The organism is Thalassobaculum salexigens DSM 19539, from assembly GCF_000423805.1.
Lineage (GTDB): Bacteria > Pseudomonadota > Alphaproteobacteria > Thalassobaculales > Thalassobaculaceae > Thalassobaculum > Thalassobaculum litoreum.
In genome coordinates, this window is the sequence record NZ_KE384095.1 from 368,772 (window position 1) to 592,158 (window position 223,387).

221 protein-coding genes and 2 tRNA genes (2 of these 223 only partly in view) are annotated in these 223,387 nt (G+C 68.5%); 121 read left to right on the forward strand and 102 right to left on the reverse strand.

Annotated elements, in window-relative coordinates; all coding sequences use genetic code 11:
- The 4 genes from G578_RS0122095 to G578_RS0122110 all read right to left on the reverse strand — a co-directional run.
- Positions 1-414 carry the start of a site-specific DNA-methyltransferase gene (locus G578_RS0122095; protein ID WP_051245237.1) on the reverse strand. Its footprint begins 633 nt before the window's first position, so only the first 414 of its 1,047 coding nucleotides appear in the window; its start codon is at positions 412-414; the stop codon falls past the left edge of the window.
- A 311-nt stretch (positions 415-725) separates the two neighbouring features.
- Positions 726-1,430 carry a ribonuclease HII gene (locus G578_RS0122100; RefSeq protein WP_425425919.1) on the reverse strand — a complete coding sequence of 235 codons (705 nt, stop codon included), beginning with the start codon at positions 1,428-1,430 and terminating at the stop codon, positions 726-728.
- 136 nt (positions 1,431-1,566) lie between these two features.
- Positions 1,567-2,814 carry a PA0069 family radical SAM protein gene (locus G578_RS0122105; RefSeq protein WP_028796082.1) on the reverse strand — a complete coding sequence of 416 codons (1,248 nt, stop codon included), beginning with the start codon at positions 2,812-2,814 and terminating at the stop codon, positions 1,567-1,569.
- A 70-nt stretch (positions 2,815-2,884) separates the two neighbouring features.
- Positions 2,885-3,376: a MarR family winged helix-turn-helix transcriptional regulator gene (locus G578_RS0122110; RefSeq protein ID WP_028796083.1), complete on the reverse strand. Its 492-nt coding sequence runs from the start codon at positions 3,374-3,376 to the stop codon at positions 2,885-2,887.
- Positions 3,377-3,541: 165 nt separating this feature from the next.
- Here G578_RS0122110 and G578_RS0122115 point away from each other — a divergent pair, with 165 nt between their 5' ends.
- Positions 3,542-3,964: an organic hydroperoxide resistance protein gene (locus tag G578_RS0122115; protein ID WP_028796084.1), complete on the forward strand. Its 423-nt coding sequence runs from the start codon at positions 3,542-3,544 to the stop codon at positions 3,962-3,964.
- A gap of 52 nt (positions 3,965-4,016) precedes the next feature.
- On the opposite strand, the gene G578_RS0122120 is transcribed toward G578_RS0122115, so the two are convergent.
- Together G578_RS0122120 and G578_RS27695 are read right to left on the reverse strand one after the other, a co-directional pair.
- A complete protein-coding gene (locus tag G578_RS0122120; protein WP_028796085.1) occupies positions 4,017-4,220 on the reverse strand; it encodes a DUF4169 family protein in 204 nt (67 codons plus the stop codon).
- A complete protein-coding gene (locus G578_RS27695; protein ID WP_051245158.1) occupies positions 4,217-5,248 on the reverse strand; it encodes an aminoglycoside phosphotransferase family protein in 1,032 nt (343 codons plus the stop codon). The genes G578_RS0122120 and G578_RS27695 overlap by 4 nt, the downstream gene beginning before the upstream one ends.
- Before the next feature lie 27 nt (positions 5,249-5,275).
- Between G578_RS27695 and G578_RS0122130 the strand changes: the two genes are divergently transcribed.
- Positions 5,276-6,013 (forward strand): glycosyltransferase family protein, encoded by a 738-nt coding sequence (locus tag G578_RS0122130; protein WP_156907433.1) that lies wholly within the window; start codon positions 5,276-5,278, stop codon positions 6,011-6,013.
- A 7-nt stretch (positions 6,014-6,020) separates the two neighbouring features.
- Here G578_RS0122130 and moaB read toward each other — a convergent pair whose 3' ends face one another.
- From moaB to G578_RS0122145, 3 genes are all read right to left on the reverse strand, one after another.
- Complete coding sequence (gene moaB / locus G578_RS0122135) at positions 6,021-6,632, reverse strand: molybdenum cofactor biosynthesis protein B (protein WP_051245159.1); 612 nt, start codon at positions 6,630-6,632, stop codon at positions 6,021-6,023.
- A complete protein-coding gene (locus tag G578_RS27700) occupies positions 6,610-8,490 on the reverse strand; it encodes a lytic transglycosylase domain-containing protein (protein WP_093152124.1) in 1,881 nt (626 codons plus the stop codon). The genes moaB and G578_RS27700 overlap by 23 nt, the downstream gene beginning before the upstream one ends.
- A 179-nt stretch (positions 8,491-8,669) precedes the next feature.
- A complete protein-coding gene (locus G578_RS0122145) occupies positions 8,670-9,548 on the reverse strand; it encodes a uracil-DNA glycosylase (RefSeq protein WP_051245161.1) in 879 nt (292 codons plus the stop codon).
- A 139-nt stretch (positions 9,549-9,687) separates the two neighbouring features.
- On the opposite strand from G578_RS0122145, the gene G578_RS0122150 reads away from it, so the two are divergent.
- The 3 genes from G578_RS0122150 (at position 9,688) to G578_RS0122160 (ending at position 14,057) form a co-directional block, all read left to right on the forward strand.
- The gene (locus G578_RS0122150) at positions 9,688-11,328 is read left to right on the forward strand and encodes an electron transfer flavoprotein-ubiquinone oxidoreductase (RefSeq protein ID WP_028796089.1); all 1,641 of its coding nucleotides are present in this window, start codon (positions 9,688-9,690) and stop codon (positions 11,326-11,328) included.
- Between the two features lie 64 nt (positions 11,329-11,392).
- Entirely contained in the window at positions 11,393-13,141 is a 1,749-nt protein-coding gene (locus tag G578_RS27705; protein ID WP_084619117.1) for a tetratricopeptide repeat protein, read from the forward strand.
- On the forward strand, positions 13,128-14,057 hold the full coding sequence (locus G578_RS0122160; protein WP_051245163.1) for a 4-(cytidine 5'-diphospho)-2-C-methyl-D-erythritol kinase: 930 nt from the start codon (positions 13,128-13,130) through the stop codon (positions 14,055-14,057). The genes G578_RS27705 and G578_RS0122160 overlap by 14 nt, the downstream gene beginning before the upstream one ends.
- A gap of 29 nt (positions 14,058-14,086) precedes the next feature.
- Here the strand turns inward: G578_RS0122160 and G578_RS28785 are convergent, their stop codons facing one another.
- The 3 genes from G578_RS28785 to G578_RS0122175 all read right to left on the reverse strand — a co-directional run bounded on the left by G578_RS28785 (position 14,087) and on the right by G578_RS0122175 (position 17,823).
- Positions 14,087-16,441 (reverse strand): SEL1-like repeat protein, encoded by a 2,355-nt coding sequence (locus G578_RS28785; RefSeq protein ID WP_156907434.1) that lies wholly within the window; start codon positions 16,439-16,441, stop codon positions 14,087-14,089.
- A 79-nt stretch (positions 16,442-16,520) separates the two neighbouring features.
- Positions 16,521-17,276, reverse strand: coding sequence for a hypothetical protein (locus G578_RS0122170; protein ID WP_028796092.1), 756 nt, complete (start codon positions 17,274-17,276; stop codon positions 16,521-16,523).
- Positions 17,277-17,418: 142 nt separating this feature from the next.
- Entirely contained in the window at positions 17,419-17,823 is a 405-nt protein-coding gene (locus G578_RS0122175; RefSeq protein WP_028796093.1) for a hypothetical protein, read from the reverse strand.
- Positions 17,824-17,917: 94 nt separating this feature from the next.
- Between G578_RS0122175 and G578_RS0122180 the strand changes: the two genes are divergently transcribed.
- Positions 17,918-17,992: transfer RNA gene (locus G578_RS0122180), tRNA-Gln, on the forward strand.
- 4 nt (positions 17,993-17,996) lie between these two features.
- On the opposite strand, the gene G578_RS0122185 is transcribed toward G578_RS0122180, so the two are convergent.
- Both G578_RS0122185 and G578_RS0122190 read right to left on the reverse strand, forming a co-directional pair.
- Positions 17,997-18,833: a class I SAM-dependent methyltransferase gene (locus tag G578_RS0122185; protein ID WP_051245164.1), complete on the reverse strand. Its 837-nt coding sequence runs from the start codon at positions 18,831-18,833 to the stop codon at positions 17,997-17,999.
- A gap of 54 nt (positions 18,834-18,887) precedes the next feature.
- On the reverse strand, positions 18,888-19,718 hold the full coding sequence (locus G578_RS0122190; RefSeq protein WP_028796095.1) for an MBL fold metallo-hydrolase: 831 nt from the start codon (positions 19,716-19,718) through the stop codon (positions 18,888-18,890).
- Positions 19,719-19,974: 256 nt separating this feature from the next.
- On the opposite strand from G578_RS0122190, the gene G578_RS0122195 reads away from it, so the two are divergent.
- On the forward strand, positions 19,975-21,192 hold the full coding sequence (locus tag G578_RS0122195) for an MFS transporter (RefSeq protein WP_169400900.1): 1,218 nt from the start codon (positions 19,975-19,977) through the stop codon (positions 21,190-21,192).
- A gap of 76 nt (positions 21,193-21,268) precedes the next feature.
- Here G578_RS0122195 and G578_RS0122200 read toward each other — a convergent pair whose 3' ends face one another.
- The 3 genes from G578_RS0122200 to G578_RS0122210 form a co-directional block, all read right to left on the reverse strand.
- Complete coding sequence (locus G578_RS0122200; protein ID WP_028796097.1) at positions 21,269-21,958, reverse strand: response regulator transcription factor; 690 nt, start codon at positions 21,956-21,958, stop codon at positions 21,269-21,271.
- Positions 21,959-22,080: 122 nt separating this feature from the next.
- Entirely contained in the window at positions 22,081-22,386 is a 306-nt protein-coding gene (locus tag G578_RS0122205; RefSeq protein WP_028796098.1) for a DUF427 domain-containing protein, read from the reverse strand.
- 20 nt (positions 22,387-22,406) lie between these two features.
- Positions 22,407-23,273, reverse strand: coding sequence for an alpha/beta hydrolase (locus tag G578_RS0122210; protein ID WP_028796099.1), 867 nt, complete (start codon positions 23,271-23,273; stop codon positions 22,407-22,409).
- A gap of 113 nt (positions 23,274-23,386) precedes the next feature.
- Here G578_RS0122210 and ribA point away from each other — a divergent pair, with 113 nt between their 5' ends.
- Complete coding sequence (gene ribA, locus G578_RS0122215) at positions 23,387-24,583, forward strand: GTP cyclohydrolase II (protein ID WP_028796100.1); 1,197 nt, start codon at positions 23,387-23,389, stop codon at positions 24,581-24,583.
- A gap of 214 nt (positions 24,584-24,797) precedes the next feature.
- Positions 24,798-25,712, forward strand: a complete 915-nt coding sequence (locus G578_RS28790; protein ID WP_051245165.1) for a hypothetical protein — start codon at positions 24,798-24,800, stop codon at positions 25,710-25,712.
- Positions 25,713-25,825: 113 nt separating this feature from the next.
- On the opposite strand, the gene G578_RS0122225 is transcribed toward G578_RS28790, so the two are convergent.
- The 5 genes from G578_RS0122225 to G578_RS0122245 form a co-directional block, all read right to left on the reverse strand.
- A complete protein-coding gene (locus tag G578_RS0122225; protein WP_051245166.1) occupies positions 25,826-26,527 on the reverse strand; it encodes a YggS family pyridoxal phosphate-dependent enzyme in 702 nt (233 codons plus the stop codon).
- The gene (locus G578_RS28795; protein WP_051245167.1) at positions 26,524-28,434 is read right to left on the reverse strand and encodes a tetratricopeptide repeat-containing sulfotransferase family protein; all 1,911 of its coding nucleotides are present in this window, start codon (positions 28,432-28,434) and stop codon (positions 26,524-26,526) included. The genes G578_RS0122225 and G578_RS28795 overlap by 4 nt, the downstream gene beginning before the upstream one ends.
- A 4-nt stretch (positions 28,435-28,438) precedes the next feature.
- On the reverse strand, positions 28,439-29,287 hold the full coding sequence (locus G578_RS0122235) for a sulfotransferase domain-containing protein (protein ID WP_028796102.1): 849 nt from the start codon (positions 29,285-29,287) through the stop codon (positions 28,439-28,441).
- Between the two features lie 3 nt (positions 29,288-29,290).
- A complete protein-coding gene (locus G578_RS28800) occupies positions 29,291-30,487 on the reverse strand; it encodes a JmjC domain-containing protein (RefSeq protein WP_028796103.1) in 1,197 nt (398 codons plus the stop codon).
- Positions 30,488-30,602: 115 nt separating this feature from the next.
- Positions 30,603-31,670, reverse strand: a complete 1,068-nt coding sequence (locus tag G578_RS0122245; protein WP_028796104.1) for a porin — start codon at positions 31,668-31,670, stop codon at positions 30,603-30,605.
- Between the two features lie 423 nt (positions 31,671-32,093).
- Here G578_RS0122245 and G578_RS27735 point away from each other — a divergent pair, with 423 nt between their 5' ends.
- The 4 genes from G578_RS27735 to holA all read left to right on the forward strand — a co-directional run bounded on the left by G578_RS27735 (position 32,094) and on the right by holA (position 36,780).
- Positions 32,094-32,558, forward strand: a complete 465-nt coding sequence (locus G578_RS27735) for a DUF3576 domain-containing protein (protein WP_342664905.1) — start codon at positions 32,094-32,096, stop codon at positions 32,556-32,558.
- A 63-nt stretch (positions 32,559-32,621) separates the two neighbouring features.
- Positions 32,622-35,186, forward strand: coding sequence for a leucine--tRNA ligase (gene leuS, locus G578_RS0122255; protein ID WP_028796105.1), 2,565 nt, complete (start codon positions 32,622-32,624; stop codon positions 35,184-35,186).
- Positions 35,187-35,201: 15 nt separating this feature from the next.
- Positions 35,202-35,723: an LPS assembly lipoprotein LptE gene (lptE, locus tag G578_RS28805; protein WP_051245169.1), complete on the forward strand. Its 522-nt coding sequence runs from the start codon at positions 35,202-35,204 to the stop codon at positions 35,721-35,723.
- A gap of 7 nt (positions 35,724-35,730) precedes the next feature.
- Positions 35,731-36,780, forward strand: coding sequence for a DNA polymerase III subunit delta (gene holA / locus G578_RS0122265; protein ID WP_028796106.1), 1,050 nt, complete (start codon positions 35,731-35,733; stop codon positions 36,778-36,780).
- 109 nt (positions 36,781-36,889) lie between these two features.
- Here the strand turns inward: holA and G578_RS0122270 are convergent, their stop codons facing one another.
- The 6 genes from G578_RS0122270 to mnmE form a co-directional block, all read right to left on the reverse strand.
- Positions 36,890-38,068: a serine hydrolase domain-containing protein gene (locus tag G578_RS0122270; RefSeq protein WP_028796107.1), complete on the reverse strand. Its 1,179-nt coding sequence runs from the start codon at positions 38,066-38,068 to the stop codon at positions 36,890-36,892.
- Positions 38,069-38,170: 102 nt separating this feature from the next.
- On the reverse strand, positions 38,171-39,346 hold the full coding sequence (locus G578_RS0122275) for a ParB/RepB/Spo0J family partition protein (RefSeq protein WP_028796108.1): 1,176 nt from the start codon (positions 39,344-39,346) through the stop codon (positions 38,171-38,173).
- A 58-nt stretch (positions 39,347-39,404) separates the two neighbouring features.
- Positions 39,405-40,232, reverse strand: a complete 828-nt coding sequence (locus G578_RS0122280; RefSeq protein WP_281169195.1) for a ParA family protein — start codon at positions 40,230-40,232, stop codon at positions 39,405-39,407.
- Positions 40,225-40,830, reverse strand: coding sequence for a 16S rRNA (guanine(527)-N(7))-methyltransferase RsmG (gene rsmG, locus G578_RS0122285; protein ID WP_051245170.1), 606 nt, complete (start codon positions 40,828-40,830; stop codon positions 40,225-40,227). The genes G578_RS0122280 and rsmG overlap by 8 nt, the downstream gene beginning before the upstream one ends.
- On the reverse strand, positions 40,827-42,695 hold the full coding sequence (mnmG, locus tag G578_RS0122290) for a tRNA uridine-5-carboxymethylaminomethyl(34) synthesis enzyme MnmG (RefSeq protein ID WP_028796111.1): 1,869 nt from the start codon (positions 42,693-42,695) through the stop codon (positions 40,827-40,829). Before mnmG ends, rsmG begins: the two co-directional genes overlap by 4 nt.
- 97 nt (positions 42,696-42,792) lie before the next feature.
- Entirely contained in the window at positions 42,793-44,124 is a 1,332-nt protein-coding gene (gene mnmE, locus G578_RS0122295; protein WP_028796112.1) for a tRNA uridine-5-carboxymethylaminomethyl(34) synthesis GTPase MnmE, read from the reverse strand.
- Between the two features lie 74 nt (positions 44,125-44,198).
- Here mnmE and G578_RS0122300 point away from each other — a divergent pair, with 74 nt between their 5' ends.
- From G578_RS0122300 to G578_RS0122315, 4 genes are all read left to right on the forward strand, one after another.
- Complete coding sequence (locus G578_RS0122300; protein WP_028796113.1) at positions 44,199-44,690, forward strand: methylated-DNA--[protein]-cysteine S-methyltransferase; 492 nt, start codon at positions 44,199-44,201, stop codon at positions 44,688-44,690.
- A gap of 133 nt (positions 44,691-44,823) precedes the next feature.
- On the forward strand, positions 44,824-45,519 hold the full coding sequence (locus G578_RS0122305) for a dienelactone hydrolase family protein (RefSeq protein WP_028796114.1): 696 nt from the start codon (positions 44,824-44,826) through the stop codon (positions 45,517-45,519).
- Positions 45,520-45,643: 124 nt separating this feature from the next.
- The gene (locus G578_RS0122310; RefSeq protein ID WP_028796115.1) at positions 45,644-46,618 is read left to right on the forward strand and encodes a quinone oxidoreductase family protein; all 975 of its coding nucleotides are present in this window, start codon (positions 45,644-45,646) and stop codon (positions 46,616-46,618) included.
- 185 nt (positions 46,619-46,803) lie between these two features.
- On the forward strand, positions 46,804-47,181 hold the full coding sequence (locus G578_RS0122315; protein WP_028796116.1) for an MmcQ/YjbR family DNA-binding protein: 378 nt from the start codon (positions 46,804-46,806) through the stop codon (positions 47,179-47,181).
- 3 nt (positions 47,182-47,184) lie between these two features.
- On the opposite strand, the gene mltA is transcribed toward G578_RS0122315, so the two are convergent.
- Both mltA and G578_RS0122325 read right to left on the reverse strand, forming a co-directional pair.
- Entirely contained in the window at positions 47,185-48,405 is a 1,221-nt protein-coding gene (gene mltA, locus G578_RS0122320) for a murein transglycosylase A (protein WP_028796117.1), read from the reverse strand.
- Positions 48,389-49,066: a Tim44/TimA family putative adaptor protein gene (locus G578_RS0122325; protein WP_028796118.1), complete on the reverse strand. Its 678-nt coding sequence runs from the start codon at positions 49,064-49,066 to the stop codon at positions 48,389-48,391. Before G578_RS0122325 ends, mltA begins: the two co-directional genes overlap by 17 nt.
- A gap of 187 nt (positions 49,067-49,253) precedes the next feature.
- Between G578_RS0122325 and G578_RS30075 the strand changes: the two genes are divergently transcribed.
- The 3 genes from G578_RS30075 to secB are packed head-to-tail and all read left to right on the forward strand — an operon-like array spanning position 49,254 to position 50,975.
- Positions 49,254-49,865: an FxsA family protein gene (locus G578_RS30075; protein WP_051245172.1), complete on the forward strand. Its 612-nt coding sequence runs from the start codon at positions 49,254-49,256 to the stop codon at positions 49,863-49,865.
- 6 nt (positions 49,866-49,871) lie between these two features.
- Complete coding sequence (locus G578_RS0122335) at positions 49,872-50,429, forward strand: histidine phosphatase family protein (protein ID WP_028796119.1); 558 nt, start codon at positions 49,872-49,874, stop codon at positions 50,427-50,429.
- Between the two features lie 51 nt (positions 50,430-50,480).
- A complete protein-coding gene (gene secB, locus G578_RS0122340) occupies positions 50,481-50,975 on the forward strand; it encodes a protein-export chaperone SecB (RefSeq protein ID WP_028796120.1) in 495 nt (164 codons plus the stop codon).
- A 23-nt stretch (positions 50,976-50,998) separates the two neighbouring features.
- On the opposite strand, the gene dnaQ is transcribed toward secB, so the two are convergent.
- The 4 genes from dnaQ to G578_RS0122360 are packed head-to-tail and all read right to left on the reverse strand — an operon-like array spanning position 50,999 to position 53,778.
- A complete protein-coding gene (dnaQ, locus tag G578_RS0122345) occupies positions 50,999-51,709 on the reverse strand; it encodes a DNA polymerase III subunit epsilon (RefSeq protein WP_028796121.1) in 711 nt (236 codons plus the stop codon).
- Positions 51,643-52,320: a dephospho-CoA kinase gene (gene coaE, locus G578_RS27750; protein ID WP_038015699.1), complete on the reverse strand. Its 678-nt coding sequence runs from the start codon at positions 52,318-52,320 to the stop codon at positions 51,643-51,645. The genes dnaQ and coaE overlap by 67 nt, the downstream gene beginning before the upstream one ends.
- Positions 52,317-52,958 (reverse strand): Maf family protein, encoded by a 642-nt coding sequence (locus G578_RS0122355; protein WP_051245173.1) that lies wholly within the window; start codon positions 52,956-52,958, stop codon positions 52,317-52,319. Before G578_RS0122355 ends, coaE begins: the two co-directional genes overlap by 4 nt.
- On the reverse strand, positions 52,951-53,778 hold the full coding sequence (locus G578_RS0122360) for a pyruvate, water dikinase regulatory protein (RefSeq protein WP_028796123.1): 828 nt from the start codon (positions 53,776-53,778) through the stop codon (positions 52,951-52,953). Before G578_RS0122360 ends, G578_RS0122355 begins: the two co-directional genes overlap by 8 nt.
- A gap of 411 nt (positions 53,779-54,189) precedes the next feature.
- Here G578_RS0122360 and hemE point away from each other — a divergent pair, with 411 nt between their 5' ends.
- From hemE to rho, 3 genes are all read left to right on the forward strand, one after another.
- The gene (gene hemE / locus G578_RS0122365; RefSeq protein ID WP_028796124.1) at positions 54,190-55,212 is read left to right on the forward strand and encodes a uroporphyrinogen decarboxylase; all 1,023 of its coding nucleotides are present in this window, start codon (positions 54,190-54,192) and stop codon (positions 55,210-55,212) included.
- Positions 55,213-55,218: 6 nt separating this feature from the next.
- Positions 55,219-55,650 carry a protoporphyrinogen oxidase HemJ gene (gene hemJ / locus G578_RS0122370; protein WP_028796125.1) on the forward strand — a complete coding sequence of 144 codons (432 nt, stop codon included), beginning with the start codon at positions 55,219-55,221 and terminating at the stop codon, positions 55,648-55,650.
- Positions 55,651-55,849: 199 nt separating this feature from the next.
- Complete coding sequence (rho, locus tag G578_RS0122375; RefSeq protein WP_028796126.1) at positions 55,850-57,109, forward strand: transcription termination factor Rho; 1,260 nt, start codon at positions 55,850-55,852, stop codon at positions 57,107-57,109.
- A 331-nt stretch (positions 57,110-57,440) separates the two neighbouring features.
- Here rho and G578_RS0122380 read toward each other — a convergent pair whose 3' ends face one another.
- Positions 57,441-58,658, reverse strand: coding sequence for a pentapeptide repeat-containing protein (locus tag G578_RS0122380; RefSeq protein WP_028796127.1), 1,218 nt, complete (start codon positions 58,656-58,658; stop codon positions 57,441-57,443).
- A 296-nt stretch (positions 58,659-58,954) separates the two neighbouring features.
- On the opposite strand from G578_RS0122380, the gene G578_RS27755 reads away from it, so the two are divergent.
- From G578_RS27755 to G578_RS0122405, 5 genes are read left to right on the forward strand one after another with little or no spacing between them, the layout of a single operon-like run.
- Positions 58,955-59,797 carry a (Fe-S)-binding protein gene (locus tag G578_RS27755; protein ID WP_084619120.1) on the forward strand — a complete coding sequence of 281 codons (843 nt, stop codon included), beginning with the start codon at positions 58,955-58,957 and terminating at the stop codon, positions 59,795-59,797.
- 3 nt (positions 59,798-59,800) lie between these two features.
- On the forward strand, positions 59,801-61,249 hold the full coding sequence (locus tag G578_RS0122390) for a LutB/LldF family L-lactate oxidation iron-sulfur protein (protein ID WP_028796128.1): 1,449 nt from the start codon (positions 59,801-59,803) through the stop codon (positions 61,247-61,249).
- Positions 61,246-61,935, forward strand: coding sequence for a LutC/YkgG family protein (locus G578_RS0122395; protein ID WP_028796129.1), 690 nt, complete (start codon positions 61,246-61,248; stop codon positions 61,933-61,935). The genes G578_RS0122390 and G578_RS0122395 overlap by 4 nt, the downstream gene beginning before the upstream one ends.
- Positions 61,936-61,951: 16 nt before the next feature.
- Entirely contained in the window at positions 61,952-62,593 is a 642-nt protein-coding gene (locus G578_RS0122400) for a Smr/MutS family protein (RefSeq protein WP_028796130.1), read from the forward strand.
- Positions 62,590-62,943 (forward strand): helix-turn-helix domain-containing protein, encoded by a 354-nt coding sequence (locus G578_RS0122405; RefSeq protein ID WP_028796131.1) that lies wholly within the window; start codon positions 62,590-62,592, stop codon positions 62,941-62,943. Before G578_RS0122400 ends, G578_RS0122405 begins: the two co-directional genes overlap by 4 nt.
- A gap of 44 nt (positions 62,944-62,987) precedes the next feature.
- Here G578_RS0122405 and hslU read toward each other — a convergent pair whose 3' ends face one another.
- Both hslU and hslV read right to left on the reverse strand, forming a co-directional pair.
- Entirely contained in the window at positions 62,988-64,301 is a 1,314-nt protein-coding gene (gene hslU / locus G578_RS0122410) for an ATP-dependent protease ATPase subunit HslU (RefSeq protein ID WP_028796132.1), read from the reverse strand.
- A complete protein-coding gene (gene hslV, locus G578_RS0122415) occupies positions 64,298-64,843 on the reverse strand; it encodes an ATP-dependent protease subunit HslV (RefSeq protein ID WP_028796133.1) in 546 nt (181 codons plus the stop codon). The genes hslU and hslV overlap by 4 nt, the downstream gene beginning before the upstream one ends.
- A 175-nt stretch (positions 64,844-65,018) precedes the next feature.
- Between hslV and hisB the strand changes: the two genes are divergently transcribed.
- From hisB to G578_RS27765, 13 genes are all read left to right on the forward strand, one after another.
- Positions 65,019-65,618 carry an imidazoleglycerol-phosphate dehydratase HisB gene (gene hisB, locus G578_RS0122420; RefSeq protein WP_028796134.1) on the forward strand — a complete coding sequence of 200 codons (600 nt, stop codon included), beginning with the start codon at positions 65,019-65,021 and terminating at the stop codon, positions 65,616-65,618.
- Positions 65,619-65,625: 7 nt separating this feature from the next.
- Positions 65,626-66,285, forward strand: coding sequence for an imidazole glycerol phosphate synthase subunit HisH (gene hisH / locus G578_RS0122425; protein WP_028796135.1), 660 nt, complete (start codon positions 65,626-65,628; stop codon positions 66,283-66,285).
- The gene (locus G578_RS27760; protein ID WP_051245174.1) at positions 66,282-66,869 is read left to right on the forward strand and encodes a GNAT family N-acetyltransferase; all 588 of its coding nucleotides are present in this window, start codon (positions 66,282-66,284) and stop codon (positions 66,867-66,869) included. The genes hisH and G578_RS27760 overlap by 4 nt, the downstream gene beginning before the upstream one ends.
- Entirely contained in the window at positions 66,866-67,600 is a 735-nt protein-coding gene (gene hisA / locus G578_RS0122435; RefSeq protein WP_028796136.1) for a 1-(5-phosphoribosyl)-5-[(5-phosphoribosylamino)methylideneamino]imidazole-4-carboxamide isomerase, read from the forward strand. Before G578_RS27760 ends, hisA begins: the two co-directional genes overlap by 4 nt.
- Positions 67,600-68,364 carry an imidazole glycerol phosphate synthase subunit HisF gene (gene hisF, locus G578_RS0122440; protein ID WP_028796137.1) on the forward strand — a complete coding sequence of 255 codons (765 nt, stop codon included), beginning with the start codon at positions 67,600-67,602 and terminating at the stop codon, positions 68,362-68,364. Before hisA ends, hisF begins: the two co-directional genes overlap by 1 nt.
- Positions 68,365-68,371: 7 nt before the next feature.
- On the forward strand, positions 68,372-68,710 hold the full coding sequence (locus G578_RS0122445; RefSeq protein WP_028796138.1) for a phosphoribosyl-ATP diphosphatase: 339 nt from the start codon (positions 68,372-68,374) through the stop codon (positions 68,708-68,710).
- A complete protein-coding gene (locus G578_RS0122450; RefSeq protein ID WP_028796139.1) occupies positions 68,707-69,069 on the forward strand; it encodes a histidine triad nucleotide-binding protein in 363 nt (120 codons plus the stop codon). The genes G578_RS0122445 and G578_RS0122450 overlap by 4 nt, the downstream gene beginning before the upstream one ends.
- A gap of 283 nt (positions 69,070-69,352) precedes the next feature.
- Complete coding sequence (locus G578_RS0122455) at positions 69,353-70,618, forward strand: pentapeptide repeat-containing protein (RefSeq protein ID WP_028796140.1); 1,266 nt, start codon at positions 69,353-69,355, stop codon at positions 70,616-70,618.
- A 118-nt stretch (positions 70,619-70,736) separates the two neighbouring features.
- Positions 70,737-72,257 carry a YifB family Mg chelatase-like AAA ATPase gene (locus G578_RS0122460; protein ID WP_028796141.1) on the forward strand — a complete coding sequence of 507 codons (1,521 nt, stop codon included), beginning with the start codon at positions 70,737-70,739 and terminating at the stop codon, positions 72,255-72,257.
- A 114-nt stretch (positions 72,258-72,371) separates the two neighbouring features.
- On the forward strand, positions 72,372-72,920 hold the full coding sequence (locus G578_RS0122465) for a sigma-70 family RNA polymerase sigma factor (protein ID WP_028796142.1): 549 nt from the start codon (positions 72,372-72,374) through the stop codon (positions 72,918-72,920).
- Positions 72,917-73,666 carry an anti-sigma factor gene (locus tag G578_RS0122470; RefSeq protein ID WP_028796143.1) on the forward strand — a complete coding sequence of 250 codons (750 nt, stop codon included), beginning with the start codon at positions 72,917-72,919 and terminating at the stop codon, positions 73,664-73,666. The genes G578_RS0122465 and G578_RS0122470 overlap by 4 nt, the downstream gene beginning before the upstream one ends.
- Before the next feature lie 128 nt (positions 73,667-73,794).
- Entirely contained in the window at positions 73,795-74,220 is a 426-nt protein-coding gene (locus G578_RS0122475) for a DUF7282 domain-containing protein (RefSeq protein ID WP_038015705.1), read from the forward strand.
- Between the two features lie 95 nt (positions 74,221-74,315).
- A complete protein-coding gene (locus G578_RS27765) occupies positions 74,316-75,083 on the forward strand; it encodes a DNA/RNA non-specific endonuclease (protein ID WP_051245175.1) in 768 nt (255 codons plus the stop codon).
- A 14-nt stretch (positions 75,084-75,097) separates the two neighbouring features.
- Here G578_RS27765 and gshB read toward each other — a convergent pair whose 3' ends face one another.
- From gshB to G578_RS0122500, 4 genes are all read right to left on the reverse strand, one after another.
- On the reverse strand, positions 75,098-76,036 hold the full coding sequence (gshB, locus tag G578_RS0122485) for a glutathione synthase (protein ID WP_028796145.1): 939 nt from the start codon (positions 76,034-76,036) through the stop codon (positions 75,098-75,100).
- Between the two features lie 87 nt (positions 76,037-76,123).
- Positions 76,124-76,972: a transglutaminase family protein gene (locus G578_RS0122490; protein WP_051245176.1), complete on the reverse strand. Its 849-nt coding sequence runs from the start codon at positions 76,970-76,972 to the stop codon at positions 76,124-76,126.
- Entirely contained in the window at positions 76,969-77,616 is a 648-nt protein-coding gene (locus G578_RS0122495) for a BON domain-containing protein (protein WP_169400901.1), read from the reverse strand. Before G578_RS0122495 ends, G578_RS0122490 begins: the two co-directional genes overlap by 4 nt.
- A 54-nt stretch (positions 77,617-77,670) precedes the next feature.
- Positions 77,671-78,165: a YraN family protein gene (locus G578_RS0122500; RefSeq protein WP_425425920.1), complete on the reverse strand. Its 495-nt coding sequence runs from the start codon at positions 78,163-78,165 to the stop codon at positions 77,671-77,673.
- A gap of 110 nt (positions 78,166-78,275) precedes the next feature.
- Between G578_RS0122500 and G578_RS0122505 the strand changes: the two genes are divergently transcribed.
- Positions 78,276-79,478, forward strand: a complete 1,203-nt coding sequence (locus G578_RS0122505; protein ID WP_169400902.1) for a penicillin-binding protein activator — start codon at positions 78,276-78,278, stop codon at positions 79,476-79,478.
- A gap of 6 nt (positions 79,479-79,484) precedes the next feature.
- On the opposite strand, the gene hemW is transcribed toward G578_RS0122505, so the two are convergent.
- From hemW to rph, 3 genes are read right to left on the reverse strand one after another with little or no spacing between them, the layout of a single operon-like run.
- A complete protein-coding gene (hemW, locus tag G578_RS0122510) occupies positions 79,485-80,729 on the reverse strand; it encodes a radical SAM family heme chaperone HemW (protein ID WP_038015708.1) in 1,245 nt (414 codons plus the stop codon).
- The gene (gene rdgB / locus G578_RS0122515) at positions 80,707-81,330 is read right to left on the reverse strand and encodes an RdgB/HAM1 family non-canonical purine NTP pyrophosphatase (RefSeq protein ID WP_028796151.1); all 624 of its coding nucleotides are present in this window, start codon (positions 81,328-81,330) and stop codon (positions 80,707-80,709) included. The genes hemW and rdgB overlap by 23 nt, the downstream gene beginning before the upstream one ends.
- A gap of 13 nt (positions 81,331-81,343) precedes the next feature.
- A complete protein-coding gene (gene rph, locus G578_RS0122520) occupies positions 81,344-82,108 on the reverse strand; it encodes a ribonuclease PH (RefSeq protein ID WP_051245178.1) in 765 nt (254 codons plus the stop codon).
- 171 nt (positions 82,109-82,279) lie between these two features.
- Between rph and hrcA the strand changes: the two genes are divergently transcribed.
- Positions 82,280-83,359, forward strand: a complete 1,080-nt coding sequence (gene hrcA / locus G578_RS0122525; RefSeq protein ID WP_245565676.1) for a heat-inducible transcriptional repressor HrcA — start codon at positions 82,280-82,282, stop codon at positions 83,357-83,359.
- A gap of 310 nt (positions 83,360-83,669) precedes the next feature.
- The gene (gene grpE / locus G578_RS0122530) at positions 83,670-84,341 is read left to right on the forward strand and encodes a nucleotide exchange factor GrpE (protein WP_028796154.1); all 672 of its coding nucleotides are present in this window, start codon (positions 83,670-83,672) and stop codon (positions 84,339-84,341) included.
- Positions 84,342-84,526: 185 nt separating this feature from the next.
- Here grpE and G578_RS0122535 read toward each other — a convergent pair whose 3' ends face one another.
- The gene (locus G578_RS0122535) at positions 84,527-85,423 is read right to left on the reverse strand and encodes a DUF1848 domain-containing protein (RefSeq protein ID WP_028796155.1); all 897 of its coding nucleotides are present in this window, start codon (positions 85,421-85,423) and stop codon (positions 84,527-84,529) included.
- 154 nt (positions 85,424-85,577) lie between these two features.
- Between G578_RS0122535 and dnaK the strand changes: the two genes are divergently transcribed.
- Both dnaK and dnaJ read left to right on the forward strand, forming a co-directional pair.
- Positions 85,578-87,515 (forward strand): molecular chaperone DnaK, encoded by a 1,938-nt coding sequence (gene dnaK / locus G578_RS0122540; RefSeq protein WP_028796156.1) that lies wholly within the window; start codon positions 85,578-85,580, stop codon positions 87,513-87,515.
- Positions 87,516-87,654: 139 nt separating this feature from the next.
- Positions 87,655-88,797, forward strand: coding sequence for a molecular chaperone DnaJ (gene dnaJ, locus G578_RS0122545; RefSeq protein WP_028796157.1), 1,143 nt, complete (start codon positions 87,655-87,657; stop codon positions 88,795-88,797).
- Between the two features lie 209 nt (positions 88,798-89,006).
- Here the strand turns inward: dnaJ and G578_RS28815 are convergent, their stop codons facing one another.
- Positions 89,007-89,540 carry a PadR family transcriptional regulator gene (locus G578_RS28815; protein WP_051245179.1) on the reverse strand — a complete coding sequence of 178 codons (534 nt, stop codon included), beginning with the start codon at positions 89,538-89,540 and terminating at the stop codon, positions 89,007-89,009.
- Between the two features lie 156 nt (positions 89,541-89,696).
- Between G578_RS28815 and dapB the strand changes: the two genes are divergently transcribed.
- Entirely contained in the window at positions 89,697-90,494 is a 798-nt protein-coding gene (dapB, locus tag G578_RS0122555) for a 4-hydroxy-tetrahydrodipicolinate reductase (protein ID WP_028796158.1), read from the forward strand.
- Between the two features lie 5 nt (positions 90,495-90,499).
- Here dapB and G578_RS27775 read toward each other — a convergent pair whose 3' ends face one another.
- The gene (locus tag G578_RS27775) at positions 90,500-91,027 is read right to left on the reverse strand and encodes a DUF2244 domain-containing protein (protein WP_051245180.1); all 528 of its coding nucleotides are present in this window, start codon (positions 91,025-91,027) and stop codon (positions 90,500-90,502) included.
- A 105-nt stretch (positions 91,028-91,132) separates the two neighbouring features.
- On the opposite strand from G578_RS27775, the gene nth reads away from it, so the two are divergent.
- The gene (gene nth / locus G578_RS0122565; protein ID WP_028796159.1) at positions 91,133-91,771 is read left to right on the forward strand and encodes an endonuclease III; all 639 of its coding nucleotides are present in this window, start codon (positions 91,133-91,135) and stop codon (positions 91,769-91,771) included.
- A 32-nt stretch (positions 91,772-91,803) separates the two neighbouring features.
- On the opposite strand, the gene G578_RS0122570 is transcribed toward nth, so the two are convergent.
- The 3 genes from G578_RS0122570 to G578_RS0122580 all read right to left on the reverse strand — a co-directional run bounded on the left by G578_RS0122570 (position 91,804) and on the right by G578_RS0122580 (position 93,687).
- The gene (locus tag G578_RS0122570) at positions 91,804-92,133 is read right to left on the reverse strand and encodes a hypothetical protein (RefSeq protein ID WP_156907435.1); all 330 of its coding nucleotides are present in this window, start codon (positions 92,131-92,133) and stop codon (positions 91,804-91,806) included.
- Positions 92,134-92,275: 142 nt separating this feature from the next.
- Positions 92,276-92,722, reverse strand: coding sequence for a bactofilin family protein (locus tag G578_RS28820; protein ID WP_169400903.1), 447 nt, complete (start codon positions 92,720-92,722; stop codon positions 92,276-92,278).
- 290 nt (positions 92,723-93,012) lie between these two features.
- Entirely contained in the window at positions 93,013-93,687 is a 675-nt protein-coding gene (locus G578_RS0122580; RefSeq protein WP_028796161.1) for an EI24 domain-containing protein, read from the reverse strand.
- A 203-nt stretch (positions 93,688-93,890) separates the two neighbouring features.
- Between G578_RS0122580 and G578_RS0122585 the strand changes: the two genes are divergently transcribed.
- Positions 93,891-94,880, forward strand: a complete 990-nt coding sequence (locus G578_RS0122585; RefSeq protein ID WP_028796162.1) for an adenosine kinase — start codon at positions 93,891-93,893, stop codon at positions 94,878-94,880.
- A gap of 4 nt (positions 94,881-94,884) precedes the next feature.
- Here G578_RS0122585 and G578_RS0122590 read toward each other — a convergent pair whose 3' ends face one another.
- From G578_RS0122590 to G578_RS0122630, 9 genes are all read right to left on the reverse strand, one after another.
- Positions 94,885-96,222, reverse strand: a complete 1,338-nt coding sequence (locus tag G578_RS0122590) for an AmpG family muropeptide MFS transporter (protein WP_038016003.1) — start codon at positions 96,220-96,222, stop codon at positions 94,885-94,887.
- A gap of 79 nt (positions 96,223-96,301) precedes the next feature.
- Positions 96,302-96,994 (reverse strand): phosphate regulon transcriptional regulator PhoB, encoded by a 693-nt coding sequence (gene phoB, locus G578_RS0122595; RefSeq protein WP_038015711.1) that lies wholly within the window; start codon positions 96,992-96,994, stop codon positions 96,302-96,304.
- 112 nt (positions 96,995-97,106) lie between these two features.
- A complete protein-coding gene (phoU, locus tag G578_RS0122600; protein WP_028796165.1) occupies positions 97,107-97,838 on the reverse strand; it encodes a phosphate signaling complex protein PhoU in 732 nt (243 codons plus the stop codon).
- A gap of 67 nt (positions 97,839-97,905) precedes the next feature.
- On the reverse strand, positions 97,906-98,736 hold the full coding sequence (gene pstB, locus G578_RS0122605; protein ID WP_028796166.1) for a phosphate ABC transporter ATP-binding protein PstB: 831 nt from the start codon (positions 98,734-98,736) through the stop codon (positions 97,906-97,908).
- 12 nt (positions 98,737-98,748) lie between these two features.
- Positions 98,749-100,089, reverse strand: a complete 1,341-nt coding sequence (gene pstA, locus G578_RS0122610; RefSeq protein ID WP_028796167.1) for a phosphate ABC transporter permease PstA — start codon at positions 100,087-100,089, stop codon at positions 98,749-98,751.
- Positions 100,082-101,467 (reverse strand): phosphate ABC transporter permease subunit PstC, encoded by a 1,386-nt coding sequence (gene pstC / locus G578_RS0122615; RefSeq protein WP_028796168.1) that lies wholly within the window; start codon positions 101,465-101,467, stop codon positions 100,082-100,084. The genes pstA and pstC overlap by 8 nt, the downstream gene beginning before the upstream one ends.
- A gap of 192 nt (positions 101,468-101,659) precedes the next feature.
- On the reverse strand, positions 101,660-102,697 hold the full coding sequence (locus G578_RS0122620) for a PstS family phosphate ABC transporter substrate-binding protein (protein WP_028796169.1): 1,038 nt from the start codon (positions 102,695-102,697) through the stop codon (positions 101,660-101,662).
- 194 nt (positions 102,698-102,891) lie between these two features.
- Positions 102,892-104,418 (reverse strand): ATP-binding protein, encoded by a 1,527-nt coding sequence (locus tag G578_RS27785; protein WP_084619125.1) that lies wholly within the window; start codon positions 104,416-104,418, stop codon positions 102,892-102,894.
- Between the two features lie 62 nt (positions 104,419-104,480).
- Positions 104,481-106,748: an NADP-dependent malic enzyme gene (locus G578_RS0122630; protein WP_038015714.1), complete on the reverse strand. Its 2,268-nt coding sequence runs from the start codon at positions 106,746-106,748 to the stop codon at positions 104,481-104,483.
- A 269-nt stretch (positions 106,749-107,017) separates the two neighbouring features.
- Here G578_RS0122630 and mutS point away from each other — a divergent pair, with 269 nt between their 5' ends.
- Positions 107,018-109,699 (forward strand): DNA mismatch repair protein MutS, encoded by a 2,682-nt coding sequence (gene mutS / locus G578_RS0122635; protein WP_051245182.1) that lies wholly within the window; start codon positions 107,018-107,020, stop codon positions 109,697-109,699.
- Here mutS and G578_RS0122640 read toward each other — a convergent pair.
- Positions 109,680-110,273 carry a TetR/AcrR family transcriptional regulator gene (locus tag G578_RS0122640; protein WP_028796172.1) on the reverse strand — a complete coding sequence of 198 codons (594 nt, stop codon included), beginning with the start codon at positions 110,271-110,273 and terminating at the stop codon, positions 109,680-109,682. The two genes, mutS and G578_RS0122640, sit on opposite strands and share 20 nt — an antisense overlap.
- 71 nt (positions 110,274-110,344) lie before the next feature.
- On the opposite strand from G578_RS0122640, the gene G578_RS0122645 reads away from it, so the two are divergent.
- On the forward strand, positions 110,345-110,770 hold the full coding sequence (locus G578_RS0122645; protein ID WP_028796173.1) for a VOC family protein: 426 nt from the start codon (positions 110,345-110,347) through the stop codon (positions 110,768-110,770).
- A gap of 59 nt (positions 110,771-110,829) precedes the next feature.
- Entirely contained in the window at positions 110,830-111,036 is a 207-nt protein-coding gene (locus G578_RS0122650) for a hypothetical protein (RefSeq protein ID WP_028796174.1), read from the forward strand.
- Positions 111,037-111,045: 9 nt separating this feature from the next.
- Here G578_RS0122650 and G578_RS0122655 read toward each other — a convergent pair whose 3' ends face one another.
- The 3 genes from G578_RS0122655 to G578_RS0122665 all read right to left on the reverse strand — a co-directional run bounded on the left by G578_RS0122655 (position 111,046) and on the right by G578_RS0122665 (position 113,228).
- A complete protein-coding gene (locus tag G578_RS0122655; protein WP_028796175.1) occupies positions 111,046-112,005 on the reverse strand; it encodes a dihydrodipicolinate synthase family protein in 960 nt (319 codons plus the stop codon).
- A gap of 90 nt (positions 112,006-112,095) precedes the next feature.
- Entirely contained in the window at positions 112,096-112,458 is a 363-nt protein-coding gene (locus G578_RS0122660; protein WP_028796176.1) for a DUF1428 domain-containing protein, read from the reverse strand.
- A 32-nt stretch (positions 112,459-112,490) separates the two neighbouring features.
- Positions 112,491-113,228: a DUF899 domain-containing protein gene (locus G578_RS0122665; RefSeq protein ID WP_028796177.1), complete on the reverse strand. Its 738-nt coding sequence runs from the start codon at positions 113,226-113,228 to the stop codon at positions 112,491-112,493.
- A gap of 71 nt (positions 113,229-113,299) precedes the next feature.
- Here G578_RS0122665 and G578_RS0122670 point away from each other — a divergent pair, with 71 nt between their 5' ends.
- The gene (locus G578_RS0122670; protein ID WP_028796178.1) at positions 113,300-113,746 is read left to right on the forward strand and encodes a MarR family winged helix-turn-helix transcriptional regulator; all 447 of its coding nucleotides are present in this window, start codon (positions 113,300-113,302) and stop codon (positions 113,744-113,746) included.
- Between the two features lie 24 nt (positions 113,747-113,770).
- Positions 113,771-114,187 (forward strand): VOC family protein, encoded by a 417-nt coding sequence (locus G578_RS0122675; RefSeq protein WP_211228994.1) that lies wholly within the window; start codon positions 113,771-113,773, stop codon positions 114,185-114,187.
- 11 nt (positions 114,188-114,198) lie between these two features.
- Here the strand turns inward: G578_RS0122675 and G578_RS0122680 are convergent, their stop codons facing one another.
- Positions 114,199-115,395 carry an NAD(P)/FAD-dependent oxidoreductase gene (locus G578_RS0122680; protein WP_028796180.1) on the reverse strand — a complete coding sequence of 399 codons (1,197 nt, stop codon included), beginning with the start codon at positions 115,393-115,395 and terminating at the stop codon, positions 114,199-114,201.
- 98 nt (positions 115,396-115,493) lie between these two features.
- Between G578_RS0122680 and G578_RS27790 the strand changes: the two genes are divergently transcribed.
- Positions 115,494-118,325: a [protein-PII] uridylyltransferase gene (locus G578_RS27790; protein ID WP_084619126.1), complete on the forward strand. Its 2,832-nt coding sequence runs from the start codon at positions 115,494-115,496 to the stop codon at positions 118,323-118,325.
- Between the two features lie 120 nt (positions 118,326-118,445).
- On the forward strand, positions 118,446-119,990 hold the full coding sequence (gene murJ, locus G578_RS0122690) for a murein biosynthesis integral membrane protein MurJ (protein ID WP_028796181.1): 1,545 nt from the start codon (positions 118,446-118,448) through the stop codon (positions 119,988-119,990).
- A 3-nt stretch (positions 119,991-119,993) separates the two neighbouring features.
- On the opposite strand, the gene G578_RS0122695 is transcribed toward murJ (G578_RS0122690), so the two are convergent.
- A complete protein-coding gene (locus G578_RS0122695) occupies positions 119,994-120,821 on the reverse strand; it encodes a PP2C family serine/threonine-protein phosphatase (RefSeq protein ID WP_028796182.1) in 828 nt (275 codons plus the stop codon).
- Positions 120,822-121,000: 179 nt separating this feature from the next.
- Between G578_RS0122695 and trpS the strand changes: the two genes are divergently transcribed.
- A complete protein-coding gene (trpS, locus tag G578_RS0122700) occupies positions 121,001-122,005 on the forward strand; it encodes a tryptophan--tRNA ligase (RefSeq protein WP_028796183.1) in 1,005 nt (334 codons plus the stop codon).
- Here the strand turns inward: trpS and murJ (G578_RS0122705) are convergent.
- Both murJ (G578_RS0122705) and G578_RS0122710 read right to left on the reverse strand, forming a co-directional pair.
- Positions 121,975-123,321, reverse strand: coding sequence for a murein biosynthesis integral membrane protein MurJ (gene murJ, locus G578_RS0122705; protein ID WP_028796184.1), 1,347 nt, complete (start codon positions 123,319-123,321; stop codon positions 121,975-121,977). The two genes, trpS and murJ (G578_RS0122705), sit on opposite strands and share 31 nt — an antisense overlap.
- A 24-nt stretch (positions 123,322-123,345) precedes the next feature.
- Positions 123,346-124,710, reverse strand: coding sequence for an adenylate/guanylate cyclase domain-containing protein (locus G578_RS0122710; RefSeq protein ID WP_051245183.1), 1,365 nt, complete (start codon positions 124,708-124,710; stop codon positions 123,346-123,348).
- 90 nt (positions 124,711-124,800) lie between these two features.
- Here G578_RS0122710 and G578_RS0122715 point away from each other — a divergent pair, with 90 nt between their 5' ends.
- Entirely contained in the window at positions 124,801-125,379 is a 579-nt protein-coding gene (locus G578_RS0122715; protein ID WP_028796186.1) for a NifU family protein, read from the forward strand.
- 63 nt (positions 125,380-125,442) lie between these two features.
- The gene (locus tag G578_RS27795; protein WP_084619127.1) at positions 125,443-126,471 is read left to right on the forward strand and encodes a glucosaminidase domain-containing protein; all 1,029 of its coding nucleotides are present in this window, start codon (positions 125,443-125,445) and stop codon (positions 126,469-126,471) included.
- Between the two features lie 56 nt (positions 126,472-126,527).
- On the opposite strand, the gene G578_RS0122725 is transcribed toward G578_RS27795, so the two are convergent.
- Positions 126,528-127,577: a polysaccharide deacetylase family protein gene (locus G578_RS0122725; RefSeq protein WP_084619128.1), complete on the reverse strand. Its 1,050-nt coding sequence runs from the start codon at positions 127,575-127,577 to the stop codon at positions 126,528-126,530.
- 83 nt (positions 127,578-127,660) lie between these two features.
- Between G578_RS0122725 and tsaB the strand changes: the two genes are divergently transcribed.
- The 12 genes from tsaB to trmB all read left to right on the forward strand — a co-directional run bounded on the left by tsaB (position 127,661) and on the right by trmB (position 139,112).
- Positions 127,661-128,323, forward strand: coding sequence for a tRNA (adenosine(37)-N6)-threonylcarbamoyltransferase complex dimerization subunit type 1 TsaB (gene tsaB, locus G578_RS0122730; RefSeq protein ID WP_038016016.1), 663 nt, complete (start codon positions 127,661-127,663; stop codon positions 128,321-128,323).
- A complete protein-coding gene (locus G578_RS0122735) occupies positions 128,320-128,808 on the forward strand; it encodes a GNAT family N-acetyltransferase (protein ID WP_051245185.1) in 489 nt (162 codons plus the stop codon). The genes tsaB and G578_RS0122735 overlap by 4 nt, the downstream gene beginning before the upstream one ends.
- A gap of 161 nt (positions 128,809-128,969) precedes the next feature.
- Positions 128,970-129,806 (forward strand): GNAT family N-acetyltransferase, encoded by an 837-nt coding sequence (locus tag G578_RS0122740; protein ID WP_084619129.1) that lies wholly within the window; start codon positions 128,970-128,972, stop codon positions 129,804-129,806.
- 2 nt (positions 129,807-129,808) lie between these two features.
- Entirely contained in the window at positions 129,809-130,687 is an 879-nt protein-coding gene (locus tag G578_RS0122745) for a lysophospholipid acyltransferase family protein (RefSeq protein ID WP_342664906.1), read from the forward strand.
- 263 nt (positions 130,688-130,950) lie between these two features.
- Positions 130,951-132,360, forward strand: coding sequence for a tRNA (N6-isopentenyl adenosine(37)-C2)-methylthiotransferase MiaB (gene miaB / locus G578_RS27800; protein WP_038015720.1), 1,410 nt, complete (start codon positions 130,951-130,953; stop codon positions 132,358-132,360).
- On the forward strand, positions 132,357-133,376 hold the full coding sequence (locus G578_RS27805) for a PhoH family protein (protein ID WP_038015723.1): 1,020 nt from the start codon (positions 132,357-132,359) through the stop codon (positions 133,374-133,376). Before miaB ends, G578_RS27805 begins: the two co-directional genes overlap by 4 nt.
- Positions 133,373-133,951, forward strand: coding sequence for an rRNA maturation RNase YbeY (ybeY, locus tag G578_RS0122760; protein ID WP_084619130.1), 579 nt, complete (start codon positions 133,373-133,375; stop codon positions 133,949-133,951). Before G578_RS27805 ends, ybeY begins: the two co-directional genes overlap by 4 nt.
- Positions 133,948-134,868, forward strand: a complete 921-nt coding sequence (locus tag G578_RS0122765) for a hemolysin family protein (RefSeq protein WP_028796193.1) — start codon at positions 133,948-133,950, stop codon at positions 134,866-134,868. Before ybeY ends, G578_RS0122765 begins: the two co-directional genes overlap by 4 nt.
- Positions 134,855-136,453, forward strand: coding sequence for an apolipoprotein N-acyltransferase (lnt, locus tag G578_RS27810; RefSeq protein ID WP_051245186.1), 1,599 nt, complete (start codon positions 134,855-134,857; stop codon positions 136,451-136,453). The genes G578_RS0122765 and lnt overlap by 14 nt, the downstream gene beginning before the upstream one ends.
- Positions 136,454-136,554: 101 nt before the next feature.
- Positions 136,555-137,007 (forward strand): helix-turn-helix domain-containing protein, encoded by a 453-nt coding sequence (locus tag G578_RS0122775; protein ID WP_028796194.1) that lies wholly within the window; start codon positions 136,555-136,557, stop codon positions 137,005-137,007.
- A 172-nt stretch (positions 137,008-137,179) separates the two neighbouring features.
- A complete protein-coding gene (metK, locus tag G578_RS0122780; RefSeq protein WP_028796195.1) occupies positions 137,180-138,346 on the forward strand; it encodes a methionine adenosyltransferase in 1,167 nt (388 codons plus the stop codon).
- A gap of 67 nt (positions 138,347-138,413) precedes the next feature.
- On the forward strand, positions 138,414-139,112 hold the full coding sequence (gene trmB / locus G578_RS0122785; RefSeq protein ID WP_028796196.1) for a tRNA (guanine(46)-N(7))-methyltransferase TrmB: 699 nt from the start codon (positions 138,414-138,416) through the stop codon (positions 139,110-139,112).
- Between the two features lie 18 nt (positions 139,113-139,130).
- On the opposite strand, the gene G578_RS29790 is transcribed toward trmB, so the two are convergent.
- Positions 139,131-139,868 carry a hypothetical protein gene (locus tag G578_RS29790; RefSeq protein ID WP_156907436.1) on the reverse strand — a complete coding sequence of 246 codons (738 nt, stop codon included), beginning with the start codon at positions 139,866-139,868 and terminating at the stop codon, positions 139,131-139,133.
- A gap of 311 nt (positions 139,869-140,179) precedes the next feature.
- On the opposite strand from G578_RS29790, the gene rimP reads away from it, so the two are divergent.
- The 9 genes from rimP to G578_RS0122840 all read left to right on the forward strand — a co-directional run bounded on the left by rimP (position 140,180) and on the right by G578_RS0122840 (position 150,741).
- Positions 140,180-140,626 (forward strand): ribosome maturation factor RimP, encoded by a 447-nt coding sequence (gene rimP / locus G578_RS0122800; RefSeq protein WP_051245242.1) that lies wholly within the window; start codon positions 140,180-140,182, stop codon positions 140,624-140,626.
- Between the two features lie 79 nt (positions 140,627-140,705).
- On the forward strand, positions 140,706-142,277 hold the full coding sequence (nusA, locus tag G578_RS27815) for a transcription termination factor NusA (protein ID WP_051245187.1): 1,572 nt from the start codon (positions 140,706-140,708) through the stop codon (positions 142,275-142,277).
- On the forward strand, positions 142,225-142,938 hold the full coding sequence (locus G578_RS27820; RefSeq protein WP_084619132.1) for an RNA-binding protein: 714 nt from the start codon (positions 142,225-142,227) through the stop codon (positions 142,936-142,938). Before nusA ends, G578_RS27820 begins: the two co-directional genes overlap by 53 nt.
- 42 nt (positions 142,939-142,980) lie before the next feature.
- Positions 142,981-145,611 (forward strand): translation initiation factor IF-2, encoded by a 2,631-nt coding sequence (infB, locus tag G578_RS0122815; RefSeq protein ID WP_028796200.1) that lies wholly within the window; start codon positions 142,981-142,983, stop codon positions 145,609-145,611.
- 33 nt (positions 145,612-145,644) lie between these two features.
- A complete protein-coding gene (rbfA, locus tag G578_RS0122820) occupies positions 145,645-146,085 on the forward strand; it encodes a 30S ribosome-binding factor RbfA (protein WP_028796201.1) in 441 nt (146 codons plus the stop codon).
- The gene (gene truB / locus G578_RS0122825; RefSeq protein ID WP_028796202.1) at positions 146,075-147,001 is read left to right on the forward strand and encodes a tRNA pseudouridine(55) synthase TruB; all 927 of its coding nucleotides are present in this window, start codon (positions 146,075-146,077) and stop codon (positions 146,999-147,001) included. Before rbfA ends, truB begins: the two co-directional genes overlap by 11 nt.
- Positions 147,002-147,015: 14 nt before the next feature.
- On the forward strand, positions 147,016-147,285 hold the full coding sequence (gene rpsO, locus G578_RS0122830) for a 30S ribosomal protein S15 (protein WP_028796203.1): 270 nt from the start codon (positions 147,016-147,018) through the stop codon (positions 147,283-147,285).
- Between the two features lie 390 nt (positions 147,286-147,675).
- Positions 147,676-149,793 carry a polyribonucleotide nucleotidyltransferase gene (gene pnp / locus G578_RS0122835; protein ID WP_028796204.1) on the forward strand — a complete coding sequence of 706 codons (2,118 nt, stop codon included), beginning with the start codon at positions 147,676-147,678 and terminating at the stop codon, positions 149,791-149,793.
- Positions 149,794-150,018: 225 nt separating this feature from the next.
- Entirely contained in the window at positions 150,019-150,741 is a 723-nt protein-coding gene (locus G578_RS0122840; protein WP_028796205.1) for a glycerophosphodiester phosphodiesterase family protein, read from the forward strand.
- A 68-nt stretch (positions 150,742-150,809) separates the two neighbouring features.
- Here the strand turns inward: G578_RS0122840 and pdxY are convergent, their stop codons facing one another.
- Positions 150,810-151,643 (reverse strand): pyridoxal kinase, encoded by an 834-nt coding sequence (pdxY, locus tag G578_RS0122845; protein WP_028796206.1) that lies wholly within the window; start codon positions 151,641-151,643, stop codon positions 150,810-150,812.
- 125 nt (positions 151,644-151,768) lie between these two features.
- Between pdxY and G578_RS0122850 the strand changes: the two genes are divergently transcribed.
- Positions 151,769-152,653, forward strand: coding sequence for an HpcH/HpaI aldolase/citrate lyase family protein (locus G578_RS0122850; RefSeq protein ID WP_028796207.1), 885 nt, complete (start codon positions 151,769-151,771; stop codon positions 152,651-152,653).
- Positions 152,654-152,723: 70 nt separating this feature from the next.
- Here G578_RS0122850 and G578_RS0122855 read toward each other — a convergent pair whose 3' ends face one another.
- Both G578_RS0122855 and tsaD read right to left on the reverse strand, forming a co-directional pair.
- Positions 152,724-153,143, reverse strand: a complete 420-nt coding sequence (locus G578_RS0122855) for an EVE domain-containing protein (RefSeq protein ID WP_028796208.1) — start codon at positions 153,141-153,143, stop codon at positions 152,724-152,726.
- 191 nt (positions 153,144-153,334) lie between these two features.
- Positions 153,335-154,387, reverse strand: coding sequence for a tRNA (adenosine(37)-N6)-threonylcarbamoyltransferase complex transferase subunit TsaD (gene tsaD / locus G578_RS0122860; protein ID WP_028796209.1), 1,053 nt, complete (start codon positions 154,385-154,387; stop codon positions 153,335-153,337).
- 108 nt (positions 154,388-154,495) lie between these two features.
- Here tsaD and hemC point away from each other — a divergent pair, with 108 nt between their 5' ends.
- From hemC to G578_RS0122895, 7 genes are all read left to right on the forward strand, one after another.
- Positions 154,496-155,434: a hydroxymethylbilane synthase gene (gene hemC, locus G578_RS0122865; protein ID WP_028796210.1), complete on the forward strand. Its 939-nt coding sequence runs from the start codon at positions 154,496-154,498 to the stop codon at positions 155,432-155,434.
- Between the two features lie 6 nt (positions 155,435-155,440).
- Positions 155,441-156,184 carry a uroporphyrinogen-III synthase gene (locus tag G578_RS0122870; RefSeq protein ID WP_028796211.1) on the forward strand — a complete coding sequence of 248 codons (744 nt, stop codon included), beginning with the start codon at positions 155,441-155,443 and terminating at the stop codon, positions 156,182-156,184.
- Positions 156,185-156,187: 3 nt separating this feature from the next.
- On the forward strand, positions 156,188-157,918 hold the full coding sequence (locus G578_RS30340; protein ID WP_028796212.1) for a COG4223 family protein: 1,731 nt from the start codon (positions 156,188-156,190) through the stop codon (positions 157,916-157,918).
- 3 nt (positions 157,919-157,921) lie between these two features.
- The gene (locus G578_RS27825; RefSeq protein WP_051245188.1) at positions 157,922-159,325 is read left to right on the forward strand and encodes a heme biosynthesis protein HemY; all 1,404 of its coding nucleotides are present in this window, start codon (positions 157,922-157,924) and stop codon (positions 159,323-159,325) included.
- A gap of 357 nt (positions 159,326-159,682) precedes the next feature.
- Positions 159,683-160,480, forward strand: coding sequence for a hypothetical protein (locus G578_RS0122885; protein WP_028796213.1), 798 nt, complete (start codon positions 159,683-159,685; stop codon positions 160,478-160,480).
- A gap of 103 nt (positions 160,481-160,583) precedes the next feature.
- A tRNA-Thr gene (locus G578_RS0122890) sits at positions 160,584-160,659 on the forward strand.
- A 159-nt stretch (positions 160,660-160,818) separates the two neighbouring features.
- On the forward strand, positions 160,819-161,976 hold the full coding sequence (locus G578_RS0122895; protein WP_028796214.1) for a hypothetical protein: 1,158 nt from the start codon (positions 160,819-160,821) through the stop codon (positions 161,974-161,976).
- Between the two features lie 17 nt (positions 161,977-161,993).
- Here G578_RS0122895 and G578_RS0122900 read toward each other — a convergent pair whose 3' ends face one another.
- Both G578_RS0122900 and G578_RS0122905 read right to left on the reverse strand, forming a co-directional pair.
- Positions 161,994-162,737, reverse strand: a complete 744-nt coding sequence (locus tag G578_RS0122900) for a hypothetical protein (protein WP_028796215.1) — start codon at positions 162,735-162,737, stop codon at positions 161,994-161,996.
- Positions 162,738-162,827: 90 nt separating this feature from the next.
- A complete protein-coding gene (locus tag G578_RS0122905) occupies positions 162,828-163,613 on the reverse strand; it encodes an HpcH/HpaI aldolase family protein (protein ID WP_028796216.1) in 786 nt (261 codons plus the stop codon).
- Between the two features lie 148 nt (positions 163,614-163,761).
- Here G578_RS0122905 and G578_RS0122910 point away from each other — a divergent pair, with 148 nt between their 5' ends.
- On the forward strand, positions 163,762-164,487 hold the full coding sequence (locus G578_RS0122910) for an endonuclease/exonuclease/phosphatase family protein (protein ID WP_028796217.1): 726 nt from the start codon (positions 163,762-163,764) through the stop codon (positions 164,485-164,487).
- Positions 164,488-164,572: 85 nt separating this feature from the next.
- On the forward strand, positions 164,573-165,988 hold the full coding sequence (locus G578_RS27830; protein WP_051245189.1) for an MATE family efflux transporter: 1,416 nt from the start codon (positions 164,573-164,575) through the stop codon (positions 165,986-165,988).
- Here G578_RS27830 and G578_RS0122920 read toward each other — a convergent pair.
- On the reverse strand, positions 165,978-166,352 hold the full coding sequence (locus tag G578_RS0122920; protein ID WP_028796218.1) for a DUF4170 domain-containing protein: 375 nt from the start codon (positions 166,350-166,352) through the stop codon (positions 165,978-165,980). The genes G578_RS27830 and G578_RS0122920 overlap by 11 nt on opposite strands.
- Before the next feature lie 171 nt (positions 166,353-166,523).
- Here G578_RS0122920 and G578_RS27835 point away from each other — a divergent pair, with 171 nt between their 5' ends.
- Entirely contained in the window at positions 166,524-168,092 is a 1,569-nt protein-coding gene (locus tag G578_RS27835) for an MFS transporter (RefSeq protein WP_084619135.1), read from the forward strand.
- 79 nt (positions 168,093-168,171) lie between these two features.
- Here the strand turns inward: G578_RS27835 and G578_RS0122930 are convergent, their stop codons facing one another.
- On the reverse strand, positions 168,172-169,383 hold the full coding sequence (locus G578_RS0122930) for an aminopeptidase P family protein (protein WP_093150272.1): 1,212 nt from the start codon (positions 169,381-169,383) through the stop codon (positions 168,172-168,174).
- A 99-nt stretch (positions 169,384-169,482) separates the two neighbouring features.
- Between G578_RS0122930 and G578_RS0122935 the strand changes: the two genes are divergently transcribed.
- Positions 169,483-170,826, forward strand: coding sequence for a TldD/PmbA family protein (locus tag G578_RS0122935; protein ID WP_028796220.1), 1,344 nt, complete (start codon positions 169,483-169,485; stop codon positions 170,824-170,826).
- Positions 170,827-170,962: 136 nt separating this feature from the next.
- On the forward strand, positions 170,963-171,481 hold the full coding sequence (locus G578_RS27840; protein ID WP_051245190.1) for a YHS domain-containing (seleno)protein: 519 nt from the start codon (positions 170,963-170,965) through the stop codon (positions 171,479-171,481).
- 13 nt (positions 171,482-171,494) lie between these two features.
- On the opposite strand, the gene G578_RS27845 is transcribed toward G578_RS27840, so the two are convergent.
- Positions 171,495-172,481, reverse strand: a complete 987-nt coding sequence (locus G578_RS27845) for a diacylglycerol/lipid kinase family protein (protein ID WP_051245191.1) — start codon at positions 172,479-172,481, stop codon at positions 171,495-171,497.
- A 225-nt stretch (positions 172,482-172,706) separates the two neighbouring features.
- Here G578_RS27845 and G578_RS0122950 point away from each other — a divergent pair, with 225 nt between their 5' ends.
- Together G578_RS0122950 and G578_RS0122955 are read left to right on the forward strand one after the other, a co-directional pair.
- Positions 172,707-173,480 carry a UDP-2,3-diacylglucosamine diphosphatase gene (locus G578_RS0122950; protein WP_028796221.1) on the forward strand — a complete coding sequence of 258 codons (774 nt, stop codon included), beginning with the start codon at positions 172,707-172,709 and terminating at the stop codon, positions 173,478-173,480.
- Positions 173,481-173,613: 133 nt separating this feature from the next.
- Complete coding sequence (locus tag G578_RS0122955) at positions 173,614-174,636, forward strand: glycosyltransferase family 4 protein (RefSeq protein ID WP_028796222.1); 1,023 nt, start codon at positions 173,614-173,616, stop codon at positions 174,634-174,636.
- Positions 174,637-174,650: 14 nt separating this feature from the next.
- On the opposite strand, the gene G578_RS0122960 is transcribed toward G578_RS0122955, so the two are convergent.
- From G578_RS0122960 to G578_RS27855, 4 genes are all read right to left on the reverse strand, one after another.
- Positions 174,651-175,382: an SIMPL domain-containing protein gene (locus G578_RS0122960; protein ID WP_051245192.1), complete on the reverse strand. Its 732-nt coding sequence runs from the start codon at positions 175,380-175,382 to the stop codon at positions 174,651-174,653.
- Between the two features lie 221 nt (positions 175,383-175,603).
- Complete coding sequence (locus G578_RS0122965; RefSeq protein ID WP_038015732.1) at positions 175,604-175,915, reverse strand: DUF1244 domain-containing protein; 312 nt, start codon at positions 175,913-175,915, stop codon at positions 175,604-175,606.
- Between the two features lie 65 nt (positions 175,916-175,980).
- Positions 175,981-176,757: an N-formylglutamate amidohydrolase gene (locus G578_RS27850; RefSeq protein WP_211228996.1), complete on the reverse strand. Its 777-nt coding sequence runs from the start codon at positions 176,755-176,757 to the stop codon at positions 175,981-175,983.
- Positions 176,758-176,789: 32 nt separating this feature from the next.
- A complete protein-coding gene (locus G578_RS27855; protein WP_051245193.1) occupies positions 176,790-177,491 on the reverse strand; it encodes a DUF1028 domain-containing protein in 702 nt (233 codons plus the stop codon).
- Positions 177,492-177,597: 106 nt separating this feature from the next.
- Here G578_RS27855 and G578_RS0122980 point away from each other — a divergent pair, with 106 nt between their 5' ends.
- Positions 177,598-178,815: a glycosyltransferase gene (locus G578_RS0122980; protein WP_028796225.1), complete on the forward strand. Its 1,218-nt coding sequence runs from the start codon at positions 177,598-177,600 to the stop codon at positions 178,813-178,815.
- An 11-nt stretch (positions 178,816-178,826) separates the two neighbouring features.
- Here G578_RS0122980 and G578_RS0122985 read toward each other — a convergent pair whose 3' ends face one another.
- The 4 genes from G578_RS0122985 to G578_RS0123000 form a co-directional block, all read right to left on the reverse strand.
- Entirely contained in the window at positions 178,827-179,600 is a 774-nt protein-coding gene (locus G578_RS0122985; protein ID WP_051245194.1) for an SDR family NAD(P)-dependent oxidoreductase, read from the reverse strand.
- A 38-nt stretch (positions 179,601-179,638) separates the two neighbouring features.
- Positions 179,639-180,538, reverse strand: a complete 900-nt coding sequence (locus tag G578_RS0122990) for a DMT family transporter (RefSeq protein WP_211228997.1) — start codon at positions 180,536-180,538, stop codon at positions 179,639-179,641.
- A gap of 29 nt (positions 180,539-180,567) precedes the next feature.
- Complete coding sequence (locus tag G578_RS27860) at positions 180,568-181,341, reverse strand: gamma-glutamylcyclotransferase (protein ID WP_051245195.1); 774 nt, start codon at positions 181,339-181,341, stop codon at positions 180,568-180,570.
- A gap of 104 nt (positions 181,342-181,445) precedes the next feature.
- Positions 181,446-182,312: a DUF1194 domain-containing protein gene (locus tag G578_RS0123000; RefSeq protein WP_028796228.1), complete on the reverse strand. Its 867-nt coding sequence runs from the start codon at positions 182,310-182,312 to the stop codon at positions 181,446-181,448.
- A 295-nt stretch (positions 182,313-182,607) separates the two neighbouring features.
- On the opposite strand from G578_RS0123000, the gene G578_RS0123005 reads away from it, so the two are divergent.
- On the forward strand, positions 182,608-183,540 hold the full coding sequence (locus G578_RS0123005) for a DMT family transporter (RefSeq protein WP_051245196.1): 933 nt from the start codon (positions 182,608-182,610) through the stop codon (positions 183,538-183,540).
- A gap of 92 nt (positions 183,541-183,632) precedes the next feature.
- A complete protein-coding gene (locus G578_RS29280; RefSeq protein WP_084619137.1) occupies positions 183,633-184,721 on the forward strand; it encodes a cytochrome b/b6 domain-containing protein in 1,089 nt (362 codons plus the stop codon).
- Positions 184,722-184,723: 2 nt separating this feature from the next.
- On the opposite strand, the gene G578_RS0123015 is transcribed toward G578_RS29280, so the two are convergent.
- Entirely contained in the window at positions 184,724-185,605 is an 882-nt protein-coding gene (locus G578_RS0123015) for an amidohydrolase family protein (RefSeq protein ID WP_038015737.1), read from the reverse strand.
- Between the two features lie 148 nt (positions 185,606-185,753).
- Here G578_RS0123015 and G578_RS0123020 point away from each other — a divergent pair, with 148 nt between their 5' ends.
- From G578_RS0123020 to G578_RS0123035, 4 genes are all read left to right on the forward strand, one after another.
- On the forward strand, positions 185,754-186,245 hold the full coding sequence (locus tag G578_RS0123020; protein WP_028796231.1) for a response regulator: 492 nt from the start codon (positions 185,754-185,756) through the stop codon (positions 186,243-186,245).
- Positions 186,245-186,739 (forward strand): hypothetical protein, encoded by a 495-nt coding sequence (locus G578_RS0123025; RefSeq protein ID WP_028796232.1) that lies wholly within the window; start codon positions 186,245-186,247, stop codon positions 186,737-186,739. Before G578_RS0123020 ends, G578_RS0123025 begins: the two co-directional genes overlap by 1 nt.
- A 91-nt stretch (positions 186,740-186,830) precedes the next feature.
- On the forward strand, positions 186,831-187,199 hold the full coding sequence (locus tag G578_RS0123030) for a hypothetical protein (protein ID WP_028796233.1): 369 nt from the start codon (positions 186,831-186,833) through the stop codon (positions 187,197-187,199).
- A gap of 307 nt (positions 187,200-187,506) precedes the next feature.
- Positions 187,507-188,148: a hypothetical protein gene (locus G578_RS0123035; RefSeq protein ID WP_028796234.1), complete on the forward strand. Its 642-nt coding sequence runs from the start codon at positions 187,507-187,509 to the stop codon at positions 188,146-188,148.
- A gap of 100 nt (positions 188,149-188,248) precedes the next feature.
- On the opposite strand, the gene G578_RS0123040 is transcribed toward G578_RS0123035, so the two are convergent.
- On the reverse strand, positions 188,249-188,662 hold the full coding sequence (locus G578_RS0123040) for a hypothetical protein (protein WP_028796235.1): 414 nt from the start codon (positions 188,660-188,662) through the stop codon (positions 188,249-188,251).
- 147 nt (positions 188,663-188,809) lie between these two features.
- Between G578_RS0123040 and G578_RS0123045 the strand changes: the two genes are divergently transcribed.
- On the forward strand, positions 188,810-189,766 hold the full coding sequence (locus tag G578_RS0123045; RefSeq protein ID WP_028796236.1) for a S1C family serine protease: 957 nt from the start codon (positions 188,810-188,812) through the stop codon (positions 189,764-189,766).
- A 132-nt stretch (positions 189,767-189,898) separates the two neighbouring features.
- Here G578_RS0123045 and G578_RS0123055 read toward each other — a convergent pair whose 3' ends face one another.
- Complete coding sequence (locus tag G578_RS0123055) at positions 189,899-190,732, reverse strand: mechanosensitive ion channel family protein (protein ID WP_028796237.1); 834 nt, start codon at positions 190,730-190,732, stop codon at positions 189,899-189,901.
- A gap of 62 nt (positions 190,733-190,794) precedes the next feature.
- On the reverse strand, positions 190,795-191,811 hold the full coding sequence (locus tag G578_RS0123060; RefSeq protein ID WP_156907439.1) for an Ldh family oxidoreductase: 1,017 nt from the start codon (positions 191,809-191,811) through the stop codon (positions 190,795-190,797).
- A 305-nt stretch (positions 191,812-192,116) separates the two neighbouring features.
- Between G578_RS0123060 and G578_RS0123065 the strand changes: the two genes are divergently transcribed.
- Complete coding sequence (locus tag G578_RS0123065; protein ID WP_028796239.1) at positions 192,117-192,776, forward strand: peroxiredoxin; 660 nt, start codon at positions 192,117-192,119, stop codon at positions 192,774-192,776.
- 315 nt (positions 192,777-193,091) lie between these two features.
- Here the strand turns inward: G578_RS0123065 and G578_RS0123070 are convergent, their stop codons facing one another.
- Complete coding sequence (locus tag G578_RS0123070) at positions 193,092-193,976, reverse strand: dihydrodipicolinate synthase family protein (protein ID WP_028796240.1); 885 nt, start codon at positions 193,974-193,976, stop codon at positions 193,092-193,094.
- Positions 193,977-194,137: 161 nt separating this feature from the next.
- Here G578_RS0123070 and G578_RS0123075 point away from each other — a divergent pair, with 161 nt between their 5' ends.
- From G578_RS0123075 to G578_RS0123090, 4 genes are all read left to right on the forward strand, one after another.
- The gene (locus G578_RS0123075) at positions 194,138-194,887 is read left to right on the forward strand and encodes an IclR family transcriptional regulator (protein WP_038015742.1); all 750 of its coding nucleotides are present in this window, start codon (positions 194,138-194,140) and stop codon (positions 194,885-194,887) included.
- A 69-nt stretch (positions 194,888-194,956) separates the two neighbouring features.
- Positions 194,957-195,541 (forward strand): cysteine hydrolase family protein, encoded by a 585-nt coding sequence (locus G578_RS0123080; RefSeq protein ID WP_028796242.1) that lies wholly within the window; start codon positions 194,957-194,959, stop codon positions 195,539-195,541.
- A gap of 38 nt (positions 195,542-195,579) precedes the next feature.
- Positions 195,580-196,773 carry a 4-hydroxybenzoate 3-monooxygenase gene (gene pobA / locus G578_RS0123085; protein WP_028796243.1) on the forward strand — a complete coding sequence of 398 codons (1,194 nt, stop codon included), beginning with the start codon at positions 195,580-195,582 and terminating at the stop codon, positions 196,771-196,773.
- Positions 196,774-196,842: 69 nt separating this feature from the next.
- A complete protein-coding gene (locus G578_RS0123090; protein WP_028796244.1) occupies positions 196,843-198,252 on the forward strand; it encodes an amidase in 1,410 nt (469 codons plus the stop codon).
- Between the two features lie 231 nt (positions 198,253-198,483).
- Here the strand turns inward: G578_RS0123090 and G578_RS0123095 are convergent, their stop codons facing one another.
- Complete coding sequence (locus G578_RS0123095) at positions 198,484-199,284, reverse strand: 2-keto-4-pentenoate hydratase (protein WP_028796245.1); 801 nt, start codon at positions 199,282-199,284, stop codon at positions 198,484-198,486.
- A gap of 65 nt (positions 199,285-199,349) precedes the next feature.
- On the reverse strand, positions 199,350-200,108 hold the full coding sequence (locus G578_RS0123100; RefSeq protein WP_028796246.1) for a biotin--[acetyl-CoA-carboxylase] ligase: 759 nt from the start codon (positions 200,106-200,108) through the stop codon (positions 199,350-199,352).
- Between the two features lie 139 nt (positions 200,109-200,247).
- Here G578_RS0123100 and G578_RS0123105 point away from each other — a divergent pair, with 139 nt between their 5' ends.
- The 9 genes from G578_RS0123105 to mutL all read left to right on the forward strand — a co-directional run bounded on the left by G578_RS0123105 (position 200,248) and on the right by mutL (position 211,891).
- Positions 200,248-200,721, forward strand: a complete 474-nt coding sequence (locus tag G578_RS0123105; protein WP_038015746.1) for a MaoC family dehydratase — start codon at positions 200,248-200,250, stop codon at positions 200,719-200,721.
- A gap of 19 nt (positions 200,722-200,740) precedes the next feature.
- Positions 200,741-201,682, forward strand: coding sequence for a bifunctional riboflavin kinase/FAD synthetase (locus G578_RS0123110; protein WP_051245197.1), 942 nt, complete (start codon positions 200,741-200,743; stop codon positions 201,680-201,682).
- A 43-nt stretch (positions 201,683-201,725) separates the two neighbouring features.
- A complete protein-coding gene (ileS, locus tag G578_RS0123115) occupies positions 201,726-204,548 on the forward strand; it encodes an isoleucine--tRNA ligase (protein ID WP_028796249.1) in 2,823 nt (940 codons plus the stop codon).
- A 10-nt stretch (positions 204,549-204,558) separates the two neighbouring features.
- Positions 204,559-205,065 (forward strand): signal peptidase II, encoded by a 507-nt coding sequence (gene lspA, locus G578_RS27870; RefSeq protein WP_038015749.1) that lies wholly within the window; start codon positions 204,559-204,561, stop codon positions 205,063-205,065.
- Entirely contained in the window at positions 205,058-205,681 is a 624-nt protein-coding gene (locus tag G578_RS0123125; protein WP_051245198.1) for a DUF3035 domain-containing protein, read from the forward strand. The genes lspA and G578_RS0123125 overlap by 8 nt, the downstream gene beginning before the upstream one ends.
- Positions 205,682-205,892: 211 nt before the next feature.
- Positions 205,893-207,245 carry a M16 family metallopeptidase gene (locus G578_RS0123130; RefSeq protein ID WP_028796251.1) on the forward strand — a complete coding sequence of 451 codons (1,353 nt, stop codon included), beginning with the start codon at positions 205,893-205,895 and terminating at the stop codon, positions 207,243-207,245.
- A 5-nt stretch (positions 207,246-207,250) separates the two neighbouring features.
- A complete protein-coding gene (locus tag G578_RS0123135) occupies positions 207,251-208,591 on the forward strand; it encodes a M16 family metallopeptidase (protein WP_038015752.1) in 1,341 nt (446 codons plus the stop codon).
- A gap of 64 nt (positions 208,592-208,655) precedes the next feature.
- A complete protein-coding gene (locus G578_RS0123140) occupies positions 208,656-209,963 on the forward strand; it encodes a glucose-6-phosphate isomerase (RefSeq protein ID WP_028796253.1) in 1,308 nt (435 codons plus the stop codon).
- Positions 209,964-210,010: 47 nt separating this feature from the next.
- Positions 210,011-211,891: a DNA mismatch repair endonuclease MutL gene (mutL, locus tag G578_RS0123145; protein WP_028796254.1), complete on the forward strand. Its 1,881-nt coding sequence runs from the start codon at positions 210,011-210,013 to the stop codon at positions 211,889-211,891.
- Between the two features lie 70 nt (positions 211,892-211,961).
- Here mutL and G578_RS0123150 read toward each other — a convergent pair whose 3' ends face one another.
- Positions 211,962-212,384 carry a rubrerythrin family protein gene (locus G578_RS0123150; RefSeq protein WP_028796255.1) on the reverse strand — a complete coding sequence of 141 codons (423 nt, stop codon included), beginning with the start codon at positions 212,382-212,384 and terminating at the stop codon, positions 211,962-211,964.
- Positions 212,385-212,420: 36 nt separating this feature from the next.
- Positions 212,421-212,849, reverse strand: a complete 429-nt coding sequence (gene irrA / locus G578_RS0123155) for an iron response transcriptional regulator IrrA (RefSeq protein WP_028796256.1) — start codon at positions 212,847-212,849, stop codon at positions 212,421-212,423.
- A gap of 228 nt (positions 212,850-213,077) precedes the next feature.
- Between irrA and fabA the strand changes: the two genes are divergently transcribed.
- The 3 genes from fabA (at position 213,078) to G578_RS27875 (ending at position 215,755) form a co-directional block, all read left to right on the forward strand.
- The gene (gene fabA / locus G578_RS0123160; protein ID WP_028796257.1) at positions 213,078-213,605 is read left to right on the forward strand and encodes a bifunctional 3-hydroxydecanoyl-ACP dehydratase/trans-2-decenoyl-ACP isomerase; all 528 of its coding nucleotides are present in this window, start codon (positions 213,078-213,080) and stop codon (positions 213,603-213,605) included.
- An 11-nt stretch (positions 213,606-213,616) separates the two neighbouring features.
- Positions 213,617-214,840 (forward strand): beta-ketoacyl-ACP synthase I, encoded by a 1,224-nt coding sequence (fabB, locus tag G578_RS0123165; RefSeq protein ID WP_028796258.1) that lies wholly within the window; start codon positions 213,617-213,619, stop codon positions 214,838-214,840.
- Between the two features lie 87 nt (positions 214,841-214,927).
- Positions 214,928-215,755 (forward strand): enoyl-ACP reductase FabI, encoded by an 828-nt coding sequence (locus G578_RS27875; RefSeq protein WP_245565678.1) that lies wholly within the window; start codon positions 214,928-214,930, stop codon positions 215,753-215,755.
- 285 nt (positions 215,756-216,040) lie between these two features.
- On the opposite strand, the gene G578_RS27880 is transcribed toward G578_RS27875, so the two are convergent.
- The 3 genes from G578_RS27880 to G578_RS0123185 are packed head-to-tail and all read right to left on the reverse strand — an operon-like array spanning position 216,041 to position 218,309.
- Positions 216,041-216,700, reverse strand: a complete 660-nt coding sequence (locus G578_RS27880; protein WP_051245199.1) for a c-type cytochrome — start codon at positions 216,698-216,700, stop codon at positions 216,041-216,043.
- A gap of 33 nt (positions 216,701-216,733) precedes the next feature.
- Positions 216,734-217,423 carry an RraA family protein gene (locus G578_RS0123180; RefSeq protein WP_028796259.1) on the reverse strand — a complete coding sequence of 230 codons (690 nt, stop codon included), beginning with the start codon at positions 217,421-217,423 and terminating at the stop codon, positions 216,734-216,736.
- Positions 217,424-217,427: 4 nt separating this feature from the next.
- Positions 217,428-218,309, reverse strand: coding sequence for an alpha/beta fold hydrolase (locus tag G578_RS0123185; RefSeq protein ID WP_028796260.1), 882 nt, complete (start codon positions 218,307-218,309; stop codon positions 217,428-217,430).
- An 87-nt stretch (positions 218,310-218,396) separates the two neighbouring features.
- Between G578_RS0123185 and G578_RS28825 the strand changes: the two genes are divergently transcribed.
- Positions 218,397-219,131: a hypothetical protein gene (locus tag G578_RS28825; protein ID WP_051245200.1), complete on the forward strand. Its 735-nt coding sequence runs from the start codon at positions 218,397-218,399 to the stop codon at positions 219,129-219,131.
- Here the strand turns inward: G578_RS28825 and G578_RS27890 are convergent.
- The 5 genes from G578_RS27890 to G578_RS27895 all read right to left on the reverse strand — a co-directional run.
- A complete protein-coding gene (locus G578_RS27890; protein ID WP_051245201.1) occupies positions 219,124-219,573 on the reverse strand; it encodes a cyclic nucleotide-binding domain-containing protein in 450 nt (149 codons plus the stop codon). The two genes, G578_RS28825 and G578_RS27890, sit on opposite strands and share 8 nt — an antisense overlap.
- A 126-nt stretch (positions 219,574-219,699) precedes the next feature.
- Complete coding sequence (locus G578_RS0123200; RefSeq protein WP_028796261.1) at positions 219,700-220,374, reverse strand: class I SAM-dependent methyltransferase; 675 nt, start codon at positions 220,372-220,374, stop codon at positions 219,700-219,702.
- Between the two features lie 5 nt (positions 220,375-220,379).
- Positions 220,380-221,330, reverse strand: a complete 951-nt coding sequence (gene ubiA, locus G578_RS0123205; protein ID WP_051245202.1) for a 4-hydroxybenzoate octaprenyltransferase — start codon at positions 221,328-221,330, stop codon at positions 220,380-220,382.
- A gap of 301 nt (positions 221,331-221,631) precedes the next feature.
- On the reverse strand, positions 221,632-222,657 hold the full coding sequence (nudC, locus tag G578_RS0123210) for an NAD(+) diphosphatase (protein ID WP_051245245.1): 1,026 nt from the start codon (positions 222,655-222,657) through the stop codon (positions 221,632-221,634).
- Between the two features lie 98 nt (positions 222,658-222,755).
- A protein-coding gene (locus G578_RS27895) for a methyl-accepting chemotaxis protein (protein WP_051245203.1) crosses the window boundary here: on the reverse strand, positions 222,756-223,387 show its end. Its footprint extends 826 nt past the window's final position; 632 of the gene's 1,458 nt are visible here — the last part of the coding sequence; its start codon lies beyond the right edge, outside the window; its stop codon occupies positions 222,756-222,758.

The window sequence follows — 223,387 nt, forward strand, 5'->3', positions numbered from 1 at the left end:
GTAGTTGAACGTGTATTTCCGCGCGTTCTCGCTGCGCGCCGCCCAGATCATGGTCTCATGGGCATTGGTGAAGCGCTTGCCGCGGAAATTCGGCATCGGGTTGGCCTTGCGCCAGACCACGTCGTTCAGGATCCAGTAGCCCAGATCCTGGAGTGTGGCGCCGACCCGGAAGATGTTGTGATAGCTGCCGATGACCCAGAGCGTCCCGGTATCCTTCAGCACCCGCTGGCATTCCGCCAGCCAGTCACGGGTGAAGGCGTCGTAGGCCTCGAAGCCGACGAACCGGTCCCAGTCGTCATCGACCCCTGCGACCCGCGTGTTGTTGGGGCGGTAGAGCTCTCCGCCGAGCTGCAGGTTATAGGGTGGATCGGCGAAGACCAGGTCGACGCTTGCATCCGGTAGTGTGCGCAGCATGTCCACGCAGTCGCCGGTGAGGATTCGCCCCACCGGCAGCTTGGTCTCTCCCACGTTCTCGCCCCCGTCCGTGCCAAGAAGGAGGGTCGGAGAATCTCACGTGCCGGGACTCCCGTCAACGCTCATGGGCGAATCACTAAATAGACTCAATGAGTTATGAGTCATACCCAAGATATAGTGCTAACTGTGGGCTCTAGACGCTTGGGATGGGGCGGTAGCGGGATGGGGTTCGGTTCTCCGATCCCCTCTTCCCCATCTTCACTCCCCGGAACAAGTCCGGGGAGTGTAAGAGGGTGGCGGGTTGGGGAGGCTTACCCCAGCCCCCGCGCCTCCAGCACGGCGCGGACCGGCGCGAAGCTGCGGCGGTGGTGCGGGGTGGCGCCGAGCGCCGCCAGCCCCGCCCGGTGCTCCGCCGTGCCGTAGCCGGCATTGCGCTCCCAGCCGTAGCCCGGATGGTGCCGTGCCAGGGCGGCCATCTCGGCGTCGCGGGCCTGTTTGGCGGCGATGGCGGCAAGGGCGATGGACAGGGAGAGGCAGTCGCCCTTGACCACCGCCTGGGCCGGCCAGGGCCAGACAGGCAGCCGGTTGCCGTCGACCAGCACATGATCCGGCCGCCGTCCGAGGGTGGCAACCAGGGCGTCCACCGCCCGGGCCATGGCGGTGAGGGCGGCGGCAAGGATGTTGGTGGTGTCGATCTCCGCCACCTCGGCCCGGCCGAGCGCGATCACCGCATAAGGCCGCGCCGCTTCCAGGGCCGCGGCGCGGCGCTCCGCCGTCAGGGCCTTGCTGTCGGCGATCAGACAAGCCACGGAGTCCGGCATCCGGTCCACATCGATCCAGGCGGCTCCGGTGACCACCGGCCCGGCGAGCGGACCGCGCCCGACCTCGTCGACCCCGAACACCGTCGCCGCCCGGCCGAGACCCATCCCGGCCGCCGCCGCCCGTTCCAGCTCGGCCGTCGGGCCGGGGAGTGACGGTCTCAAGCCCGGTGCACCAGATTTCGGGGCTTTGGCCATTTCAATCGGTCCAGCATATCAAGATCTTGCGGCGACAACTTACATGTCGGTTTCACGGTGCGCTACAGGGCGCTACCGGATTTTATACATGAATCCAAAGATTTAACCCAGAGGCAACGGTCGCCCGAAACCCCGCTCAGCCCTCGAACAGCGACATCTGCCGGCTGACCGCGGCCGGAACTGTGAAGCGCGAGGTGTCCAGCCCGCCCATCCGCCGTCCCAGACCCAGCTTCTGGCAGGTGCGGCGGAACCGCTGGGAGATCATATGGGCATACGGCCCTTCGCCGGACATGCGCTTACCCCATTCCGCCTTGTACAATGCGCCGCCGCGGCTCTGGCGCACCAGGGACAGCACCCGCTCCGCCCGGTCGGGGAAGTGGGTGTGCAGCCATTCCTCCACCAGGTCCTTGATTTCCAACGGTAGTCTCAGCAGCACCCAGGCCGCGTGCCGCGCGCCCTCGCCATGGGCGCGTTCCAGGATCGCCTCGATCTCGCTGTCGTTCACGGCGGGGATGATCGGCGCTACCAGCACGCCGCTCGGCACCCCGGCAGCGGCGCAGGCGCGGATCGCCGCCAGCCGCTTCTCCGGCGTCGACGCCCGCGGCTCCATCAGCCGGGCCAGGTCGCGGTCCAGGGTGGTCACCGACATCGACAGCGACGCCAGGCCCTTGGCGGCCATCGGCCCGAGGATGTCCAGGTCCCGCACGATCAGGTCCGACTTGGTGACGATGGTCACCGGATGCTCGTGCTCGGCCAGCACTTCCAGGATGCCCCGGGTGATCTTCCGCTCGCGTTCCACCGGCTGGTAGGGATCGGTATTGGTGCCCAGCGCGATCGGCTGGCAGGTGTAGCCCTTGGCCGCCAGTTCCTTGCGCAGCAACGCCGGCGCGTCCTGCTTGGCGAACAGCCGACTTTCGAAATCCAGCCCCGGGGACAGGCCGAGATAGGCATGGGTCGGCCGGGCGAAGCAGTAGACGCAGCCATGCTCGCATCCGCGGTACGGATTGATGGAGCGGTCGAACGGCACGTCGGGCGACTGGTTGCGGGCGATCACCGTGCGGCTGGCGTCGATGGCGACGGTGGTCCGCAGCCGCGGTTCCTCGTCCTCGGCCCGCTGCCAGCCGTCATCGACCCGCTCCTGGGCGAAGCGCTCGTAGCGCCCGGCCACGTTGGTGACGGCACCCCGACCCTTGCGCGGCGCCGGCGGCACCACATCGCTCGGCGCCTCGTAGCTCGGCGCTACCGCCTCGATAAGCTTGACCGGCTCCTCCGCTTCGTCCGCCTGGCCGAAATCGTCGACGAACGGGTCGCGGGCGACGTCCTGGGCGAACTCGTCAGCAAAGACCTCGAGCGGATCGACCGCAATGGAACGGCGACGGGACATGCCGTCAAAATAGGACGACCGAGAGAACAAAGCAAGAACTTCAATACCCGGGACGGGCGGCCGCCTCGGCTCACTCCCGGTCCAGAAAAGCCTCCAGCCGGTCGCGCAGGGCCACCAGCCGGTCCCGCTCCGCGCGGGCGTCCTCGCGGTTCATCCCGGCCGCCTGGCCGATCGCCAGCGGGATGTCCGATGCCCGCGCGCCGAGGGACCGCCCGGCTTCGGTCAGCACCACCCGGACTCGCCGCTCGTCCTCCGGGTCCCGGCGGCGCTGCAGCAGGCCGCGGGCCTCCAGACGCTTCAGCAGGGGCGTCAGCGTCCCGGAATCCAGACGCAGCTGCGCGCCGAGGGCATTCACCGGGATGTCGTCGCGCTCCCACAGGGCCATCATTGCCAGGTATTGCGGGTAGGTGAGGTCCAGCGCCTCCAGGATCGGACGGTAGACCTTGGTCAGCGCCAGCCCGGCCGAATACAGGGCGAAGCAGAGCTGGTCGTCGAGCTTCGGCGGCGCGGAAGGGGTCGCCGGCGGGGCGTCGGTGGGCGGGGGAGGCGTCTGTTCGTCCACGGCAGGCTCCAGATGAGCCCGGCAGCATACCGGGCGGCCTATTAGATCATACACAATCTTATTGCATGGCTGTCATGTCGTCTGATTGATTGTCAAAAATTAAATCGTGCACAATCTTTATTGCATCTGGACCGTATCGACTCTCTCAGAAACCAGGAGACCGAGATGAACATCCTGTACAAGACCTCCGCCAGCGCCACCGGCGGCCGCGCCGGTCAGGCCCGCACCGAAGACGGCGTGCTCGACGTCACGCTGACCTCGCCGAAGGAGCTGGGCGGCGACGGCGCCACCGGGACCAATCCGGAGCAGCTCTTCGCCGCCGGCTATTCCGCCTGCTTCCTCGGCGCGCTGAAATTCGTGGCCGGTAAGGAGAAGGTGACGATCCCGGCCGACGCCAAGGTCACCGCGACCGTCGGCATCGGCCCGCGCGACGACGGCACCGGCTTCGGCATCGAGGCGGCCCTGGCCGTGTCGATCCCCGGCGTCGATGCCGAGACAGCCAAGTCCCTGGTCGACAAGGCACATGTCGTCTGCCCGTATTCCCACGCCACAAAGGGCAATATCGACGTGGCGCTCAGCGTCGTCTGACCGGCTGGGTCTGACCGGCCCGCGCGTCACTGGCGTGCCGCGACGGCACGCGTCAATCGGGGTCGGACCGGTCCTTGTCCGGTTCGACCTTCCGGCCCTCATGCGCCCGGTCGGCGGCCTCGCGCCGGGCCTGCTCGACCTGGCGTTCGGTCTTGGTGCGGCCGTGCAGTGCGCGATTCTGAGCCGCCTTCTCCGCCGCGTCGGCCCGGCCGCGGCGCTTGCGTTCGGTACGCAGGTTGACGATCTTCCCGCTCACGGGATCAGTTCCTCCCCGCTGAAGGCCCGGTCTCCGATCCAACCGGACCGCGCCTCCTCCATCATCGCCGGATCGACGAAGCGTGCAAGCCTGCGCGCCAGGCCGGAGGTCGCCGCATCGGCCGAGGCCAGCGCCGCCGACAGGTCGTTCGTCGCCGCCCAGGCGCAGGCCCAGCTCGTGGTCCGCAGCCAGATCAGCCGGCGGTAGGGCAGGACCCACGGCCGCACCGCCGCCGCCAGATCCGCCGGTACCTCCGCCGCCCAGGCGCCGTGAAACGCGACGATGTCGGCGCGCTCCGCACCTCCCCGCACCGCCGGATCCCAGGCCAGCGAGGACGGCAGGGAGGCGTGGGCGAGGTCGACCGCCGCGCTGTCGTAGACCGGCCGCTCCACGTCGAGCAGCACCGCCGCCCCGTCCGGCAGAATCCGGAAATTGCCCGGATGAGTGTCAGCGGCCACCAGGCTGGGGGCCGGCCGGGGCGGAGCCTGGGCGATCAACCCCTCGGCCCAGCCCATCTCGTCATCCAGAATCCGCCGGGCATCGCCCTCCAGACGGTCCTGCACCGGGGCCAGTTGCCGGCGGGCGACGGTCAGCAGATATGTCAGCGGATCCGCGGGGTCGACGAAGGGCGCCCGGCGTGTCGGCACGGGCAGACGGTGGATCGCGGCCAGCGCCCGGCCGATCGCCGGCAGATCGGTCGGCAGTATCGGCACGGCGCCGTCGACGTCATCGACCACCAGCGCACCCCAGGGCAGATCGGGCGACACCCGCAGCATCCCATGCAGCCGGGGCACCGCGCCGCTGGGCGCCATACGCCGGAACGCCCGGGCGGCATAGATCAGGTTACGCCGGGGCGACAGGCCCAGATGGCTCATCCGGGGGACCCGCACCAGGCGTCCGCCGGCGAGCCGCCAGTGGCGGTGAACCCGACCCTCCACCGGCTCGGCGGCGATGGCGTCCTCGGACAGAGCGACGGCTGCGGCCAGGGTGGTCCGGGTGGGGTCGACGGAACGGGAATCGGTTATCATTGCGCGGACTTACCATAGGCGAGACCGATGCACCTACCCCGTCCCCGCGCCATGCGCACCGACGCCGCCGCCCATGTCGGCCCTCCGGGGACCCGGCGCATGGGTCTGTCCGTGGTGATCGCGGCGAACGGGGACGCGGACCAACTCGCACGCTGCCTAGCCGCCCTGGTGGGTACGGAGAGCCGCGGCCTCGACCTGGAGACCATCGTGGTCGACCCCGACGGAAACCCAGGCCTGGCCGCCGTCGCCGAAGCCCGGGGTGCCACCCTGATCACCCTGCCCGCCTCCCGCGGTGCGCGCCTCGCGGCCGGGGCCAAGGCCGCCACCGCGGACTGGCTGCTTCTGCTGCGGGCCGAGACGGTGCTGGAGCGGGGATGGGATGCGACGGTCGTGGTGTTCGCCGCCGAAGAGCGCAACCGCGAGCGCGGGGGCTTCTTCCCGCTGGACGTGGTGGGCGACCCCCTGGCCACCCGGCTGATGCGGTTCCGCAACCGCTGGATGGGGCTGCCCTCGGGCGCCCAGGGGCTGGTGATCCGGCGGCGGTTCCTCGTCCATCTGGAGGGAGTGGCGGATCTGGAGCGCGGCGAGGATCTGATCCTGGCCCGCGCGCTCGGCCTCGCCCGCATGGTGGTCTTCGACGTCGCCGCCAGGGTCGAGGCCGGGGATTGGCCGACCGGGGCCGGTGCCGTTCTGCTCGGCGCGCTGAGGATCTTCCTGTTCCGTCTGCACATCCCGGCGCGCTGGCTGCAGCGGCTGGGCGATTGACGCGGCCTCAGGCCTTGGTTTTCTCCCGCGCCAACTCGTGCTCGCGCAGGCGGGGCATGATCTCGACGAAATTGCAGGGCCGGAACCGGAAGTCGAGCTGATAGGCGAAGATCTCGTCCCAGGCATCCCGGCAGGCGCCGGTCGAGCCGGGCACGGCGAACAGATAGGTGCCGCGGGCGACGCCGGCGGTGGCACGGCTCTGCATCGCGGAGGTGCCGATCTTCTGGAAGCTGATCCATCGGAAGGCCTCGCCGAAACCCTCGATCCGCTTCTCGTAGACCTGCTCGAAGGCTTCCGGGGTGACGTCGCGGCCGGTCACGCCGGTACCACCCGTGGAAATCACCGCGTCGATCCCGTCATCGGCGATCCAAGCCTTCAGACGCTCGGTGATGGCGCCCACGTCGTCCGGCACGATGGCTCGATCGGCCAGGACATGGCCGGCGGCGGTCAGCCGCTCCACCAGGGTGTCGCCGGACCGGTCGGTCTCCGGCGTCCGGGTGTCGGAGACGGTGAGGATGGCGATGTTGACCGGGATGAACGGCCGGCTCTCGTCGAGGCGGGCGCCGGGCGCCGCCCTGTTCAGCGCCGTGCCGCCGTCAGTCTTGTCCGAATCGGGCATTGCGGATCTTGAATCCTGTCTCGTCGTCGATGCCGCGATAGATCGCCCAGTCTCCCGCGGCGACGCGGTCGAGGGACGGTGCGGTCTGTCCGAGACGATGTCGGTAGATCCAGACATTTGACAAGACCCGTTCGATGAACTCCCGGGTTTCCCGCGACGGGATGGACTCGATGAACAGCAGCGGATCGTCCTTGAAGTTCACACTCCGCGCCCACCGGCCGAGATTGCCCGGCCCGGCGTTATAGGCGACCAGCAGGCGGAACAGGTCGCCATCCACCCGGTCCAGATGCAGCAGGTGGTCGACGTAGCGCTGACCGAGCTGGAGGTTCAGGGCCGGATCGTAGAGCTCGTGCCGCTCTTCCAGATCGTCGTTGGCGTCCATGTAGTTGGCGGTGCGCGGCATGAGCTGCATCAGCCCGCGCGCGCCGCGGCCGGAGCGCGCCCGCGGATCGAAACCGGATTCCTGCCGGATGATGCCGTAGATCAGCGCCCGGTCGACGGAGAACCCGTCGGCCGGCGCCCAGCGCGGCACCGGATAGAGCGCGGCATGATAGATCCGCCCGGTCGATACCCGGATGATGCCGGCCAGACGGATCGCCAGGCCCGGCATGTTGTGGCGGGTGGCGATGGTCATCAGCGGCTCGCGCAGCGACCGGTCGAGGCGCGGGAACAGCTTGCGCCATTCGCGTTCCGCCCGGCTGCTCTCGCCGACCTGCATCAGGGCGATCGCCCGGCGCGCACCCTCGTGGGAGAGCAGCCGCTTGGCCTTGCGGTCGGTGATCTCCGGCAGCGACCAGTCGAACGGCACCTCCACGCCGAGCGCACGACGGCCCAGCAGACCGTAGAAGGTCAGCGGATACTGTGCGGCGCGGGCGAGCCAGCGGGTCGAATCGGCCGGCTTGCGCAGCTGCAGGGCGGCACGGGCCGCCCAATAGGCGCCGGCGGACCGTTGGGTGCGGGCCGCGTTTTCGGACATGGCGAGCGCAGAGAAGTGCTTTTCGGCCTCTTCCACCTTGCCCAGCCGCCAGGCTGCCATACCGGCGATCCAATAGGCGGCCGGAACATCGTCGCCGGCTTCCTCCGCGCTCTTCGCCGCCAGGCGCAGCGCCTCGGCATCCTTGCCGAACACGAACATGCCCTTGGCGATCTGGCCGCGCTGTTCGGCGAATTCCACCGGATCGAGCAGCCTGCGCACCGCCTTGGTGTCCAGCTTGCGGAGCGCCGCACTCGGAGACCCCTTGCCGATCAGCGACCGGATCTCGCGCGCCAGATTGCGGATGCTGGCCTGTTCGGATCCGCTGCGCTTGCGGGGCGAGACGTAGAAATGCACGTCGCGGACGGCATCCGCGCCGTTGCCGCCGAGGTATCCACGCTCCGGCGCGCGCGGCGCCTTGGCGGAGGCCGGCTTGCGCCGGACGGCGAGACCGTAGATGCGCTTGGCATCCGCCAGATCGGCATAGTCCCGCAGCCAGTCCCGCAGCTCCACCCAGCTCGACCGGTAGGCGGTCGGATGCAGGTAGCGCTGCGCCTTGACGTGACCGAGCAGGATCTTGTTCTGGACCCGGGCGATCAGCGTGTCGGCCGTCTTCCAGTGGCCTTCGCTCTGTTCGGCGAAGATCTTCCGGTAGAGCTCGACATCGCGCTGAGTCAGAATCCGCGGCAGCGGCTGAGCGGCTTCGAGGCGCGACTCATCGAGAATGGCCGGCGGCAGAAGCGCCGTTTCCTGCGCCCGCTCCTGGGCCCGGACACCGGTCGCCACGCCGAACAGCAGGGCGGCACCGAGGAGTCCGACAACCAGGCGATGAATACCACCCCCAAAGGTCGACGGGGATTTGTGGCGGGATTGTGGCGGAGACATGCGATCCAGTTAGTAGGATTCGTTCTACACGGCAAGGTGAGTCACCCCGGCCACGGAACCATTCCTGTGGATAACCGACCCGAAAATCGCTGTCCGAATGCGGAATGAAATTTAATTCTGTATCGATGAATTCAAATAACGTATTTATTGCTCAATATTACGTTAATTTATTGCGATAATTATACTGCCTTCGCGACTTCATCCAGACGGCGACGCAATGCAAGCAAGTCCTTCCAGGCACTCGCCTTTTGTCCGGGGGTCCGCAGCAGATAGGCCGGGTGATAGGTCGCGAGCGCCGGGATCACCCCTCCCGAATTGGGCAGCGGCCAGTCCATCCAGGTGCCCCGCAGGCGGGTGATGCCCTCCTTGCGGCCCATGAGCGTCTTCGCCGAGGTGCCGCCGGCGAACATCAGAACCTTGGGTGCCGCCAGCTCGATATGGCGCTCCACGAAGGGGACGCAGGTGGCGATCTCCGCCGGTGTCGGCTGACGGTTGCCCGGCGGCCGCCAGGGCAGGATGTTGGTTATATATACCGAGTCCGCGCGCGACAGACCGATGCTGGCCAGCATGCGGTCGAGCAGCTGGCCACTGACCCCGACGAAGGGCTTGCCCTGACGGTCCTCGTCGGCGCCGGGCGCCTCGCCGATCACCATGAGATCGGCACCGGTCACACCGTCGGCGAAGACCGTGTTGGTCGCCGTGATCTTCAGGCCGCAGCCCTCGAACCCCTCCATCACCCGCTTGAGGCTTTCCAGGGAGGTGGCGCCCCGCGCCGCGGCCCGGGCGGCGTCCGCCGGGCGATCCAGCTCAGCCTGGGCGGCGCGCGGCACGGCGGGACGCGGCGGTGGTGCGCTCGGGGCGTGGGTCGGCGTCTGCGGGGCGGAGGCGGCGGGTCTCGGCGCCGGCGCCGGATCCGATCTCTGGGCAGATCTCTGGACCGGTTTCGGGGCCGGCACCAGCCGGTTCACCGGGTCGGCGAGTATTGCCTCATCGACGCCGGCCTCCACATACCAGGAAAGCAGCGCGCGGGCTGCCGAGTGGATATCGGCGTCCGTCACGGTCTGTCCCAGGCCCGGATCGGGGCCAGCGCCCCTGGTTTCGCGTACATGGGTGAGTTATGACAGGTCGAAGGGCCGGCGGCCACCGCGCGGTGACAAAGAGATAGAATGTGCCATTGCTTCGAAGCGGGAGTGCAGGATGGAACGGGAGTCGATGGAATGCGATGTCGTCATTGTCGGAGGCGGACCGTCCGGTCTCGCCGCCGCGATCCGGCTGAAGCAGCTCTGTCAGGAGAATGATGTCGATCTCTCGGTCGTCGTCCTGGAGAAGGGGGCCGAGGTCGGCGCCCATATCCTGTCCGGCGCGGTCATGGAGACCCGGGCGCTCGACGAGCTGATTCCGGACTGGAAGGAAAAGGGGGCGCCGCTGAACACGCCGGCGACCGAGGACGAGTTCCTGTTCCTGACCAAGGGGTCGTCGTTCCGCCTGCCGACCCCGCCGACCATGAACAACCACGGCAATTATATCGTCAGCCTGGCCAATGTGGCGCGCTGGCTCGGCGAGCAGGCCGAGGGGATGGGCATCGAGGTCTATCCCGGCTTCGCCGCCGCCGAGGTGCTGTATCACGAAGACGGCAGCGTCAAGGGCGTGGCCACCGGCGACATGGGCATCGGCAAGGACGGCGAGAAGACCGCCCACTACCAGCCGGGCATGGAACTGCACGCCAAGGTGACCCTGTTCGCCGAGGGCTGCCGCGGCTCGCTCACCAAGGGGCTGATGGAGCGGTTCGACCTGCGCAAGGACTGCGATCCGCAGACCTACGGCATCGGTATCAAGGAACTGTGGGAGATCGAGCCGGAGAAGCACACGCCGGGCAAGATCGTCCACACGATCGGCTGGCCGATGAGCGGCGACACCTATGGCGGCTCGTTCCTCTATCATCTGGAGGACAACCAGGTCGCCGTCGGCTTCGTCATCGGGCTCGACTACAAGAACCCGCACCTGTCGCCGTTCGACGAGTTCCAGCGTTTCAAGCAGCACCCCTCGATTCGGCCGATCTTCGAGGGCGGCCGTCGGGTCTCTTACGGCGCGCGCGCCATCAACGAGGGCGGCTGGCAGTCGATCCCGAAGCTGACCTTCCCGGGCGGTGCGCTCATCGGTTGCGCCGCCGGTTTCCTGAACGTGCCGAAGATCAAGGGCAGCCATAACGCCATGAAGTCCGGCATGACGGCGGCCGAAGCGATCTTCGAGGCGCTGAAGGGCGGCGACGCGACGCAGGGCGTGGAGCCGACGGCCTACCCGGACATGCTCAAGAAGACCTGGGTCTACGACGAGTTGTACAAGGTCCGCAACATCCGGCCGGCCTTCCGCGCCGGCCTGCTGCCGGGCCTCGCCTATTCCGCGATCGACACCTACATCTTCCGTGGCAAGGCGCCCTGGACCCTGCACCACCACCCGGATCACGAAAGCCTGGTGCCGGCGTCCCAGGCGCAGCCGATCTCCTATCCGAAGCCGGACGGCAAGATCAGCTTCGACAAGCTCTCCTCGGTGTTCCTGTCGAATACCAACCATGAGGAGAATCAGCCAGCCCACCTCACGCTGAAGGACCCGTCGATTCCGGTGGACTACAATCTGGCGCTCTACGACGCTCCGGAACAACGCTATTGTCCGGCCGGCGTATATGAGATCGTACGCGACGACGATGGTGGGAACCCGCGGCTGCAGATCAACGCTCAGAACTGCGTGCACTGCAAAACCTGCGATATCAAGGATCCCACGCAGAACATTCACTGGGTCGTGCCGGAAGGAGGGGGAGGTCCGGTCTACCCGAACATGTGAGGCTTTGCCTTTGCCCCAGACCGCCCTGCGACCCGCTTCCGCTGCCGGACGACGGACCGGCATCATGAGCGGCCTTCGCACGTTCGCCCCGGCATTCTGCGTCGCGCTGGGCCTGTCGGCCTGCGCCTCCGCCGGCCCCCGGGCCGGGGATGCAGCCGCCGTCCCGCTGTCTCCGAGTGAAATGTCGGCCTCCGGCGCCTTCCTCGCCGGACGGTACGCCGACCGGATTCGCGATGTCGGCCGCGCCAGCAGCTTCATGGACCGGGTCCTGGAAGACGGCGATATCGGCATCGCGCTGAAACGGCGCGCCTTTCTGCTGCGGCTGGAGGCCGGACGCTACGACGATGCGGCCCGGCTCGCCCCCGAGATCGCCGACACCCTCGATGCCAACGCGCCGATCGCCAACATCTTCCTGGCGGTCGAGGCGGCGCGGGCCGGCGATTTCGCCCGGGCCGGCGCCCTGATCGACACCCTGCCGGACAACCGGCTGAACCGGGTGCTCAGCCCGCTGCTGGAAGGCTGGATCGCGCTCGGCCAGGGCCGTCGCGACGACGCGGAGCACGAGATCGAGGGGGTGCTGGAGCTCGAGGGCTTCGCCGTGCTGCACGCCCTGCACAGCGCGATGCTGGCCGATGCCGCCGGCGAAACAGCGCTGGCCGCCGAACGCTACGAGGCGGCCGTGGTCAGCATGCCGGATCCGCCGCTGCGGGTGCGCCTGGTCGCCGCCGACTTCCAGGCCCGGTTCCTGGGCGTCGAACCCGCCATGGCGACGGCGATCGTGACCGATACCGTGTCCGCCGATCCGAGCGATGTCCGCACGTATCTGCGCCGGGCCGCCGATACTCGGAGCGGCGAGCATCTGACCGTCACGGACGGACTTGCCCAGGCCTTCTTCGACCTGGCCAGCGCCCTGCAGCGCGACCGCCGGTCGGAGCTCGGGATGGTGTTCAGCCGCCTGGCCCTGCGGCTCGATCCGGATTTCGACCTGGCGACCCTGCTGATCGCCGAGATCCTGGACGACCGCGAGCAGTACGCCGATGCGCTTGCCCTCTACGATACGGTCCCGGAAAGCTCGGCCTACCGCCTGATGGCCGAGCTGCGGGCGGTGAGCAGTCTGGTCGACCTGGATCGCATGGACGAGGCGGTGGACCGGTTGAACGCGCTGGCGGACCGCCGGCCGCAGCAGATCGACCCGCTGGTCCGGCTCGGCGATCTGTACCGGTCCAACGAAAACTGGAAAGGCGCGATCTCGGCCTATAACCGGGCCTTCTCCCGCCTGTCGGCGGACGATCCCGGCTCTTGGTCGATGCACTATTCCCGCGGCATCGCCCTGGAGCGCGACGAGCAGTGGGACCGTGCCGAGGCCGATTTCCTGAAGGCGCTGGAGCTGCGGCCGGAGCAGCCTTATGTGCTGAACTACCTGGGCTATACCTGGATCGACCAGGGCCGAAACCTGCCCCGGGCGACGAAGATGATCGAGCAGGCGGTCTCCCTGCGGCCGAACGACGGCTACATCGTCGACAGCCTGGGCTGGGCCATGTACCGCCAGGAGCGCTTCGTCGAGGCGGTGGAGCATCTGGAGCGGGCGGTCGAGCTTCTGCCGACCGATGCGACCATCAACGACCATCTGGGCGACGCCTATTGGCGGGTCGGCCGCCGTCAGGAGGCCCGGTTCCAGTGGCAGCGGGCTCTGAGCTTCGACCCGGACAAGGACCTGGCCAGGAGCATCGAGCACAAGCTCCAGGCCGGCCTGCCCGCGGTGCAGTCGCAATCGGTGAAGACCGCGGACACAAAGACGGATGTCGACGGCTGACCGGCGGGGCACGCCGAGGCACCGCATCGCGCCCGCCAAGGTCAATCTCGCCCTGCACGTGGTCGGCCGCCGCGCCGACGGCTATCACCTGCTCGACATGCTGGTGGCCTTCGCCGATATCGGCGACCGGGTGACCTGGCAGCCGGGCGGCGGAGCCTGCCGACTCGACATCGAGGATCGGCTTGAGCGTCCGGAGCCGGTGCCCACGAACACCTCCAACCTCGCCTGGCGCGCACTGGCCCTGGCCGGCCGTCTCAGTGCAAACAGGCTCGGGGCAAACAGGCTCGGGGCAAACAGGCTCGGAGCGGCGTCTCTCGCCGGCACGCTGACCGTCCGCAAGGAGCTGCCGTCCGGCGCCGGGATCGGCGGCGGGTCGAGCGACGCGGCGGCGGTGCTGCGGCTGCTGCTGGAGGGTGCGGGTATCGCTGAGGAGACCCTGCGGACCGAAGCCCTGACGTTGGGGGCCGATCTGCCGGTCTGCCTGGCCGGCCGCCCCGCGCGCGTCGAAGGCATCGGCGAGCGGATCACGCCGGTGACCCTGGGGGCCGCCCTGCCCGTGGTGCTCGTCTGGCCCGGCGCCGGCCTGTCGACCCCGGCCGTCTTCAAGGCGCGCCGTCCGGAGTTCGAAGACGCGGTGTCCGATGTGGCGATCGACGGCCTCGGGCGCGATCCCGTGACCGCGATCGCGGACCTCCGCAACGACCTGGAAGAGACGGCCTGCCGGCTCCTGCCCGTGGTGGGCCGTGCGCTGTCCGCCCTGCAGGCTTCTGCCGGATGCCGGCTGGCCCGCATGTCCGGCAGCGGCTCGACGGTCGTCGGCTATTTCGCCGATCCCGAGGCTGCAACGGAGGCGGCGGCGCGCCTGGCCGCCGACATGCCGGGATGGTGGATCCGCGCCGGAACCCTGCAGGTTTAGCGAAAGTCCGGCTCAGTTCAGCCGCCGCTTCAGTTCAGCCGCTGGCGCAGGCTGCGCGACGGCAGGCCGGTGGCCGGCAGGCCGTTGTCGCTCTGGAACTTGCTGATCGCCGCCCGGGTCATCGGCCCGGCGATACCGTCCATCGGCCCGTCGTAATAGCCAAGGGCCGAAAGACCCTCCTGGATCTCGGCGATGTCCGGCGCACCGGTCGGCGTATCCAGCATGAGCCCGGCCGGCGGACCCAGCGGCGCCTCCGGCACGCCGCCAGCGGATTTCACCCGAAGCCACTCCTGCGCGGCCTCCGCCCCGGCCTTGGCGGCGGTGTACATCTTGCGCTCGCGCTCCAGCTCGTCGGTCTCGAACCGGGCGAGTTCGTAGAGCCCGGCCGAGACCCCTCGGTCGGCGGCCCGCTGAAACCACCGTTTCGCTTCCGCATCGGATTGCGGGATCCCCTTGCCCAGGGCATAGAGCCGGCCGAGATTGTACTGGGCCAGCGAATACCCCTGCTCCGCCGCGCTGTGATACCAGAGCAGCGCGCGGGTCTCGTCCTCGGGCACGCCCAGACCCCGCTCGTACATCACGCCGAGATTGAACTGCGCCACGTCGAGGCCGTTGATCGCCGCCTCCCGGAACCAGGTCGCGGCTTCCCCCGGGCGCGGCTCGGCGGCCCGCATCATGCCGGCCGCCACCTCGAACTGCGCCGCGGGATTGCCGGCCTCGGCCCGGCTCAGGGGTGCTGTGCCCTGCGTCACGGGCGCGGCGGCGGCCGAGGCCCGGCGCGGCGGCTCGCTCAGCGCCGGGGCCGGTGGCGGCGCGACCGGGCGCGGATCCACATCGATCGGCTTCTCCGGCAGCGGCGGGGCGGGCTGCACCGCCGGCTCGGGCGGGGTCACGGCAGCCGTCTCCGCCGGCGCGGGTTCGGTCGCGGGCTTGCCGGCCTGACTGTCGGTGCCAGCAGGGGGGGTGGCGGCCGCCGGGCTGGCGGGTTCCGCCGGCGGCGCGGAGGCGACGGTTTCCGGCGGCGGCGCGGGTTGGGGATGGGATTCGACCCCGTCCTGCGGCACATGCGGGTCGGAGCCCACCAGATGCATCACCCAGTCGGTTGCCTCCACCAGGGCGAGGTGGACACTGGTCTCGGCCTCGGCCAGCCGGGCGCCGACCGCCCCCAGGCTCAGGGTGCCCTGGCGATGGGCGGTCCAGGCGGCGCCGCCGAGCAGCGCCAGGACGAGGGCGGCGGCAATGGCCAGCCGGCCGCGACTGGCGAGGCGCCGCGGCGGCAGCGGCTCCGGGATCGGCTCGCCCGAGAGACCCAACGCACTGGTGTCGATCGGGTCCGCGGGGAAGTCATAGGCGGGCGGCGTCGGGTCGGGTCGTTGCGGTTTCGATACGACCTCGGACTCGGGCGCCGGCGGCGCCGGGATATCGTCCGGGGCGGTCTGCTCGGTCGGCTCCCAGGTCTCGACCGCAGCCGTCGCGGCATCCAGATCGGGCCTTTCCGGCTCCTGATCGGAAGTCTCTCGCGGTCGATCCCGGACTTCGTCGGCCGCATCGGCCAAGGCGGCGCGATCGAGCTCGAAATCCGGGCTCCAGTCCTCCGGCGGACCCGGTGGAGGTGCCGGAACCGGCTTTACATTCCGTTCTATCGGCTCGAAATCGTCATGTTCTTCAGACGGTTCGATCGGCGGCGGCGGTATCGGCCGAAATGCGATCGGTGTCGGCCGAGGCCGCTCCGGCGGGGCCGTTTCCTGCGGCTCGCTGTCCCAGACATCGTCTTCTGAGGCGGACGCCGAATCGCCGCTGACCGGATCTTCGGCAACCGGATCGTCAGACACCGGCGCCGGCGGCTCGGCGGGCGGCTCCGGGGTCCGGATCGGGCGGAAGGCGATCGGCGTACGCACGGGCGCCGCCGGCGCAGACTCGGCAGGCGCAGACTCGGCAGGAGCAGACTCGGCAGGGCCGGCCTCGGGAGAGGTCGGACCTGGGTCCGCCGCAATTTCCGAGGGCGCGAACTCTCTGGGTGCGCCGGGCGGCGGCAGGCGCTCCGCCTCGCGCTCCAGCGCCACCACCCGCTCGGCAACGTCCTTCAGGGCATAGCCGATCGGCCGCAGCCGGGCCTCGAACAGGCGCTCGCCATCTGAGATTCGGCTGAAGATGGCCTCGACCGTGTCGGCGCTGATCCCGTCGACCCGCTGCGGCGCGGCGGCGCCCGGGGCGCCGTCACGGCCGGCGGGAACCGGTATGCCCCGGTTGGCGGAGTCCGACTTGATGGCGTGGTCGATCCACTCGCCGATCGTCATGCCGGAAGCCGCCGCCGCACGACGCGCGATATCGCGCGTCGCCTGGTCAACTCCCTTTACGCTCCAGGCGGTGGCGTCTCGGGACACCTTACCCTCACTACCGGCATCAATACCGCATCATAACGTGGTAGCGATGATCATGGAAGCAAGCCGAAATATAACGGGTTTACCGGGATTTCCGGCGGAACAACCGACCGAAGAATCCGGGCTTGCGCTTGCCGGGAAGGACGAAGGCCTCGACCACCCGCATGCGGTCGACGAGCTGCTCGATCCGGCGCGCCAGACCGTCCAGGGAGTCCGAGGTGTCGGCCGGGATGCGCCGCACGAAGCGGTCCATCTCCAGAAACTCCGTCTCCAGCCGGTCCATCTTGCGGTCGACATCGCCCAGGCCGCGGGTATTCTCCAGCGCCTCCAGCCGGTCGGTCAGCTCGGCGATGCGGCCGGAGATCGACCGGATCCGCTGGTCCAGCTCGGCGATGTCGTCGGGCTTGGTCTCCAGCCGGCCCTCGACCGCCCGAACGCGGTCGCGCAGGGCGGCCAGCCCTTCGGTGTGGCGACTCTCCTCGCGTGCCAGGATGGTCTCGCGGGCCTGGCGCCAGTTGCCCGGGCCGAAGCCGAAATCGGGATGGTCGGTGGCGCGGCGGCCCAGTGACGGATCCCCCTGGACCGGCCCCCCCCGCCGACGGTCGTTCTCAGGCGACACCGCCCGGGCCGACGGGTCCGGCTGGCGGTCGGGTGCGTCGAGGCTCCCGCGGTCGACGATCTGGCGGCCGTCGACCGGTGCTCCGCCGGCGGACGCCTCGCGAATCCGCCGCGACAGCCACGCGCCGATGGGTTCGCCGCTTTTGCGCGCCTCATGCTTGGCGACCTCGCGGTCCTCCCGCGAGACACCCTTTATGCTCCATGGCGACGATCCCGACATCGACCTGTCACCCTTCCTCGCGGACAACTACCGACCCGGTACCGGGATTACTACCCGGTAAGACTTTGGCCGCATTATACAGAAATCACTGCGAAGGGGCAGAGATTTGACGAGATCGCAGGGCCGCCGTCCCGCACGCGGGTCAGTCGCGGCCGTGGGTCCGGCGCTCCAGCCGGCCGATGCGGTCGGCCAGCTTCTCCACCACGTCCTCCAGCCCGTCGAGCACATCGAGCAGCCGCGCCTCGCTGCGTTCCAGGCGCTGGTGCACACCGGCGATCAGGGCGGCATCCTCGACCACGCCCTGCGCGCCGCCGGACACGAGGGAACGACCGGTACCGTCGCCGTCATCCCCGATGTCCTGCAGTGATTCGGCCGGCGTCAGGGGTCGTCCCGAGGCTTCGGCCGCCCCCACCCGGCGGATCACATGGCTGAGCCATTCCCCCATGGTCGCCTCGTGATCGGCTGCCGCGGACTTGGCGAGATCGCGGGATTCCGGGGTCACGCCCTTCACACTCCAGGGCAGTTTGGCCTTGCTGCGCGTTGCCACGGTCAGTCTCCGGCTAGGGGCGGACGGCACCGCCATGATATCGTAACCTGACGCTTGCTTGAAATGGCATGAGTTGCGTATGTTCCGCCGCGCATGGGGCGTAGCCAAGTGGTAAGGCAGCGGTTTTTGGTACCGCCATTCCCAGGTTCGAATCCTGGCGCCCCAGCCATGACCTATAAGCCGGCCGCGATCCGCTGCGGCGAGCGCTTCACGCACCACAGCGACGTCTCGTGCGCACCGGCCGAAACCGGGATGCGCGCGGCCGCCGACTGCGCCACCAGGCCGGCCAGCCGGGTGCGCGTATAGTGGCTGGAGAACAAAGGCTCCAAGCCGCCCGCCGCCAGCCAGGCGGCCACCACCTGATGCTCGGAATAGGCCCGCCAGTCCCAGGCCCTGGGATAGCCGTCGGGCAGCAGCACGTCGTGAACATGGACCAGCACGCCCGGCGCCAGCGCGGGGATGATCTGCGAGAACAGCAGGTCCACGTCCGAGCCCGGCAGGGCCAGGTGGCTTGAATCCACGAACAGCACGTCGCCCTGGCCAAGCTCGGGCAGGGTCGCCAGGTTGGTTTCCTGCAGCGTCCGGCGGCGTAGGCGCACGTTCAGCGCCGAGATGTCGGCCCGCGGCGCCGGGTCGACGCAGTGGATCTCCGTGTCCAGCTCGCCATCGGCGACGGCCTGGGCCATGAACCGGGTCGAGTGGCCCGAGCCGATCTCCAGGATCTTGCCCGGCCGGCCGGCCCGCACGATCGCGTAGGCGGCGGCGCCGTCCAGCCCGGGAAACCAGTCCTGGCCCCAGCGCGGTGTCGGCGGCTTCGCCCCGTGGAACCGCGCGACGATATCGGCGTAGCGGTCGATCGCCGCCAGCACCTCCGCCATCGTCGGCTCGGCGGCAGCGAAGATCGGCTCCAGATTGCTGTAGGTGGAAGGCGGACGCAGCGCGGCGGCATACCGGTGCGGCACGAACACGCCGCCCTGAGCAATACCAAGCGTCGTAGCGACCGCTATCATCCGTTTTTTCAAGGGGTTATGCCTCGCTGCCGCGAAGGGGACACAGGGTCGGCATCAGAGGCTGAATTCCACGCCTTCACGCGCCACGAGCGTGCCCGGACGGGCTTCGGCCGCCAGGTCGCCGATCCGGTCCAGATCGGCATCCTCGTGCTTGGGGTCGTGGTGGAACAGCACCAAAGTCCCGACCCCGGCGATGTCGGACAGGCGGACCGCCTCCTCCCAGGTCGAATGGCCCCAGCCGAGATGGCAGGGCAGCTCCTGCTCGGTATAGGTGGAGTCGTAGAACACCAGGTCGGCGCCGCGCATCAGGTCGAGCACATTCTGGTCGTCCTGACCGGCGACGTGCTCGGTATCGGTGACATAGGCGACCGACCGGCCGCCATGGCTGATCCGGTAGCCGCAGGCGCCGCCGGGATGGTTCAGCGGCCGGGTGTCGACCCGGATGCCGGGGGCCAGATCGAAGCTGGTGCCGGAGGCGAAATCCTCGAACCGCACATCGGCGCGGAACTCGTCCAGCGGAATGGGGAAGAGCGGCGGCGACATCATCTTGTGCAGGATCTCGCGCAGGCCGAAGGTCTGCTGCAGCCGGGCGGCGCGGAACACGATGCTGTTGCCCGGCGTATAGGCGGGCCCCCAGAACGGCAGACCGGCGATGTGATCCAGATGGAAATGGGTCAGCAGCACATCGACCGGGCCCGAGGGCTCTCCGGACATGGCATGCCCCAGCTCGCGGATCCCGGTGCCGCCGTCCAGGACGATCCGATGGCCGGCGCAGCGCACCTCGACACAGGAGGTGTTGCCACCATACTTCACGGTCCGCGGCCCGGGACAGGGCACGCTGCCGCGCGCTCCCCAGACCTTGACGACCATTGCGTCATCCGCCAACCGACGTCTCCCGTCCTTCTGCCTCGGGCAGCCTGCCGCCGCGGCCCCACATCACCACGACCCCGCATCGCCGCGACGACGCAACACCCTTACCACAGGCATGTTGCCGGAAAAATCCGGTCAGGAACACCTGTACGTGCGCGGTTGTGACGCCCGGCCCGATGGCCCACAGTGGCGGACCCCGCCTGCTTCCGACAGCCCCCTCCGGCACCCGTCCCCGCCACTGCACCGAACCCGACCGATGGTCCGACCCGACATGCGACGAACGAACTGGACCGGTATCCTGTTCGGCTTTCTTCTGGCGACGCTCGCCGCCTTCCAGCAGTTCAAGCTACCGCCGCTGCTGCCCGCGCTCCTGGCCGAATACGCCTACCCCAAGGTGATGGCCGGCGCCTTCATGTCGATCTACGCGGTGGTCGGGCTGGCGGTGTCGTTCGGGCTGGGCTGGGCGCTGCAGCGCATCGGCACCGTGCCGATCCTGCTCACCGCCTTCGCCACCGCGATCGCCGGCAACGTGCTCGCCCTCGTGCATCCGGAGAGCGCGATGATCATGCTGGCCGCCCGGGGGCTGGAGGGTCTCGCCTTCGCAGTCTTCGCCATCGCCGGGCCGGTCTTCACCAACCGCAGCGCCGGGCCCAGCCACCTGCCCCTGGCGATCGCCCTGTCGGCGATCTGGATCCCGCTCGGACAGATCAGCGCCAATCTGCTGGTGCCGCTCGGCCATCTGGCCGAGGGCGAAGCCTGGGGCGGCTGGCGGCTGTCCTGGATCGCGACCGGGGTGGCGACGGTGCTGCTGGCCGGCTGGATGGTGGCGATCCGCCTGCGCGGCTCGGCCGATCTCGACCTGCGCCGCCCGGCCGGCACGCCCCATGCGCCGTTCTCGCGGGACGAGCGCTGGGCGCTCGCCCTGGCGGCGCTGATCTTCACCCTGTGGTCGACCCAGTACTTCGCCTACATGACCTGGCTGCCGCAGTTCCTGGTCGAGGCGCACGGCCTGTCGGAGGACTGGGCGACGGTCGGGTATTCGGTGCCGGTGGTGATCCTGATCGTGGTCGGCCTGCTGACCTCAATCGCGATCCGCCGCGGCCTGCCCCTGGCGCCGATGTTCGTCGCGTCGATCGTGCTGCAGGCGGCGGTGTGGTGGACGATCCCCTACACCACAACGCTCACCACCGGCATCGTGTCGCTGGTCGCCTACGGCCTGGGTATCGGCGTGACCCCGGTCTGCCTGTTCGCCCTGCCGAGCACCATTCTCGGCTCGTCGCGGGCCGGGCCGGGCGCCTTTGCGGTACTGATGACGGGACGCAATCTCGGCGTGCTGATCGGCCCGATCCTGCTGCCGCAGATCCTGCTGGTCATGCAGGTCTGGGCCGACGTGACCTGGGTCTTCGCCGCCCTGACCACGCTCTGCGCCCTGGGCGCCCTGCTGCTCGGTCTGGGCCTCGCCCGCATGGGCCGTTACCGGCCGGACTGAGCGAATTTAGGGCCCGTTCGGATCCGCAAACAGGGTCAAACGTACATATTTACAGATATACCGATCGGAATTGCCCTTACGGGACAAGCCGATAGCCGCCGGTATCTGTCACCAGGATCTCGGCGCGGGAGGGATCGGGCTCGATCTTCTGGCGCAGACGGTAGACGTGGGTTTCCAGCGTGTGGGTTGTGACCCCGGCGTTGTAGCCCCAGACCTCGTTGAGCAGGGTCTCGCGGCGGACCATGCGGTCGCCGGCCCGATAGAGGTACTTGAGGATCGCCGTTTCCTTCTCGGTCAGGCGGATCTTGCGGTTCTTGGTCTCGTCGACCATCAGCTTGGCCGCCGGCTTGAAGGCGTAGGGGCCGATGGAGAACACCGCGTCGTCGCTCTGCTCGTGCTGACGGAGCTGGGCGCGCATCCGGGCCAGCAGCACCGCCACCTTGAACGGCTTGGTCACATAGTCGTTGGCCCCGGCGTCGAGGCCGAGGATGGTGTCGGCGTCGCTGTCCTGGGCGGTGAGCATGATCACCGGCGACTTCACCCCGGCCTTGCGCATCAGCCGGCACAGGTCGCGGCCGTCCATGTCCGGCAGGCCCACATCGAGCAGGATCAGGTCGAAGGTCGCCGTCTTCGCCGCCTCCAGCCCCTCGGCTCCGGTACCCGCCTCGCTGGTGTCGAATTCCTCGTGAAGCTGAAGCTGCTCGGCCAGCGTGCCGCGCAGCGCCTCGTCGTCATCCACCAGAAGAACCTTGCGTCCCGTCGTCATCGTCATTCCCATCCGGTTTTGCTGCGGCCGGTTATGCTGCGGCGACCCTGCCAAGCGAGCCCCCGCCAAGAAAGCCAATGCCAGCGGACGGCATCAGGTTACCTCAAATCATCGCGCGACGCTCATTCCACCAGTCCGCCCTCGACGCCCTGGACCTCCACGCCCTTCCAGAAGGCGACCCAGCCGGCGATCCGCCGGGCCTTGCGCTTGGGTTCCAGATAGCGCCAGGCGGCGTCCCGCTCCTCCCGGTCACCCACGCGCACCGTGTAATAGGTGGCGATGCCGCGCCAGGGGCAGCCGGTGCGGGTCGCAGTCTCCTCCAGCCAGTCGAGACGCACGGATTCCGGCGGAAAATAGGCGACGCCCTCGATGGTGATGACGTCCTCGGCATCGGCGATGACCTCGCCGTTGAAGGTTGCGGTCGGCATCGTGCCTCCCTGATCGGGTTTCAGAATCCGGGGGACAGCATCTGGCGCAGCATGGCCTGGCACAGCGGGTGGTGCGGATCGCCGAACGCCTCCAGGGCGGTGAAATGGTTGCCGCCCTCCACATCGACCGACAGGGCCGGCTGACCGGCGGCATGCAGCGCCGTCACCAGCTCGTCGCGCTGGCGCAGGTATTCCGGCCCCTCCTCCAGCCCGACCGTGGCGATCAGCGGCGGCAGGCGCTTGCCGCCCTTCTCCAGGTCGCGGGCGATGGCGATCGGGCTCAGCGGCGCCACGTCGTCGGGTGTCAGGTGCAGGCTCTCGTTCAGGTAACACAGGCGGATCGGCTCCAGGTCGTGCAGGCCGGAGACGGAGCAGCCGCCCTTCAGCAGATCCGGCCGGCCCTTGGGTCCGCACAGCATGGCCGCCAGATGCCCGCCGGCGGAATGGCCGGCCACGTGGATCTTGTCGGCCCGGCCCCCGACGCGCTCGGCATGGGCGTGAATCCAGCCGATGGCGGCGGTCACGTCATCCACGATGTCGGCGATCTTGACCTCCGGGCACAGCCGGTACTCTACCGAGACCAGGGTCACGTCGGCGGCGACGAAGGTCGGCGCCAGGAAGTGCACCAGGGTCTTGTCCCGCGTGTGCCAGTAGCCGCCATGGATGAAGGCGAGGATCGGCGCGTCGGGACGGTGCGCAGGGAACACGTCCAGCCGGTGCCGGTCATGCGGGCCATAGGCCAGGTCCAGATCGCAGGACAGTGCGTTGCGCGCCTCCTCGCCCCGGGCCATCCAGCGCTGGCCGATGCCGGCCACGTCGGGCACCTTGGCCTGGTTGTTGTACTGGGCGTCGAGCGCCGCCTGGTCGTATGTCCCGAACACCGCCATCGCTTTCTCCCGTATCGACTTTTTTTGACCCGACCGTTTTAGCATCCAAGCGCACGGGCGTCGTGCGGTCCATTCGTCTTGACCTGACGGGTGCGGCGATCAATATGCCCGCCATGCCCGATGACCGCGATCCCTCCGCAGGCGCCACGCCTGCCCTCACCCAGCCATCCCCTGAAGCCGCCGCCAACGCCCGGCCGTTCGTGCGCGCGACGGGGCAGCTCGCGGTCGACCGCGCCATCGCCGAACTGCGCCGCGGCGGCCTGGTGGCGATCCGCGCCGGCCGCGACCTCGACCGGCTGGCCGTGGCCGCCGGCAGCGAAATGGCGACGCGGGAACTGATGGGCCAGATGTCGGCCATCGCCGGCTCCGAGCCGCGCGTGGTGCTGACCCGCAATCGGGCGGCCGTGCTCGGTTCGGGCACCGAGGCGCCGGCCGTGTCGGTCGCGCTGGGCAACGCCCTGGACGTGGACGCCGTGCTCGACCTGGCCGACCCGACCCGCAAGTCCGGTATCCCGGCCGGGCTAACAGCCCTGCCCGAACGCGCGGACACCCCCGCAACCGCCGCGGTGAAACTGGTGAAGCTGGCCCGGCTGCTGCCGAGCGCGCTGGTCGCCTCGGTCCACGGCATCTCGGCCTCGACCATGACCGCCTGGGCCCGCGAGCGGGCGTTGCTGGTGGTCGATGCCGGCGAGATCGAACGGTTCGCCGAGACCAGCGCCCACCGCCTGATCCGCGCCGCCTCGGCCCGGGTGCCGCTGGCGGATGCGGAGCACTGCGAGCTGACCGCCTTCCGGCCGATGGATGGCGGGACCGAACATGTGGCGATCCGCATCGGCGCGCCGGACGGGGATGCCGGCCCGGTCCTGATCCGGATCCACTCCTCCTGCCTGACCGGCGACCTCCTCGGCAGCCTGCGCTGCGACTGCGGCGACCAGCTGCGCGGCGCGATCCGCGAGATCGAACAGGCCGGGGGCGGCGTCCTGCTGTACCTGGCGCAGGAGGGGCGGGATATCGGCCTGATCAACAAGCTGCGGGCCTATACCCTGCAGGATCTGGGTGCCGATACGGTCGATGCGAACACCACGCTCGGCTTCGACGACGACGAACGGGTCTATTTCCCCGCCGCCGAGATGCTGCGCCAGCTCGGCATCGGCCGGGTGCGGCTGATGACCAACAACCCCTCGAAGGTCGAGCAGCTCGCCGCCTGCGGCGTGGAGGTGGTGGAGCGCGTTCCCCATATCTTCGCGTCCAACCGCCACAACGAGCGGTATCTGGCCACCAAGGCATCGCGGTCCGGACACCTGTTCTAGACAGCTCCTCATAGACAGCTCTTCCGGGCACACGGCGAAAGATTCCGCCCCGGCACCGCACACCCGGCAGTCTCTGCCGCCGGGGCATGGATGCCTCCCTCCGCCCGCGGCCCGGAGCGGCGAGATCGTCCGGGATGCGCCGTTTTCCTTACGCTCACCCCGCCCACAGCCTGGCACGGCGCTTGCTTTACTCCTGGGGACGGAGGAGTGTGCGATGAGCGTGACGGAAGCGACAGCCCAGACAAACCCGAGCTGGTGGTCTCAGAAATGCCAGAGCGGCGAGGCCGATCCGTGTGACCCGGATACCGGCGGCACCAACGACTCGCTGGGCTTTGCCGACCTGCTGGACATGATCAACCCGCTGCAGCACATCCCGGTCGTCAGCACCCTCTACCGGGAACTGACCGGCGACACGATCTCCGAGCCGGCCCGCATGGCCGGGGGCGCGCTGTGGGGCGGCCCTGCCGGTGTCATCGGGGCCCTGGCCAACTCGATCACCGCCGAAGAGACCGGCGGCGACATCGGTGCGACCACCATGGCGATGCTGCGCGGCGACGCGGCGGGCGGCGACCCGGACGGTACCGGTGCCCAGGAGCCGGCGACGTTGGTCGGCGAGATGCCGCAGACCGACACCGCCGACCTGACGGATCCCCTGGTGGGCACCCTGCCCGCCGGCGTGGCCCAGTTTGCCGCCGCCGGGCAGGCAGCCACCGCCGCCGCCGCCGCCTCAGCAGGCACCTCCGCAGCCACCGCTTCCGCCGCGGGCGCCGTGCCTGCGTCGGCAACGGCCGCCGCCCAGGCCGGTTCCCAGGAGTTCTCGGGCTCCGCCGCCAGCCGGCTCGATGCCTTCATCCAGCGCGCCAATGCGGTCCGCGCGCCCGGACCGGCCGTGGCGCGCGCCGGGGCCGACACCGGTCTGAACGTTCAGGTCACCCCGTCGGCCGCGTCGCTGAAGACGGCCCCCGCGCGCGCCGTCGGCGCCCAGGCACCGCAGACCGTCGCCCGCACGGCGCCGACGGAGTCCCCGGCGCCGCTGAAGCTGGCCAGCGACGGGAATACCGATGTAGCCCATTGGATGATGCGCGCGCTGGACCGCTACGAGTCCATGAAGACCCAGGAGCAGTCCTAGAGGCAAATCCGACCATACTGAATCATGAAATGGTTCAGTATGGTCGGTGAGTTTGTCTCTAAAACAATGAGATAGAACAGACCGCTCTCCAACTCATTGGAGACAGATCAAATTCAGTCGTAGTCGCGCGCCCCGAAGATCGCGGTGCCGACCCGGACATGGGTCGCGCCCATCTCCACGGCGGTCTCGAAATCGCCGCTCATCCCCATGGAGAGGTTGGCGACCGCGTTGCGCTTGGCGATCTCGCGCAGCATGGCGAAGTGCAGGGCCGGGGTCTCGTCCACCGGCGGAATGCACATCAGGCCGACCACGGCGAGGCCGAGATCGTCCCGGCATTCGGCGATGAAGGCGTCGGCCTCGGCGGGCGCCACGCCGGCCTTCTGTTCCTCTTCGCCGGTATTGACCTGGATGTAGCAGGCCAGGCGGCGGCCCTGCTTTTCCATCTCCTTGGCCAGTTCCCGGGCGAGCTTCGGCCGGTCGACGGTCTGGATCACGTCGAACAGCTCGACCGCCTCGCGGACCTTGTTGGTCTGCAGCGGGCCGATCAGGTGGAGTTCGATCCCCTCATACCGAGCCCGGAAGTCGGGCCACTTGCCCTTGGCTTCCTGCACACGGTTCTCGCCGAACACCCGCTGGCCGGCCATCAGCGCCGCTTCGACCCGCTCCAGCGGCTGGACCTTGCCCACGGCGATCAGCGTCACCGTCTCGGGATCGCGCTCCGCCGCGCCGGCCGCCTTGGCGATCGAGGCTCGCACGGTGTCGATATTGTCGGCGATCCGCCGCACCAGATGCGGATCGACCGGGTCGGCGCTCATGTCTCTTCCTCCGCGTATCCATATCGCTGAATTTCGGCCGACAGCTCCTCGGCGATCGGCGTCATCACGCTAGCATAGCGCCGCCACCGGGCCAGCGACGTGCGATAGATCGGCTGGGTGACCTGCGCCGCGCTCGGCGTCGCCAGCACCCCGCGACCGCGGGCATGGTCGTGGAAGGCGAGCATCCCCGGTTCGAAGGGCAGATCCAGGAACCCGGTGATCCGGCGGGCCTCGCGCTCCAGATCCGCGACCACATCCTCGTAGCGCACGGCGATGGCCGGCGTTTCGACCGCTGCGACATAGCTTTCCCACGCGGCGAAGGTGGCGCGGTACAGCGCCGCCGCCCCGTCCAGTGTGGCGAATGCCGCCATCCAGTCGTTGAGACCGAAATTCTGCATGAAGCAGGACAGCACCACGTCGCAGGGATGGCGCAGGGCGAGGATGAAGCGCGCGCCCGGAAAGACCCGGCGGATCAGCGCCACATGCGCCATGTTCAGCGGCATCTTGTCGACCGTGTAGCGCGTGCCGGTCCGGCTGGTATGACGGGCCAGGCGGCTGCGGTAGTGCTCGCGTAGCTCCTCGATTTCCCTGTGCTGCAGACGAGGCAGATCCGACGGGTAGTGATGGCCGGAAAGGGCGAGGTCCGCGATCATCGCGGCGATGAGCGGGCGCTCCTCGATGACCTCGATCCGTGAATGGGCGTCGAGCACCTGATCGAGCAGGGTGGTCCCGGAACGGGGAAAGCCGACGACGAAGAGCAGGTCCGATCCGGCGTCGCCCTCGCCGACGGGCGGTCCGGCGCGGTGGAGATCCGTCAGCGCCGCGAGTTGGGCCAGCGCCCGGGCCGGATCGCGGCGCGGCCGGGCCGTCGCCATCTGCTGATCGTTCGCGTCGGTGAAGGCGGCGAACGCCGCGTCCGTGCGCCGCGCCGCCTCCAGGGATCGGGCCCGCTCGAACAGCAGCAGATGGCGCACCCCCGCCGGGCTGCGGGCGAGCCAGGCATCCACCAGCGCGAGGGCGGCCTCGGGGTCGCCCCGCCGCCGCGCCACCGCAGCCCGCACCAACGCCGCCGCGGCGGTGTCGGGGGCGACCGCCAGCGCCCGCCGCGCCCAGCGCTCCGCCCGGTCCAGATCGGCCGCGTTCTCGGCGATTTCGGCGATCAGCGTCAGGGCCGAGGCCTGTCCGGGAGCGGCGAGAACGGCGCGCTCGACTGCCGCCCGCGCCCGTGTCCCGTCGCCGGCCGCGCGATGGGAGGCCGCCATCTGGCGCCAGAGAACGCTGTCGAGCGGGTGGCGGGCGAGGTGATCGGCCAGCAGACCGACCGCCCGGTCATGCTGATCGAGCTGGCCGTACAGACCCGCGAGCCCGACCACCGCCTCGCTGCCGGCGCCGGTCTCTACCGCGCGCACCAGTTTGCCGACCGCCGCCTCGAAGCGGCCGAGGCGCCGCAGGGCCGTTCCGTGATTGGTCAGGACGGCCGGGTCGCCGCCGGCACCCTGGCCGGCAAGGCGGTCGTAGGCGGCGACGGCCTCCTCGATGCGATCCGAAGACAGGGCGGCGTCTCCGGTCAGCCGGAGGACGGCGGGGTTGGCGCGAACCTGGGCAGGCAGAGGCGAGAGCAGCCGGTAGGCACCGTCGGGATCGTCCAGCGCCAGCCGGACCTGGGCATGATTGACGAGGATCTGCGGATCGCCGGGCTGGCGTCGGGCGGCGGCGGACAGCAGGCGGTCGGCGGCGGCGAAGCCGCCGGTGCCGGCCTCCAGCATGGCCAGGCGGAACAGGGCCGCGCCGGGGACGGCCCGGTGCTTCAGCAGAAGATCGTGGACCGGGCGGGCCGGCGCCGGATCTCCGGAGGAGAGGGATTTCTCCAGCGCGGTTCTGGCCTTGGGCGGGAGCGGGCCGGCCATGGCATCAGACCGTCGGCTTGCCGTTCTTGTCGATATACCGCAGCTCCCGCAGGACGTCGCCATGGACGTCGATCAGCTGGGCGACATGGGCGTCCGACAGGCTCTTGCGCCACCCGCCGACCTTGCCTTCGCGGAAGAAGGTCTGTTCGGAGCGGACCCGCTCGCGGAAACCGGCCTGCTTCTCCTGGCGGGAGACTTCCTCGAAATTGCTGAACCGGATCGCCTTCTTGATCCGCTCCGGAGTGGCCGGGATGTTCAGGAACTTGACGATGCGGGAGAATTCCTTGAACGGCTTGGACCGCAGGTCCTCGTAGCGCAGGACCAGCGGCTCGAAGCCCGGCACGCCGGTCCAGCCCCGGTAATGCTCCCCCCAGGGACCGAGATACTGGACGATCGCCGCCTTGGTGGTCGGCGTGTGCATGGTATCGCGGCACAGTCCGTCCACCACCTGTTCCATCGTGCCGTTGTAGTGGGCGGCGAAGGACACGGCGACGTCGAACACGTTCCGCACGACGTAGATCGCCCCCATGGTCTGCTCGAGGCCGATGATCGGAATGTCCCCGGCAAAACCGATGCGGTTATGGGTCTTCACGATCGAGGTCTCTGGCCGGGAGGCGAGCTTCTGCTGCAGCACGGGGCGCAGCTGGTCGAGCTCCTGGTCGGTCATCTCGTCAATCGGCCGCTGGGTCAGCGACTGGTAGAGATCCCGCTGGGCGTCGCCGAAGGAGACCACGTTGAGCTCGTTGATCGACACCGGCGCCGCGCCGTTTCGGAAGAGATTCTCCAGGAAGATCCGGATCCAGGTGTTGCCCGATTTGGGGTAGGAGGCCAGCCAGAGGATTCCGCCGGACATCGGTCAGACCTGCACCGGAAAGATGACCTTGTTCTGGATCAGGGCCTGGATCAGCGTCCGGCCCGCCTCGCCCCGCTGTCCGTGGGCTTCGGAGAGCTCGGAGAGCCAGAATTCCTCGCGCTCGAGGATCCAGGCGAGCATCTCGCGGTCCGCGGCGGCGCGCTGGAACGTCTGGCCGCGATGGGTGACCGTCAGGCCGTCCCCGGCGCCCTGAACCACGGGTGCATAGCGCGAGACGAAGAAATATCCGTCGGTATCGCGCTCCGGGAAGCGATAGTCCGCGACCTTGTCGAAGATGCGGTCCTTCTGGAAGCCGGCCACGAAGTCATGGAACGCCGGATCGGCAAGCACCTTGTTCACGGTCTGGCCGATACCCTGGAGATAGGCGGCAAGCGCCGCGCGATCCTCGAAATGCGGCAGCCGCCTGCGGAAATACTCCTGGCCCTGCATCTCGCGGGCGAGCATCTCCAGCACCGCGACCCCGACCGCCGGCGTCGAGCCGAAGGACAGGTGCAGCGAGGCCGTGTCGGTGGCGAGCGCGTCGTGATACAGGCCGCGCGGCAGGTAGAGAATGTCGCCCGGCCGCGTGGTCACCTGCTGCGCCAGCTTGCCCTTCATGCGGTCGTGCTGCTCGGCGGTGAAGTCGCTGGGGCGGCTGCCCGGGACGAAGGACGCCTCCGGAAACCGGCCTTCGTAGAGGTTCCAGGTCTTCTCGCCTTCGATCTGCAGGGCGAAGACGTCCATGCAGTCGAAATGGGAGGCGTAACCCCGCACCGCCTTCCAGGAGCAATAGGCGTTGCAGGACGTGTTGGCCCCGGTGAGCCGCTCGAGCGCCCGGGAAACCGACGCGATCCGAGGATCGATCCCTTCCAGGAAATCGAGGACGAAGGTCGCCCCCTTCTGCAGCAGGGCGGTCACCTTGCCCCGGTCCGGCCGCAGGCCGGACTCGCCCTGGCGCCCATGTCCCGGCCGGCAGAACTGGGCCGCAGGCAGCACCTTGCCGTCCAGCGCCATCTCGATCGTATGCCCGTCCCAGAGCTTCGGGCGGGCCAGCAGGTCGTTCATGTGCGACCAGGAGAACACCGTCTCGACGCTGCGGACAGCCCCGGCCTCGTAATACGGCGCCTTGTCGAAATACTGGTCGAGAAAGCGATCGCGGTCGATCGCGCGGAACAGCCGGTCGAAAGTAACGTCGGTCATCGGAGCCCTGGGGTCGGTCGCGTGTCAGAAGTGTTGGCCAACCGATAGCCTATCCGGGCGCAAAAAAGAAGGGAGCCGCCCGAAGGCGGCTCCCCAAATCAGACTGTCTTCTGGATTAGAAGGACAGACGGATACCGGTGACGAAGTAGGTGGCCTCGATCTCGTCGGAGCCGGCAGTACCATCGTCCTCGAACTCAGCATAGCCCAGGGTCGCAGCGGCGGTGACGCCCGGACCCAGAGCATACTTGCCCGACAGATGCACGGTGTCCTGCGCGGAGCTGTTGTCAACTTCGCCATGGAAGTAGGACAGGCTGACGCCGAACGGGCCGGTCTCGTAGGAGACGCCGAGGTTGTAGGACTGACCTTCGGTCGCGCCTTCCTCAGCAGCGTAGGACGCGCCCACGCCGAAGCCGCCAACACCGAGGGTCACACCGGCGCTGTAGCTCTCCGGCTCATCGGTGCCCGAAGCGGACTCCATGAAGGTGCCGTAACCGCCGGACACGCCGAGGGACACGCCGCCGAAGTCGCCGGAGTAGTTGGCGCCGAACGTCACCATGTCGGAGACGCCGGTGTTGCGGTCAACCGGAGCGTTCGTGTCCTGGAGGTTGTCCGGGGAGTACGACGCACCCAGCTGGAAGCCGGCGAAACGCGGGGTGTAGTAGGTCAGCTTCTCGGAGTCGTTCGCACGGCCCGGCTCGACATAGGTCGAACCCAGAACGCCGCGGAAGTAGCCGGAGCCGGAGACGTTGCTGCCCGAGAGAGCCGCCCAGTCGCCCTGGTCGCCGGAGTTGATGCTGATACCGAAATCGCTCGGAGCGTAATGCATCTTGTACATCGCCGAGTTTTCGGAGCCCAGGTTGATCTCACCGAACGAGCCCCTCATGATCAGATACGACTCGTCGATCTGGTCAGAGCTGTTGCTGTTGGCCTCGAGCTGGACGTTGATACCGAACTCGATACCGTTATCCAGGGTCGTGGAGCCCTTGAAGTGAATTTCAGAGTCGGACTTGACGTCGAAGCCGTCAACGTCGCGGCCGGTGGAGTCGTCGACCGACGTGTAGCCGAACCACTGCTCCATGTAACCGCCAACCGAAACCTGCAGCTTTTCAGCGGCCATGGCGGACGGTGCGGCAATCAGGCCGGCGGCAACGATGGCCGTCGAGCCGAGAAGAACCTTCTTCATTCCCCATCTCCCGAGTTCGAGGTGTTTTAGGGTCCTCGGTCCATCTGGAAAAAGCGAAACAGCACGCCCGCCATCCCTGACCGATGGCCAATTGCTACAGGGCTCTACGGACCACCGTCAACTCGGCTGACGCCGCTCCGGGTGCAAAACTGTCTCAATGTGGCGGATATGTCACAACGCCGACACGGGGATCGTCACCTTTCCGGAGCGCCTGGGACGAGGATTTGTGCGGCTGTCCGCATGGCATTGACGGAGCGAGGGACGGCATCGTTCGGCGATCATTGCGCCGGGCGCTCTGCGTAGGTAAAGAAGTGGCTGCGAACTTTGGACAAGATTGTGATGGCCGGTTCTCGATCGACTTTTAAGAATGCTGTTGGCGCAGGCGTGCTCTGCCTCTTGGCCCTGTCGGCCTGTGGAACGGACGTGCCCGTCGAGTACGAGTACCCGACCACGGGTCCCAACGGCCTGCCCACCTATGAGAAGCAGGAAAGCCTTGCCGGACCGAGCGGGCTCGACCTGTTCTCGCTCGGCCAGGGCGACCAGAACAATCAGGGCGGGGGCGGCGTGGCGGTCAACGCCTTCCTGTGGCGGGCGTCGCTCGACACGCTGTCCTTCCTGCCGCTGTCCTCGGCCGATCCGTTCGGCGGCGTGATCATCTCCGACTGGTACAATCCGCCGGAAAGCCCGAACGAGCGGTTCAAGGTCACGGTCTATATTCTCGACCGCGCCCTGCGTTCCGACGGCATCCGCGCGAACGTGTTCCGGCAGACCCGGAGCAATGCCGGGGACTGGCGCGACGCGGCGGTGGACGAAAGCCTGGGCAAGGATCTTGAGAACACGATCCTCACCCGCGCCCGTCAGATCCGGATCCAGCAGGCGTCGCAGTAGGTCGCACGAGCCGGTGCCGCGCGTGCCCGTGGCCCCATGCCATCACTAAGAGAGCAGCACGTCATGGCGCGCTATAACGTCAAGGAAACCGAGGCCCGGTGGCAGTCGCGCTGGGCACAGGACGGTTGCTTCGAGGTCGAAGCCGATCCCGCCAAGCCGAAATACTACGTCCTGGAGATGTTCCCCTACCCGTCGGGCCGCATCCATATGGGCCATGTCCGCAACTACACGCTCGGCGACGTGGTGGCGCGGTACAAGACGGCGCGCGGCTTCAACGTGCTGCATCCCATGGGCTGGGACGCCTTCGGTCTGCCGGCGGAGAACGCGGCGATCGAGCGCGGCGTCCACCCGCACAAATGGACCCACGAGAACATCGACGCCATGCGCGAACAGCTCAAGGGCATGGGCCTGAGCTACGACTGGCGCCGCGAGGTCGCGACCTGCGATCCTAGCTACTACCGCCACGAACAGAAGATGTTCCTGGATTTCGTCAAGGCCGGGCTCGCCTATCGCAAGGAGAGCTGGGTCAACTGGGATCCGGTCGAGAACACCGTTCTGGCCAACGAGCAGGTGATCGACGGCAAGGGCTGGCGCTCCGGCGCCCCGGTCGAGAAGCGCAAGCTGAACCAGTGGTTCCTGAAGATCACCCAGTATGCCGAGGATCTGCTCGGCGCGCTGGACGGGCTGGAAGGCCGCTGGCCGGACAAGGTCCGGCTGATGCAGCACAACTGGATCGGCCGTTCCGAAGGCGCGCGGGTCCGCTTCCAGCTGGTCGGCCGCGACGACAGCCTGGAGGTTTTCACCACCCGGCCGGACACCCTGTTCGGCGCCAGCTTCTGCGCGGTGTCGGCCAACCACCCGCTGGCGGCCGAGATGGCCGAGGGCAATGAGGAGCTGCAGGCCTTCATCGCCGAATGCAACCGCATGGGCACCAGCGAGGCCGATATCGAGACCGCCGAGAAGCGCGGCTATCGCACCACGCTGGAGGTCGAGCACCCGTTCGTGCCGGGCAAGACCCTGCCGGTCTATGTCGCCAACTTCGTGCTGATGGAATACGGCACCGGGGCGATCTTCGGCTGTCCGGCCCACGACCAGCGCGACCTGGACTTCGCACGCAAATACGATCTGCCGGTGCTGCCGGTGGTGCTGCCGCCGGAGACCGACCCGGCCACCGTCACCGTGGCCGACGAGGCCTATACCGGTCCGGGCAAGATCTTCAATTCCGACTTCCTGGACGGGATGGACATCGAGGCCGCGAAGTCGGAGGTCGCCGGCCGGCTGGAGACGATCGGCCGCGGCGAGCGGACGACGACCTGGCGTCTGCGCGACTGGGGCGTGTCCCGCCAGCGCTACTGGGGCTGCCCGGTGCCGATGATCCATTGCGAGAGCTGCGGCGTGGTCCCGGTGCCGGAGGACCAGCTGCCGGTCGAGCTGCCCGAGGATGTCGAGTTCGACAGCCCCGGCAACCCGCTGGACCGCCACCCGACCTGGAAGCACACCGCATGCCCGTCCTGCGGCGGCGAGGCCCGGCGCGAGACCGACACGTTCGATACGTTCTTCGAATCCTCCTGGTATTTCGCCCGCTTCACCGACGCGCAGGGCGAGATCGCCTTCGACCGGGACGCGGCCGACTACTGGCTGCCGGTGGATCAGTATATCGGCGGCGTGGAGCACGCCGTGCTGCACCTGCTGTACGCCCGGTTCTTCACCAGGGCGTTGCGCGACTGCGGCTATCTCTCCATCGCCGAGCCCTTCGCCGGCCTGGTCACCCAGGGCATGGTCTGCCACGAGACCTACCGGGCGGACGGCCGCTGGCTCTATCCCGACGAAATCACCAAGGCCGACGGCGGCGACTGGGTCACCGTCGACGGCGGCAAGCCGGTGACCGTCGGCCGCGTCGAGAAGATGTCCAAGTCGAAGCGCAACACCGTGGACCCGGCCAACATCATCGGCAGCTACGGCGCCGACACGGCCCGGCTGTTCATGCTGTCCGACAGCCCGCCGGAGCGCGACCTGGAATGGACCGAGGCCGGCGTCGACGGTGCCTGGCGCTACATCAACCGGGTCTGGCGTGAGATCACCGAATGCCCGACCGCCCTGCCCGCGGCCGGGACGCCGAAACCCGCCGAGCTGTCGGCCGAGGCCGAGACGGTCTACCGCGCCTGTCACAAGACCATCCTGGCAGTGGCCGACAGCATCGAGCGGTTCCGCTTCAACAGCGCGGTCGCCCAGGTCCGCGAGCTGTCGAACCAGATCTTCTCCCTGGCCGGAACCGGTGCCGGCGAGGCCTGGGTTCTGCGCTTCGGCTTCGAGACCCTGGTCCGGCTGATGGCGCCGATGACCCCGCATCTCTGCGAGGAGCTGTGGCGCCAGCTCGGCCATGACAGCATGCTGGCCACGGCGGACTGGCCGGAGGCCGACGCGAGCCTGGCGGAGAACGACACCGTCACCATCGCGATCCAGGTCAACGGCAAGCTCCGGGCCACCATCGAGATGGCCAAGGACAGCTCCAAGGACGCGATGATCGAGCAGGCGCTGGAACAGCCGAACGTGATGAAGCTGCTGGAGGGCAAGAGCCCCCGCAAGGTGATCGCGGTGCCCAACAAGATCGTCAACGTGGTGGCCTGAGCGGTGGCGCGGCCGATGCGGACATCCGCCCTGCGCGCCGCCGCGGTCGCTCTTCTCCTGACCGGCGGCGCCCTGTCGGGCTGCGGGTTCCAGCCGCTCTACGCCAAGGACCCGACGCAGAAGACGGTCTACAATCAGGGCTTCCCGCAGGTCGATGTCGGGCCGATCAACGACCGGCTCGGACAGATCCTGCGCAACGAGTTGATCGACCGGATCAACCCGCGCGGCGTCGCCCGCAACCCGGCCTACCGCCTCGACGTCTCCGCCAAGGAGCGGCGCTCGGATATCGTGATCCTGCGGGATTCCACGGCCACCTTCGCGAAGTTCATCGTCGAGGTGAACTGGCGGCTGCTCGACCTGCAGAGCAACGAGGTGGTCACCAAGGGTAGCAACCAGCGCACCTCCAGCTTCTCGATCAGCTCGTCGGAATACGCGATCCTGCAGGCGGAGAAGGACGCCCGGCAGCGCGCGGCGACCGAACTGGCGGAGGATATCCGCCTGCGGCTCGCGCTCTATTTCAACCGCACCGAGGGGTGAGACGGCGATGAAGGTCGCCGCCAACGGTGTGGAACGGTTCCTCAAGGACCCGCCGCCGGGGGTCCGGGCGGTGCTGGTCTACGGCCCCGATACCGGCAAGGTCCTGGAATTCGCCAAACGGATCGCCCGCACCGCGGTCGACAATCTGGACGACCCCTTCAATGTCTGCGAGCTGGACGGCGACGACGCCACCGGCGATCCGGCCCGGCTGTCGGACGAGATGCATGCGCGCTCCCTGATGGGCGGCCGTCGCCTGGTGCGCCTGCGCAACGCCGGCGACAAGACCAGCGACGCGATCGTCAACGCGCTGGACGGCGACACCGGCGACACCCTCCTCGTGGTCGAGGGCGGCGACCTGAAGCCGTCCGGCGGTCTTCGCAAGCTGTTCGAGGCTAAACGCGAGGACATCGCCGCCCTTGCCTGCTATGCGGATACCGGGCGCGACTTGGCGACCATGGTTCGGGAAACCCTCGCCGCAGGCGCCGTGAAAATCGAGCCGGAGGCCGAAAGGTTCCTCGTCGAGCACCTGGGCGGCGACCGCATGGCGAGCCGAATGGAGGTCGAAAAGCTCACCCTTTTGGCGGGACAAGGTCAGACCATCGATCTCGATCTGGTTGTTTCGGCGATCGGCGATAGCGCAGCGCTGGATATTGACGCGCTGATTTCGGCCGCGGCCGAGGGACGGCCAGACGCGATCATGAGCGGGCTCGACCGCGCCTTCCGCCAGGGTGAGGCATCGGTGCGGATCATCCGCGTGGCGATCACCTATTTCCAGCGCCTGCATTTGGCCCGTGCGCGGATGGCAGATGGGCGTAATCCGGCCGATGCGGTCAAATCGTTGCGCCCGCCTGTCTTCTTCCGCACCGCCGACGGCATGGCCCGCCAGCTTCAGCGATGGGATCTGCGCAGCCTCGCCTCGGCCCTCGCCCGGCTCGGCGAGGCGGAGATCCGCTGCAAGACGACGGGGTATCCGGACGAGGCCGAATGCGGTCAGGCGATGATCGATGTCGCAAGAATGGCAGTCATGGCGGGACGGCGCGCGGGGCTTCGGCGCTAGAGCGCGATCGGTTCAGATCGAACCGATCTGAACCGTGAACCGCCCTCTTACCCATTAAAGACAGAGAATATTCACACGGGCAGATGTTTCCATCTGATCATGGTTTGCGCTATCCGCGCAGGGCGTCGCGCACCGCGTCGGTGAACAGCCGAAGCTCGCCGTGGCGGTCCGGCACCGGGGCCGGGACATGGGGGAGCTGCGGGAAGGCGGACAGTGTGACGATGGCCAGCCGCTCGGCCCGGTCAAGGAAGATCCGCTGGCCCGCGAATCCATGGGCTTGTGCGCTGCCGTCCTCGCCGATCCACCAGCTGTAGCCGTAGCCCTTCAGGCGCGAACTGCGGATCGAGCCGAAATCCTGGTCCCGCGGCCCGAAGAGGAAGACCGGCGACAGCGCTTCGTCGACCCAGCCCTCCGGCAGCACCCGCCGGCCGCCGATCACGCCGTCATCGAGCACGACCTGGCCGACCCTGCCGAAATCGCGCAGCGCCATCCCGGCGCGGCTGCCGCCGATCTCGTTCCCGCCGGGCATGTCCAGGGTATAGAAGGCGTCGAACTCCATGCCCGCCGGCTTCCAGATCGTCTGCGACAGATAGTCCGCGAGCGGGCCCCCGAGGGCCGCGACCAGAACCCGTCCGAGCAGATAGGTGTCGCCGGTGTTGTAGGCCCAACGTGTTCCAGGCGGGCAGGTCCGCCTGAGCCCGCGCAGCAGCGTGATCACCCCATCCGGCGTCCCTTCCGCCAGGCATCGGCTGTACCGGTTCACATCGGAGGCCGGATCGGCATAGGCCTCGCTCCACGCCAGCCCGGATGACATGGTCAGGAGGTGACGCAGGGTCACGCCCTCGTATCCGCTTCCTCCGATGGCCGGCAGATAACGCTCGACGGGGTCGTCCAGGCACTCGATCACCCCGTCCCGGATGCAGGCTCCGACCAGCATTGCGGTGATCGACTTCACCGTCGACATGGTGCTCCAGCGGTCGTGGTCGCGCAGCCCGAGCCCGTACCGCTCCAGAACGATGCGCCCGGCCTTCAGCACGAGCAGGCCGGCCACGACGTTGTGATCCATGAAGGCGTCGATCCCGCGCTCGATCCCGCCGCTGACATAGCGCAAGTCCAGCTCGGGGCCGTAAGGCATGGCGCTTCCCGCCCCGCCCGCCGGTACCGTCCGCGAGTGGAACAGGCGGTCGACGATCCGATACCCGTAGGCCTGAGACTGCGGCGGCCAGTACAGGAACTCTGCCGCCGGCGGCAGATGCGGCCTGGGCCCGGCGGCCGGGTGATCCGTCACGGCTGCGGTCCTGCGGGGCCGGATCGGTCCGGTCTGGTATAAGTAATCTGATTATACGTGGTATTTCGGACCGATAGGCTGGATCGATCTGGCATCGATGGATCAGGTCTTAGGGACGAGAGGGTCGTCCTCGTCGTCGTCGGCATCGAAATCCCAGCTCGTGCCGCTCGAATCCTCCGCGTCGGAGTCACCCTCGGTGTCCGCCTCCGGATCCGCATTGTCTGCATCGACCGAGGTCCCGCCGTCCATAGAGGGCGCCGGCGTCCGGGTCGGATCCACGGGTCCCTTTAGATCGACTTCACCCGGCAGCGGCTCCGCCCAGTCGCCCCCACCCTCCCCGTCCGGGTCGGCATCGTCGCCGTCGTCGGCGGTGACGACCGGTGCTTCGGAGCGCGTCGGATGCGCCGACAGACGCTCCACGATCAGGTCGAGCTGATCGAGATCCTGGTAGCGCAGCGTGACACTACCGGACCCGTTATTGCTGTTATGACTGATCGCTACCACAAGACCTGTGCGGTCTGACAGGTCCTGTTCGAGGATTCGGGTATCCGCGTCCTTCTGCTTCGGCGCGGCGGGCGTCGGAGGCGGCGTCTTCTCGCGCTGCACCAGGCGCTCGGTATCGCGCACGTTCAGCTTGCGGGTCACCACTTCGCGCGCCAAAGCCGCCGGGTCCTCCGCCGACAGCAGCGCGCGGGCGTGGCCGGCGGTGAGCTGGCCGTCCTCGACGAGAACCCGGACCTCGTCCGGCAGGTTCAGCAGCCGCAGCGTATTGGCCACATGGCTGCGGCTCTTGCCGACGGCCCGGGCGATATCCTCCTGGGAATGACTGTATTCCTCGATCAGCCGGCGATAGCCCTCGGCCTCCTCCAGCGGCGTGAGGTCGCGGCGCTGGACATTCTCGACGATGGCGATCTCCATCGCCGTCTGGTCGTCGAACTCGCGGATGAGGACCGGGACCTCGTGCAGCTGGGCGAGCTGCGCGGCCCGCCAGCGGCGTTCGCCGGCGATGATCTGGTACTTGTCGCCGTCCGGCGCGCGGCGCACCAGGATCGGCTGGATCACCCCTTGCTCGCGTACGCTCTCCGCCAGCTCGCGCAGCTCCTCCTGGTCGAACCGCCGGCGCGGCTGGAACGGGCCGGGCGTGAGCTGCTCGACCGGGAGCGCCCGGGACTGACGCAGCCGCTCGAGCTGGACCTGCTCGTCCTCGTCCTCGCCCAGCAGGGCGGACAGGCCGCGGCCCAGCTTGTTGCTGCGTCGTTTGCCGGTTTCTTCGCTCATCTCACCTCGGACGGGCTGGTCTGAGTGGCTGGTCTAGGTGGCTAGCTCGGGCGCGTCCTCAGGCGGCGAAGGCGTTCGCCGCCAGGGTGGATTCGCGGGTCAGGACCTCACGCGCCAGGGAGATATACGCCCTCGATCCGCTGCAGGCCATGTCGTAGACGATCACCGGCTTGCCGTAGGACGGCGCCTCGGAGACCCGGACGTTGCGCGGGATCATGGTGCGGTAGACCACGTCGCCGAAATACTCACGCACATCGGCCGCCACCTGATCCGACAGGTTGTTGCGGCGGTCGTACATGGTCAGCACCACGCCCTGGATCTCCAGGCCGGGGTTCAGCGCCTTGCGCACCCGCTCCACCGTGCGCACCAGCTGGGACAGACCCTCCAGTGCGTAGAACTCGCATTGCAGCGGCACCAGCACCGCGTCGGCGGCGACCAGCGCGTTCAGGGTCAGCAGGCCGAGGGACGGCGGACAGTCGATCAGGATGTAGTCGTAGGGCGAGGTCGCCGCGTGGCGCACCACCGCCTCGCGCAGGCGGAACTCGCGGTGGTCCATCTCGACCAGCTCGATCTCCGCGCCCGACAGGTCGCTGGAGGCCGGCACCACTTCCAGCCCTGGCACCGGCGTCTCGATCGCCGCCTCGGCGATCGTCGCCTCGCCGATCAGCACGGCGTAGGAATCCGCGTCGCGACCCTTGCGCGGCACGCCGAACCCGGTGGATGCGTTCCCCTGTGGATCCAGGTCGATGACCAGGACCTTCTTCTTGCAGGCCGCCATGGCCGTGGCCAGGTTCACCGCCGTCGTCGTCTTTCCGACGCCGCCCTTCTGGTTCACGATCGCCAGAATGCGCGGTGCCACTACCTGGTTGGTCTGTCCGTCAAGCACGGCTCACCTCCTCCAGCCTCAGCACGACCCCCCGGGAGTCAGAAATGCTGGGAGCCTTGGTGACAGCCATTTTCCAGGTGTTTTGCGCGGTAGTCAACTCGGCGTCGGCCTGCTCTCCCTTGAGGAAGAGAAATACCGTTTTCTCATCGGCATATGGCGCGGCGTAGCGCAGCAGCTTATGGACCGGCGCGAGGGCCCTCGCGGTGATAATACCAGCGCGAATCGGACGTAGTGATTCGATTCGACAGGCTTCCAGGGTCGGTTTCACCCCGGTCATGCGGGCCACCTCCTGTAGGAAGGCGACCTTGCGGCGGTCGGATTCGACCATGGTGACGTCATCGCGCCCGAGAATCGAAAGCACCAGACCGGGAAACCCCGCCCCCGACCCGAAGTCCAGAACCGGCCCCGGCAGATCTTTCATGTGAGACAGGAGCTGCGCCGAATCGAGGAAATGGCGCGACCAGAGGTCCGGAAGAGTCGCCGGCGCCACCAGATTGATCCGCGCCTGCCACTTCTGGAGCAGCTCGGCATAGGTTTCCAGGGCCCGGCGCTGGGCGTCGGTCAGGGAAAGCCGCTGTTGAAGCTCGCTTGGGGTCACGCCGCTGTCTTTTTGTCCGTCTTTTTCACGTGACGCAGCAGAGCGACCGTCGCCGCCGGCGTCATTCCGGGCAGACGGCTCGCCTGCCCGAGCGTCCGCGGCCGCTCGCGCTTCAGAAGCGTGCGGATTTCCGTCGAGAGCGAGCCGATCACATCCGGATTCAGGTCCTCCGGCAGCTCCAACCCCTCGTCCCGGCGATAGGCGCGGATATCCGCGTCCTGCCGATCCAGATATCCGGCGTATTTCGCTTCGGTGGCGATCTGCTCGACGACGGTTTCGGGGATCCCGCCGAGCGAGTCCGGCCACGCGGCCACCAATCTGTTCCACGTGACGTCCGGATAGGACAGGAGATCGAGGGCGGAGCGGCGTTTGCCGTCCTGATTTACTGTGAACCCCAGTCTGGCCAGCACCTGGGGCGAACCGCCGAGGGTCTCCAGTGTTTCACGTGAAACACGCATGAGGGTCCGACGCGCCTCGAAAGCCTCTCGCCGGACCGATCCGACCAGGCCGACACGCTGCCCCATCGGGGTCAGGCGCAGATCCGCGTTGTCGGCGCGCAACCGCAGCCGATACTCGGCTCGGGAGGTGAACATACGGTAGGGCTCGGGTGCGCCACGGGACACAAGATCATCGATCATGACCCCAATATACCCGTCTGCCCTGTCTATATATAGTGAGTCATCCGACCCACTCGCTACCAGGGTAGCGTTGGTAGCAGCGACCAGACCCTGGGCGGCGGCCTCCTCGTAACCGGTCGTGCCGTTGATCTGGCCGGCCAGATACAGGCCCGGCAGCGCCCTCACCTCGAGGTTTCGGGACAACGACCGCGGGTCCACGTAGTCGTATTCGATCGCGTAGCCGTATTGCAGAATCCGCGCCCGCTCCAGTCCGGGGATGGAGGCGACCACCTGGTCCTGCACATCCCGGGGCATCGAGGTCGAGATTCCGTTCGGATAGACCGTCGGATCGTCCAGGCCCTCGGGCTCCAGGAAGATCTGATGCGCCTCCTTGTCGGCGAAGCGGACGATCTTGTCCTCGATCGACGGGCAATAGCGCGGACCGGAGCTGCCGATCTGGCCGCTATACATCGGCGCCCGGTCCAGATTGGCCCGGATCGCGGCGTGGGTCGCGGCGGTCGTATAGGTGATGTGGCAGGGCACCTGCGGCACCGTGATCCGCTCGGTCAGGGTCGAGAACGGCTCCGGCGGATCGTCGCCGGGCTGAACCTCCAGAGCGTCCCAGTCGATGGTGGTCCCGTCGAGGCGCGGCGGCGTGCCGGTCTTCAGCCGGCCGAGGGGCAGACCCAGCCGCTCCAGCGTGAGCGCAAGCCCGACCGCCGGCGCGTCGCCTACCCGGCCGGCCGGCCGCCGCTCCTCCCCGAGATGGATCTCGCCCCGCAGGAACGTGCCGGTGGTCAGCACCACGGCGGCGGCGGTCAGCGTGCGGCCATCGGCCAGGACGACCCCCCGGCAGCGCCCGTCGGTGACGATCAGGTCCTCGACTCCGGCCTCGACGATGGAGAGCGTTTGGAACTCCGCCAGGATATCCTGGATGGCCGCGCGATAGAGCGCCCGGTCGGCCTGGGCCCGCGGCCCACGGACCGCCGGCCCCTTCGACCGGTTCAGCATGCGGAACTGGATGCCGGACCGGTCGATCGCCCGCCCCATGATCCCGTCCAGGGCGTCGATCTCGCGCACCAGATGGCCCTTGCCGAGCCCGCCGATCGCCGGGTTGCAGGACATCACCCCGATGGTGTCGCGCCGATGGGTCACCAGAGCCGTGCGCGCGCCCATTCGGGCCGCGGCCGCCGCCGCTTCCGCGCCGGCGTGGCCCCCACCCACCACGATGATGTCAAAGGCGTTCATGGGTCTGAGATACGCAGCCCCAGCCGCCCTGTCAAAGCCCACGCGCGATTCCGGGGTCTCCGGCGCCGTTTCACGTGAAACGACCGCCCTCCCTCCGCTATTTGCCGAGGCAGAATTCCCCGAAGATCCGGTCGAGCAGCTCTTCCACGTCCACCCGCCCCAGGATCCGGCCCAGCGCCGCGGTGGCGATGCGCAGATCCTCCGCCGCGATCTCCAGCGGCGCACCGGTTTCCAGCGCCTCCAGGCATCGCCCGACCGCCGCCCGCGCCGCACCGACCGCATCGCGATGGCGCGCCCGGGTCAGGGCCACGGACCCGACCCGGTCCATGCGGTCGGCCATCGCCGTGCCCAGCGCCGTCAGAAATTCCTCGGTCCCCGCCCCGGTCCGGGTCGACAGGCCGATCCAGGGCGCCGGAGCCGGGCCCTCCACCAGATCGATCTTCGTCGCGATGGCCAGCGCCGACTCCTGGACCAGGTACGGTCGCATCGCATCGCGCCCGGCCTCACCCTCCGAGGCATCGGCAAGGACAAGCGTCAGATCCGCCGCCTCGGCCCGCGCCAGGGCCCTCCGCACCCCTTCCGCCTCGATCTCGTCGGGGGTTTCGCGCAGCCCGGCGGTGTCCGCTACCGTGGCCGCATACCCGTTGATATCGAGGTGAACCTCGAGCACGTCGCGGGTCGTGCCCGCGGTGGCGCTCACGATGGCAACATCACGTTTCGCCAACCAGTTAAGCAGGGAGGACTTGCCCGCATTCGGCACTCCCACGATGGCGATCCGCAGCCCATCGCGCACCAGCTCGGCCCGACTACCTTCGGCCAGGGCCGCGGCCATGGCGGCGTCGAGCGAGGACAGCCCGGCGCGGATCTCCGTTTGCAGGGAGTCCGGCAGATCCTCGTCCGGAAAATCGATGAACGCCTCCAGCCGCGCCATCGCGGTGACCAGGATCTCGCGCCAGCCGTCGAGCGCGGCCGCCAGTCCACCCGTCGCCTGGCGCAGGGCCTGGCGGCGCTGGGCGTCGGTCTCCGCATCGACCAGATCGAGGATCCCTTCCGCCCGTGTCAGGTCGATCCGGTCGTTGAGAAAGGCCCGACGGGTGAATTCGCCGGGATCGGCGATGCGCAGACCCGGCAGCCCGGCGAGCCGGTCGCAGACCGCGGCGACCACCGCCCGGCCGCCATGCAGATGCAGCTCGACCAGATCCTCGCCGGTGGCGCTGGCCGGGCCGGGAAAGGCCACCACCATCGCCTCGTCCAGCACCTCCCCCCTGCTGGAGTCCTGCAGGACTCGCAGCGACAGGCGCCGCGCCGGCGGGACGTCGCCGGCAAGCGCGCGCAACGCCTCCAGCGCCCGCGGACCGGAGATCCGCACGATCGCCAGGGCCGCCCTTCCCGGTGCCGTCGCCGGCGCGAAGATGGTATTCTGCTCCACCGTGTCCGCCTCGTGCTGTCGATATCTTGTCGATACGCCGCTGATCCTGCGCCCGTCTTATCAGGCCGTCCGCCATGCCCGCCAGCGAACTCGATACCCCGGTTGGCCGTCTGCGCGCCGTCAGCGACGGCGAGGCCCTCGTGCGCGTGACCTGGGTTTCGGCGGGCATGACCCCTACAAGCACGACCGCTGTGGAGGAGGAAGAGTGCGACGCTGTTTCACGTGAAACCGTGCGCCAGCTCGACGCCTATTTCCACCAGGGACTCACCGTATTCGATCTGCCGATCCGGTTCCGTGGCGGCTCGGCCTTCGAATACAGCGTCTGGGAAGCCATGCGCTCCATCCCCTATGGCGAGACCTGGACCTACGGCGATCTGGCAGCGCGGGTCGGCGGTGTGGCCCGCGCGGTCGGCGGCGCCTGCGGCCGCAATCCGATCCCCGTGGTCGTTCCCTGCCATCGCGTCGTCGGGTCCAGCGGCAAGCTCGTCGGCTTTTCCGGCGGCGAGGGCGTGGAGAGCAAGCGCCAGCTTCTGGATCTGGAGCGCGGACAGACATCGCTGTTCTGAGGCGCGGCTTGAGCGCACCCTTCCGAAGCCCCTCCTCGGCGTGTCGGTTCCGACGCGTTGTTTCCATATGGCCGGCTTTGCTACGGTCGCGTCCAACGACGCCTGAACCCACAGCGAGTCAGAGGGGAGTCCCATGTCCACCGTTACCGTCACCGCCGCCGACGGCGGCAGTTTCAGCGCCTATGTCGCCAAGCCCTCAGCCACGCCGACCGCGGCCGTGGTCGTCATTCAGGAGATCTTCGGCGTGAATCAGGTGATGCGCGACCTGACCGACGCCTATGCCGCCCAGGGATATCTGGCGATCTGCCCGGACCTCTTCTGGCGCATCGAACCGGGGATCGACATCACCGACAAGACCGAGGCGGAGTGGCAGAAGGCATTCGACCTGTTCGGCAAGTTCGACGTCGATCTCGGCGTGAAGGACCTGATCGCCACCCTCGACCATGTGCGCGGCATGGACGGCTGCAACGGCAAGGCCGGCTCGGTCGGCTACTGCCTGGGCGGCAAGCTGGCCTATCTGATGGCCACCCGCTCCGATGCCGATGCGAATGTCAGCTTCTACGGCGTCGGGCTCGACGAGCTCATCGGCGAGGCCGACAGGATCAGCCGGCCCTATCTCTGCCATGTGGCCGAGAAGGACGGCTTCGTGCCGCCGGAGGCCCAGGCCCAGTTCGTCCCGGTGCTCGAGGCCAACAGCAAGGCCACCGTGCATGTCTACGCGGGCCAGGACCACGCCTTCGCCCGGGTCGGCGGCCAGCATTACGACAAGGCATCCGCCGATCTGGCGAACCGCCGCACGACGGAGTTCTTCAGGACCCATCTGGCCTGAGCCTTCTCACGCAAAGAATTTCCGTGCCGCCAGGCACGGCACTGCTGCCCGCGACGACGGTTCACGTCGCGCGGGTCCTGGCGTAGCCAAGCGAAACGAGAACAGGGAACAGGGAGGACATCCCATGGTAAAAGCCATCCGCATGCACGAACAGGGCGGCCCCGAGGTCATGAAGCTCGAGGACGTCGACCTGCCCAAGCCGGACGCCGGCCAGATCCAGATCAAGCACAGCGTCATCGGCCTGAACTATATCGACACCTATCACCGCTCGGGCCTGTATCCCCTGCCCCTGCCCTCGGGCATCGGCATGGAGGCCTCCGGCACCGTCGAGGCGCTCGGTGACGGCGTGACCGATTTCGCGATCGGCGACCGGGTGGCCTACGCCGCCCCGCCGCCGGGATCCTATGCCGAGGCCCGGAACCTGGAAGCGACCAAGGTGGTCAAGGTGCCGGACTCGGTCGACGACAAGCTCGCCGCCGCGATGATGCTCCAGGGCATGACGGTGCAGTACCTGATCCGGCAGATCTACAAGGTCGGTCCGGGCGACACGATCCTGATCCATGCCGCCGCCGGCGGTGTCGGCCTGATCCTGTGCCAGTGGGCCAAGCACCTGGGTGCCACGGTCATCGGCACGGTCAGCTCCGACGAAAAGGCGGCGCTGGCCAAGAAGAACGGCTGCGACCATCCGATCATCTATACCCGCGAGAACTTCGTGGAGCGGGTGATCGAGATCACCGACGGCAAGAAGGTGCCCGTGGTCTATGACAGCATCGGCAAGGACACCTGGCCGGCCAGCCTGGACTGCATCGCGCCCACCGGCATGATGGTGAGCTTCGGCCAGGCTTCCGGTCCGATCGCGCCTGTCGATCTCGGCATCTTCGCCGCCAAGGGCTCGCTGAAGTTCACCCGGCCGACCCTGATGACCTACACGGCCACCAAGGAACTGCTCGCCGCCTCCGCGGCCGATCTGTTCGACGTGGTCGGCAAAGGCGTGGTCAGCGTTTCGATCAACCAGGAATACGCCCTGGCCGACGCGGTCCAGGCGCATATCGACCTGGAAGGCCGCAAGACCACCGGATCGACCGTTCTGCTGCCGTAACAACAGAGCCATGTTTCACGTGAAACATGGTGGGACAGGCAGTTAGCCGGCCCCCTCATACGCCACCGCCATCCTGGCGGTGGCGGTCAGGGGCAAACCCTGCATCCCCTACAATCCGTCTCCACACCCTCTCCGCCTCGGCCCGCTGGCGGTCTCGCGGCGATCGCGATAGCGTGGCGCCCATGATGACCCGCGACTCCTTCAATGCCTTCTGCGCCTCCCTGCCCGCCACGTTCCAGGTCGTGCAATGGGGCGGCTCGACGGTGTGGAAGGTCGGCAACGCCGAGCAGAGCAAGGTCTTCGCCATCGCCGGATTGGGCAATGGGAGCCAGCCGGGCTACACCTTCAAGGTCTCGCCCATCGCCTATGAGATGCTGCGCGAGGAACCGGGGCTGCGCCCGGCGCCGTATCTGGCCTCCCGTGGCATGAAATGGATCCAGCAGTACGAGGACCCCGGCCTCGGGGAGGCCGACCTGAAGGCCTATCTGGCGGAATCCCACCGGCTGGCGTCCCGCAACCTCACGAAGAAACTGCAGCGCGCGCTCGGCCTGAATCAGGACTGATCGTCAGCCCGCGGCGGCGGAGCCCGCCGGCGGGACGGCGTTGGGGTTGACGCCGACCGGCAGCAGCAGCCACATCCGGCCGCTGGCCGCCATCGCCCCGGCCTTGTCCCCGGCCGCCGCGCCGGAACCCCAGAAGAAGTCTCCGCGGATCGGACCGCGGATCGCGCCGCCGGTATCCTGGGCGACCATCAGACGGCGCAGCCCACCATCGTCCCCGTAGTCGATATCGACCCAGATCGGCACGCCGAGCGCATGCTTGGTGCGGTCGACGGCGAGCGAGCGCTGGGCGGTCAGGGCCACCCCCTGGGCGCCGATCGGGCCGTCGCCGGTCAGTTCGCGGAAGAAGATGTACGAGGGATTGAGGTTCATCACCGCCTGCATCTGACCCGGATGGGCCTCCAGCCAGGTGCGGATCGCCTGCATCGACATCTCTTCCTTGGGGACATGCCCCTCGCCGATCAGGTGGCGGCCGATGGGGAAGTAGATGTGGCCGTTATGCCCGTCATAGCCCACCCGGGTGCGGGTGCCGTCGGGCAGGCGGATCAGGCCGGAGCCCTGGATATGCAGGAAGAAAGCGTCGATCGGGTCGGCCAGCCAGAAGATCGGCTGCACCTTACCGTCGAGCGCGCCGGTATCGATCTCGGCCCGGCTGTCGTAAGGCTTGAGCCGGAACCCCTCGAGCCGACCGGCGATCCGTTCGCCCTTCATGCTCTCGCGGAAATCGCCCAGATCGACCAGCACCAGGTCGCCCGGCCGCGGATAGAGCGGCACGCCATAGGTCGCGTCCGGTCGCCGCGCCCCGCGCAGCTCCGGCTCGTAATAGCCGGTGAACAGATCGTCCTTCGGCACGGCGTCGGAGGCCCGCCAGACTGTGAACTGCTCCTCGAACACGGCGCGCGCCGCGGCGGTGTCGCCGGGCGTGAGCCGTTCCATCGCCGCGCAGGCGGCGCGCCAGTCGCCGATGGTGCCGAAACGGGGACCAGGAGTCAGCGGCTTGGCGTCCTCGCCGCGCAGCATCCGGGAACAGGACCGGCGCATGGCCGGCACCGCGGCGGCCACGTCGTCTTCGGTCCAGCCCGGCAGGTCGGAGAAGCCGGCACGCGCCAGCAGCAGCGTCCCACCATCGGCGGTCTCGGGCGGTTGATCGGCCGAGCATGCGGCAAGGACACCCAGCAGCAGCGAGGCCGCAAGCGCCCGGAGGCGAGGTTTATTCCTCGGGGACACGGGCGGCGACCAGCTCCCAATTCGGATCGCTGGACCGGACGTCGCGCTCGAAGGTCCAGATGTCGGTGAGGACTTCGATCTTGTCGGGATCGCCGTCGACCACCGTTCCCGCCGCGTCGCGGGTCACCTTGACCTGCTCGGTGACAAATTCGACGGTCACCCGGGCCTCGTGGCCATCCAGCTCGGCGCCGGTGATCTCGACGGAACGGAAGCTGACGATGGTGGTTTCCTGAGTCTCGTTGGCCTGTTCCCGCTCCTCGATCGCCTGGACGAACCCGCCATAGAGCGGGCCGGAGATCAGGGATTTGAGGGTGTCGACGTCGCCGGCGGCATAGGCCTGGACGATCATCTCGAACGCGCCGCGGGCGCCGCCGACGAATTCCTTATCGTCGAAGCTGTCGTCGGCCAGCTTGATGCGCATCAGGCTGGCGGTCAGCGGATCCCGCTCGTCGATGTCGTCCGGCTCCTTGGCGGCGCGGTCGGGCAGCGGAATGATATTGTCCTGCTCGCTCTCATTGGCGGCCGGCGGAGCGCTGAACGGATCCGGCCGCTGCTTCTCGTTGCCGGTACGCCGGCCGAGAACGCTGCGCAGCTTTAAGATCAAAAACCCGGCGATCATCGCGTAGAGGATGATTTCGAAGAGTGGAAAACTGGATCCCATACCTGTTGCGCCCTCCGGGTGGACCGAGCCGCACCCGCCCGTTTAGAGTGCCCGCCCCGGACAGCGGTCGCCACGGCGGTCGCGGCGCCGGTGCATCCATGTGGATGCGGGCATCGCTTCGACGGCCATCGGGATTGCATCCCGACGCCTTCGGTGTAGATAGGGCCTTGATATCCGAAGGGCAAGCATGGGCTTAGTCATTCTCCTGATTCTGATCGGCGTGCCGACGGTGGAACTCTGGCTTCTCATCGAAGTCGGCGGTGAAATCGGCGCCGCGGCGACCATCGCGCTCATCATTCTGACCGCCGTGCTGGGCACGGTGCTGTTCAGAATTCAGGGTCTCGCCACCCTGGAACGGCTGCGCGGCCATATCGATCGGGGCGAAACGCCGGCCGTGGAGGCCGTCTCCGGCTTTGGCCTGCTGTTCGCCGGTCTTCTGCTGCTGATCCCGGGTTTCGCGACCGACGCGCTCGGGTTTCTGCTGTTCATCCCGCCCCTGCGACGCTGGCTGGCCGGGATGATCATCGCCTATCTCGTCGCGCGCGGCGGCACGACGGTGTTCGTCAACCTGCGCGGCGGCGGGTTTGGGGGCCGAGGACCCGGTGGCGGACCCGGCGGCGCACCTGGTGGGAGACCTGGCGGCGGACGCGCACCGGGCGGTCGCGGTGACATCATCGAGGGCGAGTACGAAGACCTCTCCGACCGCCCGACGCAGGACGAAAGTTCGCCCGACGACACCCCGTCCGGCGAAGCCGGATCCGACAGCGTCCGGCCGACCCTCGACCGGCCCCGGGACTGACCGGCCATGTATCTGCTGCGTCACGGAGAGAGCGAGTTCAACGTCCACTTCTCCAAGACCCGGGTCGACCCGGGCATCGAGGATCCGGCTCTGACCGAGTCCGGCCGGGTCCAGGCCGCCGCCGCCGCCGACCGGCTTGAGGGACGGCCGATCAGCCGGGTGGTGGCGAGCCCCTACCGGCGCGCCCTGCAGACTGCGGAGATCGTCGCCGGCCGGCTCGGCCTGCCCATCGAGATCGAGCCACTGGTGCGCGAGCGATGCTGGTTCGTCTGCGATATCGGCACCCCGGCCTCCCGTCTGCGTGTCGACTGGCCCGCCATCGCCTTCGGCGATCTGCCGGAGCAGTGGTGGCCGGCCGGCGGAGAGAACGAGGAGGAGCTCGGGCTGCGCTGCTCCGCGTTCCGCGAGAAGCTGAATGCCGCGGAGCGCTGGGACGACACGGTTTTCGTCACCCATTGGGCCTTCATCCGCGGCCTGACGGGCATGACGGTGCCGAACGGAACGCTCCTGTCGCTGGACCGGTCGCTGGCCGCCACTATTGTCCACACCTCGCAGTCGTGTTAGCGAAGCCGCAACCATTCTGTCCGCTGGCGGACGCTAGACCCGGGATACCTCATGTCCGACACCCCTCTCGCCACCGAGCCCCAGCCGATGCAGGCCACGTCGATGCCGCTGCAGATCAACGCGCAGTACATCAAGGACTTCTCCTTCGAGAATCCGCGCGCGCCCTCCAGCCTGCGTCCGCAGAGCTCGCAGCCGCGGATAGACGTGAATGTCGACGTCCAGGCGTCCAAGGTGTCAAAGGACGACGAACTCTTCGAGGTGGTCCTGAAGATCACCGCCACCGCAAAGGTTGAAGAGGATCCGCTGTTTCTCGCGGATCTGACCTATGCCGGCCTGTTCAAGCTTCAGGCCATGGACGAGGACTCGCTGCACGCGGTGCTGCTTGTGGAATGCCCGCGCCTGCTGTTCCCCTTCGCCCGGGCGATCGTGGCCGACGCCACCCGCGACGGCGGCTTCCCGCCGCTGCTGATCCAGCCGGTTGACTTCGCGTCGATGTACCGCCAGAGCAAGGAATCCTCGATCGGCGCGCCGGTGGCCTCGGCCTGACGGGGCCTGACCGGCCGCGCCACTTACTCGGCGGCGCCGCCGCTCCAGATCGGGTTCTTGATCCTCTCCAGGAAGGCGGCATGCGCCGCCGCCTCCTCCGCGCTCGGGGCGTGGGGCCGGGGTTCCCGGTAGACCCGCTCGATCTTCTCGACGGTCTTGGGCGCTCCTCCGGAAGCCGAGCCCCCTTTGCTGTCCTCCGCCGGCGGCGCCATCAGATCCGGCTGACGCCCGCCGATCAGCTCCAGATAGACCGAGGCCAGCAGATCGGCGTCGATCAGCGCCCCGTGCAGCGTCCGGTTCGAGTTGTCGATCTCGAAACGACGGCACAGGGCGTCCAGGCTGACCTGCGCACCCGGATACTTGCGGCGCGCGAGCGCCACCGTATCCAGGGCGCGGTCCATCGGGATCGGCGCCCGGCCGAGAAGCTGCAGCTCCTTGTTCAGGAACTTCATGTCGAAGCTGGCGTTGTGGATCACCAGGGTCGCGTCGCCCAGGAACTCCATCACCTCGTCCACCAGGACGCCGAAGGTCGGATGGCCTGAGAGAAACTCCGCCGACAGGCCGTGCACCCGGAAGGCTTCCTCCGGCATGTCGCGTTCGGGGTTGAAGTAATGGTGCAGCGTGCGGCCGGTCGGTACGTGGTTGATCAGCTCCAGGCAGCCGATCTCTACGACCCGGTCCCCTGTCTCGGGGTCCAGGCCCGTCGTCTCCGTATCGAGCACGATTTCCCGCATGCGATCCTCTTTCCGTAGGCTGGGTCCCGCCGGAGCCCGGCCACAAGCCGTTTGACCGACCGCATGGTAAAGGCCCGGCCGAGCCCGGTGGGGATCACCCGGTCGGCCCGGCGGCGCTTCTCCGCGTCCGGCATTTGCTTCGCAAGGATACTTGCCAGGCGCCCGTCCGTCATCCCGGGCCTGGCCAGAACCCGCTGGCGCTGGATGAATCCGGGCGCGCTGACCACGGCGACCAGGTCGCACAGCCGATGACTGTTGCCCTCCAGGAGCAAGGGCACGTCCAGCACCACGATGGACCGCCGATGCCGGCGCGACAGGCTCAGGAAGCGCCGCGTCCGCGCCCCCACCATCGGGTGGACGATCGATTCAAGCCGGCGCAGGGCCGCGGCATCCCCGAACACCCGCGCGCCGAGCGCGGCCCGGTCGACCGCCCCGTCCCGCACCACGTCGGGAAACGCCGACGCGATGGCGGCCACCGCCTCACCGCCCCGGCGCATCGTCGCATGAACGGCGGCGTCGGAATCATGCAGCGGAACGCCGAGCCGCCGGAACATGGTCGCCGTCGTGCTCTTGCCCATGCCGATCGAGCCGGTCAGGCCGATGACGATCATCGCGCCAGCACACCGTGGGTCCGCAGATACTCGAGCAGCTGGAGCAGCGGCAATCCCAGCACGGTGAAATAGTCGCCCTCGACCCCGGTGAACAGCTGCGCGCCGAGGCCTTCCAACTGATAGGCGCCGACCGAGGCGAAGACGTCCTCGCCGACGACATCCAGATATTGGTCGATGAACCCGTCGGAGAGCGGGCGCATCCGCATGGTCACGCTGTCCATCGCGTGCCAGATCCGGCTGCCGGCCCGGGCCACGACCACAGCCGTCACCAGGCGATGGGTCTTGCCGGAGAGGGCCTTCAGCGTGGCCTGGGCATGGTCGCGATCCACCGGCTTCTCGAACCACACGCCGCCGCAATCCAGCATCTGGTCCGAGCCGATGACCAGGGCGTCGGGATGTTTCCGCGAGATCGCGATGGCCTTCAGTTCGGCCAGGACGGTGGCCACGTCCTCGGTGGTCGCGTTCTCCGCACGCAGGGAGTCCCGCACCGATCCCTCGTCCACGCCGGGTACGTCGATCGAGAACGGCACCCCGGCATTGCGCAAGAGCTCGGCACGGAACCGGCTGCCCGAGGCGAGCACCACCGGCACCGATCCGGCGGACGCTCCGAGCAGGGTCGGACCCAGCGCCTCAGACATTGCCGGTCTCCCGCGCTTCAAGGTGCTGCAGCACCGCCGCGGACGTCTCCTCGATCGATCGACGGGTGACGTCGATCACCGGCCAGCCGTTCTTCACGAACATGCGGCGGGCTTCCGCCACCTCCTTGCGCACCTGCTCCATCGCCACGTAGTCGGTCTCCTCGCGCTGCTTGAGCATCAGCACCCGGTTGCGCCGGACCTGGATCAGCCGGGCCGGGTCGGTGGTGAAGGCGACCACCAGCGGCCGCTTCAGATGAAAGATCTCGTCCGGCGGCGGCACGTCCGGGACGATCGGCACGTTCGCCGTCTTGTAGCCGCGGTTGGCCAGATACAGCGAGGTCGGCGTCTTCGACGTGCGCGACACCCCGAGGATGACAATATCCGCCTCCTCCAGGTCGTGGACCTGCTGGCCGTCGTCATGGGCCAGGGTGAAGTCCATCGCCTCGATGCGGTTGAAATAGGCGGCGTCCATCTCGTGCTGGCGGCCCGGGCGGGGATGGGATTCCCGCCCCATGTAGTTGGCCAGGGTCATCACGATCGGGTCGAGCACCGGCAGGCACGGCACCTCGATCCGCCGACAGGCCTCCTCCAGCCGCCGGCGCAGGTCCGGATCGACCAGGGTGAACAGCACCGGCCCCGGATTGGCCTCCACCCCGGCGATCACCTTGTCGAGATAGCTGCCGGTGCGCACCAGCGACCAGACATGCTCCTTCGCGCGCACATCCTCGAACTGCACCAGGCAGGCGCGGGCGATCTGGTGATTGGTCTCGCCGGTGGCGTCGGACACCAGATGCAGGTGGAGAATATCGGTCGAACTCATCCACCGACACCCTGGGGAGAACTGCCGCGAGCAGGGGGATAAGTCGGGCCGAAACCGACGGCGTCGAAATTGCTCAAGGATCACCTCGATTCACTGCCCCCGCTTGTCCGGGGGTGGACAAGTTTATCGGGGCGACGGGACAACGTCACCGTCCGCACACTTGACCAGACTGTCCCCGTTATCCCCATGATTCAATTCCGCCGTCACGGCCAGGGTAGCCGCGGCACAGCGCGGGCCTGTCACCGGATCGCTCCCCATGGGCCGGAGCGGAATCACGTCGCCGACAAGTCTGTGGATGAGCGGTGGACCGGATTTGATCCCCAGGTTTCCACCCCCCAACCACTTCAACTCCCTATCTTTTAAAAAGAGTAATGAGGTAGAGAAGTTGTGCAGAACGTGAGGGAGCGAAGCATGTCGGGCATCCCGTTGTTGGACACGCTGAACGGTCGGGTCGGATCGCCGCCGCCGGTCTGGCTGATGCGCCAGGCCGGGCGCTATCTGCCCGAGTACAAGGAAACCCGGAAACTGGCCGGCGGTTTCGTCGATCTGTGCCTGAATCCGGAACTGGCCTGCGAAGTGACGATGCAGCCGATCAGGCGCTTCGGCTTCGATGCGGCGATCCTGTTCTCCGATATCCTGATCGTGCCCTATGGGGTCGGCCGGCGCCTGGAGTTCGTAGAAGGCCGCGGACCGGTCCTCGATCCGATCGAGAGCGAGGCCGAGATCCCGCCGTTCGACGCTGATGCGTTCCACGCCAAGGTCGGCAATGTGTACGAGACCGTCGCCCGTCTCCATGAAGCGCTCCCGAAGGAGGTGGCGCTGATCGGTTTCGCCGGCAGCCCCTGGACCGTCGCCTCCTACATGGTCGAGGGCGGCAGCAGCCGCGACTACGCGAAGCTCAAAGGCTGGGCCTATGGCCGTCCGGAGGGCTTCGCCAAGCTGATGGACCTCCTGGTCGACGCCACCGTGGCCTATCTGGACCGCCAGGTGGCCGCCGGCGCCCAGGTGGTGAAGCTGTTCGACAGCTGGGCCGGGGCGGCGCCGGAGAGCGTCTTCCGCCACGCGGTGGTCGAGCCGACGGCCGAGATCGTGCGCCGGCTGAAGGCGCTGCATCCCGAGGTCAAGGTGATCGGCTTCGCCCGCGGCGCCGGGGCGATGACCCGTGACTATGCGGCAGCCACCGGGATCGACGCGCTGGCGCTGGACAGCGCCATCCCGCTGGCCATGGCCTGCGCGCTCCAGGCCGAACTGCCGGTGCAGGGCAACCTCGATCCGATCGCCCTGGTCACGGGCGGCGACGCGCTGAGGTCGGAAACCGACCGCATCCTGGAGGCGCTGTCCGGCGGGCCGTTCATCTTCAACCTGGGCCACGGGATCGTGCCGCAGACCCCGCCGGAGCATGTGACGGCCCTGCTCAAGCAGATCCGGGGCTGAGCGGCCATGGACTGGTACGGCATCGTCAAGGCGCTGCACGTGATCAGCGTCATCTCCTGGATGGCGGGGCTGCTCTATCTGCCCCGGCTGTTCGTCTATCACGCGTCGGAACCGCCCGGCTCGGTCACCTCGGAGACCTTCAAGGTCATGGAGCGCCGGCTGTACCGGGCGATCATGAACCCGGCGATGATGGCGACCTGGGTGTTCGGCCTGGCCATGCTCTGGATGACCCCGGGCTGGCTCGAGGACGGCTGGATGCACGCGAAGCTGTTCCTGGTCCTCGTGCTCACCGCGACGCACCACATGATGGGGCGGTGGCGCAAGGCCTTCGCGGCCGACGAGAACGGAAATTCGACGCGGTTCTACCGAATCGCCAACGAAATCCCCACGTTACTCATGGTCGTCGTGGTCTTCCTGGTGATCACGAAACCGTTTTAAGACCTGTCGTACGGTTAACGGCGTTGACACCGTCCGGTGGGTCGGGTAAGGCCTGTTTCCGGTCGCCGGCCGCGACCGCTTTTCTCCGGAACATTGCATGTGTTGCAGACGGCCCCCGTATGGACGGGCCCATGGGTAAAACGAAAACCCTTTGCGTCGGGCGCGTTCCGGTCCCTTCCCTGAAGGCAATCCACAGCAGATGAATCTTCAAGAACTCAAAGCGAAAACCCCCGCCGATCTCCTCGCCTACGCCGAGGAGCTTGAAGTCGAGAACGCGAGCACGCTGCGCAAGCAGGACATGATGTTCGCGATCCTCAAGCAGTTGGCGGAAAACGACGTTCCGATCTCCGGCCAGGGCGTGCTCGAGATCCTGCCCGACGGGTTCGGCTTCCTGCGCGCGCCGGAATCCAACTACCTGCCGGGACCGGACGACATCTACGTCTCGCCGAGCCAGGTGCGCCGTTTCGGGCTGCGGACCGGCGACACGGTCGAGGGCCAGATCCGCGCGCCGAAGGACGGCGAGCGGTACTTCGCCCTGCTCAAGGTGAACCAGATCAACTTCGAGGATCCCGAAGCGGTCCGTCACCGGATCAACTTCGACAACCTCACGCCCCTGTTCCCGAACGAGAAGCTGAAGCTCGAGCCCGACTTCAAGCCGGAGAACAAGGACTTCACCTCCCGGGTGATCGATCTGATCGCGCCGCTCGGCAAGGGCCAGCGCGCGCTGATGGTGGCGCCGCCGCGCACCGGTAAGACGGTGATGCTGCAGAACGTCGCCCACGCCATCTCTCAGGGCAATCCGGAGGTCTACCTCATCGTGCTGCTGATCGACGAGCGGCCGGAGGAAGTGACCGACATGGTGCGCTCGGTGAAGGGCGAGGTGATCTCCTCCACCTTCGACGAGCCGGCCTCGCGCCACGTGCAGGTCACCGAGATGGTGATCGAGAAGGCCAAGCGCCTGGTCGAGCACAAGCGCGACGTGGTCATCCTGCTGGACTCCATCACCCGCCTGGCCCGCGCCTACAACACCGTGGTGCCGTCCTCGGGCAAGGTGCTGACCGGTGGTGTCGACGCCAACGCCCTGCAGCGTCCCAAGCGCTTCTTCGGCGCGGCCCGCAACATCGAGGAGGGCGGCTCGCTGACGATCATCGCGACCGCGCTGATCGATACCGGCTCGCGCATGGACGAGGTCATCTTCGAGGAGTTCAAGGGTACCGGTAACTCCGAGGTCATCCTCGACCGCAAGCTGTCCGACAAGCGCACCTTCCCGGCGATCGACATCACCAAGTCGGGTACGCGTAAGGAAGAGCTGCTGGTGGACAAGGCGACCCTGTCGAAGATGTGGGTCCTGCGCCGGATCCTCATGCAGATGGGCACGGTCGACGGCATGGAGTTCCTGCTCGACAAGCTCAAGCATTCCAAGACCAACCAGGATTTCTTCGACCAGATGAATTCCTGAGGGACGGGGAAGCTCCGGCTTCCCCCGTCATGTCATACGCCCGCCGTCATCCTGCTGACCCCGGACCTGATCCGGGGCGGGATCATGAGTCGGGCGGATCGGACAGAATTCTGGAACGGGCCGGCCTTCGGGGTCGGCCTTTTTCGTGGCGATGACGGTCCCCTCCCCCTCCTCTCCCCCACTCCCCGGACTTGTTCCGGGGCCTACGCATGGCTCGGTACGGTCGCTAAGGAGCTATCCCCATCCGTCTCGACGGGTGAACACGTGCACCCCGGAACAAGTCCGGGGAGTGGAAGAAGAAGGCGATGCTGGTGTCGAGCCTCCCCGGCCGTCACTTGATCCGGAACCGGTTCCGCAGCCCGAGGCCGATCAGAAACAGGAAGATCAGCCCGAAGACCCCTTCCACCGCGCTGATCGTGTAGAGGGTGGTGAGGCAGTCGAGGTGGCCGACATCGGTTTCCGGCGTCGGGCAGAGGCCTTTGGTCATGATCTCCCGGCCAAGGACCACCTGCCCGGCGAAGGGAACGACATTGACGCCGGTGGCGACCGCGGAAACCCACAGGGATGTGGCGGCAGGTGCGGCGGACCAGAACGTGCTGAACGCCAGTCCGACGGTCAGCAGGAGCCATCCTAACGGGCGCAGCACGCTCTGCCCGAAGTCCGAGAACCAACCATACGCGAAATTCAGGACGAGACCCGGCCAGTGGCGCGGATCGGCCAGCTTGAGCGTATGGAACCGCTTTGCCTTTGTTTCCAGGGCAAAGAGCCGGAGTTCCAGCTCATGATCGTGGGTATCGGCAGCGAGCTGCTTCAGTCGCCGGAACCTAGCTTCGCCATCCGGGATGTCGCATTTGCCCCAAACCCGGATCGAGCAAGGGTAACGGAAAGTAGATCCAAGAAACGACGGCGGTTGTGAAAAAGAAGTCGAGGTCAAGTCCGGTGGGATTTGGAAATCGATCTCTGCGAATAGTGCATGTCCATTGATATCTGCAGTTTGCGCATCCAAAGTACCCACTATCCGAGCCTGACTCATCCGCCAAATGGATTTCATCGTGGCCTTGATAAAGTAAGCTTCGGCCAAGAATTTGGCCGCGCCGAAGTCGGCATCTGCGGTGAACGTGGCCTCTCTGAAGCTGGCGTCTGTCATGAATGTAGTTCCGCCAAAAATCGCATCACCGGAGAATTGGGCCAAACCGAAGGAAGCGTTGTCGAAGAAATTGGCTATTCTGAAGTTCGCACTCGCATAAAATTTGGCTTTGCTAAAGTAGGCGGCGCCATAGAACTTAGCTGCGGTGAAGTACGTACCTTTAAAAAATTCTGAAGATTCGAAGTATGTGTCTGAAGGGAAAATAAATCCTCGAAAGTCAGCGACATCGATTCTCTCGTTTGAGAGAATGACATCGGTACGGTCCTCCGAAGGCTTCTCTAATTCTGCAGTAGCCCAGGTATTCCAGGCCTCTTTTCCCATCCGTGCGAGATATAGCCAGCGGCTCCGTGCGGCTAGCTTGAACGGGTTGGTCTCGTCGTCGTGCGGTGTGAAATCAGCCATCCATGCAATCTATGGGAAACCCTTCTCTCGCGACAAGCAGGGTGCTGCCCCAGCTCCCCCTCACTTCGAGGCCAGTGACATTGCAATCCGGTAAGTTTGTGCGGGCGTCTTCACAAAATCCGCGATGTCCTCTAAGTGGCAGGGATCGCCCCGGACCAAGTCCGGGGAGTGAGGGAAGGGGGAGGGTGCCGCGCAGGCATGCCGCACATCCCCAACACCGCCGCCGCACCTTGTCGCTCCCCCGCCCCCGTGATAGCTCAAAGGCTTGACCGTTCACCGCCTGCGAAGGGGCGTCGATGGCCCATCCCCAGCCGCCTGAGTCCGATCCGCAAAGCCCGTCCGCCCCAACGGCGCCGGCCAAATCCCCGCGGGTCGGGCTGTTCGTCACCTGCCTGGTCGACATGTTCCGGCCGTCCATCGGCTTCGCCACCCTCAAGCTGCTGGAGGATGCCGGCTGCACCGTCGTCGTGCCGGCGGCCCAGACCTGCTGCGGCCAGCCGGCCTTCAACTCCGGCGACAACAAGGACACCCGCGCCGTCGCCACCCAGGTTGTGGAAGCCTTCGAGGGGCTGGACTATGTGGTCGCCCCGTCCGGCTCCTGCGCCGGCATGATCCGCGAGCATTACCCGGAGCTGTTCGCCGACGACCCGGCCATGGCCCAGCGCGCCCAGCACGTGGCCAAGCGGACCTACGAGCTGACCTCCTTCCTGGTCGACGTGCTCGGCGTCACCAAGGTCGATGCGGCGATGGCCGGCACCGTCACCTATCACGACAGCTGCTCCGGCCTGCGCGAGCTGGAGGTGAAGGTCCAGCCGCGCCGCCTGCTCGCCGGGGTCAGCGGCCTGTCGCTCACCGAACTGCCGGGGGCGGAGGTGTGCTGCGGCTTCGGCGGCACCTTCTGCGTCAAATACCCGGAGATCTCCGACAAGATGGTCACCAACAAGGCCGAGGAGATCGTCGCCACCGGCGCCGACACCCTGCTGGCCGGCGACCTGGGCTGCCTGCTGAACATGGCCGGCAAGCTGAAGCGCCTGGGGGCCGAGACCAAGGTGCGCCACGTGGCCGAGGTGCTGGCCGGGATGACCGACACGCCCGCCATCGGTGACCCCGCCGCCTCCCTGCCCAACAAGGAGCGCTGAGCCATGCAGTCCACGTCCAGGAACTTCAAGGACAACGCCCACAAGGCGCTGAACGACGCCACCCTGCAGCGGGCGTTGCTGAACGTGAAGTCCGGCTTCCAGGAGAACCGGGCGCGCACGGTCGCCGGCCTGCCGGAATTCGAGCGGCTCCGCGATGCCGGCCGCGACATCAAGAACCACGTGCTGGCGAACCTGGATTTCTACCTGGAGCGGTTCGAGGAGAACGTCACCGCCAATGGCGGCCACGTGCACTGGTGCCGCACCCCGGCCGAGGCCCGCGAAAAGATCCTGGAGATCTGCAAGCGGCGGGAAGCCAAAACCGTCACCAAGGGCAAGTCCATGGTGGCCGAGGAGATCGGCCTCAACGACTACCTGGAGGAGAACGGCGTCGAGCCGATCGAGACTGATCTGGGCGAGTACATCATCCAGCTCCGCCACGAGCCGCCGAGCCACATCATCGCGCCGGCGATCCACGTGACCCGCGAGCAGATCGCCGAGGATTTCCGCCGCGAGCACAAGGACCTCGATCCGGACCGCCGGCTGGAGGAGCCCCGCGACTTCACCGACGAGGCGCGCGCCAAGCTGCGCGACCGGTACTTCGCCGCCGATGTCGGCATCACCGGCGCCAATTTCCTCATCGCCGAGACCGGCTCGACGGTCATCGTGACCAACGAAGGCAACGGCGACATGACCCAGCTGCTGGGCAAGGCCCATGTGGTCATCGCCAGCCTGGAGAAGATCGTCCCCACCCTGGAGGATGCCTCCACCATCCTGCGCCTGCTGGCCCGCTCGGCGACGGGACAGGAGATGTCGGTCTATACCTCCTTCTCCACCGGACCGAAGCGGTCGGAGGACAGGGATGGGCCGGAGGAATTCCACGTCGTCCTGCTGGACAACGGCCGCAGCGCCATGCTGGGCACCGAGTTCCAGGACATGCTGCGCTGCATCCGCTGTGCCGCCTGCATGAACCACTGTCCGGTCTATGCCGCGGTCGGCGGCCATGCCTATGGCTGGGTCTATCCGGGGCCGATGGGGTCGGTGCTCACCCCGTCGCTGATCGGGGTGGAGGAAGCCGGCCACCTGCCGAACGCCTCCACCTTCTGCGGACGCTGCGAGAGCGTGTGCCCGATGCGCATCCCGCTACCGAAGATGATGCGTCACTACCGCCAGCGCGAATTCGAAAAAGGCCTTTCACCTCAGAAGGCTAGAGTAGGGCTGTCGGTATGGTCCTACTTCGCTACGCGTCCGAAGCTGTACCGGCTCGCCACCCGGCTGGCGTCGGGGGTTCTGGGTCGGCTCGGGAAGGTTAACGGGCGGTTAACCAGTCTGCCGCTGGCCGGCGGCTGGACCTCCGTGCGGGACATGCCGGCCCCAGAGGGCAAGACGTTCCACGATCTCTATCGCGAACGGCAGGCGGCCAAGGGAGATCGGGCCAAGGGAGATCGGGCATGAGCGCGCGCGACGACATTCTCGGCTCGATCCGCAAGTCGCTCGGCCGCGAGGCGCTGTCCGGCGAGCCGGCGGCGCAGCTGCGTCAGCGCCTGGCCCAGCCGCAGCGCAACCTGATCCCGGACCGCACGGCCGGACGCGACACGGCCGGCCTCACGGCGCTGTTCGCCGACAAGGCGCGGGAGTTCGCCTGCACGGTCGACGAGGTGGACAGCCTGGACGCGGTGCCGGAGGCGGTGCGCGCCTATCTGTCCCGCGAGAACCTGCCGGCCCGCCTCGTGCAGGCCCCGGCGCTGTCGGACGGTCTGGACTGGTCGAAGACCCCGACCCTGGAGGTCAAGACCGGGACCTCCGACGGGTCGGAGGACACCAGCGTAACGCCCGTCTTCGCCGCGGTGGCCGAGACCGGCACCTTGATGCTGACTTCCGACGCGACCACGCCGACGGGGCTGAATTTCCTGCCGGAGAACCACATCGCCGTGCTGCGCCGCAGCCAGGTAGTCGGCCCGCTGGAGGACGCCTGGTCCAGGTTCCGCACCGCCCGGGCGAAGGCCGAGGGGGACGGTTTCACCATGCCGCGTACGGTGAACCTGATCACCGGGCCGTCGCGCACCGGCGATATCGAACAGAAGATTCAGATGGGCGCCCACGGGCCGCGTCGCCTGCACGTCATCATCGTCGCCGACTGAGGCGGGGACGGCCGGCGTGCGCAAACCCCGGCGGCCCACCACGGACGAACTGGATCTGTTCGGCAAGGTTCTCAAGGACGCGACGCGGATCGAGAGCGACCGGCACGCGGAACACGCAGTGGCTCCCGAACCGCTCCCGGAGCCGGTACCGGAAAAGCCCCCAACCCTGCAGAAACCTGCAGGACACAGCCGGGCGGCGACGGCGCCGCCGCCGCAGACGGTGCCGGAGATCGTTCCCTCGGATCTGCAGGACCACACCCATGGCGGCGCGCCGGGGATGGACCGGCGGCTGCAGCTGCGGCTGAAGCGGGGACAGCTGCCGATCGAGGCGCGGATCGACCTGCACGGCCTGTCGCGGGAGAAGGCGCATGTGGCGCTGAACGGCTTCCTCGCCCGTCAGGAGGCGCTGGGCCGTCGCTGCGTGCTGGTGATCACCGGCAAGGGGCGTCCGGACTGGCAGCGTCCGGCATGGGGCCACGAGGAACGCGAGATCGGCGTGATCCGCCGGGCCCTGCCGGGCTGGCTCGGCGACTATCCCAACAAGGAGCGCATCCTCGCCTTTACGCCGGCCCAGCCGCAGGACGGCGGCAAGGGCGCGTGGTACGTGCTGCTGCGCCGCCGCCGCGACCGTACCCGCGGCGGGATGGACGAGCTGTGACCCCGCTCGGCCGGCGCCTGCGCGATCTGCGCGAAGCCCGGGGCCTGACCCTGGCCGTCATGGCCGAGGGTCTGGGCGTGTCGGCGGCCTATCTCTCCGCCGTCGAGCACGGCAAGCGGGCGCGGCCCCGCTCCGGCTTCCTGGAGCTGGTGAACGCCTGCCTGAACCTGGACTGGGAGGAGGCCGAGGAGCTGCGCCGCCTGTCGGAGATCTCCCGGCCGCGCGTGGTGCTGGACACCGGCGGTCTCAGCCCCAAGGCGACCGAACTGGCGAACCTGCTGGCGGTGCGGATCCGCGAGCTGGACGACAGCCGGATCGACACCCTGCTGGCCGAGCTGCGGGATCCGTAAGGCGACGGGAGGGCTCATTCCGATATCGGAATGAGCGGAATTTGCTAGAGAATGAACCGACTCAGGTCCGCGTTTTTCGCCAGTTCGCCGACGCGTTCCTGCACCATGGCGGCGTCCACCGTCACCGTCTGGCCGCCGCGGTCGGAGGCGGTATAGCTGACCTCCTCCAGCAGCTTCTCCAGCACCGTGTGCAGCCGCCGAGCGCCCAGGTTCTCCACGGTCCGGTTGATCTCCACCGCCATGTCGGCCAGCGCCTCGATGGCATCGTCGGTGAAGTCGAGGGTGACGTCCTCGGTGCCCATCAGCGCTTTGTACTGGGTCACCAGGCTGGCTTCCGGCTCGGTCAGGATGCGGCGGAAATCGTCGCGGGTGAGGGCCTGGAGCTCGACCCGGATCGGCAGGCGGCCCTGCAGTTCCGGCAGCAGGTCCGACGGCTTGGCCAGATGGAAGGCGCCCGACGCGATGAACAAGATGAAGTCGGTCTTCACCGCCCCGTGCTTGGTGGCGACGGTGGTGCCCTCGATCAGCGGCAGCAGGTCGCGCTGCACGCCCTCGCGGCTGACATCGCCGCTGCTGCGCTCCTCCGAGCGGGCGATCTTGTCGACCTCGTCCAGGAACACGATGCCGTTCTGCTCGACCAGCTCGATCGCCTCGCGGGTGACCGCCTCCTCGTCGAGCAGCTTGTCGGCCTCCTGGCGCACCAGGACCTCGTAGCTCTCCGGCACGCTCATCCGCTTGCGCTTGCTCTGGCCGCCGAAGGCCTTGCCCAGCATGTCGTTCAGGTTCATCACGCCGAGCTGGCCGCCGGGCATCCCGGGGATGTCGAAGGTCGGCATGCCCGGCGCTCCGCCGCCGCTGGTCACGTCGATCTCGATCTCGCGCTCGGCAAGCAGGCCCTCGCGCAGCATCTTGCGGAACTTCTGCCGGGTCTCCTGGCTGGCGCTGTCGCCGACCAGGGCGTCGATCACCCGCTCCTCGGCCTGCAGTTCGGCCTTGGCGTGGACCTCCTTGCGCATCCGCTCGCGGGTCATGGTGATGGCGGATTCCAACAGGTCGCGGATGATGGACTCCACGTCACGGCCGACATAGCCGACCTCGGTGAACTTGGTCGCCTCCACCTTCAGGAACGGCGCGTTCGCCAACTTGGCGAGCCGGCGGGCGATCTCGGTCTTGCCGACGCCGGTCGGGCCGATCATCAGGATGTTCTTCGGTAGGATCTCCTCGCGCAGGCCCTCGTCCAGCTGGCGGCGGCGCCATCGGTTGCGCAGGGCGATGGCGACGGCGCGCTTGGCGTCGTTCTGACCGATGATGAAGCGGTCGAGCTCGGAGACGATCTCTCGGGGGGAAAAGTCGGTCATAGGCCTTCGACGGTTACGTTGTCGTTGGTGTAGATGCAGATGTCGGCGGCGATCGCCATGGCGCGCCGGGCAATGGCCTCGGCGTCCATGTCGTCCCGGTCGGCGAGCGCCCGGGCGGCGGCGAGCGCGTAGGATCCGCCGGATCCGATGCCGATCAGCCCGTCCTCCGGCTCCAGCACGTCGCCGGTGCCGGTCAGCACCAGGGACACGTCGGCATCGACTACGGCCATCATCGCCTCCAGGCGGCGCAGGTAGCGGTCGGTGCGCCAGTCCTTGGCCAGCTCGACGCAGGCGCGGGTGAGCTGACCCGGATGCTGCTCCAGCTTGGCTTCCAGCCGCTCGAACAGGGTGAAGGCGTCGGCCGTGGCCCCGGCGAACCCGGCGATCACGTTGCCGCCGGACAGCCGGCGCACCTTGCGGGCGGTCGCCTTCATCACGGTGTTGCCGAACGTCACCTGCCCGTCGCCGGCGACGACGACGCGACCGCCCTTGCGCACGGCCAGGATCGTCGTGCCGTGCCACTGGGTCGGATCGTCACTCATGGGATTCTGCCTTATTCCGATGGTCAGGCGAATGTAATGTCCGGCGCGCGCGGTTCAAGCAAGTCTGGCGGGCCGGTCTGCCGGGCAAGTCTGCCGGGCAAGTCTGGCGGGCGCCTTAGACTGGCACCTGGCCGGCCTTCCTGCTAAACAGCCGCCATTCTCCAGGGAGGGTGGCATGGCCCGCACGGCGCGCGTGGAGCGCAACACCAATGAGACCCGCATTTCCGCTTCCGTCGACCTGGACGGATCGGGCGCCTATGACGTGGCGACCGGGATCGGCTTTCTCGACCATATGCTGGAGCAGCTGTCGCGCCATTCCCTGATCGACCTGACCGTGAAGGCCGAGGGCGATCTGCATATCGACGATCACCACACGGTGGAGGATTGCGGCTATGCGGTGGGCTCCGCCATCGCCCAGGCGCTGGGCGAGCGGCGTGGCATCACCCGCTACGGTTCCTGCCTGCTGCCGATGGACGAGGCGCTGACCCGGGTGGCGATCGATCTGTCGGGGCGGCCGTTCCTGTCGTGGGGCGTGGCGTTCCCGACCCAGAAGGTCGGCACCTTCGACACCGAACTGTTCAAGGAGTGGTTCCGCGCCTTCGCCCAGGCCTCGGGCGCCACCCTGCATGTGGACACCCTCAAGGGCGAGAACAGCCACCATATCGTGGAGACCTGTTTCAAGGGTCTCGCCCGCGCCCTGCGCGCGGCGGTGGAGATCGACCCGCGCAAGGCCGACGCCGTGCCGTCGACCAAGGGCGCGCTGCGGAGCGACTGAGGCGGCCATGCAGACCATCGCGATTATCGACTACGGGTCGGGGAACCTCCGCTCGGCGGCGAAGGCTTTCGAGCGGTCGTCCCGGGAAGCCGGCGTGGCCGCCGACATTCAGGTAACCGACGACCTGGGCATCATCGCCCGGGCCGACCGGATCGTCCTTCCGGGGGTCGGCGCCTTCGCCGATTGCCGCGACGGGGTCGAGCGGGTCCAGGGGCTGCGCGAGACGCTGGAGGCGCGGGTGATCCGCGAGGCGGTGCCGTTCCTGGGCATCTGCGTCGGCATGCAGCTCATGGCCAGGGCCGGGTTCGAGCACCTGACCACGGAGGGCTTCGGCTGGATCGACGGCGAGGTCCACCGGATCGAGCCGGCCGACGAGGATGACGGCCGTCAGCGCAAGGTGCCGCATATGGGCTGGAACGTGCTGAGCGTTCAGGGCGGCCACCATCCGGTGCTGGCCGGGCTGGAGGACGGGCACCACGCCTATTTCGTCCATTCCTATGCCATGCGCCTTGAGACCGCCGATCAGCAGCTCGCCACCGTGGATTACGGCGGCCCGATCTGCGCCATGGTCGGCCGGGACAATATGATCGGAACCCAGTTCCACCCCGAGAAGAGCCAGGCGACCGGCCTGCGCCTCATCGCCAACTTCATCGGATGGACGCCATGACCGGCGATCAGAGCCAGTTCGCCCCGAAGCCGGCGACCCTGGTCGAGCACATCACCGCGCTTTCGGTGGGCGACCTGAACGACCTGTGCGACGCGGCCGAGGCGGCGATCATCGACGGCGGCGGCTTCGGCTGGCTGACGCCGCCGCCGCGCGAGACGCTGGAGGCCTATTGGCGCGGCACCCTGCTGATCCCCGACCGCGACCTGTTCGTCGGCCGGCTCGACGGGGTGATCGCCGGTTCGTCCCAGCTCCACCGTCCGCCGCGCAACAACGAGGCGCAGAGCTTCGCCTGCAACTTCACCACCTCCTTCGTCGCCCCCTGGGCGCGCGGGCATGGGCTGGCGCGCGACCTGACCCAGATCGCCGAGAACCACGCCCGCAAACTCGGCTTCGAGGTGATGAACCTGGACGTGCGCGAGACCCAGCGCGCGGCGATCCGGCTCTACGAGGCGCTCGGCTTCCAGAAGTTCGGCGAGCATCCGTATTATGCCCGGACCCGCGACGGCTATGTACGGGGCCTCTACTACTTCAAGAACCTGTCGGTCACCGGCCCGACCGGGACGACGGAGGGCGGTACCTCGTGATCCTCTATCCTGCCATCGATCTGAAGGGCGGCGAGTGCGTCCGCCTGCTGCGCGGCGAGATGACCGCCGCGACCGTCTACAACCCAGACCCGGCGAGCCAGGCCAGGGCGTTCCAGGATTCCGGCTGCGCCTGGATCCATGTCGTCGACCTGGACGGCGCCTTCGCCGGCGAGGCGGTCAACGGGGCCGCCGTGCGCTCGATCCTGTCGGCGGTGGACGTGCCGGTGCAGCTCGGCGGCGGCATCCGAAGCCGCGCCCATATCGACACCTGGCTGGAGGCCGGGATCAGCCGGGTCATCCTCGGCACCGTGGCGCTGCGGGATCCCGAACTGGTGATCGCCGCCTGCCGCGACCATCCGGGCAAGATCGCCGTCGGCATCGACGCGCGGGACGGCAAGGTCGCGGTGGAGGGCTGGGCCGAGACCTCCGAGATCACCGCCACCGACCTGGCGCTGAAATTCGAGGATGCCGGCGTGGCCGCCATCATCTTCACCGATATCGACCGGGATGGCGCCCTGCAGGGTCCGAACCTGGAGGCGACCGGCGCGCTGGCCCGAGCCCTGTCGACGCCGGTCATCGCCTCGGGCGGGGTGTCGTCGCTGGAGGACCTGCGGGCGATCGCCAAGCTGGACGGCGACGGGGTCGCCGGCGCCATCGTCGGTCGGGCGCTGTATGACGGCCGGGTCGATGTGGTCGGCGCGGTGCGTGCGCTTGCCGGGGAGGCCGCGTGATGCTGAAGGTCCGCGTCATCCCCTGCCTCGACGTGAAGGACGGCCGGGTGGTCAAGGGCGTCAACTTCGTCGATCTGATCGATGCCGGCGATCCGGTCGAGCAGGCCAAGCTCTACGATGCGGAAGGGGCGGACGAGCTCTGCTTCCTCGACATCACCGCCAGCCACGAGAACCGCGACACGATCTTCGACGTCATCGCCCGCACCGCAGAGCAGTGCTTCATGCCGCTGACCGTCGGCGGCGGCGTGCGCAGCGTGGAGGATATCCGCAAGCTGCTGCTGGCCGGCGCCGACAAGGTGTCGATCAACACCGCCGCGGTGACCAACCCCGACTTCGTGCGCCAGGCGGCCCACAAGTTCGGCAGCCAGTGCATCACCGTGGCGGTCGACGCCAAGAGCGTGGGCGACGGGCGGTTCGAGGTCTTCACCCATGGCGGCCGCAACGCCACCGGACTCGATGCCGTTGCGTGGGCGCAACAAATGGCCGAGTTCGGCGCCGGCGAGATCCTGCTGACCTCCATGGACCGCGACGGCACCAAACAGGGCTTCGACATTCCGCTGACCCGCGCCATCTCCGACGCGGTGCCGGTGCCGGTGATCGCGTCCGGCGGGGTGGGAACCCTGGACCATCTGGTCGACGGCGTGCGCGACGGCCATGCCAGCGCCGTGCTCGCCGCGTCGATCTTCCATTTCGGCACCTACCGGATCAGCGAGGCGAAGGAGGCCATGGCCGCCGCCGGTCTCGCCATGCGCCAGGGGGACTGAGGCTGCGATGAACGATCACATCCTCGACCGGCTCGCCGCCACCATCGCGTCCCGCCAGGGCGGCGACCCGGAGACCAGCTACACCGCGAAGCTGCTGGCCAAGGGGCCGGTGAAATCGGCTCAGAAGGTCGGCGAGGAAGCCGTGGAAGTGGCGATCGAGGCCGCCCGGGGGGATGCCGAGGCGCTGGCGTCGGAGAGCGCCGATCTGCTGTATCACCTGCTGGTGCTGTGGACCGCGGCGGGGGTGACCCCGGACCGGGTCTGGGCCAAGCTCGAGGCGCGGGAGGGGACCTCCGGTCTGGCCGAGAAGGCTGCCCGCGGACAAGCGAACGGAGAGGGTGAATGAGCTACGATCCCAACAACATCTTCGCCAAGATCCTGCGTGGCGAGATTCCGAACGACACGGTCTACGAGGACGAGCACGTCCTGGCGTTCCGGGATATCCAGCCCCAGGCCCAGACCCATGTCCTGGTCATCCCCAAGGGCGCCTATGTCTCCTTCGCAGACTTCGCTGAGACGGCGAGCGACGCGGAGATCGCGGCCTTCGTGCGCGCCACCGGCAAGATCGCCCGCGACCTCGGCATCGAGGAGAACGGCTACCGCGTCATCTCCAACCACGGCCGCGACGCGAACCAGGAAGTCCCCCACTTCCATCTGCACCTGTTCGGCGGCCAGAACCTCGGGCGTATCATCAAGCCGGTCTGAGGGTGCCGGTCTGGGGGTGCCGGTCTGCGGGCACCGGTCCGACGATGGCGCATGCCGGGGCATATCTGGGGTTCTTCAGCCAAGAGCGTTGACGATCTTGTGAAAGGTCGTCATCGAATATGCTTAACAAACTGAAACTTTTGACAAATTCGGCCCGCAGGTTCATAGTTTAGGTCGAGTGGGGACTTTCCGACAGTGTCGGAACCATAAGATTCCACCAGACGTAGTCATGACAATGCACGCGAGGTCGCCGGCGCAGCCTCGCGGTCGGTATGGGTTTCGTATGCAGCGGGCAAACGATCTCGATTGGGATGTGGCGGAGACGATCCGCCGGCACGCTCTGTTCCTGAAACAGAATACCGGCGGTGCGCAGGCCGATTTCCGGCACAAGACGCTGCGTGGCGCGATGCTGGCGGGGACCGACCTGCGCCAGGGGCTGTTCCACGGCACCGATCTGCGCGGTGCCAGCTTCGCCGGCTCCAATCTGAACGCCACCCAGTTCTCGACCGCCAAGCTGGAGCAATGCGATTTCGCCGGCGCCAAGCTGGTGAAGGCGGATCTGCGCGGTGCCAACCTGAAGGGCGCCAAGCTGATGGCGGCGGACCTGACCGATGCCGATCTCAGGCCGGCGCGGATCCAGGACCTCAACCGCACCATCGAGCAGAACGCGAATCTCAGCCGGGCCGACCTGTCCGAGGCGACCGTGGTCCGCACCGACCTGACCGGCGCCAACATGTCCGGCGTGACGGCCGTGAACACGGCGTTCGAGAGCGCGGTGCTGCGCAATGTGAACCTGAACAAGGCGAACCTGTCGAAGAGTTCGTTCCAGGGCACCGACATGCGGGGATCCAACCTGCGGGGCGTGAACTTCGCCGACTCCGTGCTGACGGACACCGACCTCACGGGATCGGACCTGCGGTCGTGCAACCTCGACGGTGCGGATCTCGGTGGCGCCAACCTGACCGACTGCAAGATCGCCACCGGGCTGGAGAGCATGGCGCCCGACGTGCAGCACAAGGTCGTGCAGCATTTCCTGTGGATCAGCTCCGGCGGCAAGAGGGGCGAGCGGGGCCTGTTCCGCGACATGGACCTGGCGGGGTTCGATTTCTCCGGCGCCGATCTTTCGGCCGCCGATTTCGAGGGCGCCAACCTTTCCGGCGCCAATATGAAGCACTGTTCCTTCCGCTTCGCCCTGATGGGCGGCGCCAAGCTGCAGCGCGCCGATCTGACCGGCGCCGACCTGCGGGGTACGACGCTGAAGGGGGCGGTGTTGGACGGCGCGACCCTGACCCAGGCGCGCCTGACGCCGATGCAGATCCTGAAGCCGGCGACGCTGGAGCTTCTGCGCGAATGGCCGGCCGATCTGTCGGGAGCGTCGCTGGTCGGTGCGGTCGCGCACAAGGCGGATTTCAGCCAGGCGATCCTCGACGGCGCCATCTTCCATCATGCCGACCTGGCCGGCGCAAAGCTGGACCGCGCCGCCCTGAAGAGTGCCGATCTCGAAGGTGCCGTGGGTCTTTCCCGGTCGATCTCCAACGCGGCGGAATAGCCACCGCCTCCCCCTTGCGCATGCCACGGTGCCCCTTGCGGCGCCCAAATCCGAACCCGGCTCTCCCATAGGGTCTGCGGCGCAGGCGAAGCTGTGTCGGTGCGAGGGAGGTCTGCCCATGGGCGCGCGGGTGACGACGGTGGCGTTCCGCGGCATCGACACGGTGGAGGTCGACGTCCAGGTCCATGTCGGCGGCGGCGGCATGGGGGGTGTCTGCCTGGTCGGGCTGGCCGACAAGGCGGTGACCGAAAGCCGCGAGCGGGTGGTTGCCGCGCTCTCCGCGCTGGGCCTGGCGCTGCCGTACAAGCGGATCACGGTGAACCTGGCGCCGGCCGACCTGCCGAAGGAGGGCGGGCATTTCGACTTGCCGGTAGCGCTGGGCATCCTGGTGGCCATGGGCGCGCTGTCGGTCGAGGATGTAGGCGACCGCATCGTGCTGGGCGAACTGGCGCTGGATGGCCGGATCTCGCCGGTGGCGGGCGTCCTGCCGGCGGCGGTGGCCGCGGCCGCAGGCGGGCGGCGCGGGGTGATCTGCCCGGCGGTTTGCGGCCCCGAGGCGCGCTGGGCCGAAGGGATCGAGGTGATCGCCGCCCCCGACCTGCTGTCCCTGCTGAACCATCTGCGTGGCGTGCAGGTGCTGCCCGAGGCGGCGGACGGGGTGGTCGAGGCCGAGCCGCATTATCCCGACCTGAAGGACGTGAAGGGCCAGGAGACCGCCAAGCGGGCACTGGAGGTGGTGGCGGCCGGCAATCACAACCTTCTCATGGTCGGCCCGCCCGGCGCCGGCAAGTCGATGATGGCCGCCCGCCTGCCCGGCCTGCTGCCGCCGCTGACCCCGGCCGAGGCGCTGGAGGTGTCGATGATCCGCTCGGTGGCCGGCGTGCTCCGGGAGGGCCGGATCGAGCGCGGCCGGCCGTTTCGCGATCCGCACCATTCCAGCTCCGGTCCCGCTCTGATCGGCGGCGGAATCCGGGCGAAGCCGGGCGAGGTGTCGCTCGCCCATCGCGGCGTGCTGTTCCTGGACGAGCTGGCCGAATTCCCGCGTCAGGTGCTGGACGCCCTGCGGCAGCCGATCGAGACCGGGGAGGCGGTGATCGCCCGGGCCAATCACCACGTCACCTACCCCGCCCGGTTCCAGCTCGTCGCCGCCATGAACCCCTGCCGCTGCGGCCATCTGGCCGATCCGAACCGGGCCTGCTCGCGGGCCCCGCGTTGCGGCGGCGACTACCAGAACCGGCTGTCCGGCCCTCTGCTGGACCGTTTCGATCTGGCAATAGAGGTGCAAGCGGTGTCGGCGGCCGACCTGTCCCTGCCGCCGCCGGCCGAGGGCAGCGCCACCGTCGCCGCCCGGGTCGCCGCCGCCCGGGCGCTGCAGACGGAGCGTTACCGCCGGCTCGACCCGACGGGCGCGGTGCGCACCAACGCCGATGCCAATGGCGAGCTGCTGACCGCCGTGGCCGAGCCGGACCCACCGGGCCGGGCGCTGATGCGCCAGGCGGCGGAGAAGCTGCAGCTCTCGGCCCGGGGCTACCATCGGGTGCTGAAGGTGGCGCGGACCCTGGCCGATCTCGACCGGGCGGAGACGGTCTGCCGCGTGCACGTGGCCGAAGCCCTGGCCTATCGCGGGCGCGGGGGGTAGGTGCCGGGGGTAGCGGAGGGATCGCCGGCCCGGCCCTTGACTTCGGTCGGGCCGGACCACCTTTGTGGCCGGGCGGGCCCGCCCCGAAGCGCATCCTGGGAGGCCATACGGGCGATGCTCGCGTCGAGCTCGGACATATCGCGGCTGCTTGACCGCGTGGCCGGCGGTGATCGGCAGGCCTTCGCCGACCTGTATGAAGCGACCGCGCCGAAACTCTACGGCATCATTCTGCGTATCTTGCGGCGACGGGACGAGACCGACGAGGTGGTGCAGGACGTGTACGTGAAGATCTGGCAGCGGGCGGGCGATTTCGATCCGGCCCGCGCCTCCCCCATCACCTGGATGGCGACCATCGCCCGCAACCGCGCGCTGGACGAGGTGCGCCGTGCGCGGGTCGCCACCGTCTCGGACGACATCGCCCTGGAGCGGGCGGCCGATCCGGCGCGATCGGCCCTTGGCGACGTGGAGGCGAGCGAGGATCGGCGCCGATTGGAGGTCTGCCTCGACGCGCTGGAAGGCGAGCGCGGGAGCTTGGTGCGCCTCGCCTATCTGGACGGGCTGTCGCGCCAGGACCTTGCCGATCGGTTCGGTCAGCCCGTCGGCACGATCAAGACCTGGCTGCACCGCAGCCTGAAGCAGCTCAGGGACTGCCTGACGGCATGAGGGAACGCGAGGACATCGAGCTGGCGGCGGCGGAATATGTGCTCGGGACGCTGACGCCGGAGGAGCGGGTCGCCGTCGAGGCCCGGCGGACACGGGAGCCGGCGCTGGATGCGGCCATCGCCGTGTGGGAGCGGCATCTGTCGCCGATGCTGGACGACGTGGCACCGGTCGCGCCGCCGCCGGACCTGTTCCCGGCCATCGAGGCGGCCATCGCCGGACCCGCCCGGGAGGGTGGGGGCCAGGATGGAGCCCGGGTCGGAACCCGGGACGGAACGGTGACCGACCTCGCCCGGATGCGCCGCCGGCTCGGCCGCTGGCGCGCGGCGGCCGTCGGCGCGGCGGCGATCGCCGCCTGTCTCGCCGGCGTGCTTGTGGTCCGCGAGGTGATCCTCCCGCCGTCCCGGACTTTCGTGGCGGTGTTCCACGACGGCGATACCCAGCCGCGCTTCCTGCTCTCGGTCGATCTGGAGAGCCGGGAGCTCACCATCCGCCCGGTCACCGCCGAGCCGGTGGCGGACAAGACCTACCAGCTCTGGATCGTCGGCGAGGGGATCTCCCCGATCCCGCGGTCGCTCGGCCTGCTGGAGGACGTCTCCGGCACGACCCGCAAGCGCCTGGATCAGGTCGACCCGGCCCTGCTGCGCAACGCCACCTTCGGCATCAGCCTGGAGCCGCCCGGCGGCTCGCCCACCGGCCAGCCCACCGGTCCGGCCCTGCACGGCACGCTGATCCCGGCCGAGGACTGATCCGCAAAAAATCGCGCGGGCCTGAAACCCGCCGCGAAATCCTCCGTATCTACGGGCGGCTTCGATGAGAGCCGGCGTCGGGCTCTGTGTCCGGCGCACCCGAGAACAGACGAACGAGGATTCACGACATGACCGTCAAATGCGCGAAACACACCCTGATCGCCTCCGTCCTCCTGACGGGCCTGACTCTGGGTGCCGCCCAGGCCATGGACCATGCCGGCGTCAAGGCGTCGGGCCAGTCGGTCGCCGAGGGCTCGGTGACCGCCATGGAGGTGATGGCGCCCGAGAACGGCTGGCTCGTCGTTCACCGCACCGGCGCCGACCACAAGCCCGGGCCGGTCGTCGGCTACGCGCCGCTGAAGAAGGGCGAGAACGCCCATGTCACCGCCCTGCTGTCCGAGCCGGTGAAATCCGGCGAGATGCTGATGCTCATGGTCCACAGCGAGGCCGGCGGCACCAAGACCGGCATTTTTGAGTACACCCTCGGCGCCAAGGAAGACGGCCCGATCAAGCCGGACGGCAAGCTGGTCATGACGGTGATCACCGCCGAGTGACGGGACGGCACCACTCAGGGTTGAGTAATATAATATTCGACGTTGAGTATTGATATACTCATACTCCCTCCCGGTTCTCAGATCGGGAGGGAGACATGGCTCGGTTTGCGGCGGTCCTGGCGCTGCTATGGGTGGCGGCCGCAAGTCCGGCCGCCGCGCAGTTCCTGGTCACCGAAGCCTGCATGGGCACCTGCCCCCACGGGCCGGGTGCCCTGGCCAATCAGGTGATCGTGCGGCCGGCCTATACCCTGTCCAACAATCCGGTCACCAAATTCGCCGACTGGATCGCCTATGCGGTCGATACCCGGAACTTCGGACCCAGTCGTGCGCGCAGATGGAAGGCCGATCCGGACCTGCCGGCGCGCGCGACCCTGGAGCCCGAGGACTATCGGGACGCGGCCGCCATCCTGAAGACCGATCGCGGCCACCAGGCGCCGCTCGCCGCCTTCGCCGGCATGGCGGGCTGGGCGACCACCAACTACCTGTCGAACATCACCCCGCAGGCGAGCGCCCTCAACCAGGGACCCTGGGTCCGGCTAGAGACGGCGATCCGGGCCCTGGCCGGCCGCTCGGGCGGGACGGTCCATGTGGTGACCGGTCCGCTGTACGAACGCCCCATGCCGCCCCTGCCCGCCGCCAACGAGCCGCATGTGGTCCCCTCGGGCTACTTTAAGATCGTGACCGTCGGCCGCGGCCGCTCGGTCGTCGCGTTCATCATGGACCAGGCGCTGGAGCGCAACGCCGACTTCTGCGCGACGCGGGTGGCCATGTATGAGGTGGAAGCACGCGCCCGCCTCGTCTTCTTCCCCGGCAGTGAGGCGATCGGCGACCCGGCGGAGGTCGTGGCGGGACTTGGGTGCTGACGGCCCGGGCGGCCCTACAGCTTCTCCTCGATCGCGTCCCACAGCATGGCGGGAACGTCGATGCCGTCGAACCGGCTCAGCTCCTGGATGCCGGTCGGTGAGGTCACGTTGATTTCGGTCAGGTAACGACCGATCACGTCGATGCCGACGAAGATCTGGCCGCGCTTCTTCAGTTCCGGGCCGATGATCTCGCAGATCTCGTGGTCGCGCCGGGTCATCTCGCATTTCACCGCGCGGCCGCCGACATGCATGTTGGAGCGGGCCTCGCCGTCCGCCGGGATGCGGTTGATGGCGCCCACACCCTTGCCGTCGACCAGGATCACCCGCTTGTCGCCCTGGCGGACCTCCGGCAGGTAGGTCTGCACGATGATCGGCTCGCGGAACATCTGGGTGAAGATCTCCAGCAGGGAGTTCAGGTTCTCGTCGCCCGGCTTGATGTGGAACACGCCGGCGCCGCCGTTGCCGAACAGCGGCTTGACGATGATGTCCTTGTGCTCGTCGCGGAACGCCTTGATCTCCTCCGGATCGTGCGTGATCAGGGTCGGCGGCATGACGTCTTCGAAATGGGTGACGAAGAGCTTCTCCGGGGCGTTGCGCACATGGGCCGGGTCGTTCACCACCAGGGTCTTGGGGTGGATGTGCTCCAGCACATGGGTGGCGGTGATGTAGGACATGTCGAAGGGCGGGTCCTGGCGCATCAGCACCACGTCCACATCGGCCAGGTTCATCACGCCGCGTTCGCCCAGGGTGAAGTGGTCGCCCATGACCCGGCGCACGTCCAGTTCCGCCGCCCGGGCGGTGACCCTGCCGTCGCGGAAGCTCAGATGCTTTGGGAGATAGTGGTAGAGTGTATGTCCGCGCTTCTTCGCTTCCAGCGCCAGGGCGAAGGTGCTGTCCGCGTCGATGTTGACCGGCTCGATCGGGTCCATCTGGATCGCGACCTCAAGGCCCATGGCTCTCTCCCCGTCTCACTCTTGGTGGATGCGTTGGCTTGGTGGGTGCGGCGTGCGCGTCAGCGCGACAATCGACCGGCGCGGCGGTCAGTTCAAGCGGGTTTGTATCGACGCCAGGAACCGCTCCATCTCCGTGCGGTCCTCAATCGCGCCATAGCCCGCCGCCAGGTAACTCTTCACGGCCTTGGCGGCGCCCAGGATCGCCCCGCCCTCCGCCAGGATCGCCGCCTCCTCCATGACCAGTGCGGCCACGTCCGGCGCCAGGCGGCGCATCCGGGCCAGCACGGCGAGCCCGCCCTCGATGTCGTTGCTCTGCAGCCGGCGCAGCTTGATGTTGTTCTGCAGGCGTAACAGAACCAGACGGTCGGCGACGTCCCGATGATGCTCGGCGGTCAGGTCCTCGCCGGCGCCCATATGGCGCAGCAGGCTGCGCATGGTGCCGGCATCCATGGCCCGGCCACCGTGGAACGGGTCGAGGATGTGCCGGCCGCCGGGTCCGTCGACGCGGATCAGGAAATGCGCCGGGAAGCTCAGCCCGGCCGCGTCCCAGCCGGCCGCCCGGGCGGCGTGGCAGTACAGGATGCCGAGCGCCACGGGCAGGCCGCGGCGGCGGTCGATCACCGCGGCCAGGTCGGCATTGATCATGTCCTCGTAGCTGTCGGTGTCGCCGGCATAGCCGAGTTCGTCGGCCATGAGCGACGGCAGGACCTGCGAGGGATCGCGGCCGGCCAGACCGGCCGCCTTGCCGGCGATCTCCTCCAGATGGGAGAGCTGGGGCCTCACCTCCGGCTCCGGGTGGGCCAGGACCGACAGGGCGAGCCCGAGCCGCGCCATGTCGAGCCGGGCGTTCGGATCGGCGGCGCACGCGGCGGCGGCCTCGTCCAGCAGCGCCCCCGCCGTCTCGACGGTCAGTCCGGCCTGCGGGTCTGCGGTCACGGGCGCACCGTCACGTAGTCGACCACGCCGCGCACATAGGGAATGTTGCGGGCATGGCCGATCGCCCTGCCGAGCTCGGCCTGGGAGCGGGCGATGCCCATGATGTAGACGGTCTGGTTCACCACCTCGATCGAGTAGTTGATGGAGGCGACCTTGTCGTCGGCCAGCAGCTTGAGCCGCAGCTCGGTGCCGATCCGCGTGTCGCGGCCGAAATCGGTCAGCGAGGACTGGTCGGTGACCTGCAGCTCGTTGATCACCTCGACCACGCCGTCGGCGCTCCAGGCGAGGCGGGTGGCGGTCACCCGGTCCTCCGGATCCTCCACCGTGCCGGTCAGCAGCACCCGGCCCTGGTCGACGGTGAAGGAGACGTCGGCGAACAGGTCGTAGTTGGTCTCGAAGAACTTGGCGTTGAGCTGCAGGCGGATGCGGCTGTCATCGACGGAGCGGGTGAAGCCCTTCTCGGTCTGCGCGGCGGTGGCGCCGGCGGCACCGGCACCCACGGCCATCCCCACGGGCGAGCATCCGGCCAGGGGCACCGCCAGGGCGGCCAGCACGATCAGCGCTGCGCCAAGGCGCGCGCGGGGGGAGCGGCGCGAGACGGGACGGGGGAACAGGGGGCGCTGGCGAACGGGTTTCTGCGGCATCGATGCGTACTCCAGTGACGTCGGTTCCATACTTAGGGGTTTCGCGGCCGTCCGTCACCGGTTGTCGCGGTGCACGTCGACCAGATGGATCGGCAGGCGCCAGGGGCGCACGATCACCAGGTCCAGGCGTCGGCCCAGGCCGGACAGGGTCGGATCCCTGCCCGCGACCAGTGCCAGGGCGCGGGCGATGCGCAGCCGCTGTCGGGTCGAAACGGCATCGACGGCGGCGGCCAGACTGCGCCGGGCCTTGACCTCGACGGCGACGAGAACATCGCCGCGCCGGACCACCAGATCGATCTCCCCGGCCGGCGTGCGTTCGCGTCGGGCGAGGACCCGATAGCCCTTCAGGCGCAGCCAGAGGGCGGCCCAGGTCTCCGCCGCCAGGCCCCAGGACTGGGCGCGCCGGCGCCGCCGGCGGCCGTCTGCCGCGATCCTGTCATCTTCCTGTGCTTGAGTAATTCGGGCTTGAGTAATTGATGCTTGAGTGACGGAACTGGCGCTCGTGTCGCCACGTTTACTTGACGGCGCGTGTCGATTAGCGTCGGCCACGGTCTGACCGGCCAGATTTCAGGAACCCGTGGGTTTCGACCAAAGCGGAGGAAAGCTGCATGATGAGGTTCCGGACACGGCAGGCGGGGCTTTTCGCGACGTTGGCCGTCATGGTTGCAGTTCTGGCGGCATGTTCAAGCGCAAAGCAGCCGGAGGCGCCGAGCGAGCGGGTCGAGACCGCGCCACCGCCCAAGACCTCTGAAGCCCCGCCGCCGTCGAGCCTGGATCTGCAGCCGAACCAGCCGGTCCCCGGAGGCGTCACCATCCCCGATCGGACCGGTCCGCCCAAGGTTGCGCTGCTGCTGCCGCTCACCGGCCGGGCCGCGACGGTGGGCAAGGCGCTGCGCAATGCCGCCGAGCTCGCCCTGTTCGACATCGCGACCGAGGATTTCGCCCTCGCCTTCTACGACACCGCCTCCGACCCGCAGACCGCCGTCGGGGTCGCCCGCAATGCCATCAGCGAAGGCGCCGACATGATCATCGGCCCGCTGTTCTCGGATTCGGCCCGGGCGGTCGGTCCGGTGGCCCAGGCGGCGAACGTGCCGGTGCTGTCGTTCTCCAACGACCGCTCCGCGGCGGGCAACGGCGTGTGGGTGCTGGGACTGCTGCCGGGCGAGCAGGTCGAGCGGGTGATCCGCTATGCCGCCGCCAACGGCTATAGCCGCATCGGCGTCCTGGCGCCGTCCAATGCCTACGGGTTCGAAGCGATGCAGGCGGCGCGGGACACCGCGGCGAAGACCGGGGCGACGATCAGCCGGATGCGGTCCTACACGCCGGGCTCCTCGACCTCGCTCTCCGAGACGGTCAAGAGCTTCGCGGCCGGCGGGGAAGCCGGCTACGACGCGGTCCTTGTGCCCGAGGGTGGGCAGAACATCCTCAATCTGGCGCCGCTGATGGCTTACTATGACATCGACCCGAACAAGGTGAAGTATCTGGGCACCGCGCTGTGGGCCGACCCGGCCCTGGGCCGGGAGCCGACCCTGGTGGGCGGCTGGTTCGCGGCCCCGGACCCGGCCGGCCGCAAGCCCTTCGTCGACCGCTACCGCGCGGTGCATGGCGGCGCCCCCCACGGCCTCGCCTCGCTGGCCTATGACGCGGTGGGCCTGGCGGCCGTGCTGGCCCGCCAGCCGGATGGCGACGGCTTCTCGGTGGAGACCCTGACCCAGCCGTCGGGCTTCAACGGGGCCGACGGGCTGTTCCGCCTGCTGATCGACGGGACCAACCAGCGCGGCCTCGCCGTCCTGCGGCTGACCGCCAACGGGTTCGAGCGGGTGGACCCGGCGCCGACCAGCTTCTCGGCGGCGATCAACTGAGCCGGCCTACCGGCCCGTCAGCGGCCGGGCGTGCTGCAACAGGCGTGCGGTGACCGCGTCCAGACGGGCGCGGCCGGCGGCGGTGGCGCGGATATCGGCGCCCGCGGTCTCCAGGAATCCGGCGGCGACCAGGCCCTCCAGCGCCGGGGCCTCGAACAGGTCGGCGGGCGCGGCGCCGAACAGGTGGCGACACCGGTCCTCGGTCAGCCCTTCGTCGATGCGCAGGCCCATCAGCACCGCTTCCATCAGCGCCTCGTCCCGCGGGATCGGCGCATCGTCGACCAGGGCATGACCCTCCCGGGCCACCCGGTCCAGCCAGATCGTCGGCGCCCGGTGAGTGCGGGTCGCGGTCTTCGCCGCGCCGCGCCGTCCGTCCGACAGCCGGCCATGGGCGCCGGGTCCGATGCCGAGATAGTCCTGATAGCGCCAGTAGACGAGATTGTGCCGGCATTCATGGCCGGGGCGGGCGTGGTTGGACACCTCGTAGGCCGGCAGGCCCGCCCGGCCTAGGATTTCCTGGGTCGCCTCATACAGGTCGGCCGCCCCGTCGTCGTCCGGGAGGGCGAACTCGCCGCGGGCGTGGCGGGCGTAGAACGGCGTCGTCGGCTCGATGGTGAGCTGATAGAGCGACAGGTGCACCGGCTCCAGGGCGATCGCCCGCTCCAGTTCCCGCAGCCAGCCGGCCAGGTCCTGCTCTGGCCGGGCATAGATCAGGTCGAAGGAGACGGTGTCGAACTGCGCCCGTACGGCATCCAGGGCGGCCAGCGCCTCCGCCGCCGAGTGCTCCCGTCCCAGAAAGCGCAGCGACGCGTCGTCCAGGGCCTGCACCCCGAGCGAGACCCGGGTGATCCCGGCCTGCCGGAACGCCGCCATCTTCGCCGCCTCCACCGAGGTGGGGTTGGCCTCCAGGGTGATCTCGATGTCGTTGTTGAAGCGGAACAGCCGCCGCGCCGCCTCCAGCACGTCGGCGACGGTTTCCGGCTCCATCAGCGACGGGGTGCCGCCGCCGAAGAAGATGCTGACCAGCCGCCGGGTGCCGTCCGCCGCGCCGCCGACCCGGGGCGCCAGGGTTTCCAGCTCGCGCACCAGGAGGTTGCGCCACAGGGCGTGATCGACGCTGTCCGAGACATGGCTGTTGAAGTCGCAATAGGGGCACTTGGCCCGGCAGAACGGCCAGTGGACATAGAGTCCGAGCGGGTCCGACGCCGCCGCCGCCCGAGCGGTGGGGTCAGTCGCCAGCAGGGCCGCCATCGAAGCACCGCGCCACGAGCTGGGCGAAGGCGTCCGCCCGGTGGCTGACCGAATGTTTCCAGTCGGCATCGCCCTCGCCGAAGGTCTTGGTGTCGCCGTCGGGCACGAACATGGGATCGTAGCCGAAGCCCTTGTCGCCGCGCGGCGGCCACACGGCGGTGCCGTGCACGAAGCCCTCCACGCTTTCGCAATGGCCGTCGGGCCAGGCGAGGGTCAGCGCGCAGGTGAACCAGGCCCGGTCGTCGTCCGAGCCGCTCTCCGCCATCTTCCGGTGGACCAGCTCCATGGCGACCGAGAAGTCCTTGGACGGTCCGGCCCAGCGGGCGGAGTAGATCCCCGGATCGCCGTCCAGAGCCGCGACGCAGAACCCGGAATCGTCGGCCAGCGCCGGTTTTCCGGAGGCCGTGGCCGCCGCCAGCGCCTTCAGTTCGGCATTCGCAACGAAAGTGGTGCCCGTCTCCTCCGGCTCCGGCAGGCCGAGCTCGCCGGCGGAGACCACGCTCATGCCATAGGGCGCCAGCAGCTCGCCGATCTCCCGCACCTTGCCGGGATTATGGCTGGCGAGGACCAGGGTCTCGCCGGCCAGCTTGCGGGGCGCCATGGCGTCGGTCTCCTCAGCCCACGGCCGCGAGCTGCAGGGAGGCGAGCTCGTCGGTGCCCTTGCGGGCGAGGCGCAGCAGTTCCATGAACGCCGCCTCCGAGAACGGATCGCCCTCGGCCGTGGCCTGGACCTCGACCAGTCCGCCGCCGGCGGTCAGCACGAAATTGGCGTCGGCGTCGCAGTCGCTGTCCTCGGCATAGTCGAGATCCAGCACCGGCACACCCTTGTAGATGCCGCAGGAGATCGCGGCCACGCGGTCGACCAGCGGATCGCTCTTCACCGCGCCGAAGCGCTTCAGGGTGGCGATCGCCTGGTGCAGGGCGACCCAGGATCCGGTGATCGCCGCGGTGCGGGTGCCGCCATCGGCCTGCAGCACGTCGCAGTCGATCCGGATCTGGCGCTCGCCCAGGGCGGCGAGGTCGGTGACGGCGCGCAGGGAGCGGCCGATCAGGCGCTGGATCTCTTGGGTACGACCCGACTGCTTGCCGCGGGCGGCCTCGCGGTCGGTGCGGGTATGGGTGGAGCGCGGCAGCATGCCGTATTCGGCGGTGACCCAGCCCTTGCCGCCGCCCTTCAGCCACGGCGGGACCCGCTCTTCCACGGTGGCGGTGCACAGCACGTGAGTGTCGCCGAACCGGGCGAGGCAGGAGCCTTCGGCATGCTTGGCGAAGCCGGGTTCCAGGACCACCTTGCGCAGTTCGTCGACGGCGCGGCCGGAGGGCCGGGAGCCCGCCGGGGTCTGGCCGGCGTTCTGGCCGGAGGTCGGGGCGGATGCCATGGGGTCGCCTTTCGTTGCGGATGGCTCTGGTCGAAATCTGCGCGGAAGCTAGCGATCCCGACCCCCGGCGTCCAGTCTCGCGGACCGCTGCGGGCGGACCGGCGGAGGCGGTGGCGACACACGTTGACCGGCCGCATAGCGCTTCCTAGATTTTGCGCTACGATGGCAGCTATGCACAAAGAACCCTTTGACGGCACGTCGATGCCGTCCACCGCCCTGGCGCAACTCAACGAGCGGTCGCGCCGGATCCTCATGCACGTGGTCGATGCCTATGTGGAGACGGGGGAACCGGTGGGCTCGCGCACCCTGTCGCGTAAGCAGGGCCTGGTGCTGTCGCCGGCGACAATTCGCAACGTCATGGCCGATCTGGAGGAGGCGGGACTGCTGTTCTCGCCCCATACCTCCGCCGGGCGCCTGCCGACCGACGCGGGCCTGCGCATGTTCGTCGACGGCCTGCTGGAGATCGGCGGCGATCTCGGGCCGGAGGAACGGGAGAGCATCGACGGACAGTGCGCCGCCGCGGGCCGCAGTGTGGCGGAGATGCTGGAGGAGGCGTCCTCCGCTCTGGCCGGGCTGACCCGCTGCGCCGGCCTCGTCGTCTCGCCGAAGAATGAAGGTTCGCTGCGCCATATCGAGTTCGTGCCGCTCGGCAACCAGCGCGCCCTGGTGGTGCTGGTCAGCGAAACCGGCCTGGTGGAGAACCGGGTGGTGGAGCTGCCCGCCGGCCTGCCGCCCTCGGCCCTGGTGGAGGCGACCAACTACCTGAACACCCGGCTCAGCGGTCGCACGCTCAGCGAGGCGATGGCGCGGATCGAGGAGGAGATCGTCCAGCGCAAGGCCGAGCTTGACGACCTGACCTCCCGCGTCGTGCAGGCCGGGCTGGCTACCTGGGGCGGGGGGCCGGGTGCCTCCACCCTGATCCTGCGCGGCCAGTCGGCCCTGCTGCACGACGTGACCGCCCTGGAGGACCTGGAGCGGATCCGCGGGCTGTTCGAGCAGCTCGAGGAGAAGGAGAGCACCCTGCGCCTGCTCGACGCCACCGGGGCCGCCGACGGGGTGCAGATCTTCATCGGCGCCGAGAATCAGCTGTTCCGCAACACCGGCTGCTCGATGATCATCGCGCCGTACCACGATCAGAAACGTTCGGTCGTGGGCGCCATCGGTGTGATCGGCCCGACCCGGATGAACTACGCCCGCATCATCCCGATGGTCGACTACACCTCCAAGCTGATCAGCCGGCTGCTGGGCTAGAGCAGATCGTGCGGTGACGGGATCACTTCGCGATCCCATCGGCGTGCCTGATTCTGCTCTATCTTATTGGTTCAGAGACAAATTCACCGACCGTATTGAATCGCTCCGTGATTCAATACGGTCGGATTTGGTTCTAGGAAATCCGGGACGCCGCACCGGGCCGACGCCGAGGGATCCGCCGACGCTCGGGGGTGATTTGCGGCGATTCGGGTTTTCATCGACGCACAGGCGCCTTACATAGCGGACGTCACGACAGTCTCCGATCCACGGACGTGCCGCATTTTCAACCGCAGGACCACGAGTAGCGATCATGGCGAACGACCAGAACAAGCCCGCCGGCCCGCAACCCGTCAACGATCAGCAGGCGCCGGGCGAAGCCCCGTACGATCAGGCGGCCGAGGCGTCGCTTGCCGAGAGCCTGGGCCTGTCGGAAGAAGGCCTGATCGACACGGACGGCGGCCAGACCGATGCCCGCGACGTGCGGATCGCCGAGCTCGAGGAGCAGGTCGCCCATCTCAAGGACCAGGCACTGCGGGCCCTGGCCGATGCGGAGAACCTGCGCCGGCGCACCGAGCGCGAGAAGGAGCAGTGGCGCAAGTTCGCGTCGGCCGACCTGGCCAAGGATCTGCTGAACGCCGTCGACAACCTGCGCCGTGCGCTGGACTCCGCCCCGGCGGACCGGGATTCCCTCGACGACGCGGTGAAGAACGTCATCGTCGGCGTGGAGATGACCGAGAAGGAGGTTCTGAACGCCTTCGACAAGCACAAGATCGTGCGGATCAACCCACTCGGCGAGAAGTTCGACTACAACCTGCATCAGGCGATGTTCGAGGTCGAGGATCCGAGCAAGGCGCCGGGCACGGTGGTTCAGGTTCTCGCGCCGGGCTACGTGCTGCACGATCGGCTGCTGCGCGCCGCCATGGTCGGCGTCGCCAAGGGTGGCAAGCCGGACGACCACGAGCGGGTCGATACCACGGCGTGAGGCTGGGGGTGCTCGAGCGCCCCTCTCTCTACCTTCTACCCTCCAAAAAGCACGCCCCGGATTTATGCCGGGGCCCATCCGTCTGCACGCGCGGACGCCATGAATCAGGCGCCAGGACTTGGAACAGCGGGCGAGTAGGCCCCGGCATAAATCCGGGGAGTGGCGCTGTAGTAAAGTGTCATGAGCTAGGTTTTGGTCCTTCCATCCGGCGGGAACAGGAACTCGCTGTCCGGATCATGTGCCCGCATCTTGCGCTTGGCGGTTTCCGGCCGGCCGACCGCGTAGCAGTAGAGACAGCCGTGCGGGCACGTGTCGTAGGCGCCGATATCGCGGGATTCCGCGCAGGCGCAGCCCGGCCGGTTGCCCTTCTCCCGTCCTCCGATCTCCCGGTCCGCGATCCCGGACAGCCGGGTCACGTCGATGCAGGCGGCCGGGGCCAGTCCGGGCGAGAGCAGGTCCGGCTGGGCGCAAAGGGTGGGACGGATGCCCCGCTCGGCGGCGATCTCCGCCAGACGGGCCAGCAGCGCGCGCTTCTCTTCGGCCTCCGGATCCCGCCAGGCGATGCCGGCCTCCCGTTCCAGCCGGCGCAGGTTGGCGCCGGTCTTGCGGTAGATCGTGGCGAAGGACAGCACGACCTCGTCGACCGCGCCGGCCAGGTCCTGCGCCAGCGCGGCAAAGGTCCGCGCGTGGAAATCGGGCGGCGTAAGATCGGTGATCAGCACCGGATCGTAGCGCCAGACCACGGTCCGCGGCCCGAAATGCCGGGCCATCTCGCGGATCTGCGCCACCGCCCGGCCGGTATCGATCACCGACCGCTCCAGAGCCCGCGGATAGCCGGTGACGGTCACCTGCACCATGAACGGCCGCCGCTGTGTCGCCAGCGTTTCCAGCGTGTCGAGGAACGGTTCGGCGTTGCGGGTCCAGAACACGAAGGCCTCGGCGGCCTCCGGGTCGAGCCCCACGGTGAAGGGTTTGCCGCCATAGGGGTTCGTGACCCGGGCGAAGCCGGCGGCCAGCCGGTTGCGGAACCAGGAACCGTAGAAGGCGGGGATGTCGGTCTTGTAGCTGGCGGAGACGATCATGGTAAACGCCAACTTGGGCCGAGAATCAGGCTCCGGCAACGCTTGCGTCGGCGATTGGCCCCACTATATACGGTTCAATCCTGAAATTGTCCCCGATGGGGGCGCCGACGGCGCTTTCGAGGCCAACGGCGCCTGCCGCTGAAGAGAGGATCGCATGAGCAAGGTTATCGGTATTGATCTCGGCACGACGAACTCGTGCGTCGCCGTCATGGACGGCTCGACTTCCAAGGTCATCGAAAACGCCGAGGGCGCGCGCACCACGCCCTCCATGGTCGCCTTCGCCGAAGGTGGCGAGCGGCTGGTCGGCCAGGCTGCCAAGCGCCAGGCCGTGACCAATCCGGAAAAGACGCTGTTCGCGATCAAGCGCCTGCTGGGCCGCCGCGCGGACGACGCCGCGTCGAAGAAATTCAACGAGCTCGTCCCCTACAAGGTCGTCGCCGGCGACAATGGCGACGCGTGGGTCGAGATCGACGGCAACAAGTACAGCCCGGCGCAGATCTCCGCGATGATCCTCGGCAAGCTGAAGGAGGACGCGGAGACTTATCTGGGCGAGAGCGTGACCCAGGCGGTCATCACCGTCCCGGCCTACTTCAACGACGCCCAGCGTCAGGCCACCAAGGACGCCGGCAAGATCGCCGGTCTCGAAGTCCTGCGCATCATCAACGAGCCGACCGCCGCCTCCCTGGCCTACGGCCTGGACAAGAAGTCGACGGGCACCATCGCGGTCTATGACCTCGGCGGCGGTACCTTCGACGTGTCCGTGCTGGAGATCGGCGACGGCGTGTTCGAGGTGAAGTCGACCAACGGCGACACGTTCCTCGGCGGCGAGGATTTCGACCAGCGGGTGATCGACTATCTGGCCGACGAGTTCAAGAAGGAGAACGGGATCGACCTGCGCTCCGACCGCCTGGCGCTGCAGCGTCTGAAGGAGGCGGCCGAGAAGGCGAAGATCGAGCTGTCCTCCTCGCAGCAGACCGAGGTCAACCTGCCGTTCATCACGGCCGACCAGTCCGGTCCGAAGCACCTGAACATCAAGGTCACCCGCGCCAAGCTGGAAGCCCTGGTGGACGACCTGGTGCAGCGCACGATCGCGCCGTGCAAGGCCGCGCTGAAGGATGCCGGCCTGTCCGCCGGCGAGATCGACGAGGTGATCCTGGTCGGCGGCATGACCCGCATGCCGAAGATCATCGAGACGGTGAAGAGCTTCTTCGGCAAGGACCCGAACCGCGGCGTGAACCCGGACGAGGTCGTCGCGTCCGGCGCGGCGATCCAGGCCGGCGTGCTGAAGGGCGAGGTCAAGGACGTCCTGCTGCTCGACGTGACCCCGCTGTCCCTGGGCATCGAGACCCTGGGCGGCGTGTTCACCCGACTGATCGACCGCAACACGACGATCCCGACCAAGAAGAGCCAGACCTTCTCGACCGCCGAGGACAACCAGACCGCGGTGACGATCCGGGTGTTCCAGGGCGAACGCGAGATGGCGGCCGACAACAAGATGCTCGGCCAGTTCGACCTTGTCGGCATCCCGCCGGCACCGCGCGGCGTGCCGCAGGTCGAGGTGACCTTCGACATCGACGCCAACGGCATCGTCAACGTCTCGGCCAAGGACAAGGCCACCGGTAAGGAGCAGCAGATCCGCATCCAGGCGTCGGGCGGTCTGTCCGACAGCGACATCGAGCAGATGATCAAGGACGCCGAGACGAATGCCGCCGGTGACAAGAAGCGCCGCGAGCTGATCGAGGCGCGCAACCAGGCGGACAACGCCATCCACGCCACGGAGAAGACCCTCGCCGACTTCGGCGACAAGGTCGATCCGGCGGACAAGTCGGCGGTGGAGTCGGACCTCGCGGCGCTCAAGACCGCGATGGACGGTGACGACGTCGAGGACATCCAGGCCAAGCTTCAGGCGCTGCAGCAGTCGTCGATGAAGCTGGGCGAGGCGATGTACAAGGCCCAGCAGGAGGCCGGTGCCGCCGAGGGCGGTGCCGAGACCGGTTCCGGCGGTCAGTCGGACTCCTCCGCCGGAGCCGACGATGTGGTCGACGCCGACTTCGAGGAAGTCGACGACCAGGATCGCAACAAGTCGGCCTGATCCCGATCAGGTGAAAACGCGTGGCCCGGCATCATCCCTTGGCGGATCGATGCCGGGCGCCGCGGTCCGCTCGGACCGGGGCTTTTCAGCGACACGCGCAACGACGACACTAGCGCGATACCGGGGGCGGTGACGATCGATGGCGAAGCGCGACTATTATGAGGTCCTGGGCGTTGACCGGAACGCCGACAAGGACACCCTGAAGAAGGCGTATCGCAAGCTTGCGATGCAGTTCCATCCCGACCGCAATCACGGTAACGCGGAAGCGGAGCTCAAGTTCAAGGAACTCAACGAGGCCTATGACGTCCTGAAGGACGACGAGAAGAAGGCCGCCTACGATCGTTTCGGTCACGCAGCGTTCGAGGGCGGCGGACCGCGTCCCGGCGGCGGCGGCGGTTTCGAGGGCTTCTCCGGCGGTTTCGCCGACATCTTCGAGGAGATGTTCGGAGACTTCATGGGCGGCGGTGGTGGCAGGCGGGGCGCCAGCCCGGGCCGCGGCGCCGATCTGCGCTACAACATGACGGTCAGCCTGGAGGACGCGTTCAACGGCAGGCAGGCAGAGATCCGCGTGCCGACCTCCGTGACCTGCGACGTCTGCGACGGAGCGGGCGCGGAGAAGGGCTCCAAGCCGATCGCCTGTCCGACCTGCGGCGGTCGCGGCAAGACCCGGACCCAGCAGGGCTTCTTCACCATCGAGCGGACCTGTGCGTCCTGCGGCGGTGTGGGCCAGGTGATCGAGAACCCGTGCAAGGCCTGCAGCGGCGCCGGCCGCCAGCGCAAGGAGAAGACCCTGTCGGTCAACATCCCCGCCGGTGTGGAGGATGGAACCCGCATCCGCCTGCAGGGCGAGGGTGAGGCCGGCATGCGCGGCGCGCCGCCGGGCGACCTCTATCTGTTCCTGAACATCCAGCCGCACCCGCTGTTCCAGCGCGAAGGCGCCGACATTTACTGCAGGGTTCCGCTGGAGATGGTCACCGCCTCCCTGGGTGGCGCGATCGAAGTGCCGACCATCGAGGGCAAGCGGGCCAAGGTCTCCGTCCCTGCCGGCACCCAGACCGGCCGGCAGTTCCGGCTGCGCGGCAAGGGCATGTCCGTCCTGCGCTCGCCGTCGCGCGGCGACATGTATGTCGAGGTGGCGGTCGAGACGCCGGTCAACCTGACCGACCGTCAGCGCGAGCTGCTGGAGGAATTCCAGAAGGACAGCGGCGTGGAGAAGACCAGTCCGCAGAGTCACGGCTTCTTCGACAAGGTGAAGGAGCTGTGGGAGGACCTTCGCGACTAGAGCAAGTCACGATCAGTTGGAAACCTTCTGCTCGTGTGACTGTGCTCTATCTTTGATGGGATAGAGGGCGATTCCCGGTGCAGATCGTTTCGATCTGAACCGATCGCGCTCTCGCATTTCAGGCGTTGCCCCGGGAACTATTCCCCCAATCCACCGGCACTACCCCCAGGGAAACCGCGGGTTTCAGGGGGGTAGTACCGGCTGCACCGTCAGAACCCCCCGGTCTTCTCCCGATTGATGGCGGTGACCATTGCCCGGCCCTCGCGCTCCATGAAGGCGATCGCCGCCCCTGTCATCGCCATGGCATAGCGGATGGTGAAGCGCTGTCCCTCGGTCATCTCGGCACTGGGCAGGCCCCGCAAACGCCGCTGTTCCCTGCGGAGTCCTGCGAGACGCTCGTCCACGACGCGATTGACGTCGTCCATCTCGACCAGATGGGCGAAGAACATGGCGGTGAGGAAGGGAGAGCGCAGAACCTCCTCGCCGGAGGCGGCCGAGACCGACGCCACCAGGGCTTCCCGCCCGATCTCGGTCAGGCGGAAGACCCGCTTCTCCAGGGAGACGTCGCCGGGCCCCACGACCTCGATCTCGCCCCGTGCCACCGCCTTGGCGAGGGCCGGATAGATGGCGCCGAGGCTGGCATGGGCGAAGTGGCCGAACCAGTCCTCCACCGATTTGCGTATGCCGTAGCCGCTGGTGTCCCCGAAGCTGAGAACCCCGAGGCAGAGCGTGCGCACATCCACGATATCTCTCCATTTAACAGGAATATCAAACCGAATTTACCTTTAACACCATATAACTAGAAATGCGATAGCCCGACGTGCTCCCGAGGGCTGACAATGCGATAATAAACCGTATTCTCGGCGGCGCGACGGCCATGAGGGAGAAGAGCGATGGCATTGGCAGTGGGCGTGTTCGGCAGTACCGGACGCATGGGACGGATGGTCACCCGGGCCGTCACCGAGGCCGACGGGATGACCGTCAAGAAAGCCGCCGATCGTGCCGGTAGTGCCCATCTCGGCGTCGATATCGGCGACCTGGCGGGCGTCGGCTCCCTCGGAGTGTCGGTCACCGACGATGTGGACGCCGTCCTGGGCGTCGACGTGGCCATCGACTTCACCCTGCCGGAGGCCACCCTCGCCCATGCGGCGCGCGCGGCCGCCAGCGGCACGCCTCTGGTGATCGGAACCACCGGCCTGACCAACGCGCAGGAGGCCACTCTCGCCGAATACGCCAAAACCACCGCCATCGTCTACGCGCCGAACATGAGTCTGGGCGTCAACCTGCTCCTGGCGGTGGTCGAGCAGGTCTCCGCCGCCCTGGACCAGGCCTGGGACATCGAGATCGTCGAGATGCATCACAACCGCAAGGTCGATGCCCCGTCGGGCACGGCCCTCGGACTCGGCCGGGCCGCCGCCAAGGGGCGGGGCCGCGCGTTCGACGACGTGGCCGTGCTTTCCCGCGAGGGCATGACCGGTCCCCGGGAACAGGGTCAGATCGGATTCGCAACGTTAAGGGGCGGCGACGTGATCGGCGATCACACGGTGATCTTCGCCGGCGCCGGCGAGCGCGTCGAGATCGGCCACAAGGCGAGCGGGCGCGACGTCTTCGCCGCCGGGGCGGTGCGGGCGGCCCGCTGGGTCGCCGGACGTAAGCCGGGGCTCTACACCATGCGTGACGTGCTCGGCATCAGCTGATCGGTTCAATTTGGTTCCGGAATGGAGAGATGGGGCGGCAGGGCCGCGCGGCGCAACCCGTCGCGCAGCACATTTGCCAGCCCGTCCTTCTCCTCCTGGCCGAGGAAGGCGCCGATCTCCAGCCCGCGCCCCCGGGACCGCAGGGTCAGCCGGCTGGCGCGCCGCGGCCGCTGCTCCACATCGATCCGGAGCCAGGCCGAGGGCATGACGTAGCGCCGGCGCCGGCCGCGGGCGTCGATCTTAACGACCTCCAGCGCGTTGCCGGAGAGCCGGATCGTCTCGTAGGCCCGTGCGGCCCGGTAGTTCAGACGAAAGGCGAGATAGATCACCGCCACGTCGAGGCCGAGAAAGCCGACGATCGGCCACGCGCCGAGGAGAAAGAAGACCAAGCCGATGGTGAACGACAGCCCGGCGATCACGCCCATGAGGACGAGGAACCCGTGGGGCGTGAGGGATCGATGCGGATACAGAACGAGATCCAGAACCGGCGTTTCCTCGGGCTCGGACCCCGTCATGGCGATCGGCTGCTCCATGGCCTCACATTAGCGCCGCGGACCGGGGAGCGGTCAATCCGGCATAGCGATGTTGGCGATTGCGGCCCTCTGTCGCGGGGGCTAAACAGGGAGATGGCCCGCGCGATGACCAAAGCCCAGATCGAGACCTTCTTTGCCACGCTCCAGGCGGATAACCCGGAGCCGCAGGGCGAGCTCGACTGGATCAATCCCTTCACCCTGCTGGTCGCCGTCGTCCTGTCGGCGCAGGCGACCGATATCGGCGTCAACAAGGCGACGAAGAAGCTGTTTCCGGTCGCCGACACGCCGGAGAAGATGCTGGTGCTCGGCGAGGCCGGGGTGAAGGAGCACATCAAGACGATCGGATTGTTCAACGCCAAGGCCAAGAACGTCATCGCCCTCTGCGAGCAGCTGATCGAGAAGCACGGCAGCGCGGTCCCGCGCGACCGCGAGGCGCTGGAGGCTCTTCCAGGCGTCGGCCGCAAGACCGCCAACGTGGTCCTGAACATCGCCTTCGGCGAGCCGACCATTGCCGTCGACACCCACCTGTTCCGGGTCGCCAACCGTACGGGTCTGGCGGCGGGGAAGACGCCGCTGGCGGTGGAGAAGGCGCTGTTGAAGAAGGTGCCGCCGGCCTATCTGCGCCATGCGCATCACTGGCTGATCCTGCACGGCCGCTACATCTGCAAGGCGCGCAAGCCGCGATGCCCGGACTGCAAGGTCGCCGCCGTCTGCAATTTCAAGGACAAGACGCTGGCTTCTTGAAGGAACCGGCCCTCTGAGGGAACCGGCCCGGCTCAGCTTTCCGCCTCGACCGTGTGCTGCTTCCAGAGTTCGTCGAGGCAGTCCTGCATGTCGGCCGCGCGCGGACTGTGGATATTGCGGGCCTCCATATGGACCAGAGCCGGCCCGATATCCGAGCGGTACCAGAACAGGTCCATGATGCAGGTGCGGGCCGTGTACTGCCAGACCGTGGCGCCGCCGTCCTGGCGCACGAAGGTCGGCTGGCCGATCAGCCGCGCCACCCCGGTCGGATCCAGCGCGCGGAGCGACCGCTCGTCGCGCAGCGCCACCGGCCGCAGGGCCCTGCCGGTGGTTACCGGGACCGGGGCCGCGCCGCGGGCCACCGGCGTCGCGCCCGGGGCAGCCGCCGTCTTGGGGGCGGGCTGCGTCGTTGCGCATCCGGAAAGGAAAATCGCGGCAGTCAGGCCAGCGGCGGTCAGGGCAAGAGCGCAGGCGCGGCGCCCGGCGACACGGTCCATGCGCGGATTACTCTTCGGTCAGGGGGCTGATATCGCCCTTGATCACACCACCGAGCTCGACTTCCAGCTTGTTGAACCGGACCTTGCCCTCGAGCACGCCGGTGGCCTTCACCGACAGGGTACCGCGGACCGACAGCTCGCCTTCGAAGCGGCCGGCGATGATCGCTTCTTCTATTGTCACCTTGCCCCGGTATAGGCCGGTGTCTGTGACCTCGAGGGATTGGCTGTGCTCCAGGGTCGCCTGGACGGTGCCTTCGACGACGAGGGAGTCGCAGGCCGTGATCTCGCCGGACAGCGAGATGTCCTTGCCGACCAGGAGACGCTTGCTCTCCTCGTTGCCGCGGGGCGCGGTCGGCCGGCGCTGCGGAGCGCCGGGAATGTCGGCGGCGGAGCGTCGGGGAATCTCGGGCACGAAGCCCTGGCCGGGGGTACGCGGGGGGGTCGAAGCGGACATGGCCGAACCTTTCGAGTCGGAAGCGGCGGAGGAGGGGGAGGATGTCGAGGTGTCCGGACGCACGGTGTCGGAGTCCGGCGACCCGGACACGCTGTCCGCGCCTTCAGACTGGCTGCCGATGGGGGTTGATGAGGAGAGATCGTCGGTGTCGGAGCCGGACTCCTTCGATGCGCCCGCATCCATCACCGGTTCGACATTTCCGTCTCGCGGCATTTCGGATGCTCTGCGACGCCGGAACATGGCTTATCTCCTAACTGAGCGCTTTCGGCTAAACGGTTGCCCCACCGGTATTATCGCGGAACGGTTCGGCGCCGCAACCGTTCATGTTCGTGGACCGCAAAAGCGGTTGCCACAACGGGGGTTGTGAGGTTCACCACAGGGATCGTCGACAGCACGGCGATGAGCACCCCGCCGAGAAAAAGCGATCCCTGATTCGCGCGCCGGAACGTCCGCATCGACATCCGGTCCAGGGTCCGCTGACCGACCATCTCGGCGTATTCGCGGCCGAGCAGGTAGCCGTTCAGCCCGTAGAACACGATCAGATTGAGACCCGGCAGCACGAAATACAGCGGCAGGGCGAGGATGTTCAGGCCGATGGACAGGAAGGCGAAGCGCAGTCCGTCGCCGAGCACCTCGCCCATCGGCACGTGGCGCGGGGTCGGCGCGGTCGGATAGTGGGTCGCCATCACCGCGTCGGCCACCCGGTCGGCAAACACGCCGCTGACCAACTGCACGGAGCCGGGAAAGAAGATCAGGGCGAAGATGAAGGTTCCGATGGCGCCCAGCCAGACCAGCAGGCTGTCCAGCCACTCGGTCCCGGTCTGGGCCAGGGCGCTCAGCGCGTAGCCGACGCCGATCGTGAGAACGACGATCAGGGCGAGGCTGGCGCCGATCGACAGGATCAGCACCGACCGCAGGCGGGGATCGCCGAGCTGCCCCAGGGTCAGGGAAATCGATTTGAACATCGCCGTCTCATGTGGCCATCTCATGTGGCTGCGTCGCCCCGCCGCTTGAAACCACGAAGCCGCGCCGTATTCAAGCGCGGCTCGCCCGTGAAGGGTCGATTTCCGCACGGGACCGCCCACGAACCCAATCGCCGGGGTTGATCGGTTCGGTCAGACCACTAGGGTGCTGGCGAGGCCGTTTCCAAGAACTCCTGGAGATCTGAATGACCAAGAGCCTGGATGTCGTCGCCATCGGCAACGCCATCGTCGACGTCATTTCCCGCTGCGACGACGCCTTTCTGGCGACGGAGAAAGTGGAGAAGGGCGCGATGACCCTGATCGACGCCGAGCGTTCGGAATCCCTCTACGCCGCCATGGGGCCGGGCGTGGAGATGTCCGGCGGCTCGGCCGGCAACACCGCCGCCGGCCTGGCCGCGCTCGGCAGCCGCACCGGCTATATCGGCAAGGTGCGCGATGACGGGCTGGGCAAGGTGTTCCGCCACGACATCACCGCCCAGGGCGTGCGCTTCGAGACAGCGGCGGCCCCGGACGGACCGCCGACCGCCCGCTGCCTCGTCCTGGTGACGCCGGATGCGCAACGGTCCATGAGCACCTTCCTGGGCGCCTGCGTGAACCTGACCCCCGAGGATATCCCCGAGGACCTGATCGCCGACGCCCAGGTGGTCTACCTGGAGGGCTATCTCTGGGATCAGCCCGAGGCCAAGAAGGCGTTCGTCAAGGCGGCGGAGATCGCCCACCGCTCCGGCGGCAAGGTCGCCCTGTCGCTGTCGGACTCGTTCTGCGTCGACCGGCACCGCGCCGATTTCAAGGAGCTGGTGAAGCATCACGTGGACATCCTCTTCGCCAACGAGGCGGAGTCCCTGTCGCTGTTCGAGACCGACAAGTTCGACGATGTGCTTCAGGCAGTTCGTTTCGAGGTCGAGACGGCGGCCCTGACCCGCAGCGAGAAGGGCGCGGTCGTCGTCCATCGCGACGAGGTCCACGTGCTCGATGCCGAGCCGGTTGCCCAGGTGGTCGACACCACCGGGGCGGGCGACCTCTACGCCGCCGGGTTCCTGCACGGATACACCGCCGGCAAGGACGCCGTGACCTGCGGCCGGATGGGGGCGATCTGCGCGTCGGAGATCATCAGCCACGTGGGCGCGCGGCCGGAGGCCGACCTGAAGAAGCTGGTGGCCGAGAAGCTCGGCTGATCGCTTAAGACGACTCTGAGCCGGATCCGGCCTTGCCCGGGTCCGGCATCACCCACATCAGCACCAGCAGCAGCGGCAGGCCCAGCAGGGCAAGGCCGGCGGTCATGGTGAAGAACAGCGCCCAGTCTCCGCCCAGGCTGTCGACGATGACGCCGGCGGAGGACGCGAACCAGATCCGCGCCAGATTCCCCAGCGAGTTCAGCAGCGCATATTGGGTCGCCGAGAATGCCGTGTTGCAGAGCCCGGCGAGGTAGGCGACGAAAGCGACGGTCGCCAGGCCGCCGGTGAAATTGTCGGCGATCACCGCCACGGCGAAGACGTCCGCGTCCTGGCCGGCGCCGGCGAGATAGGCATAGGCGAGGTTGGTCGCCGCCGCGGCGAGGCCGCCGGCCAGCAGGGCGCGGAACACGCCGGCCAGTTTCACCAGGATCCCGCCCGCGAAGACGCCCACGCAGACGGCGGCGAGGCCGAACACCTTGGTGACGTCGGCGATCTGCGTCAGCTCGAAACCCAGCTCCCGGTAGAACACGAAGGACATGCGGCCGAGCAGCGCGTCCCCGAACTTGAACACGAAGACGAAGACCAGGATCAGCAGCCACCAGTCCCGGCGCATGAACTCGGCGAAGGGGTCGATCAGTGCCTGGCGCAGCCAGATCGCGGCACGCTCGGTGGCCGGCGCGCCCGTGTCGCTCACGTCCTCGGGCAAGGGATCGCGGGGTGTCGGCTCCGGGGCCAGCAGCGTGGCGGCGACGGCGATCAGCAGGGTGCAGGCCAGGATAAGATAGGTCGCGTTCCAGCCCAGGTTGGCGGCGAGATAGAGGCCACCGGCGCCGCCGACCAGGGTGCCGCCCAGATGCCAGCCCCAGATCGCCACCGCGGATCCCGCGCCGAACTCTTCCGGTTTCAGGATGTCGACCCGATAGGCATCGATGACGATGTCCTGGGTGGCGGACACGAAGGCGACGAAGACGCAGGCCAGCGCCACCATCGACACGTCGGCGGTCGGATCGGTCAGGCCGAGAAAGGCGATGGCGGCGATCAGGAGGAGCTGGGTCAGCAGCGCCCAGCCGCGCCGGCGGCCGAGCCGGTCGGTGAGGCCGGGCAGCCGCAGCCGGTCGACCAGCGGCGCCCACAGGAAATTGATGGCGTAGGCGGTGGTGGCGAGGCTGAACAGGCCGACGCTGGACCGTGAGAAGCCGGCATCGGTCAGCCAGATCGACAGGTTCGAATAGACCAGCGGCGCCGGCAGGCCCGACGCGAAGCCGAAGACGAGGATGATGAGCATCCGGCGGTCGAGATAGACCCGGATGCCGTCGGTCCAGGAGGTGCGTTCAGCCGCCATACCGATGAGGTATCTGAGTCGCCCCGGCTTGCCCAGCATCATTAGATGCTCGGCGAGCGGGGGAGCGAAGGGACGCCGGTCAGGCGGCGTTGGCGTCGAGCGCGTAGCCGGCGGAGCGCACCGTGCGGATCATGTCGTCGTCGTTCTCGCTGTTCAGCGCCTTGCGCAGCCGGCGGATATGGACGTCGACCGTGCGTGGCTCGACATAGACGTCCGGACCCCAGACGGTGTCGAGCAGCTGTTCGCGCGAGAACACCCGTCCCGGATGCTCCAGGAAATGGCGCAGCAGGCGGAACTCGGTGGGTCCGAGATGGATGTCGCGCTCGCTGCGCTTCACCCGATGGGCCGCCAGGTCCATGGTCAGGTCGGCGAAGCGCAGGATCTCGTCCTCGGTGGAGGGCCGCGCCCGGCGCATCACCGCGCGGACCCGGGCGATCAGCTCGGCCGGGCTGAACGGCTTGGTGATGTAGTCGTCGGCCCCGGAGTTCAGGCCGCGGATCCGGTCGCCCTCCTCGCCGCGGGCGGTGAGCATGATGATCGGGATGTTCTTCAGGTCGGGCGCGCGGCGCAGCCGGCGGCAGGCCTCGATCCCCGACAGCAGGGGCAGCATCCAGTCGAGCAGGATCAGGTCGGGCCGGCGCTCCGCGGCGACCAGCATGGCCTCCTCGCCGTCACCCGCGTCGATGACGCGGAAGCCTTCGCGTTCCAGGTTGTAGCGGAGCAGGGTGACGATCGGCGCTTCATCCTCGACGATCAGGATCAGTGGTTTCATGGGCTGGGTCACTCGCGACTAGAGTACGATCTGTACCGTGAATCGTCCTCTAAACCTTTGAATACAGAGCAAATTCACACGAACGGATGAGGCCATCCGACCGTGATCCGCTCTAGGACGATTCTTCGGAGAGCTCCTCCGGCTTGACGACGGCGAAGCTGCTGTTGTCCCCCTTCGGCCGGTTGCCTTCCAGACGGCGGCCGGTCTCCTCGAAATAGACGGTCTCCGCGATGTTGGTCGCGTGATCGCCGATCCGCTCGATGTTCTTGGCCACGAAGAGCAGGTGCGCGCAGGCGGTGATGTTGCGCGGATCCTCCATCATGTAGGTCAGCAGCTCCCGAAAGAGGCTGGTGTACATCTGGTCGATCTCTTCATCGCGCTGCCAGGCCACCATGGCGCGCTCCACGTCGCGCTGGGTATAGGCGTCCAGCACGTCGGTGATGATCCGGTGGGTCAGCCGGCCCATGCGGGCGATGCCGTTGATCGGCCCGACCTCCGGGAGCTGCGACAGGGCCGAGGCGCGCTTGGCCACGTTGGTGGCGTAGTCGCCCATGCGCTCCAGATCGTGCGAGATCTTCAGCGCCGACAGGATCTGGCGCAGGTCGTGGGCGACGGGCTGGCGCAGGGCCAGCATCCGCAGGGTCAGCGCCTCGACCTGATCCTCCAGGTCGTCGATCGCCTTGTCGGCCTCCACGCACTGGGTCGCCAGGGCGTCGTCGCGCTTGGCGATCGCCTGGATGGAGTTGGCGAGCTGGGCCTCGACGAGACCGCCCATGCGGGAAATAGCCGACCGCAAGCCGTCCAGTTCGTCGTCGAACGAGGACACGATGTGGCTGTCGGACATGATTCAGACCTCCGGAAACGGGTGACGGGCCGCAGCCGCCTACCGGCCTGCGGCGTAGCGTTCGAGCCTAACCGAAACGTCCGGTGATGTACCCCTGGGTGCGGCTGTCGACTGGATTGGTGAAGATCGTCTCGGTCTCGCCGACCTCCACCAGATCGCCCAGGTGGAAGAACGCGGTGCGCTGGGACACGCGGGCAGCCTGCTGCATGGAATGGGTGACGATGACGATGGTGAAGTTCTCGCGCAGCTCGTCGATCAGCTCCTCGATGCGGGCGGTGGCGATCGGGTCCAGGGCCGAGCACGGCTCATCCATCAGGATGACCTCCGGGTTCACCGCGATCGCCCGGGCGATGCACAGCCGCTGCTGCTGGCCGCCGGACAGGCCGGTGCCGGGCTGGTCCAGCCGGTCGCTGACCTCCTTCCAGAGGCCGGCCCGCTCCAGGCTCTTCTGCACGATCTCGTCCAGCTCGGCCTTGCCGTGGGCGATGCCGTGGATCCGCGGACCGTAGGCGATGTTGTCGTAGATCGTCTTCGGAAACGGATTCGGCTTCTGGAACACCATGCCGACCCGGGCGCGCAGCTGCACCACGTCCAGGGACGGGTCGTAGATGTCGTGCTCGTCCAGCGCGATCCTGCCGGTGACCCGGCAGATGTCGATCACGTCGTTCATGCGGTTGAGGCAGCGCAGGAACGTGGACTTGCCGCAGCCGGACGGGCCGATCAGCGCCGTGACCTCGTTCTGGTAGACGTCCAGGTCCACATGCTTCAGCGCATGCTTCTCGCCGTAGTAGACGTTGACGTCACGGGACTGAACCTTGGTGTAGCGGTTGGCCAATTGCTCGGGGCTCGGCGATTTGGATGCGACTTCGGGTGTCGTCGTCATGGACGTGCTGCTCATCGGTATTTCTCCTTACCACCGCCGCTCGAAGCGCTTGCGCAACAGGACGGCGACCGCGTTCATCAGAACCAGGAAGCCGAGTAGGACCATGATCGCCGCCGAGGTCTTTTCCACGAAGGCGCGCTCAGGGCTGTCGGCCCAGATATAGACCTGAACCGGCAGGACCGTCGCCGGATCGGTGAAGCTTTGCGGCACGTCGACGATGAAGGCGACCATGCCGATCATCAGCAGCGGCGCGGTCTCGCCGAGCGCCTGGGCCATGCCGATGATGGTGCCGGTCAGGATGCCCGGCATCGCCAGGGGCAGCACGTGGTGCGTGACCACCTGCAGCCGCGACGCGCCCAGGCCCAGGGCCGCCTCTCGGATCGAGGGCGGCACCGCCTTCAGCGCCGAGCGGGAGGCGATGATGATCGTCGGCAGGGTCATCAGCGCCAGCACCAGGCCACCGGCGAGCGGGGCCGAGCGCGGCAGGCCGAAGAAATTCAGGAACACCGCGAGGCCGAGCAGACCGAAGACGATCGAGGGCACCGCCGCCAGATTGTTGATGTTCACCTCGATCAGGTCGGTGAACCGGTTCTTCGGCGCGAACTCCTCGAGATAGGCGGCGGCCATGACGCCGATCGGGAAGGAGACCAGCAGGGTCACCGTCAGGGTCAGGATGGAGCCGATCAGGGCGCCGTAGATGCCGGCCTCCTCCGGCTCTCGGCTGTCGCCGGTGGTGAAGAAGTCCACGTTGAACGCCGCGTGCACCCGGCCCTCGGCCTCGAGATGGTCGTGCCAGCTGATCTCCCGGTCCTTCACCCGGCGGTCGCCTTCCGGCAGATCGCGGTCGATGAACCCCTTGGCGAAGGTGTCCATGTCGTCGGACATCTTGATGGCCACCGTCTGGGTGGTCCCGATCAGCGACGGGTCTTCCAGGACCATGTTCCGCAACGCGAGATCGGCGTTCGGCGAGACCAGGCCGTAGAGCATGCGCCGCTCGCGCCGGTCATCGGCGGCATCGGGGAACTCGCGCTTGAGAGCGTCGCGCACCATGTCGAGATAGTTGGCGCGCAGCAGCGTCTCGCGCTCCACCGACCCGCCGTCGGGGTTCAGCTCCTCGGCGCTGAACGTGATGTCGAGATCGACCTCGTGCTGCCAGAAGGCCGAATAGCCCTTGGACACGATGCTGCCGAGCAGGATGAGCAGGATCACGCCGGCCGTCGCCACGCTGGCGAGACCCAGCAGACGGAACCTGCGCTCGCGGGCATAGCGGCGCGCGAGGTGAGGGCCGACGAAGACCGGACGGCGGATCGGATCGCCCGACGCGCCCCCGGGGGAGACACCCTGAGGAGAGGAGGTCGTGTCAGTCATACTTCTCTCGGTATTTGCGGACCACGCTCAGCGCGATCACGTTGAGGGCGAGCGTAATGAAGAACAGGACGAGCCCGAGGGCGAAGGCGGACAGGGTCTTGGCACTGTCGAATTCCTGGTCGCCGACCAGCAGGGTGACGATCTGCACCGTGACGGTGGTGACGGCCTCCAGCGGATTGACGGTCAGGTTGGCGGCGAGGCCGGCGGCCATCACCACGATCATGGTCTCGCCGATGGCGCGGCTCACGGCCAGCAGCAGGGCGCCGACGATGCCGGGCAGGGCTGCGGGCACGATGACCGACCGGATGGTCTCCGACTTGGTGGCGCCCAGGCCGTAGGACCCGTCGCGCAGGGATTGCGGCACGGCGTTGATCACGTCATCGGACAGGGACGACACGAAGGGGATGATCATGATGCCCATGACGACGCCGGCGGCCAGCGCGCTCTCCGAGGAGACGTCGAGGCCGATGCTCTCGCCGGCATTCCGGAAGAACGGGGCGACGGTCAGGGCGGCGAAGAAGCCGTAGACCACCGTCGGGATACCGGCGAGCACCTCCAGCATCGGCTTGGCGAAGGCGCGGAACCGGGGGTCGGCGTATTCGGCCATGTAGATCGCGGACATCAGCCCGATCGGCGCGGCGACGATCATGGCGATGAAGGTGATCAGCAGGGTGCCGACGAAGAGCGGGATCGCGCCGAACGCGCCGGAGGAGCCGACCTGGTCGCTGCGCAGGGCGGTCTGCGGGCTCCAGTTCAGGCCGAACAGGAACTCGTAGAACGGCACCTTGGTGAAGAAGATGAAGCTCTCGAACAGCAGCGACAGCACGATGCCGACGGTGGTCAGGATGGCGATCAGGGAGCTGATGATCAGGACGACGTTGATCACCTTCTCGACCGTGTTCCGCGCCCGCAGGTCGGGGCTGATGCGGTTGCGGGCGAAGGCCAGGCCGCCGGCGCCGACGCCGAACGCCGCGATGACCATGAGAATGAAGCTGGTCTGGCTCAGGCTCTTCAGCTGGGTGGCGGCCTCGGCGATCGCCGGCTCGCCGGCCCGCGCGGAAATGTTGCCGGTGGCGGTGTTGCGGATGTCGTTCAGCAGGAGGCCGTATTCCGAGGGGGACAGGCCTTCCGTCATGCCCGCCGGCAGGCCGCCCATGACGACGCCGTCGATGACGTAGGGCTGCACGATCAGCCAGATCGCCAGCAGGATTAGCGAGGGCAGGCCGATCCAGATCGCGGTGTAGGAACCGTAGTAGCTGGGAAGCGAATGAAGGTCCTTCGGCATGCCGCCTGCGGTCATCACCGCCCGGGCGCGGCCCATGGTGTAGCCGACGGCGGCGAAGCCGAGCAGCGCGAGAACCACGATGAAAGTCTGCATTGATCCCGGCTCCCTGAGAGCGATTCCGATCCGGCGCGGCGCCGGCGATGGACAAAGGGTCTAACGAAAGGAGGTTTCAGAAATATTGGCGGCGCGATCAAGCCCCGGCGTCTCTTGGGCAGGCGAGGGGATGATCGGGCGGGTCAGAAGGAAGCGGCCGACCCGAAGGTCGGCCGCTGGAAATGCCTGCGATCAGAGGCTCAGATTGGTGAGCTGCTCGCCCGCGGTGCGGTACTTCTCGAGATCCGCCTCCGGCAGCGGGATCAGGCCCTTGTCGGTCAGATAGCCTTCCTGACCGGCAGCCTTCTCGCTGGTGAACTCGGCCACGAACTCCTTCATGCCGGGGATCACGCCGACATGGGCGTTCTTCATGTAGAAGAACAGGGAGCGGGAGACCGGATAGGAGCCGTCGGCGATCGCGTCGAAGGTCGGGGCGTTGCCCTCGATCACCGAACCATGGACCTTGTCGGCGTTCTGGTCGAGGAACGAGAAGCCGAAGATGCCGAGCGCGCTCGGGTTGGCTTCCAGCTTCTGGACGATCAGGTTGTCGTTCTCGCCGGCCTCGATGAACTTGCCGTCTTCACGCATGGAGCCGAAGACCTGCTTGAACTTGTCCTTGTCGGACTTGGCCAGATCCTTCAGGAACGGGATCTCCTCGGCACCAACTTCCATCACCAGCTCGACGAAGGCGTCGCGGGTGCCGGAGGTCGGCGGCGGGCCGAGCACTTCGATCTCGGTGTCCGGCAGGTCCGGATTGATTTCGGACCACTTGGTGTACGGGTTGGCGACCAGCTTGCCGTCGACCGGAACTTCCTTGGCCAGGGCCAGGAAGATGTCCTTGCGGCTCAGCTTGTAGGTCTCGGAGGCCTTGGCGTTGGCCAGCACGATGCCGTCGAAGCCGATCTTGATCTCGGTGATGTCGGTCACGCCGTTCGAGGCGCAGAGCTCGACCTCGGACTTCTTGATCCGACGCGACGCGTTGGTGATGTCGGGATGCTCGGTGCCGACACCCTGGCAGAACAGCTTGAGGCCGCCGCCGGAGCCGGTCGACTCGATGACCGGCGTCTTGAAGCCGGTGGTCTTGCCGAAGTTCTCCGCAACCACAGTGGCGAACGGGAACACGGTCGACGAGCCGACGATGCGAATTTGATCACGGGCCTCGGCCTGGGCCGTCATGGCGACGACGCCGAGCGCGGCGATGGCGACCGCCTTGCCGAACGAGAAAGTCATGAGAATCCTCCAGTCTTTCGCTTGGGAGGTTGCAATTCCACCATCGTCGACAGGAAGGGATGAGCGCGAGCTTGCCGCGCCGTCTTCCCCCGCGTTGGCTGTGCCGACAAGTACCGGTCGGATGGAAATCTTTTAAGACAGGTCTGTGAAACTTTGATTACAGAGGGCGCTGCAATTAATCCGTCATGGAAGATTCACGCAGCGGTAATCGACCGCGACCCCGCCCGATCGTCCGGTTTTACGGCGCTTTCCGCGTTGCCGCCGTTCGCCGGAGCCTTGGGCAGGAAGACGGTGACCGTGGTGCCCTCGCCCCGGATCGACTCGATGGTCAGGGCGCCGCGGTGGCGGCCGACGATGTGCTTGACGATGGCGAGCCCCAGCCCGGTGCCCCCCAACTCGCGCGAGCGGGCGGTGTCGACCCGGTAGAACCGCTCGGTCAGGCGCGGAATGTGCCCGGCATCGATTCCGTCGCCCCGGTCGCGGACGCGGACCGCAATCGCGCCGTCGCGCTTGCCGGGATAGGCGGCGGGCACCTTCTCGGCCGGGCCGGCCGAGACCTCGATGATCGTGCCGCTGCGGCCGTATTTGATGGCGTTGTCCATCAGGTTCTGCAGCACCTGTGTGAGTTCGTCGGATTCGCCGAATACGGGCGGCAGTCCGTCGTCGATGTCGAGCGCCACCCGCATGTCCTTGCGCCGCGCCTCCAGATCGAGGGTGGCCTTCACCCCTTCCAGGATCGGCTTCAGCTCGATCTTCCGGGTCGGGGCGCTGTGCTCGTTGGTCTCGATCCGCGACAGCGACAGCAGGTCGTTCACCAGCCGGCTCATGCGCAGGGACTGCAGGCGCATGATCTCCAGAAACCGGTCGCGGGCGTCGTCGTCGTCGCGGGCCGGTCCCTGCAGGGTCTCGATGAAGCCCATCAGGGTCGACAGCGGCGTGCGCAGCTCGTGGCTGACATTGGCGACGAAGTCGACCCGCATCTGCTCCGAGCGCCGCACCGCGGTCAGGTCGACGAACAGCAGCAGGGCGGCCTGCGGCAGGTCGGTGCCCTCGGGCAGGGTCTCGACCTGCACGGTGAAGGTCCGCTCCGTCGGGGCGGCGATCTCGAATTCGACGGTCGATGTCGGCTTGCCCGCCTGGGCGTCGCGGACGGCGGCGAGCACGGCGGGATGACGGATCACCGCCGACAGATCCCGGCCCTCGATATGCTGGCCGAACTGCCGCTGCGCTGCCCGGTTGGCGCGGACGATCCGCGAGCGCCCATCGACCAGCAGCAGCGGATCGGGGATCGCCTGGATCACCCGCCTGGGGGTCTCGGCCTGGCGGTGGGCGGCCTTCATCCAGGCGGTGAACTGGCGGTCGGCCCGCTCCAGCGAGAGGGCCAGCTCGGCGGCGGGGCCGGTGTCGCCGATCAGCGAGATGGCGCCGCGGCGGTCGGCCAGGGCGGTGTCCAGATCGACCGCCTGGGATCGCTCGTCCAGATGCTGCCGCAGGATCAGCAGTTCGCGCAGGTGGCGGCGCACGATGAGGATCAGCGCCAGATAGGTGGCCGCCGCCGATCCGAGCGCCGCCGGTACGCCGATTTCGCCGAGCGCGGCGAGGCCGACGAACAGAAGCCCCGGCACCAGCGCCAGGAGGCCCGCCATGCGCCACACCGTGCTCCAGGCCGGCGCCGCCATCGGGCGGCTGCGCTCTTCATGTGTCGTGCGGACCTCCGCCATGCTTCCTCCGATGCCCCACCGGCATCATCCGGCCTGGCGGTGGCGGCTGCGCCGCCTTGCCGTCAGGCGATCGTCGCTTCGTGTGCCGCGATCGCCGCGGCGTTCACGATATCGGTCACGCTGGCGCCCATCTGAACGATCTGCGCCGGTTTCTCCAGGCCCATCAGCATCGGTCCGATCACCGACCCCCCGGCAAACCGCTGAAGCAGCTTGTAGGAGATGTTGGCCGAGTGCAGGGCCGGCATGACCAGCACGTTGGCCGGGCCGGACAGACGGCAGAACGGATAAAGTCGCTGAACCTCCGGGTCCATCGCCACATCGGCCGACATCTCGCCGTCGTATTCGAAATCCAGCTCGCGGGTGTCCAGGATGTCCACCGCCTCGCGGATCCGCAGGGCCTTCTCGCGCATCGGATTGCCGAAATTGGAGAAGGACAGCAGCGCCACGCGCGGCTCGTGCCCGAAGGCCCGGGCCACCGCCGCCGTCTGGCAGGTGATGTCGGCGAGCTGCGCCGGTTCCGGCAGCTCGTGCACGTTGGTGTCGGCGATGAAGATCGTGCGGCCGCGCGAGATCACCATGGTGACCGCCATCAGCAGCTCGTTCGGCTTGCAGTCGATCACCCGGGTGACGTCGTCCGCCGCCACGCCGAAGCTGCGGGTCAGGCCGGTGACCATGCCGTCCGCGTCGCCCATCGCCACCATGCAGGCGGCGAAGATGTTGCGGTCCTGATTGACCATACGCTGGCAGTCCCGATGCATCGCGCCCTTCCTCTGAAGACGCTTATACAGAAACTCTATGTACTTTTCGTTGAACGCCGACACTTTGGCGTTCTGGATTTCCAGCGTTTCGGCGCCGGCGATGCCCATGTCCTCGATCTTGCGCTTGATGCGATCCTCGCGGCCGATGAGGATCGCGTGGCCGTAGCCGCCGGCCTGGAAGGACAGGGCGGCACGGATCGTCTTCTCCTCCTCGCCCTCGGCGAACACCACGCGCTTGTTCGACTTGCGGATGCGGTCGAGGATGTTCTGCAGGCTGGCCGCCGTCGGGTCGAGACGGGCGCTCAACTCGGCCCGGTAGGCGTCCATGTCCTCGATGCGCTTGCGGGCCACGCCGGTATCCATCGCCGCCTGGGCGACGGCCGCGGAGACATGGACGATCAGGCGCGGGTCGAACGGGGCCGGGATGATGTAGTCGCGGCCGAACTTCAGCCGGCGCCCGGAATAGGCGGCGTCCACCTCGTCGGGCACGTCCTCGCGGGCCAGCTCCGCCAGGGCGTGGGCGGCGGCGATCTTCATATCCTGGTTGATCTCCGACGCCCGCACGTCCAGTGCGCCGCGGAAGATGTAGGGAAACCCCAGGACGTTGTTGACCTGGTTCGGGTAGTCCGAGCGGCCGGTCGCCATGATGGCGTCGTCGCGCACCGAGGCCACGTCCTCCGGGGTGATCTCCGGATCGGGATTGGCCATGGCGAAGATGATCGGGTTGGCGGCCATGGACTTCACCATGTCCTTGGTCACCGCGCCCTTGGCCGACAGGCCGAAGAAGACGTCCGCCCCTTCCAGGGCCTCGGCCAGGGTGCGCCGGTCGGTGACCGCGGCATGGGCCGACTTCCACTGGTTCATGCCCTGCTCGCGGCCCTGATAGACCACGCCGCGGGTGTCGCAGATGATGATGTTGTTGTGCGGCATGCCCATGGCCTTGAGCAGCTCCACGCCGGCGATCGAGGCCGCCCCCGCGCCGTTCACCACCAGCTTGGTGGTCTTCAGGTCGCGCCCGGTCAGGTGCATGGCGTTGATCAGGCCGGCGGCCGAGATGATCGCCGTGCCGTGCTGGTCGTCATGGAACACCGGGATGTCGAGCAGCTCCTTCAGCCGCTGCTCGATGATGAAGCATTCCGGCGCCTTGATATCTTCCAGGTTGATGCCGCCGAAGCTCGGGCCGAGATAGCGCACTGAGTTGACGAACGCGTCCACGTCCTGGGTGTCGACCTCCAGGTCGATGCCGTCCACGTCGGCGAAGCGCTTGAACAGCACCGCCTTGCCTTCCATCACCGGCTTGGAGGCGAGCGCGCCGATATTGCCGAGGCCGAGCACCGCCGTGCCGTTGGAGATCACCGCCACGATGTTGCCGCGCGACGTGTAGTCGTAGGCGGTGTTGGGATCCTTCTCGATCTCCAGGCACGGCACGGCCACGCCCGGCGAATAGGCGAGCGACAGCTCCCGCTGGGTGGTCAGCGGCTTGGTCGGCGTGATCTCGATCTTGCCGGGCCGGCCGGTCGAATGGAACAGCAGCGCTTCGTTTTCCGCGTCGGTCCGATTGTCGGTATCCATGATTTTCTGTTCGCTCCCTGAACCCGTGCCGGCCTCGGAGATCCCGAATCGGCGTTCGCGACGGTAGATCCGCCCTGTCATCTGGATCGACGTTACCGTCGCCGCACGGCGGGGGGAAGAGGTAGCCGCGCATACGGTTTGTTGGCGGCCGGAGCGACGGACCGCCCCGTCGGGCTCCCGCGCCCGCGGCCTGCGTGATAGGGTCGCGGCTTTCGTTCAGACGACGCCGAATCCCGGAGCCAGAGCCAGCCGTGTCCGCCGAGCCCTCCATGCCCGAAACCGACGATTCCGACGCTCTCCTGCAGGCCCGCGCCGAGGGCGCGACGCCGATGTTCCAGCAGTATTTCGAGGTCAAGCGCGCCCATCCCGACGCCCTGCTGTTCTATCGCATGGGGGATTTCTACGAGCTGTTCTTCGAGGATGCGGTCGCCGCCGCCCGGGCGCTGGACATTACGCTGACGCAACGAGGCCAGCACCAGGGCGAGCCGATCCCGATGTGCGGGGTCCCGCATCACAGCTCCGAGGGTTATCTCGCCCGGCTGATCCGCCAGGGATTCCGGGTGGCGGTCTGCGAGCAGACCGAGGATCCGGCCGAGGCGAAGAAGCGCGGCGGCAAGGCGGTGGTCCGGCGCGAGGTGATTCGCGTGGTCACGCCGGGCACCCTGACCGAGGACACCCTGCTCGACGCGCGGCGGCCGAACTATCTCGCCTGTCTGGCCGAGGCCGGTGGCGCCTTCGGTCTCGCCTGGGTCGATCTCTCCACCGGCGATTTCCAGACCCAGCCGGTCGAGCCGCGCGGCCTGGAGGCGGCCCTGGCCCGGCTCGCCCCGTCCGAGCTCATCCTGTCGGAGAAGCTCTATGCCGACCCCGCCCTCGAGGCGGGGCTGGCGGAGGTGCGGCCGATCAGCCACCCGATGCCGGGGGCCCGGTTCGACAGCGAGAACGGCCGGCGGCGGCTGGAAGCCAGCTACGGCGTCACCGCCATGGACGCGTTCGGCGCCTTCTCCCGCCCCGAGCTGGCGGCGGCCGGCGCCATCGTCGACTATCTGGACCTGACGCAAAAGGGCAAGCAGCCGCGTCTGGCGGCGATCCGGCGCTCGTCGCCGGGCGGGGTGATGGAGATCGACGCCGCCACCCGGCGCAACCTGGAACTGACCCGCACGCTGTCCGGTGAACGCCGGGGCAGTCTGCTCGCCACCATCGACCGGACGCTGACCGGCGCCGGCGCCCGGCTGCTGGTGGCTCGCCTGTCGGCGCCGCTGACCGATCCGGGGGCGATCGACGCCCGGCTCGACGGCGTGTCCTTCTTCCTGGAGGCCGAGCGGGCGCGCCAGGACCTGCGGGCGATCCTGTCCCGCATTCCCGATATCGACCGGGCGCTGTCGCGGCTGGCGCTGGACCGGGGCGGGCCGCGCGATCTGGCGGCGATCCGCGACGCCCTGGCCGAAACCGGGCCGATCCGCGCCGCCATCGCCCGCACCCCGCTCTCCACCCCGCCGGCGGCGATCGCCCGCGATCTCGAAGACCTGGGCGAGCATTCCGATCTGGTCGATCTGCTGGGCCGGGCGCTGGCCGCCGAGCTGCCGCTGCTGGCCCGCGACGGCGGGCTGGTCGCCCCCGGCTACGCGCCGGAACTGGACAGGCTGCGTGGCCTGCGCGACGAGAGCCGGCGGATGATCGCCGCCCTGCAGGCGAAATACGCCCGCGAGACGGGGGTGTCGGCGCTGAAGGTCAAGCACAACAACGTGCTGGGCTATTTCATCGAGGTCTCGGCCGCCAACGGCGACAAGATCATGGGCCGCGACGGCTTCATCCACCGCCAGACCATGGCCAATGCGGTGCGCTTCACCACGGTGGAGCTGGGCGAGCTGGAAAAGGAGCTGTCCAGCGCGGCGGACAAGGCGCTAGCGGTCGAGCTGGAGGTCTTCGCCGACCTGATCGGCCGGGTGCTGGAGGTGGCCGACACCATCGCCATCGCCGCCGCCGCGCTGGCCCGGCTGGACGTCTCGGCTGCCCTGGCGGATCTGGCCGCCGCCCGCGACTGGTGCCGGCCGGTGGTGGATGACGGGCTCGGCTTCGAAGTGACCGCCGGCCGCCACCCGGTGGTGGAGGCGAGCCTGCCGGACGGGCCGGCCGCCTTCGTCGCCAACGGCTGCACCCTGGTGCCCGAGGACCGGGTCTGGCTGGTGACCGGCCCGAACATGGCCGGCAAGTCCACCTTCCTGCGGCAGAACGCGCTGATCGCCGTGCTGGCACAGATCGGCTCCTTCGCGCCGGCGACCTCGGCGCGGATCGGCGTGGTCGACCGGCTGTTCAGCCGGGTCGGCGCCGCCGACGATCTGGCGCGGGGCCGCTCCACGTTCATGGTGGAGATGGTGGAGACCGCCGCCATCCTGAACCAGGCGGGCGAGCGGGCGCTGGTGATCCTGGACGAGATCGGTCGGGGGACGGCGACCTTCGACGGCCTCTCCATCGCCTGGGCCACGGTGGAGCACCTGCACGAGAGCAACCGCTGCCGCGCCCTGTTCGCCACTCATTATCATGAACTGACGGTCCTGGCCGACCGGCTCTCGGCGCTGACCTGCCACACCATGGCGGTGAAGGAATGGAAGGACGACATCGTCTTCCTGCACGAGGTGATCGCCGGTGCCGCCGACCGGTCCTACGGCATCCACGTCGCCAAACTGGCCGGCCTGCCGGGGGCGGTGATCGGCCGGGCCGAGGAGGTGCTCGACCGGCTGGAGAAGGGCGAGCAGGGCAAGGCCGCGACCACCCTGATCGACGACCTTCCGCTGTTCAGCGCCCTGGCCAAGCCGAAGCCGCGCGAGGCCGAACCGGCCGGCCCGAGCCCGGTGGAGGACGCGCTGAAGGCGCTGAACCCGGATGAGATGACCCCGCGTCAGGCGCTGGACGCGCTCTATGCGCTGAAGGCTAAGGCCGGCCCGTCCTGATCGTCGCGTCGATCAGCCGGGTGATCGCGGCGCAGTAGGGCGCCGGGTCGGCGCCGCCGGCGATGGCCAGGGCCGCCCGGTCGAAGGCGGCCGACAGGCAGTCGGCGAGCGCGTCCAGCTCCTCCGGGTCGATCCGCCGCATGGCCTCCCCAAGCCCCTGGCGCAGGGTCGCCCCACCCTGGCTGCGGTCCAGTTCCGCCATCGTCTGCGGGCCGAGCACGGCGGGACCGTCCAGCAGCAGCAGCCGGGCGCGGCCGGGCACCGTCATCGCCGCGAAATAGGCGCCGGTGCCCTCGATCAGCGCCTTGCGCGGCGCGGCGACGGGGATGGTGGCCCGATCGATCGCCTCGGCCAGCGCAGCGGCCTCGGCCGTCACCACCGCGCGGAACAGGTCCGCCTTGTCGGCGAAATGATGATAGAGCGCGCCTCGGGTGACGTTGGCGGCGGCGACGATCTCCGGCGTGCCGGTCTCGCCGTAGCCCTTTTCCACGAACAGGGTCCGGGCCGCACCGATGAGGGCCGCCCGGGTGGCGGCCGTGCGGGCCTCGTTGGTTCGATGCTTGATCTGTTGCATACATACAGCCTGTATGTTAATGATCTCTCATACATACACAGTGTATGTTTTCTGAGGGAGGCGCGAAAGCCATGAAGTGTAGCCAGTTCTACCCGGTGATCATGACCGACCGGGTGGCCGAGACCGCTCGCTTCTACTGTGACCATTTCCGGTTCGCGCCGAAATTCGAGAGCGACTGGTACGTGCATCTGCAGTCGAACGAGGATCCGGGCGTGAACATCGCGATCCTGTCCGGCGATCACGAGACCATCCCGGAAACGGGACGTGGCCGGGTGTCGGGTCTGCTGATCAATTTCGAGGTGGCCGATGTGGATGCGGAACATGCCCGGGCGCGGGAGGCGGGTCTGCCGATCCTGCTGGACCTGCGCGACGAGCCGTTCGGCCAGCGCCATTTCATCACCCGGGACCCGGCCGGTGTGCTGATCGACATCGTCACTCCGATCCCGCCGAGCCCCGAGTTCCTGGCTCAGTACGCGGAGGATGCGGTGCCGGCTTGAAACCCGCCAGTCTCTTCCATGGTCGGGACGTGCCACTGGAATGCTGATAGGATGGAGCCATGCCCGAAGAACCGACAAATCTGGTGCTGGAACTTCTCCGACGGATCGATACCAAGGTCGATGCGCTCCGCGACGACATGCTCGAGGTCAAGCAACGGCTCAGCCTCGTGGAAGAGGGCGTTGCGATCGTCCATCGCCGTCTCGATCGGCTGGAAATCAGGGTCGATCGGATAGAAAAGCGCCTGGGCCTTGCCGACGCCTTCTGACCCTCCGGCTCACGCCACCTTCGAATACACCGTCTCGCCCGTCAGCCCGGCCGCGTCCATGGCGGCGGCGATCCGGTCGATCTCGGCGTCGCTCAGCTTGACCAGGGGCGGGCGGACATAGGCGGCATCCATCCGCCCGAGATGGACCAGGGCCTCCTTCATACGGTTGTGCATGTCGAGGAAGGGCGGATCGTAGAACGCGCCGGTCGTCGGGTAGATCCGGTCGGCCAGGCGCCGCGCCTCCTCCAGATCCCCCGCCTGCACGGCCTGGAACAGGGCGACCTGCAGGGCGGCGATCACGCTGCCGGCCCCCGACAGCAGCCCGTCGCAGCCCAGCACCAGCGACGACAGCAGCCAGGAGGAATGGGTCGACAGCACGCTGACCCGCCGCGGCAGGGCATGCAGCTCGCGGATCTGGCGCTCGTGCTGCTTGGCGTCGTTGCACCAGTCCTTGATGGCCACCACCGTGTCGATCTCCCGGCAGATCCGCACCAGGGTCTCCACCGGATAGCCCAGCGTGGCGGCGGGATACTGGAACAGGATCAGCGGCAGGTCGGTCGCCTCACGGATCGTGGCGAAATGGGCGAGCGCCATCTCCGGGCGCATCGCCCCGCCCGACAGCAGCGTGTTCGACGGAAACACCAGCAGCGCGCTGGCGCCGTCGCGCTCCGCCCGGCGGGCGATGGACGCCGCCAGATGCGAGCCGTCGCTGTAGACGCCGTGGACCACCGGCAGCTTGCCGCCGACCTCCTCCATGGTGATCGCCATCACCCGTTCCTGTTCCGAAATGGTGCAGGTGGCGACCTCGCTGGCATGGGCGTTGACGGTGATCGCGCTGATCCCCTCCACCGAGGCGACGTCGTTCAGGTGACGTCGGTATCCGCCCTCGTCGATCTCCAGATCGGCGCTGAAGGGCAGCAGGCAGGCGGGGATCACCCCCCTCGGCGCGAAGGGCAGCGGCGCGGCCATGGTCTCCTCCCGGGATCGTTTTTTGGTTGAGAGGAAGTGTAGGCCCGCCACCGGGAGCTGGAAAGCCGCCGAATCCGCAACCTGCCTCCGTCAATCGGCCCTGTGGTCGACGATGGTGCGGAACCCGCCGAAGATCATTCTCTTGGTGTCGAAGGGCGCGGATGCCATCGCTTCCGCCATCCTCGGGTCGTCCATGACCTTCGCCATGCCGGCGTCGCGTACCTCCTTCGACGGCCAGACGATCCAGGACAGGACCACCGTCTCGTCCTGTTCGCATTTCACAGCCATCGGGAACGAAGTCAGCTTGCCCTCGGGCACGTCGTCGCCCCAGCATTCCACGATGTGCAGCGCGCCATACTCCACGAACACCTTAGAGGCCCGTTCGGCGATGTCCTTGTAGGGCTCCATTTTGGCGGTGGGCACCGCCACGACGAATCCATCCACGTAACTCACGGCATTTCTCCTTCGGATCGATCAGCAGGGGGTCATTCGGCGGCGGCGGTGCCATGGCAGCACGCCTTGGTCGAACCGGGGTCATATTCGTCATGCAGCCGCAGCCAGCTCATGGTGCCCTCGGCCTCATTGCGTCCCTTCGGGACCATGTCGAGAAGAGCGAAGGGCGTGAACACCAGCTCGGTGCCGCGGGAATAGGTCGAGTAGGTGTGGAACACCGCCCCGTCGGCGCCGCGGGCGAAGACGCTGTACCCGGGCAGGTCGGTATGGGCGTACGCGGTGGTGCCGTAGTTGTAGGAGACGGCCCCGGCGGCGATCTGCTCCGGCGTGAAGGCGGTGCCGTAATCGTGGTTGAAGCTGTTGCCGCCGCAGGACACCCAGCGGAAGGTCCAGCCCAGGCGCCTGCGGGCCGCCTCGATCTCGTCGACCGACGCCCGTGAGACGGCGGCGTAGGACAGGTCCGCCTGCTCGAAATGCTGGCGGGCGGCATCGACCATGTCGGCGGCACCGGCACAGCCGTCGCAGATCGGCCCGCCGGGCGGCAGCATGAAATGCTGGACGACGAGCTGGCTGCGCCCGTCGAACAGGTCCGCCAGGGTCGCGGTACCTTGCGGAGTGTCGAAGACGTACGCCTCCTCGACCCGGACCCAGGGCAGGGCGCGCCGCTCCGCATTGACCGCGTCGCGCAGATGGGTCGCCTCGCGCTCCCGGTCCAGCAGGGCGAGGCGGGCCTGAAGCCATTCTTCTCTCGAAACGATCCTCGGTGTCATCGTGTCCTCCCGTCGGACTGAACGGGGCGGATGCTGGTTGACTAATATGTTGATGTCAACATAATTGACTCATGAGCATGCGTGACGACCTCCCCATCGACGTGACCCTCGAAGTGCGCGACCGCTGTCTGTGCCTGCATCTGCAGCGGGCGGCGCGGGCGGTCGCCCGCCGTTTCGACGAGGCGCTGCGGCCGTTCGGCCTCACCAACGGGCAGTTTTCGCTGCTGATGTCCCTGAATCGGCCGTCCCCGCCGCGCATCGGCGACCTGGTGCCGCTTCTGGCGATGGACCGCACGACCCTGACCGCCGCGTTCAAGCCGCTGGAGCGGCGCGGGCTGGTCCGGGTGCTGGTCGATCCCGAGGACCGGCGCGGCCGGCGGATCGAGATCACCGATGCCGGCCGCGACGCCTTGGTGGCGGCCGTTCCCGTCTGGCGTCGCACCCATGACGAGGTCGATGCCCTGGTCGCCTCCCGCAATCTGGACGGCCTGCGGGCCGACCTGCTGTCGCTTTCCTGACCGACCCCCGACCCCAGAGGATCCATGATGCAATCGAACCCCTATCTCACCTTCGCCGGCGACTGCGCCGAGGCCTTCGGTTTCTACGCCGAGGTGCTGGGCGGCAAGATCGACGACGTGCTGCGGTTCGGCGAGGCGCCGGACTGCGACTGGGTGGCCGACGACTGGCGCGACAAGGTCATGCACAGCATGTTCACGGCCCCGGGACTGGTTCTTATGGGGTCCGACGCGCCGCCGCAGATGTACGAGAGGCCCCAGGGCGTGTCGGTGGCCCTGCATGTGGACAGCGAGGCCGAGGCGCAGCGGATCTACGACGCCTTCAAGCAGGGCGGCACGGTGAAGATGGAGTTGCAGGAGACATTCTGGGCCAGCCGGTTCGCCATGCTCGTCGACCGGTTCGGCATCCGCTGGATTATCAACTGCGGGAAGCCGGAGGGCTGACCCGGCGGCGGTCAGACCACGTTGCGCTCCTTCAGCGGCCGGCCCTCCAGAATGCGCTCGATGCCGAAGCGGGTGAGGTCGAGGGTCCGGAACCGGCTGGCGGTGATCAGCTCGCTCACCGCCCGCCCGGCCGCCGGCGACTGCTGAAGGCCGTGGCCGGAGAAGCCGGTGGCGAAGATCAGGTTGCCGATCTCCGGATGCCGGCCAATCACCGCGTTCTGGTCGAGGGCGTTGTAGTCGTAGGGTCCCGCCCAGGCACCGGTCAGCTTCACCGCCTCGAAGGCCGGAATCCGCTCGGCCAGGGCGGGCCAGACCACGTCGTCCCACCAGCGCCAGTCCACCTCGATGTCCCAGCTTTCCGGGTCGTCCTCTTCCGGCGGTGAGATCCCGCAGACATAGCCCGCTCCTTCCGGCCGCACGAAGACGCCGGTGGTGCCGATGGTCAGCGGCAGCGGCGGGCCTTCCAGCGGATCGCGGCAGGCGATCTGATAGACCGTGCGGATCCGGGGTCCGACCGGCAGGTCGATGCCGGCGAGACCGGCGACCGTGCCGGAATTCGCTCCCGACGCGATCACCAGGGTGCCGCAGGCGATCGCGGAGCCGTCGGCAAGCGTCACCCGCTCGACACTGGCCTTGCCGCGTCCGATGCCGGTCACCTCGCCGGTGACATAGGCGACGCCCAGCGAGCGGGCCTTGCGCTTGAAGGCCTGGAGCAGGGTGTTGGGGTCGATCCAGCCCTCCCCGCGCTCGCCGAAGGTGGCCGCCGCCACGCCTTCGGTGTTCAGGTAGGGAAAGCGCCGGCCCAGCTCGTCGGCCTCCAGCCAGGAAATCGCGGCGCCGGCGGCGGTCTGTACCGCGTGGTTCTCGGCCAGGATGGCGCGGCCTTCCGGCGGGGCGAGGAACAGATAGCCGTTCTCCACGAAGCCCAGCTCCGGGCGCTCGCCCTCGACCTCGAGCAGGTCGGCCGCCTCGGCGACGAAGGCGCGGGCGTAGAGCCCGATCTCCACGTTCTCGCGAATGGAGAACTGCTGCCGGATGCCGCCAACGGAGAGCGGCGTGGAGGCGCGGGCATAGGTCGGGTCGCGCTCGACCACCACGATCCGACCCTTGAAGTCCGGCGACGCGGCCAGAAAATAGGCAGTGGCGGACCCGACTGCCCCGCCACCCACAATCACCACGTCCGCCTGTCCGCCGTCCGTCCCAGTCATGCGCCGCTCCCTTGTCCGGTCAGTGTCGGGAGCGTCAGGCATCCGTGACGGCCGGACAAGGGCCGCGTATAGTCTGCGCGACGGAAAAGGAGCCTTTCGTGGCCGCTACAGCCGAGGTCGAGACCCGCACCGACAGTTCCCGCGAGCGCAGCGCGCCGCAGGTCGAGCTTGCGGTGCTGGGCAAACGCGTCCCCAACCGCAAGGCGATCTGCGACGTCCCGGCCCTGGCCGCCGAAATCGAGGAGGTGGCCGGCGATCTGAAGGACCCGACCTTCCGGCGCGGCGCGATCCTGGACCTGCTGAAAGCCGCGCTGGCCGACGCCACGGGCGAGATCCGCCGCCGGCTCGAGGCCACCAACGACGGCGCGGCCTGCGTGCGCGGCCGGGCCTGGCTGATGGACCAGATCATCGGCGTCATCGCCACCCACGCCGCCGAACGCGAATTCCCGGCCACCAACCCGACCACCTCGGAACGGATCGCCGTCACCGCGGTCGGCGGCTACGGCCGCGGCGAGCTGGCGCCGCAATCGGACATCGATCTGCTGTTCCTGCTGCCCTACAAGCAGACCGCGCGCTGCGAGCAGATCGTGGAGTACATGCTCTACCTGCTCTGGGATCTCGGCCTGAAGGTCGGCCACTCGACCCGCTCGGTGGCCGAGTGCATCCGCCAGGCCCATGCCGACATCACGATCCGCACGGCCATGCTGGAATCCCGCTTCCTGTGGGGCGACGACGCGCTCTACGAGGAGATGCGCGAGAAGTTCATGGCCGATATCGCCTCCGGCTCGCCGCTGGAGTTCGTGGAGCAGAAGCTGCAGGAATCCGATAACCGGCACCGCCGCATGGGCGATAGCCGTTACGTTGTCGAACCGAACATCAAGGACGGCAAGGGCGGGCTGCGCGACCTGCATACCCTGTTCTGGATCTCGAAATACGTCTACCGGATCGAGGATGTGGCCGAGCTGGTGCCGCGCGGGGTGCTGGATCTGGCCGAGGCCCGGCGCTTCGCCCAGGCGCAGAAGCGGCTGTGGACCATCCGCTGCCACCTGCATTACCTCACCGGCCGGCCGGAGGAGCGTCTGACCTTCGACGTGCAGCCGGTGATCGCCGAGCGGCTGGGCTATACCGACCGGGCGGGCGCCATCGCGGTCGAGCGCTTCATGAAGCACTATTACCTGACGGCGAAGGATGTGGGCGACCTGACCCGCATCTTCTGCGCCGCCATCGAAGCCGAGTACAAGCGCCGCCGCCGCCGCTTCCGCCTGCCGAAGATGTTCGGCGAGCAGCGGTTCGGCGATTTCCGGGTCGAGGGCGACCGCATCACCCTGATCGACGATGACGCGTTCCAGCGCGATCCGGTGAACCTCATCCGGCTGTTCCACGACAGCCATTTCCGCGACCTGATGATCCACCCGCACGCCCTGCGGGTGATCACCCAGAACCAGACCCTCATCAACGCCGACCTGCGGCGCGATCCCGAGGCGAACCGGCTGTTCCTGGAGATCCTGAGCAGTCCGAAGGGTCCCGAGCGCATCCTGCGGCGGATGAGCGAGGCGCGGGTGCTGGGCAAGTTCGTGCCGGATTTCGGCCGGGTCGTCGCCCAGATGCAGTTCGACATGTACCACACCTACACGGTGGACGAGCACACGCTGGTCTGCCTTGGCGTGCTGCACGCGATAGAGCAGGGCGAGCTGAAGGAGGTGGCGCCGATCGCCACCGACGTGGTGCACAAGATCCTGTCGCGCCGGGCGCTGTATGTGGCGCTGTTCCTGCACGACATCGCCAAGGGCCGCGGCGGTAACCACTCGATCCTGGGCGAGCGGGTGGCGCGGCGGGTCTGCCCGCGCCTCGGCATGACCGAGGAGGAGACCGACACGGTCGCCTGGCTGATCCGCTGGCACCTGCTGATGTCGGACACCGCCTTCAAGCGCGACATCCACGATCCCAAGACGGTGGAGGATTTCGCTCGCATCGTACAGTCGCCGGAGCGGCTGCGCCTGCTGCTGGTGATGACCGTGGCCGATATCCGCGGCGTCGGCCCTCATGTCTGGAACGGCTGGAAGGCCCAGCTTCTGCGCGATCTTTACTACGCGACCGACGAAATGCTGACCGGCGGGACCTCGCCGACCAAGACCGGCGCGCGGGTCACCGTCGCGAAACGGAAGGTGGCCGAGCAGCTCGCCGGCTGGACCGAGGCGGAGGTGGAAGCGCATCTGGCCCTCGGCTACGATCCCTACTGGCTTGGTTTCGATACCGAAACGCTTGTGCGTCATGCCTGGCTGGTGCGCCGGGCCCAGGCGTCGGATGCCCGTCTGGTGGTGGAGCATCGCCTGGACCCGGACCGCGAGGTCACCGAGGTGACGGTATACGCCGCCGACCATCCGGGCCTGTTCTCCCGCATCGCCGGCGCGATGTCCTCGGTCGGGGCCAACATCGTCGATGCCCGCATCGTCACCCTGGCCGACGGCATGGCGATCGACACCTTCATGATCCAGGACGACAAGCGGCAGATGTTCGACCGCTCCGACCGCCTGGCCCGGCTGGCCTCGGCCATCGAGCGCACCCTGGACGGCAGTCTGCGGCTGGAGGAGCAGCTCGAGAAGAAGGGCACGCTCACCACCCGGCGCACCCGGGCGATGAAGGTGCCGCCGCGGGTGCTGATCGACCAGAAGGCCAGCGTGACCCATACGGTGATCGAGGTGAACGCCCATGACGAGCCGGGTGTCCTGCACCGCATGACCCGGGCCCTGGCGCGGGTCGGCGTGCAGATTCATTCCGCGACCGTGTCGACCTATGGCGAGCGGTTCGTCGACGTGTTCTATGTGAAGGATGTCTTCGGCCTGAAGATCGACAGCGCCAGGAAACTGGACGAGATCCGCGGGGCGTTGCTGGACTCGCTGGGGGTCAAGCCGGCGGAGAAGACGAAATAACGAACCGCCGGCCCGTCGAGACGCGTCCCGGATCGGATCCGGGGCCTGTCGGCCGGCGCCTTAAATCCGCCGTACGGCGGCCATAGGCCTAGCGCGCCGAATCACGTACATCCTGGCCCCATGAACCTCGCCCGCGCCATTGCCACCGTCGGCGGCTACACCATGATCAGCCGGGTGACCGGGTTCGTGCGCGACATGCTGATCGCCGCCGTGGTCGGGGCCGGGCCGATCGCCGATGCGTTCTTCGTCGCCTTCCAGATCCCCAACTTCTTCCGCCGGCTGACCGGCGAGGGGGCGCTCACCGTCGCCTTCGTGCCGATGTTCGCCGGCATGGTCGAGACCAAGGGCCAGCAGGCCGCCGTCGCCTTCGCCGGCCAGGTCCAGTCCGTCCTGCTGGTCGTCCTGCTGGCCCTGCTGGCCGTGGCCGAGTTCGCCATGCCGGGGGTGATCCTGCTGCTCGCCCCCGGGTTCGGCGGGGACGACCCGCGCTACGACCTGGCGGTGGAGCTGACCCGGATCACCTTCCCCTATCTGCCGCTGATCTCGCTGGTGGCGCTGTGGGGCGGGATGCTGAACAGCCTGGGCAAGTTCTGGGCGATGGCCGCCGCGCCGATCCTGCTGAATCTGATCCTGATCGCCGCCCTGGCGACGGCGGCCGGGCTGCTGGAGACCCCGGGCCATGTGCTGGCCTGGGGCGTGGCGATCGCCGGGGCCGCCCAGGCGCTGTTCGTCGCGCTCGCCTGCTGGCGCGAGGGCGCGCTGCCGCCGCTGCTGCGTCCGCGGCTGACGCCCGAGGTCAGGCGGCTGCTGGTGCTGATCGCGCCGGCGGCCCTTGGCGCCGGCGTGGTGCAGGTAAACGCCTTCATCGGCATTCTTCTGGCCTCTCTGCTGCCGGCGGGCTCGGTCTCCTATCTGTATTATGCCGACCGGGTGGTGCAGTTGCCGCTCGGCGTCGTCGGCGTGGCGATCGGCACCGCCCTGCTGCCGATGCTGTCCCGCCAGGTCCGTGCCGAAGAGACGGGGGCGGCGCTGTGGACCCAGAACCGGGCGCTGGAGATCGGCCTGCTGCTGACGGTGCCGGCCGCCTTCGCCATCTCGGTGATCGCCGATCCGCTGATCACCGTGCTGTTCCAGCGTGGCGCTTTCTCGGCCACCGACGGCTACGAGACGGCCATCACGCTGGCCGCCTATGCCGCCGGCCTGCCCGCCTTCGTGCTGATCAAGGTGTTCCAGCCGGGCTTCTTCGCCCGCCAGGACACCGCCACCCCGGTCAAGGTGGCGGCCGCCGCGGTGGTCGCCAACCTCGCCTGCAACGCGGTGCTGCTGCCGATGTTCGACCAGGTCGGCATCGCCCTGTCGACGGTGATCTCCTCCTGGCTGAACGCCGCGCTGCTGGCCACGTTGCTCTACCGGCGCGGTCATCTGGCGCTGGACAGGCGCCTGCTCGTCCGCGCGCCGAAGATCGTGCTGTCGGCAGCCTTGATGGCGGGAGCGCTCTGGTTTCTGGCCGAGGGGCTGGCGCCCTGGCTCGCGGGTGGAACGGCGCAGCGGGTCGGCGCGCTGGCCGGTCTGGTGCTGGCCGGCCTCGCGGTCTACGCCGCCGCCTGCCTGATCCTGAAGGCCGCCCATCCGCGGGATTTCGCCGCCATGCGCCGGGCCGGCTGAGCCTCAGGTCAGCTCCACCAGAAGCGCGGCGGCATCGTCGGAGGTCTTGAACCGGCCGAACCGGATATCGTCGGCCGCGTCCGCCTCGAAGCCGCGCAGCCGGTCGATCAGCGCCGACAGGCCCTCGTTCTCGGCCGCTTCGAAAAGTCTAGCGTCGTCATACAGGCCGTACATCTCCACCAGGCGGTAGAATCCGTCGGTGCAGAGCAGGACTCTGGTGCCCGGCTCGGCCGAGGTCTCATGCGTGTTCAGCCCGACCACCGCTTCCGCATGGACGCTGAGAACCCAGTAGCCGTCCGGCCGGTTCATCCTCGCCCGCTGGCGGCGCAGGGTCGCGTTGATGTCGCTGCCGTCGGAAAGCAGGCGACGGGCCTGGGCCTGCTCGTCCTTATCGGAAACTGGTTTCGGAATCGCAATAGCATCAGCGCCAGGTCGGCGGACCAGAGTGGTGCAGTCGGGGAAGCCGCCAAAGCTGAGCGTGCCCGACGCCCTATTCCAGCGTGTCACGGTAAGCGCCGCACTCGGCATGTCGCCGGGCGGGATCGCCGAGACGGGAGACTCCGTCTGCCGCTCTACCGCCTCCCGCAGGCCCTGGATCAGCGCTGCCGCCATGTCCAAGGGGGTGCCGCCGCCGGTATGGCGCAGCAGTCGGTCGGCCTGCTCGGCGAACCAGAACGCGTCGGTGGGCGCGTCGGGGAACAGGCGTGTGGCGCAGACGTCGGTGGCCCCGTCGATCACCCAGGCGAGTCCGCGCCGGGGGTCGCAGCCGATCCGATCCTCTGAGTTCCGGCCCTTGCCAGGATCGTTCACGCTGTCGACCAGTCGGATCACGGCAGGCTCCTCTTGGGCTCCACGCGGGCTCGCCAGCGGGTCCCGGTAACGTGCAATGCTTGATTTGAGCGCGTGGGCCGGAGATAAACCGGCCACGGACGTCTGCGGGCGTCCGCAGACGGAAGGCCCCGCAGACAGACTTCTCCGATGCACCCTAGCCGATGGCGAGTCCCTGATCCATGAGACGCATCTTCTCCGGCATTCAGCCGACCGGTAACCTGACCCTGGGCAACTACCTCGGTGCGATCCGGAACTGGGTGGCGCTGCAGGGCGAGAAATCCTACGAGTGCATCTTCTGCGTGGTCGACCAGCACGCGATCACCATCCCGCAGGATCCGGCCGAGCTGAAGCAGGCGACCCGGGAGGTTGCGGCGAGCCTGATCGCGGCCGGCATCGATCCGACCGACAGCATCCTGTTCAACCAGTCCCAGGTGGACGAGCACATGAAGCTCGCCTGGGTGCTCGGCTGCGTGGCGCGGGTCGGCTGGCTGAACCGGATGACCCAGTTCAAGGACAAGGCCGGCAAGGACCGCGACAACGCGACCACCGGCCTGTGGTGGTACCCGGTGCTGATGGCCGCCGACATCCTGGCCTACAAGGGAACGCACGTGCCGGTCGGCGACGACCAGAAGCAGCACCTGGAGCTCGCCCGCGACATCGCCCAGGCCTACAACTCGATGTTCGGGGTCGAGTTCTTCCCGCTGCCGGAGCCGCAGATCCTGGGGGCCGCCACCCGGGTGATGAGCCTGCGCGACGGCACCAAGAAGATGAGCAAGTCGGACGCGTCGGACATGTCGCGCATCAACATGACCGACGACGCCGACACCATCGCCAACAAGATCAAGAAGGCGAAGACCGATCCGGAGCCGCTGCCGAGCGAGGCGGCGGGCCTGGCCGAGCGGGCCGAGGCGCGCAACCTGGTGACCATCTATGCCGCGCTGGCGGACAGGACGGTCGACGAGGTTCTGGCCGAATACGGCGGCCAGGGCTTCGGCAAGTTCAAGCCGGCCCTGTCGGAGCTGGCGGTGGAGGTGCTCGGCCCGATCGGAGCGGAGCTGCAGAAGCTGATGGCCGATCCCGCCTTTATCGACAGCGTCCTGGCCAAGGGCGGCGACCGGGCCCGGGCGCTGGCCAAGCCGATCGTCGAGGAGGTCTACGACACGGTGGGCTTCCTGCGTCCCTGATCCCGCAGGATCCCGAGATACAGCACCGCCCCCGTCACCGCGAAGGCGGGGGCGGTCGCCAGCGCGATCCCGACGACGCCCCAATACCGCATGAACAGCGCGTTGAGTGCGATGGTCAGCACGATGTTTACCGCCGCGGCGACCGGAATGACCCCGCCGAGATTGAGCACGGCGGCGGCGCGGACCAGGATCACCACCGCGGCGAAGGCCGGCAGCTGGGTGGCGTAGGCGCTCAGCACCTGGGCGACCAGTTTGGTGTCCTCCGCGGTGAAGGCGCCGCGCTGGTACAGCAGGGCGATCACCGGCTCCGACAGCAGCCAGGCGATGCCGACCCCCGGAATGGCCAGCAGGATCACCGCGACCAGATGTCGGCGCAGGCGGGAAAACAGGCGCGCCGGGTCCTCCAGCGCGTTCTCCGCGTAGGCCGGCAGCACGGAGATGCCCAGCGCCGTCGTCACCACATGGAGGCCGGCCAGCACCAGTTTCGCGCCATAGCCCAGGGCCGAGGCCGCCCCCTCACCCAGGCGGGCGGCCATGAGCTGGTCGATCAGCCCGGCGCCCGACAGCAGCAGCGTCGCCAGGAACAGCGGCCCCCAGCGACGCAGGAGATCCGCCAGATCGGCCCGGCTGACCGAGACGGCCGGACGATAGCCCAGTCGGCGCGCCGCGCTGAGCACGATGGCGGCCTCCGCCAGGGTGCCGATCACCGCGCCCCAGGCCAGGGCCGACACGCCGAGGCTGTCGCGGAACCCGATCAGCAGCAGCGCCATGGCCAGCGGCGTGAGAACCGGCGCGATCGCCGGCAGGGCGAAGCGCCGTTCCGCCGTCAGCACCGCACCGCCGGCATAGGCCAACCCGCCCATCACCGCGAACAGGGTCATGATCCAAAGCATGTCGGTGGCGAGCGTGATGGTGCGCGCCGAATATTCCGGCGCGACGGCCGGCAGGTAGAGCGGGGCGAAGGCGGCGCACAGGATCGCCGCACCGGCGATCACGCCGGCGACGATCCCGGCTCCCGAGGTCGCCAGCGCGGCGGCGCGCCGCCGGTCGCCGCCGCGTTTCGCCGCCAGCAGCGCCGGAATGGCGGCGATCTGGAACGAGCCGGCGACGATCTGCACCAGGAAGACCGGCAGGGCGAGCGCGACGAAGAAGGCATCCACCTCGGGCCCACGGCCGTAGAGCATCGCGATCACGGCCTCGCGCAGGAAGGCGGAGGATTTGGCGACGACGGAGAGAATCGCGATGGTCGCCCCGGCGCGGGCGATCGCGCGGTCGTCCATGCCGGACGCGGCCGGTGCTTCGTCCGCCTGACTCATGGGGCCTGGCTCATGGGACCGGACTCACGAGAGATCGGGCGGGGTGAAGACGTCGATCGGCCGGGTCAGGCCCTTGACCGGATGGCCGCCCAGCGCCGTCAGGGGCTCGCCGGCGGCGTCGGAGAACTCGCGCGAGGCCAGTACCCGCACCCCCAGGGTGCGGGTCAGCCCCTCGATCCGGTTGGCGAGATTGACCGCCGGGCCGATCACGGTGAAGTCGAGCCGCTCCGCCCCGCCGATATTGCCGTAGCCGACCTCGCCCAGATGCAGGGCGATGCCGAAATCGATCACGGACTTGCCCTGGCGGCGGCGCATGTCGTTCAGGGTGCGCATCAGGGTGACGGTGTCGCGGGCGGCGGTCAGCGCCAGGCGGCAGGCATCCATGTCGCCTTCCGCCTGGCCGCGGGACGGATCGGCCGGGAAGATCGCCAGCATGCCGTCGCCGAGGAACTTCAGCACCTCGCCGCCGCGCTCCTCGACCGCCTGGACGGCCCGTTCGAAATAGTCGTCGAGCAGGTCGATGATCTCGTCCCGGCTGAGCTGGTCGGACAGGGTCGTGAAGTCGCGGATGTCGGTGTACCACACCGCGGCCCGGATGCCCTCTGCCACGCCGCGCACGATCTCGCCGGCCAGAATGCGCTCCCCGGTGTTGCGGCCGAGATAGGTCGTCAGCAGCTGGCGGGTCAGGTCGCGCCGCTCCAGCACCTCCATGCGCAGGGACAGGGCGGGCATGAACTCCCAGATCTCGCGCAGTTCCTCGGTGCTGAAGCCGCCGGGCCGGTCCGCGGTCCAGGTGGTGAAGTTGATGTTGCCGTCGGAGAACACCAGCGGCATGGCGACATAGTCGGTCGCGCCCTCCTCGCGCAGGTCGTTCAGGATCGGAAAGTCGTTCTGCTCGCCCGTCATGTCCAGGCGCCGTCGGATGCCCTGCGCGCCCTCGAAGATCAGCGGCATCGGGCTCTGCTTGTAGGCGGGGGTCTGCTGCATGCCGCGCATCACCCGCATCTGCCGCGGCGCGTCGACGTCGCGGTACCAGATGATCGAGGTCCCCGTGGCCTGGGGGTGCAGGGTGGTGATGAAATAGGTCATCCGCATCAGCGGGTATCCGCGCGCCACCATCAGCCGACCGAGGTCGCGGGCAAGGAACCGGCGCGAGGCGTAAATGGCGGAATCCTTCAGGATCCACTGCAGCGGCGTGAGGCTCGGATCGACCGGCGGCAGGCCGGAATCGTCGTCGTCGTCGAGGAAGCGGACAAGCTGACGGGCTTCCTCGTTGCCCGGGCCGATCGACCGACGGAGCAACGGCGAATAGTCGATCGGCCCGGTCTCTTCGGCGTCTTGTGCGCCGGCCGCATCGGTGTCGTCGCCGGTGGCCTCACTTGACGTCATCGGTCCGCACCCCAACTATGCGCCAACTGCCGGCATCGTCGCGCCGGCCGAGCCGTGCGCGCGGGCGATGTCAGACTGGAGAAGTGAGTCATGTTCATTCAGACCGAAGAGACCCCGAATCCGGCGACGCTGAAGTTCCTGCCGGGACGCACCGTTATGGTGAGCGGCACCGCTGAGTTCAAGTCGGAGGAGGAAGCCGCCGCCGGTTCGCCGCTCGCCGCCGCGCTTTTCGAAGTGGATGGCGTGACCACGGTGTTCCTCGCCGGCGACTTCATCAGCGTCAGCAAGCGCGACGACAAGGAATGGTACCTGATGAAGCCGGCGGTGCTCGGCGTGATCATGGAGCATTTCGTCGCCGGCAAGCCGATCCTGACCGACGGCGCCACCGAGGCGGCCGAGGCCGAGGTCCGGCCTGAGGACGAGGAAGTCGTCTCCCAGATCAAGGAACTGCTCGACACCCGCGTGCGTCCGGCCGTGTCCATGGACGGTGGCGACATCGTGTTCCACGGCTACGAGGACGGCGTGGTCACCTTGACCATGCAGGGTGCCTGCGCGGGCTGCCCCAGCTCCACCGCGACGCTGAAGATGGGCATCGAGAACATGCTGCGGCACTACATCCCGGAGGTCCGGGAAGTGCGCGCCGCCGGCGGCATGGCCGACTACTACTGATCTCATCTGGACTCCGATCCCGGCCGTGCCGTTCGCCGGCCGAGGTCGGGACCGGGAGGCTCAATGTCCGCCAGCACGATAGCATCCGGAACCCGCCGGAGGGTGGCCGTTGTGGTCGCCGCCCTGTGTCTTGTCGCCTTCCAGGTTTCCGCCCTGACCTTCGGACCGCCGTCCTGGCCGCTGCCGGCCAGGTCCGCGCCGCCGCTCGTCCGGGTGGTGACGCCCGCGCCGCTGCCCGATGGCGGGAGCGAGTTCACCGTCGCGTCTTCGGCCACGCTGCTGCGGCTTTACGAGCGGGCGGCCTATGATCTGGACACCGTGCGGGCGGGCGAGACGGATGTGCCGCGTCTGTATCTGGCGGCCCTGCCGTCCGATTTCGGAGAGCTCGAGGATGTCGGGGCGCGGAAGGAAGCCTTCCTGCGCACCGTGCTGCCCCTGATCCTGCGGGCCAATGACGAGATCGCCATCGTCCGCACCCGGGTCAGCGCCCTGCTGGAGAAGATCCGCGATGACGAGCCGCTGCGCCGGGCCGACGCCCGGTGGCTGGCCTCGATCGCCCGGCAATACGGCGTGATCGACACCGAGGACAAGGATCCGCAGGCGGCGCTGAGCGGCGCGGCCGGCCGGACGCTGCTGGCCCGGGTCGACACGGTGCCGGTGCCCCTGGCGCTGGCCCAGGCGATCGTGGAGAGCGGCTGGGGGCGGTCCCGCTTCGCGCTGGAGGGCAGCGCGATCTACGGACAGTGGACCTGGGACAAGGCGCAGGGAATCGCGCCGTCCGGCGCGCCGGATGCCGCCCATGCGGTCCGCGCCTTCGACAGCCTGACCGACTCCGTGCGCGGCTACATGCACAACCTGAACACCCATCCCGCCTATCGCGCTTTCCGCGCCGCCCGGGCCAAGGGCGCGTCGGCCCGGACCCTGGCCGGCACCCTGACCCGCTACAGCGAACGCGGCGCGGTCTATGGCGAGGAACTGGTGGAGATCATCGCGCAGAACGACCTGGAGTCCTTCCGCGACGCCAGACTCGGCGCCACCAACATCGAGCGCGGCGGCGCCTGGGACGATTTGGAAAGCGTGCCGCAGAGCTGACCGTTGGCCCGCTCAGCGCGGGCCGGTCAACTTGCGCCGGTAACCTCGGAACCCGGTCACCTCGGAATATAGAACTGGATTCCGTACCAGTGCCAGCGGCCGTCCGGGCCCGGCATGGTGCAGTTCACCCGGGCGCGGCCCGCCGGGAACGGCTCCGCCAGGCGCACCTCCACCCGATCGCCGAGCACTTCCGTCTGGGTGCGGCCCTGGCCCGAGGCGTAGCAGTCGATCCGGCTCGGGTCGCCGATCTCCGGCGCGACGGTGAAGCCGAAGGGCGGCGGGTTGTTCGAGGTGACGATCAGGTCGGCCGGCACCCGGTCGCGGATCGGCAGGGGCAGGGCGTTGGCGGTCAGCCGGAACCGGTCGATCCCGCCATAGGTCTCGTTCAGGGCGAAACGCGGCAGCCCGTAACGGTCGCTGGTGGCGTGCACGACGCCCGAATGCTGTCCGAAGGCGGCGGCATAGCCCCGCTCGGCGACGATCTTCTCGATCTGCAGGCCGTATTCGCCGTAGGGATAGGCGAACAGGGTCGGCTTCTGCCCCAGTTCGTCCGCCATCCGGCTGGCCGCCCGGTCGAGCTCGAGCTTGACCGTGTCGGTGTCCAGGTCGGGCAGATGCGGGTGCGAGGCGGTCTGGCTGCCGATGGTCGCCCCGCCGGCCTGCAGCTCGCGAATCTGGTCCCAGGTCATGTAGCCCGGACTGGCGCGGTCGATCGGGTCGGTGGCGACGAACAGGGTGAAGGGGAAGCCGGCCTTCTTGAGCCGGGGCCAGGCTTCGGCGTAGACCGAGGCATAGGCGTCGTCGATGGTCAGGGCGATCGTGCGGTCCGGCAGATCGGCCCCGGTCCGCATCTTCTCCAGGATCTCCGGCAGCGGCAGGACCGTGTAACCCCCGGTGCGCAGCTCCTCGAGCTGTTCCTCGAACTGATCGATCCGGATATTGGCGCTGGGATACTCCGCTTCGCCGAAACGGTGGTACATGAACAGCACGGCAGACTCGGCGGCGAAGGCCGGCGCCGCGCCGATCCCCAAGGGGACGGTCGCCGGGGCGGCCATCAGGCAGGTCAGGGTCAGCGCGAACGCGACGGCTCGATCACGAAACTTCATGGGGACTGAGACTACTTCATGCCAGCCGCAAATCGAAATGGCGCGCATCGCCGCAATCGCCGCGACGGATGGAGACCGGTCCGATGAGCCGGCTGCTCGCCCTCGACTGTTCCGCCGCGGCCTGCTCGGCGGCGGTCGCCGAGAACGGGGAAACCAGGGCCTTCGAGCTCCTGCGCCTCACCCGGGGCCACTCCGAAGTGGTGGTGCCGATGGTCGAACGGGTGCTGGCCGAGGCGGGCCGGACCGCCGGCGAGATCGATGTCGTCGCCGCCACGATCGGGCCCGGCAGTTTCACCGGACTGCGAATCGGATTGGCGGCGGCGCGCGGCCTGGCCCTGGCGGTCGGCGCGCGCACGGTCCCGGTCACCTCGCTGGAAGCCCTGGCCCATGCAGCCGGGCCGTCCGACACGCCGCTGCTCGCCGCCCTCGACAGCAAGCGCGGGGACCTGTTCTGCCAGTGGTTCGACGCCCGGGGCCGGGCGGTCGACGAGCCCGCGGTCCGTACGGCGGCCGAGGCGGTGGCTCTGGCGCCGGGTGCGGTCTTCCGGGTGGCCGGGGATGCGGTGGAGGCGGTGCTGTCGGCCGCCACCGCCGCCGGACACTCGGCCCTAGTAGTGGAAGGCTGCGACGTGCCCGATGCCCGGTCGGTCGCCGCCGTGGCCGCGGCGCGGGCGGCCGCCGGCGGGGAAGGCCCATTGCGTCCGCTCTATCTGAAGGCGCCCGCCGTCACCCCGCCGGCGTCATGACCGGGCGCGAGCGGCTTTCGCAGGCCCGGCTGCTGGAGGCGCTGCGCGCCGCCGAGCCGACGGATGCGGACGCCATAGCGGCGCTTCAGCAGGCGTCGTTCGACGACCAGTGGAGCGCGGACTCGGTGGCCCGCCTGCTGTCGGGGCCGGCCAACCTGTCGGTGGTGGCCGAGCGCGAGGGCCGCCTGCTCGGTTTCCTGATGGGTCAGTGCGTGGTCGATACCGCCGAGGTGCTGGCGGTCGCCGTCGACGCGGAGGTCCGGCGTGCGGGCTGGGGGGCGGCGCTGCTGACCGGGTTCGAGCGGGTCGCCTCGGTATCGGGCGCGGAGCGGGTGATCCTGGACGTCGCCGCCGACAACGGTCCCGCCCTGGCGCTCTATGCGGCGCGCGGATACGAGACGGTGGCCCGCCGCGACCGATACTACGCATCGGGCCGCGCCGACCCGGTGGATGCCCTGGTGATGGCAAAGAATCTGGTGATTTAGAAGGTTTTGTGACTGTCGACTTACGCCGGTATTGCGACTTGTCGTGACGGGGATGCGACGGTACGGTCGCGCGATCCGGTCCACCGGTCACCGAGGTAGCCACCGAGGCGGCTGACGAAAAGGCCTCGTAAAGACATCTCGCCGATGTCAGATAGCGGCACATGAGCGACACGACCGAACGCCCAGCCATCTTCACTCCCGACCCGGATGCGGCTTTTCCGGCGATCACCTCCGGCGACCTGGAGGTGCGTCTCGCCCGCAACGTGGCGGAGATCGACGCCTCCCAGGCCCTGCGGTATCGGGTCTTCTACGAGGAGCGGGCGGCCAAGCCGATCGGCGAGATGGCGGCCCTGCGCCGCGACTTCGACAGCTTCGACCCGATCGCCGACCATCTGCTGGTGCTCGACCACGGCAAGGGCGAGGGGGCCAAGGCGGTCGTCGGCACCTATCGGCTGCTCCGGCGTTCCCGGATTCCGGCAGGCGGCTCGTTCTACACCGCCAGCGAATACGACATCGCCAAGATCCTGGCCTTTCCCGGCGAGATCATGGAGCTGGGCCGGTCCTGCGTGGACGTGGACCACCGCAACCGACCGACCATGCAGCTTCTGTGGCGGGGCATCGCGGCCTATGTCTTCAGGCACGACATCACGCTGATGTTCGGCTGCGCCTCGCTGCCGGGCACCGATCCCGACGTCGTCGGCAAGGATCTCAGCTATCTCTACCACCATCACCTGGCGCCGGACTCCCTGCGGGTCCGCGCGCTGGACGCTCTCCACGTGGAGATGAACCGGGTGCCGGCCGACCAGCTCGACGCCAAGCGGGCGCTGGCCGGACTGCCGCCGCTGATCAAGGGCTACCTGCGGCTCGGCGGTTTCGTCGGTGACGGCGCGGTGGTCGATCCCCAGTTCAACACCACGGATGTCTGCGTCATCGTCCAGACCAGCGCGGTGACCGACAAGTACTACAAGCACTACGAACGGGAGGCGCGGGGCGGCTGACGATGGCGGAGGCGGCGTACGGATCCACCACGACGCATCGGCCCGGTCCGGTGTATGTCGACGAGGTCGAGGAGCGGCGCCTGCTCGACCACGGGCATGGCATGATCCGCTCGGAGACCCGGGCGGCGATCCGCCTGACCGCCTATCTGCTGCTGACTCTCTCGCTGATCCCGGTCCAGGCGTTTGCGGTGCTGTTCCGGCTGCGTCTGGCCGAGCGGCTGCCGCGCTTCTATCACCGTCTGTGCACCCGGATCCTTGGCATCCAGGTCGTCGTGCGCGGCCGGCGGGTGCGCGAGCGGCCGGTGCTGTTCGTCGCCAACCACGTCTCCTATCTGGACATCACCGCGCTCGGCTCGGTGGTGACCGGCGGCTTCATCGCCAAGTCGGAGGTCGCCGGCTGGCCGCTGTTCGGCATCCTGGCGAAGCTGCAGCGCACGGTGTTCATCGCCCGCAAGCGCACGGCCGTGGCCAAGCACGGCGACGAGATCGCCCAGCGCCTGGAGGCGGGCGACAACCTGATCCTGTTTCCGGAAGGCACCAGCGGCGACGGGACCCGGGTCCTGCCGTTCAAGAGCGCCTTCTTCTCGGTCGCCGAGCGCCGGCCGCGCGGTCAGGCGCTGACGGTTCAACCGGTCTCGATCGCCTATACCCGGCTCAACGAGGTCCCCCTCGGCCGCGGATTGCGGCCGTTCTTCGCCTGGTATGGCGACATGGATCTGCTGCCGCATTTGTGGACCGTCGCCGCCCTGGGCAAGCTGACCGTGGTGATCGAGTTCCACGCCCCGGTGACCGTCGACGAGGTGGGGTCGCGCAAGGCCCTGGCGACCAAGGTGCAGGACCAGGTCGCCGGCGGGCTGGCGCGGGCCAATGCGGGACGCTAGAGTCCGAATCGGTAGAATCTGGAACCACAAAGTATTCTGCGTCGGTTCATGCGACTGTCGCTTGACAGGAACGTGGCGATTCGTAGGGTCCAGGGAGATGCGGACCCGGCCGCAATCATCCGGCGCGATCAGCAAGCGGGAGTAGCCGCGACCTTGATGGATCAGGTGATCTGGCGCTGTCCCCGACAGGGACGAGGGATGCTCGGGTCTGCGAGCCCCGAACGTCTTCGTGGAAGACGGCGGCATTGAGCAAGACGGTTCCATTGAGCAAGAAGCTTCACGTCAAGACCTACGGCTGCCAGATGAACGTCTACGACTCCGCCCGGATGGCGGACGTCATGGCGCCCCATGGCTATGCGTCCAGCGATCAGGCGGACGGCGCCGATCTGGTGATCCTCAACACCTGCCACATCCGCGAGAAGGCGACCGAGAAGGTCTATTCCGAGCTCGGACGCCTGCGCGTCATGAAGGAGGAGGCCGCCCGCGAGGGCCGGCGCATGCTGATCGCCGTGGCCGGCTGCGTCGCCCAGGCCGAGGGCGAGGAGATCGTGCGCCGCGCGCCGGTGGTCGACATGGTGTTCGGTCCGCAGACCTATCACCGGCTGCCGGAGCTGGTGACCCGGGCGCTGGGCAGCGAGAACCGGCGCGGCGCCGGCGTCGTCGATACCGAGTTCCCGGCCGAGGACAAGTTCGACCATCTGCCGGAGGAGAGCGCCAGTCAGGGACCGGCCGCCTTCCTCTCGGTTCAGGAAGGCTGCGACAAGTTCTGCACCTTCTGCGTGGTGCCCTATACCCGCGGGGCCGAGTTCTCGCGCCCGGCCGCGGCGGTGATCGAGGAGGCGCGCCGTCTGGCCGCCGCCGGCGCCCTGGAGATCACCCTGCTGGGCCAGAACGTGAACGCCTATCATGGTGCCGGGCCGGACGGCCGCGACTGGGGTCTGGGCCGGCTGATCCGCGCCCTGGCCGAGATCGACGGGATCGCGCGCATCCGCTACACGACCTCGCATCCGCGCGACATGGACGACGACCTGATCGCCGCCCATGGCGAGGTGCCGGCGCTGATGCCGTATCTGCATCTGCCGGTGCAGTCGGGCTCCGACCGGATCCTCGACACCATGAACCGGGGCCATACCGCCGACGACTACCGGCGGATCGTCGACCGGCTGCGCGCCGCGCGCCCGGATCTGGCGCTCAGCTCCGATTTCATCGTCGGCTTCCCCGGCGAGAGCGATCGCGATTTCGCCGATACCCTGCGGCTGGTCCGCGAGGTCGGCTACGCCCAGGCCTATTCCTTCAAGTACAGCGCGCGGCCGGGGACGCCGGCCGCCTCGGTGGCCGATCAGCTGTCCGAGGCGCAGAAATCCGACCGGCTGGAAGCGCTGCAGCAGCTTCTCAACGCGCAGCAGCGCGCCTTCAACGAGGCCGCCGCCGGCTCCGTGCAACCGGTCCTGTTCGAGCGCCGGGGTAACCGGCCGGGCCAGCTCGTCGGGCGCGGCCCCTGGATGCAGTCGGTCCATGCCGACGCGCCGGAGCGGCTGCTCGGCTCGCTTGTCGATATCGCGATCGACCTGGGCGGCGCCAACAGCCTGTCCGGTCGGGTCGTCACGGTCGACGCCGATCTCCCCTCGCCTTCGTCTCTCCCCCCTCCTCCTGCCGAAAGGGTTTCTGCGTGAGCACAGGCACGGCCGACGACGCCTCCGTCCAGCTCGAGTTTCATGATCACGCATTGATCCCCCTCTTGTTCGGGGACCACGACCGCAACCTTGCCCGTATCGAACAGAAGCTGGGCGTCAAGCTCGAGGCCTTCGGCAACATCGTGCGCATTCTCGGCGCCGAGGAGTCGCTGCAGGCCGCGCGCGGCACCCTGGAGGGTCTGTACCGCCGGCTGGAAAAGACCAAGAAAAAGGGCCAGGACCCCTATCCGTTCGAGATCGGCGACGTGGACGCGGCGGTGAAATACGCCCAGGCGGCAGACGCGGTGGGCGGCGTGCGCGAGTTCGCCGGCGATGCGGGGCTCGACACCTACAAGCGGCCGATCGGCGCCCGCTCGCCGAACCAGGCGCACTATCTGAAGCAGCTCATGCAGCACGAGCTGGTCTTCGGCCTGGGCCCGGCCGGTACCGGCAAGACCTACCTCGCCGTCGCCATGGCCTGCGCCATGCTGAAGGCCAAGCGGGTCGATCGCCTCATCCTGTCGCGCCCGGCCGTCGAGGCGGGCGAGCGGCTCGGCTTCCTGCCGGGCGACATGAAGGACAAGGTCGACCCCTACCTGCGCCCGCTCTACGACGCGCTGTACGACATGATGCCGGGCGAGATGGTGGAGCGGCGGCTGGCCGCCGGCGAGATCGAGGTGGCGCCGCTGGCCTTCATGCGCGGCCGCACCCTCGCCAATGCCTATGTGATCCTGGACGAGGCGCAGAACACCACGCCCACCCAGATGAAGATGTTCTTAACACGTTTGGGCGAGAATTCGCGCATGGCGGTGACCGGGGACCTGTCCCAGGTCGATCTGCCGCTGGGCAACAAATCCGGCTTGCGCGACGCGCTCGATCACCTACATGACGTTCAGGGCGTCGGGTTCGTGGAGTTCACCGCCGCAGACGTTGTCCGTCATCCCCTGGTTACGCGCATCGTACACGCGTACAATGCCCGTGACGGAGTACTTTTACCCGGCGACAAGAGTCGATGACCGACGAAGATTCTTCTGCCGAGGGCGACAGTCGTCCTCGATCTAGCACCCGACCCTCCGGCGAGAACCGGACGGTCGAACTCGATATCTCCCTTACGGCCCCCGCTTGGGAAGAGGCCGCCGAAGATGTCTCTGCGCTCGCCGAACGGTCGGTTCTGGCGGCGTTGACCCATGTCGGGGTGTCGGGAGCGCTTGAGATCTCGCTGCTGCTGACCGACGACGCGGCGCAACGGGCGCTGAACCGAGACCACCGCGGCAAGGACAGCGCGACCAACGTCCTGTCGTTCCCGGCCGGCTTCATGCCGCCCGCCGGCCCGCGTCCGCTGGGCGATATCTCGTTGGCCCTGGAGACGGTGGTCCGCGAGGCGGCGGAGCAGGACAAGAGCGTGGCGGACCATGTCAGCCACCTGCTGGTCCACGGCACCCTGCACCTGCTCGGCTACGATCACGGCGACGACGCGGAAGCCGAGGAGATGGAGGCGCTGGAGCGCGAGATCCTGGCCGGTCTCGGCATCGCCGATCCCTATGCCGGCGGTGAGCCTCTGCCCGGCGACGCGCGGGGAGCGGCCGCATGAGCGAGAACGCTGCTTACGGCAATAACGGCAGTGGCAACGGCAGCTCCGACCGGGGGCCGCTGGTCGAGGCCTGGCGCACGCTGATGCGCTCGGTCGGGCTCGGCCGCAACGGGACCTCGGCGGTCAGGGCCTCCCTGGAGGAGCTGATCGACGAGAACGGCGAGGACGCCTCGCCGATCGACCCGCATGAAGGGGCGATCATCCGCAACGTGCTCGGCCTGCGCGACATCACCGCCTATGACGTGATGGTGCCGCGCGCCGACATCGTGGCGGTCGATCAGGCGACGCGCCTGACCGATCTCTCGCGGCAGATGAGCGAAGTCGCCCACAGCCGGATTCCGGTCTATCGGGACTCCCTGGATGACGTGATCGGCATGGTCCACATCAAGGACGTGCTGGCCCATCTGAACCGGGGCGACGACGTGGCCGCCGGGGCGCTGGCACGCGAGATCCTGATTGTCGCGCCGTCCTCCCGCGCCCTCGACCTGCTACAGGAAATGCGCATGACCCGGCGCCACATGGCGCTGGTGGTCGACGAATACGGCGGCATCGACGGGCTGATCACCATCGAGGATCTGATAGAGGAGATCGTCGGCGACATCGTCGACGAGCACGACACCGAGGAAGGGCCCAAGCTCTCCGAGCGGTCCGACGGCACCATCGTCGCCGACGCCCGGGCCACGGTGGAGGAGCTCGAGGTGATCGCCGGCCAGTTCCTCACCGACGACGAGCGCGAGGAGATCGACACCCTGGGCGGCCTGGTGTTCAGCCTGGCCGGCCGCGTCGCCACCAGGGGCGAGGTGATCCGTCATCCCAGCGGGATCGAATTCGAGGTCATGGATGGCGATCCGCGCCGTCTGCGCCGCCTGAAAGTGCGCATGGTCCAGCCGAACGCCGCCGATCGTGCCGCCGAGTGACGGCGCCGCGCGCGGCCGCCGGTGGGTCGTCCCCCTAGCCGGACTGGTCGCGGGGGCCGCCACCGGCCTGTCCCTGGCGCCGTTGCATCTGCTGCCCTTCGCGTTCGGCCATGCGGCCCTGCTGGCCGTGGTCGCGCAGGCGCCGAGCGCCCGTTCCGCGGCGTTCCGCGCCTGGCTCTGGGCGCTCGGATATCATGTCGCCGGCCTGCACTGGATCGCCAATGCGATGCTGGTGAATGCGGGCGAGCACGCCTGGCTGATCCCCTTCGCCAATCTCGGGCTGCCGGCGGTGCTGGCGCTCTATGCGGCGCTCGCCGGAGGCTTGGCGCGGCGCCTGTTCGGCGGCGGCTGGCCGCTCTGGCTCGGCCTCGCCGCCCTCTACACCGCGGCGGAATGGGTGCGCGGCCACGCCTTCACCGGCTTTCCCTGGAACCTGCCCTCCGCCACGGTGGACGGCTGGCTGCCGCTGCTTCAGCCGGCCTCCCTGGTCGGCAGCTACGGGCTCAGCCTGCTGGTCCTGCTGGTCACCATGGCGCCGGCGCTGTGGCTGGATGGCGGCGTCTCCCGCCGGGTCCGTCTGACCGGCTCCGCCGCCGCGACCCTGCTGCTGGTGGCGATGGTCGGCTGGGGGGTGGCGCGCGAGGCCGCGATCCCGCGGATCGCCGACCCGGACGGCGCCGTCCCCGGAGTCGTGGTGCGGGTGGTCCAGGGCAACGTGCCCCAGCGCGACAAATGGAATCCGCTGCTGAAACCGGAACATCTGGGACGCTACATCGCGCTCAGCGACCCGTCCCGCCCGGCCGATCTGCGGGCCCCGGGACTGGAGCCGTCCGCCGCGCCGACCGTGGTGGCCTGGCCGGAGACGGCGGTGGCCCATCTGATCGGCGACGCGCCGGAGCTGATGGCCGCCCTCGCCCGTGTCGCGCCCGCCGAGGGCAGTCTGATCTTCGGCGCACCGCGCGTCGCCCGGATCGGCCGTGTGTCCGAGGTCTATAACAGCGTCTTCGCCCTCGACGCCGGCGCCGAGACCGCCTGGACCTTCGACAAGGCGCATCTGGTGCCCTTCGGGGAATACGTGCCCCTGCGCGACGTGCTGCCGGTCAATCCGATCGTGCAGAGCCGCCGCGACTTCACGCCGGGGCCGGGGCCGCGGACGCTCGAGCTGAAGGGCGCGCCGCCGGTTTCGGTGCTGATCTGTTACGAAGCGATCTTCCCCGGTGGGGCGGTGGATCCGGACCACCGTCCGGCCTGGCTGCTGAATGCCACCAACGACGCCTGGTTCGGCCGCTGGAGCGGCCCGTATCAACACCTGGCGATCACCCGGCTGCGGGCCATCGAGCAGGGCCTCCCGATGATCCGGGCGGCGAATACCGGCGTATCCGCGGTGATCGATCCGGCCGGGCGAATTGTCGCTAGCATCGGCATCGGCGTGACCGCCAGTCTGGATACGCCGCTGCCCGCGGCGCTGCCGGTACCGCCTTTCGGCTTTATTGGTGATGTCCCCATAGTTCTTATGGTCGTATTGCTGCTGGCCGTTGCAGCATACGGGCGATTTCGGGCCGGTCGAAGAACTCCCGCGAATTGATTGGAATTAAATCAGTTTGGCCGATTTGAGGACGTTGACTGAATACAATTGTATGGTCTATGAGTCCTAGGGTTATTTGGTTAACGAAATCAGAGGTTCGCATGGCGAACGACCGCCCAGGGCGCCGTCGGGTCGGCCGTCCGCCTACGGCTACGAATCCGAATCCTATCGATATCCATGTCGGCACACGGGTTCGCCTGCGCCGCACTCTGCTCGGAATGAGTCAGGAGCGCCTGGGTGAAGCATTGGGCCTTACCTTCCAGCAGGTCCAGAAGTACGAACGGGGCGCCAACCGCGTCGGCGCCAGTCGCCTGTTCGAGCTGGCCAAGGCCCTGGGCGTGCCGGTGTCGTACTTTTTCGACGACATGCCGGGCGAGGATGGTGTCGAGCCGTCCGTCCCGGCCGCGGGCCCGATGGAAGAGGATCCGATGCGCCGCCGCGAGACGATCGAGCTGGTGCGGGCGTATTACCGGATCACCGACGACACCGCCCGGCGACGGCTCTACGAGCTGATGCGATCCATCGCCGGATCGATGGACGGCGAGAAGCCCTGAGGCGCCTCCGCCTCCCGTCTGCGCGCGTGCCAGGGGCCGCCGCTCGGCTTTCCCCTTGACCCGGACCGGCATTCGCGCAAAAACGCCGGCCCGGTACTGTCCGCCGCATGCGTCCATTGCAGCGGATCCCAAGCGTTGATTTCCGCGACAATCGAGCATCCCGGAGGCCCCGTTGAGTCAAGCCAGCTACCTGTTCACAAGTGAATCCGTGTCCGAGGGGCACCCGGACAAGGTCTGCGACCGGATCTCCGATACGGTGGTCGATCTCTACATGGGCGCCGATCCCGGCAGCCGCGTGGCTTGTGAGACCCTGGCGACGACCAATAAGATCGTGCTCGCCGGCGAGGTCCGCGGTCCCTCCAGCGTCACCCACGAGGTGATCGAGGAGGCGGTGCGTGCCGCGGTGAAGGATATCGGCTACGAGCAGGACGGCTTCCATTGGAAGACCGCCAGCCTGGAGAACGTCCTGCACGAGCAGTCCGTCGACATCGCCGTCGGCGTCGACGCGGCCGGCAACAAGGACGAGGGTGCCGGCGACCAGGGCATCATGTTCGGCTACGCCTGCACCGAGACCGACGTGCTGATGCCGGCGCCGATCCATTTCAGCCACGAGATCCTGCGCCGCATGGCGGTGGCCCGCAAGAACGGCACCGCCAAGGGTCTGGGCCCGGACAGCAAGAGCCAGGTCACCCTGCAATACGAGAACGGCAAGCCGGTGCGCTGCACCTCGGTGGTCGTCTCGACCCAGCATGACGCCGACCTCTCCCAGGAGCAGGTGCACGAGCTGGTTCTGCCCTTCGTGCGCGAGGTCATGCCGGACGGCTGGGTGGACGAGGACACGGTCTACTACATCAACCCGACTGGCCGCTTCGTGATCGGCGGTCCCGACGGCGACTGCGGTCTGACCGGCCGCAAGATCATCGTCGACACCTATGGCGGTGCCGCCCCCCACGGCGGCGGCGCCTTCTCCGGCAAGGACCCGACCAAGGTCGACCGTTCGGCCGCCTACGCCGCGCGCTGGGTCGCCAAGAACGTGGTCGCCGCCGGCCTGGCCGAGAAGTGCGTGCTGCAGGTCTCCTATGCCATCGGCGTGTCGCATCCGCTGTCGATCTTCGTCGACACCTACGGCACCAACACGGTGGACGAGGAGAAGCTCTCCAAGGTCATCAGCGAGATGGTCGACCTGTCGCCGCGCGGGATCCGCGAGCGCCTGGCGCTGAGCAATCCGATCTACGCGCCGAGCGCGGCCTACGGCCATTTCGGCCGCAAGCCGGACGACGCGGGCCGCTTCACCTGGGAGCGTCTCGATCTGGTCGACGAGCTGAAGGGCGCGTTCTAAGCCGCGCGTCCTGATCATGGGCGGCCGGAACGTCCGGCCGCCGGACCGGAACCGTACCAGTAGGGCCATGTCCGACCACGGTGAAGAGCGGCTGTTCTTCGGCCGGCGCAAGGGGCGTCCCCTGCGCGCCGGCATGCAGCGCCGCGTCGACGAGGATCTCGTGCCGCGCCTGGTGCCGGTGGAGACCGCCCCGGCCAACGCCACCGACCCGAGGGATTGGTTTCCGCAGCCACCGCGCGCGGTCTGGCTGGAGATCGGCTTCGGCGGCGGCGAGCATCTGGCCTGGCAGGCGCAGCACAACCCGGACATCGCCCTGATCGGCTGCGAGCCGTTCGTCAACGGCGTGGCGTCGCTGCTGCGCCACCTGGACGACGTGGAGGGCGACCGGGTCCGCATCCATCCCGACGACGCCCGCGACGTGCTCGACGTGCTGGCGCCGCAGAGCCTGGAGCGGATCTTCGTCCTGCACGCCGATCCCTGGCCGAAGCGCCGCCACCACTACCGCCGCATCATCCAGCACGAGACCGTCGCCCGGTTCTACGAGCTGCTCAAGCCGGGCGGCATCCTGCGCATGGCGACGGACGACCCGGGCTATCTGGTCTGGATCCTGGCCCGGATCACCGCCCATCCGGATTTCCGCTGGACCGGGACGTCGATGGCGGATTTCACCGAGCGCCGGGACGACTGGCCGGAAACCCGCTACGAGGCCAAGGCGAAGCGCGAGGGCCGTATGCCGGCCTATCTGGAGTTCCGCAAACCCGGCTGAACTCTCTGCCCGTTCCGCTTAACGATTCAGGCCGCGGGAGATCCACTGCAGCGACCATTTTATGGGTCCGCGGACGCCCTTGCTCGGGTTTTCGGGCCGGTCGCGCAAAACCCGAGGATTTTTGGCCAACCGGTCGAGAACGGCTTGCGCGTGCTCCAGGTCTTCCCGGGCGAGGCGGGGCTTGGGCGAGTGCTTCAGGTCCGTGACCAAGATCTGATGAACGGCCTTCGTCAGGGTCCACACAAAATTCAGCCGGACCGATTTCAGGTTGTCGGACTGGGAAAGACGATCGAGACAATCGATGGCGGGCCGCAGAAACTCTGGACGGGGGTTGGCCCTGATCGCGATGCCGGCGCCGTAGACATCGGCTGGCCTATCCTGGCCGGTCAGCAAGCTGCGGATGTACTCGGGATCATCCAGGGTCTGTGCCTGCGCTCTGAGGCGCTCTCGCACTTCGGTCAGTTCCCGCATTGACGCATGTTCGTTTACATTAGCCAAGGTTTCGGTGAAGATTTCGCGCTCGTTGGCAATCTCCGCGGACAGTTCCTCGACTTCCTGACGGTTCGCCTCCAATTCCTCCTTGATCTCCCGCAGTTCCACCTTGAACCCACCGACGTCCAGCGAGACGATGCGCTCAATGAGCTTAGGATTGCGGCTTAAATAATAAAGAACAAGTAGTGCAAGAACCTGCCAGCTTACAATGGTTTCTACGATTAGTTTGATATAGTCATACCAAACGCTTGTTTCCCCCGCCACGACCGCCCCCTTGTAAAAAAAACCGCGCTTATACTGAAAGAGTTCGACCGATTAATTGATCAGGCGCAGTGAGAAATCCTACATACCGGCTTTTTGGGTGGGGCTGACTCTCAACCTTTCGCGCGAGCGCCATTCGACCTTGAAGTCGTGTCCGGTCTGCGATATATCAACGGCTCTTCAATCGGACTATTGATCGGGGGTGGGCCAGCGGCCCACTTTTTTGTTGGTGCCGCCGCCGGTCGCAGGTGAGGACAAGGGTGGACCCACATATCCGGCGCATCGAAGGAATCGTGACCCCGTCGATCGAAGCCATGGGCTTCGAGGTCGTGCGGGTCATGATCACCGGTGGTCAGCGGCCGACGCTGCAGATCATGGCCGACCGGAGCGACGGGTCGATGATCTCGGTCGACGACTGCGCCGAGATCAGCCGGACGGTGTCCGCCGTGCTCGACGTGGAGGACCCGATCTCCGGGGAATACACGCTGGAGGTCTCCTCGCCCGGGATCGACCGGCCGCTGACGCGGCTGAAGGATTTCGAACGCTGGGCCGGGTTCGAGGCGCGGGTCGACATGGACGTGCCGATCGACGGCCGCAAACGCTTCAGCGGCCGGATCAAAGGCGTCGCGGACGACCGGGTGCAGGTCGAGCTGGACGAAAAGGCGGGGACGGTGGACCTGCCGTTCGAGGGAATTTCGCGGGCGAAGCTCGTGCTGACCGATGCACTGCTCGACGCCAGCCGGCCCCAGGGGCAGGGCTGACGGCCGAAAGGCCGGGACAGGGTTAAGGGAGTAACCGGTGCGGGTCCGCCCGCCGGGTTGATAGAGGACGAACAAGCCGATGGATATCGCCACGACACCGAAGCTGGAGCTGATCCAGGTCGCCGATGTGGTCGCCCGGGACAAGGGGATCGATCGCGAGGAAGTGCTGATCGCCATGGAACAGGCGATCCAGAAGGCCGGCCGGTCGAAATACGGCCCCGACCACGATATCCGCGCGACCATCGACCGGCGCACCGGCGACATCAGCCTGAAGCGCTGCACCACGGTGGTCGAGGAGGTCGAGGACGAGTTCGCCGAGATCACCCTGGAGCAGGCGAAGAAGATCGATCCGGCCCTGGAGGTCGGCTCGGTCATCGACGAGCCGCTGCCGCCGATCGATTTCGGCCGCATCGCCGCCCAGACCGCCAAGCAGGTGATCGTCCAGAAGGTCCGCGAGTTCGAGCGCAAGCGCCAGTTCGAGGAATATGACGGCCGCTCCGGCGAGATCATCAACGGCGTGGTCAAGCGCGTCGAGTACGGCAACGTCACGGTCGAGATCCCGCGCGCCGAGGCGGTGCTGCGCCGCGACCGGCTGCTGCCGCGCGAGACCTTCCGCCAGGGCGACCGCATCCGCGCCTATATCGAGGACGTGCGCGAGGAGCAGCGCGGCCCGCAGATCTTCCTGTCGCGCACCCATCCGGAATTCATGCGCCAGCTCTTCCGCCAGGAAGTGCCGGAAGTCTACGACGGCATTATCGACATCAAGTCGGTGGCCCGCGATCCGGGTTCCCGCGCCAAGATCGCGGTGATCTCCTACGACAGCTCGATCGATCCGGTCGGCGCCTGCGTCGGTATGCGCGGCTCCCGCGTCCAGGCCGTCGTCGGCGAGCTGCAGGGCGAGAAGATCGACATCATCCCGTTCTCCGACGATCCGGCGACCTTCGTGGTGAACGCCCTGGCGCCGGCCGAGGTGTCCAAGGTGGTGCTCGACGAGGACCAGGGCCGCATCGAGGTCGTGGTGCCGGACGAACAGCTCTCGCTGGCCATCGGCCGCCGCGGTCAGAACGTCCGCCTCGCCTCCATGCTGACCGGCTGGGATATCGACATCCTGACCGAGCAGGAGGAGTCGGACCGCCGCCGCGAGGAGTTCCGTCAGCGGTCTGAATCCTTCATCGGCGCCCTCGACATCGACGACGTCATCGCCGGCCTGCTGGTCGCCGAGGGCTTCGCCTCGGTGGAGGAGATCGCCTATACCGAGATCGACGATCTGGCCGAGATCGAAGGCTTCGACGCCGACATCGCCGAAGAGCTGCGCACCCGCGCGTTCAACTTCGTCGAGGCCGAGCGTCAGCGCCACGACGAGCGCCGCCGCGAGCTGGGCGTGACCGACGACCTGGTCGAGCTGGAGATCTTCACGCCTGCCATGCTGGTCACCCTGGGCGAGAACGGGGTGAAGACCCTGGACGACCTGGGCGACCTTGCCAGCGACGAGCTGCGCGAGATTCTGCCGGATGCCGGTTTCGACGAGGACGCGGCCAACCAGATCATCATGGCGGCCCGCGCCCATTGGTTCGAAGACGAAGACGGTGCGGAAACGAATGCCGGGGTGGACGCGGCGGCCGAGGAGAGCGATCCTGAGCCGACGGCATGAACCGACGAGCCGGGACGATGACAGCGAACGCCGCTGTTTCGTCACCCGCGAGGTCCAGCCGCGCGGTGGGCTGATCCGCTTCGTTGTGGGTCCGGACGGCGCGATCGTCCCGGATATCGACGAGCGGCTCCCGGGCCGTGGGCTCTGGGTCTCCGCCGATCGGGGGGCGCTCGAGCAGGCCGTGGTCAAGCGGCTCTTCGCCCGGGCGGCCAAGCGGTCGGTTACGGTGGATCCCACCCTGACGGACCGGGTCGAGGGGCTGCTCACGCGGCGCTGCGTGCAGACGTTGTCGCTGGCGCGGCGCGCCGGTGGCGCGGTCGCCGGCCAGACCAAGGTGCGCCAGGCCCTGGAGGCGAGGCGTGCCGGCGTTCTGGTCGAAGCGGGCGACGGCGCCGAGGATGGCCGGGCCCGGTTGCGGGCCCTGGCCGGGACGCGACCGGTGGTCTCGTGCCTCTTGGCGGCGGAGATCGCCGAAGCATTCGGGCGCGACCATACGGTGCACGCGTTCGTGGACTCCGCGGGGTCGCGCGCCGGCCTGTCGGACCGTTTGCTGCGTGACGCGGCGAGACTTGAAGGTTTGCGGCACGAAAAGGTCGCATCAGATGTGGGCCCCGGCTTGGAAAACCATGCCGGGACGTGTATTCAGGGCGCCAAGTACTGATGGCCTGCCCGTTGACGGATGGATGACGTGGGCAAAGACGATATGTCGAGCACCAACGAACAAGATCGCAAGAAGCTGAGCCTCGGCTCCGGCAAGGGAAAGCTGTCCCTTGGCAAGACGGTGGAAACCGGTCAGGTCAAGCAGAGCTTCTCCCATGGCCGTTCCAAGACCGTGCAGGTCGAGGTGCGCCGACGCCGGCCGTCTCAGCCGCTTCCCGGATCGCGCGAGGCGGCGATCGCCGCGGCGAAGGCCGGTGGCGGCAAGGGTGGGCGCGAGCTGACCGCCGAGGAGCGCGAGGCCCGGGCCCGCGTCCTTGAGCAGGCCGCTGCGCGACGCCCGGAGGAGCAGCCGGAAGCCGTGACCGAGGAGACGGTGTCGCCGGCCGCTGCCGCTGAGACCCCGGCCGAGGCACAGGACGCTGTCGCGTCGGAACCTGCCGCGCCGGTGGATCGTCGCCAGGCCGAGCTGGACGAGATGCGCAAGATCGAGGACGCCGAGGCCGCCGTGAAGGCTGCCGAGGCCGCCCGTCTCGCCGAGGAGGAGGCCGCCCGTCAGGCGAAGGCCGCCGCCGAGCGCGCGACGGCGCGTCTGGATCGCGAGGGCACGCCGGCACCGGCCGCCTCTCCGGCGGCGCGCGCGCCGGTCGAGAACGAGGACGACGACCGTCGCAAGCGCAGCGGTGGCGGTGGCGGTGCCAAGGAAGCGCCGGCCAAGCGTCCGGCCCGCACCCGCACCACCAACGAGCCGCGCCGCCGTCAGGGCAAGCTGACCATCAGCGACGCGCTGAGTGGCGACAGCGGGCGCGTGCGCTCGCTGGCATCGGTCCGCCGCGCCCGCGAACGCGAGCGTCAGCGCTCCCGCAACGACCAGGGCGATGCCGTCAAGCAGTCGCGCGACGTGGTCGTTCCCGAGACCATCACCGTCCAGGAGCTGGCCAACCGTATGGCCGAGCGTGGCGGCGAGGTCATCAAGTCGCTGATGAAGATGGGCGTGATGGCGACCATCAACCAGATCATCGACGCCGACACTGCCGAGCTGGTGGCCCAGGAATTCGGCCACAAGGTCCGCCGTGTCGCTGAATCCGATGTGGAGCTCGGCATGCTGGGGACCGACGACAAGGTCGAGGACCTGCGGCCGCGCTGCCCGGTCGTCACCGTCATGGGTCACGTCGACCACGGCAAGACCTCGCTGCTGGACGCCATTCGTCAGGCCGATGTCGCGTCGGGCGAGGCCGGCGGCATCACCCAGCATATCGGCGCCTACCAGATCGAGGTGCCGTCGGGTGACAAGATCACCTTCATCGACACCCCGGGCCACGAAGCCTTCACCGAGATGCGGGCGCGCGGCGCGAATGTCACCGACATCGTCATCCTGGTGGTGGCGGCCGATGACGGCATCATGGCGCAGACGGTCGAGGCGATCCGCCACGCCCGCGCCGCCAAGGTTCCGGTCATCGTCGCGGTCAACAAGATCGACAAGCCCGATGCGGACCCGCAGCGGGTCCGCACCGAGCTGCTGCAGCACGAGATCGTGGTCGAGGACATGGGCGGCGACGTCCAGGCGATCGACGTATCGGCGCTGACCAAGCAGGGCCTGGACACGCTGCTGGAAGCCATCGCGCTGCAGGCGGAAGTGCTGGAGCTCAAGGCGAACCCGGACCGGGCCGCCACCGGTGTCGTGATCGAAGCCAAGGTCGAGCGCGGCCGCGGCTCCGTCGCCACCGTGCTGGTCCAGCGCGGCACGGTCCGCACCGGCGACGTGTTCGTTGCGGGTGCGGAATGGGGCCGCGTGCGCGCCCTGGTCAACGACCGTGGCGAGCCGTCGGAGAGCGCCGGGCCGAGCGAGCCGATCGAGGTTCTGGGCCTGCAGGGCACGCCGACCGCCGGCGACGATTTCGTCGTCGTCGAGAACGAAAGCCGGGCCCGCGAGATCGCCGACTATCGCCAGCGTCTGCTGCGCGAGAAGAGTGCGACGGCCGGTGCCCGCGGCACGGTCGAGCAGATGCTCTCGGCGATTCAGTCGGGCGAGGCGGACGAGCTGCCGCTGGTCATCAAGACCGACGTGCACGGGTCGCTGGAAGCGATCCGGGCGACCCTGGAGAAGCTGGAGACCAGCGTGGTCAAGCCGCGCATCCTGCACTCCGCGGTCGGCGGCATCAGCGAGTCCGACGTGTCCCTGGCCGGGGCCTCGGGTGGCATCATCGTCGGCTTCAACGTCCGCGCCAACCCGCAGGCCCGCGAGATGGCGCGCCGCGACGGAATGGAGATCCGCTACTACTCGATCATCTACGACCTGATCGACGATGTGAAAGCCCTGCTGACCGGCATGCTGGCGCCGGAACTCAAGGAAGAGTTCCTGGGCTACGCGCAGATCCGACAGGTGTTCAACATCACCAAGGTCGGCAAGGTGGCGGGCTGCATGGTCACCGACGGTGTCATCAAGCGGGGCTGCAAGGTCCGTCTGCTGCGCGACAACGTGGTGATCCACGAGGGCTCCCTGAAGACGCTGAAGCGCTTCAAGGACGAGGTCCGCGAGGTCCGCGAGGGTTACGAGTGCGGTATGGCGTTCGAGAATTACGACGACATCCGCGAGGGCGATCAGATCGAGTGCTTCGAGCTGAAGGAAGTCGCCCGGACGCTCGAGCAGGTTCAGCAGGAGGCGTCCGCCGGCTAACGCGGCGGCGCCTCGCCGAACGGGATTACGACCATGGCGAAGCGTGACGAGGCCCGCGAGGGCCCGAGCCAGCGGCAATTGCGTGTCGGGGAGGAGATCCGCCGCGTGCTTGCCCGTGTCTTCGAGCGCGGCGAGCTGCACGAGCCGGCCCTGTCCGGCGTGCGCATCACCCTGTCGGAGGTCAGCGTCTCGCCGGACCTGCGCAATGCCACGGTCTGGGTGATCCCGCCGATCGACGGCGAGATCGCCGACATCCTGCCGATCCTGAGCCGCGTCGCCGGCCGGCTCTCCGGCCAGGTCGCCCGCGAGGTGCGGATGAAGTTCGCCCCGCGCCTGACCTTCAAGCGCGATACCGCCTTCGACGCCTCCCAGCGGATGAGCGCGATCCTGAACGATCCGGTGATCCGCCAGGACGTGGCGAACACCTCCGAAGACCCCACCGAAGACGGCGAGCCGGACGACAATGGCGCGTAGGAAGCGGGGCAATCCGGTCCATGGCTGGGTGATCCTCGACAAGCCCGTCGACATCACCTCCACCCAGGCGGTGGCGACCGTCCGCCGGGTGTTCGACGCCGCCAAGGCGGGCCATGCCGGCACCCTCGACCCGCTGGCCACCGGCGTGCTGCCGATTGCCCTGGGCGAGGCGACCAAGACCGTTCCCTATGTCATGGACGCCACCAAGGACTACGCCTTCACCGTGCGCTGGGGCGAGGCCACGTCGACGGACGACGCCGAGGGCGAGGTGGTGGCGAGCAGTGAGGGTCGGCCGGATGAGGCCGCAATCCTTGGCGTGCTCGACCGTTTTGTTGGCGAAATAGAGCAGGTTCCCCCGAAGTTCTCCGCCATCAAGGTCGACGGCGAGCGCGCCTATGACCTGGCCCGCTCCGGCGAGCAGGTCGAGCTCGACTCCCGGCGCATCGAGATCCTGGATCTGCGCCTGGTGGACATGCCGAGCCGGGACGAGGCGCGGTTCAGCGTGACCTCGGGCAAGGGCGCCTATATGCGCTCGCTGGCCCGCGATCTGGCGTTGGCGCTCGGCACGGTCGGCCATATCCGCGATCTGCGGCGGCTTCGGGTCGGACCGTTCTCGGCCGAGCGCGCGATTTCGCTGGATTCCCTGGCGGAGCTGATGCATAACCCCGCCTCTTTAGAGCACCTGCGGCCCGTTGAGACCGCGCTGGACGGCATCCCGGCGCTGGCCTTGAAGGGTCCCGAGGCGACGACGCTGCGCAACGGACAGGGTGTTCCGGTCTATCGCTCGATGGATCGGGACCGGTTCGGTGATCTGCAGGAAGGCGATCTGGTCTATGCCACCGACGGCACGGTCCCGGTCGCCATCGCGCGGATCGAAAGCGGCGCCATTCGTCCGGTCAGGGTGCTGAACCTCTAGATAAGGAGAGGACGATGTCGATTACTGCAGAGCGCAAGGCAGAGCTCATCAAACAATATGCCCAGAAGGAAGGCGACACCGGGTCACCCGAGGTGCAGGTCTCTATCCTGAGCGAGCGCATCGTCAACCTGACCGAGCACATGAAGACCCACAAGCACGACTTCCACTCGCGTCGGGGTCTGCTGATGATGGTCGGCCAGCGCCGCCGTCTGCTGGACTATCTGAAGAAGAAGTCCAACGACCGCTATTCCGCGCTGATCACCAGCCTGGGCCTGCGCCGCTAAGCGTGCGGGGATCGGTAAGCCGGTAGGCTCGCCGACGACACGACGAGACACGAACCCCGGATGGCCCCTGGCTTTCCGGGGTTTTGTCGTCTTCGGGTCTCGGGCACGTCCGCGTTGACCCACGGGGCGTTCCGTGTCAAAGAACGCGCGCGCAAAAAGAGACGAAATATGAGAACCGAAGGCCGCCATTGGGGCGCCATGACGCAAGGAGCGTCCATTTTTCCTTCATCGCACTTTTAGATCGCGAGTCACCATCGGCTGTGCGCTGCCGGTGGTCGGTCGTGTTGGTCCATCCGGTCGCGGGCATCCACCGCGGCACGGGCCGACCGGAGGGAAAAGGGGAACGCGGCGGGTCATGTTCGTCGGTTCGGAACTGAGGAATGACACGTAATGTTCGACGTCTACCGCAAGGAAATCGAATGGGGCGGGCGCACGCTCACCCTGGAGACCGGCAAGATGGCCCGCCAGGCCGACGGTGCGGTTCTCGCCCGCTACGGCGACACCGCCGTTCTCTGCACCGTGGTCGCCGCCAAGACGCCGCGCCCGGGCATCGACTTCTTCCCGCTCTCGGTCCACTACCAGGAGAAGACCTACGCCGCGGGCAAGATCCCCGGCGGCTTCTTCAAGCGTGAGGGCCGTCCGAGCGAGAAGGAGACCCTGACCTCCCGCCTGATCGACCGGCCGATCCGTCCGCTCTTCGTCAAGGGCTTCAAGAACGAGGTGCAGGTGATCTGCACGGTTCTCGCCCATGATCTGGAGAACGATCCCGACATCGTCGCCATGGTCGGCACCTCGGCCGCCCTGTGCCTGTCCGGCGCCCCGTTCCTGGGCCCGATCGGCGGTGCGCGCGTCGGCTACAAGGACGGCGAGTACATCCTGAACCCGACCATGGACGTGACCCGCACCGAGAGCGAGCTCGACCTGGTCGTCGCCGGCACCGAAGAAGGTGTGCTGATGGTCGAGTCGATGGCCTCCGAGCTGTCGGAAGAGATCATGCTCGGCGCCGTCAACTTCGGTCACGACAGCTTCCAGCCGGTGATCAAGGCGATCATCGAGCTGGCCGAGGCCGCCGCGAAGGATCCGATGGATCTGCCGGAGAGCCCGCTGGACCTGGACGCCATCCGCGGCAAGCTCGAGGCGGCCTGCAAGGCCGACCTGGAAGCCGCCTATGACGAGCCGAACAAGTCCGAGCGCCAGAACAAGCTCGCGGCCGCCAAGGACAAGGCCCTCGCCGCGATCGAGGACGAGGCCGAGAAGGAAGCCGCCAAGGGTCTGATGAAGGGCCTGGAGGCCGACATCGTGCGCGGCCGAATCCTGGACACCGGCAAGCGCATCGACGAGCGCGACACCAAGACGGTGCGCCAGATCGTGGCCGAGGTCGGCCTGCTGCCCCGGACCCACGGCTCGGCGCTGTTCACCCGCGGCGAGACCCAGGCGATGGTCGTCGCCACCCTGGGCACCGGCCAGGACGAGCAGATCATCGACGCGCTTGAGGGCGAGTACCGCGAGCACTTCCTGCTGCACTACAACTTCCCGCCGTTCTCGGTGGGCGAGGCGGGCCGCGTCGGCTCCCCGGGCCGTCGCGAGATCGGCCACGGCAAGCTGGCCTGGCGGGCGGTGAAGCCGCTGCTGCCGAGCAAGGAAGCCTTCCCCTACACCCTGCGCGTGGTCTCCGAGATCACCGAGTCCAACGGCTCGTCGTCGATGGCGACGGTCTGCGGCACCTCGCTGTCGCTGATGGACGCCGGCGTGCCGCTGGCCCGTCCGGTGGCCGGCATCGCCATGGGTCTGATCAAGGAAGGCGACAAGTTCGCCGTCCTGTCCGACATCCTGGGCGACGAGGATCACCTGGGCGACATGGACTTCAAGGTCGCCGGCACCGACAAGGGTGTCACCGCCCTGCAGATGGACATCAAGATCACGTCCATCACCCGCGAGATCATGAAGGTCGCGCTGGAGCAGGCGAAGGACGGCCGGATGCACATCCTGGGCGAGATGGGCAAGGCGCTCACCTCGGCCCGCGACGGTGTGTCCGACACCGCGCCGAAGATGATCTCCATCAAGATCCCGGTCGACAAGATCCGCGACGTGATCGGCTCGGGCGGCAAGGTGATCCGCGAGATCTGCGAGGTCACCGGGGCGAAGATCGACATCGACGACGACGGCACCGTGAAGATCGCCGCCGTCGAGCAGGCCTCGCTCGACGCCGCGCATAACTGGGTCTACTCGCTGACCGCCGAGCCGGAAGTGGGCAAGATCTACGACGGCAAGGTCGTGAAGACCCTCGATTTCGGCGCCTTCGTGAACTTCCTCGGCCCGAAGGACGGTCTGGTGCATATCAGCCAGCTCACCTCGGCCAAGCGTCCGGAAGCGGTCACCGAGGTCGTCAAGGAAGGCGACAAGGTGAAGGTCAAGGTCATCGGCTTCGACGACCGCGGCAAGGTCAAGCTGTCGATGAAGGTCGTCGATCAGGAGACCGGCGAAGACCTGGAAGCCGCCGCCGAGTAACTCGGTCCGGCTTCGACGGAAATCAGCGGCGCGGCAGCCTCGGTTGCCGCGCCGTTTTTTTGCTTGCCGATCTTCTCCCTTCTCCGTCATCCGGAAACAAGTTCGGGATGACGGAGAAGGGAAGTGTGCGTAGTGGGCGGTGGGTACTGGGCAGCGTCTCAGCCTGTCATTTTCCCGCCACCCTCCCTGCGCTATTCTCCGCGGCCATCCCATCCGGAGACACCGATGCCCGCACGCCCCTTCACCCCGCCCCGCCTGATCGGCCATCGAGGGGCGAAAGCCCTGGCGCCGGAGAACACCCTGGGCTCGATCCGCGCGGCCAAGGCGGCCGGGGCGGCCTGGGTCGAGATCGACGCCAAGCTCGCCGGCGACGGGGTGCCGGTGCTGATGCACGACGCCAGCCTGGACCGGACCACCGATGTGCAGGGACCCGTCGTCGCGCGCGGTTCCGCCGAGCTGGCGACGGTGGATGCCGGAAACGGCGAAGGCGTGCCGACCCTGGCCCAGTGCCTCGCCCTGTGCCGCGAGATCGGCCTCGGCCTGGATCTGGAGATCAAGCCGGATGCCGGCACCGGCTCGGCGACCGCCCGGGCGGTGCTCGCGGTGCTGGCGGCCGAGGGCTGGGGGCCGGAAGACCCGATCGTCATCACCTCGTTCAGCCGCAATGCGCTCCGTGTGGTGCGCGACGCGGCACCCGACTACATCCGCGGTCTGCTGCTGACCGGCCGGCCGGCCGACTGGCGCGAGGCGGCGCGCGACCTGGCCGTGGACGCGGTCATCCCCGGCACCCGGGACGTGCTCGGGCCGGAGGACGTGACGGCCATCGTGGCGGGCGGCTGGCTGCCGATGGTCTATACCGTTAACGATCCGCAACGGGCCAGGGAGCTCTACGACTGGGGCATGGTCTCCATCGTCACCGACGACCCGCCGGCGCTGCTCGGCCTTTAGAGCAAATCACGATCAGATGGAAACATCGGCTCGTGTGAATTTGCTCTATCTCTAATGGGTTAGACCGCTCAGACGATCGGCCGGACCTCGGCGGGCGGCGCCGTGGTGATGGCGTCCAGGTTGGCGATCAGCACCAGATCGACGGACTCGGCCGCCTTGGTCGCCGCCGTCGCCACCTCCAGCCCGGCCACGGTGCGGGCCAGCGCCGGGGCGGCGCTGCGATGCTCCAGCCAGTGCGACAGGAACAGCCCGGCGAACAGGTCGCCGGTGCCGAAGAACGGCCGGTCGTGCCAGGGCGAGCGGGCGACCCAGTTCTCGGTCGCCGTCACCGCCACCACGGCCAGACGGTCGCCGTCGGGCACACCGGTGGCGACCACCACCTGCGGCCCCCATTCCAGGATCGTCACGGCCGCGTCATGGGCGTCGGCCACGCTTTCGACCCGATGGCCGGACAGCCGCGCCAGCTCGAAAGCGTTCGGCGTGATGATGGTGGCCCGCGGCACCAGCCGCTCGCGGAAGGCGTTCTCGATCCCGTCGCGCACGAAGACCCGCCCGTGGTCGCCGATCACCGGATCGCACAGATACACCGCCTCCGGGCTCGCCGCCTCGATCGCGTCCAGCACCCCGGCGAAGGCGCGGCCGGTCTCCGCCGTGCCGAGATAGCCGGAATAGATCCCTTCCACCCCATGCCAGCCGGTGTGGTTGGCGACGCCGCGCAGCAGCTCGGCGATCTCGTGTCCCTCGCGCACCGAGCCGGTGAACTTCTTGTGGCCGGGATGGTTGGAGAAGCTGACCGTGTCGACGCGCCAGACCTCGTGGCCCCGGTGTTCCAGGGCCGGAACCGCGGCGGCGTTGCCCACATGGCCGACGGCGACATGGGAGGAGAGGGCGAGGATCGGCATGACCCCGTCATAACCGGTTCGGCCGGCCTCGTCAGCGGGACAAATCCGGTGCGTTGTCGAGTGCCGCGCCGGCGGCTAGGCTCGCCGGCAGCAAATCGAACCCGAACCAGTGGAAACGCTCGCCCATGACCGCCGTCACCCGTCCCCGCCGCTCCGTCCTCTACATGCCGGGCTCCAACCCGCGCGCCCTCGACAAGGGCCGCAGCCTGCCCTGTGACGGCATCGTCATGGATCTGGAAGACGCGGTCGCCCCCGACGCCAAGCAGGCGGCGCGCGACGCCATCGCCGCGGCGCTGGCGGCCGGCGGTTACGGCAGCCGGGAGATCCTGATCCGGGTCAACGGGCTGGACACCCCCTGGGGCCATGACGATCTGGTCTTCGCCGCCGGCCAGCCGGCCCATGGCATCATCCTGTCCAAGGTCGAGAGCGGCGGCACGGTCCGCCAGGCGGAGTCGTTGCTGGAGCGAAACGGTGCGCCGGACGCGATGGGGATCTGGTGCATGGTCGAGACCCCGCGCGGCGTGCTGGCGGCTCAGGAGATCGCCGCGTCGACGCCGCGCATGGCGGGGTTGATGCTCGGCACCAACGACCTGGCCAAGGACCTGCACTGCCTGCACACGCCGGACCGTATGCCGCTGATGACCTCCTTCGGGCTCTGCCTTCTGGCGGCCCGGGCCCATGGCATCGCGATCCTGGACGGCGTGCATGCGGATCTGAACGACGACGAGGGGTTTGCCGCGGTCTGCCGCCAGGGGCGGGAACTGGGTTTCGACGGCAAGACGCTGATCCATCCCAAGACCATCGCCGCGGCCAATGCCGCCTTCTCGCCGCGCGCGGAGGACATCGCCTGGGCCCGCAGGATCGCCGAGGCCCATGCCGCCGCCATGGCCGAGGGCAAGGGCGTGCTGCAGGTCGACGGCAAACTTGTGGAGGGCCTGCACGTTGCCGAGGCGCAACGGCTGGTCGCCATGGCGGACATGATCCGGGAACTGGAGGGCTCGGCGGCGTAGGCGCACCTCACACCGTCTCCTGACGCACGTCAGGATGACGGGTGGGGTGTGGGAAGCGGGCGCCGGCCGCCTAGACCGTCGTCTCCGCCATCTTCAGGATCAGCCGCCACTGGGCGTCGGTGACCGGCACCACGGACAGACGGGATTGGCGGACGAGGGCGAAGTCCTCCAGTTCCGGCGCGGCCTTGATGTCGGCCAGGGTCACCGGCTTGGCCACCGGCTGGATCGCCTTGATCGTTACCATACCGAAACGCCCGGACTTGTCGGTCGGGTCCGGGTGGTATTCCTCGATCACCTCGACGATGCCGACGATCTGCTTCTCGTTGACCGAGTGGTAGAAGAAGCCGCGGTCGCCGACCTTCATGGCCTTCATGTTGTTGGCGGCCTGATAGTTCCGCACCCCGTCCCAGCCTTCGCCCACATCGCCCTTGCGAACCTGATCGTCCCAGGACCAGGTGCCCGGCTCGGATTTGAACAACCAGTACGCCATGGTGTCGGTGCCTCTCGCCTCGATGCTGCTCGGAGGATTTAGCCCGAGTTTGGGTGATCGATCCAACCCCTTCTCACTCCCCGGATTTATTCCGGGGCCTACCCGTCACCCCGCGCAGACTTCACCGATCGGGCGCTGGCCAGGGTGGGCTCTGGAATAAATCCGGGGAGTGGGAAGAGGGGTGGGTTCCTCTACGCCTTCACCCGCCCGGCGCCGATGGAGGGAGCCGCATCCGGGTCGAGCGGCCAGCGCGGGCGGGGGCGGAAGTCCATGCCGTCGATCAGACCGAGCGCCAGCCGCTCCTGCCCGGCCCAGGCGATCATCGCGCCGTTGTCGCCGCACAGCGCCAGGGGCGGCGCGACGAACCGCATGCCCCGGTCCTGCGCCAAAGCGGCCAGGGCGGCGCGGATCGTCCCGTTCGCCGCCACGCCGCCGGCGACCACCAGCGGCCGGCCGGCCAGGCCCTCGGCCTCCAGCAGATCGACGGCGCGCCGGGTGCGGTCGACCAGGGACGCGGCGACCGCCTTCTGGAAGGCCGCGGCGATGTTCGCGATGCCGCCGGCGTCCAACCCGTCGCCAGCTTCCTCCACCCGCCGCCGCACGGCGGTCTTCAGGCCGGAGAAGGAGAAGTCGCAACCCGGCTTGCCGACCATGGGACGCGGCAGCTCCACCTTGGAGGCGTCGCCCGAGGCTGCTGCCCGCTCTACCGCCGGTCCGCCCGGATAGCCCAGGCCCAGCAGCTTCGCCGTCTTGTCGAAGGCCTCGCCCACCGCGTCGTCGATGGTGGTGCCGAGCCGCCGGTAGCGCCCCACCCCCTGGACCAGCAGCAACTGGCAGTGTCCGCCGGAGACCAGCAGCAGCAGATAGGGAAAATCGATCCCATCGGTCAGCCGCGCGGTCAGGGCGTGGCCTTCCAGGTGATTGACCGCCAGGAACGGCTTGCCATGGGCGCTGGCGATCGCCTTGGCCAGGGTGGCGCCGACCAGCACGCCGCCGATCAGGCCGGGTCCCGCCGTCGCCGCCACGCCGGCCAGATCGGCGAAACCGAGCCCGGCCTCCTGCATCGCCCGGGCGACGATGGCGTCGAGATGGTCGAGATGGGCGCGGGCGGCGATCTCCGGAACCACGCCGCCGTAGACCCGGTGATCGTCGAGCTGACTCAGCACCACGTTCGACAGAATCCGCCGATCGCCGTCGACCACTGCCGCGGCGGTTTCGTCACAGCTCGTTTCTATGCCTAGAATAGCGTGCGGGCCGGAAGGCACGGCGCGGTCTCCCTTTCGATCGTGCCTCGGTCTACACGAAACCCGCGGTGATGACACTCCGCTAGACAGAGGCGAGACGAGACCTCCATGACCACCAAGATCATACTCGGCTCGCGCGGATCGGCGCTGGCCCTCGCCCAGACCCGAGAGACCCGCGAACGGCTGATGGCCGCCTGGCCGGAACTGCGGGGGGACGGCGCCATCGAGATCCGCACGGTGAAGACCACCGGCGACGTGGTCCGCGACCGGCCGCTGGCCGAGCTCGGCGGCAAGGGGCTGTTCATCAAGGAGGTGGAGGGCGAGCTGCTTTCCGGCGCCATCGACGCCGCCGTCCATTCCATGAAGGACATGGAGACCACCATCGCCGAGGGCACGATCCTGGCGACGGTGCTGCCGCGCGAGGACCCGCGCGATGCCTTCATCTCGCCCCACGCGGACAGTTTCGAGGCCCTGCCCCAGGGCGCGCGGGTCGGTACCGCCTCGGTGCGGCGCGCGGCCCTGGTGCTGAACCGTCGTCCGGACCTGCAGGTGGTGATGTTCCGCGGCAACGTGGACACCCGCCTGCGCAAGCTGCACGACGGCGAGGCGGACGCCACCTTCCTGGCGGTCTGCGGCCTGAAGCGGCTGGAGATGGAGCACGCCATCACCCGGATCATGGAGCCGGACGCCTTTCCGCCGCCGGTCAGCCAGGGCGCCATCGGCGTGCAGTGCCGTGACGGCAACGCCTCGGCCCGCGACGCCGACATCGCCCGCTGGCTGAGCGCCCTGGACGATACGCCGAGCCGGGCGCGGGTGACGGCGGAACGGGCGATGCTCGCCGCCCTGGACGGGTCCTGCCGCACCCCGATCTCCGGCCATGCGGTGCTCGACGGCGACCGGCTGACCCTAAGCGGTCTGGTCCTGTCGCTGGACGGCACCCAGAGCCACGCCGGGATGGCAAGCGCCGCCGCCGGCGACGCCGAGGCGCTCGGGCGTGGGGTGGGCGAGGACATCCTGTCGCGCTGCGGGCGCGGCTTCCTCGCCTGACGTCGGATGGCGGCACGACGGGTCATCGTCACCCGGCCCGCGGAGGCCGCCGCCGATCTCCAGGCCGAGCTGGCCGCCCGGGGGATCGAGGCGCTGGCGGCGCCCATGCTGACGGTCGAGACGATAGAGCCGGAGGACGCGCTCCCCACGGCTCTCCAGGCGGTCCTGGTGACCAGCGGCAACGGGGCGCAGGGCGCGGCACGGCTGGGGCTGCGGCGGGATCTGCCGGTGTTGGCGGTCGGCGACGCCACTGCCCGGGCGGCGGCCGAGGCCGGCTTCACCGCGGTGACGAACGCGGCGGGGGACGCGGCCTCGCTGGTCGATCTGGTGGCACGCGCCTGCCGGCCCGAGGCCGGTCCGCTGGTCTGGGTCAGCGGCGAGGCGGTCAGCACCGATCTGGTGGCGGCGCTGGAGGCCAGGGGCTACACGGTGATCCGCCGGATCGCCTACCGCACGGCGATGGCCGCGACCCTGCCGTCCGAGGTTGTCGCCGGCCTGCGCGCGGGGGCGGTGGAGGGGGTCCTGTTTTTCTCTCCCCGCAGCGCGGAGGCCTTTGCTAGGCTCGCGCACGGGCTTGAGCTGGAGGCCGCCTGCGCGACCGTGTCGGCCTATTGTCTGAGCGACCCGATCGCGCGCATGGCCTCGAAACTGGCGTGGCGCACCATACATGTAGCTGAGACCCCGACGAAGGCGGCGCTGATCGCGGCGGTGGTTGAAGGCGGGTCCGATCGCAAGGTGGAGAAGGATTGATCCATGGCGGAGACGCCTAAGGCCGAGAACGAAACAGGCGGTACCGTGAGTGGCGCCGAGGGTGCCGACACGCTGAGCGCGACGTCGTCGACCGTGGCGCAGGATCGCGCCGCGGGTGCGGGCGACGATGCCCTGGCGGTCGGCCCCGACGGCGCGTCCGACAGCCTTTCCGGCATGGCGGCCTCCGGTACCGTGGATGGCGGCGCGGGCCAGGACTCGCTGGCCGGCATCCAGGGGACGGACACGGCAGGTACGACCCCCGCAGGCACGACCCCCGGCCCCTGGGCGGCGTCGAGCGATTCCCTCTCCGGCGACGATACGCCCCTGTCCGATCCGGCGGAGACCCCGGAGCCGGCCCCGACACGCCCAAGCGCCGGTGGCGGCGGGAGTGGGGGCGGCGGGGCGACCCGCCTGGTCGTCTTCCTGCTCCTCATCGTTCTGATCGGCGGCGTCGGGTATGCCACCTATCCCGAGTGGCGCGACGAGGCGGTTCCCTATGCCGAGATGATCGGCGTGACCCTGCCCGAGGCACCGGCGGAGACCGACCCGGATGCGCCGACACCGGTTACGTCGGGCGATACCGCCGCCCCTGCGGCGGACAGTACGCCTCCGGCTGCGTCCGACTCCGCCACATCCGCCCAGACCGACTCCGCCCAGACCGAGCCCGCTGCCACGGAGTCTGGCCCGTCCACGTCTGACCCGGCCGCAGTCGCCACCGCGCCGCGGAGCGATCCGGCGGTATCGGCCGAGGCCTTCGAGGCGTTGAGCGACCGGGTGGCGACGCTGGAAGCCGAGATCGACCGGCTGTCCGAGGCTCCCTCCGGAACCCCGACCGCCGGCTCCGACGGCGCCGGCGAGGACCTGGGCGAGCGCATCGCCGCGCTGGAAAGCCGGTTCACCGCGCTGGCCGACGAGATGGCGATCGTGCGCCAGGGACTGGGCATCGCGGACGAGACCGACGGCGTCTCCGCCGTTGCCTCGGACCTGTCGGGCCGCCTGTCCGAGCTGGACAGCCGGATTTCGACCCTGGAGACCCGGGACTCCGGCCCACCGCCGGTCACGTCCGAGGACCTCGCCGCCCTGCGCGAGCGGGTCAGCGGGCTGCAGACGGCGTCGGAAGGCGGCGATGAAGACTTGGTGTCGCGGATTGACGCCCTGGCGGCCACGCAGAAGGAACTGGCCGACAAGGTCGCCCAGGGCCGCAACCAGCAGGAGCAGGCCGGCGCCTTCCTGCTGGCCACCAATCTTCTGGCCGCCGCCAGCAACGACAGCGGTGCCTTTTCCGCCGAACTGGATGCGGTGGAGTCGGCCGCCCTCGATCAGCCGGAGATCGATACGGCGATCGGCACCCTGCGGACTCATGCCGGCGGCGTGCCGTCGGAGGCCGACCTGCGGTCGCGCTTCCCGACGGTCGCGGCCTCGATCATCGACGCCTCCCTCGTCGGTGCCGGCGACGACGTGGTCGGCACCGCGCTCACCCGCATCGCCGCGCTGGTCACCCTGCGGCGCACCGAGACCGCGGACGGCGACGACATCGACGCCATCATCAACAGGGCCGAGGCGGCCGCCAATGCCGGCGACCTGCCGGGGGCCGTCGCGGCCCTCGGTGCACTGGATGGCGACCCGGCCAAGGTGGCGCAACCCTGGATCGCGGAGGCGCAGGCGCGCATCGCCGTCGATCGGGCCGTGCGCAGCCTGCAGTCGCGGGCCCTGGCCACGCTGTCGGGGGGCTGATCCATGCGCCGTTCCCTGATCTACCTCGTTCAGCTCGCCGTCTTCGTCGCCGTCGCCGTCTGGCTGGTGCAGAACCCCGGCGGCGTCCGGGTCGACTGGCTCGGCTGGCGGCTGGAGACCCCGTTCGCCCTGTTCCTGCTGGTGATCGGCATCGCCCTGTGGATCGCCGCCGTCGGCTGGCGGGCGGCTCTGGCGACCATGCGCGCGCCGTTCTCCTTCTGGCGCCACCGCAGCGCCCACCGTCACGAGGAAGGCTACAAGGCCCTGGTCCAGGGCATGGCCGCGGTGGCCGTCGGGGATGGCGAGGAGGCCAAGCGGCTGGCGCGCGAGGCAGACCGGCTGTTGCGCGAGCCCAGCCTGACCCGTCTGCTGTCGGCCCAGGCCGCTGCGCTGAGCGGCGATGCCGCCGCCGCCGCCCGCTATTTCGCCGCCCTGCGCGACGATCAGGAGACCGCCTTCATCGGGCTGGTCGGGCTGATGCGGCTGGCCGATGCCCGGGGCGACGACGCCCATGTGCTGGAACTGGCGGAGGAGGCGCACAAGCTGCGGCCGACCTCGGTGCAGGTGGCCACGACCAGGATCTTCGGTCTGGCCCGCGCGGGCCGCTGGGCCGAGGCGCAGGCGGCCCTGTACGACGCGGTGAAGCGCGGTCTGATCCCGCGTCCCGAAGGCCGCCGGCATCGCGCGGCCCTGCTGATCGAGCGCTCGCGGCTGGCCGAGACCCAGACGGAATCCCTGGACCTCGCCTCCAAGGCGCGCGAGAGCCAGCCCGACTTCGTGCCGGCCATCGTCGCCGAAGCGACCCTGCTGGGCGCCACCGGTCGCAAGGACAAGGCCCGCAAGCTGGTCGGCGACCAGTGGAAGCAGGCCCCGCACCCGGACCTGGCCGAGACGATGCGGAGCCTGTGGGACGGCGAGTCCGTGTCGATGCTGCTGCGTAAGATCCAGTCCATGGTGGAGAAGCTTCCGGATCATCCCGAAAGCCGTCTGGCGGTTGCCGAGACGGCGCTCGACGGCGATTTCTGGGGCGAGGCCCGGGCCCAGCTCTCCGCGCTGGATCCCGAGGATGTCGGGCCCCGGGCCTGCGCGCTCTGGGCGCGGCTGGAGGAAGGCGAGCACGGCAACGTCACCGCGGCGCGCCAGTGGTTGGAGCGGGCGGCCTACGCGCCGAGCGATCCTGCCTGGACCTGCGATTCCTGCGGGGCGGTCGCCGCGCAATGGATGGCGACCTGCGGCAATTGTGGCGCCTTCGATACGGTCGGCTGGACCCGTCCGCCGCGCGTTGCGGTGGTGCCCCCAGCCCTGGTCACCCAGGACGGCGACGCGGTCGGCCCGATCGTGGACCTGACCGCCGACGTCGAGGAAACGCCGAAACCCTCGTCTTCCGGTGCCGCCAGCGCCGCCTAGATCCAATCACGATCCGATGGAAACATCCGCTCGTGGGAATGTGCTCCATGTTTAATGGGATAGAGGGCGATTCACGGTACAGATCGTTTCGATCTGAACCGATCGCGCTCTAGCGGAGACCAGGCCGAGCGGCTTGACCGCGGGGCCAGGCTGAGGGCCCAGGCTTGGGGGCGGGGCGCCGGCAAGGTGCGCGAATCGGCGAAATGCTTGACGTCAGGCTTAAGGGAATACTAATAGGGTGTTGGCAGTTTGCCGCGAATTGGGTAGAATTCGTTTTATCTGGCGAGAATGCCAGGTGGCTAAGACCGCGCAGGCGTTGATGGCAACACGTCTGAGCCGTCCAGAAAGGACACTGTCATGGTCGCGACGATCGATAGCGCGACCGGCGGCACGAACACTGTCGCCGTATCGTCATCATCCGGGTCGCTGACGGCAACCGCGCGTCAGCAACCGACCTCGAGTCGCTCCGCCGAGAAGAGCGAGCCGCCGAAGTTCCGCCCGTTCCTGCCCAATGATCCCGGCTATATCACCGTCGAGCCCGACGGCCGCGACGATGTGAGCTTCCGTGACCGCCTGCGTCAGGCGATCGAAGCCGTCGCCAGCGCCTTCGCGTCCGGCGAGGGGGTCACCGCGATCGTCGACCGGGTGTTCGGCGAGATTTCCAAGACCCTGGACGAGGCCGAGGCCAAGGGCGAAGAGGTCGCGGTGCAGCTGCGGATCGCGTCCCTCGACGTCTCCGTGGCGGATGGGGCCGGGGGCAGTACCTTCGCCTCGATCCGGCAATTCGCCCTGGAGGTCGGCGTGGCCCGCAACGGCAAGGTCGCCGCCGAGGACACGCGGGTGCTCGCCACCGACGGCAGCAGCCTGGGTCTCAGCCAGCAGCAGATCCGTACCGGTCTGACCAGCGGCAACTACGCCCGGGTCGATACCGGCAGTTCCGACGGCAAGCTCAGCGACGCCGCACGCGAGCGGCTGGCCGCGGCGCGCAGCGGGCTGGAGCGGGTCAAGGCCGTGCAGGATGCGCTCGCCGCCTTCCGCCTCGGCAACGAGGTGCCGCTGCGGGATCTGTTCGACGGCAAGGGGAGCGGCTCCTCGGAAAAGAGCGGTTCCCTGGGGCAGGTCTTTCCCGGGATCGGCGCCCTCTCCTTCCGCTGATCGCACGCCAGAAATCGGGTGGGCGGTGACGCGACGCTTGCATCGCCGCCACTTCCTCCGTATCTAGTGCGCCGAACTCGATTGGTGTCCCGGCACCTGCGGGGCCGCAATAGCTCAGATGGTAGAGCAACGCATTCGTAATGCGTGGGTCGGGGGTTCAAGTCCCTCTTGCGGCACCATCTCCTCCGAAAAACGATCGCCGGCCAAACCCAGTTCTTCCGGGTTGCAGCGGGCTGCGTTTACGATCCTCGCGCGCTTCAACCGCCGCGGGCCGGATCAGTATGATGAATGACGCCGCTGCCGAACCGGGGTCCCGTGCCCGTTCTCGCCGTCCCGATATGCCCGGGGCCCGTTCCGTCCGGACGCTTCTGCCGATCCTGGTGATCCTGCCGGCAGTGCTGGCGGTGATCTATCTTCGCGGCCCGGATGCTTTCCTTCATCCCAATTTCTGGGCGGAGGACGGCAACATCTTCTTTGCGGACTGGCAGTCACTCGGGCTCGCCAGCCTGCTGCATCCCTATAACGGCTATCTTCACCTGGCGCCCCGGCTGGTGGCGGCCCTGGCGGGTGCCTTCCCGTTGGAGCAGACTCCCTTGGTCTACCTGATCGCGAGCCAGGCGATCGCCTTTTGGTGCGCCGTCACGATCTACCTGGCGATGCCGGAGCGGGGCCTGTTGCCGCCGCTGTTCCTCGCCCCGTTCCTCGCCATTGGCGCCACCGAGGTGCTGTCGTCGCCGACGAACCTGCAATGGATTCTGGCGCTCGGCCTGATCGCCGTGCTGCTCGCCCCGGCGCCGCGCACGACCGTCGGACGGGCGAACCATCTGGCCTTCGCGGTGCTGGCCGGCCTGTCTGGACCCTTCTCGCTGTTCGCTGTCGTGGCGGCGGTGCTGGCCCGGGTCGGTCTGCGGCTGCCGACCGACCGCGGCCAGTATCTGCTCGTCGCCGTGGTCGCCGGCGCGGCGGCGGCGCAGGCCCTGACCCTGTCCGGCACATACGGCTCCGAGGCCGGGTCCGTGACCGCCGCCAAGCTCTACGCGGCCTTCTTCGCCGTCCTGCGCAAGTCGATGGGCGGCAGCGTTCAGGCAATCGTCGTCTCTGCCGTGGTGCTGATCGGCGTGGCGGCGGGGCGCGACCGGGCGTGGCGGGCCGGCCTGGCGCTGTTCGCCCTGATCCTTACCCTGTCGATCTCCCTGCGCTTCGGCTCGGAGCCGGAGGTGTTTCCCCACGGGGTGAGCCAGCGGTACTTCTATGTCCAGTCGGCGGTCTGGCTGGCGGTCCTGATGTCGATGCTCTGGGATCCCGGCCTGCGGGTGGTGCGTCTGCTGGCGGCGGTCGGTCTCGTCCTGTACGGCATTTCCCTGTTCGACGGGAAGCTCGTGCGGCACCCCCGGAATCCCATCGACGACTGGCAAGCCGTCGTCGACCGGGCCGTCGAGGCGCCGATGCAGTACCGCTATCCGCCCGGTTGGAGCGTGATCGTCAAGCCGCGCTGAAGAGCGGCCTGGCGCGCTCAGCTTCCGGCGTTGCCGGGCAGCGGCAGGATCATGGCGTAGTCGCCGCCGTCGCGCAGGGCCTCGCGGATCCGCAGGAGTCCCTGCTGGTCGCGGCCGACGCCGGCGAACAGCCGCACATACTCGCCGGCCACCGTGCGGACTTCCACGAGGGTCGGGGTCTCGTCGCCCAGGATGTCGCGGTAGCGGCTCAGCAGCACTTCCCAACCCGCCAGGGCGGCCTCGTGGGAGCGGTAGCTGGCGAGATGCACCGCCCGCACCGCGCTGCTGGGCGGCGGCCAGGCGATGCGGCTGGTCCGCAGCTCCAGCCGTTCCAGCCGGGCCCGCAGGACGGCCTCGCCGTCGGTGTCGCCCCCGGAGATCCGGGAGACCGCCGCCGCCAGGGCCGTCACGTCATGCTGCAGGGAATCGACCTCCGCCTGCCGGGCGGGCTCGTCGGCATCGGGATACGCCGATGCACCGGGGCCGGACCGCTCAAGGGCCTGGAGCCGGTCGGCGATGGCAGCGGTCATCCGCTCCAGGCCGTCCAGCCGCTCGTCCCGGGTCCGCTGGGAGTCGAGCACCGGTTCGATGCGACGGTCGACGAGATGCGTCTGCCGGCCGCGTTCGCGCTCAAGCGCCTGCTGGACCGCGGCCTCGATCCGGGCCTGGCGCTGCTGCTCCGTCTCGAACACGGCAAACGAGCCGCATCCGGTCAGGGCGGCCAGACAGCCGATCACGATTGCATGCCGCATGAGGTCCATCGGCGCCCTCCCGTTTCCGGCAGTGTATCAAAGGCCGGACAGCGCGGCGACGATCCGTCTGAAAATCCTCTTTTTATATAGGGTCTTGCCCTATTTCGACCCGCTCCCGACACCGGCACGGAACGCCTCCACATCGGCCTGCATGCCGGCGCGGATCAGGTAGGCGTCGGCCAGGCCGGCGACGAAGGAGTACCCCTCCGCCACCAGGTCGGTCAGGCTGTGGCCGGGGCGCGGGATGGTGCCCATCGGCTTGCCCGCCTTGCGGATGGCGGCCTCTGCGGCATTGATCTGCGCCGTCACCTTCGTCTCGCCCGGCTGCTCCAGCAGGCCGAGGGAGCCGGACAGGTCGGCGACGCCGATGAAGACCAGATCGACGCCGTCCACCGCGGCGATCGCTTCGGCCTCCGCCACGGCGGTGTGGGACTCGAGCTGAACGCAGATCAGCAGGTTCTCGTTCGCCCGCTTGGCGTAGTCCGGGGCGGCACCGTAGCCGGAGGCGCGCACGGTCGGCGCCGAATAGCCGCGACGGCCCTGGGGCGGGTAGCGGCAGGCGTCGACGATCGCCTGGGCCTCTTCCGCGCTCTCGACCATCGGGATCATCAGCGCCTCGGCGCCGGCGTCGAGCACCCGCTTCATGTAGTCGCCGTCGGAGCCCGGGCAGCGCACCATGCAGGTGGCGTTGCCGGCCTGGGCGGCGCGCATCATGTGCACCGTCGTATCGAGCGAGGCGAAGCCGTGCTCGTTGTCCAGGATCAGGCAGTCGTAGCCGACCAGGCTGGCGATCTCGGCGATCGACGGCTCCGACATCTGCAGCCACACGCCCAGGGTCGGCTCACCACGGGCAATCTTCGCCTTCAAGGCATTGTCACGGAACATGCGGTCTCTTCCTCCCATGGATCCTTGTTCGCGGGGATCCTGGGCGCAGCGAAGCACGCGCGCGACCGCCCCGCAACGCAGAGAATGGCGAATTCCGCTATTCGGTCGCGGGGCGGAAACCGTCACAGGATCCGGCTATACAGGGGCCATGCGCATCCTGACCTGGAACACCTGGAAGAACAGCCCGCCCTATCGTGCCCGTCTCGCGGTTCTGGCCCGGGCGGCGGCCGAGGTCCGTCCGGACATCGTCCTGCTGCAGGAGGCGTTCATCGGCGGCGGGCAGGACACCGCCGCCTTTCTCGCGGAGGCGTTGGGCCTGCGATGCCTCGCCGCTCCGGCGCGGGCCAAGCCGAGGCCGCAGGAGGACGGCTCCATGGCGGACAGCACCAACGGGCTGGCGATCCTGACGCGGCGAGAGGCGTCGGAGCATCGGGTGATCGCCCTGCCACCCCATCCCGACGACCCGGACCGCATCGCCCAGGTGGCGCGGATCGACGGCATGACGGTCGTCAACCTGCACCTGACCCATCTGGCCGACGGAGACGCGCTGCGCCGGAACCAGGTCCTTCACCTGCTGCGCCATCTGGACCCGGAGGCGCCGACGGTCCTGGGCGGCGACCTGAACGCCGGGCCGGGCGATCCCGCGCCGGAGGCGCTCGACGAGGCCGGTTTCCGGGATCTGGCGGCGGATCGGCCGGAGCCCACCGTGCCGGGTCGTCGCATCGATTTCCTGATGACCCGGGCCCTGCCCCTCGCGGGCGTGGCGACGCGGCTGGTCGGCGCGCTGCCGATCGGCGGCGTCGCCGGCAGCGACCATGCCGGGGTCCTGGCGGTGGTGGAGCCGGGCCGGGAATCGACCGTCACGGTTGCATGAGATCCGGGGATTGCGCTTGACCCGGCGGTCGCCCGCTTCTAGAGGCGGGGTCCGGTGCGCCGCCCGCGCGCCCATGGAGCAGCGCATGGTCTCCCCCGACCCCATCCTGTCAGCAAGCCGGGCGCCCAGCGCCTATGCGACGGAAGTCCGCGCCACACTGGCCCTGGGCATCCCGATCGCCGCGACCCAGCTCGCCCAGATGATGCTGCAGACGACCGACGTGCTGATGACGGGCCATCTCGGGCCCGAGGCATTGGCCGCCGCGCAACTCGGCCACAATCTCTACTTTCCGGTCTTCGTCACGATCCTGGGGACGCTGTTCGCCAGTTCGGCCATGTTCGCCCAGGAACTCGGCGGCCGGCGCTACAAGGGCGTGCGCCGGACCTTCCGGCAGGCGATGTGGCTGATTCTGGCGGTGACGCCGCTCGCCTGGCTGTATTTCGGCCATGCGGAGCAGATGCTGCTGGCCATGGGCCAGGACCCGGTGCTGGCGGCGCGCGCCCAGACCTATTGCGACGGGGTGATGTGGGGCCTGCCGTTCATGGCCGGCTTCGCCCTGCTGCGGAACTTCATCGCCGCCCATGGCCGCCCGCGCCCGGCCATGTGGCTGCTCGCCGTCGGCATTCCGGTGAACGCGGCCGCCGATTACGCGCTGATGTTCGGCGGATTCGGCCTGCCGCGTCTGGAGCTCTACGGCCTCGGCATCGCCACCTCGCTGGTCCAGGGGGCGATGTTCTTCGTGCTGCTGGCCTATATCCTGCGCGACCGCCGGTACCGCCGGTACATGCTGCTGGTGCGGTTCTGGCGGTCGGACTGGCCGCGGTTCCGCGAGCTGTGGGTTCTCGGCCTGCCGATCGGCCTGACCAAGCTGGCCGAGGCCGGGCTCTTCGCCGCCACCGGGTTCCTGATCGGGCTGATCGGCGTGGCCGAGCTTGCGGGCCATGCCGTCGCCCTGCAGTTCGCCGCCATCGCCTTCATGATCCCCTTCGGCGTCGCCCAGGCGGCCACGGTGCGGGTCGGGCTGGCGGTCGGCCGCCGCGATCCCGACGGCGCGGTGCTGGCCGGCCGGGTGGCGACCCTGGTTGGCGTGCTGGTGATGGTGCCCTCGGCCCTGATCTACGTGTTCTGCGGCGAGCCGCTGGTGTCGCTGTTCCTCGACACCGGCGATCCGGCGGAATACGCCGCGGTCGGCCATGCGGTGACCTATCTGGCGATCGCCGGGCTGTTCCAGTTCGCCGATGGTGGCCAGTCGGTGGCGGCGGGCGCGCTGCGCGGCTTCAAGGACACCCGGGTGCCGATGATCATCGCCCTGATCGGCTACTGGCCGGTCGGGATCGGCGCGGCCGTGCTGTTCGCCTTTCCCATGGGATTTGGCGGCGAGGGCGTGTGGGCCGGACTGGCGCTCGGCCTGTTCGTGGTCTGGGTGATGCTGGCGCTGCGGCTGCGCCGGGTGGCGGGACGGCAGAGTCCCACGGCCGTCCCGGCCGCCGTCAGTGGCTGATCTTCTCGATCCGCCAGCGGGAATGGGCGTCGTCGACGCTCTCCCAGGCCTTCTGCGACCAGACCGACTTGGCCTCCTCGTAGTCGTCGAACGGGCCGAACTTCTGCTCCGGCGAGCCGTCGGCGGTTTCGGTGAAGTCGGTCGATTTGTAGACCCCGCCGACCACCCAGAACTCGGTCGCCTCCTCGTTCAGGATGCGGTAGCGCACATGGGCGTCGTCCACATGCTGCCAGGCGAGCTTGCCCCAGACCGACTTGGCGGTCTCGTAGTCGTCGAACGGGCCAATCTTCTTCTCGGCGTCGCCGCCGACGATGTTGGTGAAGCTGGTGTCGGTGTATTCGCCGCCGATAACCCAATAGACCATGGCACCCTCCGCCGTGAGTTCCGCCCCCTATACCGAAGCCGGCGGCGGGCTTCAATCGTGCGGTCCGTCGCGGGTCGCGGTCCTGCGGCGCCCGCGGCCATCGCAGCATCGGACGACGCCCCCATCTATGCAGTGGGATAAACCGGCCGACCTGAGTAGATTGCGCCCGCGATGACCGAGCCACTTGTCACAGATCCCGCTCCTTCCGACGCCGCGCCCGTCGCGTTCGGACGCCTGCGCCGCGGGCTGATCCTGGCGACGACGGTGCTCGGCTCCAGCCTCGCCTTCATCGACGGCTCGGTGGTGAATGTGGCGCTGGCCGACATGCAGCGCGATCTGGGGGCGACGGTCGGCGACCTGCAATGGATCGCCAACAGCTACATGCTGACCCTGGCCGCCCTGCTGCTGCTCGGCGGCGCCTTCGGCGACCGGATCGGCCGGCGGCGGATCTTCATTCTGGGCCTGGTGATCTTCGCCGTCACCAGCATCGCCTGCGCGATGGCCGAGAACGCGCCGGTGCTGATCGTCGCCCGGGCGTTCCAGGGGGTGGGGGCGGCCCTGCTGGTGCCCAACAGCCTGGCGATCCTTTCGGCCTCCTACCCGCGGGACAAGCGCGGTCGGGCGATCGGCGCCTGGTCGGCCTTCGCCGCGGTCACCTCCGCCGGTGGGCCGGTGCTGGGCGGCTGGCTCGTGGACAGCTTCGGCTGGGCCTCGGTGTTCTGGATCAACCCGCCGATCTGCGCCCTGGCCCTGGTGCTCGCGCTGGTGTCGGTGGAGGAGAACCGCAATCCGCAGGCCCGCGGCGACCCGGACTGGCTCGGCGGCCTGCTGGTGATGGCCGGACTGGGGCTGGTGTCCTACGCGTTGATCCAGGCCGGGGAGGCGACCTTCGATTCCCGGATCGGCATCGCCGCCGGCCTGCTCGGCATCCTGGCCCTGGTCCTGTTCGTGCGGGTCGAGTCGCGGTGCGCAATGCCGCTGATGCCGCTGCACCTGTTCGCCGACCGGGAGTTCGCCGCCGCCAACGTGCTGACCCTCCTGCTCTACGGCGCGTTGGGTGCGGCGGTGTTCCTGTTCCCCTTCGGCCTGATCCGGCTCTACGGCTATACCGCGACCCAGTCCGGGGCGGCGTTCCTGCCGTTCGCGCTGGTGCTGTTCCTGCTGGCCCGCTGGGGCGGGACGCTGATCGACCGTTACGGCGCGCGGCTGCCGCTGGTCGGCGGCACGCTGATCACGGCGGTCGGCCTCGGCATGCTGGCGATCCCGACCACGGGCACGCCCTACTGGTCGACCTTCCTGCCGGGGGTGATCGTGCTGGGGATCGGCATGGCGGTGTCGATCCCGCCGCTGACCACCGGCGTGATGAACGCGGTGGACGACCGGCATGCCGGCATCGCGTCGGCGGTCAACAACGCCGCCAGCCGGGTCGCCTTTCTCATCGCGGTGGCGGCGATCGGGCCGCTGCTGCTGATCGCCTTCAACTGGCTACAGGCGCCGCTGATGGCCGAGATCGAAATGCCGGAGCCGGTGCGCGAGGCGATCCGCCGCGATCCGGGCAGCCTGGCCAGTCTGACCGCGCCGGAGGGGTCGGGCGCGGCGGGGCCGCTGATCGTCTCCGCCGCCCGCCACGCGCTGATCGACGCCTTCCGCATCGCCATCGTCGGCCTGGCGATCCTGGCGACGGTGTCGGGGTTGGTGGCGGCGGTGATGTATCCCAAGAGACCCCGTCGCAAGGGGTAAGCGACCCTCGCGTTTCCTGCCTCTCGTCCTTCCCGGCCTCGTGCCGGGGGGTGGGAGAGGCGTCAGCGGAGCGGCGCCGTCACCCCACCACGTTGTTCTCCGGCCCCACCGGGAAGCCGGTGATGTTCTCCGCCCCGTCCTCGGTGATGATCAGGATGTCGTGCTCGCGGTAGCCGCCGGCCCCGGGCTGGCCCTCGGGGATGGTGATCATCGGCTCCATCGACACCACCATGCCCGGCTCCAGCACCGTCTCCACGTCCTCGCGCAGCTCCAGCCCGGCCTCGCGTCCGTAATAGTGCGACAGCACGCCGAAGGAATGGCCGTAGCCGAAGGTCCGGTTCTTCAGCACCCCGTGGCGGCTGTAGATCCCGTTCAGCGCCTCGGCGATTTCGCAGCAGCGGTTGCCCGGACGCATCAGGTCCAGCCCGGCGTGATAGACCTCCAGATTGATGTCCCAGTAGCGCCGGTGGGCGTCGGACACGCTCTTGCAGAACAGCGTGCGCTCCAGCGCGGTGTAGTAGCCGGCGATCATCGGGAAGCAGTTCAGCGACAGGATGTCCCCGGCCTCGATCCGCCGGGAGGTGACCGGGTTGTGGGCGCCGTCGGTGTTGATGCCGGACTGGAACCAGGTCCAGGTGTCCATCAGCTCCGCGTGGGGCATGGACCGGGCGATCTCGCGCACCATCGCCTGGGTGGAATGCAGGGCGACCTCGTGCTCCGGCACGCCGATGCCGACGGCCTCCGCGCAGGCGGCGCCGCCGATATCGGCGATCCGAGCCCCCTCGCGGATCAGGGCGATCTCCTCGGCCGACTTGGTCATGCGCTGGCGCATCGAGGCGGCGGCGATATCGGCGAACTCGGCCTGCGGAAACGCCTCCCCCAGCAGGCGACGGGTGTCGAGATCGACATGGTCGTACTCGATGCCGATGCGCTTGGCGCCCGGCAGCAGGGTCTGCAGCGCGTGGAACCAGTTGTCCCGGCGCCAGTCGGTATAGACCAGGTTCTGCCCCGCCGTGCGCCGCCAGGGCTGGCCGGCGTCGATATTGGCGCTGACCGTGGTCACCGCGTCCGGCGTGACGACGCAGGCGTAGCGCCGCCCGAACCGGGTGTAGAGGAAGTCGGTGTAGTAGTTGATCCCGTGATAGGAGGTCAGGATCGCTGCATCGAGCCCCAGCGCGTCCAGGATGGCCCGCAGACCGGCCTGCCGGCGCTCCATTTCCGCCGGTGAGAAGGTGCCCTGAACCTGTCGCCCATTCTCAATCCGCTTCAGGCGCTCCATATCCAAGCCCATCGACCCCTCCTCGGGTAAAAGCCGTCGGATGGTTGCGCCATCCCTCTCAGCCCTCTAATTGGTCGGACGACAAGACGCCAGTCCGAATAGGAAGCCTCCATGACCGATCTTTCGCCGCATGATCTGCTCGCCGATCTCCTGGCCCGGGCGAAGCGGGCCGGCGCGGACGCCGCCGACGCCATCCTGGCCCAGGGCGTGTCGCAGTCGGTGTCCCAGCGCCTCGGCAAGCCGGAGGCGGTGGAGCGTTCGGAGGGCAAGGATCTCGGCCTGCGGGTCTTCGTCGGTCGGCGTCAGGCGGTGGTCTCCACCACCGACTTCAAGGGCGACGCCCTGGACGACATGATCGAGCGTGCCATCGCCATGGCCAAGGTGGCGCCGGAGGACCCCTATGCCGGACTCGCCGAGCCGTCCCAGATCGCCCAGGACTGGCCGCGGATCGAGATGTTCGACCCGACCGAGCCGAGTGCCGACACCCTGGTCGAGCGCGCCCGGGCGGCCGAGGACGCCGCCCGTGCCGTCGCCGGCGTCACCAATTCCGAAGGGGCCGAGGCCGGCTACGGGGTGACCGACGTCACCTTGGCCGCCACGAACGGCTTCACCGGCGCCTACAAGCGCTCCAGCTATTCTCTGGGGGTCTCGGTGATCGCCGGCACCGGCCAGAAGATGGAGCGCGACCACGACTACAGCGCCAAGGTCTTCGATGCCGATCTGGAGGATCCGGCGGAGGTCGGCCGCCGGGCCGGCGAGCGCGCCGTGCGCCGGCTGAACCCGCGCCGGCCGAAGACCTGCCGCGTGCCGGTGGTGATGGAGCCGCGGGCGGCCCGCTCGATGCTGGGCTACCTCGCCTCGGCGATCAGCGGGTCGGCGATCGCCCGGGGCACCAGCTTCCTGAAGGACTCCATGGACGCCCAGCTGTTCCGCCCGGAGATCCAGATCCATGACGATCCGCACCGGCCGCGCGGCTTCCGGTCCAAGCCGTTCGACGCCGAGGGACTGGCCACCCGGCCGCGCGCGGTGATCGACGGCGGCCGCCTGACGAGCTGGACGCTCGATCTCGCCACCGCCCGTCAGCTCGGCCTGGAGAGCACGGCCAGCGCGGCGCGCGGCACCGGCGGCACGCCCGGGCCGAGCGTCAGCAACTTCTACATGGCCGCCGGCTCGGTCTCGCCCCAGGAGCTGATCAAGGACATCGAGAGCGGGTTCTTCGTAACCGAGATGATGGGCACCAGCGTCAACCTGGTCACCGGCGACTACAGCCGGGGGGCCGCCGGCTACTGGATCGAGAACGGCGAGATCACCTTCCCGGTCTCCGAGATGACCATCGGCGGGCATCTTAAGGAGATGTTCGCCTCCCTCGTGGCCGCCGACGACCTGGAGCTCAAATACGGCATGGATAGCCCGACCCTGCGGATCGAGGGCCTGCTGGTAGGCGGCGAGGGCTGATCGGCCGCTCTCAATGCGGCTCTCATCGGCGCTCTCGTTAATGTGACACTTTATCTCTGGCAACCGCCCGACCCGCTTCCCATATGCGGCTTCGGGCGGAGGGACCGGCCGAGTGCCGGAGCCTAGAGGAAGTCACATGAGCTATCTGCCCGCCTTTCTGCGTGTTTCCGTCATCACCGGCGTTGCCGCCATCGGCGCGGTCGTCGTCGCCTGCGGCGCGGGCGTGCCCGCCAGCGGCGCCGCCTCCCACGGGCCGGCACCGGTGTTCGAGCGCGACGGCATCGCCCTCGGCGGCTACGATCCCGTGTCCTATTTCTTCGAACCCGAGCCCGTACCGGGATCCGCCGCCCATCAGGTGACCTGGCGCGGCACGGTCTGGCACTTCACCTCGGCGGAGAACGCCCAGCGCTTCCGCGTCGACCCGGAGCAGTTCGCACCGCAATACGGGGGCTACAGCCTCTACGGCATGTCCCGGGGCAAGGCCTATTCCGCCGACCCGACGGTCTTCGACATCATCGACGGCAAGCTCTACCTGTCGCGCAACGACGCGGTGCGTGAGATCTGGCAGCGCAACCCGTCGGGCTATATCGCGACCGCCGACCGGAAGTGGCGGCAGGCCGACTGGTCGGAGGCCCCGAACCGGCTTACCCACTGACCGGCGGGATCGGTCAGACGGGCGTGCGCGGCATCAGGATCCGCACCGTTTCGTCGGCGACGCCGATGGTGAGCGGGAGCTGGGTGATGATGTCGCCGTCGCCCTGAACCGGACCGTCCCGGTCGTCGGCGATGTGGATCTCGCGCCCCGGGATCACCCGATAGGTGTTCAGCCGGTCCAGGAACCCGCCGAACAGCGCCAGCATGTAGTAGACCGCCTGCCACCGGCCCGGCTTCTGGAACAGGCAGACATGCAGTCCGGGCTCGGTGATGCGGGCGTTCTCGGCGCAGACGAAGCGGCCACCGTAATAATGCCCGTTGGCGACGACCACGCCGGCCGCGCGATGCTCGACGCCGTCGACCGTGACCCGAAAATGGTGATCCCGGTAAGCGGTCCAGCGCTTCAGGGTGGCGAGCGCATAGGCCAGCTTGCCGGTTCGGCGTTTGAGCTTCCTGTCGACGCTGGCCACCACCTCCGCGTCCAGCCCGACGCCGGTCATCAGGGTGAAGTAGCGTCCGTTCGCCGTGCCCAGGTGGATCGGCGTCGGCACGCCGGTGAAGATGGTGTCGACGACCGTCGCCGTATCGGTCGCCAGGCCGATCTCCGCCGCGAGCACGTTGGCGGTGCCGATCGGCAGCAGCGCCAGGGGCGTGTCGCCGCCGGCCAGGCCGTTCACCACCTCGTTGATGGTGCCGTCACCGCCGGCGCAGATGATCACGTCGGGCCCGCTGCCCAGGAACCGGGCGGCGTGCGCGGTCTGCTCGGCGTCGCCGGCGAAGGAGGTTCGGTGGATCTCCACCTCGACCCCGGCGCCGGTCAGCTGCGCCACCGTCTCCTCCAGCCGCGCCACCTTGCGGCCGCCGCCGGCATTCCGGTTGAAGATGATCAGCGCCCGCCGCACCTGCCGCACCGCGGGATCGCCCGACGGCCCGGGCTCGGCCGTCGCCGTGGTGACCGCCGTGGCTGCCGGAGCGGTCGCGGAATCGGTGCGCTTGTCCATGTATCCTCTCGACCGGGTCCGGTCAGGCGAATGAAAACTCAACGGAACTTGGTGTTGTTAAGGTTTTGTGACGAACGAACGCAAGCGTTGATCTGCAACGGCGAAGAAGAAACGGCGGGAAAATTGTAATCGATATTTCACTTTACTACATATTGAGTGTCACTAATCCGCGTTATCAACTTGTAGGAATTTAGGTCTTCGGCGTGGCAGTGGCGGGGGTACGGTATGAACGCGGAACGGGGCGTCACCCGATACCGGGCGATCTGGATCTCCGATATCCACCTGGGCACGCGGGGCTGTCAGGCAGAATACCTGCTCGACTTCCTGAAGCATACCGATTCCGAGTACCTGTACCTGGTCGGCGACATCCTCGACATCTGGCGGATGAAGCGGAGCTGGGGCTGGCGGCAGGCCCATAACGACGTGGTGCAGAAGCTGCTGCGCAAGGCGCGCAAGGGCACCAAGGTGATCTTCATTCCCGGCAATCACGACGACCTGTTCCGGGAATACCTGAACGCCGATTTCGGCCAGATCGAGATCCGGCCCGAGCACATCCACGTCACCAAGACCGGCAAGCGTTTCCTGGTGATCCACGGCGACGAGTTCGACGTGGTGGTGACCTATGCGAAGTGGCTGGCGGTGCTGGGGGACTGGTCCTACGCCACCCTGCTGTCGCTCAACGTCGCCTTCAACGAGATCCGCCGGCGCTTCGGCTATCCCTACTGGTCGCTCTCCGCCTATCTGAAGCAGAAGGCCAAGCGGGCGGTGGAGTTCATCGGGGCGTTCGAGGACGCCCTGGCCGACGAGGCCCGCAAGCGCGGCGTCGACGGCGTGGTCTGCGGCCACATCCACAAGGCCGAGATGCGGATGATCGGCGACATCCTGTACTGCAACGACGGGGATTGGGTGGAGAGCTGCACCGCCCTGGTCGAGCATATGGACGGCCAGATGGAGATCCTGCACTGGGCGGAGATCCGCCAGCTCTCCATGGCGGCCTGAGGCGCCCGGCATGAGCCCGGCCCGCGCGCTCACGGCGTCCCTGCCCGCGGGGTCCCTGCCCGCGGGGTCCCTGCCCGCAGCGTCCCTGCCGGCAGCCTCCCTGTCCACGGCCTCCCCCGGGTCCGGCGAGGCGCTGCATGTGGCGGTGGTGTCGGACGCCTGGTATCCGCAGGTCAACGGCGTGGTCCGCACCCTGGCGACCACGGCCGAGCAGCTCAACCGCATGGGCCACCGGGTGACCTTCGTGACCCCGGACAGGTTCCGCACCGTGCCCTGTCCCACCTATCCGGAGATCCGGCTGGCGCTGTTCCCCGACCGCCGGGTCACCGAACTGCTGGACGCGGCCCATCCCTGCGCCATCCACATCGCCACCGAAGGGCCGCTCGGCTATGCCGCCCGGCGTTACTGCCTGGCGCGCGGCCTGCCCTTCACCACGGCCTATCACACCAAGTTCCCGGAATACCTGCAGGCCCGGGCGGGCATCCCGCTGTCCTGGACCTACCGGATGATGCGCCGCTTCCACGCGCCGTCCAGCGGCGTGATGGTGGCGACCGCGTCGCTGCGCCGGGAGCTGGAGGCCCAGGGCTTTCCCAACCTGCGCGACTGGACGCGGGGGGTGGATGTTGGCCTGTTCCATCCCCGCCCGTCGATCCTCGACCTACCGCGGCCGATCCTGATGTATGTGGGCCGGGTGGCGGTGGAGAAGAATATCGGCGCCTTCCTGGCACTCGACCATCCCGGGACCAAGGTCGTCGTCGGCGACGGCCCGCAGCGCACGGAGCTCATGCGCCAGCACGGCGACGTGGTCTTCGTCGGCGCGAAATCCGGTGAGGAGCTCGCCGCCCATTATGCCTCGGCCGACGTCTTCGTCTTCCCGAGCCGCACCGACACCTTCGGCCTGGTGCTGATCGAGGCGCTGGCCAGCGGCGTGCCGGTGGCGGCCTATCCGGTGCCGGGCCCGCTCGACGTGATCGCCGACAGCGGCGCGGGCGTGCTGGACGAGGATCTGGGTCGTGCCGTGGCCGGGGCGCTGAGGATCGACCGGGAGGTGGCACGGGCGCGGGGTCTGCACTTCACCTGGGCGCGCTGTGCCGAGATGTTCGTCGACAACCTGCAGCCGTTCGACGGGGCAGTCGGGCAGCGTCAGGCGGCGTAACTCTTAGGCGGCGCTCAATCCCGCAGGAAGAAGTCGATCGTCGAGACCACGCGCACCCGCTTCTCAATGGCGCCGTCGGCGTTGTAGTCGCTCCAGCCTTCCAGCGGACCGATGGTGAAGACCCCCTGATTCGCCTGGCGGATGACGCCGACGGTGCTGCCGCTGTCCTCGGCGAAGCGCTGGGCGCCCTCGCGGGCCGCCCTGGTGGCCTCGGCGATCATGTCCGGCTTGATCTCGTTCAGGCCGGTGAAGACGTAGCTCGGACCGCCGGTCTCGGCGAAGACCACGCCCATCTTGACCAGCTCGCCGATCCGCGAGGAGGCGGTGTCGACCAGCGCCACGTTGCCGGTCCGCACGGTGACGGTCTGGGCGAGGATGTAGCGGCCCTTCTCGATGCCCTCGGGCCGGTAGGCCTGGGCCAGCAGGTCCTGCACCTCCACCCGGCCGCGCAGGATGCTCTCCTGCGGCACGCCCTCGCCCACCAGGAAGACCACCAGGGCGTCGACATCCTGCTCCAGCCGCGACTGGGTGGCGCCCAGGTCGTCGCCGGTCTCGGTGATGCGCACGGGCCAGACCGCGAGGTCCGCGACGACCTCGCGCTCGGCCACGCCCTTGACCGTCACGTAGCGGTCGGTGGCGCGGCCGTCGCGGAACCCGTCGCCGACGAACTTGCCGGCCACGGCGACGCCCACGGCGACGACGACGGAGCAGAGGAGAAGGGCGGCGATACGCAACTGATCCGGCATGGTCTCACTTCCTCGCAGGCTGCCGTTTGGTCCGTGCCGATATCATGGGCCCGCAATCGTGACAGGTGTTGGACGTGACTGCGGCAGAACCGGACGGCGCCCGGCATGGTGCCCGATTCCGGTTCGTCCTGTCCCGCTCTACATTGTCTCGAAGTGTGTCACCGGCGACCCTCGCCGTCTCAGATCGCTGCCCGGCGGCCGCGTCGCCGGTGCGACGGGGCTCAGTGCTTGGCCTGGGCGTCGAAGGCGGCCTTCTGCTCCGCGCTGGCTTCGGCCTGGTGCTTCGCCTTCCACTCCGGGTAGGGCATGCCGTAGACGATCTCGCGGGCCTGCTCATAGTCCAGGTCGAGACCATGGTCCTCGGCCGCGGCCCGGTACCACTTGGACAGGCAGTTACGGCAGAAGCCCGCCAGGTTCATCAGGTCGATATTCTGCACGTCGGTGCGCTCGCGCAGATGCTCCACCAGGGTGCGGAAGGCGGCGGCCTCCAGCTCGGTGCGGGTGGTGGCGTCGATCTTCGGTTGGTCGGCCATGGTCGATCCTCCGGGCTGCGGTTGTCGGTTGTTGCACAGAATATCGGTCCCGCAGCCGGGCGATGCTACCCCTTGCCGCCGGTGCGCAGAAGTTCCGCCAGCGCATCGCCGAATCGGTCGGCCCAGAGCGCGCCGCCCGCCGGCTCGGCGATCAGGTCCTGGCGGAATTCCAGGCAGAGATTCTTCAAGCCGCGCCGTTCGGCATGGACCGGGATCGAATAGCCCTCGGGCGTGGCCCCGGAATAGGGCTGGTTGTCGCCGACGCAGGCATCCGGAAACAGGCTGCGGAAGATCCGCATCGCCAGGGCGGAGGTGGCTGCGTCCTCGTCCCACAGGAAGCCGATCTCCCAGGGCCGGTCCGCCGGCGCGCTGACCAGGGTCGGGGTGAAGCTGTGCAGGGCGACGAAGAGCGGCCGATCGCCCGCCGCCATCCGCCGGTCGAGCAGGTCGGCGACGGCGCCGTGATAGGGATGGAACAGGGCGTCGTAGCGGGCCTGCTTGTCCGCGTCCTGCAGGTCCTGGTTTGCCGGGATGGGTGTGCCGTCGGAGATCTCGGGAATGGAGGCCGGGGAATACGGCACCCGGTTCACGTCGCAGACCAGCCGCGAATAGCCGCTGACCACCAGGGGGGCCGCGAACCGCTCGGCCAGGCGGCGGGCGACCCGGTCGATGCCGATGTCGTAGCCGATATGCCGCCCCAGTTCCCCCTCGGGCAGGCCGAGCCCTTCCAGCGCGGCCGGGACCGCGTTGGCGTTGTGGTCGGAGACGAAGACCACCGGCGCGGCGGCATCGGGATTCACGACCTCGAAGGGCGGCGGATCGGACTCGGTGAGCAGGGTCATGCGCGGTGTCATAGAGCCCGGCGCCGCGGCGCTCAAGAGCGGGCGGCGATCAGCGCCGCGTGGCGACGCACCATCTCGGCATTGTTCGGCACGGTTTCCGGGGCCACCGCGGTCTGCCGGATACCGTCCGCGGCCGGGGCATAGGCCATCGCCAAGGCCCGCAGGTCCTCCAGGGGGGCCTGCGAGCGGTCGATGCGCAGGTCCATCCACGGGAACGGGTCGTCGCGCACGATCAGCAGGGCGGCGGTCTGCAGCGTGCCGAGCTCCCCGCCGGCCGCCAGCCCGGCCTCCAGCGCCGTCACCAGGCGCAGCTCGAGCGGATCCGCCATCGTGCAGAAGAACCCGTCCAGCATCGCGCCGGGGACCGCCTCGTCGGCCAGGATATTGCCCAGCGCGATCGCGCCGTCGCGGCTCGCGTTGCCGTGCAGCGAGTAGATCTCGCTGCCGTGGAAGGCGGCGGTCCGTCCGGCATTGTCCACCACGGCGATCTCCCGCCAGGCGGCGTCCGCGCGACCGGCGACAAGGGCGGCGAGCGTCTCCTCGGCGCTCATTCCGCGCGCGAGCAGGTCGAGGCCGAGCATGCCGAGGCGCGGGTCGGTGCGGTGCTGGCTCATCACTGCGCCCACGCCGGCGCGCGCATGCGGGCAGCGGCTGCCGACGGCAAGGCCGGAGGTAGTGACGGCCAGGCCGAAGGCACCGGTTTCGGGATCGCGCGCCGCGATGGAGAAGGTCATCGGCTAACTCCGGTTCATGCGTCTTACGGCGCGGGCCGGAGTGGCCTTGGCCGTCCGGGCGCGCTATGAGGTGGGGTCTGCCTATCGAAGCACGGGATCTGGCGAAGTGCGCGTACTTTTTGGTTGGGAATTCGGGGCCGGCCTCGGTCACGTCACGCGGTTCCGTCCGATCGCCGAGCGTCTGTCGGCCGAAGGCTGGGAGATCGTCTGCGCGCTGCAGGAGATCGAGCGCGGCGACGCCCTGATCGACCGGGCCACCGGCCGGCGGCTGCCGGGGGTGCGGGTCATCCAGGCGCCGCGCTGGAACATCCCCAGCGACCCCAAGATCCGGCAGATCCCGACCCATATCTTCGCCGACGTGCTGCGGATCATCGGCTACGGCAACGTGGAGGCGCTGCGCCAGCGCATCTCCGCCTGGCGCGACCTGATCGAGGTGGTGAAGCCGGACGTGGTGGTGGGCGACTTCTCGCCGACCCTGAACCTGGCGGCGCGGGGCCGGGTGCCGCATATCGGCGTCGGCAACGGCTACACCACGCCGCCGGCCGGCCGGCCGATGCCGCCGATCCGGCCCTGGCAGGAGAAACTGGAGCCGTTCAGCGTCGAGAACGAGCGGGCGCTGCACCGTTCGATCAACGCGGCGCTGGCCGCCCTGGGCGATCCGCCGGTCGACTACGTGGCCGACGCCCTGCACGGCGACGAGACCTTCGTGTTCTCCCTGCCCCTGGTGGACCCCTACGCCGCCTACCGGACCGAGACGACCCTGCCGCCGTTCAACATGCCGCGCAACATCACGCCGAAGCCCCTGGCGGAGCGCGAGGAGCGTGGCGTGTTCCTGTACCTGCCGCGCAGCCACAAGCTGACTCCGGTGGCGGTGGCGGCGACCAAGGCGGCCAAGGTGCGGGGAAGCGGCTATATCTCCGATCTGGCGCCGGACGGGGCGCGCGCGGAAAGCGGGCCCGGGCTGACGATCCATCCGGAGCCGCAGGATTTCGCCACGGTGCTGCCGTCGGTGCGGCTGATCGTCCACCATGGCGGCCTGTCGACGGCGGTGGCCGCCCTGCTGGCCGGCACGCCGCAGTTCATCCTGCCCTGGAACCTGGAGCATTCGGTGACGGCGCGCGGTCTGGCGGCGACCGGCGGCACCGTCGTCCTGTCCGGCGGCCATGAGGACGAAACCAGCCTGCGCAACGCGATTTCCAACCTGGCGTCGGATCAGGGCATCGCCGAGCGGGCCCTGGCAGCGGCCGGCACGGTCGATCTCGGGGATCCGGAGGCGGCGATCGCGACGATGCTCGGCCGGGTAAAGGCGTTGGCGGGGGCGTGAGGGGCGTTCCCTTAAACCTGCACGCTCATGCCGCCGTCGATCCCGAGGATCTGGCCGCTGACGAAGCTGCCGGCATCGGCCATGAGATACACCGCCGCCCCGCCCAGCTCCGCCGGATCGGCCCAGCGGCCGAGCGGCGTCTTGCCGACGACCCAGGCATTGAACTCCGTGTTCTCGATCAGCGCGGTGTTCATCTCGGTGGCGACATAGCCCGGGGCGACCGCGTTCACGGTGATGCCCTTCGATCCCAGTTCCACGGCCATCGCCCGGGTCAGGGCGCGCAGGCCCTCCTTGGCGGCGATATAGGCCGGGACGGTCGGCCGCGCCTGGGGGCCGAGCATGGAGACGGTGTTGACGATCCGGCCGCCGCCGGCCTCCACCATGTACCGGGCGGCGTCGCGGCCCAGGGTGAAGCAGGCGGTCAGGTTGGTGTCGACCACCCGGCGGAAATCCTCGGTCGGGAAGTCGAGCACCGGCACCCGGTGCTGCACCCCGGCATTGGCGATCAGGCCCCAGAGCCGGCCATGGCGGCCGACGATTCGCTCCAGGGCGGCGCGGCCGGCCGCCTCGTCGGTCACGTCGAAGACTTCGGCCTCCGCCCTGATGCCCTCGGCCGTCAACTCGTCGACCCGGCTCTGCAGGGCCTCGGCGTTGCGGCCGTTCAGCACCACGGTGGCGCCATGGGCACCGCAGGCCCGGGCCATGGCGAGGCCGATGCCGCGCGAGGCGCCGGTGATCAGGATCGCCCGGTCGGTGAGGTCGAAGAGTTGGGTCGCCACGGTCATCGGTCGGTCTCTCCCTGGGAGTTTCTTGCTCTCGACGGTTAGCGTTCCGCCTTGCGGACCTGTTCACGGTGGAAGACGTAGAGCCCGCTGGCAATCACGATCGCGGCGCCGACAACGGTCCACTGGTCCGGCAGGTCGCCGAAGACGAGATAGCCGGAGATCGTCATCCACAGGATGGCGCTGTAGGTGAAGGGAGCCAGCACCGAGGCGCCGGCGTAGCGGTGGGCGATGATCACCAGCCAGTGGCCGACCCCGCCGAACACGCCGAGCCCCAGCAGCAGCGCCCAATTGGTGAGCGTCTCCGGCGCACTCCAGACGTAGGGCAGGATCGGCAGCAGGATGACCGCGCCGACCAGCGGGGAATACAGCGAGGTGGTGTCGGAATGGTCGCGGGCCGCCAGCTTGCGGGTGGCGATGCTGTACAGGGCGGCGACCAGGGCGTTGCCCAGGCACAGCCCCACGGCCCAATGCACCTCCGCCGCACCGGGCCGGATGATCACCAGCACGCCGATGAAGCCGACCGCGATCGCCGACCAGCGCCGCCAGCCGACGGTCTCGCCCAGCAGCGGCACCGAAAGGGCGGCGACCAGCAGCGGGGCGGTGAAGAAGATCGAGGCGGTGGTGGTCAGCGGCAGGTAGCTGACGGCGGTGAAGTTCAGCACGGTCGACATCACCAGCAGGACCGAGCGGGCGATCTGCAGGCGCAGGTTGCTGGTGGCGAAGACCCGCGGCCCCTTGCGCGGCAGCAGGACCAGCAGCACCAGGACCGCATGGCCGACGAAGCGGGCCCAGACGATCTGCAGGGTGTCGAGGTCGCGGGACAGCACCTTGGCCGAGGTATCGAGGAAGGCGAACAGCAGAAAGCCGCCGCAGATCAGCAGGATGCCGCGGCCCACATGCCCGTCGTCCAGATAGTTCGGCGTGTTCGGCGCGACCACGATACCCTCGGGAGTGAGATCCTCCCGTCTTACGCGCTCCGCCGCGGGACGTCGAGACCGCCGTCGGCGCCTTGTCCCAACTTGGCCGCCGCCTGTTTGGCCGCCACCTTGCCAGCCAGCCGCTCCAGCCCGGCATCCGGCATGCCGAGGTCGCGCAGATGGGACACCGTGTTGAACAGATACTCGCAGCACGGCCCCAGGAAGCCGCAGGTCCGGGCGATGGTCTCCGCCGCCTCGTCCTCCGGAAGCTGGCCGCAATAGCGTTCGCCGGAGCGGTTGATCACGAAGCCCAGCACGTCGATCGGGCCCTGGTCGGTCTGCGCCTTCAGCCAGCGCGGCCGGTAGGCGTGGGTGACCATCTCCCGGCGCCAGACGATCTCCAGCTCCGTCTCGGCATGCTCCCTGGGAATGCGGAACGCAACGCCCCGGCAGACACCGCCGCGGTCGAGGCCGAGCACCAGGCCCGGCTGATCCGGCGTGCCGCGGCCGAGCTCGGTGCGCAGGCAGAACCGCCGGTGCAGGCCGCGCACGGTGGCGCAGCGCTGCTCGGCGAACTCGATGGCCGGGTTCCAGATCAGCGAGCCGTAGCCGAACAGCCAGACATCGCCCTCGGGCTTGCCGGTCCCCGGGAACATGGCCGCCTGCGAGGCCGCCAGCTCCTCGTCGCTGAGGGTCTTGATGGTCGGCTCGTGCTCATGCAGCAGCGCGCGGATCTCGCCGGAGCGCAGCCGCTCGCGGGTCAGCGCGACCGGTGCCGGCGCTTCGGACGGGCTCGGGACGTCTGGAGTCGGTGAGTTGGCCATGGACCTCCCATATAACCGACGCGGCGCCGGATCCCAGGGGTCGGTCTGGAACGGGATTGGTTCCGTTCCGGCATCGCGTCATGCCGGGTCGTGGTCGACACCGCCTATTCCGCGCCGCGCATCCAGCTGTCCCAGAGCTTCTCGCCGATCTGGCAGTCGGTCCCGGCGAAGCCCTGGACCGGCGTGCCCCGGAGCTGCGAGCCCTGGCCCGGCGTGCCCTGGCCCGGCGTGCCCTGCATCGGCGACCATCGGGCCGGGACGGCGCGGGGCGCCGGCGCACGACCGGCGATCTCCAGGATCAGCTTGCGGCGGATGGCACCGGCGAACTCGCCGACATCCTGCACGGTCACCAGGAAGGCGCCGAACCCGCCGATCACGCAGTCCTCGTAGTAGAGGTCGAGGTTCTGCACGTCGAAGAACCCGCTCGGATAGCCGGTCTTCAGCATGATCGGCAGGCCGTTGATGGTGATGCCCTGGTCGATCACCGCGTCGCGCGCCTCGGTCACCTCGAAACCCTGGTTGTTCGGACCGTCGCCGGAGATGTCGATCACCCGCCGGGGGCTGGTGAAGCCGGAGGTCTCGAAATGGCTGGCGGAGAAGGTCAGCGCGTTGCTGATCGAGGTGCGGCGCAGGCGCTGAAGCGGCTGCACGGCGAGCGCATCGGCGACCAGACCGGCGGAGTCCGCCCCGTCGATCAGGGTCCAGGGCACCAGTACCGTCTGCAGCCCCTGGCCGGCCCATTCCACATAGGTGAGAGCGATCCGCCCCAGGGGGCCGCCCTGGATCGCCGCGATCACCTGCGGGTCGCGCAGGGCGGCGACATATCCGGCACGCTGGAGGCTCTGCTCGTCCTGATCCATGGAGCGGGAGATGTCGACCGCCAGCACGAGCTGGAGATCGACGGGCGTCTGGGCCCTGGCCGGTCCGGCAAGAAGGACCAGCAGGAGCGCGGCGGGCAGCAGGCGGAGCATGCGGACACCTCCGGTTTGTCGGGCGCCCGCGCTCAGGATCCGTCCTGAAGCCGGCGTCCGAGATTGTCGAACACGGGACCCAACGTCCCAGGGATATAGCGCGGATATGGCGCGCCGCATCGTCCGACGGAATGCGCGGCATGATACTCAAGGTAGGCCCATCGGACCCTCCCCGGTTGGCCTGGCGCGGCGGTGCCGATATCGTAGGACGCCCTACCGCCCGCGCCCATCCCTCCCGAGCCCGTCCCTCCATGGGCTTCTCCACGCAGGTCCCTCCAGATCCCGCAGGCCGTCCATGACCGAACCCACCGCCGTGCCCGTCACCGATCCGACGCCTCCGCAAGCGCCGCCACCGCCGGCCGACAGGGTGCTTTTCGGGATCGGGCTGATGCTGCTGTCGGTCTCTCTGCTGCCGATCATGGAAGGTCTGGCGAAGTCCATGAGCGACCGCTACGTGGTGGTCCAGCTCGTCTTCGCACGGTTCGCCTTCCAGTCGCTGTTCATCGTGCCGATCGCCGCCCTGCGCCACGGACGCGAGCTGCGCCGGGCCAACCGTCTGGCGCTGCAGATCACCCGCGGCCTGTCGATCCTGGCCGGGACCGGGTTCTTCTACTGGTCGCTGCGCACCCTGCCGCTGGCGGACGGGCTGGCCCTGATGTTCGTGGCACCCCTGATCGTCACCGCGATCTCGGCGCTGTTCCTGGGCGAGCAGGTCGGCGCGCGCCGCTGGGGCGCGGTGCTGGTCGGTTTTCTCGGGGTGCTGGTGATCCTGCGGCCCGGTCTCGGCGTGTTCCAGCCGGGGGCGGTCCTGGCCCTGGCGGCCGGCTGCTGCATCGCCGCCTATGCCCTGCTGACCCGGCATCTCAGCACCGCCGCCCCGCCGCTGGTGACGCTGGCCTATACCTCGCTCGTCGGGGTGGTCGGCACGGCGATCCTGCTGCCCTTCGTGTGGCAGACGCCGGATGCGGCCGACTGGATCCGCATGGCGGTGATGGGCTCGGTCGGGGCGTTCGGCCACTACTTCATGATCCGCGCCTTCGAGCAGGCCCCGGCCTCGGTGATCTCGCCCTTCATCTATGCGGAGATCGTGATGGCGACGACCATCGGCTATCTCTGGTTCGGCGACTTCCCCGACGCCTTCACCTGGACCGGCATCGCCATCCTGATCGCCAGCGGCATCTATCTGTCCTGGCGCGAGCATGTGGCGCAGAGGCGGGGCAGGGGATGATCGCCGGGCCATGATCGCCGCACGGTGATCGTCTCTGGCGGCTTGGCGCGGCGCCGACCCGGCCCATCTTATGAGATCAGGGAGGCCGTGTGATGGCGATACGCAATTCTCCGGAGCGATACGGCTGGGCGGCCAGGGGGCTGCATTGGCTGACGGCGTTGGCGGTGGCGGCGATGTTCGCGATCGCCTGGCGCATGGACGCCCTGCCGGTTGGGCTGGCCAAGCTGCAGGCCTATGGCTGGCACAAGTCGCTCGGCCTCACCATCCTGGCGGTCACGGTCCTGCGGCTGCTCTGGCGCCTGGCGAATCCGCAGCCGCCGTTTCTCGGCGACAGCGCCTGGCAGCGCCGGGTCTCCACGGGGGCGCATTGGCTGCTCTACGCCTGCCTGATCGCGATGCCGGTGCTCGGCTGGCTGATGTCGGCGGCGGCGAACACGCCTGTAAACCTGTTCGGGCTCGTCGTCCTGCCCAATCCGATCGCGCCCGACCGTGACCTCGCGCAGCTGTTCGAACGGGCGCACGGCACCCTGGCCTACGGGCTGCTGGCCCTGGTGGCGCTGCATGTCGCCGCCGCGCTCAAGCACCACTTCCGCGACCGGGACGCCACCCTGCGCCGGATGCTCGCCGGTGCCTTCGTCCTGGTTCTGGTCGGCGCCGGCGCTGTGCGGGCGGCCCCGGCCGAGGAGCTGGCCCCCTGGCACGCCGATCCGACCAGAAGCCGGATCGCCTTCACCTTCACCCAGCTCGGTACGCCCATCGAGGGCGTGTTTCGCGACTACACCGTCGACATCCTCTTCGATCCGGAAGGCCCGGCGGGCGAGGTCCGGGTGGTGATCGAGACGGCGTCGCTCGATACCGGCGACGACGACCGCGACGCCCAGGCCCGGGGCACGGAATTCTTCGCCGTGGATGCCTTTCCCGAGGCGGTGTTCGAAGCCCGCGAGATCCATGGCTGGTCGGAGGGCTACCGGGCGGTCGGCAGCCTGACGCTGAAGGGTCGGAGCGAGCCGCTCACCCTGCCTTTCACCCTGCGGATCGACGGCGAGACGGCCCATGCGGAGGGATCGCTGGTGGTCAGCCGCCACGACTTCGCCATCGGCACCGGCGAATGGGCGACCAACATGGCGGTGGGCGACGAGGTGACGATCTCCATCTCGGTGACCGCCACCCGCGCCGAGTAGGGTCAGAAGCCGTAGAGCCTGGACGGGTTGTCCACCAGGATGGCATTGCGCTGTTTCTCGTCGGGGACCCACACCGCCAGTTCGTCCATCAGGTCGCCGTCGTTCGGCATCGGGATCTGGGCGAAGGGATGCGGCCAGTCCGTCCCCCATACGCAGCGCTCCGGCGCGGTCCGCGCCAGGGCCCGGGCGATCGGCACGACGTCCGTGTAGGGCGTCTGCTGCAGGTTGGTGCTGCGATAGGCGCCGGACAGCTTCACCCAGGTGCGGCCGCCCCGCAGCAGGTCGAGCAGGGTGGCGAAGCCCGGCTCCTCCAGCCCCTTGGTCGGGTCCATATGGCCCATATGGTCGACCACGATCTCCACCGGCAGGTCGGCATAGGTCGCCAGGTCGAAGCTGGAGACGTCGACCAGGAACTGGATGTGCCAGCCCATCTCGGCGATGCGCCCGGCCATGGCGCGGATCTCCTCCGCCGGCGGGCCGCCCTTGTACAGCAGGTTGTAGCGCACCCCGCGCACGCCGAGCTTGTCCAGGCGGCGCAGCGCGGCGTCGTCGATCCCGGCGTCGAGCACCGCGATGCCGCGCATCTCGATCCCGGACCAGCCGGCGGCCTCCTGCAGCAACCACTCGGTGATGGCATTGTCGGTGCCGTAGACGCTGGGGTGGATGGTGACGCAGCGGGTCACGCCCAGGGTGTCGATCAGATGGCGATACGCCTCCGCCGGATGGTCCGGCGGGGTGTAGGTCCGGTTCGGTGTATAGGGGAAGCGGTCGGCCGGGCCGAACACATGGAAATGGCAATCGGTCGCCCCATCCGGCACGGCGAAGCCTGGTGACCGGGGGGCGGGGTCCGCCGCCTGGCAGACCGGAATTGACGCATCGTTCATGGCGGCGATCCTGGCGTCGTGGTTAACGGAAGTAAACACGCGGAAATGCCGCTTTGAGGCGGGCTGAAGATTTACATGGCCGCTTACCCCGCTTATGTTTTGCCCGACTTGCTGGGTTCCACCGGAGAGGCCGAGAAACGGCGCGCTCATGCCCGAAAAAATCGACTTCTCCAAGGTGAGCTTTCTCATCGTCGACCAGAACAAGCTGTCGACCCAGCTCATCCGGGACATCCTTGCCATGCTGGAGGTGACGCGCGTCCGCAGCGTCACGTCGGTGGCGCGTGCCCGCAACGTCCTGCGCGGCGAGCCGGTGGATATCATCATCACCGAGTATCACATGGAGCCGGAGACCGGGATCGACCTGATCGACTGGATCCGCACCGGCATGGATTCGCCGGACCGCATGATTCCGATCATCATGCTGACGGCCAATTCCGAAGAGGAATACGTGATGCGCGCCCGCGACCGCGGCGTGACCGAGTTCCTCGCCAAGCCGTTCAACGTGGAGGGCCTGTACCGCCGGCTGGTCTCGGTGATCGCCAGACCCCGCGCCTTCGTCAATATCGACGACTATTTCGGCCCGGACCGCCGTCGGCGGCAGGTCGACTACGGCGGTCCGGACCGGCGGCGCGCCGACTGATGGCGCGCAGGGCCCAGATCATCCCGCCGCGGCCGGACCTCCGGCGCAAGGCGGTGAACCATACGAGGGGATTCGACTTCAAGCTCTCGCCGGCCATGGTGCAGAAGCTGGAGCAGGTGGTCCACAACGCCCGGGACAGCTTCACCGCCGACATCGCCGCCCGTCTGGTCGCCATGCGCACCGCCCTGCGCGAGGCGTCGGACGGCGAGGCGGATGCCGGCCAGGCGTTGCTCGCGATCTATCGGGACTCATTGGAGATCAAGGGCGCCGGCGGCACCATCGGCTTCGACCTGCTGACCGCCATCGGCAAGTCGCTGAACGACTTCGTCTCCGGTCTGCAGGAACTCGACCCGCGCCGGGTCGATATCATCGACCTGCATATCGACGCACTGTACGTGGTGCTGGCGGACAACATCACCGGCCGGGGCGGGCCGACCGAAGCGGCGGTGCTCAAGGCGTTCTCGGCGGTTCGCGAGAAGTTCAAGGACGACTGACCCGGGCGTTGACAGCTGACAATGCGCACGGGTTGGAATATTCTGGCGATCCGAGCGAATCGGACCGCAAACCGCTGGGTGGGGGAAACGGATGGCTGATATCGACCCGCTGGATCGCCGTGCTCTCGGCGTGCTGTCGGAAACCGTCAATGCCGAGCTCGGTGCCGGCAGCATCGTGGCGCGCGAGGTGAACCGGGCCTACCGCTCCGGCCGCAGCGCCGATCTGCGCACCGCGTCGGCCGCCTTCGACGCCCTTCCCTCCTGGCAGCGCTCCAGCATCGGCGATGACGCCTCCCGCCGGGCCCGGCGGATGCGGGCCAAGCCGGCGGAGCCGCGCCGCACACCGGTGCGCGAGTCGGCCCGAGACAGCGCGCGGGACTGGCAGGATCTCCGCGAGGCGCAGGACCGGGTGGTCATTCCGTCGCCCCCGAGATTTCTGAAGCCGCGGGTCACCCGATAGCCGTCTGCGCCGAAATGCGCCTTGTAGTAGAGTGCTTTGCGACATTGTCGGATAGATCACACTTCAAAAATAATTCGTCAGGTCTATAGTCGCCGCCACAGGCAGGGCAGTCCGGCTTAAGAAACGTGCCAAACCGGTGCCATCTGTGGGATACTAGTCGGGATCTTCATTGCCAGTATTGCGGCGTGACACAGATCAAGGGTCACACCGCCACGGTGGTGAGGGCGCAAGAGATTTGAAGTGCGGTGCGGCGGTTGCGGCCAAGTCTGGCTGAATTCGTCCGCACCGGAACGTTAGGATGATAGCGATGCGTGGCAGGAACGCGGCACCGGTCAGTCAACAGCCCTCCGTTGTGGAGTATTTCGCGAAAGAATTCGCGCGGTTCCTCAACAATGTCCAGAATAACGAAGTGGATTTCCTTGGGTCGTTCCTCATCGAGAACGAGTGGGAGAACTACCGCAAGGACGCCGAGGAGGTGGTCGAGTCGCTGACGCTGGCGGGATTCGTCATCGTGCCGCGGATGCCGACCGACGCGATGGTTCAGGCCGCCGACCAGACCCTGTCGAAGGGCATGATGGCTTCGGCCTCGCGGACCTATGTGAGCGCGGTCTGGGGCGCGATGATCACCGAGTGGATCGAGACCCGGAATGCCAACCTGATCCTCGACATCTTCTCCATGGCGCTGTCCCGGGCCTCCAGTCCGGGCAAGAAGGATTCCGGCAAGTTCGACTCGTCGTTCCAGCGCTTCCGCAAGCAGAGCCAGGACATCATGGCCAGCCTGGAGAAGACCGGCCTGGCGATCTGCCCGGACGAGGCGGCGCCGAACATGATCAATGCCGGCGTGGCGGAAACGGCCGAGCACCGCTCGCGCACCAACCAGCAGATCGGTGCCGATCCGACCTATATCGCCAAGCTCTACGAGAACATGGTGAAGGCGCGCCCGGCCTGACCGGACCTAATCTGGCACGCTCGAACCCGGCACACCGGGTTTGGGCACCAGATCTTTGCGCGCCAATCTCCTTTGCGCACCTGACCCGCCTGCCCGACGCTCAGCTCGATGGCTTGCGCCGATAGGCGGAGGCCAGCAGCGTGACCGCCTGCTTGTGGCGCGCGCTGCCCTGGCCCGGCGGGGCGGCGGACTGCCGGTAGCTCGACATGGTCTGGCCGCTGCGCGATCCGATGGCGGCCAGCAGGTCGGCCTCGGCGATCGGCTGCTTGCGGCCCTTCGCCCCCTTCTTGCGACCGCCGGTGCCACCGATCGCATGGCCGTCGGAGGCGCCGGTGGCCCGCTGCACGGCCAAAGCGGTCAGGTTGCCCATCAGCGGGGCGGTCAGGGCGCGGTAGAGCTTGTCGTCGGCATCCGCCCAGACCCGGAGCAGCAGCGCCGCTTCGTGCCGGTTGCCGCCGGCCGCCTCGACCGCTTCCAGCGCCTTGGCCTTTACGTAGTCCTGTCCGCGTGCCATCGCCGTCTCCCGCGCACGTGCCGGCCGACCCGACGGACCGGCCTTGACCTTGGAAGATAACAAGGTTTCTCGGATTCGACACGTTCTGACTGGTCGGCGCGCGTAACCGAGCTACCCTTCTTTCCTCAGTACCTGAGGAGGTGCGGCATGCGCAGACTCGCCTTCCTGATCGTTCTCGTCGCGTTAACCGTGCCCGCCGGATCCCCGCGGGCCGACGGCAACCCCTTGAATGCCGTTGTGGAAATCCGAACCACTGTCCCGGCCGATGCGCGGACCGCCGACTCGCTGGGCACCGAACGGATCGGCGGCGGCGTCCTCATCGACAGCGGTGGCCTGATTCTCACGATCGGGTACCTGATGATGGAATCCGATGCGGTCTGGGTGACCGACGCGGCGGCGAATCGGGTGCCGGCGGAGACCGTCGGATACGACCATGAGACCGGCTTCGGTCTGGTCCGGGCGCTGGGTCCCCTGGAGGCGACGCCGGCCAGGCTCGGGAGCTTCGCCGACCTTAACGTGGGCGACACGTTGCTCGCCGCCGGGCCGGGCGGCGCCCGTCCCACGGTGCTGATCGACCTGCGCTCTTTCGCCGGAGGCTGGGAGTACCTGCTGGACACCGCCCTTTACACATCGCCGCCAATCCCGAATTTCGGCGGGGCGGCCCTGTTCGCGAAGGACGGACGCCTGGTCGGGATCGGGTCGCTGATGCTGCGCGATGTCATCGGCAAGCTGCCGGGCAATCTCTACGTGCCGATCGACCTGCTGCCGCCGATCCTCGGAGATCTGCTGGCTTTCGGCCATGCCGCGAGCCCGGCCCAGCCCTGGATCGGGCTGTATCCCAATGAGGTCGACGGCGGTCTGGTGGTCGGTCGGGTGGCCCCAGGCGGCCCGGCGCAGACCGCCGGCATCGGGCCGGGGGACGTGATCCTCGGCGTCGGCGAGGAGCCGGTGGCCGACATGGAGCAGCTCTGGCGCAAGGTGCGCGCGCTCGGGTCGGCCGGGGTGGCGGTGCCGCTCAAGGTGCTGGGCGGCTCCGGGGTGCGCGACGTGGTGGTCACCTCTCGCGACCGCCGCGGCTGGCTGAAGCTCGAACGCAGCTACTGAGGGGTCGGACGGAAGGCTGGTCTCCCGTGACGGTGAAGTTATGGTCGCGGGTGGGATTCTTCCGCCCCATCGGACCCTATCGGATCGCGCTGCTGCGCGACCCGATCTCGGTGGCCTGACGGAGGACGCGGGTCAGGCGGGCGGCGTGTCCGTCTTCATGTGCAGGACGCGCTGCGGGAACGGGATCTCGATGCCGGCCGCGTCGAGCGCTTCCTTGACCGCCTTGTTCATCGCCCATTTGCACGGCCACAGGTCGGCGGCGTTCACCCAGAAGCGCAGATTCAACGTGATCGCGCTGTCTCCGAGCTCCATCACCATGACCTGTGGGGCCGGATCGGCCAGGGCGCGGCCGTCGGCCTCCAGGGTGGCGGTCAGCACCGCCATTGCCTTGGTCAGGTCGACGTCGTAGGCCACGCCCACCGGGATATCCAGGCGGCGGGTGGCGTAACGCGAATAGTTGGAGATGTCCTGGCTGAAGATCGCCGAGTTCGGCACAACGATGTAGACGTTGTCCGGGGTGGCGAGCTCGGTGTTGAACAGCCCGACCTCCTTCACCGTGCCGCTGGCGCCGCCGGCGTCGACGTAGTCGCCGACCTTGAACGGCCGCAGGAACAGCAGCATCACGCCGGCCGCGACGTTCGACAGGGTACCCTGCAGCGCCAGGCCGACCGCCAGGCCGGCGGCGCCGAGGACGGCGATGATCGAGGCGGTCTGCACCCCGAACTGGTTCAGCACCGCGATCAGGGTGATCGCCAGGACCAGATAGCCGACCACGGCGGCGAAGATCGGCCGTACGGTGTCGTCCATCCAGCGGACCCGGTTCAGCGCCCGGCGGGTTCCGGCCCGCGCCCAGCCCGCCAGGATCCAGCCGACCACCAGGATGGCGATGGCGCCGAGCACCTCCAGGCCATAGGTGGTCAGGATCTCCGTCACCTGGTCGCGAAGTTCAATCAGGTCTACGTTCACGCATCGCTCCTAACACTCGTGACTGCCGGTCCCGAGTTCAGTCCCACCTGAAGATCAGCCCGTTATACGTCGGCCCGCGCCTTCAAGTCATCCGCGAGGGCGTCCGGGATGGTGATGCCGTCGGGCGCCGCCGCCCGTTTCGCCAGGCGGCCGTCGCCGGGCAGGCGGGTGCCCTGCTGCTTCAGGATCTCGGCGAACATCTCCTCCGAGCGCGCCGCGAAACCGGTACCCCCGCCGAAGGCCTCGGGGTCCATCAGCAGAATCAGGTGGCCGATCGACGGCGGCGCGCCGGTCGGCTCGAAGAAGGAAGAGCCCTGATAACCGAAATTGGAGCCGGTCAGCGCGCCGCAGAGCAGCTCGATCATCAGGCCGAGCGCGGCCCCCTTCGCACCGGCGCTGCGTCCGCCCAGCGGCGCCATGGAGCCGACCAGGGCGGCCTCGGCGTCGGTGGTGATGGCACCCTCGGCATCCAGCGCCCAGTCGTCGGGGATCGCCTCGCCCTTCTTCGCCGCCAGCACCACCTTGCCGCGGGCGACGGTGGACACCGACAGGTCGATCACCAGCGGCGGCCGGCCGTCGGTGCGCGGCGCGGCGAAGGCGATCGGGTTGGTGCCGTAGAGCGCGGTCTTCCCACCCCAGGGGGCGATCGCCGCCGGGGTGTTGGAGAAGGCGAGCGCCACCAGGCCGCGGTCGGCCGCGTCCTCCACGTGGTGGCCGGCGACGCCGAAATGGTGGCTGTGCTTGATCGAGACGGCGGCGATACCGGTCTCGCCGACGAACTCGGCTGCGGCGTCCAGGCCCGCGCGGATCGCCGGGAAGGCGAAGCCGATATGGCTGTCGACGTCGAGCACCGCCTGGGCGCTGCGGGTCACGGTCGGCCGGGCATGTCCGTCGACCTTGCCGTTCATCGCCTGTTCGGCATAGGGCGGGACCCGGGCGACGCCGTGGCTGGAGATCCCGTCGGCCTCGGCGCGCAGCAGGGCATCGGCGACCACGCCGGCGATATCGGGCGCCACATTGGACTTGATGAAGACGTCGGCCATGAGGGCGCGCAGATCGGCGGGAGCGAAGGTCGCCACGGGGTTACTCTCCTGTTCGGACATCGGGGAAACACGGCGGAAACGCCCTGAAACCGGCTTGAAACGAAGCTAACATTTATCACCTAGCCGTGATACGTCAGGGCCAATTAAGCAAGACTCGGGCGGGTCCTTTAAGGGTACCGTCCGCGCGCGTTCCGTCCGGTTTGGGGGGCGGGACATGCCTGGAGGAGGACGACGACCGGTCGGCAAGCACCGGCAGCGACGCCTCGGCGACGACGATCGCTTTGACGAGACACGCCCGGATCGACCGGTGCCGTGATGCTGAAAACGATGGAGTGACCCATATGACTCTCAAGATCGGCCAGACCGCCCCGAATTTCACCGCGAAGACCACCGAGGGTGAGATCTCTTTCCACGACTGGATCGGCGACAGCTGGTGCGTGCTGTTCTCGCACCCGAAGGACTTCACCCCGGTCTGCACCACCGAGCTCGGCTACATGGCCCGGATGAAGCCGGAATTCGACAAGCGCGGCGTCAAGATCATCGGACTCAGCGTCGACAACGTCGACAACCACGCCAAGTGGGCGATGGATATCGAGGAGACCCAGGGCGCGAAGCCGAACTATCCGATGATCGGCGACACCGACCTCAACGTCTCCAAGCTCTACGGCATGCTGCCGGAGGGGGCGGGCGAGACCTCCGAGGGCCGCACCGCGGTCGACAACGCGACGGTCCGCAACGTCTTTGTCATCGGCCCGGACAAGCAGGTGAAGCTGATCCTGGTCTACCCGATGAGCACCGGCCGGAACTTCGACGAGGTGCTGCGGGTGATCGACTCCATGCAGCTCACCGCCAAGCATCAGGTGGCGACGCCGGTCAACTGGAAGCATGGCGACGAGGTCATCATCGTCCCGGCGCTGAAGGACGAGGACGCCAAGGCGAAGTTCCCGGGCGGCTGGCGCGCCGAGAAGCCCTACCTGCGCTACGTCCCGCAGCCGAAGTGAGCTGACGCTCACTTCGCCCCGGAGACGATCCGGGGCCATGAAAGAACGAACAGGGCCGGTGCGGACGACGCGCCGGCCTTTTCTTCTTATAGACGTGTTCCCGTCCCGGATCTGGTCCGGGACGGGAACACGGGGAGGGTACGGTCGGGTGAGATTTCTCGAGCTCTCCACCCACGCTTCACTCCCCGGATTTATTCCGGGGCCCACAGGTCCGCTTGTTCGCGCATTACCGCGTCATCTCGAACGCCCGTGCGGTCGATGGGTGGGCCCCGGAATAAATCCGGGGAGTGAGCGGCAGGGGTTGGGAACGCCCCCTCAGATCGCCCCCAGTCCCTTCAGCGCCGCCTCGATCGCTTTCTTCTGCTCGGCGCTCGCCGGCGCCATCGGCTGGCGGGGCAGGCCCGAGGGCACGCCCTGGAGCGCCTGGGCGTATTTCGTCGCCGCCGGCAGGTTGTCGTGCGGCAGCAGCGCGTTCCAGGTGCGCAGCAGCTTCCAGTGCAGGTCCAGCGCCGCCGCATGGTCGCCCGCCTTCACTAGGTCCCAGAGCTTCACCGACGCGCCAGGTGCCGCGGCCAGGATCGCGGCGATCGAGCCGTGGGCACCCATGGCATAGGACGGGTACATCAGCGCATCCACCGCGCTGAAGATCGACTTGCCCGGCTTCACGTCCATCATCAGATCGGCGAACAGCTTCAGGTCGCCGGCCGACTGCTTGACCCCGATCACCTCCGGCACTTCGTCGAAGATCCGCAGCAGCAGGGCCGGTGAGAGATAGGTCCAGGGCACCACGTTGTAGATGATGATCTTCTGTCCGGTCTCGCCGGCCATGGTGCGGAAATGCTCCACCATGTTGTCGTCGGAGGGCCGGAACAGGTAGTGCACCGGCGTCACCTGCAGGGCGGCGGGGTTCAGGTCGGCCACCAGCCTGCCCCGGCGCACCGCCTCCCGCGTGCTGTCGCAGATGATCCCGGCGACCACGGGCACGCGTCCGGCGGCCGCCTCGGTGGCGGCGGCGACCAGGTCGCGGGTCTCCTCGGCATCGAGGGTGTGGCCCTCGCCGGTGGAGCCGCCGACCGCGACGCCGGCCGCGCCCTGCTTGATCAGCCAGTCGATCTGCTTAGCCGCGGCGCCGAGATCGATGGCGCCGGCGGCGTCGAAGGGGGTGGTGGATGGCGGAATGACGCCGGCGAGCTCGGCCATGGGATCTCCTCCTGAACGGGGTCCGGCGCGTTCTTCATTGCGGAATAGGGCGGCCGGTACCGGAAACGATGTCCGGAATACTCGGCGCATCTTGCGCGGCGGAGAACGATGGCGTTCCATCAATTCCGATATCCGGAACAGCTCCCGATGGCGTTTGCCCGATGAAGTCCCTGCGCAAGACCTCCGCCGTGCTCGACTGCTTCACCCGGGAGGACCGCCGGCTGACCCTGGCGGAGATCGCCGCGCGCACCGGCCTGCCGAAGACCAGCGTGCATCGCCAGCTCGCCGCCCTGCGCGAGATCGGCTTCCTGGTTCAGGACGGACGGCGCGACGCCTACCGGCTCGGCTTCCGGCTGCTCGCCCTGGGCGGCGTGGTGCTCGCCGATATCGACCTGATGAGGCATGCCCGCGCCCCGGCGGAGACCCTGGCCAACCAGAGCGGCGAGGCCGTCCATATCTGCGTGTTCGACGGCCGCAACGTGGTGTCGATCGAGCGCCGGGAGATGGAGGCGGCGAGCAACGAGATCGTCCGCATCGAGCGCGAGCCGCCGCACTGCACCGGGACCGGCAAGGCGATCCTGTCCACCCTGAGCGACGCCGATGCCGACCGGTTGCTGGACGATCTGCCGAGCGACGGGGCGCTGCCCCGCTTCGGGCCGAACACGATCACCGACCGGGTCCGGCTGAGGCGCGATCTGACGGTCTGCCGGGCGCGCGGCTATGCGGTCGACGACGAGGAGCGCAATCCGGGCGTGCGCTGTGTCGGTGCGCCGATCCGCCGGCACGGCCCGGTGGTCGGCGCGATCAGCGTGACCGGCCCGGCCGCCCGCTTCCCCGACGCTAGGCTGCCGGTGCTGGCGGAGATGGTGATGGCCACGGCGGCGAAGATCGGGCTGAATCTGGAGCGGTGAGGCCCAAGGACGGTCGGGCCCCGGGCTGATATGCTGAGCGGTCTCGCAGGGAAAAACTGGAGCAGCCCCATGCCCGGCACCGTCATCGTCGCGAACCATTACCAGAACGAAAACTGCCATCCGGACGGGAAGGTGAAGGTCGGCATCGCCGCCGATGCCGACTGGCGCTGGCAGCGGCTTGACAACGCCAAGCGTCTTTTCGCGGGAGCCCGCGCGGCGGGCGTGCCCATCGTCCATGTGCGGCTCGCCGTCGATCCGGAGTATCGCGACGTCATCGTGAACACGGCGCTGATCCGCGAATGGCTGGAATTGGGTGCGTGGAAGGAGGGGACCTGGGGCACGGAGTTCGTCGACGGTCTCGGTCCGATGGCGGGCGAGCATGTTGTCACCCATACCCGCAACAGCGGGTTCCAGGATTCGACGCTCGCCCAGGTGCTGTTCAAGCTCGGGGCCCGGCACCTGATCTGCTGCGGCGTGTCGACGGCCTATACGGTGGAGGGCACGGTGCGCCACGCGGCCGATATCGGATATGAGGTGACCGTGGCGTTCGACGCCTGCTCGACCGCAACGGAGGCGCAGCACGATGCGGCCCTGGCGGCGATGAGCGTGCTGGCGGAGATCAAGTCGGTGGACGCGATCCTGGCCGCGCTCTAGACCATTCGCCTACGAACGAACACCGGGAGACGGTCGCCATGCGGACACAGGTTGCGATCATCGGCGGCGGGCCGGCGGGGCTGCTGCTCGGCCAGCTTCTGCATCTGGCGGGGATCGAGACCGTCATCCTGGAGCGGCAGTCGCGCGACCATGTGGAGGGGCGGATCCGCGCCGGCGTGCTGGAGCAGGGGACGGTGGATCTGCTGGTGGAGGCCGGCGTCGGCAGCCGCCTGAAGGCCGAGGGTCTGGTCCATACCGGTTTCGACATCTGCATCGACGGGACCCGCCACCGCATCGACCTGGAACACCTGACCGGCGGCAAGACCGTCACGGTCTACGGCCAGACCGAGGTGACCAAGGACCTGATCGCCGCCCGCCTCGCCCAGGGGGCGCCCTTGGTCTTCGAGGCGGCGACCGTCGCCCTGCACGATATCGATACCGACCGGCCGAGGGTCACTTACGAGAAGGACGGCGTCACCCACACCGTCGAGTGCGCGGCCATCGCCGGCTGCGACGGCTTCCACGGGGTGTCGCGCAAGAGCATCCCCGAGGGCGTGCTGCGGACCTACGAGCGGGTCTATCCCTTCGGCTGGCTCGGCATCCTGGCCGACGTACCGCCGGTCAGCCACGAGCTGATCTACGCAACCCACCCGGAGGGCTTCGCGCTGGCCTCCATGCGCAGCGAGACCCGTAGCCGGTATTACATCCAGTGTCCGCTGGAGACCGACGTGGCCGACTGGCCGGACGAGCGGCTCTGGGAGGCCCTGAAGACCCGGTTCGGAGACGCGGCCGGGCAGGCGATGCGGACCGGCCCGTCGATCGAGAAGAGCGTGGCGCCCCTGCGCAGCTTCGTCGCCGAGCCGATGCGCCACGGCCGGCTGTTCCTGGCCGGCGACGCCGCGCATATCGTGCCGCCGACCGGCGCCAAGGGCCTGAACCTCGCCGCGGCCGATGTGCGCATCCTGTCCTGGGCGCTGATCGACCTGTTCAAGGGCGGCTCGACCGCCGGGATCGACGGCTACAGCGCGGCCTGCCTGGCGCGGGTGTGGAAGGTGCAGCGCTTCTCCTGGTGGTTCTCCACCCAGCTCCACCGGTTCGACAACGAGCCGGAATTCGAGCGCCGGGTGCATCGGGCGGAACTCGAATACCTGATGGAGTCGGAAAGCGCGCAGAAGACCCTGGCGGAGAACTATGTCGGCCTGCCCTTCGTCGATCCCAGGACCGCCGCCTGACGATTCCGGCGGTTGCCATTCCGGGACGGGCGATGTCCGATAGCGGCCCACCGAACCGGAGCCTCTGCCATGTCCGTCGCCGACCTGATCACGAAGACCGCCACCGAGATCGTCTCTCTGCTGAAGAAGGGCGAGGTCACCACCGGCGACCTTCTGGACGCGCTGGAGCAGCGCATCGAGGCGGTCGACGGCACGATCAACGCCCTGCCGACCCTGTGCTTCGACCGGGCCCGCGACCGCGCCTCGGCCGCGTCCAAGGACAGCGTGCTGGCCGGGCTGCCGGTGGCGATCAAGGATCTGACCGCGACGCAGGGCGTGCTCACCACCTACGGCTCGCCGATCTACAAGGACAACGTGCCCGACAGCTCCGACATCCTGGTGCAGATGCTGGAGGCCGAGGGCGGGGTGGTCTACGCCAAGGCCAACACCCCGGAATTCGGCGCCGGGGCGAACACCTTCAACGAGGTGTTCGGCCGTACGGTGAACCCCTGGAACACGTCGCGCAGCGTGGCCGGGTCGTCCGGCGGCTCGGCCGCGGCCCTGGCCTCGGGCACGGCATGGCTGGCCTCGGGCTCGGATCTCGGCGGCAGCCTGCGCAACCCGGCCAGCTTCTGCGGCATCGTCGGCTTCCGCCCGACCCCCGGCCGGGTCGCCCACGGCCCCTCCGATCTGCCCTTCGGCTCCATGTCGGTGGACGGACCGATGGCGCGCAACGTGCCGGATGTGGCCCTGATGCTGGACGCCATGGCCGGCGAACACCCCGTGGATCCGATGTCGCTGGCCCGGCCGGCGGAATCCTTCACCGACGCGGTCAAGGCCAAGCGGATGCCCAAACGGGTGGCGCTGAGCACCGATCTCGGCGGCATCACGCCGGTGGACAAGGAGGTCGCCGCCATCGTCGAGAAGGCGGCCAAGGTGTTCGAGGACATGGGCTGCATCGTCGAGGAGGCGAGCCCCGACTTCACCGACGTCCAGCTCGTGTTCCAGACCCTGCGTGCCATGCAGTTCGCCGCCGGCAAGAAGGCGCTGCTGGAGAAGCACCGCGATCTGCTCAAGCCCGAGGTGATCTGGAACATCGAGAAGGGTCTGGAGCTCACGATGGACGAGATCGCCCAGGCGGAACTCGCCCGCGGCCGGCTGTACCACCGGGTGGAGCAGTTCTATCGGACCTACGACCTGGTGCTGTCGCCGGCGACCATCGTGCCGCCCTATCCGGTCGAGCACCGCTATGTGGAGGCATGCAACGGCCACACCTTCTCGAACTATATCGAGTGGTGCACGGTGGCCTATGCCTTCACCTGTGCGAGCTGTCCGGCGCTGTCGGTGCCGGCGGGCTTCACCGCCGACGGGCTGCCGGTCGGCCTGCAGATCGCCGGCAGGCCGCGCGGCGAGGCCGACCTGCTGAGTGCCGCGGCGCTGTACGAGACTGCGGCGGGGATCAAGTCGGGCATCCCGATCGACCCGCGCGCGGGAAGCTGAAACCCCGCTTCTGTTCCGTCTCCAAGGCCGCGCGCCGGGGCCGAGGGTGACGGCGTGCTGGAGCGTCGGGCGAAAGCCTTGGGCGGTCCAACACGCTGAGGCCTGGATCCCGGGTCAAGCCCGGGAAGACGGGAAGGGAAAGTGTGGGGCTCGGCGTCCGCTCCACCACTCCCCCTCGCACTCCCCGGAACAGGTCCGCGGAGTAACGGAAGAGGGGGGCGCCCCCTCGGATCAGGTGAAATCCACCGTCACCGTGCCCAGCGGGCCGTAATCCGCCACGATCTTCTCGTTCGGCTGGGCCGGGTACGGCGGGGTGGTCGAGCCGGTGGTGACGTATTCACCGGCCGCGATCGACTTGCCGTGCTTGGCGAGTTCGTTCACCAGCCAGGCGGTCACCGCGTAGGGGCCGTTCTCGACATTGCCGCCCTTGCCCTCTCGCACGGTCTGGCCGTCGGCGGTGAGCGTGACGGCGAGGTCGAGCAGGTTCATGTCCGTCGCCCCGTCGACCGGCGCGCCCATGATCCAGAAGCCGTGGGCGCCGTCATCTGCGATCAGCGAGGCGCCGCCCGCCTTGGTCCAGCCGGCGCCGAACGGGGTGTCGACGATCTCGATCGCCGGCAGCACCGCGTCCACCGCGTCGATCACGTCCTCCTCGGTGACGGTCCGCTTCAGCCCGTCCAGCGGCTTGCCGAAGCGCAGGGCGATCTCCGGCTCGATCACCCGGATATACATGTCCTTGCTCGGGAAGGCGGCCGGGCTCTCGGTGGTCATGGTGGAGAGCAGCACGCCCCAGAACATGTCCGGCAGACCCAGCAGCTCGCGCGCGCCGGCATTGGTCGCGCCGATCTTGTAGCCGATGGACACGGCACCGTCGGCGGCCCGCATCTCGATCACTTCGGCCTGGATGGCGTAGCCGTCCTCGAGCTCCTCCGGCTTCTGGCCGTCGGGCAGGGCGTCCAGGGTTGCCTTGCGGGCCCGGTGGTCCTGGAGCGTGGCGGCGGCGGCTTTCACCATGTCTTCGGGCATCGGCATCTCGGCACTCCCTTGGGTTGTTGTTCCGCTTACGTACGACGGAGCACGGGGTATGTCACCCCGGCCTATGACCTGGGAACCGTCGCGCCGAAGAAAAGATCGCCGGCGGAGATCGCCCGCAGCGAGCCGTCGGCGGTGAGGATCTCGGCCCGGCACTGCGCGTCGAGGCCGCGCAGGGTGCCGGCGACGTCGTCGGCCGGGTCGTCGGTGATGCGGGCAACGATGGGACCGCCGATCCCGGCCAGATGTTCCATGACCGACGACCGGATCGCCGGCAGGCCGCCGGCCAGATAGGCGGCGAGCCGGCGCTCGAAATGCCGTGCCAGATCGTGCACCGCCCGGTCCCGGTCGATATCCGTGGCACCCTTGGCGGCGAGATCGGCGGCGGCGTAGAGCTGGCCGGTGGGCGGGGAGGAGACCAGGTTCACCCCGATGCCGCAGATCACCCAGGGCCGGCCGTCCCGCTCGCCGCTCTCCAGCAGGATGCCGGCCAGCTTGCCGCCGTCCACCAGCACATCGTTCGGCCATTTCAGCGCGACCGGTACATCGGTCGGCAAGGCGGCGCGGGCGAGGTCGAGCACGGCCAGTCCGCAGACCATGGACAGCCCCCATACCGGCGGCCAGTCGGGCGTGGGAAAGGCGATGCGGCTCCAGTACAGGTTGCCGGGCGGGCTGGTCCAGCTCCGCCCGCGCCGCGCCCGTCCGCCGGTCTGCTCTCGCGCGGTGACGATGGTGCCCTCGGCGAGGCGTCCGTCGGCGATCCGCCTGCGGGCCTCCAGGTTGGTGCTGTCGACGGTGTCGAGATCGATGATCGGGGCGCTCATGGAGGCCGGATCGCACGGACCGGTGGTCCGATCAAGCCGGATCGCCCTCGCTTGAGGCGGCCCGGCCCCGCCTGTATAGTCCGCGCGGAAAATTTCGCGCTGCAGCATAAGCGGTGGAAGAACCCGGGAGAGGGACGGCATGAGCGATGTGAATGGCGGGGAGGTCGGCCAAAAGGAAGTTGGCCAGTACTTCCTCGAGGACCTCACGGTCGGCATGACGTCCGACTACGACCGTGTGGTGACCGAGGACATGATCGAGCAGTTCGCCGAGGTCTCCGGCGACCACAACCCGCTGCATCTCGACGAGGAATATGCCAAGACCACCATGTTCAAGGGCCGCATCGCCCACGGCATGCTGGGAGCGGCGTTCATCTCCAAGGTCTTCGGGACCCAGATGCCGGGCAAGGGCTCGGTCTATATCTCCCAGACCCTGCGGTTCCTGGCGCCGGTGCGGATCGGCGATACGGTGACGACCACCGTGGAGGTCGTGGACATCAACCCCGAGAAGAAGCGGGTGGCCTTCCGCTCGCGCTGCCGGGTCGGGCGCACCGTGGTGATCGACGGCGACGCCACCATCCTGGTACCGTCGCGCGCGGCGAGCCAGGCGGCCTGACCGGCGGAAAGGCAGTCCTGTGGAAATCCTGCGTTCGCTAGAGGCCGTGGAGCCCCGCCATCGGGGCTCGGTGGCGGCCATCGGCAATTTCGACGGCGTGCATCTTGGGCATCGGGCGGTTATCGGCGAGGCGGCCCGGATCGCCGGCGACCTGCACGCGCCGCTGTCGGTGGTGACCTTCGAGCCGCACCCGCGCCAGTTCTTCCAGGCCAACCTGGACCCGTTCCGGCTGAGTACGTCCAAGGGCCGGGCGACCCGGCTGGAGGATCTCGGCGTCGACACCCTGTTCGAGCTGCCGTTCAACCAGGAATTCGCCCAGCTCAGCGCCGAGGCGTTCATCGACGACGTGCTGCTCGGCCGGCTCGGCCTGCGCCATGTGGTGATCGGCTACGACTTCAATTTCGGCCACCGCCGGCGCGGCACCCCCGACATGCTGGTGGAGCGGGCGTCCCAGAAGGGCTTCGCCGCCACCAAGGTCGCCGCCGTGCATGAGAGCGACGGTGCGGTCTATTCCTCGTCGCGCATCCGCCAGTGCCTGATGGAGGGCGATCCGCGCGGGGCCGCCTCCCTGCTCGGCGCACCCTGGGAGATCACCGCCACCGTCGAGGAGGGCGACAGGCGCGGCCGCACCATCGGCTTCCCCACCGCCAACCTGCGCCTGGGCGACCTGCTCTGCCCGCGGCTCGGCGTCTATGCGGTGCGCGCCATGCTGACCGGCGGCGAGGGATCGGGCACCTGGATGCCCGGCGTGGCCAATCTCGGCCTCCGGCCGACGGTCAACGACCGGGGTGTGCTGCTGGAGGTCCACCTGTTCGACCGGGAAATCGACCTCTACGGCCGCGATCTCCGTGTGAGATTGGTTGACTTTATCCGGCCGGAGCGGAAGTTTGGCGGCCTGGACGAGCTGACGGCGCAGATCGGTGCCGATGCGGCTCAGGCGCGGGAGCTTCTGGGGCATTGATCATCCCTGTGGTCCCGGCTCCCCAACGACACGGACGTTCGAGATGACGACGGACTACAAGAGCACGGTGTTCCTGCCGAAGACGGATTTTCCCATGCGCGCCGGCCTGCCGAAGCGCGAGCCGGAGATTCTCGCCTGGTGGAAGGAGATCGATCTCGACCGGCGCATCCGCGAGGTCCGCAAGGGCGCGGAGCCGTTCATCCTGCATGACGGCCCGCCCTATGCGAACGGCCACCTGCATATGGGCCACGCGCTGAACAAGATCCTGAAGGATCTGGTCAACCGCACCCAGCACATGGCCGGCAAGCGCACCCATTACGTTCCGGGCTGGGACTGCCACGGCCTGCCGATCGAGTGGAAGATCGAGGAGGACTACCGGTCCAAGGGCAAGGACAAGGACGCCGTGCCGGTGGTCGAGTTCCGCCGCCAGTGCCGCGAGTTCGCCGACCAGTGGATCGACACCCAGCGCGAGGAGTTCAAGCGCCTGGGCGTGACCGGCGACTGGGACCACTACTACACCACGATGACCTTCAAGGCCGAGGCGCAGATCGCCCGCGAGATCGGCAAGTTCCTGATGGACGGCAGCCTGTACAAGGGCGCGCGGCCGGTCATGTGGTCGGTGGTGGAGAAGACCGCGCTGGCCGATGCCGAGATCGAGTATCACGACCACACCTCGACCACGATCCATGTGCGCTTCCCGGTGATCAAGCCGGGCAACCCGGCGCTGGACGGCGCGGCGATCGTCATCTGGACGACCACCCCCTGGACCATGCCGGGCAACCGCGCCGTCGCCTATGGCGATGACATCGACTACGTGGTGGTCGAACCGACCGAGGTGGCCGAGAACAGCCTGGCCGTGGTCGGCGAGAAGCTGGTGGTCGCCCGCACCCTGCTGGACGACTTCAAGGCGCAGACCAAGGTTACCGCGCTGAAGGAAGTGGCGAGCCTCAAGGGCGCAGACATCGCCGGTACGGTCTGCGCCCATCCGCTGCGCGGCCAGGGCTACGACTACGACGTGCCGGCGCTGGCCGCCGACTTCGCCACCGACGACGCCGGCACCGGCTTCGTGCACATCGCGCCGGGCCATGGCGCCGACGACTTCGTGCTGGGCAAGGCGAACGATCTGGAGGTGCCGCAGACCGTCGGGGACGACGGCGTGTTCTACGACCACGTGCCGATCTTCGCCGGCATGCACGTGCTCGAGGACAACATGAAGATCGCGGCCATCATCCGCGACCATGGCGGCCTCATCGCGCGCGGCAAGGTCAAGCACTCCTATCCCCATTCCTGGCGCTCCAAGGCGCCGCTCATCTTCCGCAACACCTCTCAGTGGTTCATCTCCATGGAGACCACCGGGCTGCGGGACAAGGCGCTGAAGGCGATCGACGAGACCCGCTTCGTGCCCGCCGCCGGCCAGAACCGGCTGCGCGGGATGATCGAGACCCGGCCGGACTGGTGCATCAGCCGCCAGCGCGCCTGGGGCGTGCCGATCCCGGTCTTCACGTCCAAGGAGACCGGCGAGCCGCTGCGCGACCAGGCGGTGATCGACCGGGTGGCCGAGGCGTTCGAGAAGGAAGGGGCGGACGCCTGGTTCTCCAGCGACCCGTCGCGCTTCCTGGGCCCCGATCACGACCCGAAGGATTACGAGCAGGTCTCCGACATCGCAGATGTCTGGTTCGACAGCGGCTCGACCCATGCCTTCGTGCTGGAATCCGAGGACGAGGCATGGGTCGATCTGCCCTGGCCGGCCCAGCTCTATCTGGAAGGCTCCGACCAGCATCGCGGCTGGTTCCACTCCTCCCTGCTGGTCGGCTGCGGCACCCGCGGCCGGGCGCCCTACGAGGCGGTGCTGACCCACGGCTTCATCAACGCCGAAGACGGCCGCAAGATGTCGAAGTCCCTGGGCAACGGCGTCGACCCGCTGGAGGTGATCGAGCAGAGCGGCGCCGACATCCTGCGGATCTGGGTGGTCAGCTCCGACTTCACCGAGGATCTGCGGGTCGGCCCGGGCATCCTGAAGCACGCGGTCGACCATTACCGGCGGCTGCGCAATACCCTGCGCTACGTGCTGGGCGCGCTGGACGGCTACTCCGCGTCGGAGGCGCTGCCGGCCGAGCGCATGCCCGAGCTGGAGCGCTGGGTCCTGCACCGGATCTCGGAGATCGACGCGGTGGTGCGCCAGTGCACCCACGATTTCGACTACCACACCATGTTCCTGACGCTGCACCAGTTCTGCGCCAGCGACCTGTCGGCCTTCTATTTCGACATCCGCAAGGACTCGCTGTACTGCGACGCGCCGCAGAGCGACCGGCGTCGGGCCGTGCGCACGGTGATGAACACCCTGTTCGAGTGCCTGACCACCTGGCTGGCGCCGATCTGCTGCTTCACCGCCGAGGAAGCCTGGCGGGCGCGCAACACCGGCGAATTCGACTCCGTGCACCTGCAGGCCTATCCGACCATCCCGGCCGAGTGGCGCGACGAGGCGCTGGCGGAGAAATGGGCGAAGATCCGCGCGGTGCGCCGCGTGGTCACCGGCGCGCTGGAGCTGGAGCGGGCGGAGAAGCGCATCGGCTCCTCGCTGCAGGCGGCCCCGACCGTCTACATGTCGGCGGCCGAGAAGGCGGCGTTCGAGGGCCTGGACGCGGCGGAGATCTTCATCACCTCCGGCGCCACCCTGAGCGAAGGCACGGGACCGGACGCGGCCTATCGCCTGCCGGACGTCGCCGGCGTCGCCTGCGATCCGACCCCGGCTGCGGGCGAGAAATGCGAGCGCTGCTGGCGCGTCCTGCCCGAGGTGGCGGTCGGCGATCCGATCTGCGATCGCTGCGAGGATGCGGTGTCCGGCTTGGTCGACGCGGCCGAGTGAGCATCGCGGGATGAGGTCTGCGCTCACCCGTGGTCTGGGGCTCGGCGTCCTGGTCGTCATCGCCGACCAGGCGACCAAGCTGTGGGCGCTGTCGGCCCTGTTCGATCCGCCGCGCCGCGTGCCGATCCTGCCGTTTCTCGATTTCGTACCAGTCTGGAACCGCGGCGTCAGCTTCGGCCTGCTGGCCAACGACAGTCCGTGGGGGCCCTGGCTGCTCAGCGGCTTCGCCCTGCTGGTCTGCCTCTTCATGGGCGCCTGGCTGATGCGGGCCACGAGCTGGCCGCTGATCTTCGGCCTCGGCGCCGTGATCGGCGGGGCAGTCGGCAACGTGATCGATCGCGTGCTATATGGCGCCGTCGTCGACTTCATCGACGTGCACTATGGCGGTTGGCACTGGCCGGCCTTCAACATTGCTGATTCTGCGATTACCTTAGGCGTCGGCCTCTTGCTGCTCGATGCCTTCGGCATCGGCACCCGCAAAGGGGAGACCGAGGGAGGACATGGAAACGATGGGTGAGACCGCCGACCGGGCGCGCACCGTGGGGCGCGCTGCCCGCATCGTCCCGGCCGCCGTGCTGGCGGTCATCATGGCCGTCGGCCTGGGCGGCTGCGGCCAGCTGCGCGACGCGCTGGGCCAGACCAAGGATCCGCCGGACGAGTTCCAGGTGGTGGCCCGCGCTCCGCTGGCGCTGCCGCCGAACTACGACCTGCGCCCGCCGCGCCCCGGCACGCCGCGTCCGCAGGAGCGCTCGACCACCGATGCCGCCGCCGAGCGGATTCTCGGCCGGGCGGCGCGCGCCACGACCGCCAACCCGAACGCCGTTCCGGCGGCTCCGGTCGTTGTGAACTCGATCGGCGAGGCGAAGTTCCGCCAGCAGCTCGGCGTCGACCAGGCCGAGCCCGGGATCCGCGAGACCGTGGACAAGGAGACGGCGGACTACGTATACGAGACCCGCTATCCGATCGATCATCTGCTGTTCTGGAAGGACGACCCGGAGCGGGGCGTGCTGCTGGACGCCAGCAAGGAGCAGCAGCGTCTGCAGGAGAACGCAGCCCTGGGGCGCAAGCCGAACGAGGGCGAGCTGCCGACGATCACGCGGAACCGCGAGGGCCTGCTGCAGCGGATCTTCTGATCCGATCCCGCTTCGACCGGCACGGACCCGGAAAAAAGGCCGTGCCGGTCGCGAAACCGCCATATTCCCCGCGTCGTATCGCCCGGTTTCCGGCATCCCCGACCCGACCAGAGGGTGCGGGATCTCCGGTTTCCGTCAGGGCGGTTTGACGAATGGATCGTGGGCCGCCATGTCTGACGCGTGCCTGCTGTCCGGACGGAGAAATTCGGCAATGCGATTTCCCTTAGCGACCGGTCGTCTTCTCGGCCTCCTGACCCTGCTTGTCGCCCTGGCCGCGCCGGCGCGCGCGGCGGTGTTCGACCCGACCACCTTCACCCTGGCGAACGGGCTTCAGGTGGTGGTGGTCGAGAACGATCGCGCCCCGGTGGTCAGCCACATGGTGTTCTACAAGGTCGGCGCCGCCGACGAGCCCAAGGGCAAGTCTGGCATCGCCCATTTCCTGGAGCACCTGATGTTCAAGGGGACCGATACGGTGGCCCCGGGCGAGTTCTCGGCGATCATCAAACGCATCGGCGGCCAGGAGAACGCCTTCACCTCCTACGACTACACCGGCTACTACCAGAACGTCGCCAAGCAGCATCTCGGCCGGATGATGGAGCTGGAATCCGACCGGATGGCCAATCTGAAGCTGCCGGCCGACCAGATCGCTCCGGAGCTCGAGGTGGTCCGCGAGGAACGCCGGTCGCGCATCGACAACGACCCGTCCTCGCTGCACGGCGAACAGGTCATGGCCGCCACCTATCTGGCCTATCCCTACCGCATCCCGATCATCGGCTGGGAGGACGAGGTCGCCGCTCTGACCCAGGAGGATGCCGAGGCGTTCTACCGGACTTGGTACGCGCCGAACAACGCCGTGCTGGTGGTCGCCGGCGACGTGACCCCGGACGAGGTGCGCCGGCTGGCGCAGAAGACCTACGGCCAGATCCCCGCCCGCGAGGTCCCCGATCGGGTCGCCCTGCGCGGCGGCGAGCCGACGCAGCTCGCCGAGCGGCGGATCGAGGGCACCCATCCCCGGGTCGATCAGCCGACCTGGTCGCGCCGCTGGATCGCCCCCGGCCAGGTCTGGGGCGACACCGACCTGGCGCCGGCCCTGGAGGTGGCGGCCGAGATCCTCGGTGGCGGCTCCACCAGCCGGCTGTACCGCGCCCTGGTGGTCGAGCAGGCCAAGGCGGTCTATGCCGGCGCCGGATACGGACCCTCCGGGCTCGGACCGCAGACCTTCGCCGTCTATGCCAGCCCCCGCGCCGACGTGAGCGTGGAAGAGCTCGAAGATGCGATGGAGGCGGAGATCGCCCGCATGCTGCGCGACGGGGTCACCGCCGAGGAGGTCGAGTCGGCGGTCACGCGCATGAAGCGCAGCGCGGTCTTCGCCCGCGACGATTCCCTCGCCCCCGCCCGGCTGTTCGGGGCGGAGCTCGCCTCCGGCGGCACCATCGCCGATGTGGAGGAGTGGCCCGAGCGGATCGGGGCCGTGACCCCCGACGCCGTCGTGACGGCCCTGCGCGCGGTCATCGTCGACCCGCACTCCGTCACCAGCATTCTGCGCCCCGAGCCCCGGAGCTGAGCGCCATGAAAAGCCTTCTTCGACTTGTCTTCTGCGTCCTCGTCCTAGCTCCCGGCGGCGCCCTGGCCCTGGAGATCCAGCCGGTCACCAGCCCGGGCGGCATCAAGGCCTGGCTGGTGGAGGACCACCGCAACCCGATCCTGTCCCTGAACTTCTCCTTCCGCGGCGGCGAATCCGCCGACCCGAAGGGCAAGGAGGGCCGGGCCCGCCTGGTCTCCGGCCTGCTGGACGAAGGGGCGGGCGATCTGGATTCCCAGGCCTTCCAGAAGGCCCTGGCGGACAACTCGATCACCATCCGTTTCGACAGCCGCTCGGACCGGTTCTCGGGCCGCATGGTCACCCTGACCGAAACCCGCCAGAAGGCGGTCGATCTGCTCCGCCTCGCCCTCACCGAGCCGCGTTTCGACCCGGAGCCGGTGGAGCGGATCCGCGCCCAGGTGGTCGCCTCCCTGCGCCGCGACCTGCAGAGCCCGCGCACGATCGCCGGCCGTACCTGGTGGGCCACAAGCTTCCCCGACCATCCCTATGGCCGGTCCGGCGACGGCACCCTGGAGAGCGTGGCGGCGGTGACGGCCGACGACCTGCGGGCGTTCACCGATGCCGTGCTGGCGCGCGAAGATCTGGTGGTCGGTGCGGTCGGCGACATCAATGCCGAGGAGCTGGGCAAGCTGCTCGACACGGTGTTCGGCGGCCTGCCGGAAGCCTCCAAGGCGCCGGCGATCGAGGACACGGTGCCGGTGCACACCGGCGAGACAATCGTGGTCGACCTGAAGATCCCCCAGTCCGTGGTCGTGTTCGGCCAGGCCGGCATCGAGCACGAGGACCCGGACTGGTACACCGCCAACCTGCTCAACCGGGTGATGGCCGGCGGTTTCGGCTCGCGGCTAATGGAGGAGATCCGGGAGAAGCGCGGCCTGGTCTACGGCGTGTGGGCCTACCTGCTGCCGCTGGACCATTCGCCGATGATCATGGGCGGCCTCGCCTCGCAGAACGCCCGGGTGGCCGAGGCGGTCGCGCTGGTCCGGCAGGAATGGGAACGCATGGCCGAGACGGGGCCGACCCAGGAGGAACTGGACGACGCCCGCACCTATCTGCTCGGCTCCTTCCCGCTCAGCCTGACCGATTCGGATGGCATCGCCTCCATTCTGGTTTCGCTGCAGGAGAATGACCGGCCGATCGACTATCTCGACCGGCTGGAGGAGATCTATGGCGGCATCACTCTGGCCGACGCCCGCCGGGTGGCAGCGAAACTCTATCGCGCGAAGGAATTGACCGTGGTCGTTGCCGGTCAACCCGAGGGGATCGAGCCCGCCGGGTCGGCGTCCGCGCCCGCGTCCGGCGGCTGACGTACCGGAGCACGGATGACGGCAGGGGCGGCGATCGACTACCTTAAGGGGAGAGGAGAGCCGGATGCTGCATGACCTGCCGATCGCCAACGACATAGACGCCTGCTTCGCGCATAAGGCCGCCGCCGGGCTGCCGCGCGACACGTTCGAGGCCATGGGTGAGGCCGGCAGGACGGCGCTGGCGTTCATCCGCGCGCGCCTCGACGACGGCAGCCTGCCGGTGCTCACCCTGCCGCGCCGGCGCGACGACATCGTCGCCTGGAAGCCGATCGTCGACCGCTACCGCTCGCTCTATGACGACGTGGTGGTGCTCGGCATCGGCGGATCGTCCCTGGGCGGGGCGACCCTCTGCGCCCTGGTCGACGGCGGCGGGGTGACCGGACCGCGGGTGCACTTCCTCGACAACATCGACCCGATCGGCTTCGATTCGCGGCTGGCGCGGCTGGACATGGGCCGCACCGGCTTTCTGGCGATCTCAAAGTCCGGCGGCACGGCGGAGACCCTGACCCAGCTGCTGATCGTCATCGACCGGCTGACCGAACGGCTGGGTAAGGAGAATCTGGGCACCCACATCACCTGCATCGCCGAGGCGACCGACAACCCGCTGCGCCGCATCGCCTCGGAGCACGGGCTGTTCTGCCTGGAGCACGATCCCAAGGTGGGCGGCCGGTTCTCCGCGCTCTCCGTCACCGGCCTGCTGCCGGCGGCCATCGCCGGGGTCGACGTGGAAGGCGTGCGCCGGGGGGCTGCCGCCATGCTGGACGCCGCCCTGTCGGCGGAGAACCCGCTGGACGATCCCGCCATCGCCGGGGCCGCGATCAACGTGGCGCTGGCCCGCGACCACGGGATCAGCCAGACCGTCCTGCTGCCCTATGTGGACCGGCTCGACCGGTTGTCCTTCTGGTTCCGCCAGCTTTGGGCCGAGAGCCTCGGCAAGGAGGGTCACGGCACCACCCCGGTCAACGCGCTCGGCGCCGTCGACCAGCACAGCCAGATGCAGCTCTACCTGGCCGGGCCGCGCGACAAGCTGTTCACCGTGATCTGCAGCGATCCGCGCGGTCGCGGCGGACAGGTGCGCGCCGAAGTGGCCGGCAGCGCCGCGGAGTCCCTGGACTATCTGGTCGGCCGCACCATGGGCGATCTGATGGCGGCGGAGCAGCGGGCGACCATCGACACCCTGATCAGGAACGGCTGTCCGACCCGGGTGATCCGCTTCAACACCCTGAACGAGGAGGTGATGGGCGGGCTGATGATGCAGTTCATTCTGGAGACCATCGCCGCCGCCCAGATGCTCGGCATCGACGCCTTCGACCAGCCGGCGGTCGAGGAGAGCAAGGTGCTCGCCCGGCAGTTCCTGCGCGAGGCGACCTGATGCCCGAAGGGGCCGGCAACGCTGCAGAGACCTCTGCCGCGTCCCCGATGCCGACGCTGCGGCGTCTGCCGGAGACGCTGGTCAACCAGATCGCCGCCGGCGAGGTGGTGGAGCGGCCGGCCAGCGCCCTGAAGGAACTGGTGGAGAACGCGCTGGACGCCGGCGCCCGTCGCATCGACATCGTGCTGCGCGAGGGCGGGCGCAGCCTGATCCAGGTGTCCGACGACGGCTGCGGCATGGAGGCCGACGGCCTGTCCCTGGCGGTGGAGCGCCATGCCACCTCCAAGCTGCCGGACGACGACCTGACGCATATCTCGACCCTCGGCTTCCGGGGCGAGGCGCTGCCGTCGATCGGCGCGGTCAGCCGGCTGTCGATCACCTCGCGGGCCCGCGGCGGCGACACCGCCTGGCGGATCCGCGTGGAAGGCGGTCGCCTCAGCCCGCCGGAACCGGCGGCGCTGACCGCCGGTACGCGGGTGGAGGTGCGCGACCTGTTCTTCGCCACCCCGGCCCGTCTGAAGTTCCTGAAGGCCCCGCGCACCGAGCAGGGCCATGCGGTGGAGATCATCCAGCGCCTCGCCATGGCCCATCCGGAGGTCGCCTTCTCGCTGGGCGACGGCAGCCGCACCCTGCTCGACCTGGCCGCCGCGCCGGATCTCGCCATCGGCGACGACCCGTACCGGGCGCGGCTGGCCCGTCTGGGCGCCATCCTGGGCCGCGAGTTCGAGGACAACGCGCTGCCGGTCAATGCCGAGCGCGCCGGATACCGGCTGACCGGCCATGCCGGCCTGCCGACCCTGCACAAGCGGACCAGCGCCCAGCAGTTCCTGTTCGTGAACGGCCGCCCGGTGCGCGACAAGCTGCTGCTCGGGGCGGTGCGCGGCGCCTATATGGATTTCATCTCCGCCGACCGCCATCCGATGGTGGCGCTGTTCCTGGAGCTGCCGGCCGAGGAGGTGGACGTGAACGTCCATCCGGCCAAGACCGAGGTGCGGTTCCGCGATGCCGGACTGGTGCGCGGCCTGATCGTCGGTGCGCTGAAGCACGCCCTGGCCGAGGCCGGGCACCGGGCCTCGACCACCGTCGGCACCGCCACCCTGGGCGCGTTCCGGCCGCAGGAGGGTCCGCATCAGGGGCCTTACCAGGGCGGCTATCCGCGGCCGCATTCCGGGGCGAGCGCGTCCTGGGCCACCTATCATCCGTCGCATCCCTCCCAGGGTCTCGCCGAGGCCCAGGCCGCCTGGCAGGCACCGGACAGGGGAGGATCGGGCGGCGGCTTCGCCTTCGACAGCGCCCCGGCGGCCCGGGTCGAGACCGGCGCCCCGATGCCGGTGGAGCACGACCCCGACCATCCGCTGGGGGCCGCCAAGGCGCAGGTGCACGCCAACTACATCATCGCCCAGACGGGGGACGGTCTCGTCATCGTCGACCAGCACGCCGCCCATGAGCGGCTGGTCTACGAGCGCATGAAGGAGGCGCTGGCGGCCGGTGGCGTGGCGCGTCAGGCCTTGCTGCTGCCCGAGGTGGTCGAGCTGGAGGAAGCGGCCGTCGACCGGCTGGTCTCCCGCGCGCCGGAGCTTGAGGCGCTGGGCCTGGTGCTGGAGGGGTTCGGCCCCGGTGCCGTGGTGGTGCGCGAGGTGCCGGCTCTGCTCGGCCAGACCGACGCCGCCGGGCTGGTCCGCGACCTGGCCGAGGATCTGGCGGAGGCCGATGCGGCCCTATCCCTGGAGGACCGGCTGGCCGATGTCTGCGGCACCATGGCCTGCCACGGCTCCGTGCGCTCGGGCCGGCGGCTCAATGCCGACGAGATGAACGCCCTGCTGCGCCAGATGGAGGCGACCCCGCATTCCGGACAGTGCAATCACGGCCGCCCGACCTATGTGGAGCTGAAGCTCAGCGACATCGAGCGGCTGTTCGGGCGGCGGTAATTTGCCGGCGGTAAATTAAAGCCCGTCATCCTGAATCGTTTCGGGATGACGGCTCAGGGGGGTGGAAGGGTCACCCCTCCATCGAGTCGAGCGCCTTCTTGAAGCGTCCCGCGTGGCTGGTTTCCGCCTTGGCGAGGGTCTCGAACCAGTCGGCGATCTCCTCGAAGCCCTCGGCGCGGGCCATGCGGGCCATCTCCGGATACATCTCGGTGGCGTCGTGGGTCTCGCCGAGGATCGCCGCCTTCAGATTGGCGCCGGTATCGCCGATCGGCGCGCCGGTCATCGGGTCGCCGACCTCCTCCAGGAACTCCAGATGACCGTGGGCATGGCCGGTCTCGCCCTCGGCGGTGGAGCGGAACACGGCGGCGATGTCGTTATAGCCCTCGATATCCGCCGTCAGCGCGAAATAGAGATAGCGCCGATTCGCCTGGGCCTCGCTGGCGAAAGCCTTCTTCAGGTTCGCCTCGGTCTTGGACCCCTTGAGGTCGGTCATGGGCATGCTCCGGTCGGAGGCGGGCCGGAAGAGACGTCAGCCGGCGGCTTTCCTGACGCGCACGATCAGGTCGACCCGCTCGATCTCCGCGCCGGGAGGGGCCGAGGGCAGGCTGCCGATGGAGACCTGGTCGGCCGGAATGTCGATCAGACGCCCGGTCTCCGCCTCGAAGAAATGGTGGTGACCCTGGGTGTTCGTGTCGAAATAGGACCGGCCCGCCTCGACCACGACCTCGCGCAACAGGCCGGCATCGGTGAACTGATGCAGGGTGTTGTAGACCGTCGCCAAGGAGACCCGCACGCCGTCGCGCTCCGCCTGGGAGTGCAGCTGCTCCGCCGTCACGTGCCGGTCGGCGCCGTCGAAAAGCAGACGGGCGAGGGAAAGGCGCTGGCGCGTCGGACGCAGTCCGGCTCCGCGCAATGTGTCCACGGCAGCGGCGAACGGTCGTGACGTCATGACGCGCATCCTGTGTGTTCTCGCTCGCGGAACCGACCGATAGGGCTTCCAAAAGCGTTGAAACAAAACGATTATCATGAAGACCGACAATTGGCAATCCATGCCCTTTGCAAGCTCGGGTGCGATGTGGTTTGCTTGGTCCGATTGAGCCCGACGGGAGGTCGTGGCTCAGAGCGCCGGGAATGCGGGGAGCGTATTCCCGGTGGATTGACGGACCCACGGACGGCGAGGCCGGCATTGGATTTCAAGAAGCGGAGCAGCTTCTCCTACAAGGATCTGCTCGAATGCGCCCACGGGCGCCTGTTCGGTCCCGGTAACGCGCAGCTGCCGCTGCCGCCGATGCTCATGTTCGACCGCATCACCCATATCGCCGAGACCGGCGGTGCCAACGGCAAGGGTGAGGTCGAGGCCGAGTTCGATATCAAGCCGGATCTCTGGTTCTTCGCCTGCCATTTCGAGGGCGACCCGGTCATGCCGGGCTGCCTGGGCATGGACGCGCTGTGGCAGCTGCTGGGCTTCACGCTCGGCTGGCTCGGCGGTCCGGGCTCCGGGCGCGCCCTGTCGGTCGGCGAGGTCAAGTTCAGCGGCCAGATTCTGCCGACCGCGAAAAAGGTCCGCTATCATCTCGACCTGAAACGGGTTATCAGCCGCAAGCTGTTCCTCGGCATCGCCGATGGATGGGTGGACTGTGACGGTGAACGGGTGTTCGAAGCCAAGGACATTCGAGTGGGCCTGTTCGCCAATCCGGCGGCGGCCCTGGCCTGACGGAGAATAAAATGCGACGCGTCGTCGTCACCGGTGTCGGTGTCGTTTCCCCGATTGGCAACGACAAGGCCGAGGTGACCGAATCACTCAAGATCGGCCGCTCGGGCATCACCTTTGCTCCCGAGTACAAGGAGATGGGGTTCCGCAGCCATGTGCACGGCTCGCTGAAGCTCAATCTCGAGGACCGGATCGACCGCAAGCTGCTGCGCTTCATGGGCGACGGGGCGGGGTATAACTATCTCGCCATGGAAGAGGCGATCGCCGACAGCGGTCTTGAGACCTCGGACATCTCCAATCCGCGCACCGGGCTGGTCATGGGCTCCGGCGGTCCGTCGACCCGGAACATGATGCAGGCCTTCGACACCGCGCGGGAGAAAAGCCCGAAGCGGGTCGGCCCGTACATGGTGCCGCGGGTGATGTCGTCGACCAACTCGGCCAACCTGTCGACCATCTACAAGATCAAGGGCCTGAGCTATTCGATCAGCTCGGCCTGCTCGACCAGCTCCCACTGCATCGGCAACGGCACCGAGCTGATCCAGTACGGCAAGCAGGACATCGTCTTCGCCGGCGGCGGCGAGGAGCTGCACTGGACCCTGTCCGTGCTGTTCGACGCCATGGGGGCGCTGTCCTCCAAGTACAACGAGACGCCGGAGAAGGCCTCGCGCCCCTACGACGTCAGCCGCGACGGCTTCGTCATCGCCGGGGGCGGCGGCGTGGTGGTGCTCGAGGAGCTCGAGCACGCCAAGGCGCGCGGCGCCAAGATCTACGGCGAAGTGGTCGGCTACGGCGCCACGTCGGACGGCGCCGACATGGTCGCGCCGTCGGGCGAGGGCGGGCTGCGGGCCATGCAGCTGGCGCTGACCGACGTCCACGATCCGGTCGACTACATCAACACCCACGGCACCTCGACGCCCGTCGGTGACATGGTCGAGCTGAGCTCGATCTCCGAGGTGTTCCGCGGTCAGAACAAGATCCCCTACATCAGTTCGACCAAGTCGATGACCGGTCACAGCCAGGGCGCGACCGGCGTGCACGAGGCGATCTACACGCTGCTGATGATGAATGGCGGCTTCATCGCGCCCTCGATCAACATCGACTCGATGGAACCGGAGGCGGAGTCCATGCCGATCGTGCGGGCGCCGATGCTGGACCAGGAAGTCAACGTCGCGCTGTCGAACAGTTTCGGTTTCGGCGGAACCAACGCCGTCCTCGCCTTCCGACGGGCGGACGTCTGAGCAACCGGGCGGCGCCCTTCGGTTCGCCGCCCACGCAAATTCCGCGATCCCGGCGCACCGCCGGGGCATTTCAGGAACAGGAGCCCGATGTCAGATTCGCCCTCCCCCCAGCCGATCATGGCCGGCAAGCGCGGGCTCATCATCGGCGTGGCCAATGACCGCTCGATCGCCTGGGGGATCGCAGCCGCCCTCGCGGAACACGGCGCGGAGCTCGCCTTCACCTATCAGAACGAGAGCATCGAGCGGCGGGTGAGACCGCTCGCGGAGTCGGTCGGCGCGGATATCGTGCTGCCGTGCGACGTGACCGACCATGAGTCGCTCGACGCCGTCGTGGCCCAGATCAAGGACCGCTGGGGCGGTCTCGACTTCGCCCTGCATGCCGTCGCCTATTCCGACAAGGCGGAGCTGAAGGGCAAGTACTACGACACGTCCCGGACCAACTTCATCAACACGATGGACGTGTCCTGCTACTCGTTCACGGCCCTGGCCCAGCGTCTCGCACCGCTGATGAGCGAGGGCGGCAGCCTGCTGACGCTGTCGTATCTCGGGGCCGAGCGCAGCACGCCGAACTATAACGTCATGGGCGTGGCCAAGGCGGCGCTGGAGGCGAGCGTGCGCTATCTGGCGGCCGATCTCGGACCGGACGGGATCCGCGTCAACGCCCTGTCGGCCGGCCCGATGCGTACCCTGGCGGGCTCGGCGATCGCCGATGCGCGCTACACCTTCCGATTCTCCGAGAACGCCGCCCCGCTCGGCCGCAACGCCGCGCTGGAGGAGGTCGGTCGTACCGGCATGTATCTGCTGTCGCGCCTGTCCTCCGGCGTCACCGGCGAGGTCGTGCATGTGGATGGCGGGTTCCATTCGGTCGCCATCCCGCATCCCAGCCGCCGCGAGGGCAACAAGGGCGAAGGCTGAGGGCTTTCGTCCGCCTCCTTCCCGTCTCCCCGGCCCGGCGCCGGGGTCCGGACGTCCCCGTGCCGAAGGGTCTGGATCAAGCGCTCCATCGGTCCCGCCCTGGCTCCCGGCTCGAGGCCGGGAAGACGCTGGGCGAGAGAGGGGAGCGGTGCTTGCAATCACTCACGACATCCCGCACTCCCCGGCCTTGTGCCGGGGCAACGAGTCCGACGTCCGGATGTGTGCCCCGGCGGATCCATCGCTTGTCCGGTCACAGGATAGAAACGCGCGTTTGAGTGGGAGGCGTCATGAGCCCTGCTCCGCCGCGGCTTCCTTCTGCCGGGTATGCACGTCCTCGGGCCAGCGCGACTTGATGAAGGCGATGATCGCCCAGATGTCGGCATCGGCCAGGTCGGCTTCGAAGGCCGGCATCTCGTTGCGGTAGCTCGGCGGCGAGAAGGGCTGGCCGCCGAACTTGATGACGTCGAACAGGTCGCGGTCGCTGAGCCGCCAGATCGGCGCCGTGCCCTCCAGGGGCAGCGGTGGGCGCCCGCCATCCGGAAAATCTCCGTCCCAGCCCGGCTTCCCGGCCAGATCGGCGCCGTGGCAGAAGGCGCAGTGCTGATCGTACAGGCTGTGGCCGAGGCCGACCTGGGCCGCGTTGGCGTGGTCGGCCGAGATCGCCGTCTGATTGGTGTAGCGCTCCCAGAACAGGTCGCCGGCCGTGATCAGGGCGCCGATGACCACCGCGGCGGCCAGGAACCGGCCCTTGGGGCCAAGCCGGTTGACCACGCCGCCGACGAGGCCGCCGCGTCCCGGAGTGGGGGCGTCGTCCTCGTCATCGGCAAACCGGCCCTGACCGCGGGCCGGATCGATCGCCCGTCCGGGCGGCTTGGGGATGCGGCCGCGCAGCCGCTGCTCGAAGCGGGACCGTCGGTCCCGACGGGCGGTTTTCGGATCGCGCATGGGCTGCCTCCGCCTCCTATCGCGTGGCGCGCGTCAGTCGACCTCGCGCACCTTCGGCGTCCCGAAAACATTGTCCAGCCAGTCCGGCCGGGCAAGTCCGGCGCGCACCTTGGCCTCCATCGCCGCCTCGCCGGCGCGCACCTGGTCGAGCCGGTCGGCGACATCGTCGATCCGGTCGTGGGGGACGATGACGACGCCGTCGCGGTCGGCCACCACCAGATCGCCGGAGGACACCGCGACGCCGCCGCACAGGATGTCGAGCCCGACCGTGCCGGGACCGACCCGGGCGGGCGAGTTCGGGGTGACGCCGCCGTGCCACACCGGCAGGCCCATACCCTCGACTCCGTCCTGGTCGCGGATCGCCCCGTCGGTGACGACACCGATGGCGCCGGCATTGCGCAGCATCCCGCACAGCAGATCGCCGGTCAGCGCGGTCTGGCGGTAGCCGTCGGCGGCGCAGACGATCACGTCGCCCTTCTGCAGCACGTCCAGACAAGCGGCGAGCGCCAGGTTGTCTGCCGGATGGGCGAAGGCGGTCAGAACCGGGGCGGCGATGGACACCGCCGGCGGGATCTGCGGCTTGATGTCCGGGGTCATGCCGCCCCGCCCTTCCATGGCGTCCACCACCTGGGCGGTGTAGGCGCCGCGGAAGCGGCGGAGCTGGGCCTCGCTCGGTCGCGGGAACTTCCGGCGGACGGTGAGGATGGGAGGATCTTCGAGCATGCGGTCAGGTCTCCGCGCGGGTGAACAGGGCGGCCATCGCCTCGGCACAGGCGGCGGGCTCCTCCTCGGCGAGGAAATGCCCGCAATCCAGGGCGACGGCCTCCACATCGTCGGCCCAGCGGCGCCAGACGTCCAGATGCCGCTCGTCCTTTTCCTTCAGGTAGCGCGACCCCCAGACCAGCAGGGTCGGGCAGGCGATACGCCTGCCGGCTTCCAGCGAGGCCTCGTCCAGGGCGAAATCCACCGTCGCCCCGGCCTGATAGTCGGCGAACATGGCGTCGACCACGGCCGGATCGCGGTAGGCGTCGCAATAGGCCTGCACCGCCGCATCGTCGAGCCGGTCGCGGTGGCCGGCCCAGCGGTCGATCAGGTGACGGACATAGCCCGGGCCGTCCGCCCCCACCATCCGGCGCAGGAACGGGTCGTCCTGGGCGAGCAGCAGCCAGTGATAGCCGCCCAGGGCCGAGCGCCAGTCCATGCGACGCCAGTTCTCCAGGGTCGGCAAGATGTCGAGGGCGGCGAAGCTGCGCACCCGCTCCGGCAGGTCCAGGGCCATGCGGTAGGCGATCCGGCCGCCGCGGTCGTGCCCGGCCAGGTGGAAGCTGTCATGGCCTAGCGCGGTCATCAGCCCGGCGCAGAGCTTGGCCAGATTGCGCTTGGAGAAGGTCTCGGGGCTCGGCTCGGGGCCGCGCGAGGCGCCATAGCCGGGCGTGTCCGGGATCACCAGCGTGAAGCGGTCGGCGAGCAGCGGGGTGAGCTGGTGGAAGGCCACATGGGTCTGGGGAAAGCCATGCAGCAGCAGGACCGGCGGTCCCGACCCGCCGATCCGGACGTGAAGCTCCGCCTCGTCGACGGTGATCCGGTCGGTGCTGAAGCCTTCGAACATGCCACTCTCCCTCAATCCCGGTAATAACCATGCTACGTCTGGGCACGGGGTTCCAGTACGGGAATGGACGCGAACAGGGAGGAGCGAATGGCGGAAGACCGGCGCGGCGGCCGGAATGCGGCCCTGGCGCGGGCGACGGACTATCCCTACGCGGCGCATCCGGAACCGTTCCTGTTCCGCGGGGGCCGGGCCGAGCCGCTGCCGGCCGACCTGCGGACTGATCATCTGACCCCGGTCATCGCCGTGGGCTCCAACCGTGCGCCGCTTCAGCTCGCGCGCAAGTTCGAGCGCATGGAGACGGCGATCCCGGTCACCCGGCTGGTGGCCCGGGACCTGGACGTGGTCCACGCCGCCCATATGGCGGGCTATGGCGCGGTGCCGGCGACCCTCGCCCCCGCCCCCGGCACCGAGGTGGAGCTCTGGGTCACCTGGCTCGACGCGGCGGCGATGCGGCGCATGGACGCCACCGAGGCGGTGGGCGTGAACTACGCCCGCGAGGAACAGGCGCTGGAGATCGTGACCGCCGACGGGCCGGCGCCGGCACGGGCCCTGGTCTACAATGCCCTGCGGGGATGCCTGAGCTTCGACGGCGCGATGGTGCCGCTCGCCGCCGTGCCCGCGACCGGCAGGCGGGTTCCGGCCCTCACCCAGCGCGAGGTCCTGGAGCGCCTGCATCGCGAGGCCGGCAGCACGGCGTCCTTCGAGCGCTGGCTGCATGGCCATATCGGCCCCACCGGGCTGCTGCGCCGCAAGCGGCTGACGGCCAAGCTGGCGGCCGGGGCGTTTCGTCCCGGTCGCGCCGGAGGTGATCCGATCAGTTGACGGTCGGCCGGATCTCGTCGTCGCCGTCCCGGTCGAACCGTTCCGCCACCGGCCGGCTTTCGGCCATCAGGCAGGATTGGGCACTGACCGTTTCATTGGAGGCCCGCAGCCGGCGCAGGAGCACCTTGAGCAGGGCGACCAGTCCCGGTTCGGCATTGGCCAGGAGGCGGCTGAAGTTCTGTTCGTTGATCACCTGGACGACGGTCATCCCGACCGACCGGGCGGTGGCGCTGCGCGGGCACTTGTCGATCAGCCCCATCTCGCCGATCAGCTCGCCGGCGCCCACAGTGGCCAGAACGACCTCGTGACGGTCGCCCGCACTGCGCAGGATCTCCACCTCGCCGCTCTCGATCAGGAAGGCGGCCCAGGCCTGATCGCCCTCGTGGAACAGAGTCTGTCCCGGCCGGTAGACCCGGCGATCCAGGATTTTGCCCTTGCGCATCCGCTCTCTCCCCGTCCGGTTGCTCCAACGGAAGATCGTCCGATGGAGGTGGTGACGGCCGGAGCCAGGGATAACGCACGTTCGGCGCCGCTGGTGTCACCGTCCCGTGAGCCGGGCGTGAGCCGCTCAGGCCGACTCGACCCGCCACACGATGGTGCGCCGCAGGTCGCTGTCCTCCAGATCGCGCGGGGTCGGGACCATGTACTCGGCGAGCTTGGTCAGGCCGCTCTCCGGCAGGTAGCTGCGGCCGGGATCGCCCATCAGCACGGTGGCGCCGGCCGCGGCGTGGCGGCGCAGCCAGCCGATGGTGCGGTTCGACATGGGCAGCTCGTAGCAGACGTCCCCGGCCAGCACGAGGTCGAACAGCGGCCCGCCATCGGCGGCCAGGGTCGGCTCGTCCAGCATGTCGCGGCGCACGGTCTCCAGCCCGCCGGCGACCCCGTTGGCCTCGGCGTTCAGGATGATCGCGGCGATGGCGAAGGCGTCGATGTCGTTGGCGACCACATGGGCGGCCGAGACCCACAGGGCGGCGACGCCGACCAGGCCGCTGCCCGAGGCGAAGTCCAGCACCCGCTTGCCGGCCGCCACTTCCGGATGGTCGATGATGTAGCGTGCCAGGGCCTGCCCCCCGGCCCAGGCGAAGGCCCAGTAGGGCGGCGGCAGATCCTTCTCCGCCAGCTCCTCCTCGGTCAGCTCCCACAGCGGCACCGCCTTGTCGGCCAGGTGCAGCTTCAGCTCGGGCACGAGGCTGGGCGGTTTCAGCAGGGTGTTCGCTCGGACGAACGCGAACGGATCGCCCATCCGGTCTAGCCGAGCACGATGGCAAGGGCGATCAGGAGGCCGGCGTCGCGGTTCGATCTGAAGGTGCGCAGGCAGGCCTGCGGATCGTCCAGGTCGGTGACCCGGATCTGGCGGGCGAAATGCAGTCCGGCCAGGGCCAGTCCGGCATAGGCCAGAGGTCCGAGCCCGGCGGTCCACAGGCTGGCCGCCAGCAGGCCGATTGTCAGCGTGTAGAAGCCCACGAGCGCCGGTTTGGTCTTCGGCCCCAGCGCCAGGGCCGAGGAGCGCACGCCGACGATGGCGTCGTCCTCCTTGTCCTGATGGGCGTAGATCGTGTCGTAGCCCAGGGTCCAGAAGAACCCGGCGGCATAGGCCAGCAGGGACGCCGGGGAGATGGTCCCCGTCACCGCCGCGAAGCCGAGCAGGGCGCCCCAGTTGAAGGTCAGGCCGAGGACGGCCTGGGGCCAGTCGGTGACCCGCTTGGCCGCTGGGTAGAGGAAGACCAGCACCAGCACCGCCGCTCCGATGGCCCAGGACGGCTGGTTGAGCTGCAGCAGGATCGCCAGGCCGATGGACAGCTGGACGGCGAGGAAGACCAGGGCGGCGCGCGGCGAGATCGCACCGCTGGCGATCGGCCGGTCGGCGGTCCGCGCCACCTGCTGGTCGAGCTTGCGGTCCCACAGGTCGTTGACCGTGCAGCCCGCGCCCCGCATCACCAGGGCGCCGACCGTGAACAGCACGACCAGTCGCAGCATCTCCAGCAGCGTCGCCGTCGCCGCGGGCGCGCCGATCGCCTGCCAGCCCAGCGCCAGGCCCCACAGGCAGGGCAGGTACAGCAGCCAGGTGCCGATCGGCCGGTCGAGCCGGGCCAGTCGGGCATAGGGCCGCCAGGACGCGGGCAGCCACCGGTCCACCCAGTTGCCCTGGGGGATGTCGCTGGCGCCGGTGAGATCCCGGTTCAGATTGCTGCCGCTCATGCGGGCAGTCATACGCGAGTTGGTGGCGCCGCGAAACCGCCCGTGCGCGGGGTATCGCGGGTCGGGCGCCTTGCCTCACGGCACGCCCGCCCCGTACGCACTCCCGAGATCCCTTCGCTCACCTCCTCCGCTCACTCCCCGGACACCATTCACTCCCCGGATTTATGCCGGGGCCCACCCATCCGCCGCCCCGAACCCGAAAGGTGAAGCGCATCCAGGAGTAGGCCCCGGCATAAATCCGGGGAGTGATCAATGTGAGAGGGTCAGGAACGGAGCCGCTGCCGCCGCCCGAGCGTCGAGCTCAGCTCGGTCGCACCGGATACGCGCTCGGAACCTTGTCGACCGCGTCGAGCAGGTCGGGGCGCACGGTTTCCACCCAGTCCTGGATCAGCCGCCGGGCGATGCTGTCGCGGCGCGGCAGGAACTTGCCGAGCGCCTCGAAATCGGCGAGCTGGTCGAGGGTGAAGAACTGGGCGTCGCCCAGCTCGTCGTCGTTGCGCACGATGTCGAACGACTTCGCCTCGGCATGGAAGCCCAGCATCAGCGAGGACGGGAACGGCCAGGGCTGCGAGGAGTGATAGCGCACGTCGCGGACATGGATGCCGCTCTCCTCCCAGACTTCGCGGGCCACCGCCTCCTCCAGGGTCTCGCCCGGCTCCACGAAGCCGGCCAGGGTCGAGTACATCCCCTCCGGCCAGACCTTCTGGCGGCCGAGCAGGCAGCGCTCGCCGTCATGCACCAGCATGATCACCGCCGGATCGGTGCGCGGGAAATGCGGGGCGCGGCAGCTCTCGTTGGTGCAGGAGCGCTGGTGGCCGCCCTTCACGATGCGGGTCTCCGAGCCGCATACGCCGCAGAACCGGTGGCGCTGGTGCCACCACATCAGCCCGCGGGCATAGGCCAGCACCGAGCCTTCGAACCGGTTGAGCAGCGGGCCGATCTGGCGCAGGTCCTGAAACACGCCGTGGGCGGCCAGGATGTTGAGGATGTCGGTCTCCTCCAGCGGCGACAGGTCGATGGCGACATGGGCCACCCCGTCATACTCGCCGAGGAAGGCACTGAGATCCGCGAAGCGCATCAGCCCCTTGTGCTCGCCCACCGACAGCATGCCGGCGCGCGGCGCGTCGCCGGGGGCGACCAGCGAACGGCTGCGCCAGACCGGAACCAGCACGGTGTCCGGCCGCTCCAGCAGCTCGTCGAGCCAGCCTTCGCGCTCGCGGATATGGGCTGAACGGTCGAGACCACCGAAGCCGTAGACGTTCGGGCGCTTGGTGATCAGGTCGGTGACGGGCACGGAGGGATCGGTGCCGGGAGGATTCAGGCTCATGGTGGCGCGAGTGTACACGGCTGGAGTCAGGAGGCAACGGGCCCTTCCACATGCCGCCCTCTCGCCGGACGGCATGTGGAAAGGGCGGAGGGGTCGGGTCAGCCGGCCCGCACGCGGGCGCAGAACTCGGTGATCTCGCGCTGCAGGGTGTCGGCGTTGACGGCGAGGTCCTGGCTGGCGTTGAGGACGTCGGAGGCGGCCTTGCTGCCGTCGCGCGCCTGGTCGGCCATCTCGGTCACGCCGTTGGCGGCCTGACTGGCGCTCTGGGACATGGCCGCGACCTCGTCGCCGAGTTCGCGGGCGGTCGCCTCCTGTTCGCCGACGGCGTCGGCGATGGTGCGGGCGACCTCGTCGATCCGACCGACGGTCTCGCCGATACCGCGGATCGCCTCGACCGCGCCGCGGGATTCGGCCTGGATCGAGGAGATCTCGCCGGCGATGGTCTCCGTCGCCTTGGCCGTCTGGCCGGCCAGATTCTTCACTTCCGACGCGACGACCGCAAAGCCCTTGCCGGCGTCGCCGGCGCGCGCGGCCTCGATCGTGGCGTTCAGCGCCAGCAGGTTGGTCTGCTCGGCGATGTCCTGGATCAGGGTCAGGACCTCGCCGATGCGGTCGGTCGCCTGGGCGAGGCCGGCCACGGTGCGGTCGGTGTCGGCGGCACGCTGTACCGCCTCGCCGGTGATCCGGCTCGACAGGCTCACCTGATCGGTGATCCGGGCGATCGATTGGG

Bases quoted from the DNA above. Each gene is read 5' to 3' on its own strand.
- G578_RS0122150 (WP_028796089.1), top strand. From the start codon at position 9,688: ATGGAACGGGAGTCGATGGAATGCGATGTCGTCATTGTCGGAGGCGGA.
- G578_RS0122200 (WP_028796097.1), bottom strand. From the start codon at position 21,958: ATGACGACGGGACGCAAGGTTCTTCTGGTGGATGACGACGAGGCGCTG.
- G578_RS27755 (WP_084619120.1), top strand. From the start codon at position 58,955: ATGGCCCATCCCCAGCCGCCTGAGTCCGATCCGCAAAGCCCGTCCGCC.
- G578_RS28795 (WP_051245167.1), bottom strand. From the start codon at position 28,434: ATGGCCGGCCCGCTCCCGCCCAAGGCCAGAACCGCGCTGGAGAAATCC.
- G578_RS0122450 (WP_028796139.1), top strand. From the start codon at position 68,707: ATGAGCTACGATCCCAACAACATCTTCGCCAAGATCCTGCGTGGCGAG.
- G578_RS0122315 (WP_028796116.1), top strand. From the start codon at position 46,804: ATGACCCGCGACTCCTTCAATGCCTTCTGCGCCTCCCTGCCCGCCACG.
- hisF (WP_028796137.1), top strand. From the start codon at position 67,600: ATGCTGAAGGTCCGCGTCATCCCCTGCCTCGACGTGAAGGACGGCCGG.
- G578_RS0123025 (WP_028796232.1), top strand. From the start codon at position 186,245: ATGGCGCGCAGGGCCCAGATCATCCCGCCGCGGCCGGACCTCCGGCGC.
- G578_RS27835 (WP_084619135.1), top strand. From the start codon at position 166,524: ATGACCGAGCCACTTGTCACAGATCCCGCTCCTTCCGACGCCGCGCCC.
- trmB (WP_028796196.1), top strand. From the start codon at position 138,414: ATGTCCGACCACGGTGAAGAGCGGCTGTTCTTCGGCCGGCGCAAGGGG.
- G578_RS0122335 (WP_028796119.1), top strand. From the start codon at position 49,872: ATGTATCTGCTGCGTCACGGAGAGAGCGAGTTCAACGTCCACTTCTCC.
- G578_RS27785 (WP_084619125.1), bottom strand. From the start codon at position 104,418: ATGGCGGAGGTCCGCACGACACATGAAGAGCGCAGCCGCCCGATGGCG.
- G578_RS27825 (WP_051245188.1), top strand. From the start codon at position 157,922: ATGCGCCGTTCCCTGATCTACCTCGTTCAGCTCGCCGTCTTCGTCGCC.
- G578_RS0122380 (WP_028796127.1), bottom strand. From the start codon at position 58,658: ATGGCTGATTTCACACCGCACGACGACGAGACCAACCCGTTCAAGCTA.
- pstA (WP_028796167.1), bottom strand. From the start codon at position 100,089: ATGACTGACACGACCTCCTCTCCTCAGGGTGTCTCCCCCGGGGGCGCG.
- G578_RS0123065 (WP_028796239.1), top strand. From the start codon at position 192,117: ATGACTCTCAAGATCGGCCAGACCGCCCCGAATTTCACCGCGAAGACC.
- G578_RS0123100 (WP_028796246.1), bottom strand. From the start codon at position 200,108: ATGAGCGCCCCGATCATCGATCTCGACACCGTCGACAGCACCAACCTG.
- G578_RS0122460 (WP_028796141.1), top strand. From the start codon at position 70,737: ATGGGCGCGCGGGTGACGACGGTGGCGTTCCGCGGCATCGACACGGTG.
- G578_RS0122985 (WP_051245194.1), bottom strand. From the start codon at position 179,600: ATGACCGTGGCGACCCAACTCTTCGACCTCACCGACCGGGCGATCCTG.
- G578_RS0122735 (WP_051245185.1), top strand. From the start codon at position 128,320: ATGACCGGGCGCGAGCGGCTTTCGCAGGCCCGGCTGCTGGAGGCGCTG.
- mutS (WP_051245182.1), top strand. From the start codon at position 107,018: ATGCCCGAAACCGACGATTCCGACGCTCTCCTGCAGGCCCGCGCCGAG.
- G578_RS0122725 (WP_084619128.1), bottom strand. From the start codon at position 127,577: ATGAAGTTTCGTGATCGAGCCGTCGCGTTCGCGCTGACCCTGACCTGC.
- G578_RS27795 (WP_084619127.1), top strand. From the start codon at position 125,443: ATGTCCGCCAGCACGATAGCATCCGGAACCCGCCGGAGGGTGGCCGTT.
- G578_RS0122475 (WP_038015705.1), top strand. From the start codon at position 73,795: ATGACCGTCAAATGCGCGAAACACACCCTGATCGCCTCCGTCCTCCTG.
- ribA (WP_028796100.1), top strand. From the start codon at position 23,387: ATGCCCGATGACCGCGATCCCTCCGCAGGCGCCACGCCTGCCCTCACC.
- mutL (WP_028796254.1), top strand. From the start codon at position 210,011: ATGCCGACGCTGCGGCGTCTGCCGGAGACGCTGGTCAACCAGATCGCC.
- G578_RS0122950 (WP_028796221.1), top strand. From the start codon at position 172,707: ATGAACGCGGAACGGGGCGTCACCCGATACCGGGCGATCTGGATCTCC.
- nudC (WP_051245245.1), bottom strand. From the start codon at position 222,657: ATGAGCCTGAATCCTCCCGGCACCGATCCCTCCGTGCCCGTCACCGAC.
- infB (WP_028796200.1), top strand. From the start codon at position 142,981: ATGTCGAGCACCAACGAACAAGATCGCAAGAAGCTGAGCCTCGGCTCC.
- rph (WP_051245178.1), bottom strand. From the start codon at position 82,108: ATGGCATCCGCCCCGACCTCCGGCCAGAACGCCGGCCAGACCCCGGCG.
- tsaB (WP_038016016.1), top strand. From the start codon at position 127,661: ATGAGCCGGCTGCTCGCCCTCGACTGTTCCGCCGCGGCCTGCTCGGCG.
- G578_RS0123105 (WP_038015746.1), top strand. From the start codon at position 200,248: ATGAGCGATGTGAATGGCGGGGAGGTCGGCCAAAAGGAAGTTGGCCAG.
- pnp (WP_028796204.1), top strand. From the start codon at position 147,676: ATGTTCGACGTCTACCGCAAGGAAATCGAATGGGGCGGGCGCACGCTC.
- G578_RS0123020 (WP_028796231.1), top strand. From the start codon at position 185,754: ATGCCCGAAAAAATCGACTTCTCCAAGGTGAGCTTTCTCATCGTCGAC.
- G578_RS27890 (WP_051245201.1), bottom strand. From the start codon at position 219,573: ATGCGCAAGGGCAAAATCCTGGATCGCCGGGTCTACCGGCCGGGACAG.
- G578_RS27705 (WP_084619117.1), top strand. From the start codon at position 11,393: ATGAGCGGCCTTCGCACGTTCGCCCCGGCATTCTGCGTCGCGCTGGGC.
- G578_RS0123180 (WP_028796259.1), bottom strand. From the start codon at position 217,423: ATGCTCGAAGATCCTCCCATCCTCACCGTCCGCCGGAAGTTCCCGCGA.
- G578_RS0122910 (WP_028796217.1), top strand. From the start codon at position 163,762: ATGCGCATCCTGACCTGGAACACCTGGAAGAACAGCCCGCCCTATCGT.
- nth (WP_028796159.1), top strand. From the start codon at position 91,133: ATGACCAAAGCCCAGATCGAGACCTTCTTTGCCACGCTCCAGGCGGAT.
- G578_RS0123140 (WP_028796253.1), top strand. From the start codon at position 208,656: ATGCTGCATGACCTGCCGATCGCCAACGACATAGACGCCTGCTTCGCG.
- leuS (WP_028796105.1), top strand. From the start codon at position 32,622: ATGGCGCGCTATAACGTCAAGGAAACCGAGGCCCGGTGGCAGTCGCGC.
- G578_RS0122160 (WP_051245163.1), top strand. From the start codon at position 13,128: ATGTCGACGGCTGACCGGCGGGGCACGCCGAGGCACCGCATCGCGCCC.
- G578_RS0122850 (WP_028796207.1), top strand. From the start codon at position 151,769: ATGACCGCCGTCACCCGTCCCCGCCGCTCCGTCCTCTACATGCCGGGC.
- hisB (WP_028796134.1), top strand. From the start codon at position 65,019: ATGGCCCGCACGGCGCGCGTGGAGCGCAACACCAATGAGACCCGCATT.
- G578_RS0122115 (WP_028796084.1), top strand. From the start codon at position 3,542: ATGAACATCCTGTACAAGACCTCCGCCAGCGCCACCGGCGGCCGCGCC.
- G578_RS27850 (WP_211228996.1), bottom strand. From the start codon at position 176,757: ATGACCCTGCTCACCGAGTCCGATCCGCCGCCCTTCGAGGTCGTGAAT.
- G578_RS0122210 (WP_028796099.1), bottom strand. From the start codon at position 23,273: ATGGCGGTGTTCGGGACATACGACCAGGCGGCGCTCGACGCCCAGTAC.
- G578_RS0122900 (WP_028796215.1), bottom strand. From the start codon at position 162,737: ATGGACCTCATGCGGCATGCAATCGTGATCGGCTGTCTGGCCGCCCTG.
- pobA (WP_028796243.1), top strand. From the start codon at position 195,580: ATGCGGACACAGGTTGCGATCATCGGCGGCGGGCCGGCGGGGCTGCTG.
- G578_RS0123070 (WP_028796240.1), bottom strand. From the start codon at position 193,976: ATGGCCGAGCTCGCCGGCGTCATTCCGCCATCCACCACCCCCTTCGAC.
- G578_RS27860 (WP_051245195.1), bottom strand. From the start codon at position 181,341: ATGGCCAACTCACCGACTCCAGACGTCCCGAGCCCGTCCGAAGCGCCG.
- dnaJ (WP_028796157.1), top strand. From the start codon at position 87,655: ATGGCGAAGCGCGACTATTATGAGGTCCTGGGCGTTGACCGGAACGCC.
- G578_RS0122130 (WP_156907433.1), top strand. From the start codon at position 5,276: ATGCACCTACCCCGTCCCCGCGCCATGCGCACCGACGCCGCCGCCCAT.
- gshB (WP_028796145.1), bottom strand. From the start codon at position 76,036: ATGGGCCTTGAGGTCGCGATCCAGATGGACCCGATCGAGCCGGTCAAC.
- G578_RS0122680 (WP_028796180.1), bottom strand. From the start codon at position 115,395: ATGACTGGGACGGACGGCGGACAGGCGGACGTGGTGATTGTGGGTGGC.
- G578_RS0122470 (WP_028796143.1), top strand. From the start codon at position 72,917: ATGAGGGAACGCGAGGACATCGAGCTGGCGGCGGCGGAATATGTGCTC.
- moaB (WP_051245159.1), bottom strand. From the start codon at position 6,632: ATGCCCGATTCGGACAAGACTGACGGCGGCACGGCGCTGAACAGGGCG.
- G578_RS0122620 (WP_028796169.1), bottom strand. From the start codon at position 102,697: ATGACTTTCTCGTTCGGCAAGGCGGTCGCCATCGCCGCGCTCGGCGTC.
- G578_RS0122710 (WP_051245183.1), bottom strand. From the start codon at position 124,710: ATGACGTCAAGTGAGGCCACCGGCGACGACACCGATGCGGCCGGCGCA.
- fabB (WP_028796258.1), top strand. From the start codon at position 213,617: ATGCGACGCGTCGTCGTCACCGGTGTCGGTGTCGTTTCCCCGATTGGC.
- G578_RS0122580 (WP_028796161.1), bottom strand. From the start codon at position 93,687: ATGTTCAAATCGATTTCCCTGACCCTGGGGCAGCTCGGCGATCCCCGC.
- G578_RS0123095 (WP_028796245.1), bottom strand. From the start codon at position 199,284: ATGCCGATGCCCGAAGACATGGTGAAAGCCGCCGCCGCCACGCTCCAG.
- G578_RS0122205 (WP_028796098.1), bottom strand. From the start codon at position 22,386: ATGCCGACCGCAACCTTCAACGGCGAGGTCATCGCCGATGCCGAGGAC.
- G578_RS0123030 (WP_028796233.1), top strand. From the start codon at position 186,831: ATGGCTGATATCGACCCGCTGGATCGCCGTGCTCTCGGCGTGCTGTCG.
- G578_RS0122965 (WP_038015732.1), bottom strand. From the start codon at position 175,915: ATGGCCGACCAACCGAAGATCGACGCCACCACCCGCACCGAGCTGGAG.
- G578_RS0122715 (WP_028796186.1), top strand. From the start codon at position 124,801: ATGTTCATTCAGACCGAAGAGACCCCGAATCCGGCGACGCTGAAGTTC.
- G578_RS27880 (WP_051245199.1), bottom strand. From the start codon at position 216,700: ATGCGCGATCCGAAAACCGCCCGTCGGGACCGACGGTCCCGCTTCGAG.
- murJ (WP_028796181.1), top strand. From the start codon at position 118,446: ATGAACCTCGCCCGCGCCATTGCCACCGTCGGCGGCTACACCATGATC.
- pstC (WP_028796168.1), bottom strand. From the start codon at position 101,467: ATGCAGACTTTCATCGTGGTTCTCGCGCTGCTCGGCTTCGCCGCCGTC.
- G578_RS0122960 (WP_051245192.1), bottom strand. From the start codon at position 175,382: ATGCCGGATCAGTTGCGTATCGCCGCCCTTCTCCTCTGCTCCGTCGTC.
- G578_RS0122905 (WP_028796216.1), bottom strand. From the start codon at position 163,613: ATGTTCCGTGACAATGCCTTGAAGGCGAAGATTGCCCGTGGTGAGCCG.
- G578_RS0122765 (WP_028796193.1), top strand. From the start codon at position 133,948: ATGAGCGAGAACGCTGCTTACGGCAATAACGGCAGTGGCAACGGCAGC.
- G578_RS28825 (WP_051245200.1), top strand. From the start codon at position 218,397: ATGGCGGAAGACCGGCGCGGCGGCCGGAATGCGGCCCTGGCGCGGGCG.
- rbfA (WP_028796201.1), top strand. From the start codon at position 145,645: ATGGCGAAGCGTGACGAGGCCCGCGAGGGCCCGAGCCAGCGGCAATTG.
- G578_RS0123000 (WP_028796228.1), bottom strand. From the start codon at position 182,312: ATGCTCCGCCTGCTGCCCGCCGCGCTCCTGCTGGTCCTTCTTGCCGGA.
- G578_RS0123135 (WP_038015752.1), top strand. From the start codon at position 207,251: ATGAAAAGCCTTCTTCGACTTGTCTTCTGCGTCCTCGTCCTAGCTCCC.
- phoB (WP_038015711.1), bottom strand. From the start codon at position 96,994: ATGAAACCACTGATCCTGATCGTCGAGGATGAAGCGCCGATCGTCACC.
- G578_RS28800 (WP_028796103.1), bottom strand. From the start codon at position 30,487: ATGACCGACGTTACTTTCGACCGGCTGTTCCGCGCGATCGACCGCGAT.
- holA (WP_028796106.1), top strand. From the start codon at position 35,731: ATGAAGGTCGCCGCCAACGGTGTGGAACGGTTCCTCAAGGACCCGCCG.
- G578_RS0123040 (WP_028796235.1), bottom strand. From the start codon at position 188,662: ATGGCACGCGGACAGGACTACGTAAAGGCCAAGGCGCTGGAAGCGGTC.
- hemW (WP_038015708.1), bottom strand. From the start codon at position 80,729: ATGGCGGCCCTGCTGGCGACTGACCCCACCGCTCGGGCGGCGGCGGCG.
- G578_RS27775 (WP_051245180.1), bottom strand. From the start codon at position 91,027: ATGGAGCAGCCGATCGCCATGACGGGGTCCGAGCCCGAGGAAACGCCG.
- G578_RS0122505 (WP_169400902.1), top strand. From the start codon at position 78,276: ATGGTTGCAGTTCTGGCGGCATGTTCAAGCGCAAAGCAGCCGGAGGCG.
- G578_RS27765 (WP_051245175.1), top strand. From the start codon at position 74,316: ATGGCTCGGTTTGCGGCGGTCCTGGCGCTGCTATGGGTGGCGGCCGCA.
- truB (WP_028796202.1), top strand. From the start codon at position 146,075: ATGGCGCGTAGGAAGCGGGGCAATCCGGTCCATGGCTGGGTGATCCTC.
- hemC (WP_028796210.1), top strand. From the start codon at position 154,496: ATGACCACCAAGATCATACTCGGCTCGCGCGGATCGGCGCTGGCCCTC.
- G578_RS0122235 (WP_028796102.1), bottom strand. From the start codon at position 29,287: ATGTCCGGCGGAATCCTCTGGCTGGCCTCCTACCCCAAATCGGGCAAC.
- G578_RS27875 (WP_245565678.1), top strand. From the start codon at position 214,928: ATGTCAGATTCGCCCTCCCCCCAGCCGATCATGGCCGGCAAGCGCGGG.
- G578_RS0123125 (WP_051245198.1), top strand. From the start codon at position 205,058: ATGGGTGAGACCGCCGACCGGGCGCGCACCGTGGGGCGCGCTGCCCGC.
- G578_RS30340 (WP_028796212.1), top strand. From the start codon at position 156,188: ATGGCGGAGACGCCTAAGGCCGAGAACGAAACAGGCGGTACCGTGAGT.
- G578_RS27855 (WP_051245193.1), bottom strand. From the start codon at position 177,491: ATGACCTTCTCCATCGCGGCGCGCGATCCCGAAACCGGTGCCTTCGGC.
- irrA (WP_028796256.1), bottom strand. From the start codon at position 212,849: ATGCGCGTCATGACGTCACGACCGTTCGCCGCTGCCGTGGACACATTG.
- G578_RS0122840 (WP_028796205.1), top strand. From the start codon at position 150,019: ATGCCCGCACGCCCCTTCACCCCGCCCCGCCTGATCGGCCATCGAGGG.
- dnaQ (WP_028796121.1), bottom strand. From the start codon at position 51,709: ATGCGGGAAATCGTGCTCGATACGGAGACGACGGGCCTGGACCCCGAG.
- G578_RS0122325 (WP_028796118.1), bottom strand. From the start codon at position 49,066: ATGGGATCCAGTTTTCCACTCTTCGAAATCATCCTCTACGCGATGATC.
- G578_RS0122870 (WP_028796211.1), top strand. From the start codon at position 155,441: ATGGCGGCACGACGGGTCATCGTCACCCGGCCCGCGGAGGCCGCCGCC.
- hemE (WP_028796124.1), top strand. From the start codon at position 54,190: ATGTCGGGCATCCCGTTGTTGGACACGCTGAACGGTCGGGTCGGATCG.
- G578_RS0122465 (WP_028796142.1), top strand. From the start codon at position 72,372: ATGCTCGCGTCGAGCTCGGACATATCGCGGCTGCTTGACCGCGTGGCC.
- rdgB (WP_028796151.1), bottom strand. From the start codon at position 81,330: ATGGCGCCCCGCAAGCTGGCCGGCGAGACCCTGGTCCTCGCCAGCCAT.
- G578_RS0122670 (WP_028796178.1), top strand. From the start codon at position 113,300: ATGAGCATGCGTGACGACCTCCCCATCGACGTGACCCTCGAAGTGCGC.
- grpE (WP_028796154.1), top strand. From the start codon at position 83,670: ATGGCGAACGACCAGAACAAGCCCGCCGGCCCGCAACCCGTCAACGAT.
- lptE (WP_051245169.1), top strand. From the start codon at position 35,202: ATGCGGACATCCGCCCTGCGCGCCGCCGCGGTCGCTCTTCTCCTGACC.
- G578_RS27695 (WP_051245158.1), bottom strand. From the start codon at position 5,248: ATGATAACCGATTCCCGTTCCGTCGACCCCACCCGGACCACCCTGGCC.
- mnmG (WP_028796111.1), bottom strand. From the start codon at position 42,695: ATGAACGCCTTTGACATCATCGTGGTGGGTGGGGGCCACGCCGGCGCG.
- G578_RS29280 (WP_084619137.1), top strand. From the start codon at position 183,633: ATGGCGATACGCAATTCTCCGGAGCGATACGGCTGGGCGGCCAGGGGG.
- G578_RS0122195 (WP_169400900.1), top strand. From the start codon at position 19,975: ATGCGACGAACGAACTGGACCGGTATCCTGTTCGGCTTTCTTCTGGCG.
- G578_RS0122185 (WP_051245164.1), bottom strand. From the start codon at position 18,833: ATGATAGCGGTCGCTACGACGCTTGGTATTGCTCAGGGCGGCGTGTTC.
- G578_RS27830 (WP_051245189.1), top strand. From the start codon at position 164,573: ATGGTCTCCCCCGACCCCATCCTGTCAGCAAGCCGGGCGCCCAGCGCC.
- G578_RS0123045 (WP_028796236.1), top strand. From the start codon at position 188,810: ATGCGCAGACTCGCCTTCCTGATCGTTCTCGTCGCGTTAACCGTGCCC.
- G578_RS0122390 (WP_028796128.1), top strand. From the start codon at position 59,801: ATGCAGTCCACGTCCAGGAACTTCAAGGACAACGCCCACAAGGCGCTG.
- rho (WP_028796126.1), top strand. From the start codon at position 55,850: ATGAATCTTCAAGAACTCAAAGCGAAAACCCCCGCCGATCTCCTCGCC.
- G578_RS0122590 (WP_038016003.1), bottom strand. From the start codon at position 96,222: ATGGCGGCTGAACGCACCTCCTGGACCGACGGCATCCGGGTCTATCTC.
- G578_RS0122170 (WP_028796092.1), bottom strand. From the start codon at position 17,276: ATGTCGGGATCGTCGCCATGGAGCATAAAGGGTGTCTCGCGGGAGGAC.
- G578_RS0122310 (WP_028796115.1), top strand. From the start codon at position 45,644: ATGGTAAAAGCCATCCGCATGCACGAACAGGGCGGCCCCGAGGTCATG.
- G578_RS0122245 (WP_028796104.1), bottom strand. From the start codon at position 31,670: ATGAAGAAGGTTCTTCTCGGCTCGACGGCCATCGTTGCCGCCGGCCTG.
- rimP (WP_051245242.1), top strand. From the start codon at position 140,180: ATGGGCTTCGAGGTCGTGCGGGTCATGATCACCGGTGGTCAGCGGCCG.
- G578_RS0122895 (WP_028796214.1), top strand. From the start codon at position 160,819: ATGCCCGGGGCCCGTTCCGTCCGGACGCTTCTGCCGATCCTGGTGATC.
- G578_RS0122855 (WP_028796208.1), bottom strand. From the start codon at position 153,143: ATGGCGTACTGGTTGTTCAAATCCGAGCCGGGCACCTGGTCCTGGGAC.
- G578_RS0123015 (WP_038015737.1), bottom strand. From the start codon at position 185,605: ATGAACGATGCGTCAATTCCGGTCTGCCAGGCGGCGGACCCCGCCCCC.
- G578_RS0122355 (WP_051245173.1), bottom strand. From the start codon at position 52,958: ATGTCTGAGGCGCTGGGTCCGACCCTGCTCGGAGCGTCCGCCGGATCG.
- G578_RS0123075 (WP_038015742.1), top strand. From the start codon at position 194,138: ATGAAGTCCCTGCGCAAGACCTCCGCCGTGCTCGACTGCTTCACCCGG.
- G578_RS0122650 (WP_028796174.1), top strand. From the start codon at position 110,830: ATGCCCGAAGAACCGACAAATCTGGTGCTGGAACTTCTCCGACGGATC.
- G578_RS0122665 (WP_028796177.1), bottom strand. From the start codon at position 113,228: ATGACACCGAGGATCGTTTCGAGAGAAGAATGGCTTCAGGCCCGCCTC.
- G578_RS0122740 (WP_084619129.1), top strand. From the start codon at position 128,970: ATGAGCGACACGACCGAACGCCCAGCCATCTTCACTCCCGACCCGGAT.
- coaE (WP_038015699.1), bottom strand. From the start codon at position 52,320: ATGATCGTCATCGGCCTGACCGGCTCGATCGGCATGGGCAAGAGCACG.
- G578_RS0122395 (WP_028796129.1), top strand. From the start codon at position 61,246: ATGAGCGCGCGCGACGACATTCTCGGCTCGATCCGCAAGTCGCTCGGC.
- G578_RS0122300 (WP_028796113.1), top strand. From the start codon at position 44,199: ATGCCCGCCAGCGAACTCGATACCCCGGTTGGCCGTCTGCGCGCCGTC.
- G578_RS27820 (WP_084619132.1), top strand. From the start codon at position 142,225: ATGCCGGGGTGGACGCGGCGGCCGAGGAGAGCGATCCTGAGCCGACGG.
- G578_RS0122745 (WP_342664906.1), top strand. From the start codon at position 129,809: ATGGCGGAGGCGGCGTACGGATCCACCACGACGCATCGGCCCGGTCCG.
- G578_RS0122630 (WP_038015714.1), bottom strand. From the start codon at position 106,748: ATGGATACCGACAATCGGACCGACGCGGAAAACGAAGCGCTGCTGTTC.
- ybeY (WP_084619130.1), top strand. From the start codon at position 133,373: ATGACCGACGAAGATTCTTCTGCCGAGGGCGACAGTCGTCCTCGATCT.
- G578_RS0123130 (WP_028796251.1), top strand. From the start codon at position 205,893: ATGCGATTTCCCTTAGCGACCGGTCGTCTTCTCGGCCTCCTGACCCTG.
- G578_RS0122455 (WP_028796140.1), top strand. From the start codon at position 69,353: ATGCAGCGGGCAAACGATCTCGATTGGGATGTGGCGGAGACGATCCGC.
- hslU (WP_028796132.1), bottom strand. From the start codon at position 64,301: ATGACCGACTTTTCCCCCCGAGAGATCGTCTCCGAGCTCGACCGCTTC.
- G578_RS0122535 (WP_028796155.1), bottom strand. From the start codon at position 85,423: ATGATCGTCTCCGCCAGCTACAAGACCGACATCCCCGCCTTCTACGGT.
- G578_RS0122585 (WP_028796162.1), top strand. From the start codon at position 93,891: ATGACCAAGAGCCTGGATGTCGTCGCCATCGGCAACGCCATCGTCGAC.
- G578_RS0122495 (WP_169400901.1), bottom strand. From the start codon at position 77,616: ATGCCGCAGAAACCCGTTCGCCAGCGCCCCCTGTTCCCCCGTCCCGTC.
- G578_RS0122920 (WP_028796218.1), bottom strand. From the start codon at position 166,352: ATGGTCTATTGGGTTATCGGCGGCGAATACACCGACACCAGCTTCACC.
- G578_RS27845 (WP_051245191.1), bottom strand. From the start codon at position 172,481: ATGGACAAGCGCACCGATTCCGCGACCGCTCCGGCAGCCACGGCGGTC.
- murJ (WP_028796184.1), bottom strand. From the start codon at position 123,321: ATGAGTCAGGCGGACGAAGCACCGGCCGCGTCCGGCATGGACGACCGC.
- G578_RS0123005 (WP_051245196.1), top strand. From the start codon at position 182,608: ATGACCGAACCCACCGCCGTGCCCGTCACCGATCCGACGCCTCCGCAA.
- rpsO (WP_028796203.1), top strand. From the start codon at position 147,016: ATGTCGATTACTGCAGAGCGCAAGGCAGAGCTCATCAAACAATATGCC.
- G578_RS0122935 (WP_028796220.1), top strand. From the start codon at position 169,483: ATGACCGATCTTTCGCCGCATGATCTGCTCGCCGATCTCCTGGCCCGG.
- G578_RS28790 (WP_051245165.1), top strand. From the start codon at position 24,798: ATGAGCGTGACGGAAGCGACAGCCCAGACAAACCCGAGCTGGTGGTCT.
- G578_RS27760 (WP_051245174.1), top strand. From the start codon at position 66,282: ATGACCGGCGATCAGAGCCAGTTCGCCCCGAAGCCGGCGACCCTGGTC.
- G578_RS0122445 (WP_028796138.1), top strand. From the start codon at position 68,372: ATGAACGATCACATCCTCGACCGGCTCGCCGCCACCATCGCGTCCCGC.
- G578_RS0122675 (WP_211228994.1), top strand. From the start codon at position 113,771: ATGATGCAATCGAACCCCTATCTCACCTTCGCCGGCGACTGCGCCGAG.
- lspA (WP_038015749.1), top strand. From the start codon at position 204,559: ATGAGGTCTGCGCTCACCCGTGGTCTGGGGCTCGGCGTCCTGGTCGTC.
- G578_RS0122885 (WP_028796213.1), top strand. From the start codon at position 159,683: ATGGTCGCGACGATCGATAGCGCGACCGGCGGCACGAACACTGTCGCC.
- hslV (WP_028796133.1), bottom strand. From the start codon at position 64,843: ATGAGTGACGATCCGACCCAGTGGCACGGCACGACGATCCTGGCCGTG.
- ileS (WP_028796249.1), top strand. From the start codon at position 201,726: ATGACGACGGACTACAAGAGCACGGTGTTCCTGCCGAAGACGGATTTT.
- G578_RS0122105 (WP_028796082.1), bottom strand. From the start codon at position 2,814: ATGTCCCGTCGCCGTTCCATTGCGGTCGATCCGCTCGAGGTCTTTGCT.
- G578_RS28820 (WP_169400903.1), bottom strand. From the start codon at position 92,722: ATGTCCGCTTCGACCCCCCCGCGTACCCCCGGCCAGGGCTTCGTGCCC.
- G578_RS0122640 (WP_028796172.1), bottom strand. From the start codon at position 110,273: ATGCAACAGATCAAGCATCGAACCAACGAGGCCCGCACGGCCGCCACC.
- G578_RS0122100 (WP_425425919.1), bottom strand. From the start codon at position 1,430: ATGGCCAAAGCCCCGAAATCTGGTGCACCGGGCTTGAGACCGTCACTC.
- pstB (WP_028796166.1), bottom strand. From the start codon at position 98,736: ATGAGCAGCACGTCCATGACGACGACACCCGAAGTCGCATCCAAATCG.
- G578_RS27700 (WP_093152124.1), bottom strand. From the start codon at position 8,490: ATGTCTCCGCCACAATCCCGCCACAAATCCCCGTCGACCTTTGGGGGT.
- G578_RS0123090 (WP_028796244.1), top strand. From the start codon at position 196,843: ATGTCCGTCGCCGACCTGATCACGAAGACCGCCACCGAGATCGTCTCT.
- G578_RS0123080 (WP_028796242.1), top strand. From the start codon at position 194,957: ATGCCCGGCACCGTCATCGTCGCGAACCATTACCAGAACGAAAACTGC.
- phoU (WP_028796165.1), bottom strand. From the start codon at position 97,838: ATGTCCGACAGCCACATCGTGTCCTCGTTCGACGACGAACTGGACGGC.
- hrcA (WP_245565676.1), top strand. From the start codon at position 82,280: ATGCACAAAGAACCCTTTGACGGCACGTCGATGCCGTCCACCGCCCTG.
- G578_RS0122305 (WP_028796114.1), top strand. From the start codon at position 44,824: ATGTCCACCGTTACCGTCACCGCCGCCGACGGCGGCAGTTTCAGCGCC.
- G578_RS30075 (WP_051245172.1), top strand. From the start codon at position 49,254: ATGGGCTTAGTCATTCTCCTGATTCTGATCGGCGTGCCGACGGTGGAA.
- G578_RS0122775 (WP_028796194.1), top strand. From the start codon at position 136,555: ATGGCGAACGACCGCCCAGGGCGCCGTCGGGTCGGCCGTCCGCCTACG.
- G578_RS0123185 (WP_028796260.1), bottom strand. From the start codon at position 218,309: ATGTTCGAAGGCTTCAGCACCGACCGGATCACCGTCGACGAGGCGGAG.
- G578_RS0122930 (WP_093150272.1), bottom strand. From the start codon at position 169,383: ATGGGCTTGGATATGGAGCGCCTGAAGCGGATTGAGAATGGGCGACAG.
- pdxY (WP_028796206.1), bottom strand. From the start codon at position 151,643: ATGCCGATCCTCGCCCTCTCCTCCCATGTCGCCGTCGGCCATGTGGGC.
- nusA (WP_051245187.1), top strand. From the start codon at position 140,706: ATGGATATCGCCACGACACCGAAGCTGGAGCTGATCCAGGTCGCCGAT.
- trpS (WP_028796183.1), top strand. From the start codon at position 121,001: ATGAGACGCATCTTCTCCGGCATTCAGCCGACCGGTAACCTGACCCTG.
- secB (WP_028796120.1), top strand. From the start codon at position 50,481: ATGTCCGACACCCCTCTCGCCACCGAGCCCCAGCCGATGCAGGCCACG.
- G578_RS0122645 (WP_028796173.1), top strand. From the start codon at position 110,345: ATGAAGTGTAGCCAGTTCTACCCGGTGATCATGACCGACCGGGTGGCC.
- hemJ (WP_028796125.1), top strand. From the start codon at position 55,219: ATGGACTGGTACGGCATCGTCAAGGCGCTGCACGTGATCAGCGTCATC.
- G578_RS0122655 (WP_028796175.1), bottom strand. From the start codon at position 112,005: ATGGCCGCGCCGCTGCCCTTCGCGCCGAGGGGGGTGATCCCCGCCTGC.
- G578_RS0123200 (WP_028796261.1), bottom strand. From the start codon at position 220,374: ATGGGCGATCCGTTCGCGTTCGTCCGAGCGAACACCCTGCTGAAACCG.
- G578_RS27840 (WP_051245190.1), top strand. From the start codon at position 170,963: ATGAGCTATCTGCCCGCCTTTCTGCGTGTTTCCGTCATCACCGGCGTT.
- G578_RS0123150 (WP_028796255.1), bottom strand. From the start codon at position 212,384: ATGACCGACCTCAAGGGGTCCAAGACCGAGGCGAACCTGAAGAAGGCT.
- G578_RS0122275 (WP_028796108.1), bottom strand. From the start codon at position 39,346: ATGAGCGAAGAAACCGGCAAACGACGCAGCAACAAGCTGGGCCGCGGC.
- G578_RS0123035 (WP_028796234.1), top strand. From the start codon at position 187,507: ATGCGTGGCAGGAACGCGGCACCGGTCAGTCAACAGCCCTCCGTTGTG.
- hisH (WP_028796135.1), top strand. From the start codon at position 65,626: ATGCAGACCATCGCGATTATCGACTACGGGTCGGGGAACCTCCGCTCG.
- G578_RS0122360 (WP_028796123.1), bottom strand. From the start codon at position 53,778: ATGAGTTCGACCGATATTCTCCACCTGCATCTGGTGTCCGACGCCACC.
- ubiA (WP_051245202.1), bottom strand. From the start codon at position 221,330: ATGAGCGGCAGCAATCTGAACCGGGATCTCACCGGCGCCAGCGACATC.
- dnaK (WP_028796156.1), top strand. From the start codon at position 85,578: ATGAGCAAGGTTATCGGTATTGATCTCGGCACGACGAACTCGTGCGTC.
- G578_RS0122225 (WP_051245166.1), bottom strand. From the start codon at position 26,527: ATGAGCGCCGACCCGGTCGATCCGCATCTGGTGCGGCGGATCGCCGAC.